The 222,577-nt window shown below is 73.6% G+C and carries 212 protein-coding genes, 7 pseudogenes and 2 riboswitches (2 of these 221 running past the window's edge); of the genes and pseudogenes, 89 read left to right on the top strand and 130 right to left on the bottom strand.

Annotated features, from left to right (window positions below; all coding sequences use genetic code 11):
• The 7 genes and pseudogenes from GA0074696_RS06020 to GA0074696_RS31660 form a co-directional block, all read right to left on the bottom strand.
• Positions 1–438, bottom strand: partial view of an SDR family NAD(P)-dependent oxidoreductase gene (locus GA0074696_RS06020; protein WP_088960185.1) — the 5' portion only. 309 nt of this gene lie to the left of the window's left edge; only the first 438 of its 747 coding nucleotides appear in the window; it begins with the start codon at positions 436–438; its stop codon lies off the left edge, out of view.
• A gap of 117 nt (positions 439–555) precedes the next feature.
• A complete protein-coding gene (locus GA0074696_RS06015) occupies positions 556–1,680 on the bottom strand; it encodes a branched-chain amino acid ABC transporter permease (RefSeq protein WP_088960184.1) in 1,125 nt (374 codons plus the stop codon).
• Complete coding sequence (locus tag GA0074696_RS06010) at positions 1,677–2,567, bottom strand: branched-chain amino acid ABC transporter permease (RefSeq protein ID WP_088960183.1); 891 nt, start codon at positions 2,565–2,567, stop codon at positions 1,677–1,679. The genes GA0074696_RS06015 and GA0074696_RS06010 overlap by 4 nt, the downstream gene beginning before the upstream one ends.
• Positions 2,564–3,292, bottom strand: coding sequence for an ABC transporter ATP-binding protein (locus tag GA0074696_RS06005; protein WP_088960182.1), 729 nt, complete (start codon positions 3,290–3,292; stop codon positions 2,564–2,566). The genes GA0074696_RS06010 and GA0074696_RS06005 overlap by 4 nt, the downstream gene beginning before the upstream one ends.
• Positions 3,289–4,032, bottom strand: coding sequence for an ABC transporter ATP-binding protein (locus GA0074696_RS06000; RefSeq protein WP_088960181.1), 744 nt, complete (start codon positions 4,030–4,032; stop codon positions 3,289–3,291). Before GA0074696_RS06000 ends, GA0074696_RS06005 begins: the two co-directional genes overlap by 4 nt.
• Before the next feature lie 3 nt (positions 4,033–4,035).
• Positions 4,036–5,241: a substrate-binding domain-containing protein gene (locus GA0074696_RS05995; RefSeq protein WP_088960180.1), complete on the bottom strand. Its 1,206-nt coding sequence runs from the start codon at positions 5,239–5,241 to the stop codon at positions 4,036–4,038.
• A gap of 521 nt (positions 5,242–5,762) precedes the next feature.
• A pseudogene (locus GA0074696_RS31660) lies at positions 5,763–5,948 on the bottom strand (DivIVA domain-containing protein); the annotation flags it as partial.
• Between the two features lie 277 nt (positions 5,949–6,225).
• Between GA0074696_RS31660 and GA0074696_RS05985 the strand changes: the two are divergent.
• Entirely contained in the window at positions 6,226–6,492 is a 267-nt protein-coding gene (locus GA0074696_RS05985) for a GntR family transcriptional regulator (protein ID WP_231925276.1), read from the top strand.
• 430 nt (positions 6,493–6,922) lie between these two features.
• On the opposite strand, the gene GA0074696_RS05980 is transcribed toward GA0074696_RS05985, so the two are convergent.
• A complete protein-coding gene (locus tag GA0074696_RS05980; RefSeq protein ID WP_088960177.1) occupies positions 6,923–8,059 on the bottom strand; it encodes a glycerophosphodiester phosphodiesterase in 1,137 nt (378 codons plus the stop codon).
• 143 nt (positions 8,060–8,202) lie between these two features.
• Here GA0074696_RS05980 and GA0074696_RS05975 point away from each other — a divergent pair, with 143 nt between their 5' ends.
• Positions 8,203–9,537, top strand: coding sequence for a TrkH family potassium uptake protein (locus GA0074696_RS05975; RefSeq protein WP_088960176.1), 1,335 nt, complete (start codon positions 8,203–8,205; stop codon positions 9,535–9,537).
• Complete coding sequence (locus GA0074696_RS05970; protein ID WP_088960175.1) at positions 9,527–10,192, top strand: potassium channel family protein; 666 nt, start codon at positions 9,527–9,529, stop codon at positions 10,190–10,192. The genes GA0074696_RS05975 and GA0074696_RS05970 overlap by 11 nt, the downstream gene beginning before the upstream one ends.
• Positions 10,193–10,231: 39 nt before the next feature.
• On the opposite strand, the gene GA0074696_RS05965 is transcribed toward GA0074696_RS05970, so the two are convergent.
• The 7 genes from GA0074696_RS05965 to GA0074696_RS05935 all read right to left on the bottom strand — a co-directional run bounded on the left by GA0074696_RS05965 (position 10,232) and on the right by GA0074696_RS05935 (position 19,042).
• Positions 10,232–11,863: a serine/threonine-protein kinase gene (locus GA0074696_RS05965; protein ID WP_088960174.1), complete on the bottom strand. Its 1,632-nt coding sequence runs from the start codon at positions 11,861–11,863 to the stop codon at positions 10,232–10,234.
• 71 nt (positions 11,864–11,934) lie between these two features.
• Positions 11,935–13,488: a fused MFS/spermidine synthase gene (locus GA0074696_RS05960; protein WP_088960173.1), complete on the bottom strand. Its 1,554-nt coding sequence runs from the start codon at positions 13,486–13,488 to the stop codon at positions 11,935–11,937.
• A gap of 36 nt (positions 13,489–13,524) precedes the next feature.
• Complete coding sequence (locus tag GA0074696_RS05955; RefSeq protein WP_407940597.1) at positions 13,525–14,487, bottom strand: coiled-coil domain-containing protein; 963 nt, start codon at positions 14,485–14,487, stop codon at positions 13,525–13,527.
• A gap of 269 nt (positions 14,488–14,756) precedes the next feature.
• On the bottom strand, positions 14,757–15,566 hold the full coding sequence (locus GA0074696_RS05950) for an inositol monophosphatase family protein (RefSeq protein ID WP_088960171.1): 810 nt from the start codon (positions 15,564–15,566) through the stop codon (positions 14,757–14,759).
• Positions 15,559–16,011, bottom strand: coding sequence for a response regulator (locus GA0074696_RS05945; RefSeq protein WP_088960170.1), 453 nt, complete (start codon positions 16,009–16,011; stop codon positions 15,559–15,561). The genes GA0074696_RS05950 and GA0074696_RS05945 overlap by 8 nt, the downstream gene beginning before the upstream one ends.
• Entirely contained in the window at positions 16,008–17,828 is a 1,821-nt protein-coding gene (locus GA0074696_RS05940) for a sensor histidine kinase (RefSeq protein WP_088960169.1), read from the bottom strand. Before GA0074696_RS05940 ends, GA0074696_RS05945 begins: the two co-directional genes overlap by 4 nt.
• Positions 17,825–19,042, bottom strand: coding sequence for a PP2C family protein-serine/threonine phosphatase (locus GA0074696_RS05935; RefSeq protein WP_088964382.1), 1,218 nt, complete (start codon positions 19,040–19,042; stop codon positions 17,825–17,827). The genes GA0074696_RS05940 and GA0074696_RS05935 overlap by 4 nt, the downstream gene beginning before the upstream one ends.
• Positions 19,043–19,312: 270 nt before the next feature.
• On the opposite strand from GA0074696_RS05935, the gene GA0074696_RS05930 reads away from it, so the two are divergent.
• Positions 19,313–21,739 (top strand): M28 family peptidase, encoded by a 2,427-nt coding sequence (locus tag GA0074696_RS05930; protein ID WP_407940553.1) that lies wholly within the window; start codon positions 19,313–19,315, stop codon positions 21,737–21,739.
• 48 nt (positions 21,740–21,787) lie between these two features.
• Here GA0074696_RS05930 and GA0074696_RS05925 read toward each other — a convergent pair whose 3' ends face one another.
• Together GA0074696_RS05925 and GA0074696_RS05920 are read right to left on the bottom strand one after the other, a co-directional pair.
• Entirely contained in the window at positions 21,788–22,975 is a 1,188-nt protein-coding gene (locus GA0074696_RS05925) for a PP2C family protein-serine/threonine phosphatase (protein WP_231925275.1), read from the bottom strand.
• Between the two features lie 83 nt (positions 22,976–23,058).
• Positions 23,059–23,865: an alpha/beta fold hydrolase gene (locus GA0074696_RS05920; protein ID WP_088960166.1), complete on the bottom strand. Its 807-nt coding sequence runs from the start codon at positions 23,863–23,865 to the stop codon at positions 23,059–23,061.
• Positions 23,866–24,212: 347 nt separating this feature from the next.
• On the opposite strand from GA0074696_RS05920, the gene GA0074696_RS05915 reads away from it, so the two are divergent.
• A complete protein-coding gene (locus GA0074696_RS05915; protein ID WP_407940552.1) occupies positions 24,213–25,481 on the top strand; it encodes a low temperature requirement protein A in 1,269 nt (422 codons plus the stop codon).
• A gap of 18 nt (positions 25,482–25,499) precedes the next feature.
• On the opposite strand, the gene GA0074696_RS05910 is transcribed toward GA0074696_RS05915, so the two are convergent.
• The 3 genes from GA0074696_RS05910 to GA0074696_RS05900 form a co-directional block, all read right to left on the bottom strand.
• Complete coding sequence (locus tag GA0074696_RS05910) at positions 25,500–25,754, bottom strand: Smr/MutS family protein (RefSeq protein WP_030329768.1); 255 nt, start codon at positions 25,752–25,754, stop codon at positions 25,500–25,502.
• Between the two features lie 111 nt (positions 25,755–25,865).
• Positions 25,866–26,234 (bottom strand): tetratricopeptide repeat protein, encoded by a 369-nt coding sequence (locus tag GA0074696_RS05905; protein ID WP_088960164.1) that lies wholly within the window; start codon positions 26,232–26,234, stop codon positions 25,866–25,868.
• 86 nt (positions 26,235–26,320) lie between these two features.
• Positions 26,321–27,091 carry an ROK family protein gene (locus GA0074696_RS05900; protein ID WP_088960163.1) on the bottom strand — a complete coding sequence of 257 codons (771 nt, stop codon included), beginning with the start codon at positions 27,089–27,091 and terminating at the stop codon, positions 26,321–26,323.
• 88 nt (positions 27,092–27,179) lie between these two features.
• Here GA0074696_RS05900 and GA0074696_RS05895 point away from each other — a divergent pair, with 88 nt between their 5' ends.
• The 3 genes and pseudogenes from GA0074696_RS05895 (at position 27,180) to GA0074696_RS05885 (ending at position 29,957) form a co-directional block, all read left to right on the top strand.
• Positions 27,180–28,817 carry an ABC-F family ATP-binding cassette domain-containing protein gene (locus GA0074696_RS05895; protein WP_088960162.1) on the top strand — a complete coding sequence of 546 codons (1,638 nt, stop codon included), beginning with the start codon at positions 27,180–27,182 and terminating at the stop codon, positions 28,815–28,817.
• Between the two features lie 38 nt (positions 28,818–28,855).
• A pseudogene (locus GA0074696_RS05890) lies at positions 28,856–29,101 on the top strand (hypothetical protein); the annotation flags it as partial.
• A 130-nt stretch (positions 29,102–29,231) separates the two neighbouring features.
• A complete protein-coding gene (locus GA0074696_RS05885; RefSeq protein WP_088960160.1) occupies positions 29,232–29,957 on the top strand; it encodes a methyltransferase domain-containing protein in 726 nt (241 codons plus the stop codon).
• Between the two features lie 115 nt (positions 29,958–30,072).
• On the opposite strand, the gene GA0074696_RS05880 is transcribed toward GA0074696_RS05885, so the two are convergent.
• Positions 30,073–31,080, bottom strand: coding sequence for a LacI family DNA-binding transcriptional regulator (locus tag GA0074696_RS05880; protein ID WP_088960159.1), 1,008 nt, complete (start codon positions 31,078–31,080; stop codon positions 30,073–30,075).
• 140 nt (positions 31,081–31,220) lie between these two features.
• Here GA0074696_RS05880 and arfA point away from each other — a divergent pair, with 140 nt between their 5' ends.
• From arfA to GA0074696_RS05855, 5 genes are read left to right on the top strand one after another with little or no spacing between them, the layout of a single operon-like run.
• A complete protein-coding gene (arfA, locus tag GA0074696_RS05875) occupies positions 31,221–32,732 on the top strand; it encodes an arabinosylfuranosidase ArfA (protein ID WP_088960158.1) in 1,512 nt (503 codons plus the stop codon).
• 40 nt (positions 32,733–32,772) lie between these two features.
• Positions 32,773–34,101, top strand: coding sequence for an ABC transporter substrate-binding protein (locus GA0074696_RS05870; RefSeq protein WP_088960157.1), 1,329 nt, complete (start codon positions 32,773–32,775; stop codon positions 34,099–34,101).
• A gap of 6 nt (positions 34,102–34,107) precedes the next feature.
• Complete coding sequence (locus GA0074696_RS05865; protein WP_088960156.1) at positions 34,108–35,070, top strand: carbohydrate ABC transporter permease; 963 nt, start codon at positions 34,108–34,110, stop codon at positions 35,068–35,070.
• Between the two features lie 10 nt (positions 35,071–35,080).
• Positions 35,081–35,905, top strand: a complete 825-nt coding sequence (locus GA0074696_RS05860) for a carbohydrate ABC transporter permease (RefSeq protein ID WP_088960155.1) — start codon at positions 35,081–35,083, stop codon at positions 35,903–35,905.
• Positions 35,902–36,924, top strand: coding sequence for a glycoside hydrolase family 43 protein (locus GA0074696_RS05855; RefSeq protein WP_088964381.1), 1,023 nt, complete (start codon positions 35,902–35,904; stop codon positions 36,922–36,924). Before GA0074696_RS05860 ends, GA0074696_RS05855 begins: the two co-directional genes overlap by 4 nt.
• A gap of 165 nt (positions 36,925–37,089) precedes the next feature.
• Here GA0074696_RS05855 and GA0074696_RS05850 read toward each other — a convergent pair.
• Positions 37,090–38,481, bottom strand: a pseudogene (locus GA0074696_RS05850) (amino acid permease); the annotation flags it as partial.
• A gap of 339 nt (positions 38,482–38,820) precedes the next feature.
• Here GA0074696_RS05850 and GA0074696_RS05845 point away from each other — a divergent pair.
• Positions 38,821–40,485 (top strand): glycoside hydrolase family 10 protein, encoded by a 1,665-nt coding sequence (locus tag GA0074696_RS05845; protein WP_088960154.1) that lies wholly within the window; start codon positions 38,821–38,823, stop codon positions 40,483–40,485.
• 173 nt (positions 40,486–40,658) lie between these two features.
• Complete coding sequence (locus GA0074696_RS05840; protein WP_088960153.1) at positions 40,659–41,198, top strand: phospholipase; 540 nt, start codon at positions 40,659–40,661, stop codon at positions 41,196–41,198.
• Between the two features lie 52 nt (positions 41,199–41,250).
• Here GA0074696_RS05840 and GA0074696_RS05835 read toward each other — a convergent pair whose 3' ends face one another.
• Positions 41,251–44,082 (bottom strand): ATP-binding protein, encoded by a 2,832-nt coding sequence (locus GA0074696_RS05835; protein ID WP_088960152.1) that lies wholly within the window; start codon positions 44,080–44,082, stop codon positions 41,251–41,253.
• A gap of 153 nt (positions 44,083–44,235) precedes the next feature.
• Positions 44,236–44,457 carry an FmdB family zinc ribbon protein gene (locus tag GA0074696_RS05830; protein ID WP_088960151.1) on the bottom strand — a complete coding sequence of 74 codons (222 nt, stop codon included), beginning with the start codon at positions 44,455–44,457 and terminating at the stop codon, positions 44,236–44,238.
• Positions 44,458–44,540: 83 nt separating this feature from the next.
• Between GA0074696_RS05830 and GA0074696_RS05825 the strand changes: the two genes are divergently transcribed.
• The 3 genes from GA0074696_RS05825 (at position 44,541) to GA0074696_RS05815 (ending at position 50,451) form a co-directional block, all read left to right on the top strand.
• On the top strand, positions 44,541–45,995 hold the full coding sequence (locus GA0074696_RS05825) for a lytic murein transglycosylase (protein WP_407940551.1): 1,455 nt from the start codon (positions 44,541–44,543) through the stop codon (positions 45,993–45,995).
• 72 nt (positions 45,996–46,067) lie between these two features.
• A complete protein-coding gene (locus tag GA0074696_RS05820) occupies positions 46,068–47,084 on the top strand; it encodes a GNAT family N-acetyltransferase (protein WP_088960149.1) in 1,017 nt (338 codons plus the stop codon).
• 97 nt (positions 47,085–47,181) lie between these two features.
• Positions 47,182–50,451 (top strand): lamin tail domain-containing protein, encoded by a 3,270-nt coding sequence (locus GA0074696_RS05815; protein WP_088960148.1) that lies wholly within the window; start codon positions 47,182–47,184, stop codon positions 50,449–50,451.
• Here GA0074696_RS05815 and GA0074696_RS05810 read toward each other — a convergent pair.
• From GA0074696_RS05810 to GA0074696_RS05785, 6 genes are all read right to left on the bottom strand, one after another.
• The gene (locus GA0074696_RS05810) at positions 50,435–51,010 is read right to left on the bottom strand and encodes a helix-turn-helix domain-containing protein (RefSeq protein WP_231925274.1); all 576 of its coding nucleotides are present in this window, start codon (positions 51,008–51,010) and stop codon (positions 50,435–50,437) included. The genes GA0074696_RS05815 and GA0074696_RS05810 overlap by 17 nt on opposite strands.
• 492 nt (positions 51,011–51,502) lie before the next feature.
• A complete protein-coding gene (gene hemB / locus GA0074696_RS05805) occupies positions 51,503–52,486 on the bottom strand; it encodes a porphobilinogen synthase (RefSeq protein WP_088960147.1) in 984 nt (327 codons plus the stop codon).
• A gap of 12 nt (positions 52,487–52,498) precedes the next feature.
• Positions 52,499–54,079 (bottom strand): bifunctional uroporphyrinogen-III C-methyltransferase/uroporphyrinogen-III synthase, encoded by a 1,581-nt coding sequence (locus GA0074696_RS05800; RefSeq protein WP_088960146.1) that lies wholly within the window; start codon positions 54,077–54,079, stop codon positions 52,499–52,501.
• Positions 54,076–55,044, bottom strand: a complete 969-nt coding sequence (gene hemC / locus GA0074696_RS05795; RefSeq protein WP_088960145.1) for a hydroxymethylbilane synthase — start codon at positions 55,042–55,044, stop codon at positions 54,076–54,078. Before hemC ends, GA0074696_RS05800 begins: the two co-directional genes overlap by 4 nt.
• A complete protein-coding gene (locus tag GA0074696_RS05790; protein WP_088960144.1) occupies positions 55,041–56,411 on the bottom strand; it encodes a glutamyl-tRNA reductase in 1,371 nt (456 codons plus the stop codon). Before GA0074696_RS05790 ends, hemC begins: the two co-directional genes overlap by 4 nt.
• Entirely contained in the window at positions 56,408–57,178 is a 771-nt protein-coding gene (locus GA0074696_RS05785; RefSeq protein ID WP_088960143.1) for a redox-sensing transcriptional repressor Rex, read from the bottom strand. The genes GA0074696_RS05790 and GA0074696_RS05785 overlap by 4 nt, the downstream gene beginning before the upstream one ends.
• Positions 57,179–57,609: 431 nt before the next feature.
• Here GA0074696_RS05785 and GA0074696_RS05780 point away from each other — a divergent pair, with 431 nt between their 5' ends.
• Both GA0074696_RS05780 and GA0074696_RS05775 read left to right on the top strand, forming a co-directional pair.
• On the top strand, positions 57,610–58,896 hold the full coding sequence (locus GA0074696_RS05780) for a sensor histidine kinase (RefSeq protein ID WP_088960142.1): 1,287 nt from the start codon (positions 57,610–57,612) through the stop codon (positions 58,894–58,896).
• Between the two features lie 36 nt (positions 58,897–58,932).
• On the top strand, positions 58,933–59,586 hold the full coding sequence (locus GA0074696_RS05775) for a response regulator (protein ID WP_088960141.1): 654 nt from the start codon (positions 58,933–58,935) through the stop codon (positions 59,584–59,586).
• A gap of 24 nt (positions 59,587–59,610) precedes the next feature.
• On the opposite strand, the gene GA0074696_RS05770 is transcribed toward GA0074696_RS05775, so the two are convergent.
• The 3 genes from GA0074696_RS05770 to GA0074696_RS05760 are packed head-to-tail and all read right to left on the bottom strand — an operon-like array spanning position 59,611 to position 62,239.
• Positions 59,611–60,261, bottom strand: coding sequence for an HAD family hydrolase (locus GA0074696_RS05770; protein ID WP_088960140.1), 651 nt, complete (start codon positions 60,259–60,261; stop codon positions 59,611–59,613).
• A gap of 21 nt (positions 60,262–60,282) precedes the next feature.
• Entirely contained in the window at positions 60,283–60,537 is a 255-nt protein-coding gene (locus tag GA0074696_RS05765; protein WP_088960139.1) for a glutaredoxin family protein, read from the bottom strand.
• Positions 60,527–62,239 carry an AMP-binding protein gene (locus tag GA0074696_RS05760; protein ID WP_088960138.1) on the bottom strand — a complete coding sequence of 571 codons (1,713 nt, stop codon included), beginning with the start codon at positions 62,237–62,239 and terminating at the stop codon, positions 60,527–60,529. The genes GA0074696_RS05765 and GA0074696_RS05760 overlap by 11 nt, the downstream gene beginning before the upstream one ends.
• Before the next feature lie 371 nt (positions 62,240–62,610).
• On the opposite strand from GA0074696_RS05760, the gene GA0074696_RS05755 reads away from it, so the two are divergent.
• From GA0074696_RS05755 to GA0074696_RS05745, 3 genes are all read left to right on the top strand, one after another.
• Entirely contained in the window at positions 62,611–63,546 is a 936-nt protein-coding gene (locus tag GA0074696_RS05755; protein ID WP_088960137.1) for an ECF subfamily RNA polymerase sigma factor, BldN family, read from the top strand.
• Positions 63,547–63,776: 230 nt separating this feature from the next.
• On the top strand, positions 63,777–64,649 hold the full coding sequence (locus GA0074696_RS05750; protein WP_088960136.1) for a DUF5667 domain-containing protein: 873 nt from the start codon (positions 63,777–63,779) through the stop codon (positions 64,647–64,649).
• 104 nt (positions 64,650–64,753) lie between these two features.
• Positions 64,754–65,629 carry an HAD family hydrolase gene (locus GA0074696_RS05745; RefSeq protein ID WP_088960135.1) on the top strand — a complete coding sequence of 292 codons (876 nt, stop codon included), beginning with the start codon at positions 64,754–64,756 and terminating at the stop codon, positions 65,627–65,629.
• Positions 65,630–65,748: 119 nt separating this feature from the next.
• Here the strand turns inward: GA0074696_RS05745 and GA0074696_RS05740 are convergent, their stop codons facing one another.
• The 12 genes and pseudogenes from GA0074696_RS05740 to GA0074696_RS05685 form a co-directional block, all read right to left on the bottom strand.
• Positions 65,749–66,636, bottom strand: a complete 888-nt coding sequence (locus GA0074696_RS05740) for a lysophospholipid acyltransferase family protein (RefSeq protein WP_088964380.1) — start codon at positions 66,634–66,636, stop codon at positions 65,749–65,751.
• A 344-nt stretch (positions 66,637–66,980) separates the two neighbouring features.
• Complete coding sequence (locus GA0074696_RS05735; RefSeq protein WP_088960134.1) at positions 66,981–68,054, bottom strand: NAD-dependent epimerase/dehydratase family protein; 1,074 nt, start codon at positions 68,052–68,054, stop codon at positions 66,981–66,983.
• A 120-nt stretch (positions 68,055–68,174) separates the two neighbouring features.
• Positions 68,175–68,276, bottom strand: a complete 102-nt coding sequence (locus tag GA0074696_RS05730) for a 30S ribosomal protein bS22 (protein ID WP_007465623.1) — start codon at positions 68,274–68,276, stop codon at positions 68,175–68,177.
• Between the two features lie 219 nt (positions 68,277–68,495).
• The gene (locus tag GA0074696_RS05725; protein WP_088960133.1) at positions 68,496–68,705 is read right to left on the bottom strand and encodes a helix-turn-helix domain-containing protein; all 210 of its coding nucleotides are present in this window, start codon (positions 68,703–68,705) and stop codon (positions 68,496–68,498) included.
• 258 nt (positions 68,706–68,963) lie between these two features.
• On the bottom strand, positions 68,964–70,148 hold the full coding sequence (locus GA0074696_RS05720) for an ABC transporter permease (RefSeq protein WP_088960132.1): 1,185 nt from the start codon (positions 70,146–70,148) through the stop codon (positions 68,964–68,966).
• Between the two features lie 203 nt (positions 70,149–70,351).
• Positions 70,352–71,188, bottom strand: a pseudogene (locus GA0074696_RS05715) (ABC transporter ATP-binding protein); the annotation flags it as partial.
• A 31-nt stretch (positions 71,189–71,219) separates the two neighbouring features.
• Positions 71,220–72,599, bottom strand: coding sequence for an efflux RND transporter periplasmic adaptor subunit (locus GA0074696_RS05710; protein WP_088960131.1), 1,380 nt, complete (start codon positions 72,597–72,599; stop codon positions 71,220–71,222).
• 93 nt (positions 72,600–72,692) lie between these two features.
• Positions 72,693–74,084, bottom strand: a complete 1,392-nt coding sequence (locus tag GA0074696_RS05705; RefSeq protein ID WP_172894191.1) for a hypothetical protein — start codon at positions 74,082–74,084, stop codon at positions 72,693–72,695.
• 392 nt (positions 74,085–74,476) lie between these two features.
• Entirely contained in the window at positions 74,477–74,812 is a 336-nt protein-coding gene (locus tag GA0074696_RS05700; protein ID WP_088960130.1) for a YrdB family protein, read from the bottom strand.
• Positions 74,812–75,378: a TetR/AcrR family transcriptional regulator gene (locus GA0074696_RS05695; RefSeq protein ID WP_088960129.1), complete on the bottom strand. Its 567-nt coding sequence runs from the start codon at positions 75,376–75,378 to the stop codon at positions 74,812–74,814. Before GA0074696_RS05695 ends, GA0074696_RS05700 begins: the two co-directional genes overlap by 1 nt.
• Complete coding sequence (locus GA0074696_RS05690; protein WP_088960128.1) at positions 75,371–76,162, bottom strand: alpha/beta fold hydrolase; 792 nt, start codon at positions 76,160–76,162, stop codon at positions 75,371–75,373. The genes GA0074696_RS05695 and GA0074696_RS05690 overlap by 8 nt, the downstream gene beginning before the upstream one ends.
• Before the next feature lie 69 nt (positions 76,163–76,231).
• Positions 76,232–77,152 (bottom strand): proline dehydrogenase family protein, encoded by a 921-nt coding sequence (locus GA0074696_RS05685; RefSeq protein ID WP_088960127.1) that lies wholly within the window; start codon positions 77,150–77,152, stop codon positions 76,232–76,234.
• 141 nt (positions 77,153–77,293) lie between these two features.
• Here GA0074696_RS05685 and GA0074696_RS05680 point away from each other — a divergent pair, with 141 nt between their 5' ends.
• Genes GA0074696_RS05680 through GA0074696_RS05670 form a run of 3 tightly spaced genes read left to right on the top strand, consistent with a single transcriptional unit; the run spans position 77,294 to position 79,338 of the window.
• On the top strand, positions 77,294–77,572 hold the full coding sequence (locus tag GA0074696_RS05680) for a hypothetical protein (RefSeq protein ID WP_231925273.1): 279 nt from the start codon (positions 77,294–77,296) through the stop codon (positions 77,570–77,572).
• Position 77,573: 1 nt separating this feature from the next.
• Complete coding sequence (locus GA0074696_RS05675) at positions 77,574–78,740, top strand: glutathionylspermidine synthase family protein (RefSeq protein ID WP_088960125.1); 1,167 nt, start codon at positions 77,574–77,576, stop codon at positions 78,738–78,740.
• A 19-nt stretch (positions 78,741–78,759) separates the two neighbouring features.
• A complete protein-coding gene (locus tag GA0074696_RS05670; RefSeq protein WP_088960124.1) occupies positions 78,760–79,338 on the top strand; it encodes a CGNR zinc finger domain-containing protein in 579 nt (192 codons plus the stop codon).
• A gap of 106 nt (positions 79,339–79,444) precedes the next feature.
• Here GA0074696_RS05670 and GA0074696_RS05665 read toward each other — a convergent pair whose 3' ends face one another.
• Together GA0074696_RS05665 and GA0074696_RS05660 are read right to left on the bottom strand one after the other, a co-directional pair.
• Positions 79,445–80,251, bottom strand: a complete 807-nt coding sequence (locus GA0074696_RS05665; protein ID WP_172894189.1) for a sugar phosphate isomerase/epimerase family protein — start codon at positions 80,249–80,251, stop codon at positions 79,445–79,447.
• Positions 80,252–80,327: 76 nt separating this feature from the next.
• Entirely contained in the window at positions 80,328–81,272 is a 945-nt protein-coding gene (locus GA0074696_RS05660) for a Ppx/GppA phosphatase family protein (RefSeq protein ID WP_088960122.1), read from the bottom strand.
• Positions 81,273–81,346: 74 nt separating this feature from the next.
• Here GA0074696_RS05660 and GA0074696_RS05655 point away from each other — a divergent pair, with 74 nt between their 5' ends.
• Positions 81,347–82,156 carry a hypothetical protein gene (locus GA0074696_RS05655; protein WP_088960121.1) on the top strand — a complete coding sequence of 270 codons (810 nt, stop codon included), beginning with the start codon at positions 81,347–81,349 and terminating at the stop codon, positions 82,154–82,156.
• 9 nt (positions 82,157–82,165) lie between these two features.
• Here the strand turns inward: GA0074696_RS05655 and rraA are convergent, their stop codons facing one another.
• The 6 genes from rraA to GA0074696_RS05625 are packed head-to-tail and all read right to left on the bottom strand — an operon-like array spanning position 82,166 to position 87,512.
• A complete protein-coding gene (gene rraA / locus GA0074696_RS05650) occupies positions 82,166–82,648 on the bottom strand; it encodes a ribonuclease E activity regulator RraA (RefSeq protein ID WP_088960120.1) in 483 nt (160 codons plus the stop codon).
• Entirely contained in the window at positions 82,642–83,835 is a 1,194-nt protein-coding gene (locus GA0074696_RS05645) for an MFS transporter (RefSeq protein WP_197700815.1), read from the bottom strand. Before GA0074696_RS05645 ends, rraA begins: the two co-directional genes overlap by 7 nt.
• A 50-nt stretch (positions 83,836–83,885) precedes the next feature.
• Entirely contained in the window at positions 83,886–84,278 is a 393-nt protein-coding gene (locus GA0074696_RS05640; protein WP_088960118.1) for a universal stress protein, read from the bottom strand.
• Positions 84,275–85,777, bottom strand: coding sequence for a tripartite tricarboxylate transporter permease (locus GA0074696_RS05635; RefSeq protein ID WP_088960117.1), 1,503 nt, complete (start codon positions 85,775–85,777; stop codon positions 84,275–84,277). The genes GA0074696_RS05640 and GA0074696_RS05635 overlap by 4 nt, the downstream gene beginning before the upstream one ends.
• Positions 85,777–86,496 carry a tripartite tricarboxylate transporter TctB family protein gene (locus GA0074696_RS05630; protein ID WP_231925272.1) on the bottom strand — a complete coding sequence of 240 codons (720 nt, stop codon included), beginning with the start codon at positions 86,494–86,496 and terminating at the stop codon, positions 85,777–85,779. Before GA0074696_RS05630 ends, GA0074696_RS05635 begins: the two co-directional genes overlap by 1 nt.
• Before the next feature lie 5 nt (positions 86,497–86,501).
• Positions 86,502–87,512, bottom strand: coding sequence for a Bug family tripartite tricarboxylate transporter substrate binding protein (locus GA0074696_RS05625; protein ID WP_231925271.1), 1,011 nt, complete (start codon positions 87,510–87,512; stop codon positions 86,502–86,504).
• 99 nt (positions 87,513–87,611) lie between these two features.
• Between GA0074696_RS05625 and GA0074696_RS05620 the strand changes: the two genes are divergently transcribed.
• Both GA0074696_RS05620 and GA0074696_RS05615 read left to right on the top strand, forming a co-directional pair.
• A complete protein-coding gene (locus GA0074696_RS05620) occupies positions 87,612–89,303 on the top strand; it encodes a sensor histidine kinase (protein WP_088960115.1) in 1,692 nt (563 codons plus the stop codon).
• Complete coding sequence (locus GA0074696_RS05615; RefSeq protein WP_088960114.1) at positions 89,300–89,974, top strand: response regulator; 675 nt, start codon at positions 89,300–89,302, stop codon at positions 89,972–89,974. The genes GA0074696_RS05620 and GA0074696_RS05615 overlap by 4 nt, the downstream gene beginning before the upstream one ends.
• Before the next feature lie 4 nt (positions 89,975–89,978).
• On the opposite strand, the gene GA0074696_RS05610 is transcribed toward GA0074696_RS05615, so the two are convergent.
• The gene (locus GA0074696_RS05610) at positions 89,979–90,662 is read right to left on the bottom strand and encodes a response regulator transcription factor (RefSeq protein WP_088960113.1); all 684 of its coding nucleotides are present in this window, start codon (positions 90,660–90,662) and stop codon (positions 89,979–89,981) included.
• Positions 90,663–90,682: 20 nt separating this feature from the next.
• Positions 90,683–91,873, bottom strand: a complete 1,191-nt coding sequence (locus GA0074696_RS05605) for a sensor histidine kinase (protein WP_407940596.1) — start codon at positions 91,871–91,873, stop codon at positions 90,683–90,685.
• Between the two features lie 313 nt (positions 91,874–92,186).
• Here GA0074696_RS05605 and phoU point away from each other — a divergent pair, with 313 nt between their 5' ends.
• A complete protein-coding gene (phoU, locus tag GA0074696_RS05600; RefSeq protein ID WP_088960111.1) occupies positions 92,187–92,840 on the top strand; it encodes a phosphate signaling complex protein PhoU in 654 nt (217 codons plus the stop codon).
• Between the two features lie 49 nt (positions 92,841–92,889).
• On the opposite strand, the gene GA0074696_RS05595 is transcribed toward phoU, so the two are convergent.
• On the bottom strand, positions 92,890–93,657 hold the full coding sequence (locus tag GA0074696_RS05595) for a phosphoglyceromutase (protein WP_088960110.1): 768 nt from the start codon (positions 93,655–93,657) through the stop codon (positions 92,890–92,892).
• A gap of 151 nt (positions 93,658–93,808) precedes the next feature.
• Between GA0074696_RS05595 and GA0074696_RS05590 the strand changes: the two genes are divergently transcribed.
• The gene (locus tag GA0074696_RS05590) at positions 93,809–95,140 is read left to right on the top strand and encodes an MDR family MFS transporter (RefSeq protein ID WP_088960109.1); all 1,332 of its coding nucleotides are present in this window, start codon (positions 93,809–93,811) and stop codon (positions 95,138–95,140) included.
• Between the two features lie 588 nt (positions 95,141–95,728).
• Positions 95,729–97,066, top strand: a complete 1,338-nt coding sequence (locus GA0074696_RS05585) for an MFS transporter (RefSeq protein ID WP_088960108.1) — start codon at positions 95,729–95,731, stop codon at positions 97,064–97,066.
• A gap of 364 nt (positions 97,067–97,430) precedes the next feature.
• Here GA0074696_RS05585 and GA0074696_RS32725 read toward each other — a convergent pair whose 3' ends face one another.
• The 3 genes from GA0074696_RS32725 to mshA form a co-directional block, all read right to left on the bottom strand.
• Positions 97,431–98,462 (bottom strand): hypothetical protein, encoded by a 1,032-nt coding sequence (locus tag GA0074696_RS32725; RefSeq protein ID WP_331716545.1) that lies wholly within the window; start codon positions 98,460–98,462, stop codon positions 97,431–97,433.
• Positions 98,463–98,649: 187 nt separating this feature from the next.
• Positions 98,650–99,165, bottom strand: coding sequence for a type III secretion system chaperone family protein (locus tag GA0074696_RS05575; RefSeq protein WP_088960106.1), 516 nt, complete (start codon positions 99,163–99,165; stop codon positions 98,650–98,652).
• 57 nt (positions 99,166–99,222) lie between these two features.
• Complete coding sequence (gene mshA, locus GA0074696_RS05570; RefSeq protein WP_088960105.1) at positions 99,223–100,587, bottom strand: D-inositol-3-phosphate glycosyltransferase; 1,365 nt, start codon at positions 100,585–100,587, stop codon at positions 99,223–99,225.
• A gap of 182 nt (positions 100,588–100,769) precedes the next feature.
• On the opposite strand from mshA, the gene GA0074696_RS05565 reads away from it, so the two are divergent.
• Together GA0074696_RS05565 and GA0074696_RS05560 are read left to right on the top strand one after the other, a co-directional pair.
• Complete coding sequence (locus GA0074696_RS05565; protein WP_088960104.1) at positions 100,770–101,537, top strand: SDR family NAD(P)-dependent oxidoreductase; 768 nt, start codon at positions 100,770–100,772, stop codon at positions 101,535–101,537.
• A 31-nt stretch (positions 101,538–101,568) separates the two neighbouring features.
• The gene (locus GA0074696_RS05560; RefSeq protein ID WP_407940546.1) at positions 101,569–102,348 is read left to right on the top strand and encodes a class I SAM-dependent methyltransferase; all 780 of its coding nucleotides are present in this window, start codon (positions 101,569–101,571) and stop codon (positions 102,346–102,348) included.
• Between the two features lie 82 nt (positions 102,349–102,430).
• Here GA0074696_RS05560 and GA0074696_RS05555 read toward each other — a convergent pair whose 3' ends face one another.
• Complete coding sequence (locus GA0074696_RS05555) at positions 102,431–103,522, bottom strand: UDP-N-acetylmuramate dehydrogenase (protein WP_088960102.1); 1,092 nt, start codon at positions 103,520–103,522, stop codon at positions 102,431–102,433.
• Between the two features lie 70 nt (positions 103,523–103,592).
• Between GA0074696_RS05555 and GA0074696_RS05550 the strand changes: the two genes are divergently transcribed.
• From GA0074696_RS05550 to GA0074696_RS05525, 6 genes are all read left to right on the top strand, one after another.
• Positions 103,593–104,351: a maleylpyruvate isomerase family mycothiol-dependent enzyme gene (locus tag GA0074696_RS05550; protein WP_088960101.1), complete on the top strand. Its 759-nt coding sequence runs from the start codon at positions 103,593–103,595 to the stop codon at positions 104,349–104,351.
• Between the two features lie 272 nt (positions 104,352–104,623).
• Positions 104,624–105,931, top strand: coding sequence for an ABC transporter substrate-binding protein (locus GA0074696_RS05545; RefSeq protein ID WP_088960100.1), 1,308 nt, complete (start codon positions 104,624–104,626; stop codon positions 105,929–105,931).
• A gap of 71 nt (positions 105,932–106,002) precedes the next feature.
• The gene (locus GA0074696_RS05540; RefSeq protein ID WP_088960099.1) at positions 106,003–106,992 is read left to right on the top strand and encodes a carbohydrate ABC transporter permease; all 990 of its coding nucleotides are present in this window, start codon (positions 106,003–106,005) and stop codon (positions 106,990–106,992) included.
• Positions 106,989–107,822: a carbohydrate ABC transporter permease gene (locus GA0074696_RS05535; protein WP_088960098.1), complete on the top strand. Its 834-nt coding sequence runs from the start codon at positions 106,989–106,991 to the stop codon at positions 107,820–107,822. The genes GA0074696_RS05540 and GA0074696_RS05535 overlap by 4 nt, the downstream gene beginning before the upstream one ends.
• 56 nt (positions 107,823–107,878) lie before the next feature.
• Entirely contained in the window at positions 107,879–109,261 is a 1,383-nt protein-coding gene (locus GA0074696_RS05530; protein WP_088960097.1) for a GH1 family beta-glucosidase, read from the top strand.
• Between the two features lie 19 nt (positions 109,262–109,280).
• Positions 109,281–110,288 carry a LacI family DNA-binding transcriptional regulator gene (locus tag GA0074696_RS05525; protein WP_088964377.1) on the top strand — a complete coding sequence of 336 codons (1,008 nt, stop codon included), beginning with the start codon at positions 109,281–109,283 and terminating at the stop codon, positions 110,286–110,288.
• A gap of 485 nt (positions 110,289–110,773) precedes the next feature.
• Here GA0074696_RS05525 and GA0074696_RS05520 read toward each other — a convergent pair whose 3' ends face one another.
• Positions 110,774–111,565: an EI24 domain-containing protein gene (locus GA0074696_RS05520; protein WP_088960096.1), complete on the bottom strand. Its 792-nt coding sequence runs from the start codon at positions 111,563–111,565 to the stop codon at positions 110,774–110,776.
• A gap of 54 nt (positions 111,566–111,619) precedes the next feature.
• Here GA0074696_RS05520 and GA0074696_RS05515 point away from each other — a divergent pair, with 54 nt between their 5' ends.
• Positions 111,620–112,645 (top strand): helix-turn-helix transcriptional regulator, encoded by a 1,026-nt coding sequence (locus GA0074696_RS05515; RefSeq protein ID WP_088960095.1) that lies wholly within the window; start codon positions 111,620–111,622, stop codon positions 112,643–112,645.
• Here GA0074696_RS05515 and GA0074696_RS05510 read toward each other — a convergent pair.
• Positions 112,636–113,553 (bottom strand): SDR family oxidoreductase, encoded by a 918-nt coding sequence (locus GA0074696_RS05510; RefSeq protein ID WP_088960094.1) that lies wholly within the window; start codon positions 113,551–113,553, stop codon positions 112,636–112,638. The genes GA0074696_RS05515 and GA0074696_RS05510 overlap by 10 nt on opposite strands.
• Positions 113,554–113,631: 78 nt before the next feature.
• Here GA0074696_RS05510 and GA0074696_RS05505 point away from each other — a divergent pair, with 78 nt between their 5' ends.
• Positions 113,632–114,309, top strand: coding sequence for a nucleotidyltransferase domain-containing protein (locus GA0074696_RS05505; RefSeq protein ID WP_088964376.1), 678 nt, complete (start codon positions 113,632–113,634; stop codon positions 114,307–114,309).
• A gap of 4 nt (positions 114,310–114,313) precedes the next feature.
• On the opposite strand, the gene GA0074696_RS32205 is transcribed toward GA0074696_RS05505, so the two are convergent.
• A complete protein-coding gene (locus GA0074696_RS32205; RefSeq protein WP_269458712.1) occupies positions 114,314–114,436 on the bottom strand; it encodes a hypothetical protein in 123 nt (40 codons plus the stop codon).
• 69 nt (positions 114,437–114,505) lie between these two features.
• On the opposite strand from GA0074696_RS32205, the gene GA0074696_RS05500 reads away from it, so the two are divergent.
• A complete protein-coding gene (locus GA0074696_RS05500; RefSeq protein ID WP_088964375.1) occupies positions 114,506–115,408 on the top strand; it encodes a GNAT family N-acetyltransferase in 903 nt (300 codons plus the stop codon).
• A gap of 56 nt (positions 115,409–115,464) precedes the next feature.
• On the opposite strand, the gene GA0074696_RS05495 is transcribed toward GA0074696_RS05500, so the two are convergent.
• The 5 genes from GA0074696_RS05495 to GA0074696_RS05475 all read right to left on the bottom strand — a co-directional run bounded on the left by GA0074696_RS05495 (position 115,465) and on the right by GA0074696_RS05475 (position 118,729).
• Positions 115,465–116,199 carry an alanyl-tRNA editing protein gene (locus GA0074696_RS05495; protein ID WP_088960093.1) on the bottom strand — a complete coding sequence of 245 codons (735 nt, stop codon included), beginning with the start codon at positions 116,197–116,199 and terminating at the stop codon, positions 115,465–115,467.
• Between the two features lie 11 nt (positions 116,200–116,210).
• Positions 116,211–117,098 (bottom strand): alpha/beta fold hydrolase, encoded by an 888-nt coding sequence (locus GA0074696_RS05490; RefSeq protein ID WP_088960092.1) that lies wholly within the window; start codon positions 117,096–117,098, stop codon positions 116,211–116,213.
• Entirely contained in the window at positions 117,095–117,409 is a 315-nt protein-coding gene (locus GA0074696_RS05485) for a DUF2516 family protein (protein WP_088964374.1), read from the bottom strand. The genes GA0074696_RS05490 and GA0074696_RS05485 overlap by 4 nt, the downstream gene beginning before the upstream one ends.
• Before the next feature lie 73 nt (positions 117,410–117,482).
• Positions 117,483–118,148, bottom strand: a complete 666-nt coding sequence (locus GA0074696_RS05480; RefSeq protein ID WP_088960091.1) for a hypothetical protein — start codon at positions 118,146–118,148, stop codon at positions 117,483–117,485.
• Positions 118,145–118,729 (bottom strand): helix-turn-helix domain-containing protein, encoded by a 585-nt coding sequence (locus tag GA0074696_RS05475; protein WP_088960090.1) that lies wholly within the window; start codon positions 118,727–118,729, stop codon positions 118,145–118,147. Before GA0074696_RS05475 ends, GA0074696_RS05480 begins: the two co-directional genes overlap by 4 nt.
• Before the next feature lie 117 nt (positions 118,730–118,846).
• On the opposite strand from GA0074696_RS05475, the gene GA0074696_RS05470 reads away from it, so the two are divergent.
• Positions 118,847–119,638 (top strand): alpha/beta fold hydrolase, encoded by a 792-nt coding sequence (locus tag GA0074696_RS05470; protein WP_088964373.1) that lies wholly within the window; start codon positions 118,847–118,849, stop codon positions 119,636–119,638.
• A gap of 138 nt (positions 119,639–119,776) precedes the next feature.
• Here the strand turns inward: GA0074696_RS05470 and GA0074696_RS05465 are convergent, their stop codons facing one another.
• The 5 genes from GA0074696_RS05465 to GA0074696_RS05445 all read right to left on the bottom strand — a co-directional run bounded on the left by GA0074696_RS05465 (position 119,777) and on the right by GA0074696_RS05445 (position 123,988).
• Positions 119,777–120,736 (bottom strand): asparaginase, encoded by a 960-nt coding sequence (locus tag GA0074696_RS05465; RefSeq protein ID WP_088960089.1) that lies wholly within the window; start codon positions 120,734–120,736, stop codon positions 119,777–119,779.
• A gap of 94 nt (positions 120,737–120,830) precedes the next feature.
• Complete coding sequence (locus GA0074696_RS05460) at positions 120,831–121,658, bottom strand: BKACE family enzyme (protein WP_088960088.1); 828 nt, start codon at positions 121,656–121,658, stop codon at positions 120,831–120,833.
• A 125-nt stretch (positions 121,659–121,783) separates the two neighbouring features.
• Positions 121,784–122,896: a CAF17-like 4Fe-4S cluster assembly/insertion protein YgfZ gene (gene ygfZ / locus GA0074696_RS05455; protein WP_088960087.1), complete on the bottom strand. Its 1,113-nt coding sequence runs from the start codon at positions 122,894–122,896 to the stop codon at positions 121,784–121,786.
• Positions 122,893–123,297, bottom strand: coding sequence for a Fur family transcriptional regulator (locus GA0074696_RS05450; RefSeq protein ID WP_088960086.1), 405 nt, complete (start codon positions 123,295–123,297; stop codon positions 122,893–122,895). The genes ygfZ and GA0074696_RS05450 overlap by 4 nt, the downstream gene beginning before the upstream one ends.
• Positions 123,298–123,328: 31 nt before the next feature.
• A complete protein-coding gene (locus GA0074696_RS05445; protein ID WP_088960085.1) occupies positions 123,329–123,988 on the bottom strand; it encodes a TetR family transcriptional regulator in 660 nt (219 codons plus the stop codon).
• Positions 123,989–124,113: 125 nt separating this feature from the next.
• Between GA0074696_RS05445 and GA0074696_RS05440 the strand changes: the two genes are divergently transcribed.
• Together GA0074696_RS05440 and GA0074696_RS05435 are read left to right on the top strand one after the other, a co-directional pair.
• On the top strand, positions 124,114–124,563 hold the full coding sequence (locus GA0074696_RS05440) for a winged helix DNA-binding protein (RefSeq protein ID WP_088960084.1): 450 nt from the start codon (positions 124,114–124,116) through the stop codon (positions 124,561–124,563).
• A gap of 54 nt (positions 124,564–124,617) precedes the next feature.
• Entirely contained in the window at positions 124,618–125,466 is an 849-nt protein-coding gene (locus tag GA0074696_RS05435; RefSeq protein WP_088960083.1) for an aminotransferase class IV, read from the top strand.
• A gap of 74 nt (positions 125,467–125,540) precedes the next feature.
• On the opposite strand, the gene GA0074696_RS05430 is transcribed toward GA0074696_RS05435, so the two are convergent.
• Together GA0074696_RS05430 and mtfM are read right to left on the bottom strand one after the other, a co-directional pair.
• Positions 125,541–126,143 carry an FABP family protein gene (locus GA0074696_RS05430; protein ID WP_088960082.1) on the bottom strand — a complete coding sequence of 201 codons (603 nt, stop codon included), beginning with the start codon at positions 126,141–126,143 and terminating at the stop codon, positions 125,541–125,543.
• Positions 126,140–126,244 carry a small membrane protein MtfM gene (gene mtfM, locus GA0074696_RS32200; RefSeq protein ID WP_046570768.1) on the bottom strand — a complete coding sequence of 35 codons (105 nt, stop codon included), beginning with the start codon at positions 126,242–126,244 and terminating at the stop codon, positions 126,140–126,142. Before mtfM ends, GA0074696_RS05430 begins: the two co-directional genes overlap by 4 nt.
• A gap of 12 nt (positions 126,245–126,256) precedes the next feature.
• On the opposite strand from mtfM, the gene GA0074696_RS05425 reads away from it, so the two are divergent.
• The 3 genes from GA0074696_RS05425 (at position 126,257) to GA0074696_RS05415 (ending at position 129,145) form a co-directional block, all read left to right on the top strand.
• The gene (locus GA0074696_RS05425) at positions 126,257–126,631 is read left to right on the top strand and encodes a DsrE family protein (protein WP_088960081.1); all 375 of its coding nucleotides are present in this window, start codon (positions 126,257–126,259) and stop codon (positions 126,629–126,631) included.
• A 79-nt stretch (positions 126,632–126,710) separates the two neighbouring features.
• Positions 126,711–127,091 (top strand): SCP2 sterol-binding domain-containing protein, encoded by a 381-nt coding sequence (locus tag GA0074696_RS05420; RefSeq protein ID WP_088960080.1) that lies wholly within the window; start codon positions 126,711–126,713, stop codon positions 127,089–127,091.
• Positions 127,091–129,145: an amylo-alpha-1,6-glucosidase gene (locus tag GA0074696_RS05415; protein WP_088960079.1), complete on the top strand. Its 2,055-nt coding sequence runs from the start codon at positions 127,091–127,093 to the stop codon at positions 129,143–129,145. Before GA0074696_RS05420 ends, GA0074696_RS05415 begins: the two co-directional genes overlap by 1 nt.
• A 95-nt stretch (positions 129,146–129,240) precedes the next feature.
• Here GA0074696_RS05415 and GA0074696_RS05410 read toward each other — a convergent pair whose 3' ends face one another.
• From GA0074696_RS05410 to GA0074696_RS05390, 6 genes are all read right to left on the bottom strand, one after another.
• A complete protein-coding gene (locus GA0074696_RS05410; protein ID WP_088960078.1) occupies positions 129,241–130,083 on the bottom strand; it encodes a hypothetical protein in 843 nt (280 codons plus the stop codon).
• A 122-nt stretch (positions 130,084–130,205) separates the two neighbouring features.
• Complete coding sequence (locus GA0074696_RS05405) at positions 130,206–130,526, bottom strand: DUF1416 domain-containing protein (RefSeq protein ID WP_088960077.1); 321 nt, start codon at positions 130,524–130,526, stop codon at positions 130,206–130,208.
• 1 nt (position 130,527) lies between these two features.
• Complete coding sequence (locus tag GA0074696_RS05400) at positions 130,528–131,376, bottom strand: sulfurtransferase (RefSeq protein ID WP_088960076.1); 849 nt, start codon at positions 131,374–131,376, stop codon at positions 130,528–130,530.
• Positions 131,377–131,580: 204 nt separating this feature from the next.
• On the bottom strand, positions 131,581–131,658 hold the full coding sequence (locus GA0074696_RS32400) for an Ms5788A family Cys-rich leader peptide (protein ID WP_323135737.1): 78 nt from the start codon (positions 131,656–131,658) through the stop codon (positions 131,581–131,583).
• Between the two features lie 106 nt (positions 131,659–131,764).
• Complete coding sequence (locus GA0074696_RS05395) at positions 131,765–132,553, bottom strand: LmeA family phospholipid-binding protein (protein WP_088960075.1); 789 nt, start codon at positions 132,551–132,553, stop codon at positions 131,765–131,767.
• A 106-nt stretch (positions 132,554–132,659) separates the two neighbouring features.
• Complete coding sequence (locus tag GA0074696_RS05390; RefSeq protein ID WP_088960074.1) at positions 132,660–133,706, bottom strand: hypothetical protein; 1,047 nt, start codon at positions 133,704–133,706, stop codon at positions 132,660–132,662.
• Positions 133,707–133,956: 250 nt separating this feature from the next.
• On the opposite strand from GA0074696_RS05390, the gene GA0074696_RS05385 reads away from it, so the two are divergent.
• The 7 genes from GA0074696_RS05385 to pstB all read left to right on the top strand — a co-directional run bounded on the left by GA0074696_RS05385 (position 133,957) and on the right by pstB (position 141,139).
• Positions 133,957–134,685, top strand: coding sequence for a winged helix-turn-helix transcriptional regulator (locus tag GA0074696_RS05385; RefSeq protein WP_088960073.1), 729 nt, complete (start codon positions 133,957–133,959; stop codon positions 134,683–134,685).
• A 212-nt stretch (positions 134,686–134,897) separates the two neighbouring features.
• Positions 134,898–135,761: a polysaccharide deacetylase family protein gene (locus GA0074696_RS05380; protein ID WP_088960072.1), complete on the top strand. Its 864-nt coding sequence runs from the start codon at positions 134,898–134,900 to the stop codon at positions 135,759–135,761.
• Positions 135,762–135,792: 31 nt separating this feature from the next.
• Entirely contained in the window at positions 135,793–136,719 is a 927-nt protein-coding gene (mshD, locus tag GA0074696_RS05375; RefSeq protein WP_088960071.1) for a mycothiol synthase, read from the top strand.
• Between the two features lie 303 nt (positions 136,720–137,022).
• Positions 137,023–138,126, top strand: a complete 1,104-nt coding sequence (gene pstS / locus GA0074696_RS05370) for a phosphate ABC transporter substrate-binding protein PstS (RefSeq protein ID WP_088960070.1) — start codon at positions 137,023–137,025, stop codon at positions 138,124–138,126.
• A 39-nt stretch (positions 138,127–138,165) separates the two neighbouring features.
• A complete protein-coding gene (pstC, locus tag GA0074696_RS05365; protein WP_088960069.1) occupies positions 138,166–139,257 on the top strand; it encodes a phosphate ABC transporter permease subunit PstC in 1,092 nt (363 codons plus the stop codon).
• On the top strand, positions 139,254–140,342 hold the full coding sequence (gene pstA / locus GA0074696_RS05360; RefSeq protein WP_088960068.1) for a phosphate ABC transporter permease PstA: 1,089 nt from the start codon (positions 139,254–139,256) through the stop codon (positions 140,340–140,342). Before pstC ends, pstA begins: the two co-directional genes overlap by 4 nt.
• 20 nt (positions 140,343–140,362) lie before the next feature.
• Positions 140,363–141,139, top strand: coding sequence for a phosphate ABC transporter ATP-binding protein PstB (pstB, locus tag GA0074696_RS05355; protein ID WP_088960067.1), 777 nt, complete (start codon positions 140,363–140,365; stop codon positions 141,137–141,139).
• 112 nt (positions 141,140–141,251) lie between these two features.
• Here pstB and GA0074696_RS05350 read toward each other — a convergent pair whose 3' ends face one another.
• On the bottom strand, positions 141,252–142,085 hold the full coding sequence (locus GA0074696_RS05350) for an NUDIX hydrolase (RefSeq protein ID WP_088960066.1): 834 nt from the start codon (positions 142,083–142,085) through the stop codon (positions 141,252–141,254).
• A gap of 70 nt (positions 142,086–142,155) precedes the next feature.
• Between GA0074696_RS05350 and GA0074696_RS05345 the strand changes: the two genes are divergently transcribed.
• Complete coding sequence (locus GA0074696_RS05345) at positions 142,156–143,124, top strand: Gfo/Idh/MocA family protein (RefSeq protein WP_088960065.1); 969 nt, start codon at positions 142,156–142,158, stop codon at positions 143,122–143,124.
• 51 nt (positions 143,125–143,175) lie between these two features.
• Here the strand turns inward: GA0074696_RS05345 and GA0074696_RS05340 are convergent, their stop codons facing one another.
• The 3 genes from GA0074696_RS05340 to GA0074696_RS05330 all read right to left on the bottom strand — a co-directional run bounded on the left by GA0074696_RS05340 (position 143,176) and on the right by GA0074696_RS05330 (position 145,925).
• A complete protein-coding gene (locus GA0074696_RS05340) occupies positions 143,176–144,180 on the bottom strand; it encodes an inorganic phosphate transporter (RefSeq protein ID WP_088960064.1) in 1,005 nt (334 codons plus the stop codon).
• Between the two features lie 4 nt (positions 144,181–144,184).
• A complete protein-coding gene (locus GA0074696_RS05335; protein WP_088960063.1) occupies positions 144,185–144,811 on the bottom strand; it encodes a DUF47 domain-containing protein in 627 nt (208 codons plus the stop codon).
• 130 nt (positions 144,812–144,941) lie between these two features.
• Complete coding sequence (locus GA0074696_RS05330; RefSeq protein WP_088960062.1) at positions 144,942–145,925, bottom strand: PPK2 family polyphosphate kinase; 984 nt, start codon at positions 145,923–145,925, stop codon at positions 144,942–144,944.
• Between the two features lie 209 nt (positions 145,926–146,134).
• On the opposite strand from GA0074696_RS05330, the gene sigJ reads away from it, so the two are divergent.
• Positions 146,135–147,127, top strand: a complete 993-nt coding sequence (gene sigJ, locus GA0074696_RS05325; protein ID WP_088960061.1) for an RNA polymerase sigma factor SigJ — start codon at positions 146,135–146,137, stop codon at positions 147,125–147,127.
• Positions 147,128–147,134: 7 nt separating this feature from the next.
• Here sigJ and GA0074696_RS05320 read toward each other — a convergent pair whose 3' ends face one another.
• Positions 147,135–147,641 carry a DUF402 domain-containing protein gene (locus GA0074696_RS05320; protein WP_088960060.1) on the bottom strand — a complete coding sequence of 169 codons (507 nt, stop codon included), beginning with the start codon at positions 147,639–147,641 and terminating at the stop codon, positions 147,135–147,137.
• A gap of 120 nt (positions 147,642–147,761) precedes the next feature.
• On the opposite strand from GA0074696_RS05320, the pseudogene GA0074696_RS32505 reads away from it, so the two are divergent.
• Together GA0074696_RS32505 and GA0074696_RS32500 are read left to right on the top strand one after the other, a co-directional pair.
• Positions 147,762–149,114: pseudogene (locus GA0074696_RS32505) on the top strand (ATP-dependent DNA helicase); the annotation flags it as partial.
• A gap of 129 nt (positions 149,115–149,243) precedes the next feature.
• Positions 149,244–149,930: pseudogene (locus GA0074696_RS32500) on the top strand (ATP-dependent DNA helicase); the annotation flags it as partial.
• Between the two features lie 178 nt (positions 149,931–150,108).
• On the opposite strand, the gene GA0074696_RS05310 reads toward GA0074696_RS32500, so the two are convergent.
• On the bottom strand, positions 150,109–151,404 hold the full coding sequence (locus tag GA0074696_RS05310) for an AI-2E family transporter (RefSeq protein ID WP_172894187.1): 1,296 nt from the start codon (positions 151,402–151,404) through the stop codon (positions 150,109–150,111).
• Between the two features lie 159 nt (positions 151,405–151,563).
• Between GA0074696_RS05310 and GA0074696_RS05305 the strand changes: the two genes are divergently transcribed.
• Both GA0074696_RS05305 and GA0074696_RS31120 read left to right on the top strand, forming a co-directional pair.
• A complete protein-coding gene (locus GA0074696_RS05305; RefSeq protein ID WP_088960057.1) occupies positions 151,564–151,911 on the top strand; it encodes a GroES family chaperonin in 348 nt (115 codons plus the stop codon).
• A 119-nt stretch (positions 151,912–152,030) separates the two neighbouring features.
• Entirely contained in the window at positions 152,031–152,198 is a 168-nt protein-coding gene (locus GA0074696_RS31120) for a hypothetical protein (protein WP_172894185.1), read from the top strand.
• Positions 152,199–152,228: 30 nt separating this feature from the next.
• Here the strand turns inward: GA0074696_RS31120 and GA0074696_RS05300 are convergent, their stop codons facing one another.
• Entirely contained in the window at positions 152,229–153,710 is a 1,482-nt protein-coding gene (locus GA0074696_RS05300) for a PrsW family intramembrane metalloprotease (RefSeq protein ID WP_088960056.1), read from the bottom strand.
• A gap of 23 nt (positions 153,711–153,733) precedes the next feature.
• Positions 153,734–153,855: riboswitch (SAM riboswitch) on the top strand.
• Positions 153,856–153,903: 48 nt separating this feature from the next.
• Between GA0074696_RS05300 and GA0074696_RS05295 the strand changes: the two genes are divergently transcribed.
• Positions 153,904–155,172, top strand: coding sequence for an aminotransferase class V-fold PLP-dependent enzyme (locus GA0074696_RS05295; RefSeq protein WP_088960055.1), 1,269 nt, complete (start codon positions 153,904–153,906; stop codon positions 155,170–155,172).
• Between the two features lie 44 nt (positions 155,173–155,216).
• Here GA0074696_RS05295 and GA0074696_RS05290 read toward each other — a convergent pair whose 3' ends face one another.
• Positions 155,217–156,476: an FUSC family protein gene (locus GA0074696_RS05290; RefSeq protein ID WP_231925403.1), complete on the bottom strand. Its 1,260-nt coding sequence runs from the start codon at positions 156,474–156,476 to the stop codon at positions 155,217–155,219.
• Positions 156,477–156,541: 65 nt separating this feature from the next.
• On the opposite strand from GA0074696_RS05290, the gene GA0074696_RS05285 reads away from it, so the two are divergent.
• Positions 156,542–157,177 carry an HD domain-containing protein gene (locus GA0074696_RS05285; protein ID WP_088960053.1) on the top strand — a complete coding sequence of 212 codons (636 nt, stop codon included), beginning with the start codon at positions 156,542–156,544 and terminating at the stop codon, positions 157,175–157,177.
• Between the two features lie 49 nt (positions 157,178–157,226).
• Here GA0074696_RS05285 and GA0074696_RS05280 read toward each other — a convergent pair whose 3' ends face one another.
• Positions 157,227–157,499, bottom strand: coding sequence for a DUF4031 domain-containing protein (locus GA0074696_RS05280; RefSeq protein WP_088960052.1), 273 nt, complete (start codon positions 157,497–157,499; stop codon positions 157,227–157,229).
• A 35-nt stretch (positions 157,500–157,534) separates the two neighbouring features.
• Between GA0074696_RS05280 and GA0074696_RS05275 the strand changes: the two genes are divergently transcribed.
• Entirely contained in the window at positions 157,535–158,935 is a 1,401-nt protein-coding gene (locus GA0074696_RS05275) for an FAD-binding oxidoreductase (protein WP_088960051.1), read from the top strand.
• Positions 158,936–158,965: 30 nt separating this feature from the next.
• Here the strand turns inward: GA0074696_RS05275 and GA0074696_RS05270 are convergent, their stop codons facing one another.
• Together GA0074696_RS05270 and GA0074696_RS05265 are read right to left on the bottom strand one after the other, a co-directional pair.
• The gene (locus GA0074696_RS05270; RefSeq protein ID WP_231925270.1) at positions 158,966–159,481 is read right to left on the bottom strand and encodes a hypothetical protein; all 516 of its coding nucleotides are present in this window, start codon (positions 159,479–159,481) and stop codon (positions 158,966–158,968) included.
• 76 nt (positions 159,482–159,557) lie between these two features.
• Positions 159,558–161,390 carry a glycerol-3-phosphate dehydrogenase/oxidase gene (locus tag GA0074696_RS05265; RefSeq protein WP_088960049.1) on the bottom strand — a complete coding sequence of 611 codons (1,833 nt, stop codon included), beginning with the start codon at positions 161,388–161,390 and terminating at the stop codon, positions 159,558–159,560.
• Between the two features lie 162 nt (positions 161,391–161,552).
• Here GA0074696_RS05265 and GA0074696_RS05260 point away from each other — a divergent pair, with 162 nt between their 5' ends.
• From GA0074696_RS05260 to GA0074696_RS05250, 3 genes are all read left to right on the top strand, one after another.
• Entirely contained in the window at positions 161,553–164,093 is a 2,541-nt protein-coding gene (locus GA0074696_RS05260; RefSeq protein ID WP_088960048.1) for a S8 family serine peptidase, read from the top strand.
• 46 nt (positions 164,094–164,139) lie between these two features.
• Positions 164,140–165,060 (top strand): GNAT family N-acetyltransferase, encoded by a 921-nt coding sequence (locus tag GA0074696_RS05255; protein WP_088960047.1) that lies wholly within the window; start codon positions 164,140–164,142, stop codon positions 165,058–165,060.
• Positions 165,061–165,210: 150 nt separating this feature from the next.
• Positions 165,211–165,453 carry a hypothetical protein gene (locus GA0074696_RS05250; protein ID WP_231925269.1) on the top strand — a complete coding sequence of 81 codons (243 nt, stop codon included), beginning with the start codon at positions 165,211–165,213 and terminating at the stop codon, positions 165,451–165,453.
• A 62-nt stretch (positions 165,454–165,515) separates the two neighbouring features.
• Here GA0074696_RS05250 and groL read toward each other — a convergent pair whose 3' ends face one another.
• The 3 genes from groL to GA0074696_RS05235 all read right to left on the bottom strand — a co-directional run bounded on the left by groL (position 165,516) and on the right by GA0074696_RS05235 (position 168,764).
• Positions 165,516–167,138, bottom strand: coding sequence for a chaperonin GroEL (gene groL / locus GA0074696_RS05245; protein ID WP_088960046.1), 1,623 nt, complete (start codon positions 167,136–167,138; stop codon positions 165,516–165,518).
• Between the two features lie 275 nt (positions 167,139–167,413).
• Complete coding sequence (locus GA0074696_RS05240) at positions 167,414–168,457, bottom strand: hypothetical protein (RefSeq protein ID WP_088960045.1); 1,044 nt, start codon at positions 168,455–168,457, stop codon at positions 167,414–167,416.
• A 103-nt stretch (positions 168,458–168,560) separates the two neighbouring features.
• On the bottom strand, positions 168,561–168,764 hold the full coding sequence (locus tag GA0074696_RS05235) for a cold-shock protein (protein ID WP_088960044.1): 204 nt from the start codon (positions 168,762–168,764) through the stop codon (positions 168,561–168,563).
• A 220-nt stretch (positions 168,765–168,984) separates the two neighbouring features.
• Here GA0074696_RS05235 and GA0074696_RS05230 point away from each other — a divergent pair, with 220 nt between their 5' ends.
• A complete protein-coding gene (locus GA0074696_RS05230; RefSeq protein ID WP_088960043.1) occupies positions 168,985–169,515 on the top strand; it encodes a GNAT family N-acetyltransferase in 531 nt (176 codons plus the stop codon).
• A gap of 261 nt (positions 169,516–169,776) precedes the next feature.
• Here the strand turns inward: GA0074696_RS05230 and paaN are convergent, their stop codons facing one another.
• The 3 genes from paaN to thrC all read right to left on the bottom strand — a co-directional run bounded on the left by paaN (position 169,777) and on the right by thrC (position 174,212).
• The gene (paaN, locus tag GA0074696_RS05225) at positions 169,777–171,450 is read right to left on the bottom strand and encodes a phenylacetic acid degradation protein PaaN (protein ID WP_172894183.1); all 1,674 of its coding nucleotides are present in this window, start codon (positions 171,448–171,450) and stop codon (positions 169,777–169,779) included.
• Positions 171,451–171,517: 67 nt separating this feature from the next.
• Positions 171,518–172,534 (bottom strand): GNAT family N-acetyltransferase, encoded by a 1,017-nt coding sequence (locus tag GA0074696_RS05220; RefSeq protein ID WP_088960041.1) that lies wholly within the window; start codon positions 172,532–172,534, stop codon positions 171,518–171,520.
• 388 nt (positions 172,535–172,922) lie between these two features.
• On the bottom strand, positions 172,923–174,212 hold the full coding sequence (thrC, locus tag GA0074696_RS05215) for a threonine synthase (RefSeq protein ID WP_088960040.1): 1,290 nt from the start codon (positions 174,210–174,212) through the stop codon (positions 172,923–172,925).
• Between the two features lie 10 nt (positions 174,213–174,222).
• A riboswitch (SAM riboswitch) is annotated at positions 174,223–174,355 on the bottom strand.
• Between the two features lie 135 nt (positions 174,356–174,490).
• Between thrC and GA0074696_RS05210 the strand changes: the two genes are divergently transcribed.
• Entirely contained in the window at positions 174,491–175,192 is a 702-nt protein-coding gene (locus GA0074696_RS05210) for a hypothetical protein (RefSeq protein WP_088960039.1), read from the top strand.
• Positions 175,193–175,246: 54 nt separating this feature from the next.
• Here GA0074696_RS05210 and GA0074696_RS05205 read toward each other — a convergent pair whose 3' ends face one another.
• From GA0074696_RS05205 to GA0074696_RS05195, 3 genes are all read right to left on the bottom strand, one after another.
• Positions 175,247–175,696 carry a DoxX family protein gene (locus GA0074696_RS05205; protein WP_088960038.1) on the bottom strand — a complete coding sequence of 150 codons (450 nt, stop codon included), beginning with the start codon at positions 175,694–175,696 and terminating at the stop codon, positions 175,247–175,249.
• 113 nt (positions 175,697–175,809) lie between these two features.
• Positions 175,810–176,718: an ABC transporter permease gene (locus tag GA0074696_RS05200; RefSeq protein WP_088960037.1), complete on the bottom strand. Its 909-nt coding sequence runs from the start codon at positions 176,716–176,718 to the stop codon at positions 175,810–175,812.
• Positions 176,718–179,585: an alpha/beta fold hydrolase gene (locus GA0074696_RS05195; RefSeq protein WP_088960036.1), complete on the bottom strand. Its 2,868-nt coding sequence runs from the start codon at positions 179,583–179,585 to the stop codon at positions 176,718–176,720. The genes GA0074696_RS05200 and GA0074696_RS05195 overlap by 1 nt, the downstream gene beginning before the upstream one ends.
• A gap of 379 nt (positions 179,586–179,964) precedes the next feature.
• Between GA0074696_RS05195 and GA0074696_RS05190 the strand changes: the two genes are divergently transcribed.
• The 7 genes from GA0074696_RS05190 to GA0074696_RS05160 are packed head-to-tail and all read left to right on the top strand — an operon-like array spanning position 179,965 to position 188,448.
• Positions 179,965–181,164 carry a hypothetical protein gene (locus GA0074696_RS05190; RefSeq protein WP_088960035.1) on the top strand — a complete coding sequence of 400 codons (1,200 nt, stop codon included), beginning with the start codon at positions 179,965–179,967 and terminating at the stop codon, positions 181,162–181,164.
• Positions 181,151–183,919, top strand: a complete 2,769-nt coding sequence (locus GA0074696_RS05185) for a sensor histidine kinase (RefSeq protein WP_088960034.1) — start codon at positions 181,151–181,153, stop codon at positions 183,917–183,919. Before GA0074696_RS05190 ends, GA0074696_RS05185 begins: the two co-directional genes overlap by 14 nt.
• Positions 183,916–184,386 carry a roadblock/LC7 domain-containing protein gene (locus GA0074696_RS05180; protein ID WP_088960033.1) on the top strand — a complete coding sequence of 157 codons (471 nt, stop codon included), beginning with the start codon at positions 183,916–183,918 and terminating at the stop codon, positions 184,384–184,386. The genes GA0074696_RS05185 and GA0074696_RS05180 overlap by 4 nt, the downstream gene beginning before the upstream one ends.
• Complete coding sequence (locus tag GA0074696_RS05175; RefSeq protein ID WP_088960032.1) at positions 184,383–184,871, top strand: DUF742 domain-containing protein; 489 nt, start codon at positions 184,383–184,385, stop codon at positions 184,869–184,871. Before GA0074696_RS05180 ends, GA0074696_RS05175 begins: the two co-directional genes overlap by 4 nt.
• Positions 184,849–185,601, top strand: coding sequence for a GTP-binding protein (locus GA0074696_RS05170; protein ID WP_172894181.1), 753 nt, complete (start codon positions 184,849–184,851; stop codon positions 185,599–185,601). Before GA0074696_RS05175 ends, GA0074696_RS05170 begins: the two co-directional genes overlap by 23 nt.
• 44 nt (positions 185,602–185,645) lie before the next feature.
• Entirely contained in the window at positions 185,646–186,158 is a 513-nt protein-coding gene (locus GA0074696_RS31335; RefSeq protein WP_088960031.1) for a hypothetical protein, read from the top strand.
• Positions 186,159–186,204: 46 nt separating this feature from the next.
• A complete protein-coding gene (locus tag GA0074696_RS05160) occupies positions 186,205–188,448 on the top strand; it encodes an AAA family ATPase (protein ID WP_088960030.1) in 2,244 nt (747 codons plus the stop codon).
• Between the two features lie 148 nt (positions 188,449–188,596).
• Here the strand turns inward: GA0074696_RS05160 and GA0074696_RS05155 are convergent, their stop codons facing one another.
• The 16 genes and pseudogenes from GA0074696_RS05155 to GA0074696_RS05080 all read right to left on the bottom strand — a co-directional run bounded on the left by GA0074696_RS05155 (position 188,597) and on the right by GA0074696_RS05080 (position 199,580).
• Positions 188,597–188,965, bottom strand: coding sequence for a gas vesicle protein K (locus GA0074696_RS05155; RefSeq protein ID WP_231925268.1), 369 nt, complete (start codon positions 188,963–188,965; stop codon positions 188,597–188,599).
• Positions 188,962–189,195 (bottom strand): gas vesicle protein, encoded by a 234-nt coding sequence (locus GA0074696_RS05150; RefSeq protein WP_197700814.1) that lies wholly within the window; start codon positions 189,193–189,195, stop codon positions 188,962–188,964. The genes GA0074696_RS05155 and GA0074696_RS05150 overlap by 4 nt, the downstream gene beginning before the upstream one ends.
• Entirely contained in the window at positions 189,189–190,010 is an 822-nt protein-coding gene (locus GA0074696_RS05145) for a GvpL/GvpF family gas vesicle protein (protein ID WP_088960029.1), read from the bottom strand. Before GA0074696_RS05145 ends, GA0074696_RS05150 begins: the two co-directional genes overlap by 7 nt.
• Entirely contained in the window at positions 189,994–190,365 is a 372-nt protein-coding gene (gene gvpJ / locus GA0074696_RS32720) for a gas vesicle protein GvpJ (protein WP_088960028.1), read from the bottom strand. The genes GA0074696_RS05145 and gvpJ (GA0074696_RS32720) overlap by 17 nt, the downstream gene beginning before the upstream one ends.
• A gap of 1 nt (position 190,366) precedes the next feature.
• Positions 190,367–190,747, bottom strand: coding sequence for a gas vesicle protein GvpO (locus tag GA0074696_RS05135; RefSeq protein ID WP_197700813.1), 381 nt, complete (start codon positions 190,745–190,747; stop codon positions 190,367–190,369).
• 4 nt (positions 190,748–190,751) lie between these two features.
• Positions 190,752–191,075, bottom strand: coding sequence for a gas vesicle protein GvpG (locus GA0074696_RS05130; protein ID WP_088960027.1), 324 nt, complete (start codon positions 191,073–191,075; stop codon positions 190,752–190,754).
• A 3-nt stretch (positions 191,076–191,078) separates the two neighbouring features.
• Positions 191,079–191,834: a GvpL/GvpF family gas vesicle protein gene (locus GA0074696_RS05125; RefSeq protein WP_088960026.1), complete on the bottom strand. Its 756-nt coding sequence runs from the start codon at positions 191,832–191,834 to the stop codon at positions 191,079–191,081.
• Between the two features lies 1 nt (position 191,835).
• Positions 191,836–192,324, bottom strand: coding sequence for a gas vesicle protein GvpJ (gene gvpJ, locus GA0074696_RS32715; protein WP_088960025.1), 489 nt, complete (start codon positions 192,322–192,324; stop codon positions 191,836–191,838).
• Entirely contained in the window at positions 192,321–193,529 is a 1,209-nt protein-coding gene (locus GA0074696_RS05115; protein ID WP_088960024.1) for an SRPBCC family protein, read from the bottom strand. Before GA0074696_RS05115 ends, gvpJ (GA0074696_RS32715) begins: the two co-directional genes overlap by 4 nt.
• A 2-nt stretch (positions 193,530–193,531) precedes the next feature.
• Positions 193,532–193,975 (bottom strand): hypothetical protein, encoded by a 444-nt coding sequence (locus GA0074696_RS05110; protein ID WP_088960023.1) that lies wholly within the window; start codon positions 193,973–193,975, stop codon positions 193,532–193,534.
• Between the two features lie 290 nt (positions 193,976–194,265).
• Positions 194,266–194,775: a GNAT family N-acetyltransferase gene (locus GA0074696_RS05105; RefSeq protein WP_088960022.1), complete on the bottom strand. Its 510-nt coding sequence runs from the start codon at positions 194,773–194,775 to the stop codon at positions 194,266–194,268.
• 156 nt (positions 194,776–194,931) lie between these two features.
• Positions 194,932–195,831, bottom strand: coding sequence for a hypothetical protein (locus GA0074696_RS05100; protein ID WP_231925267.1), 900 nt, complete (start codon positions 195,829–195,831; stop codon positions 194,932–194,934).
• Between the two features lie 219 nt (positions 195,832–196,050).
• On the bottom strand, positions 196,051–196,515 hold the full coding sequence (locus GA0074696_RS05095) for a DUF3263 domain-containing protein (protein ID WP_088960021.1): 465 nt from the start codon (positions 196,513–196,515) through the stop codon (positions 196,051–196,053).
• A 133-nt stretch (positions 196,516–196,648) separates the two neighbouring features.
• Positions 196,649–197,668 (bottom strand): ABC transporter permease subunit, encoded by a 1,020-nt coding sequence (locus GA0074696_RS05090; RefSeq protein WP_088960020.1) that lies wholly within the window; start codon positions 197,666–197,668, stop codon positions 196,649–196,651.
• A pseudogene (locus GA0074696_RS05085) lies at positions 197,665–198,586 on the bottom strand (ATP-binding cassette domain-containing protein). Before GA0074696_RS05085 ends, GA0074696_RS05090 begins: the two are co-directional and overlap by 4 nt.
• A 208-nt stretch (positions 198,587–198,794) precedes the next feature.
• Complete coding sequence (locus tag GA0074696_RS05080; RefSeq protein ID WP_088960019.1) at positions 198,795–199,580, bottom strand: DeoR/GlpR family DNA-binding transcription regulator; 786 nt, start codon at positions 199,578–199,580, stop codon at positions 198,795–198,797.
• A 199-nt stretch (positions 199,581–199,779) separates the two neighbouring features.
• On the opposite strand from GA0074696_RS05080, the gene GA0074696_RS05075 reads away from it, so the two are divergent.
• Genes GA0074696_RS05075 through nagA form a run of 3 tightly spaced genes read left to right on the top strand, consistent with a single transcriptional unit; the run spans position 199,780 to position 202,747 of the window.
• A complete protein-coding gene (locus GA0074696_RS05075; protein WP_088960018.1) occupies positions 199,780–200,709 on the top strand; it encodes an SIS domain-containing protein in 930 nt (309 codons plus the stop codon).
• Positions 200,706–201,635 (top strand): ROK family protein, encoded by a 930-nt coding sequence (locus GA0074696_RS05070; RefSeq protein ID WP_088960017.1) that lies wholly within the window; start codon positions 200,706–200,708, stop codon positions 201,633–201,635. The genes GA0074696_RS05075 and GA0074696_RS05070 overlap by 4 nt, the downstream gene beginning before the upstream one ends.
• Positions 201,636–201,637: 2 nt before the next feature.
• On the top strand, positions 201,638–202,747 hold the full coding sequence (nagA, locus tag GA0074696_RS05065; protein ID WP_088960016.1) for an N-acetylglucosamine-6-phosphate deacetylase: 1,110 nt from the start codon (positions 201,638–201,640) through the stop codon (positions 202,745–202,747).
• A gap of 338 nt (positions 202,748–203,085) precedes the next feature.
• Here the strand turns inward: nagA and GA0074696_RS05060 are convergent, their stop codons facing one another.
• On the bottom strand, positions 203,086–204,297 hold the full coding sequence (locus tag GA0074696_RS05060; protein ID WP_088960015.1) for a DUF4032 domain-containing protein: 1,212 nt from the start codon (positions 204,295–204,297) through the stop codon (positions 203,086–203,088).
• 111 nt (positions 204,298–204,408) lie between these two features.
• Here GA0074696_RS05060 and GA0074696_RS05055 point away from each other — a divergent pair, with 111 nt between their 5' ends.
• Entirely contained in the window at positions 204,409–205,176 is a 768-nt protein-coding gene (locus GA0074696_RS05055) for a phosphatase PAP2 family protein (protein WP_088960014.1), read from the top strand.
• Between the two features lie 10 nt (positions 205,177–205,186).
• A complete protein-coding gene (locus GA0074696_RS05050) occupies positions 205,187–206,422 on the top strand; it encodes an APC family permease (protein ID WP_088960013.1) in 1,236 nt (411 codons plus the stop codon).
• Positions 206,423–206,458: 36 nt separating this feature from the next.
• On the opposite strand, the gene GA0074696_RS05045 is transcribed toward GA0074696_RS05050, so the two are convergent.
• The gene (locus GA0074696_RS05045; RefSeq protein WP_088964366.1) at positions 206,459–208,243 is read right to left on the bottom strand and encodes an NAD-binding protein; all 1,785 of its coding nucleotides are present in this window, start codon (positions 208,241–208,243) and stop codon (positions 206,459–206,461) included.
• 87 nt (positions 208,244–208,330) lie between these two features.
• On the opposite strand from GA0074696_RS05045, the gene GA0074696_RS05040 reads away from it, so the two are divergent.
• The 3 genes from GA0074696_RS05040 to GA0074696_RS05030 all read left to right on the top strand — a co-directional run bounded on the left by GA0074696_RS05040 (position 208,331) and on the right by GA0074696_RS05030 (position 211,153).
• Complete coding sequence (locus tag GA0074696_RS05040; protein WP_088960012.1) at positions 208,331–208,822, top strand: MSMEG_6728 family protein; 492 nt, start codon at positions 208,331–208,333, stop codon at positions 208,820–208,822.
• A 37-nt stretch (positions 208,823–208,859) separates the two neighbouring features.
• Complete coding sequence (locus GA0074696_RS05035; RefSeq protein ID WP_088960011.1) at positions 208,860–210,386, top strand: FAD-dependent oxidoreductase; 1,527 nt, start codon at positions 208,860–208,862, stop codon at positions 210,384–210,386.
• A 323-nt stretch (positions 210,387–210,709) separates the two neighbouring features.
• Complete coding sequence (locus tag GA0074696_RS05030) at positions 210,710–211,153, top strand: HNH endonuclease (protein ID WP_088960010.1); 444 nt, start codon at positions 210,710–210,712, stop codon at positions 211,151–211,153.
• A gap of 77 nt (positions 211,154–211,230) precedes the next feature.
• Here GA0074696_RS05030 and GA0074696_RS05025 read toward each other — a convergent pair whose 3' ends face one another.
• Positions 211,231–211,593, bottom strand: coding sequence for a TetR/AcrR family transcriptional regulator C-terminal domain-containing protein (locus GA0074696_RS05025; protein WP_088964365.1), 363 nt, complete (start codon positions 211,591–211,593; stop codon positions 211,231–211,233).
• On the opposite strand from GA0074696_RS05025, the gene GA0074696_RS05020 reads away from it, so the two are divergent.
• Positions 211,570–212,049, top strand: a complete 480-nt coding sequence (locus GA0074696_RS05020) for an AhpC/TSA family protein (RefSeq protein WP_088960009.1) — start codon at positions 211,570–211,572, stop codon at positions 212,047–212,049. The two genes, GA0074696_RS05025 and GA0074696_RS05020, sit on opposite strands and share 24 nt — an antisense overlap.
• Positions 212,050–212,062: 13 nt before the next feature.
• On the opposite strand, the gene GA0074696_RS05015 is transcribed toward GA0074696_RS05020, so the two are convergent.
• From GA0074696_RS05015 to GA0074696_RS05005, 3 genes are all read right to left on the bottom strand, one after another.
• A complete protein-coding gene (locus tag GA0074696_RS05015) occupies positions 212,063–212,548 on the bottom strand; it encodes a DUF6228 family protein (protein WP_407940544.1) in 486 nt (161 codons plus the stop codon).
• 114 nt (positions 212,549–212,662) lie between these two features.
• Complete coding sequence (locus tag GA0074696_RS05010; protein WP_088960008.1) at positions 212,663–213,430, bottom strand: enoyl-CoA hydratase/isomerase family protein; 768 nt, start codon at positions 213,428–213,430, stop codon at positions 212,663–212,665.
• Between the two features lie 111 nt (positions 213,431–213,541).
• The gene (locus GA0074696_RS05005; protein ID WP_088960007.1) at positions 213,542–215,935 is read right to left on the bottom strand and encodes a M4 family metallopeptidase; all 2,394 of its coding nucleotides are present in this window, start codon (positions 215,933–215,935) and stop codon (positions 213,542–213,544) included.
• A 206-nt stretch (positions 215,936–216,141) separates the two neighbouring features.
• Here GA0074696_RS05005 and GA0074696_RS05000 point away from each other — a divergent pair, with 206 nt between their 5' ends.
• Positions 216,142–216,642, top strand: coding sequence for a hypothetical protein (locus tag GA0074696_RS05000; protein WP_088960006.1), 501 nt, complete (start codon positions 216,142–216,144; stop codon positions 216,640–216,642).
• A 7-nt stretch (positions 216,643–216,649) separates the two neighbouring features.
• On the opposite strand, the gene GA0074696_RS04995 is transcribed toward GA0074696_RS05000, so the two are convergent.
• On the bottom strand, positions 216,650–217,534 hold the full coding sequence (locus GA0074696_RS04995) for a LysR family transcriptional regulator (RefSeq protein WP_088960005.1): 885 nt from the start codon (positions 217,532–217,534) through the stop codon (positions 216,650–216,652).
• Positions 217,535–217,606: 72 nt separating this feature from the next.
• Here GA0074696_RS04995 and GA0074696_RS04990 point away from each other — a divergent pair, with 72 nt between their 5' ends.
• Complete coding sequence (locus GA0074696_RS04990; RefSeq protein ID WP_231925266.1) at positions 217,607–218,269, top strand: type 1 glutamine amidotransferase domain-containing protein; 663 nt, start codon at positions 217,607–217,609, stop codon at positions 218,267–218,269.
• Between the two features lie 75 nt (positions 218,270–218,344).
• Here GA0074696_RS04990 and GA0074696_RS04985 read toward each other — a convergent pair whose 3' ends face one another.
• The 5 genes from GA0074696_RS04985 to GA0074696_RS04965 all read right to left on the bottom strand — a co-directional run bounded on the left by GA0074696_RS04985 (position 218,345) and on the right by GA0074696_RS04965 (position 221,025).
• Entirely contained in the window at positions 218,345–218,770 is a 426-nt protein-coding gene (locus tag GA0074696_RS04985; RefSeq protein WP_088964363.1) for an ASCH domain-containing protein, read from the bottom strand.
• Between the two features lie 29 nt (positions 218,771–218,799).
• The gene (locus tag GA0074696_RS04980) at positions 218,800–219,414 is read right to left on the bottom strand and encodes a histidine phosphatase family protein (RefSeq protein WP_088960003.1); all 615 of its coding nucleotides are present in this window, start codon (positions 219,412–219,414) and stop codon (positions 218,800–218,802) included.
• Between the two features lie 72 nt (positions 219,415–219,486).
• Entirely contained in the window at positions 219,487–220,152 is a 666-nt protein-coding gene (locus tag GA0074696_RS04975; RefSeq protein WP_197700812.1) for a DUF998 domain-containing protein, read from the bottom strand.
• Positions 220,153–220,165: 13 nt separating this feature from the next.
• Positions 220,166–220,585, bottom strand: coding sequence for a VOC family protein (locus GA0074696_RS04970; RefSeq protein ID WP_088964361.1), 420 nt, complete (start codon positions 220,583–220,585; stop codon positions 220,166–220,168).
• Between the two features lie 35 nt (positions 220,586–220,620).
• Positions 220,621–221,025, bottom strand: a complete 405-nt coding sequence (locus GA0074696_RS04965) for a helix-turn-helix domain-containing protein (RefSeq protein ID WP_088960002.1) — start codon at positions 221,023–221,025, stop codon at positions 220,621–220,623.
• 128 nt (positions 221,026–221,153) lie between these two features.
• Here GA0074696_RS04965 and GA0074696_RS04960 point away from each other — a divergent pair, with 128 nt between their 5' ends.
• On the top strand, positions 221,154–221,381 hold the full coding sequence (locus GA0074696_RS04960; protein WP_088960001.1) for a hypothetical protein: 228 nt from the start codon (positions 221,154–221,156) through the stop codon (positions 221,379–221,381).
• A gap of 45 nt (positions 221,382–221,426) precedes the next feature.
• Here the strand turns inward: GA0074696_RS04960 and GA0074696_RS04955 are convergent, their stop codons facing one another.
• On the bottom strand, positions 221,427–222,577 hold the 3' end of the coding sequence (locus tag GA0074696_RS04955) for a helix-turn-helix transcriptional regulator (RefSeq protein WP_088960000.1). 1,531 nt of this gene lie beyond the right edge of the window; the window shows 1,151 of its 2,682 coding nt (coding positions 1,532–2,682); its start codon lies beyond the right edge, outside the window — the gene reads right to left on this strand; the stop codon is at positions 221,427–221,429.

Raw genomic sequence — 222,577 nt, 5'->3', positions numbered from 1 at the left:
CCGCTGGGCGGCGATCGAGCTGAGCAGGATGACCCGGCCGCCGGGGCGGCGCAGCGCCGGTCGCAGCGCCTCGGTCAACAGCACGGCGGTGAGCACGTTGGCGTCGAAGTTGGCGCGCCAGTGCGCGGCGACCCCGGCCAGCGTGCCGGTCTCCCCGCCGAGGTAGCCCCCGGCGTTGTTGACCAACACGTCGACCGCCCGCTCCCCCACCGCCTCGACGACGAGGTTCGCCTGCTCCGGGTCGGTCAGGTCGGCGACGACGCCGCGTACCGCGCCGGCCCGCCCGCACTCCGCCGAGATCCGCTCCGCCGCCGCGGCCAGCACCGCCGCCCGCCGCCCCACCACCAGCACGTCGAGCCCGTCCGCGGCCAACCCCGCCGCCACCGCCCGCCCGATCCCCGTTCCCCCACCGCTCACCACGGCCAACCGCTCCCCCACCGCCGCCTCCCCTACCGTCCCCAGCCAGAAACCCCGTCGATCATGAAGTTATCGCCACCGCCCACGGCGTGTCGCGGCAATAACTTCATGATCAACGGGGTCGAGGGGGGTGGGGGGTTAGTGGGGGCGGTGGTGGGTTAGGGCGGTGCGGAGGGGGGTTAGGCGAGAGGTGAGGCTGGCCAGGCCGCCGGGGAAGAAGTAGACGGCCAGGATGAAGACGGTGCCGAGGACGAACAGCGGCTGGCTCAGCGGGTGGCTGAGGAAGGCCGGGAGGCTCTCCACGGCGTCGCTGGTGCCGAAGGCGGTGAGGCGGTGGTCCAGGTACATGTAGAGGATGCCGCCGAGCACCGGACCCCAGCGGGTGCCGGGGCCGCCGAGCACCACCATCACCAGCAGCGACAGGGTCAGCTCCGACGAGGTGATGTGCGGCGAGGCGCCGCCGACGATCAGGCAGTAGACCACCCCGCCGCTCGCGGCGAGGCCGCCGGCCAGGGTGAACGCCACCAGCTTGAACCGGTACGGGTCGAGCCCGAGCACCCCGATCCGCCGCTCGTCGTCGCGCAGCCCGGCCAGCACCCGCCCGGTGGGCGAGCCGGAGACCCGGTGCACCACCAGGACCACCACCGCCAGGTACGCCAGCGCCAGCCAGTACAGGTTGACCGTGTTGGTCACCCCGACCAGGGCCGACGGCAGCCCGGACACGTCCAGCGGCAGCCCCTCCTCACCACCGGTCCACCCGCCGAAGTCCCGGGCCACCAGGATCGCGCCGACCTGGGCGAAGGCGAGCGTCACCATGGCGAAGGCGATCCCGACGGTGCGCAGCGCGACCGCGCCGAGCAGCGCGGCCAGGATCGTCGCCCCGGTGACGGTGAGCAGCGCCGCCTGCCACAGCGGCAGGCCGGCCCGGGTGACCAGGATGTCCGTGCCGTACACGCCGGCGGCGAAGTAGAGCGCGTGCCCGAACGAGAGCATCCCGGTACGGCCGAACAGCAGATCGTACCCGGCCGCCAGCCCGCCGAAGACCAGACACACGGCGAGCAGTTGCAGGGTCCCGGGTGAGTTCAGCGGCCCCTCGAAGATCCCCGGCAGGCTGACCGTCGAGTACGGCAGGATCGCCGCCACCGCCAGCGCCGCCAGCGGCAGCCACGGCCGTACGCCGTGCCAGCGGCGGCGTCCCGGAGTCAGCTCGTCGGGCACCGCCGCGGGCGGGGCCGGGACCTCGGGACTCTTGACCTCGGTCATGCCGTTGCCACCTTTCCGGCGAAGCCCTGCGGACGCAGCAGCAGCACCACGGCGAGCAGCCCGACCACGCAGATGTCGCCCAGTCCGGACTCGCCGTAGTAGTTGACGAACTGTTGCAGCAGCCCCACCGCGACCGCGGCGTACGCGGACCCGACCACCGAGCCCATCCCGCCGATCACCACCACGATGAACGCGAAGATCAGCAGCGAGCCGCCCTGGCCGGGCGAGACGGTGCCGAAGTAGACGCTGCCGAGCGCGCCGGCCAGCGCGGCGGCGGCCCCGCCGATCGCGAAGACCAGGGTGAACGCCTTGCGGACGTCGATCCCGAGCGCGGTCACCATCTCCCGGTTCTCCACCCCGGCCCGGATCACCAGGCCGTAGCGGGTCCAGCGGAGGAAGGCGAGCAGCGCGCCGAGCACCAGCACCGCCGTGACGATCAGCAGCAGCCCGCCGTTGGGCACGTTCGCGCCGAGGATCGAGGTCACCTGACGGGTCCACTCGGGACGCGGGAACGGGCGGGCGTCGGCGCCCCAGGTCGCCTGGAGCAGCGCCACCCCGGCCAGCGACAGGCCGACGGTGACCAGCACCTGCTCGATGGTCCGCGAGTAGAGCGGCCGGATCAGCACCAGCTCCACCAGCACCGCGACGAGGGCACCGGCGAGCACCCCGAAGGCGACAGCCACCACGAAGCCGAACCCGTCGGAGCCGGCGCCGGGCAGGTTGCCCGCGGCCCACCAGGTCGCGTACGCGCCGACGCCGAGGAAGAGCCCGTGCGCGAAGTTGAGCACATCGGCCAGGCCGAAGACCAGGGAGAGCCCGGAGGCGACCAGGAAGTAGAGCGCCGCCAGGCCGAGCCCGGTCAGCGCCAGCAGGATCACGGTGTTCACGAGTGCACCTCCGCCGAGCCGACCCCGAGCAGCGACTTGGTCAGTCCGGTCTCCAGCAGCAGTTCCTGGGCGTTGCCGGCCCAGGCCACCCGGCCGGCGGCGAGGACCACCGCGTCCCGGGCCAGCCGCCGGACCACGGCCAGGTTCTGCTCGACCAGCAGCACCGGCACGGACTCGGCCACCCGTTCCAGCACCTCGGCCACCTCAGTCACCACCTTCGGCGCCAACCCCTTGGTCGGCTCGTCGACCAGCAGCAGCCGGTTGTCGTTGAGCAGCACCCGGCCGATGGCGAGCATCTGCTGCTGCCCGCCGGAGAGCGAGCCGGCCCGTTGCCGTCCGCGCCGGTCCAGCTCCGGGAAGAGCGCGAAGACCTTGTCGTACGCAGGGATGGTCCCCCGCCGCTCGGCCAGCCGCAGGTTTTCCGCGACGGTCAGGCCGGCGAAGACGCAGCGGTCCTCCGGCACGTAGCCCAGCCCACCGCGGACCAGCCGGTGGGTGGGGCGGGCGAGCAGGCTCTGCGCGCCCATCCGGATGGCGCCCCGGACCTCGCCGTTGCGCGGCGTCAGGCCGACGATCGCGCGCAGCGTGGTGGTCTTGCCGACGCCGTTGCGCCCGAGCAGCACGGTGACGCCGGTCGGCGCGACCGTGAACGACACGCCCTGGAGGATGTGCAGCCCGGCGATCCGCACGGACAGGTCCTCCACGCTGAGAACGGGCTCGGTCATAGCGATTCCCCCAGGTACGCCTCCTGGACGGTGGCGTTGGCCATCACCGTGTCCGGGGTGTCGCAGGCCAGCAGCGCGCCGTGGTGCATCACGGCGATCCGGTCGGCGAGTTCCAGGATCACGTCCATGTGGTGTTCGACCATCAGCACCGCCCGACCGCTGTCGCCGGTCAGCGACTTGATCACCGCGACCAGCTCGGGCACGTCCTCGGCGCTGACGCCGGCCATCGGCTCGTCCAGCAGCATCACCCGGGGCTCCCCGGCGAGCAGCAGGGCGATCTCCAGCTTGCGCTTCTCGCCGTGGGCGAGGGTGCCGGCGAGCGCCGCGCCCCGGTGGTGCAGGCCGACGCGGTCGAGCGCCGCGTCGGCGGCGGCGGCCACCTCCCGGTCGGCCGCCGCCCGCCGCCACAGCTTCATCGAGCCCCCGCGGTACGCCTGCACCGCGAGCCGGACGTTCTCCCGGACGGTGAGCGAGCCGAAGACCGAGGACGCCTGGAAGGTGCGTCCCAGCCCGAGGCGGGCCCGCCGGTGCGGGGGGAGGGCGGTGACGTCCTCCCCGTCCAGCAGGATCCGACCCTCGGTGGGCCGGCGCAGGCCGGTGATCAGGTTGAACAGGGAGGTCTTGCCGGCGCCGTTCGGCCCGATCACGCCCAGGAACTCCCCGGGCGCCAGGTCGAGGTAGACGCTGTCGACGATGGCGACCTCTCCGATCCGCCAGGTCAGACCGCGGGTGGCGAGCACGGTTCAGCCCTTCATCTGGGTGACCGGCGGCGCGGTCTCGTCACCGGTCAGGCTCTTCTGGGCGGCGGCGGTGAACGCGGTGCCGCTGCCGGAGAGCTTGGCCTGGTACATCGGCTGGAGCAGCGCGTGGTCGCCGGCGCGGATGGTCATCGACCCCTTCACCCCGTCGAACGTCCAGCCTTCGAGGGCCTTGACCATCTTGTCGACGTCGTCGCCCCCCTCCTGCACGGCGCGGACGACCATCTGCGCGGCGGCGAAGCCGTCCGGGTGGAACAGGTCGATGGTCCCGCCGGGGATCTTCGCCTTGGCGGCCTTCGCGGCCTCGGTGTCGCTGGCCCCGTCGAAGTAGTGCGACAGGAAGGAGATCTTGCTGCCCGCGGCGCCGAAGGTCGGCCAGGAGGCGCGAATGTCCAGGCCGGTGACGACCGTGGTCGAGCTCAGCACGCCCTGCTGGTCGAGGGTCTGCCACATGGCCGGGGCGGTGGTGCCGGCCCAGGCGACGAAGAGCAGGTCCGGCTTGGCGGCCTTGATCTGGCTGGCGAACGGGGTGAACTCGGAGGCGTTGGCCGGGGCGCGGACGCTGCTGACGCTGGCACCGGCGCCGCCGATGACGGCCTTGACGGCGGCCTCGTTGGCGTCGCCGAAGGCGCCGTCCTGCGCGAAGACGACGACCTTCTTGCCGGCCGGGTCGCCGATGAACGACTTGGCGGTCACCACGTCCTGGTACGACTGCCGGCCCGAGCGGAACGTGTACTTGTTCGCGCCGGTGAGCGCGTCGGTGGCGGCCGGACCGGAGATGAACAGCACCTTGTTCTGGGCGGCGATCGGGGCGACCTGCAGCGCGACGCCGGACGCGGTGGAACCGGCAACGATCTTCGTACCCTTGCCGATCAGGTCCTTGGCGGCGGAGACCGCCTTGGCCGGGTCGCCGGCGTCGTCGACCTCGGTGAGCTCGATCTTGCGGTCACCGACCTTGCCGGTGCCCTTGGTGGCGTAGTCGAGGCCGGCCTTGAACCCCTCGATGTACTGCTTGCCGTAGCTGGCCAGCGCACCCGACTGGGAGTACACCAGGCCGACCTTGACCGGGGCGGCGGAGTCACCGCCACCCGAGGCGGTGTCCTGCGGGCTGCCGCAGGCCGTGGCGGCGAGCGCCGCGGCCATCATCGTGGCGGCGGAGAGGAACGCCCGCCGCGTGTGCCGGACCGTCATCGCGACTCCAGGTGAGGACAGGAAGCATGTTGTCGGCTCACGCTAGAAGTGACGTCACCCACGGGCTATGTGGCCCCGGCACACAAGTGATGCGGACGGGGTGGCCGACCGTAACAATCGGCGGTCGGGTGAAAGTTACCTCCCGCTTCGTGGTGGCTTGTACCGCCACCACCCGGCCCGCCCCTGTGTCGCGTCCCGCCATCGCCCCCGGCATCTCCGGCCGTTTCTCATTCCGCCCGCCCTCCGCTGTCGCTCGCCGCGTTCGCCGCCACTCGCGCGGTCCGCTCCTCCCCACACGGCCGCCACGGTTCACCGGTGGAACACCACGGGTGTCAGCGCGGGCGTACGGCCTGCGCGTCCTCGGCCGACACGGTGGTGCCACCGCCGTCCACTCCGGGCAGAAAGCCGAGCGCCCGGGTGATCGCACGGGCGAGGCGCAGCGCGGCGGGCAGGTCGGTGGCGACCACGTTCTTCTCGGTGGTCAGCGCCAGGTCCCGCCGAGCGTTGGCCAGCTCAGCGGCGACCCGATGGAGGAACGCGTGCACCTCGACCGGGTCGAGTCCGCGTCGTACCTGATGGAACTGCTGCTCGCGGATCTGTCCCGCGGTCAGCGGCCGGCACGACTCCGAGCGGTACCAGCCGGCGTTCGGCGGACGGTGCGGGTGGCGCCGCGAGGCGCGGCGGAACAGGGAGAGCACGTTGCGCATGAGCCACCTTCCGGTCGTCGCGTCATCGCGTCATCGCGGGTCGTCGCGCTGGAAGGCGGCCCGGTCCACCGATAGGGGACGCGGACCGGGCCGCCGGCCCCGCGACCGCAGCCCTCCTCGGCGGTACGACCCCGGAGCCAACCTTGGGTGTCCGCCCCCAGGGTTTGCCGAACCAACCGGAGCCGGACATCCAGCAACCTACTACAGCAGTTACAGCAAGTCGACCCCACACGGTTACGTCAGCTCTACTTATTGCAGTTACTCAAGCAAGTCAGGCATGATCGGACCTGCCGAACCAACCGGAGTCCTCACCATGCCCACTGCACAGCCATCATTCCGGCGCATAGTCGACGAGATCGCCGGCAAGATCAAGAGCGGCGAACTGAAGCCGGGCGACAAGCTCCCGTCTACCAGCGAACTTGCCAAGATCTACGACGTCAGCACCGGCACGGTGTACCGCGCCCTCTCACTGCTGCACGACCGTGAACTGATCATCGGTCAGCCCGGCCGTGGCACTTACGTCGCGGAGCGCCCGGCGCAGTAGGGGTTCTAAGCCTTCCGAGCTGATGTCGTAAACGACTCAGCGATTCGATGCCGCGCGCCATCCCACAGATCGTGCTCGTCCGCCTGGTAGTGGCCCGCTGCGGCCGAGCGACAGCACCACTTCCAGCATGGAGCGCAAGCTCCGCCCGCCGCGGCATCCGCCCCGACAGGGCTGATTCGTTTACGTCATCAGCTCTAAAGGGCCGCATGACACCACCTGACTCCCCGCAGCGACTGCGGCTCGGCCCAGGTCATCAGGCTCCGCTCGGAGAGCCCGGCCCCGCTCGGCTCCGTTCCGCCGAAACGGGGGTGCCCGACTGGACCGGACACCCCCTTTTCGCGTACCCGATGGGGACCTTCCGCCACCGCGAGCCGTCTCGGTGGGCGCGGCTCGCGGCGGCGCTTCGGTCGGGGTGCGGCAGCGGTGGCGGTCAGCGCTCGGCGAGGCCGGCGCGGGCGGCGACCGCGGTGTCGGGCTGGTCGGCGAAGACGCCGTCCAGGCCGAGGCCGTAGAAGAGCTCGTACTCGGCGGTGATGTCGCCGCGGGCGTTCGGGTCGGCACCGATCCGGAAGTCGGCCGGGAGGAACTGGTTCTCGGCGCGGAAGGTCCAGGCGTGCACCACCAGTCGCTCGCGGTGCGCGTCCCGGACGACCGTGGTCGGCGCGCGCAGCTTGCCGGTGGCGTCGCGGGGCACGATCAGGTTCTTGTTCAGGCCGACACCGTCGGCGTAGCCGGCGATCCACGCCAGCCCCGCCGGGGTGGCCAGGTCGGCGTAGGTGCGGGCGTCGCCGGCGGCGGTGAAGTCGTACGGGCGACCGGCGGCGTCCAGGAGCTGCACCAGCGGCACGTCGATCAGCGCGTCCAGCTTGCGCAGGTTGGCGGTCTCGAAGGACTGCACGAAGACCGGGTCGTTCCGGTGGGTCAGCCCGTTCCTGCGCAGGACCGCGACGAGCGGCTCCTCCAGCGGCAGCCCGATGGCGGCGAAGTAGCTGGAGTGCTTGGTCTCCGGGTAGACGCCGACGGTCCGACCCCGCTGACGGCTCTCGGTGCGGGCCAGGTCGATGACCTCCTGGAACGTCGGCACCTCGAACCGGCCGTCGAAGCTGGTGTTCGCCACCCGGACCTGCGGCAGCCGCTCCTTGGCGCGCAGGGTCTTCAGCTCGGCGAGGGTGAAGTCCTCGGTGAACCAGCCGGTGACGGCGACGCCATCGATGGTCCGGGTGGCCTTGCGGCCGGCGAACTCCGGCCGGGTCGACACATCGGTCGTACCCGAGATCTCGTTCTCGTGCCGGGCGACCAGCACGCCGTCCTTCGTCGAGACCAGGTCCGGCTCGATGTAGTCGGCGCCCATCCGGATCGCCAGCCGGTAGGCCTCCAAGGTGTGCTCGGGGCGGTAGCCGCTCGCACCGCGGTGGCCGATCACGATGGGCCGGTGGCTGGCCCGGTCCCGGCCGGCCTGGTCCGCGCGGTCGGTGTCGTCCTCGCGGGCCGACGCCGAGCCGGGGACAGCGACGGCCACCCCGAGCAGGGCGGCGGCCAGGCCGAGGGCGGAAAGGGTACGTCGCAACGCCGTCTCCTGTCGTCGATTGGTCGCCGCCCAGCAGACCGGTCCGGGCTGACCGCCAGTTGGTCGGCGACTGACCAGCCGGTGAACCCTGCGGGATACGCCATTCACCGACCCGCAGATGCCCGGAACCGGAAGATTGTCTGGTGCGCCGGTTCCTTCGTCACCCCGTCCGGCTGGTGCCGCTCGGCTTCCTGGTGGCGATCGCGATCGGCACCGGCCTGCTGATGCTGCCCTGGGCGACCAGCGAGGAGCGCAACACCCCGCTGGTCACGGCGCTGTTCACCGCGACCTCCGCCGTGTCGGTCACCGGCATGGCCGTCAACGACACCCCGAACTACTGGAACGGGTTCGGGCTGGCGATGATCACCGTGCTCACCCAGATCGGTGGCCTGGGCATCCTCACCGGCGCGGCCCTGATCAGCCTCGCGGTGTCCAGGGAGCTCGGGCTGCGCAACCGGCTGCTGGTCCAGGCCGAGACGGCCGAGTACGGCGTCGGCGACGTCCGCTGGCTGCTGGCGCGCATCGCCACCACGGTGGTGGTCACCGAGGCGCTGATGACCCTGGTCGTCAGCGGGCGGCTCTGGTTGACCTACGGCTACCGGCCCGGCCGGGCGCTCTGGTTCGGCACCTTCCATTCGATCCAGGCCTTCAACAACGGAGGTTTCACGCTCTACTCCGACGGTCTGCTCGCCTTCTCCCGGGATCCCTGGGTGGCGCTGCCGCTGGCAATCGGCGCGATCATCGGTGGCCTCGGCTTTCCCGCCCTGTTCGAGGCGGCCCGGCACTGGCGCCGCCCGGCCCGCTGGGCGGTCGCCACCAAGCTGACCATCTGGGGCAGCGTGGTGCTGGTGGCGGGCGGCTTCCTCGCCCTGCTGCTCGCCGAGTGGAACAACCCTCGCACCATCGGCACGTACGACGCGCCCGGCAAGGTGCTCGCCGCGTTCACGCAGATCACCCTCAGCCGCACCGGCGGCTTCGACGTGATCAACATCGAGTGGCTGAGCGAGGAGAGCTATCCCCTGCTCATCGCCCTGATGTTCATCGGCGGTGGCAGCGCCAGCACCGCCGGGGGCATCAAGGTCTCCACGTTCTTCCTGCTCGCCTTCGTGATCTGGGCCGAGGTGCGCGGCGAGCCCGATGTCGTGGTGGGCCGGCGGCGGGTGGTCGGGGCGAGCCAGCGGCAGGCGCTCACGGTGGCGCTGCTCAGCGTCGCGCTGGTGGTCATCGGCACGGTCGGGCTGATCCTGATCACCGAAGGGGTCCGGTTCAACGAGTCGCTCTTCGAGGTGACCTCCGCCTTCAGCACCACCGGCCTGTCGGTGGGGCTCACCCCGAAACTGCCCGAGCTGGGCCAGTACGTGCTGACCGTCCTGATGTACATCGGCCGGGTCGGGCCACTCACCCTCGGTTCGGCGATCGCGTTGAACACCCGGCGCCGGCTGTACCGCTACGCGAAGGAGCAACCCATTGTCGGCTAGAGGAACGAGCGACGGTGGCATCGCCGTGATCGGGCTGGGCCGGTTCGGCTGTCACCTGGCCGGCGCGCTGACCCGACTGGGCCACGAGGTGCTCGCCGTTGACCGGAGCTCCGAACAGGTCCAACGCTGGGCGCCGTACCTGGAACGGGTGGTGCAGGCGGACGCGACCGAGGAGGACGCGCTGCGCCAACTGGGCCTGGCCGACTTCCGGCGGGTGGTGGTGGCGATCGGCGTGTCGCTGGACGCGAGCGTCCTCACCGTCCTGGCGCTGACCGAGATCGGCGTGCCGCAGATCTGGGCCCGGGCCACCTCGGACAAGCACGCGAGGATCCTCGCCTCGGTCGGCGCCCACCACGTGATCTTCCCCGAGGCGGAGACCGGGGAACGGGTGGCGCACCTGATCGTCAGCCGGATGCTCGACTTCATCGAGTTCGGCGACGACTTCGCCATCGCCAAGGTGCCGGTGCCGCCCTCCCTGGTCGGCCGGTCGCTGCGCGACCTGACCCCCGAGCGCTACGGCGTGCTGGTGGTCGGCGCGAAGCTCCCCGAGGAACGCTTCCGGTACGCCACCGCGGACACCGTGCTCAGCAAGGGCACCGTGTTGATCGTCGAGGGGACGATCGGTCAGGTGCAGCAGTTCGCCAACCTCGGCTGACCGGTCACTTCCCGGTGCGCCTACCGCCCTTCGCCGCCGCTACCTCCCGCCTTTTCCCTTGGTGTCACCTGACGCCTTGCCCTTTCCGGAGGTGCCGGACTTCGCCTTCGACGTGCCGGACCCACCGGTGCCCGAGGACTTGACCGTGGTCTTCGCCGGCGGCTTCTTCGTCGTCGCCTTCGGCGGCGCCTTCGTGGCCGGGGCGGTGGGCGGCATCGCCCCGGCCACCCCGGAGACCCGTACGCCGCAGGCGTTCTCGCCGATCTTGAACTCCAGCGGCAGCGGGTTGCCGCCGTCGTACCGGCCGGACAGCGCGATCTTCTCGGAGGCCCCCGGCGCCAACGACTCCCGACCGGCGGCCGGGCCCACCCGGACCGTCCGGCCCTCCTGCCGCACCGTCGGGCCGGGGGCGGTGAGCGTCTGCTGGCCGGGGAAGGCGAAGCTCATCGTCCAGTCCCGCAGCTCGCGAGTACCGGTGTTGGTGAGGGTGAGCTGGGCGGCGAAGTCCTTGCCGGAGTCGCTGCGCAGCGCGTACTCGACGTCGCAGGTGCTCGGCTGCTCCAGGCCCATCCGCGCCTCGGTGGGCTGGTCGATCCCACCGCTGGCCGGGGTCTTGGAGGTCATTCCCCACATCGCCGCGGTGACCGCGACCAGGCCGGCGGCGGCCACCCCGGCCTCCACCCGGCGCCGCCGGGTCGCCACCCGACGGCTGCGGGTCCGACCGGAGAAGATCGCGTCGGTGTCGGCCGACCAGGGCAGGATCGTGGTGCCGGCGCTGGCCAGCAGCGCCGGGTCGAGCGTGCCGGGCGCCGGGGAGACCGGTACGGCCGCGATCATCCCGGCCGCCTCGGCCAGGGTACGGGCCAGCTCGGCGGTGGCCGGCCGGTCCTCCGGGCACTTGGCCAGGCAGCGCTGCGCCAGCTCGGCCACCTCGTCGGGCAGCCCCGGCACCTCCGGCATCGGCTCCGGGTCGTTGTACATGTGCGCCCGCAGCATCTCGGTGGTGGTGCTGGCCCGCCACGGCAGCCGGCCGGTCAGCATCCGGTAGAGCAGCAGCCCGACGGCGTACACGTCGGTGGCCGGCGAGACCTGGCCGTTGTCCAGCCGCTCCGGCGCCAGGTAGGCGGGGGTGCCCAGCAGGGCGCCGTCCGGGCCCTTCTCGCTCTCCCCCACCAGCGCGGAGATGCCGAAGTCGACGACCTTCACCCCGTTCGGGGTCAGCATGACGTTGCCGGGGGTGACGTCCCGGTGGACCACGCCCCGGGCGTGCGCGGTGGCCAGCGCCGAGGTGACCTCGGCGGCGATGGTGACCGCCTCGCGCCAGGCCAACTTCCCGTCCCGGCCGAGCCGCGCGGTCAGCGGGGCGCCGTCGACCAGCTCCATCACGACGTACGGCACCGTCAGGCCGACCTGCTCGGACTCGCCGTAGTCGTACACGTTGGTGATGTTGGGGTGGCAGAGCCGCGCGGCGGCCTGGGCCTCGACCCGGATCCGGTGCCGGAAGGCCTTGTCGCTGGCCAGCCGGGAAGCGAGCACCTTCACCGCGACCTGCCGACCGAGCACCTCGTCGTAGCCACGCCACACCACGGACATGCCACCCGCGCCCAGCTGCTCGATCAACCGGTACCGCTCACCCAGCAGCTGCGCGCCGTTCCGGATTCCACCACCCATGGTCGGACGTGTTGCCCGGGAAGGACCCCGCTACACCTCGCTGGTCGTAATCGGTCAGCGGATTCACCCGATCAGGCTGTCGCGAGCAGTTGGTCCACCGGCGCGTAGTCGTCGGTCAGGACCAGCGCGTCGTCGACGAAGGCGGCCAGCTCCCCGCCGGCCAGCAGGTCCGGCACCGCGTTGAGGCGGCCCAGCCGCTGGGTGAGCGCGTCCACCGGCAGCGGCGCGTCCGAGGCGACGATGAGGAAGTTGGCACCCTGCTGACCGGCGATCGCGGCGGCCGGGGCGACCAGCGCGACGTGGCGGAACTCGGCGGCGACCGTGGCCAGTTCACTGCGGATGAAGCGGCCCGGCGGATAGTCGATGACGTTCTGCACGTACATCCCGCCGGGCCGGAGCACCCGGCGGACCTCGGCGGCCATCTCCCGGGTGGCCAGGTGCCAGGGCACCACCAGGTGGCCGAAGGCGTCCCCGACCACGAAGTCGCGGCTGTCGGTGGGCTCGCCGCCGACCAGCATCCGGGCGTCACCCACCACCGCGCGCAGCCCCGGCCCCGGCCGTACGCCCAGCAGCCGCCGGTCCAGCTCGACCAGCTCACCGTCGATCTCGAAGACCACATTGTCGGTGCCGGGGCGGGTGGCGCTCAGGTAGCGCGGCATGGTGAAGCCGCCCCCGCCCAGGTGCAGCGCGTCCAGCGGCCGCCCCGCCGGCGCGACCACGTCCGCCGCCGCGCCGATCCACTGCGTGTAGCCGTACTCCAGGTGGGTGGGGTCGGCCAGGTCCACGTACGAGTGCTCGGCGGAGTTGAGGTAGAGCACCCGCCCACTGGCCCGCGACGGGTCGTCGGCCACCCGCGCGCAGTGGTACGCGGTCTCCACGTCGCACGGGTTCGGGGCGACCGCGCTGAGCCCCGCCCCGAGCAGTCCGAGCACCGCGAGGCTGGTCTTGGTCCGGGCCGCGCCGGGCAGCCCGCCGCCCTCCTGCCGGCGCAGGTGGAACCCGAGCGCGAGGCCGGTGACCCCGAGCAGCACCGCCAGCGCGATCAGGATGACCGTGCTGGGCAGCGCCGCCACCAGCACGAAGCCGGTGACCAGGGTGGCGGTGATGCCGCCCAGCGTGCCGATGCCGGAGAGCCGCCCGACCACCTGCCCGGTGCGGCGCAGGTCGGCCAGTTGCAGCTTCACCACCAGCGGGGTGACCGCCGCGAGCAGGGCCGCCGGGACGAAGACGGCGAGCGCGGTGAGCAGCAGGATGGCGCTGGCCGCGCCGCCGCGCAGCACCTCACCGGCGTACCGGACCACCGGCAGGGTGATCGCCGTGGCGATGCCGGCCAGCACCAGCGCCGGGGCCAGCAGGCCGCGCGGGTCCCGCCGGTCGGCCAGCCAACCGCCCGTCCACGCCCCGTACGCGATGGCGGCCAACGCGATGCCGATCACCGAGCTGGTGACCTGGAGGGTCACCCCGACGTACGGGCCGACCAGGCGGAGCGAGACCGTCTCCAGCACCAGCACGGCACCGCTGGAGAGGAAGACCAGGAACGCGGCGAGCCCGTTGGGCAGCGCGCGGGCGGTGGTGGGACCGGCGGGCGCCGGGTTGACCACGACGTCGGACGATGAGCTGCTCACCGTCGCGATGGTACGCAGCGTTCCTGGCGCTCCGGGTCAGTACATCGAAAGATGAACATGGTTTGTGTGGTCGGCGGCCGGGCTCCCGGAGCCGCTGTACGACCGCCAGCCGGTGTTCGGCATCCAGATCTGCCGGTACCAGATCACGTAGAGCACGCCGAGTCGGCTGGCGTTGTTCTTGAAGTAGTTGGCCAGGCTGTCGCCGTACGCCTTGTCCCCGCCGGTGGCCGAGACGTTCTCGAACCCGCCGGTGGCGGCGGCGAAGTCGCAGGCGCGGCCCTTGGGGTGCTCACCGTCGCCGCCGCTGCGGAAGCAGGAGACGTACCGCTTGTAGCCGGCGGCCTGGGCCTGCTGGAGGGCGTGCAGCGTGCGGGGGGTGATGCAGCCGTCGGTGGTGGGGTCGTTGACCGAGCAGGACTCCGACGGCCAGGACCCGTCCGAGTTGCGCGGCGCCGGGCTCGCCGACCGCGATCCGCCGCTGAAGCCGGAACTCGTGCCGGAGCTGACCGTGGCGAGCGCCCGCTCGGCGTCCCGCTTCCGCTTGGCCAGCGCGGCGAGCTGCTTCTGCTGCTCGCGCACCTCGTTGTCGATGGCCGCCTTGGCCTGCGCGGCGGCCTGCTTGGCCTCGCTCAGCTCGCGCAGCCGCTTGGCGTCCCGCTGGCCCATCACGTCCAGCTCGGCGGCGCGTTGTAGCAGTGCCTGCGGGCTGGCGCTGTTGAGCAGCGCCGAGGCGGTGCTCAACCGACCCAGCCGGTACGACTGCGCGGCGACCTCGCCGACCTGGGCGTTCAGCCCGACCAGCCGCCCCTCGACCGACTTCAGCTCCCCGGTCAGGGCGGCCTGGCGACGCTTGGAGTTGTCCAGCTTCGCCTTGGCCTCGATGTGGCCCTTGGCGGCGGCCTCCAACGCCTCACGGAGCTTCTTGGTGCCGCCCTCGTTCGGCTCGGCGGCGGCCGGCACGGCGCCGGCGCCGAGCAGCAGCGCCACGACGGCGAGCAGCACGATCAGCGGCCGGCGGGCGGCCGGCCTGGTGAGGCTGGTCCTCGGCACGACAGTGTCCTTCCTCGGCCGCCAGGGGGACGGCGGCGCGGCGGCGGCCCCGCCGGCTGGCGAACGGACGGCCTGCGGGCGGCGACCGCCGGACACGATACCGGACCCAGGCCGGTTGACCAGGCCCGCAACCGCCGAAGGCATAGATCGTCGACGCAGCGTCCCGACGTGGTCGCACAGCGCCGCGACACGCCGCACAACGCGCTCAAGAGGGTCGGTCAGCCGCCGAGGAGGGCGTCGCGGACCTCGTGCCAGGTCCGCTCGTCGGCCGCGACCAGCAACCCCTTGTCGTCGTCGGCCGGGTGGTACTCGGCGCCGTCGAACCGGCGGGCCACCCCGCCGGCCTCCCGCACCAGCAGCACCCCGGGGGCGTGGTCCCAGGGCAGGGTCCGCCAGAAGAGCACGAACTGCTGGTCGCCGGTGAGCAGGTCGAGGTACTCCCGCCCGGCGCAGTGCTGCCCGACCAGCAGTTCGCCGATCCGCGCCCCGCCCGCCTCGGCGGTCCGCCGGGCCTCCGGCGGCAGGAACCGGGTCATCGCGGTGCCGCGCAACGCGCCGAGCGGCGGTACGCCGTCGGCGGTGCGCACCGGCCGGCCGTCGAGCAGGGTGCCCTCTCCGGCGACGGCCACCGCCAGCGTCTCCGCCAGCGGGTCGAGCACCCAGGCGGCGGCCAGCTCGCCGTCGGTGAGCAGCGCGACCATCAGCGCGAACGGGCGTCGGCCGGCGGCGAAGTTGCCGGTGCCGTCGACCGGGTCGACCACCCAGACGTCGCCGTCGCCGCGCAGGTGGCGCAGCAGGGACGGGTCGTCGGCGACCGCCTCCTCGCCGACGACGACCGAACCCGGCCGCAGCCGGCGCAGCGCGGCGGAGATCTTCTCCTCCGCCCGCCGGTCGGCCACCGTGACCAGGTCGCCGGGGGCCTTCTCGGCGACGTCGCCGTCGTCCAGCCGGCGGAACAGGGGCAGCACGACCTCGGCCGCGGTCTCCCGCAGCAGCTCGCCGACGTCGTCCCGCAGCCGGTCAGCCACGCGGCGGGAGCTTGACCACGCTGACGAAGAACTCGTCGATCTGCCGGACCACCGAGATGAAACGCTCGAAGTCGACCGGCTTGGTCACGTAGGCGTTGGCGTGCAGCTGGTAGCTGCGCAGGATGTCCTCGTCGGCCTGAGAGGTGGTGAGCACCACGACCGGGATGCGGCGGAGCTGCTCGTCCTCCTTGATCTCCTCCAGCACCGCGCGGCCGTCCCGGCGGGGCAGGTTCAGATCGAGCAGGATCAGGTCCGGCGTCACCGCGTCGCCGTACGGGCCCTCGCGGCGCAGGTAGGCCAGCGCCTCGGCGCCGTCGGAGACGACGGTGAGCCGGTTGCGCAGCTTGTGCTCCTCGAACGCCTCCTGCGTCATCAACACGTCACCCGGGTCGTCCTCGACCAGCAGGACCTCGATCGGGCTCTTGCCGTCCGCTGGCGCGGTCATCTCACCGTCTCCTTCATGCCACCCGTTGTACCGTGCTCCGGCGCCGCCTCGGGCGTGTCTGCGCCCGCCGGGCCGTCCGGCTGCCGGCCCACGGTCGGCGCGGAGGTCTCCGGCTCACCGTCGGCGTCGGTGTCGACCACCGCTGTCGGGTCGTCCCGGGCCGGCTCCTCGTCGGTGACCGCCTCGGCCTCCGCCGCCGCGCGGGCCGCCTCGGCCTCCGCCGCCGCGCGGGCCGCCTCGGCCTCCGCCGCCGCGCGGGCCGCCTCGACGTCCTCGGGCAGCGCCGGCAGGGTGAAGCGGATCGCGGTGCCCTCGTCGGTGGCGGTGTCCACCCAGACCCGGCCACCGTGGTACTCCACGATCTTCTTGACGATCGCCAGGCCGATGCCGGTACCCGGGTACGCGTCCTTGGCGTGGAGCCGCTGGAAGATCACGAAGATCTTGTCGGCGAACTCCGGCTCGATCCCGATGCCGTTGTCCTGGCAGGTGATCTCCCAGTCGTCGTCGACGAGCCGGGCGGAGACGTGCACCTTCGGCGTGACATCCGGGCGGCGGAACTTGATCGAGTTGCTGACGAGGTTGGCCAGCAGGTTGGTCAGCAGCGGTTCCTCGCCGCGGATCACCGGCATCTCGTCCCAGGTCAGCTCGGCGTCGGCGTACTGGCGGGCGGCCTCGGTCTGCCCGGCCACGTCGCCCATCACCTTGTCGAGGTCGACCTCGGTGAAGCCGGTGGTGAGCCGGCCGATCCGGGAGAAGGCCAGCAGGTCGTTGATCAGGCGCTGCATCCGCTGCGCGCCGTCGACGGCGAAGGCGATGTACTGGTCGGCCCGCTCGTCGAGCTGGCCGGCGTAGCGGCGCTGCAGCAGTTGGCAGAAGCTCGCCACCTTGCGCAGCGGCTCCTGCAGGTCGTGCGAGGCCACGTACGCGAACTGCTCCAGGTCGCGGTTGGAGCGGGTCAGCTCCTCGGCCTGCTTCTGGAGCTGGCTGTTGACCCACTCGATGCTCTCGCGCGCCTCGCGCACCTCGGCGAGTTCCCGGGCGATCTTCTGCCGCATCGCGTCCACGTCGCCGGCGAGCTGTTGGAACTCCGGTGGGCCGGACCCGGTGATGCGGTGCTGGTAGTCGCCCTCGGCGACCTCCCGTACCTGCTCGGCCAGCCCGGTCAGCGGCTTGATCACCATCCGGTCCAGCGACAGCAGCAGCACCGAGCCGGCCACCGCCACCACCACCGCCGCGACGATCAGCAGGACCACCAGGATGTTGCTGCTCTGGTAGACCTTGTCCGCCGTACGCTGCCGCTCGTCGAGGATCTCGGCCTGCAGCGCGCCGGCCGAGGCCCGGATCCCGTCGAACTGCTGCCGCGCCTGGTCGGTGATGAGCGCCTGGCTGGCCACCGTGCCGTCCCGCTCGGTCGTGGTGATCACCGGCTGGGCGACGGCGCTGCGCCAGTCGGCCGCCTGCTGCTCCACCACCGCCAACGCCCGCTGGATGTCCGGATAGTCACCGATCAGCGCGTTCATCTTGCTGACGGTGTCCCGCTCCTGCTGGAGGCCGCTGTCGTACGGGGCGAGGTCGGCGCGGTCGGCGCTGACCGCGTACCCCCGGACGGCGGTCTCCTGGTCGAGCAGGGCGTTGAGCAGTTCCTGGCCCTGCACCCGCAGCGGACCGGTCTTCACCAGCACCGCGTCCATGTTCTGCCGGGTCTTGGTGGCCAGCGCGGCCTCGGCCGCGGCGAGCCCGAGCAGCAGCACCACGACCACGGTGAGCAGCAAACTCACCCGCCGGCGCAGCGTCCACCCCGGGCGGTACGAATTCACCGGCCACCGCCGCGAGTGACCAGCAGCATGGCGACGTCGTCGGCGAGGGGACCACCGTTGATCTGCTCGGCCCGGCCGACCAGCCAGGCCGGCAGCTCGGCCAGCGGCACCGCCTGGTTGGCCGGCTCCTCCAGCAGGCCGGCCAGCCCCGGCACGTCCAACCGGTCGTCGCCGTCGCCCACCCGTCCCTCGATCAGGCCGTCGGTGTACATCAACAGGGACCAGTCATCGGTGTCGAACTCCAGGTCGAACGCTACGGGTCGGCGGGGTCGTACCCCGAGGAGCAGGCCACCGCGCGCCGGGACCGGCGCGACCTTGCCCCCGGAGAGCAGCAGCGGCGGCGGGTGTCCGGCCAGCCGGACGGTGGCCCGGTTGCCGTCCAGGTCCAGCCGGACCGTGGCGACGGTGGCGAAGATCTCCTGAAGGCGGCGCTCGCTCATCAGCACCTGTTCCAGGGCGGGCAGCACATCGTCGTCGGCGACCCCGGCCAGGATCAGCGCCCGCCAGGCGACCCGCAACTCGACACCGAGCGCGGCCTCGTCCACACCGTGCCCGCAGACGTCGCCGACGATCAGGTCGACCCGGTCGGGCCGGGTCTGCACGACATCGAAGAAATCCCCACCGATCAGGGCGGCGTGCCGGCCGGGACGGTAGAAGGTGTGCACCGACACCTCGTCGGTGCTCATCAGCGGCTGGGGCAGCAGGCCGCGCTCCAGGCGGGCGGACTCGGCCTGGCGCAGCTCGACCTCGCGCAGCCGCCGGGCGTTCTCGTCGGCCCGCTTGCGTTCCACCGCGTAGCGCAGCGCGCGGGTCAGCAGGACGCCGTCGACCTGCCCCTTGACCAGGTAGTCCTGGGCGCCCTCGGCGACCGCGACGATGCCCAGGTGCTCGTCTGAGCGGCCGGTCAGCACGCAGACCGCCGCGCCGCTGGACATCTCCAGCACCTTGCGCAGGCCGTCCAGGCCCTGGGCGTCGGGCAGCCCGAGGTCGAGCAGCACGCAGTCGACGCCGGCCACCCGCTGCCGGGCCTCGCTGAGGCTGGTGGCGATCAGCAGGTCGATCATGGAGTTGGTCTCGGCGAGCAGCTCACTCACCAGGAAGGCGTCGCCCTCGTCGTCCTCGACCAGCAGAACCCGCAGCCGCTCGCCGGGCGGCAGGTTGGGGTTCGGCCCGAGGCCCCCCTGCGGGTACGGCGCCACGGAGGGACCGGCCATGCCGATCCCCCGGTGCGGCCGGGCCACCGCCGCGAGACGCGGGAGTTCGCTGGTGATGTCGGGCTCCTTCCGAGTGCCCCGCTGATCCTGTATTAGACAACGGTCGCACACAACACGGCCGTGTCGGCGCGGGCGTACCTGGGCAAGACCGTCACACGGACAGCGGTCGGGCGGGAAGGAGCGTTACGGGAGGCCCCGGGGTGTCGCGGCTCACCCCCGGCGCGGTGCAGGATGATCCTCACCCTTCGCCCCACCCCCGAGGAGCCCGCCGTGGGCGCACCCGTAGTTCCCGCCGCCGAGGAGTCCCCCGGGCGCACCCCCGTGGCCCGCGCGGCCGACCGGGCGCTCGCCCGGCCACGCCGTCGAGCGCTCGCCGCCGTCGCGGCGCTGGTCGCGCTGCTCGCGGTCGGCGCCGCCGTCCTGGTCGACCTGCGCACCCCGGCGCCGCGTCCGGCGGACGCGCCGGCCGGCGAGTTCAGCGCCGCCCGGGCGTACCGGACGGTGCAGACCGTCGCGGCCCGCCCGCACGTCGCCGGCAGCCCGGCCAATGATCAGGTACGCGAGCACCTGGTGGGCGCGCTGCGCGGCCTCGGGCTGGAGACCGAGGTGCAGGACACCGTCGCCGACGAGGCGGGGCAGCTCAGCGGAGCCGCCGGTGGCGCCACCCTGGCCCGGGTACGCAACGTGGTGGCCCGGCTGCCCGGGACCGCCTCCACCGGGCGGGTCTTCCTGGTGGCGCACTACGACTCGGTGCAGTCCGGACCGGGCGGCAACGACGACGGCGCCGGCACCTCGACCATCCTGGAGGTGGCCCGCGCGCTGACCACCGGTCCCCGCCCGCGCAACGACATCGTCTTCGTGCTCACCGACGCCGAGGAGGCGTGCCTGTGCGGCGCGCAGGCGTTCGCGTCGAGCCATCCGCTGGCCGCGGACGGCGGGGTGGTGCTCAACCTGGAGGCGCGCGGCGCCACCGGTCCGGTGATCATGTTCGAGACCTCCCGGAACAACGCGCGACTGGTCGACGTCTTCGGTCGCGCCGCGCCGCACCCGGTGGGCACCTCGTTCGCGGTGGAGATCTACCGGGCGCTGCCGAACGACACCGACTTCACCGCTTTCCTGGACGCCGACTTCGTCGGGTTGAACTCGGCGTACATCGACGGAGGCGCGATCTACCACACCCCGCTGGACACCCCGGCGGCGATGGACCGGGGCAGCCTCCAGCAGCACGGGGACAACGCCCTCGGGCTGGCCCGGGAGTTCGGCCGTACCGACCTGACGGGCCTGCGCTCCGGCCACGACGCCACCTACTTCCCGGTCCCCGGCGGGCTGGTCCGCTACCCCGGCTGGCTGACCTGGCCGCTGGCCGCGCTGGCCGTGGCGGCGGTGCTGGCGCTGGCCTGGCTGGCCCGGCGACGGGGGCGGGTGACCAGCGGCCGGCTCGCCGCCGGCTTCGGGCTGGCCCTGGTGCCCATCGTCGTCGCGCCGCTCGCCGCCCAGCTGCTCTGGACCGCGATCACCGCGCTGCGTCCCGGCTACGCCGAGCTGCTCGACCCGTACCGGCCGACCTGGTACCGGCTGGCCGTGGTGGCGCTCGCCGCCGCGATCCTCGCCGCCTGGTACGCGCTGACCCGTCGCTGGGCCGGCCCGGCCGCGCTGGCCGTCGGTTCGCTGGGCTGGCTGGCCCTGCTCGGGGTGCTGCTGGCCGTGCTGGTGCCCGGCGGGGCGTACCTGGCGACCCTGCCGGCCCTGGCCGGCGCGGCCGCCGGCCTGGTCGCCGTGGCCACCCGGATCGACGGCCCGTGGCCGGTGCTGGCGGTGACGCTGGCCGGCGCGGTCGCCGTGGTGATCCTGCTGCCGACGGTGGTACTGCTCTTCCCGGCGCTGGGCATGGCGATGGGCGGCGTCGCGGCGCTCTTCGCGGTGCTGCTCGGCCTGGCCGCACTGCCGGTGGTGGACCTGCTGCACCCGGCCGCCGGCGGCCAGCGCGGGATGGTCGCGCTGCGCGCCCGCCGGCTGGGCGCGCTGCCGGCCGTCGCCGCCGGGCTCGCGGCGGTGGTGCTCGCCGGGGTCGGGCTGCGGGTGGACCGCTTCGACGCCGCGCATCCGGCACCCACCCACCTGATGTACGCCCTGGACGCCGGCACCGGCCAGGCGCGTTGGCTCAGCCACGAGGAGGACCCGCAGCCCTGGATCGACGGCTACGTGGACGGGCTGGCAAAGGTCGAGGACTTCCCCGGCCTCGGTGACGCCGAGCTGCGCGCCGGACCCGCCCCGGCGGCGAACCTGCCGGCACCGAAGCTGGAGGTCCTGGCCGACACCACCGTCGGCCAGCAGCGCACCCTGCGCCTGCGCCTGGTGCCCCAGCGGCCGGTCCGGCTGGCCACGTTGCACGTGGAGACCGCCGGGGCGGGCGGCGCGGGCATCGAGGCCGCGACGGTGGCCGGCCGGCCGGTGAAGATCGACCAGCGGCAGCCGGACGGCCGCTGGTGGGGCATCGTGTTCCACGCGCCGCCGCCGGAGGGGGTCGAGGTCACCCTCACCCTGGAGCCGCGCGGCGGCCAGGTGCTGCTGCGGGCGATGGACGCCAGCGACGGCCTCGACGGGCTGCCGGGTTTCCGGCCCCGCCCGGCGGACGTGGGCGTGGTCGGCTCGCACAGCTCGGAGATGCTGGCGGTGGCTCGGACGTATCCGTTGTAGCCGGACCGGCGGAGGCCGGTGTGCCGGTCGGGCCCTGTGGAGCTGATGTCACGAACGATTCAGGGAGCGCGCCGAGGGTGGAGCGCTGATGGCCATGACGGCGGTGTCGTCGGTGAGCCCGGCGCCGAAGGTGCCGAGCAGATCGGTGACGGCGGCGACGACGGTGGCGGCGTTGGTGGGGACGAGCGCGGCGGCGAATCGGGCGAGGGCTGCGGTTCCGTAACGGCCGTCGGGGGTCTCGCTGTTGGCGGTACGGGCCTCGGTGAGTCCGTCGCTGTAGAGGAGCAACGTGTCGCCGGGGTTCGCTACGACGGTGGTGTTGGTGTATCGGGAGTTCGGGAAGGCCCCCACGATGCGGCCCTTCGTGCATTGGTAGTTGGCGGAGCCGTCAGCGCTCAGCAGCAGCGGTTCGGGGTGTCCACCGCTGGCGATGAGCGCGGTGAACCCGCCGACGGCCGGGGTGGGGGTGAGGATGCCGCAGACGACCGTGCAGTAGCGCGCGTCCTCGCGGTATTCCTGCCAGAGCACGGTGTTGAGGTTGTGCAGCGCGGCGGCAGGGTCGGCGGTGTAGACGGTTGCGGCGCGCAACGTGTAGCGGGCCAGGGCGGTGACGGCTGCCGCTTCGACGCCTTTGCCGCTGACATCGCCGAGAAAGAATCCCCAGCGGCCGTCGTCGAGGGGGAACAGGTCGTAGAAGTCGCCGCCGACTTCGTCGGTGGAGGCCATCCGGTAGTACGCGGCGCTCTCCAGTCCGGGTGGCGTTTGCAGCACGGCGGGGAGCAGGCTTCGTTGCAGTTTGCCGACGAGTTGCCGTAGCCGTTCGTCCTCGCGCTCCGCGGCCCTGCGGGCGTCGAGGAGCTCTCGTTCATAACTGCGGCGTTCTCTGGCATCGAAAATGGCCGTGCGGATGAGTTGAGGTTGACCTTCGCTGCCGCCCTTGACGACGGAGGTGACGAGGACCGGCATGCGGGAGCCGTCCTTGGCGCGAAGGTCCAGGGCGATACCGCGGATCTCGCCCTGCATGGCCAGCATGGGTGCGAAGTGGGTTTCGTGATAGATGCGGCCCCCGCCGGTGAGCAGGTCGCTGAAGCGGCGCCGGCCGACGAGTTCCTCGCGGGTGTAGCCGAGCCATGCCAGCAGGGTGCTGTTGATCTTCGCAATGGTGCCGTCCAGGAGGGTGGACAGATTCCCGCAGGGCGCATTTTCGTACAGGTCTTCGAGGTTGTCTTCAAGCAACGAAGGGAACCTCGCCTCGCTCGGCCGGGCGCTCCCGTCATCGCCTGGACCCTGGCCGTAAGGATCACGCCCGGCAGCGGCGGTCACCGGTAAGCGGCCCTGACGAACGACGTGATCTCTGCAGCCGTGGCCTCCGGCGCGCTCAACTGGGGGCAGTGCCCGGTCGCGTCCAGGGTGACCAGCCGACTTCCGGCAATCTGCGCGTGCACGAACGCGCCGACCTCAGGCGGCGCGATGGCGTCCTGGGCGCATTGCAGGATCAGGGTGGGAACCTTCACGGCGGCGAGGTCGGCACGGTTGTCGGACAGGAACGTGGCGCGGGCGAACACCTGGGCCATGGCTGGGTCCGTCCGGCAGAAACTCGCCGTCAGCTCTGCACCCAACTCCGGCCGCTCCGGATTGCCCATGATCAGGGGGGCCATGCTCGACGACCAGCCGAGGTAGTTGCTGTCGAGCGACTCGAGCAACTCGTCGATGTCGTCGCGGGTGAAACCGCCTCGGTAGTTCGCGTCATCGATGTAGCACGGCGACGGGGTGACCAGCACGAGTGCGGAGAAGCGGTCCGGTTCGCGGTTTGCCGCGAGCACGCCGATGCTCGAACTGACCGAGTGTCCGACGAAGATCGGCTGCTGAAGGTCCAGGTCCTGGCAGATGCTCAGCACATCATCGGCGTAGCCGTCCAGGGAGGCGTACCGGTCGGCGTCCCAGGCCGCCGGATCGGCCTTGCCCGATCCGACGTGATCGAACAGCACCACCCGGGCCCATTGTCCGATTTCCGCAGTCACGTGGCGCCACATGTGCTGGTCGCAGCCGAAGCCGTGCGCGAGCACGACGGTGGGACCGTCCTCTCGACCGACCAACCTCACGTTGTTGCGGTTCCGCACGCGCATTCACCTATCTTCCATCACCCGCACCGTGGGACCAAGTGCCAGCTCACCTGGACAAACGCATTCGGGACGAAGGGTCCAGCCGTCGGCGAGACGGCGGCCGAGGACGTTCGGCGTGGTGTTCTCGTCCAGTCCGACGGGGGCCAGTGGCGCGAGCAGACGCGTGAAACCGCTACGCCGCCGCCGAGCTGAGGCTCGGCCGCCGACTGTCTGGCTCACGCCGTATCCGCCTCGGGGCTGACGCGAATCACGCCCGGACAGGGCACGCGCGCTGCAAAACTCGCTCAGTGGGTGGCAACCGGTGGTGGGAGCGGATGGGACCCGCCGTCGCGGTGGCCCCTGGGACCCGCGTGGACCGGTTCGAGGTCTTCTTCGACCTGGTCTTCGTCTTCTCGTTCTTCATCATCACCCGGGCCACCGCGGTGAACATCACCGGCCACAGCCTGCTGCACGGCATGCTGGTCCTCGCCGTGCTCTGGTGGTGCTGGGTCGTGCACACGGTGGTCGCGACCCGGGTCCGGCTCGGCGTGGGGTTCGTCCCGGCGCTGATGGTCGTCGGGATGGCCGCGCTGTTCTGCTTCGCGCTGTCCCTGCCGCAGGCGTTTGGTGACCCGGTGCAGTGGGCTATCGGGCCGGTGGTGGTCGCGGTGAGCTATCTGGTGCTCCGCGCCGTGCACCTGCTGCTGTACTGGCACGTCGCCGGGGAGAGACCCGGCGAGCGTCGCCTGTTGCTGAAGTACTCCCCCGAACTGGTGCTGAGCACCCTCCTGTTGCTGGGTGCCGCGCTGATCCCGCCGCAGATCGACGACCGGGGGCGGGCCGACCTGGTGCGCGACGGGCTCTGGATCGCCGTCGTCCTGTTGCAGTACGGCGCCGGCCTGGTCGCCAACACCTGGGGCTGGGTGCTGACCTCCGCCGAGCACTGGACCGAACGGTACGACCTCATCCTCATCATCGCCCTGGGTGAGTCGATCATCTCCGTCGGCGTCGGCGGCAACCTGCTCGGTGAGCCGGTCACCTGGCGGGGCGTCACCGCCGCGGTGCTCGGCATCTTCTTCACCGCCGCCCTGTGGTGGACGCACTTCGACATGATCGCTCCGGCCGCCCGCATCGCGCAGCACGCGGCGCAGGGCCGCCTCCGGGTCTCACTGGCGCGGGACGCCTACGCGTACTCACAGCTCGTCATGATCGCTGGGATCATCGTGTTCGCCCTCGGAGCAGAGACGATCGTGCGGCAGATCGCCGACCTCTCGATCAACCTCGCCGAGCCGACCCACGGCCCGGGCGTGCCGCTGCTGTTCGGCGGGGTGATCTGCTACCTCTGCGGCGGGATGCTGTTCCAACTGCGCGCCCTCGGCACGCTCTCCTGGACCCGCGTCGGCACGGTGCTCGTACTCGCGGCCGCCGTCCCCCTCGCCACACACCTCCCCGCAATGGCGGCGCTCAGCCTGCTGACGGCCATCTGCGTCGCGTTGGTGGCGACCGAGGTGGTGGTCATGGCGGACGCCCGCCGAGCCCTGCACGAGGCGGTCTTCGAGGAGAAGACCACCTACGAGAAGCACGAGGCCGACTGGCGGGCGCGCTGGCACCAGGGATCCCCGGACGAAAAGCCCCGGTGAGAGGCACAGCCGGGGCTCCTACTTCCAGCGGAAGTGCACGAAGAGCCGGCCGAAGTTCTTCGAGTCCTTCTCGACCCGGTGGTAGAGCTGCTTGACGTCCTTCTGGTCGAGGAACCGCAGCACCCGCTTCTTGAGCTGCCCGGAGCCCTTACCGGGGATGATTTCGACGAGGGTGGCCTTCTTCGCCACCGCCTCGTCCATGATCCCGCGCAGCGCCCGGTCGATGTCGTGCCCCTTGTTGAAGATCTCGTGCAGGTCCAGCTTCAGCTTCATGCCCCGCCCACCGCCAGGTCAGCTCCCATGCGCCCAATCGTAGGCGGGCCCGCGGCCGGCCTGCGGACACGCGTCGGGGCGGCCCCGCAGGGCCGCCCCGAGGATCGTGCGTCAGCGACCGAGCCCGACCCGGGTCTCCACCCGGCGCAGCGCGGTCGTGTAGTCGTCGTTGGTCGAATGCATCGCCGCGGCGATCCGCAGGTGCCGCAGCGCGTCCGCGTGCCGGTTCAGCCGCTCCAGGGTGCGACCCAGCACGTGGTGCGCGTAGTGGTCGCTCGGGTCCCGCTCGACCAGCTCGCGCAGCTGCTCCTCGGCCCGGTTGAGCTGGGCCGACTGGAAGTACGCGCGGGCCAGCAGCTGGCGTACCGAGGAGTTGCCGGGCTCGGCCTCCACGATCGGCTCCAGCAGCCGGGCCGCTCCGGTCGGGTCACCCGCTTCGAAGAACATGGTCGCCCGCCGGTACTCCGCCAGAAGATCCATCCCGACCCACCTCCTCCTGTCGAGCCGCCTCTCGTCCGACGCTGGCACAACACCGGCCGCACCGCGAGTGTTCCTGGAAACAGCGCTCAGGGGGCCGGGTCGTACCGGCCGTCGATCAGCTCCCAGGCCCGGACACCGCCCACGATCCCGGCCGTGTTCGGGACGACCACGACATCCTCGCCCATTCTGGCCAGCTGCTCCGGCCGGATCAGCCGGGAGTTGCCCCCGCCCAGGTAGAGCCGGTCCCAGCGGAACACCGGGCGCAGCCCCTCCACCACCTGCCGGATCCGGCGGGACCAGAACGCGTCGCCGAGCCGGCGCCGCTCCGGCTCCCCCACGTACGTGTCGTAGGTGGTGCCCCAGCGGACCGGCGCGTGCGACAGCTCCAGGTGCGGGGCGAGCCGCCCGCCGTCGAAGAGCGCGCTGCCCAGCCCGGTGCCGAGGGTCAGCACCAGTTCGCAGCCGGTCCCGGCGACCACCCCGGCCCCGTGCACCTCGGCGTCGTTGAGCACCAGCGCCGGCACCCCGAAGGCGTCGCCGAGCGCGCTGCGGACGTCGTACCCGGACCACTCGGCGACCAGGTCCGGGTCGACCCGGCTGCGTGGCCCGGACCTGGTCACGTAGTGCGGGGTGGCCACCACCACGCCGTGCCGGATCATGCCGGGCATCCCGACGGTCACCCGGTCCGCCGTCGGCAGCCGGGCGCCGAGTTCCACCAGCGTCTTGACGAAGAGCGCCGGCGGCAGGGGGTACGGCGTGGGCACCCGCAGCGGCCGGGCGCGCATCGTGCCGGCGGCATCCAGCACGCTCGCCTTGATCCCGCCACCGCCGCAGTCGATCGCCAGTGTGGTCACCACGGGAGTGAGTCTGCCTCGCGTCCCGGGCCCGCGTACCGCGGGTCGCCCGATCCGGCGCGCGCGGCGGCGACGGTACGCTCGGCTCCTCATGAGCGCCACGCTGATCGTCAAGGACCTCGCCGCCGGGCACGGTGACCGGCTGCTCTTCTCCGACCTGGAGCTGGTGGTCGCCCCCGGCGACGTGGTCGGGCTGGTCGGGGTCAACGGGGCCGGCAAGTCCACCCTGCTGCGCACCCTGGCCGGGCTGCTGCCGGTGGAGCTGGGCAGCGTGTCGCTGAACCCGCCCACCGCCACCGTCGGCTACCTGCCGCAGGAGCCCGAGCGCCGGCCGGGCGAGGCCGTCCGCGACTTCCTGGCCCGGCGCACCGGGGTCACCGCGGCGCAGGCCGCGCTGGACGCGGCCACCGAGGCGCTGACCGCGGGCGGGCCCGGCGCGGACGACGCGTACGCGGACGCGCTGGAGCGCTGGCTCGGTCTCGGCGGCGCGGACCTGGAGGAGCGCGCGGAGCAGGTCGCCGCGGAGCTGGGGCTGACCGTCGACCTGGACCACCCGATGACCGCCCTCTCCGGCGGCCAGGCGGCCCGGGCCGGGCTGGCGTCGCTGCTGCTCAGCCGGTACGACGTCTTCCTGCTCGACGAGCCCACCAACGACCTGGACCTGGCCGGTCTGGAACGGCTGGAGCGGTTCGTCACCGGGTTGCGCGCCGGCACGGTGCTGGTAAGCCACGACCGCGAGTTCCTGACCCGGACGGTGACCCGGGTGCTGGAGCTGGATCTCATCCAGCAGCAGGTCCGGCACTACGGCGGCGGGTACGCGGCGTACCTGGAGGAGCGCGAGGTGGCCCGCCGGCACGCCCGCGCCGACTACGAGGAGTACGCCGACACCCGCGCGGGGCTGGAGGCCCGGGCCCGCACCCAGCGCGCCTGGATGGAGAAGGGCGTGAAGAACGCCCGGCGCAAGGCCACCGACAACGACAAGATCGGCCGCAAGTTCCGGGCCGAGGCGACCGAGAAGCAGGCGGCGAAGGCGAAGCAGACCGAGCGGCTCATCGAGCGGCTGGACGCGGTCGAGGAGCCGCGGCGGGAGTGGGAGCTGCGGATGGAGATCGCCGCCGCCCCCCGCGCCGGCGCGGTGGTGGCCTCGCTGCGCGGCGCCGTCGTCCGCCGGGGCGGCTTCACCCTCGGACCGGTGGACCTCCAGATCGACTGGGCGGACCGGATGGCGATCACCGGGGCGAACGGCTCCGGCAAGAGCACCCTGCTCGCCGCGCTGCTGGGCCGGCTGCCGCTGGACGCCGGGCACGCCGCGCTCGGCCCGGGCGTGGTGGTCGGCGAGGTCGACCAGGCCCGGGGGCTCTTCCTCGGCGACCAACCCCTGGTGGACGCGTTCGGCGCGGCCGTACCCGAGCTGGCCCCGGCGGACGTGCGGACGCTGCTGGCCAAGTTCGGCCTGCGCGCGGAGCACGTGCTGCGGCCGGCGGCGACCCTCTCCCCCGGCGAACGGACCCGGGCGGCGCTGGCGCTGTTGCAGGGGCGCGGGGTCAACCTGCTGGTGCTCGACGAGCCGACCAACCACCTGGACCTGCCGGCGATCGAGCAGCTGGAGTCGGCGCTGGCGGGCTACCCGGGGACGCTGCTGCTAATCACCCATGACCGGCGGATGCTGGACGCGGTGAGCGTCAACCGGCGGCTGCGGGTGGACGCCGGACGGATCGCCGAGGATTGATCCGTGCCGACCGGCGCGCGGCAGGTGAGAATGAGCCCATGCTCAAGTGGGAGTACGCGCTGCTGGTGCGGCGACGTCAGGCGGCCACCAACGACATCGGCTGGGAGGTCGTCTTCGTCTGGTACGGCCCGGACGGCTCGATGGTCGACGTCACGCCGTACGGCGACACCGCGCTGGCCCACCTGAACCGGGCCGGCGACCAGGGCTGGGAGCTGGTGGCGATGAGCGAGGACCCGTCGCTGCCCGGCAACACCGAGCTGCACCGCTACCACCTCAAGCGGCCGAAGGCGAGCGCCGCGCCCCGCCAGCGGATCCGAGGCGGGGGCCGATCCGCCCGGCGCACCATTTCCGGCTGAATCGGGCGCGCCACGCATACCGGGCGGCGATGCGGGTATCGGCCGGCGGGAGGTGGCCATGGTCGCGCTGGCTCAGAAGCCGCCCTCGGCCGAGCGGCTGCGGGCGATCGACGGATTCCTCGCCGAGGCCTGGGCGGACCAGGTCCGCCACGACGAACGGCTGCGAGGGCTGGCCGTGGACGTGCGGTTCGACCGGGGGGTCGCCCACCTGACCGGTGCGGTGGCCGAGCCGGCCGAGCTGCGGATGGTCCGCGACCTGGTGGGCCGGCTGGCCGGTGTCTACGGCGTGTGGTGCCGGGTCGGCGTGGGCGGCCGGGAGCCGGTGGTGGTGGACCTGGGCTGCGGCGGCCAGAAGCAGTACCCGACCAACCTGGGGCTGGACATCTTCCCGGCACCCGGGGTGAACGCCGTGGCGGACCTGTCCGGCTCGCTGCCGCTGGCCGACGACTCGGTCGACGTCTTCTTCGCGGTGCACATCCTGGAACACCTGATCGACTTCCTGCCGCTGGTGGACGAGTGCCACCGGGCACTGCGTCCGGGCGGCGTGCTGCACGTGATGAGCCCCTGGTGGGGACACGTCAACGCGGTGGCCGACCCGACCCACGTACGCCTGCTCGACGTGCAGACGATCAAGGGCATCTGCGGGCAGCGCCCGCTGGGCACCCCGCGCTGGTACCCCCTGCACGCCGGCTGCGACGGCGCCTCCATCTTCGCCGACCTCACCCCCCTCCCCCCGACCGAGCCCCCACCCTCCCCCTCCCACCTGGCCCGCTTCTTCGCCTGACCCCGGACCCCCGACTCCCCCCGTTGATCATGAAGTTATTGCCCGCGGCACGCCGATAGGCCGGGCAACAACTTCAACGAGGGTCGGGGGGTGGGAGGCGGGAGGAGCCGGGGGGTTAGTGGGGGTGGGTGCTTTCGCGGGGGGTTAGGCGGTAGGGGGCGGTGAGGTCGCGGGGTGGGGTTTCGCGGTCGCCGTCGATGCGGGCGGCCAGCAGCTCGACGGCCAGGCGGCCGATGCGCTCCTTGTCGGGTGCGATGGTGGTCAGCGTGGGCACGCTGAACCGGCCGTCCTCGATGTCGTCGAAGCCGGCCACCGCGACGTCCTCGGGCACTCGCAGGCCGGCCTCGTGCAGGGCGCGTAGGGCGCCGAGGGCGAGGGTGTCGTTGAAGCAGAAGACGGCGTCGGGGCGTACCCCGGTGGCGAGCAGGTGGCGGACGGCGGCGGCGCCGTCCGCGCGGTGCCAGGCCGGCGCGGGCGCCACCAGGGCCTCGTCGTAGGCGATGCCGGCGTCGGCGAGCGCGACGGCGTAGCCGGCCAGGCGCAGCCGGGCGCTGGCGCCCTCGGGGGTGCGCTGCGACCCGACGGCGGCGATCCGGCGGCGACCGAGGCCGACGAGGTGAGCGGTGATCTCCCGCGCGGCGGCCACGTTGTCGATGCCCACGTGGTCGGCCGGGCCGTGGTCCACCCGCTCGCCGAGCAGCACCATCGGCGTGCCGTCCAGACCGGCGAGGTCCTCGGCGGTGAGCGCGAGCGGACTGAGGATCAGGCCGTCGATCATGTGGTCGCCGATGCCGGCGGCGGCCACCCGCTCACGCTCGGCCCCGCCGCCGGTCTGGTCGATCAGCACGGTCCAGCCGCGTTCGGCGGCGGCGGTGACGACGTGCCGGGCCAGTTCGGCGAAGTACGGGATGTCCAGCTCCGGCACGGCCAGCGCGATCACGCCGGTACGCCCCTTGCGCAGGTTGCGGGCGGAGAGGTTGGGCCGGTAGTTGAGCTCGGCGATGGCCTCCTCGACCCGGGCCCGGGTGTCCGGCCGGACGTGCAGGTAGCCGTTGACCACGTTCGAGACCGTCTTGACCGACACCCCGGCCCGCTCGGCCACGTCCTTGAGCCTGTGTCGCACGCTCTCGTCCTCCCCGCCGGTCGTCGTCCCCGGACTCTATCGCGCGACGGCCTCTTTACAACGTTGCTTACAACGTTGTACAAACCTGTGGTACGGCGTGACGGCAGTCACCCGGTACGACAGAGGAAAGGTGGCATCCCTTGCGCAACGCCCGGCTGACGATCGATCCGGCCTTCGCGATCGGCCCCGCTGACCGGCGGCTCTTCGGCTCCTTCGTCGAGCACATGGGGCGCTGCGTCTACGGCGGGGTCTACGAGCCCGGCCACCCGACCGCCGACTCGCGCGGCCTGCGCGGCGACGTGCTCTCGCTCACCCGTGAGCTGGGCGTCTCCGTGGTCCGCTACCCCGGCGGCAACTTCGTCTCCGGGTACCGCTGGGAGGACGGCGTCGGCCCGGTCGGCGACCGCCCGCGCCGGCTCGACCTGGCCTGGAAGACCATCGAGACCAACGCCTTCGGGCTCGACGAGTTCATGACCTGGGCCGCCGAGGCCGACGTCGAGCCGATGATGGCGGTCAACCTGGGCACCCGGGGCGTGCAGGAGGCCTGCGACCTGCTGGAGTACGCCAACCACCCGGGCGGCACCCAGCTGTCGGACCTGCGCCGCAAGCACGGCGCCGAGGAGCCGTACGGGGTGCGGCTCTGGTGCCTCGGCAACGAGCTGGACGGCCCGTGGCAGGTCGGCCACAAGACCGCCGACGAGTACGGCCGGCTCGCCGCCGAGACCGCCCGGGCGATGAAGATGATCGACCCCTCGATCAGCCTGGTCGCCTGCGGCAGCTCCAACCGGCGGATGCCCACCTACGCCTCCTGGGAGGCGACGGTGCTGGAGCACACCTACGAGCACGTCGACTACATCTCCGCGCACACCTACTACGACCCGTCCGACGGCGACCGGGCCAGCATCCTCGCCTCGGCGGTGGACATGGACAACTTCATCCGCGAGGTGGTCGCCACCGCCGACCACGTGGCCGCCAAGCAGCGGCAGCAGCGCAAGCTCAAGGTCTCCTTCGACGAGTGGAACGTCTGGTACGAGTCCCGGCTCAAGGCCGACCTGGACCGGCGCGGCTGGGTCGAGGCGCCCGCACTGATCGAGGACGACTTCACCGCGGTCGACGCGGTGGTCGTCGGTGACCTGCTGATCACCCTGCTCCGGCACGCCGACCGGGTCGGCGTCGCCTGCCAGGCGCAGCTGGCCAACGTGATCGCCCCGATCCGCACCCGTACCGGCGGGCCGGCCTGGCGGCAGAGCATCTTCCACCCGTTCGCCCTCACCGCCCGGTACGCCCGAGGCACCGTGCTGCGCACCGAGCCGGTCGCGCCGGACTACGAGACGAAGCGGTTCGGCGCGGTGCCGGTGCTGGACACCGTGGCGGTGCACGACGAGGAGTCCGGCGAGCTGACCGTCTTCGCGGTCAACCGAGGCTCCGACGATCTGCCGCTCGACCTCGACCTGCGCGGCCTGCCCGGCCTGCGCGCGGTCGAACACCTGAGTCTCGCCGCCGGGGACGACCCGGAGGCGATCAACACCGAGGCCGAGCCCGACCGGGTGACGCCTCGCGCACTACCCACCCCCACCCTCGACGGCGGCCGGTGCTCCGTGCGCCTGCCCGCGGTCTCCTGGAACGTGCTGCGCTTCGCGTCTCGGCTCTGACCAGGGAATACTTTGTCCCGTCCCCCAAGGAGAGAACCGCATGATGCACAACGAAATGAGCCGCCGGCGCCTGCTCGGGCTCGGCGTGGGCCTCGGCGCGGCCGCTTCGCTGACCCTGGCCGGTTGCGGCGGCGGCAGCGCCAGCAAGTCGACCGCGACCGGCAACGGTGGCAAGGAGTACACCGGCCCCAAGGTCTCGCTGAACCTGTGGAACGGCTTCACCGGCGGTGACGGCGACATCTTCAAGAAGCTCGTCGAGCAGTTCAACTCCGAGCACCAGAACATCGCGATCGCGGTGAACACGTACCGCTGGGAGGACTACTACAGCAAGCTCCCCGGTGCGGTCTCCAGCGGCTCCGGCCCGGACATCGCGGTCATGCACATGGACCAGCTGGCCACCTTCGCCGCCCGCGGCGTGATCACCGAGCTGGACGACGTGGCCAAGGCGCTGGAGCTCAGCGAGGGCGACTTCGCGCCGACCGTCTGGAAGGGCGGGCTGTACAACAACAAGCGGTACGGCATCCCGCTGGACATGCACCCGCTCGGCTTCTACTACAACAAGGCCGTGATGCAGAAGGCCGGCCTGGACCCGAACAAGCCGCCGACCACGCGGGACGAGTTCACCGCCGCGCTGACCGAGCTGAAGAAGTCCGGCGTGCAGGGCTTCTGGATCAGCCCGTTCCAGTTCACCGGCGGCATGACGTTCTACTCGCTGCTGCACCAGTGGGGCGGCAGCCTCTTCGACGCCGAGGTCACCAAGGCGACCTTCAACTCCGACCCGGCGATCGAGGCGTGCACCTGGCTGGTCGACCTCATCAAGCAGGGGCACTCGCCGTCGAACGTCGGCCAGGACGCCGACTACCTCGCCCTCAAGAGCGGCAAGAACGCCTTCAACTTCAACGGCATCTGGCAGATCAACGACATCGCCAAGGACCCGAACGCGCAGATCGGCGTCGCCGAGCTGCCGCAGATCGGCAGCCAGAAGGCCGCCTGGGCGAACTCGCACAACTTCACCATCGTCAAGCAGCGCAGCGCCGACAACAACAAGATCTCCGGCGCGAAGGTGTTCATCAACTGGCTCAGCGAGCACTCGCTGGACTGGGCGAAGGGCGGCCAGGTCCCGGCCCGCAAGGAGGTCCGGGAGGGCGCCGACTTCAAGGCCATCCCGAACGTCGCCACGCTCGCCCCGGAGCTGGAGTACGCGGCCTTCCCGCCGGCCGCTCCCGGGCTGGGCGAGGTGATGACCACCTTCTACACCTCGTTCAACGAGGCGGCGCTGGGCAAGAAGTCGCCCAAGCAGGCCCTGGACGACGGCGTGGCCAAGGCCAACAAGCAGCTGGAGGACAACCGCAAGAAGTACGGGAGCTGATTTCCCGTGGCGGACGTGATCGAGGTCGGGGCGGCGCGCAGGGACGCGCCGCCCCCGGCGGGCGGGAAGAGCCGCCGGGGCGCGACGGAGCGGGGCAGCCGCGCGACCCCGTACCTCTTCCTCGCGCCGTACCTGCTGCTCTTCCTGGCGTTCGGGCTGCTGCCGATCCTCTTCGGCGTCTGGCTGAGCGTCCACCAGTGGGACCTGCAACTGCCCAACCGGCCCTTCGTCGGGCTGGACAACTACGGTGACCTCTTCGACAGCGAGTCGGCCATCTACGGCGACTGGTGGTCGAGCGTCCGGGCCACCGCGATCTTCACGGTCTTCTCGGTGCCGCTGCTGGTGGTCATCCCGCTGGGGCTGGCGCTGCTGCTCAACCGGTCGTTCCCGGGGCGGACGTTCTTCCGGGCGATCTACTTCGCGCCGTACGTCCTCGGGGTGGCGGTGATCGGCCTGCTCTGGCGCTTCCTGCTCGATGCCAACCTGGGCCTGGTCAACCGGCTGCTCGGCGCGGTCGGCCTGCCGTCGGACACCCCGTGGGTGACCGACGTGCCGTGGGCCTGGGTGTCGCTGGTCGGGGTGACCGTCTGGTGGACCTCCGGGTTCAACGCGGTGATCTACCTGGCCGGCCTGCAGGACATCTCGCCGGAGCTCTACGAGGCGGCGAGGATGGACGGCGCGAACGCCTGGGACCGGTTCCGCAACGTCACCCTGCCCGGGCTGCGCCCGGTGATGCTCTTCGTGCTGACCACCACGATCCTCGCCTCGGCGAACGTCTTCGGGCAGTCGTTCCTGATCACCCAGGGCGCGCCGGGCCAGCAGACCCGCACTGTGGTCTGGCGGATCGTGGACGAGGGGCTGCGGGACAACGACGCGGGCCGGGCCGCGGCGATGAGCATCGTCTTCGCGCTGGCGCTCACGGTGATCAGCATCGTCAACTTCCGGTTCTTCCGGTACCGGGAAGACTGAGGGGCCGACCATGACGACTCTCCGCCGCTTCACGCGCTACGCGGTCCTGGTGCTCCTGGCCCTGGTCTTCCTGACCCCGCTGGTCTGGATGGCGATCACCTCGGTGAAGACCTACGGCGACGCGCAGAAGATCCCGCCGAGCTTCGTGCCCGACCCGTTCTCGACCTACGGCTACGAGCAGATCCTCGGCAATACCTCGAACCCGGTGCTGCGTTGGTTCGTCAACAGCATGCTGGCGGCCGCCCTGCACGCGCTGCTGGTGCTGGTCACCGCCTCGATGGCCGCGTACGCGCTGGCCCGGCTCCGGTTCCGCGGCCGGGCGGTCGGCTTCGCGCTGATCGTCGGGACCCTGTTCATCCCGCCCACCTCGCTGATCATCCCGAACTTCGTGATCGCCGACCGGCTGGGCTGGCTGGACACCCTGACCGTGGTGATCGTGCCCGGCGCGGCCAGCGCCTTCGGGGTGTTCTTCCTGCGGCAGTTCTTCCTCAGCATCCCCGCCGAACTGGAGGAGGCGGCGGTGCTGGACGGCGCCAACCACTGGCAGATCTTCACGCAGGTGCTGCTGCCGCTCTCCAAGCCGGCCCTGGCCACGCTGGCCGTGCTGTCGTTCCTGACCAACTGGAACGACTTCCTCTGGCCGATCTACGTGCTGTTCAGCCCGGAGCGGCTGACCCTGCCGGCGGGCCTGGGCCTGCTCCAGGGCGCCTACGTCAGCGACTACCCGGTGATCATGGCCGGGGCGGTGCTGGCCAGCGTGCCGGTGCTGATCCTCTTCGTGGCGGCCCAGCGGCACATCATCCAGGGCGTCTCGCGCAGCGGCCTGAAGGGATGAGCGCCGGGCATGCCCGGCTACGCGGTGCGGCGGCGGTCCTCGCCGCCGCACTGCTCGTCGCCGGCTGCGGCGAGAACGGTGCGAACGACCCGACGAGCACGCGGAGCGACCCGAGCATGTTCACCAACCCCGTGGTACGCGTCGACGCCCCCGACCCGCAGGTGATGCGGGCCGGTGACGCCTGGTGGCTGTTCCACACCAACAGCGGCGGCCGCAACGTGCCGGTGCGGCGCTCGGCCGACCTGGTCGACTGGAGCGAGGCCGAGGACGCCCTGCCCGAGCTGCCCGACTGGGCGGACCCGGGGAAGACCTGGGCGCCGGAGGCGATCCAACTCGCCCCGGACCGGTTCCTGCTCTACTACACCGTCGCCGGGCGGGATTCCGGCCGGCAGTGCGTGGGGCGGGCGGTGGCCACCAGTCCGCAGGGGCCGTACCGGGACGACTCGACCGAGCCGTTCATCTGCCAGGCCGAGCTGGGCGGGGCGATCGACGCCAGCCCGTTCCGGGACACCGACGGCAGCCTCTGGCTGCTCTGGAAGAACGACGGCAACGCGATCGGGGTGGACACCTGGCTCTGGTCGCAGCGCCTGTCCGACGACGGGCTGAAGCTCGTCGGCGAGCCGACGAAGCTGCTGAAGCAGACCGAGCCGTGGGAGGGCACCCTGATCGAGGGCTCGTTCTTCCACCGCCACGACGGGCGGTTGTACCTCTTCTTCGCCGCCAACGCGTACGACCGGGCCACCTACGCCGAGGGCTACGCGGTCTGCGAGAGCCCGACCGGCCCCTGTGTGAAGGCGGCCGAGAACCCGATCCTGAAGACCAACGAGGTCGCCTCCGGCCCCGGCCACGCCTCGATGGTCGTCAAGGACGGCCGGACCTGGCTGGTCTACCACGCCTGGCCGCCCGGCCAGGAGGGCAGCACCGACCCCGGCCGCCAGGTCTGGCTCGACGAGGTCACCTGGGAGAACGGCAAACCCGTCGTGAACGGCCCCACCGCCACCCCCCAACCCCGCCCCTGACGCCCCCACCCCCGCACCCCGCTGGGGCGCACTTTCACGGAAAGAGTGGCTATCCGAGGCGGGATAGCCACTCTTTCCGTGAAAGAGGCCCCTCAGGGGGTCAGCTGGCGGGTGCGGGGGGGTGGGGGTGGGGTCGGCGGTGGCGAGGCGGTTGCGGCGGTAGCCGTAGCCGAAGTAGATGACCGCGCCGAGCAGCATCCAGATCAGGAACCGGATCCAGGTCTCCACCGACAGGTTGAGCATCAGGTAGAGGCAGGCCAGCGCCGAGACGATGGGCAGCACCGGGGAGAACGGCACCTTGAACGGCCGGTCCAGGTCGGGGCGCTTGCGGCGCAGGATCGGCACCGCGACCGAGACCAGCACGAACGCGCAGAGCGCGCCGATGCTGACCAGGTCGGCCAGGGCCGACAGCGGCAGGAAGCCGGCGAGCAGCGCGACCGCCACCGTCATCACCGCGGAGATCCGGTACGGGGTGCCCCAGCGGGGGTGCACCTTGGCGATCGACGGCGGGATCAGGCCGTCCCGGGAGATGGCGAAGCCGATCCGGCCCATGGCCACCAGGTCGACCAGGATCACGCTGGTCAGGCCGGCGATGGCCGCGATGGAGACCAGTACGCCGGCCCAGCCCGCGCCGGCCGCCTTGAAGGCCGAGGCGATCGGGGCGCCCCGGTCGATCTCGGTGTAGGGCACCATGCCGACCACGACCAGCGAGACGCCGATGTACAGCACGGTGGAGATCAGCAGCGTGCCGAGCAGGCCCAGGGTGAGGTCGCGCTTGGGACGGCGGGTCTCCTCGCCGAGGTTCGCCACGGCCTCGAAGCCGGTGTACGCGAAGAAGACCACCGCGGCGGCGCTGAGCACCCCGACGAAGCCGAAAACCGAGGGCTCCAGCCCGAACAGCGCCTGGGTTACGGGCTGCTTGATGCCGTCGTCGGCGGCGCCGGCGGGCTCCGCCGGCGGGATGAACGGGGTGAGGTTGGCGGCCTTCACGAAGAACAGCCCGGCGGCCACGATGAAGACGCAGATGGCGACCTTGACCAGCACCAGCAGGTTGGTGACCCGGGCGGACTCCCGGATGCCGACGATGGCGACCACGCCGAGCAGCAGCACGATGCCGATCGCGCCGAGGTTGACCACGCTGCCCTCCTCGCCGAACCAGGCGGTGGGCAGGCCGAAGAGTTCGGCGAGGTAGCCGGACCAGCCGCGGGCCACCACCGCCGCGCCGAGGGCGAACTCCAGCAGCAGGTCCCAGCCGATGATCCAGGCGACGATCTCGCCCATCGTCGCGTACGCGTAGGTGTAGGCGCTGCCGGCGGTCGGCACGCTGGAGGCCAGCTCGGCGTAGCAGAGCGCGGCGAGCAGCGCGACCACCCCGGCGATGGCGAACGAGATCACCACGCCGGGCCCGGCGCTGTCGCGGGCCTCGATGCCGGTCAGCGTGAAGATGCCGGTGCCGATCACGATGCCGATGCCGAAGCCGGTGAGGTCGCGCGCGCCGAGGTGGCGCTTCAGCCCGAGCTTGCCGTCGCTCCCGTCGGCCTCGCCGTGGGCCAGCACGTCCTTGATCGGTTTGGTGCGCAGCACGGACACCGCGTTCACCCCTTCCTTGACCGCCCCCGTGGCGGCCGGTGACCGGCGATGCTACCCAGGACGGACCCTCCCCAATCGCCACTTCACGGGCCGATCGGACGCTGACCCGGCGTGTGGGGACCGTCACGGTTCGCACGGGTGGTCGGTGTCGCCCCTCCGCCGGGTCGGCCGGTATCCGGACATCCAGGTCGGACCCTTGCGCGAAGCCCATCAGGTGTGAAAATTTCCTACCAGCGGTAGATAGCCGCTGGCGAATCTTGCCACGGACGCCGCGACAACCGGGAGCCCGACGAAGGGACACACCGCATGAAGGCAACTCGGCTCCGAGCCGCCGGGCTGGCCGTGGCACTGCTCGGCGCGCTGGTCGCCGGCTCGCCCGCGAGCGCCGCACCGGACACCGCGGCCACCGAACCCGCCACCACCGACTGCAGCACCGACCCGGCCACCCCGAAGCGCCAGTTCCGGGCCATGTGGATCGCGTCGGTCACCAACATCGACTGGCCCAGCAAGGCCTCGCAGACCGCCCCCGACCAGGTCGCCAAGCAGCAGGCCGAGTACCTGGCCTGGCTCGACCTGGCGCAGCAGCTCAACCACAACGCCGTCGTCGTCCAGGTCCGGCCGACCGCGGACGCGTTCTGGCCCTCGCCGTACGAGCCGTGGTCGGAGTACCTCACCGGGGTGCGCGGCCAGGACCCGGGCTGGGACCCGCTGAAGTTCCTCGTCACCGAGTCGCACAAGCGGAACCTGGAGTTCCACGCCTGGTTCAACCCGTACCGGGTCTCCATGCCGGCTCCGGGCGGCGCCGGCGCGGACCTCACCAAGCTCGCGCCGAACCACCCGGCGCGGCAGCACCCGGAGTGGACCTTCGCCTACCCGCCGGCTGGCGTGGCCGGCAGCCGGCTCTACTACAACCCCGGCATCCCGGAGGTCCGCGAGTTCGTCCAGACCGCGATGATGGACGCGGTCAGCCGGTACGACATCGACGGCGTGCACTTCGACGACTACTTCTACCCGTACCCGAGCGGCACCCACCAGGTGCCGGACGACGCCACCTTCGCCGCCCACAACCGAGGCTTCACCGACAAGGCGGACTGGCGGCGGGACAACATCAACCTGCTGATCCAGGAGATGAACGCCAAGATCAAGGCGGTCAAGCCGTGGGTGAAGTTCGGGGTCAGCCCGTTCGGCATCTGGCGTAACAAGTCGGCCGACCCACTGGGCTCGGACACCACCGGCAGCCAGTCGTACGACATCATCTCCGCCGACACCCGCACCTGGGTCAAGCAGGAGTGGATCGACTACGTGGTGCCGCAGCTCTACTGGTACATCGGCCAGTACCCGGCCGCCGACTACGCCCGGCTGGTGCCGTGGTGGGCCGAGACGGTACGCGGCACCCGGGTGCAGCTCTACATCGGCCAGGCCGACTACAAGAGCGGCGAACCGGCGTACGGGCCGTTCTGGCAGAACCCGCGCGAGCTGTCCGATCACCTGACGCTCAACCGGTCGTACCCGGAGGTGCTCGGCAACGTGCACTTCTCCGCCGTGCAGGTGCGGGCCAACCGGCTCGGCGCGACCGACATCTACGCCGCCGAGCACTACTCCCGCCCGGCGCTGGTGCCGGCGATGCCGCACCTGCCCGCCAAGCCGCTGCTGCCCCCGCTGGTCACCGGGGCGGAGCGGTCCGCCGACGGAGTGTGGCTGAGCTGGCGGCAGCCGGCCGACGGCCAGGGTCCGTTCGGCGACGCCACCTCGTACGCGGTCTACCGCTTCGACTCGGGCGAGCGGGTGGACGCCTGCGGCTTCGCCGACGCGTCCCACCTGGTCGGCACCCTGCGCGCCGACTATGCCACCGCGGCGCAGTCCTTCGTGGACGACACGGCGGAGCCGGGGCGGACGTACACGTACCACGTGACCGCGCTGGACCGGCTCTGGAACGAGAGCCTGCCCAGCCCGGCGCGGGTGGTGCGCTGACCCAATCGCGAATGCCCCGGGCGGTCACCGCCCGGGGCATTCGTCTGTTTCATCGTCTGTCATCAATAGTACCCGCCGGTAACACATCGAGGCATGGGAATTGCTCGAAACTGGTCGCACCCATGGTGATCCACCGGTCACCGGTCGTAGGCCACCCCCGCGGAGGTACCCGAATGCCCAGACGACTCGCCACCCTCTTCGCCGCCGGCGCGTTCGCACTGCTCGCCATGCTCGGCGTGAGCTCGCCCGCGTTCGCGGTGACCCCCGAGCAGAAGCTCTCGGTGCTCTCCAGCTGGACACAGACCAGCGCCACCAGCTACAACGCCTGGAACTCCGCCCGGCTGAACAAGGCCGCCTGGTCCGACTACGCCTTCGACTGGTCCACCGACTACTGCTCGTCCAGCCCGGACAACCCGCTCGGGTTCAACTTCAGCCTCTCCTGCTACCGGCACGACTTCGGCTACCGCAACTACAAGGCCATGGGCCAGTTCTCGGCGAACAAGTCCCGCCTCGACAGCGCCTTCTACGCGGACCTGAAGCGCGTCTGCGCCACGTACAACATCGTCGTCCGGCCGGCCTGCTACAGCCTGGCCTGGACGTACTACGAGGCGGTCAGCGTCTTCGGCTCCGTAGCCGCCGTCCAGCAGTCCGACATCGACCGGGCCGCCCGGATGAAGGCCGACGCGGAGCGCCGCGCCGCCCTGCGCGGCTGACCCCGCCGCCGTCGACTCCGCCGGGCGTCCCCGACCGGGGCGCCCGGCGGCGTCAGGCCCGCTCCCGGCGGTCCAGCTCCTGCCGGCCCGGGCCGCCCTGCCGGGGCGCGGCCGCCCCGGCGGAGCGGAACCGGATCGAGTCCGCCCCCAGATCGGGGTGCTCCACCGCCAACGCCAGCGCCGCCGCCTCCTCCAGGCCCAGCTCACCCCCCTCGCCGTACGCGGCGTCGAAGGCGGCGTCGCCGAGCACCCGGCGCAGCTCGGCCTGGCGCTCCAGCCAGTAGCTGCCGTATATGCCCGGGGTGGCCCGCAGCTGCGCCCGGGTCGCCTGCGCCGCGCCGAAGAGTCGGGCAGCCGTGCCCAGCTCACCGCCGACGGCGCAGCGGACCGCCACCGCGTTGACCGTGTCGCAGGCCCGGCCGTGGTAGCCGTGGCTCATCAGGGACCGGAGCGCCACCAGCAGGTGCTCGTGCGCGGCGACCAGATCACCCCGGGCCAGGGCGACCATGCCGAGCAGCATGTCCACCGACCGCCGGCCCCGCTCGACCGGCCGCGCCGCCTCCACCGGACGGGCCGCGCCGAGCAGCTCCGCCGCCTCGTTCAGCGCGCCCCGCCGCCACAGCAGCTCCGCCAGGTTGTAGACGGCGAAGAGCGCGTCGCCGGTCACCTGCTGCTCGTGCGCCCAGTCGATCACCTCGCGGCAGACCCGCTCCGCCTCGGCGAACTGCCCCATGTCGATCAGCGGCGCCGCCCGCCCGGCCAGCACCCGGGCGAGCAGCCCGGCGTCACCGGCCTGCCGGGCCGCCGCCTCGGCCCGCTGCGAGTAGCGCAGCTCCTCGGCGAACTCACCGTCCGCGCCGGCGTGCAGCGAGTGCAGGTGGTACGCCGCCGCCAGCTCCGCCTCCGGGATCGCCTCGCCGGTCTCGGCCATCCGCCCGTAGAGCCGGAACAGCCAGAGCCGCGCCTCCCGGGACAGCCCCCGCTCCCGCCACCACTGGTCCAGCCCGCCGGCCAGCCGCAACCCGGCCCGGGCGCTGCCCCCGGTGGCGCACCAGCGCAGGGCGGCCCGCAGCTCACTGGCCAGCGGGTCGAGCGCGTACAGCGAGAGGGTCACCGGTTGGCCGTCCGGTCCCAGGTGGGCGCTCTCCAGTGCGTGCGCCGACCAGGCGACGTGCCGGTCCCGCGCGGCCTGCTCCTCGCCGGCCTCCACCAGCCGGCGGGCCGCGTACGCCCGGATCGGGTCGAGCATCCGGTAGGTGCTGCCCGACGCGTGCGGCTCGGCCAGCAGCATCGACTTGTCCACCAGCACCGACAGCGGGTCGAGCGGGTCGTCGTCGAGCAGCCACTCCACGGTGGACAGCTCCACCGGGCCGGCGAAGACCGCCAGCCAGCGCAGCAGCCGCGACGCGCGCGGCCCCAACGTCCGGTACGACCAGGTGACAGTCGCCTGCATGGTGAGGTGCCGCTCGGTGGCGGAACGCTGCACCGCCCGGTGCGCGGCCGACGGGGGCACGCTCCCGGCCGCCGCGGCGGCCAGGTCCACGGTGTCCTGCTGGTTGCCCGTCCAGCCCCGGCCCGCCGGCAGCTCCGGCACGACCCGCCCGGCGTCCAGGGTGCCGAGCACGTCGTCGAGGCGGGCGGCGAGCTGCCCGGCGGAGAGCACCCGGAGCCGGGCGGCGGCCAGCTCGATCGCCAACGGGAGGCCGTCCAGCCGCCGCACCACCCGACGCAGGTCACCGGCCTCCGCCCAGTCCGGCGGCCGGCCGCCCCGGGCCGCCGCCGTCCGGTCCAGCAGCAGCGCCACCGCGTCGCTCTCGGTACGCCCCGGCTGCGGGTCCACCGAGAGCGGCGGGATGCGCCAGACCACCTCGCCGGGCAGGCCGAAGGACTCCCGGCTGGTGGCCAGCGCCCGCACCCCGCTCCCGCCGGCGAGCAGCCGGGAGATCACCTCGGCGCAGGCCGCCGGCTGGGCGTCGCAGGTGTCCAGCACCACCAGCATCTGCCGGGCGGCGGCGTACTCGACCAGGGTGTCCAGCATCGGGCGGCCCGGCTCGGGGCGCAGCCCGAGCACCGCGGCGACGGCGAACGCCACCAGCCCCGGGTCGGTGACGGTGGCGATGTCGACGAACCACACGCCGTCCGGGTGCGCCTCGACCATCCCGCCGGCCAGCTCGACGGCCATCCGGGTCTTGCCGGCGCCGCCGGCACCGAGCACCGTGACCAGCCGGTGCCGGCGGACCAGCAGGTCGAGCTCCGCCCGCTCGGTCTCCCGGCCGATGAAGGAGGTGACCTGGGTGGGCAGGTTGTGCGGCACCGCGTCGGCGGTGCGCGGCCGGGGGAACTGCCGTTCCAGGCCGGGCGCGAGGAGCTGGAAGAGCCGCTCCCGGTCGTCGAAGCCGCGCAGCCGGTGCAGGCCGAGGTCCAGCAGGGACGCGCCGGACGGCAGCGGTTCGGCGTGCCGGGCGGTCGCCGCCGAGCAGAGCACCTGTCCACCGTGGGCGGCGGCGGCCACCCGGGCGGCCCGGTGCACCTCGGGGCTGGCGTACTCGCCGTCGCGGGGCTCCGCGTAGCCGGTGTGCAGCCCCATCCGCACCCTGGGGGTGGCCTCCGGGGTGGGCCAGTCGTGGGTGGACAGCGCGCGTTGGGCGGTCAGGCAGGCGGTCAGCGCCGCCGCCGCGTCGGGAAAGGCGAGGAAGAACGAGTCGCCCTCGGTCAGCAGCTCCGCGCCGTCGGTGCCGGCGAGGGTGTCCCGGAGCAGCCGGCGATGCTCCCACAGCACGGGGCGGTAGCCCGACCCGAGCAGCTGGGCCAGCCGGGTCGAACCCTCGATGTCGGTGAACACGAAGGTCACCCACCCGCTCGGGAGGTGGATCCGTGGCGACATGCGTGGAACCTCCGCCCCTGACGTCGGCTTCATGCTGCCCTATGGTCGCGCCGTCACGCATCGTGAGAACGGCCGGGCGGTGTCCGCCCCAAGGTGCCATTACCGCCGGTCAGCGGCAAGGTCTGCGCCACCGAACGGGCCGGTCGTGGCCGCTCAGCAGCAGCCGCCACCGCCGCAGCAGCCACCCGCCGGCGCGGGCGGAGCGCCGCCGACCGGTCCACCACCGCTCCGGCCGGTCACCGCGACGGTGGAGAGCAGCTTGACCGTGTCGGCGTGCCCCTGTGGGCAGGACGCCGGATCACCGGCCCGGGCCATCGGGCGGTTGACCTCGAAAGTGTCGCCGCAGGCGCGGCAGCGGAACTCGTACCGGGGCATGCTCCCAGCGTACGGCCGGGCCTGACGGTCGCACCCGGATGGGTGATACTCGACGGGTGGCGAGCGGCGAGGAACCATCGACGGTGCGACCCCTGCGACCGGCGACGCCGCCCGACGGGCCGCTCGCCAGCTCAGGCGCCGCGCCGGACCCGACCCCGGTCCCCCGCCCCCGCCGCCCCTTCCTCGACCCGTCGCCGGCCGAACCGTCAACCGCGACCACCGCCGGCAGCGCACCGACCACCGTGGAGTCGAACGACGGTGGGGCGGCGCAGGTCCGGCCGGGGACGCCCGGCAGGGCGAAGGCGGACGCCGGGACGACCGACGCGACGGAAGCCGGCCGGGAGAACGTCGACGTGGGCAAGGCCGACGCGGAGAAAGCGGGCGCGGAGAAAGCGGGGGCGGAGAAAGCGGGCGCGGAGAAGGCCGGCGGTGGGGCCGCCGACACGAGCAAGGCCGGCGCGGGCAGGACCGACGCGGAGACCGGCGACGGGAGCAGGGCCGGCGAGGAAGCCGGCGCCACGCCCACAGACGGGCTCGAGAAGGATTCGGCGAGAGCCGACGCCAAGGCCGGCGGCGAGCCGGGACGGCGGCGCCGGATGCCGTTCGCGCACGCCGTGCGGCTCCCCCCGCCCCGGCAGGCGGTCGTCGGCGCGGCCCGGGCCACCCGGGCCTGGTCCCTGCGCCCGAGCGGCCGGCTGACCCTGCCCGGGGTGTTCCTCGTCGCGCTGGTCGCCGCCACCGCGGTGGTGGGCGCCGTGGTGGTCCCGTCGGCCGCCCGCTCGCCGAAGCCGGTGGCCGTGGACGCGACCGAGGGCGCCGTCGTCGTACCCGCGCCGGGTGCGCTGCCCGGCGCGACCGCCGTGCCGGTGCTGCCCGGCGGGACGGCGCTGCCCGGGCTGCCGCCCGCGACCGCGCTGCCCGGCGGCGTACCGCCGACCGGGCCGGTCGCCCCGCCCGCCACCGGCCGCCCGGCGGACACCCTGGCCGCCTGGGCCCAGACCACCGGCGCGCGGGTCGGCATCTCGCCGGTGGCCATGCAGGCGTACGGCTACGCCGAGCTGGTGCTCGCCGAGACCAACCGCAGCTGCCAGCTGAGCTGGACCACGCTCGCCGCGATCGGGTACGTGGAGTCGCGGCACGGGCAGGCCAACGGCGCCAGCCTCCAGTCGACCGGCCGGGCCGAACCGGAGATCATCGGCGACCCGCTCGACGGGCAGGGCGGCCGGTCCCGGATCACCGACACCGACCGGGGACTCTTCGACCGGGACACCGTCTACGACCGGGCCATCGGGCCGATGCAGTTCATCCCGACCACCTGGCAGGAGATCGGCGTCGACGCCGACAACGACGGCCGCAAGGACCCGCACGATCTGGACGACGCGGCGCTCGCCGCCGCCCGGTACGTCTGCAAGGGCGGCCGGAACATGACCATCCCGGGCGACTGGTGGGGCGCCATCCTGTCCTACAACGATGTGCGCCGGTACGCCCAGGATGTCTTCGACAAGGCCAACCAGTACGGGGTGGCCAGCCGTACGTGACGTGATCATCCGCATACATTGCCGGACCAGACCCTTCCCCCCGGCAGCCGATGACGGCAAGCTAGACGGGTGATGGTGCGCGAGTGGGATCCCCGGACCGCGTCGTCCGACGAGGTCGCGTCCGTGCTGGACACGCTGAACGCGGTCCTGGCGGTGGATCTCCCGCAGGACCCGCCCTGGCGGGAGAGTTCCCTGCGGGAATACCTCTGCGAGGTGATGCCGGGTGAACGGCGGATCTCCTGGGTCGCCCAGGCGGAGCCCGGGCCGGACGGCCGACCCGGGCCGATCCTCGGCCACGTGCACGTGCTGCTGCTCGGCGACATCGGCGTGCTGGAGGTGCTGGTGCACCCCGACGTCCGGCGTACCGGGCTGGGTCGTGACCTGGTCCTGCTCGCCGCCCGCCGGGTCTACCAGGAGGGCTTCCAGTCGATCGGCGTCGAGGTGGTCGGTGACACGCCGGCCGTCGCCTTCTACGAGTCGCTCGGCTTCACCCGGGAGTACGTCGAGACCCGGAGCGTGCTGGACCTCGGCGCGGTGGACTGGCCGGCGCTGGCCGAGATGGCCACCGGCATCGGCGCCGGCTACCACCTGGAGTTCTGCCCGGGCGGCCCGCCGGACGACCTGATCGAGGCGTACGCGCGGGCCAAGGCCGAGGTGCGCGACGTCGACGACGGCGAGCTGCGCCCCAGCTCGTACGACCCGCAGCGGCTGCGGGACAGCCTGGACACGCTGCACCGGCGGGGCATGAAGCCGTACATCGTGCTGGCCCTGCACGAGTACAGCGGCGAGGTTGCCGGGCTGACCGAGGTGGTGGTGCCCGCGCAGCACCCCACCCGGGCCGACCAGTACGACACGATCGTGGTGCAGGATCACCGCGGCTACGGCATCGACCGGGCGATCAAGGCCCGGATGCTGCTGGAGCTGCGCTCCGCCGAGCCGACGCTGGCCGAGGTGCAGACCTGGAACGCCCAGGCCAACGAGGCGATGCTTAAGGTGAACGCCGAGCTGGGCTACCGCCCCGATCGGGAGTGGTGCGAATACAGCGTGGACGTCGCCGAGCTGGTGCACCGGATCGACGTCGCCCGCTGACCACGAGTTCACCACACCGCCCCCCACGGGGGATGGACGGCGGCCAGCAACGACACTTAACGTGCGTTAGTTCCCGTCCACCCATCGTGGAGGCTTTATGCGCCCGCGCCGCAGATACGCCGCGCTCGCAACCGCCGTCGCCGTCACCCTCCCGGTCATCGGCGTCGCACCCACCGCGGCCATCGCCGCGCCCACCGACCTGTTCATCTCCGAGTACGTCGAAGGCTCGTCGAACAACAAGGCGATCGAGCTGTTCAACGGCACCGGCTCCCCGGTCGACCTCACCGCCGGCGGCTACCAGCTCCAGCTCTACTTCAACGGCTCGACCACGCCGACGAACGTCGCGCTGAGCGGCACCGTCGCCGCCGGCGACGCCTTCGTCTTCGCCGCCTCCTCGGCCGCCCCGACGGTGCTCGCCCAGGCCGACCAGACCACCGGCGCGTCGCTGTTCAACGGGGACGACGCGATCGTGCTGCGCAAGGCCGGCGCGGTGCTCGACTCGATCGGCCAAGTCGGCGTCGACCCCGGTACCGAGTGGGGCAGCGGGCTGACCAGCACCGCCGACAACACGCTGCGGCGGCTGCCGTCGGTCTCCATCGGGGACACCGACCCGTCCGACGCGTTCGACCCGGCCGCCCAGTGGACGGGCCTGCCGACCGACACCTTCGACGGTCTCGGCGCACACGCCGTGGACGGGGGCGGCCCGGTCGACCAGCCCGCCACGCTGAACTGCGGCGGCGCGCTGACCCTGGAGGCCGGCGCGACCGCCACCCGCCAGGTCACCGCCAGCGACGCGGACGACACGGTCACCGATCTCGCCGTCACCTCCGTCAACCCCACCCCGGCCACCGGCTCGATCAGCCGGACGGCCCTCACGCCGGCCACCGCCGCCGGTGGGACCGCCACCGCCACGGTCACCGCGACCGGCCTGCCCGGCGGGGCGTACGCGGTGACGCTGACCGCCACCGACGCCGAGGGCGGCACCGCCACCTGCACGCTGACCGTCCAGGTCACCACCGTGCTCACGGTCGGCGAGGTGCAGGGCCCGACCCGGGACGACGAGAACCCGCGGACCGACCGCTCGCCGCTCGCCCCGGCCAGCGGCAACGGCACCAGCGCCCTGTACGACGTGCGCGGCGTGATCACGCAGAAGTCGCTCACCCGCACCTCGGCCGGCGCCGACCAGTACGGCTTCTACCTGCAGAGCCGTACCGGCGCCGAGGACGGCGACCCGCTCAGCTCGGACGGCATCTTCGTCTTCATGGGCTCGTTCACCACGCTGATCGGCGGCTACGCGCCGGCCGTCGGCGACGAGGTCGTGCTGCGCGCCCGGGTGTCGGAGTACTTCAACCAGACCCAGCTCTCCAGCGCCTCGCTGGTCCGCAAGCTCGCCTCCGGGCTCGACGTGGACACCGACGTCACGGTGGACGACGCGACCCCGCCGGCCGACGCCACCGCCGCCGACCGGTTCTGGGAGCGGCACGAGGGTGCCCGGCTCCGGGTCCGCGCCGGCAGCGGCGTGACCGGCCCCCGGGACGTGTTCGGCTCCACCGCCGACTCCGAGGTCTGGGTGGTCGACCGGGAGGACCCGCTGATGAAGCGGACCGACCTGTACGCCCGCCGGGTGTTCCGGGACGCGCACCCGCTGGACGACGTGCCGGGTCAGCTCTTCGACAACGGCAACGGGCAGCGGATCCTGCTCGGTGGCGGCGGCGTGAAGGCCACCGCCGGCGACTCGACCGCGCTGCTCCCGCCGGCCCGCACGTTCGACACGCTCGCCGCCGACGCGTACGGCGCGGTCTCCTACGGCTTCAGCAAGTTCAGCGTGCAGCCGGAGGCGCTCTCCCTGACCGCCGGTGTCGACCCGTCGGTGAACAACCCGCCGGCGCCGGCGGACCGGTCCCGCGAGGTCGCCGTGGCGACCTACAACGTGGAGAACCTGTACGACTACCGGGACGACCCGTTCGACGGCTGCGACTTCACCGGCAACGCGGGCTGCACCGGCGTCTCGCCGCCGTTCGACTACGTGCCGGCCGACGAGGCCGACTACCGGGAGCACCTGACCGAGCTCGCTGACCAGATCCGGACCGACCTGCACGCGCCGGACCTGATCCTGGTGCAGGAGGCCGAGGACCAGGACATCTGCACGGTTTCCGGCACCGAGCTGGCCTGCGGTGACAGCAACGACGCCGACGGCGCCCCGGACACCCTCCAGGACCTGGCGATGGCCGTCGCCGCCGCCGGTGGCCCGGCGTACGCCGCGGCGTACGACCGGACCGGCGCGGACGCGCGCGGCATCACCTCGGCGTTCCTCTACCGCACCGACCGGCTCTCGCTGGCCGCGGCGACCGCCACCGACCCGCTGCTGGGCGCCAGCCCGACGGTGGAGTACCGCGCGGCGGGCCTGGCGTCCAACGCGGACGTGCAGAACCCGAAGGCGCTCAACGCGGTGCTGCCGGCGGACACCGACACGTCGACCGGCAAGGACGGCAACAACGTCTTCACCCGCGCGCCGCAGCTGGGCAAGTTCGTGGTGAAGGCGGCCCCGGACGCGACCGAGCAGTTCACCCTGTACGCGCTGAGCAACCACTACTCGTCCGGCCCGGACAGCCGGGTCGGGCAGCGGACCGAGCAGGCCGCGTACGGGGCGGCGATCGTCAGCGCGATCGAGCAGTCCGACCCGGACGCCCGGGTGGTCTACGGCGGGGACCTGAACGTCTTCCCGCGTCCGGACGACCCGATCGCCACCGGTGCGAACCCGACCCCGTCGGACCAGCTCGCCCCGCTGTACGAGGCGGGCCTGCACAACCTCTGGGACGACCTGGTGGCCGACGTCCCGGTGGCGGCGTACTCGTACAGCTTCCAGGGCTCGGCGCAGACGCTCGACAACCTCTTCGTCAACGACGCGCTCCACGAGGACCTGGTGCAGGTGCGGGCGGCGCACATCAACGCCGACTGGCCGGCCGAGTTCACCGGGGACGGGTCGCGGGGCGCCAGCGACCACGACCCGCAGGTCGCGCGGTTCCGCGCCCAGCCGTCGCTGCGCGTCGACGACGCCTCGGTGGTCGAGGGCGACAAGGGCGACAGCACGCTGACGTTCACCGTGACCGTGTCGCGGCCGCTGTCGGTGCCGACGACGATCTGTGCCGCCACCGTCGGCCTGACCGCCACGGCCGGGTCGGACTTCGACCCGTACGTCGGCTGCAAGGTCCTGCCCGCCGGGCAGACCTCGCTGGCCTTCCCGGTGACCGTGCGCGGTGACCGGAAGGTCGAGGCGGACGAGAAGATCGCGTTCGCGGTCGCCGGCCCGCTCAACCTGCGGTTCGCCGACCCGCTGGCGGTGGGCACCATCACGAACGACGACTGACCGTTCGACGTACGGGCGACGGCCCGCCGGCCGGGTTCTCCCAGGTACGGCGGGCCGTCTCAGTACCGCTCCCGCATGTCCTTCGGCGGCGGCAGGTGGCGGTGCTGCGCCACTCGCACCTCCCACTGGCTGCGGCGCCGGCGGGCCTCCCGGTCGATCGGCAGCGGTGGAAGGTCTCCGGCGGCCGGGCCAGGCCGTAGATGTCGCCCCACCACTCCCCCGGCTCAGGGTCGAGGATGGTGTCCAGGTGCGAGGGGTATCGCCGTCCCGCGCCGTCGCGGGTGTCGTCCCAGTCCGCCATCGGCTGGATGACCCGCCCGTCAGGGTCGACCACGGCGAGGTAGAGGCCCGCCGCGCCGAGCAGCCGCTCCAGCACGGCGAGGCTGGGAGTCATCTCCCCCGTCTCCACCCGGCCCACCGTCGACGGGGCGACCCTCGCGAACCGGGCCATCTGCCGCTGCCCGAGGCCGGCGATGCGTCGCGCCTTGCGGACCAGCCCGGCGATCGGAAACTGGCCGACGGTCGGGCCGGTGGGCGGCGGGTCGAGCGCGGAAGCCATGCCGGCACCCTGCCCGCCGCCCTCCACCGCCGGCAAGCCCTGTGGACAGAGCTGTGGAAAACCCGTGCCGCTGTGATGGAGGCTGACGCGCTGGCCGGCGCCCGACTACCGACCACCCCGTTCGCACGCTTTGCTCTGCTGTCCCGACGGCGACACTGGAAGCGCTCCACCGTTGCGGGGGCGGCAGCAGAGCAAAGCGTGCGGGACAGGGGGGTGGCGGCAGCGCCGAGTGCAGGGGCGTGCACGGGCAGGGGCGCGCGCCACGGGCAGGGGCACCACAGGCAGGGGCGCCGGCTACGCCGCAGGCGAGGGGGCCGCCTACGCCACAGGCAGGGCCACCACCACTTACGCGACAGGCAGGGCCACCACCACTTACGCGACAGGCAGGGTCGGCGTCCGCGAAAGGACAGCGGCGGCGGCACCAGCGGGCGCCGCCGGCGGGGCTACCGGTTGGGCGGGTTCACCGTCGCGGGCTCTGCGCCCGCCGCCGGCTCAGTAGCGCTGGCGGAGCAGCTGGGCGGCCTCGACCGCCCAGTAGCTGAGAATGATCTGCGCGCCGGCCCGGCGGATCGAGGTGAGCGTCTCCAGGATCACCCGCTCCCGGTCGATCCAGCCGTTCGCGGCGGCCGCCTCGACCATCGCGTACTCGCCGGAGACCTGGTAGGCGGCGACCGGGACGTCCACCGCGGCCCGGACCGCCGCGACCACGTCGAGGTAGGGCAGCGCCGGCTTGACCATCACCATGTCGGCGCCCTCGGCGACGTCCAGCTCGACCTCGCGCAGCGACTCGCGCAGGTTGGCCGGGTCCTGCTGGTAGGTGCGGCGGTCGCCCTCCAGCGCCGACTCGATGGCGTCGCGGAACGGACCGTAGAAAGCCGAGGCGTACTTCACCGCGTACGCCAGCACCGCGACGTCCTGGTGACCCGCGGCGTCGAGGGCCCGGCGGACCACGCCGACCTGGCCGTCCATCATCCCGGACGGCCCGACCACGCCGACCCCGGCGGCGGCCTGGGCCACCGCCATCTCGGCGTACGCGGCCAGGGTGGCGTCGTTGTCGACGCCACCGTCCGGGGTGAGCAGCCCGCAGTGCCCGTGCGAGGTGAACTCGTCCAGGCAGAGGTCGCTCATCACCACGGTGGCGTCGCCCACCTCGGAGACCACGTCCCGGATGGCGACGTTGAGGATGCCGTTCGGGTCGATGCCGCCGGAGCCGGTCGCGTCCCGCGACGCCGGCACCCCGAAGAGCATGATCCCGCCCACCCCGGCCTGGACCGCCTCGACGGCGGCCTTGCGCAGCGAGTCCCGGGAGTGCTGGAGCACCCCCGGGAGCGACGCGACGGCCCGTGGTTCGGTCAGCCCCTCCTTGACGAACATCGGCACGACCAGCTCGGCCGGGTCGACGCGGGTCTCGGAGACCAGCCGCCGCACGGCCGCGTTACGGCGCAGCCGGCGGGGCCGGATCTCGGGGTACGGCACGGGAGCCTCCTGTCAGCGGAACCTCAGAGCGGTCGGCCCCTGCACCTTCGAGCCGCGGCGCTGCTTGGCCGGCATGGCGGCCAGCTTCTCGCGCAACTCGACGGCGTAGGCGGCGAGCGCCTCCACCAGGTCGGGCACCGAGGCGTGCGCAGGCTGCACGTCGACCCGCAGGCCGAACTCCGTCGCGGTCTCCGCCGTCTTGGGCCCGATCACTGCAACAACGGTACGCGCGTGCGGCTTCCCGGCGATACCGACCAGGTTCCGGACGGTGGAGGACGAGGTGAAGAGCACCGCGTCGAACCCGCCCGACTTGATCGCGTCCCGGATCTCGGCGGGCGGCGGGGCGGCCCGGACGGTCCGGTACGCGGTCACGTCGTCGACCTCCCAGCCGCGCTCGGTGAGCCCGGCGGCGAGCGTCTCGGTGGCGATGTCGGCGCGCGGCAGCAGCACCCGGCCCACCGGGTCGAGGATCTCGTCGTGCGGCGAGAACTCCGCCAGCAGCCCCTCGGAGGACTGCTCCCCGGACGGGACCAGCTCCGGCTGGATACCGAAGGCGCGCACCGCGTCGGCGGTCGCCTCGCCGATGCAGGCGATCTTGACGCCGCCGAAGTGGCGGGCGTCCAGGCCGTGCTCGGCGAACTTCTCCCAGACCGCCCGGACGGCGTTGACCGAGGTGAAGATGACCCAGGCGTACCGGCCGTCGACCAGGCCCTTGACCGCCCGCTCCATCTGGGCCGGGGTGCGCGGCGGCTCGACCGCGATGGTCGGCACCTCGCACGGGATGGCCCCGTACGCGCGCAGCCGGGCGCTCATCGCACCGGCCTGCTCCTTGGTGCGGGGCACCAGCACCTTCCAGCCGTACAGCGGGCGGTTCTCCCACCAGCTCAGCTTGTCGCGCTGGGCGACGCCCTCGCCGACGGTGAGCACGACCCGGCCGGTGAAGCCGAGCGCCGCCGCGACGAAGGAGTCCACGGTCGACGTGGTGGTGTACTGCGTCTCGCCGGTGCCGTCGCCGGTCACCCCGACGCCGGTGGTGCCGTCCACCCCGGCGGCCAGCAGGCCGTCCCGGACGGCGGCGAGGTCGCCCGCGTCGACCGCGAGGGCCAGCGAGCCCCGGCCGACGGCCGCGGCCAGCGCGTCGAAGTCCAGCGTGCTGACGTCCTCGACGTCGGCGGCGGTGCGCACGCCCGGCAGCGGAACACCGGCGTACGTGGCGACACCCTCGGCCTGGCCGACCCCCGGGACCACCTCGAAGTGGGCGGCGGTACGCGCCACCGCCTGCACCTCCTTGACCACCGAGTCGTGGCCGAACGGGTCACCGGCGACCAGGTGCACCGCGTTCAGCCCGGACCGGGCGGCGGAGATGAGCACCTTGGCCACGTCGCCCGGCACACCCTCGGCGGGCGTGAACTGGGCGTCGGACCTGGCCTGGGCGCGGACGGCGTCGAGCAGCGACTCGGGGACCCCCCGGTCGTACACCACCTGGTCGGCGTCGACCAGGGCGTCGTGCGCCCGGCGGGTCAGCAGGCCCGGGTCGCCGGGACCGGCCCCGACGAACGCGATCCGGCCTACGGGCTTACGGGTGCGGGTCATTCTGTGCTCCCAAATTGCTGGGTCCCCGGGCCGGTGTGTCCTTCTTGGCCGAGGATCGAGTCGGCGCCGAGTTCGAGGAGTTCGGCGGCGAGTGCCTTGCCGATCTCCGCCGCGTCGGCGGGCGTACCGGTGCGGGACAGCCGGAGGTCTCGGGTGCCGTCCGGGCTGATCACCGCCCCGCGCAGGTAGATCTCCTCACCGGCGTCGCCCTCGGCGAGTTCGGCGTAGGCGGCGACCGGAGCGGAGCATCCGGCCTCCAGGGTGGCCAGGAACGCCCGTTCCGCGGTGACCGCGGCCCGGGACGGTGCGTGGTCGAGCACCGCGAGCAGCTCGACCAGGTCGTGGTCGTCGGCCCGGCACTCCACCGCCAGCGCGCCCTGGGCGGGCGCGGGCAGCATCAACATCGGGTCGAGCGTTTCGGTGATCACGTCGGTCCGGCCCAGCCGGGCCAGGCCGGCCCGGGCCAGGACGACGGCGTCGAGGTCGGCCTCCGGGCCGAGCACCCGCCGCAGGCGGCTGTCCACGTTGCCCCGGATCGGGGTGACCTCCAGCTGCAACCCGAGGGCGTGCAGCTGGGCGATCCGGCGCAGCGCGCCGGTGCCGACCACGGCGCCCGGTGGCAGTTCGGCGAGGGTACGGCCGCCCGTGGCGACCAGCGCGTCGCGCGGGTCCTGCCGGGGCGGCACCGCCGCGATGTGCAGCCCGGCCGCCGCGGCGGTGGGCAGGTCCTTGTACGAGTGCACCGCGAGGTCGATGATGCCGGCGGTCAGCGCGTCGCGCAGGGCGGAGACGAAGACGCCGACGCCGAGCCGGTGCACCGGAGCCGCCGAGCGGTCACCGGCGGTGACCACCTCGACCAGCTCGACCTCGCGGCCGGTGGCCGCGGTCAGGGCCTCGGCGACCTGGCCCGACTGGGCCATCGCCAGGGCGCTGCCCCGGGTACCGAGGCGCAGGGGCGTGCTCATCGCTCACCTCCGGTGGGCGGGACGTCGACGACGTCGAAGGAGGGCCGGCCGTCGGCGTTCTCGACGACATCGGGAACGGTGTCGACCGGCGAGGTCTGCGGCACCTGGAGGTCGAACAGCTCCCGCAGCAGGGCGGCGTACTGGTCGCCGCCGGGCTCGGCGGCGAGCTGGCGGACCCGCACGGTGGGCTGGTGCAGCAGCCGCTGCACCACCCGGTGCACCGTCCGGGCGACCTCGGCGCGCTGGTCGTCGTCGAGGTCGGGGCGGCGCTGGGCGAGCCGGCGCAGCTCGGCGGTGACCACGTCGTCGGCGCGGCCCCGCAGCGCGGCCACGGTGGGCGCCACGTCGGCCCCGCGCAGCCAGCTCAGGAACGACTCCACCTCGCCCGCGACGATCCGGGCGACCTCGGCGGCGTCGGCGGCGGCCGGACCGTCGGCGAGCAGCCCGGCCATCCGGTCGATGTCGATCACCTCGACGCCGGGCAGCTCGGCCACCCCGGGCTCGACGTCGCGCGGCACGGCCAGGTCGAGCAGGACCAGCGGGCCTCGCTCGGCGTCGCGGCCGGCCAGCGCCCGGGTGACCCGGTCGAGGGTGAGGACCGGTTCGGTGGCCGCGGTGGCGGCCACTACGATGTCCACTGTGGAGAGGGCGTCGACGAGCTCGGCCATCGGCACGGCGTTCGCCCCGTACGACTCGGCCAGGCGTACCGCCCGGTCGGCCCCCCGGTTGGTGACGGTGAGCGGCCCGGCGCCCCGCCGGGACAGCGTCGCCACGCCCAGCGCGCCCATCGCGCCCGCGCCGACCACCATGGCGGGGCGGCCGGAGAGGTCGCCGTCGAGGTGACCGGCGGCCAGGTCCAGCGCGGCGGTGACCACGCTCTGCCCGGCGCGGTCGATGTTCGTCTCGGCGTGCGCCCGCTTGCCCACCCGCAGCGCCTGCTGCATCAGCTCGTGCAGCAGCCGCCCGGCCGAGTCGGCCCCGGTGGCCCAGTGGTACGCGTCGCGCAGCTGGCCGAGGATCTGCGCCTCGCCGACGACCATCGAGTCCAGGCCGGCGGCGACCCGGAAGACGTGGTCGACGGCGGCGGCGTCGTAGTGCACATAGAGGTGGTTCGCGAGCGCCGCCGGCGGGGCGCCGGCCTGCTCCGCGAGGACGGCGCAGATGTCGCCGAGGCCGCCGTGGAAACCGGACACGGCGGCGTAGACCTCCACCCGGTTGCAGGTGGAGACCAGCACCGCTTCGGCGACGTACGGCTGGGCGACCAGGCGGTCCAGCGTGCGGGTGAGGTCGGCGGGGGCGACCGCCAGCTGTTCCAGGGTGGCGACGGGGGCGGTGCGGTAGGACGCGCCGACGACGAGCAGTTTCACGTGCCGATCGCCTCCTGGGTGTCGGTGGCCGCGAGCCCGCCGGGCAGAGCGGTGAGGGCGGACCCGCCGGTGGCGGGGAGCGCGGTCAGCGACGCCTTGCGGTGCTCGTGGAAGGACAGGATCTGCAGCTCGATGGCGAGGTCGACCTTGCGCACGTCGACCCCCTCCGGCACCGAGAGTACGCACGGCGCGAAGTTCAGGATGCTCGTCACGCCGACCGCGACGAGCTGATCGGCGACCGGCTGGGCGGCCGAGGCCGGGGTGGCGATCACGCCGATCGAGATCAACTCCTCGGCGGCCACCCGGGCGAGGTCGTCGACGTGCTGCACGACCAGGCCGTTGATCACCTCGCCGACCCGGGCGCGATCGGCATCCAAGAGAGCGGCGATCCGGAAGCCCCGGCTGGCGAAGCCGTCGTAGCCGGCCAGAGCGTGACCGAGATTACCCACGCCGACCAGGGCGACGGCCCGGCACTGGGTGAGCCCGAGCACGTACTCGATCTGCTCGATCAGCAGCGCGAGGTCGTAGCCGACCCCCCGGGTGCCGTACGAGCCGAGGTGGGAGAGGTCCTTGCGAAGCTTGGCCGAGTTGACCCCGGCGGCGCTGGCCAGTCCCTCGCTGGAGACGGTCTCGTGACCGCTCTCGGCGAGGTTGTGCAGCGCGCGGAGGTACTCGGGGAGCCGCGCGACGGTCGCCTCCGGAAGATCCGGGAGCGCCGGTACGGCACCGGCGCGGCCGGGCGCGCCAGGGTGACGGTGCTGACTCATGAGACTCCGTGCGGTGCGATCCTCGGCCAGCTCCGGTGTCCGGCCATTTCGGGACCCCCGCTCGCGGCCGAGAGTGCCGGCCGTGCTAGCGGGGCGCGTCGGAACTACAGAGTAGGCGCTTGTGAAGACGTGCACAAATCGCGATCTTGCTGACTCGCGACGCCCCTCCACCAGGCCCTCCATTCCGCAAGATCGATCCGGCGGCCTTGGCCGGCGCCGCTCGGCGATTATTGCTCAATCCCGACTTCTCTGACCAATCACACAAGGCCGGGCGGGCGCGTGGCGTACCCCTCACCAGCGCCGGAGCCGGTCCCACCGGCGCGACCGACCGGCCCGGGGTGCGGCGCCGGCCGGCGGTAGGGCGAACCCGACCCCGAACGGGGCAGCCCGCCGGATGGGCATTCCGGGCCCGGCGTCCCTAGCCTCGGAGCATGACCACCGCCACCGCGGTCACGCCGGTACCGAGCGTGAGCCGCCAGCTGATGCGCGACACCGGGTACGTCCTGCTCGGCCTCCCCCTGGCCGTGTTCGGCCTGGTGGTGCTGACGGCCGGCCTCGCGCTCGGTGTTGGGCTGGCGGTGCTGGTGGTCGGCCTGCCGATCATGACCGGCACGCTCTACACCGCGCGCGGCCTGGCCGACGTGGAGCGGCTGCGGCTGCCCACGGTGCTCCGGATGCCCCGGATCCGCCCCCGCTACCTGACCCCGCCACCGGCGGCCGGCGCCTGGCGACGGATCTTCACCCCGATCCGGGACGGGCAGTCCTGGCTCGACCTGGCGCACGGCATCGCCCGGTCGGTGGTGGCGGTCGTCACGTTCGCCATCACCGTCGCCTGGTGGGTCGTCGCGCTCGCCGGCACCCTCTACCCCGCGTACGACTGGGCGCTGCCCTACGGCCCGGACGACCGCAGCCTGGCCGACCTGCTCGGTCTCGGCGACGGGCCGGTGGCCCGGATCGGCCTGAACACCGCGATCGGCCTGATCTTCCTGCTCACCCTGCCGATCGTGGTCCGCGGCTGCGCGCTGCTCCAGGCCGGCTTCGCGCGCGGCCTGCTCACCGGCGTGGCCGAGATGCGCGATCGGATCACCGTGCTGGAGGAGCAGAAGCGGGCGGCGGTGTCGGCCGAGGCGGCGGCCCTGCGCCGGCTGGAACGGGACATCCACGACGGCCCCCAGCAGCGACTGGTCCGGCTGGCGATGGACCTGAGCCGGGCCCGGCAGCAGCTCGCCACCGACCCGCAGGCCGCCGCCCGGACCCTGGACGAGGCGATCGCCCAGACCCGGGACACCCTGGCCGAGCTGCGGGCACTCTCCCGGGGCATCGCGCCGCCGGTGCTGGTCGACCGGGGCCTGCCCAGCGCGGTGGCCGCCCTGGCCGGCCGCAGCCTGGTGCCGGTCGACCTGACCGTCGACGACCGGCTGGGCAACCCGAAGGGCCGACTCGACCCGCTGGTGGAGAGCACCGCCTACTTCGTGGTCGCCGAGGCGCTGACCAACGTGGCCAAGCACAGCGGCGCGACCGGCTGTGCGGTGACCGTGCAGCGCCACGACGACCAGCTCGAGGTCACCGTCGGTGACGACGGGGCCGGTGGTGCGCACGTGGCGAAGGGGCACGGCCTCGCCGGCATCGCCGACCGGGTACGCGCCGCCGGCGGGGTGCTGCGGGTGGACAGCCCGGTCGGCGGGCCGACCATCGTGCGGGCCGTGCTGCCGCTGTGACCCCGGCACCCGCCCGGACGTGGTAGACACCCCGGCATGCGAGTACTGATCGCCGACGACGCCGTACTGCTCCGGGAGGGCCTGGTCCGGCTGCTCACCGAGCAGGGACACGAGGTGGTGGCCGCCGTCGGGGACGGTGAGGCGCTGGTGGAGGCGGTGGTGGCGCACCGGCCGGACGTCTCGATCGTGGATGTGCGGATGCCGCCGACGCACACCGACGAGGGGCTGCGCGCGGCCGTCCGGGCCCGCGAGCTGGTCCCCCGTACGCCGATCCTGGTGCTCTCCCAGTACGTCGAGGTGTCGTACGCCGACGACCTGCTGTCCACCGCGGGAGGGGGCGGCGGCGGGATCGGCTACCTGCTCAAGGAGCGGGTGGCCGCGATCGACGAGTTCCTCGACGCGCTGGCCCGGGTGGCCGCCGGCGGCACCGTGCTCGACCCGGAGGTGGTCGGCCAGCTGCTGGTCCGGCGCCGCCGGGACGACCCGCTGGGCGAGCTGACCCCGCGCGAGCGGGAGGTGCTGGCGCTGATGGCCGAGGGCCGCTCCAACGCCGCCATCGCGAAGTCCCTGGTGGTGACGGACGGCGCGGTGGAGAAGCACGTCCGCAACATCTTCACCAAGCTCCACCTGCCGCCGGACACCGACCACCACCGCCGGGTCCTGGCCGTGCTCGCCCACCTCCGCGCCTGACGCCACTGGCGGCGGGGGCCAGGGTCAGGGGAGACGGGTGGCCAGGGTCACCGCTTCGGTGAGGGTGTCGGCGGTGGGGTGGGGGGTGGCGCGCAGGGCGGCGGGGTCGGAGAGGCCGCCGGTGTAGAGGACGCAGCGGGCGCCGACGCTCTCGGCGGCGTGCGCGTCGTCGACCGAATCACCGATCAGCACCACCGACTCGCCGGCCAGCCCCAGCTCGGCCAGGTGCTTCTCCAGCCACTCCGCCTTGTGGCCGCCGCCCACCGTGGCGCGCAGCCCGTCCACCCGGGTGAAGTGCGGGGTCAGGCCGTAGGTGTGCACGGTCGGCACCAGCTCGTCGTGGAACCACATCGACAGCAGCGACTGACTGCCCGGCCAGGCGGCGATCGCCGCCCGCGCGTCGTCGGCCAGCGCGCAGCTGGTCAGCCCGGCCCGGTACGCGTCGTGGAAGATCCGGTCGAGCGCGCCGAACGCCTCCGCGTCGATGGCCCGGCCCAGGATCTCGGCGTAGTAGTCGACGATCGGCCGGCGGAACCGCACCCGATGCTCGTCCGCGCTCACCGACGGGCCGCCGGCGCTGGCGAAGGCCACGTTGGTGGCCTGCACCACCAGGCTGAGGTCGTCGAGCAGGGTGCCGTTCCAGTCCCACACCAGGTGGTCGCGCGCAGGGGTCATCGCAGCAGCCTAGAGGTCTCCTCAGAGCTGCGGCGTGGTCAGGTCGCGCAGCAGCCGATCCTCCTCGACCCGCCAGTAGCCGTGCTCCTTGCCGTCGAGCAGCACCACCGGCAGCCGGTCCCCGTAGTCCCGCTCCAGCTCCACGTCGCCGGTGACGTCCTTCTCCACCCACTTGTCGCCGGTGACCGCCACCACCCGGTCCAGCGCGGCCTTGGCGTCCTCGCACAGGTGGCAGCCGGGCCGGGTGATCAGGGTGAGCCGGGCGTCACTGGACATCGGGGACCTCCGTGCGTCGGGGCCGGGGCGGCGTCGCCGGGGACGGCGCCGACCGCAGCTGGGTCTTGCGTACCTTCCCGATCACCGAGTACGGCAGTTCGTCGACGAACTCGACGGCGGTCGGGCACTTGAACCGGGCCAGGTTACGCGCGCAGTGGGCGAGCAGCTCCTCGCCGGTGACCGGACGCCCCGGCGCCGGCACCACGTACGCCCGCACAGTCTCACCCGTACGCGGGTGCGGCACACCCAGGACGGCCGAGCCGACCACCCCCGGGTGCGCCTCGAGCACCAGCTCGACCTCGCGCGGGTAGACGTTGAAGCCGTTGACCAGGATCAGCTCGCCCAACCGGTCGACCAGGAAGAGGTCCCCGTCGTCGTCGGCGTAGGCGACGTCGCCGGTGGCCCACCAGCCGTCCGCGTCCGGGCCGCCCCGGCCGTCCGGCCAGTAGCCGGCGAACAGGTTCGCCCCGCGGACCACGATCTGGCCGGGGTCGGTGCCGGGCGAGGAGTCGGCGAGCCACGGGTCGTCGTCGGGGTCGTCGTCCGGCTCGGCGACGCCGTCGCGCCACAGGTCGGTACCGTCGCCGCCGACCAGGCGCAGCTCGACGCCGGGCAGCGGCCGGCCGATCGAGCCGGGCTTCGGCTCGCGGCCGACCAGGGTGGTGGTGAGCACCGGCGCGGTCTCGGTCAGGCCGTACCCGACGTGCACCGGATGCCCGGTGACCTCGGTGAAGCGCGCCGCGGCGGCCGGGTCGAGCGGCGCCGCGCCGCAGACCGCGACCCGCACCGACGCCATCGCCGCGACGACCGCGTCGGCGTCCGCCGTGGACCAGGCCAGGAACATCGACGGTACGCCGACCAGCACGCTGACCCGGTGCCGGGCGATCTCGTCGAGCGCGCAGCCGGGGCCGAGCTCGTCGACCAGCACCCCGGTCGCGCCGTGGTGGATCACCGCCCCCAGCCCCGTGTTCAACCCGTACGCGTGGAACAGCGGCAGCGCGAGCAGCACGGTGTCCCCGGGCCCGACCACCGGCGGGGAGATCCGGCCCACCTGGTCCTGGTTGGCGGCCAGCGCCCGGTGCGGCAGCATCGCGCCCTTGGGCCGCCCCTCGGTACCGGAGGTGTAGAGCAGCACCGCCAGGCCGCCGCCGGGTCGCGCCGGGGGCTCCCCCGCCTCCTCGGGCAGGGTGGTGTACACGGCGGTGAGCGCCGGCAGCTCGAGACCGGCCACCCGGTCCCGGACGGCCTCGGTGCCGCAGAGCAGCGTCGCGCCGGAGTCGGCGAGCACGTGCCGCAGCTCGCGGGCGGTGAGGCCGGGGTTGACCGGCACCGCGACCAGCCCGGCGCGCAGCGTGGCGAGGTAGGCGACCACGAAGTCCGGCGTGTTCGGCAACGCGATCGCCACCCGCGCCGGCGGGTCGGCCGGCGCGGCCGGTACGGCGGCGGCCAGGGCCCGGGCCACGGCGCTCACCCGGACGTCCAGTTCGGACCAGGTCAGCCTCTGCTCGCGCCAGTGCAGCGCGGGTCGGTCGCCGTGGTCGGCGGCCGCCCGGCGGAGCCGGTCGGCGAGGTCGGGCGCGGAGCTGTCGGTGGCGTCCTGCACGGTCGCTGAGTCTGGCACAGCAGCCCCCGAGGGACCATGCTTGCGTCGGGGGGCACGCCGCCCTTCCGGCGACACGCCGACACGCCGAAGGCGATTCATTTCCGCTCCGACCTGGACGTTCCACTCGGGATCAAGGCGCGACGTGAAAGTCAACCGCACACGACGGACAACTGGTCCGCCATCTGTGCGACGAGGCGGGAAATACTTTGGCCCTGTGTAACGGACTTGCCACGCGCGGGTGACGTTGGCCCTATCATCACTCGGGTCGGCTCACCCCATTTGCCGTGAGTCGACACCCCTCAGCCCGAGGAGGCCCCCGTGCCTGTGAGCGCATTGGACCAGCACCTCAGGGGGATCTGCCGCACGTCGGCACACCCCTGTGCGACCCTGCCCGCCCGGGGCGGACCGGACGCCGCGGCGACCCGTCGCCGCACCGCCCGGTCGGCCGGCGCGCGGACCGGGGAGGCGCGGTGACCACCTTCGGCTACGCGGAGCGGCCCGCCGGCCTGACCGGCCCGACACCCCGGACGTCGCCCAACGAGCGGCTGGACCCGGGGCACGGCTCCGATCGGGTGCGCAACCGGCACAACGAGGCCCCGGCCCGACCCGCCGTACCCGGTGGGAACGCGAAACCGGCCGGTGGCCGGGTCGCGTCGCCGGCCCGCCCGACCATGCCGGCGCAGAGCCGGCGAGTCGGCGAGCCGCCCGCGGTGACCGACCCGTCCGGCGCCGAGACCGCCGTGCTGCCGGCCGTACCCGCCGCCGACACCGCCGTGCTGCCCGCCGTGTCGGCGACCACGAACCCGGCGACCGGGTTCCCCAGCCGGCCCGACCCGTCCGACCCGGCGACCGAGGTCTGGGCGCTGGTGGAGCGCGCGCAGGCCGGCGAGGCCGAGGCGTTCGGCCTGATCTACGACCGGTACGTCGACACTGTCTTCCGCTTCGTCTACTTCCGGGTCGGCAACCGCCAACTGGCCGAGGACCTCACCTCGGACACCTTCCTGCGGGCCCTGAAGCGGATCGGCAGCTTCACCTGGCAGGGCCGCGACCTGGGCGCCTGGCTGGTCACCATCGCCCGCAACCTGGTGGCGGACCACTTCAAGTCCGGCCGCTACCGCCTGGAGGTCACCACCGGCGACGTGCTCGACGCCGACCGGGAGGACCGGGGCCCGGAGGGCAGCCCTGAAGCGGCGGTGGTCGAGCACATCACCAACGTCGCGCTGCTCACCGCCGTCAAGCAGCTCAACCCGGAGCAGCAGGAGTGCATCGTGCTCCGTTTCCTCCAGGGCTTCTCAGTTGCCGAGACGGCCCGCGCGATGGGCAAGAACGAGGGCGCGATCAAGGCATTGCAATATCGCGCCGTCCGCGCCCTGGCCCGCCTGCTCCCGGACGGTTTTCAGCCCTGAGCCACTGCGACGACGATCACTCTTCGTGATTTCGGCAGCGGCCGGCCCGTAACCCGTGCCCGTCGCGGACCGTTTCTCCGGGTGCGACCGGTGGTTGCCCCGGCGCCCCCGGACCACCCGGTCCGGAGCAGCGCGGCCGGCCAACACCTCGTCCGTCGGCGTACGCCGCCGCCGGTCGCTGGGAACCACCGCGGCCGACCGGCCGTGACCAGCGAGAGGGGGTGCCTGCGGTGGACAGTGACCTCTTCTCCCGTCGTCGGGCCGCACGTTTCGCCCAGCTTCTCGACGAGGCGAACGGCGGCCGGCGTCACCATGTCCGGTCCCGTGCCGACGACCGGCTCACCGCCCTGGTGGCGGTCGGTCAGCGACTCGTCGCCGCGCGGCCGGAGGTCGAGGTCGACGCGGAGTTCCGCACCGGGCTCCGCGCCATGCTGGTGGCGACCGCGGAGCGGGAGGGCATGGGCGCGGCGACCGCGACCACACCCGCCCGGCCGACCGAGGCGGCTTCGCGTGGCTCGCTGCTGGGCGCGGTGACCGCCCGCCAGATCCGCGCCCGGGGCGCCATCCTGGTCGGCATCGCCGCCGGCGCCGTCGCCGTGTCGGGCATCTCCGCCGCCAGCGAGGACGCGGTCCCCGGCGACGCGCTGTACGGCATGAAGCGCTCCACCGAACGCGCCCAGCTCGCCCTGACCAGCTCCGACCTCAGCCGGGGCCAGCTCTTCCTCGACTTCGCCCGTACCCGGCTGGACGAGGCCGGCACGCTCCGCGGCGACCTGGCCGGGTTCAGCGCGGTGCTGGACGACATGGACGCCGACACCCGCCAAGGCGTGCGGCTGCTCACCACCACCGCCGCCCAGCGCTCCGACCCGGCCGGGCTGGACGTGGTGAACACCTTCGTGACCGGGCAGCGCAAGGCGGTCGGTGGCCTGCTCGACGGGGCCAGCCGCGCCGAGCGGGACCGGACCCGCCGCTCGCTGGCCATGCTGGACGCGATCCGCAAGCGCTCCGACGCGCTGCGCGCCGCCATCTCGTGCGGCCTGCCCGCGCCGGTCGGCAGCGACGCGCTCGGCCCGGCCCCGGCGACCTGCCCGAGCGACCGCTGAGCGGCAGAGCCGTTCACGCCACAGTTGCGCCTTCGGGCGGCCGCCCGTAACCGACCCCGGACTACGCTCAGGGGTGCAGCGGTCGTCGTACGGAGGGAGGTCGGATGGCCCGCACCCGCAAGGTCACGGTCAGCACCGACGTCCACGGGCACACCGCCGGCTGGGCCGAGGCCGAGCTCGACCGGCCCGTCCCCGCTGAGCCGGACCCCACCGCCGCGGCCTTCTTCGACGTGGACAACACGATGATGCAGGGCGCGTCGATCTACTGGTTCGCCCGCGGGCTGGCCGCCCGCAAGTACTTCACCACCGGCGACCTGGCCCGGTTCGCCTGGCAGCAGGCCCGGTTCCGGCTGCTGGCCACCGAGAACGCCGTCGACATGTCGCAGGCCAAGGAGGCCGCCCTGGCCTTCATCGAGGGCTGGCGGGTGGACGAGATCGAGCGCCTCGCCGAGGAGATCTTCGACGAGCTGATGGCCCCGCGCATCTGGGCCGGTACCCGCCGGCTCGCGCAGCGGCACCTCGACGCCGGCGAGCGGGTGTGGCTGGTCAGTGCCGCCCCGGTGGAGATCGGCCGGGTGATCGCCACCCGGCTCGGCCTGACCGGTGCGGTCGGCACGGTGGCCGAGGTGGTCGACGGCGCGTACACCGGGCGGCTGGTCGGCGACCTGATGCACGGGCCGGCCAAGGCGGAGGCGGTCGCCCAGCTCGCCGCAATAGAGGGGCTGGACCTGATTCGCTGCGCCGCCTACAGCGACTCCGCCAACGACCTGCCGATGCTCACCGCGGTCGGGCGGGCGGTCGCGATCAACCCGGACGGGACGCTGCTGCGGCAGGCCCGCGAGCGGGGCTGGGAGGTGCGGGACTTCCGCACCGGGCGGCGGGCGGCCAAGATCGCCGTACCGTCCACGGCCGCCGCCGGCCTGCTCGCCGGCGCGGTCAGCGCCGGCCTGGCCCTGCACCGCCGCCGCCGCACCCCCTAACCCCCCACCCCCACCACGAAGCGGCCACTCTTACCGAGAAAGCGTGGCTGTTCGGCGAGGAATAGCCACGCTTTCTCGGTAAGTGCGCCTCGGCAAGGGGGCGACGGCGACCGGGTCGGTCAGGGGCCGAAGGGGTCGGGGCGGCGTTCGAGGAGTTTGTGCAGGGTGTGCTGGATGGTTTCGCGGACCTGGTCGGCGAGGTTGAACACGACCAGCGGGTCGTCGGCGGAGTCGGTGAGGTGCGCCGTCGGGATCGGCGGGCAGAACTCGATCAGCCACTTGCTCGGCAGCGGCACCATGCCCAGCGGCCCGAGCCACGGGAACGTCGGCGTGACCGGGAAGTACGGGAGCTTCAGCAGCCGGGCGAGGGGCTTGATGTCGGCGAGCATCGGGTAGATCTCCTCGCCGCCGACGATGGCGACCGGCACGATCGGGGTGCCGGTACGCAGCGCCGCCGAGACGAACCCGCCCCGACCGAAGCGTTGCAGCTTGTAGCGGTCGGAGTAGAGCTTGCCGATGCCCTTGAAGCCCTCGGGAAAGACGCCGACCAGTTCACCGTTGCCGAGCAGCCGCTCCGCGTCCGGGTTGCAGGCCACCGTGCCGCCGGTCTTGCGGGCGATCTCGGAGACCACCGGCACCCGGAACACCAGGTCGGCGCCGAGCAGCCGCAGGTAGCGGCGCGCCGGGTGCTGGTCGTGCAGGGCGGTGGAGAGGATCAGCGCGTCCAGGGCCACGGTGCCGGAGTGGTTGCCGACGACCAGGCCCGCCCCGTCGGCGGGCACGTTCTCCAGGCCGGTGACCTCGGTGCGGAACCAGTCCCGGTAGAGCAGGCGCACCAGCGGGTGGAAGACCGACTCGGTCAGGTCCGGGTCGAAGCCGAACTCGTCGACCTCGTAGTCGCCGGAGAGCCGCCGGCGCAGGAAGGCCAGGCCGGCGGCGACCTTGCCGTCCCAGTGGTCCCCCGGCCGGTCCGGCACCGCCGCCCCGCCCGGCGCGTCCGCCGGTATCCGCCCGGCCGTGTCCCGGTCGGTGGACCGGTCCCGCGTTCCGGCCGCCGGCTCGTCGACCCCGGTGTTCAGCTCGTCGACCCCGGTGTCGGGCTCGTCGGTCCCGGCGTCGGGCTCGTCAGTCCCGGCGTCCGGCTCGTCGCTGGTGGACGGGGTCCCGCCCACCCGGGCGGACGGGACCGGCTCGTCGGTGGCGGAGGTGTCCGGCTCGGCCAGGGCCGCCGGCTCCGGGGCGGTGCCGGCCCTGGTGCGCCGGTGCCCGTTGCTCCGCGCCGGCTGACCGTCCGGTCCGGCCACGGTCAGCGGTACGTCGTACCGGTCGTCGGGCCGCTCCTCGGACCGGCTCACGAGCGCTCCCGGACGGCCGACCGGACCTGGCGGATGCTCTCCAGCACCAGTTGCTCGGCGGTGGCGAGGCTGTCCCGGGTGAGCACCACGCCGCCGTGGTGGGCCCGGATGAAGTCGTCGAAGGCGGCGGCGGTGGAGCGCGGGGTGAAGCCGTACTCCCGCTCCAGCCGGCTGGTGTCGACCACCCGGCCGTGCACGAAGAGGTCGACCTGGTCGAGGCCGTAGCGGCCGAAGCCGAGGTTGCGGGCGAGCGCGGCGGCCCCGGACAGGCCCGGCTCCAGCACCGGCACGGCGACCCGACCGGCCCGGCGGATCGCCTGGGAGAGCGAGAGCACCCCCGGCCCGGCGACGTTGTAGGTGCCCGGGTGCTCCTCGGCGATGGACCGGTGCAGCACCTCCAGGGCGTCGTCGAAGTGCACGAACTGCAACCGCGGGTCGCGCCCGAAGACGGTGGGCACCACCGGCTGGGAGAAGTAGCGGGTGAGCGTGGTGTCGGCGGTCGAGCCGATGAACGGCGCGAAGCGCAGCACGGTCGCGGTCACCTCGGGACGGCGGCGGCGGAAGCCGCGGACGTACCCCTCGATGTCGAGGATGTCGCGGCCGAAACCGCCGCGCGGCACCTCGCGCGGCTCGGTCTCCTCGGTGAAGACCGCCGGGTCGCGGAAGGACGCGCCGTACGCGGCCGTGGAGGAGCGGACCACCAGCTTGCGCAGCCGCGGCGCCCGCTGGCAGGCGGCGAGCAGCTGCATGGTGCCGATGACGTTCTGCTCCTTCATCGCCGCCCGGCCGCCGTGCTGGGGATCGGGCGAGCTGACCAGGGCGAGGTGCACCACGGCGTCGACGTCCAGGTCGACGAGGAGCCCGCCGAGCGAGCCGAGGTCGAGCCGGACCCGCTCGACCCGGTCGAGCAGGTCGGTGAACTCGGGACCGGGGGTGGCCGGGTCGACGCCGATCACCCGCTCGATGCGCGGGTCGGCGGCGAGCCGGGCGGCGACGTGCGCGCCGAGGTAGCGACCGACCCCGGTCACGACGACGACCCCCGGAGCACCTGAGGTGCCACCGGGGGTCATCTCGTACGCCCTGACCGGCAGACGGGACCGAGCCGGGACGTCCGCGGCCTGATCACCTGAGCCTCCGAGGGTCGACAGTTGGCAAGTGGTGCCGGAAGCCGGGCCGTGGCCCGGCCCCGGTCACTTGCCGAGACGGCGACGCTGGACGCGGGTCTTGCGCAGCAGCTTGCGGTGCTTCTTCTTAGCCATGCGCTTGCGGCGCTTCTTGACCACCGAGCCCATACGACAGCCTTTCAATGCAAACGTGCGGGGCGGACGAGTGGCGCCACATCGGTGGCGCCGGTGACCGCTTGCGGACAACGGACCGGACCAGCCTGGTGGCGTCGGGGCTCACCGGCGAGGGTCACGATCGGCTCCAGGGTAGCCGGAGTGCGTCAGCAGGACCAACGCGCCCCCGTCGATGCCCGTTACGTCGCAGTCGGCGCACCGCCCGGCGACGGGTCAGGCGGTCTCCTGAAACGCGCCCCGGAGATAGTCGTGCACCGCGTGCTCCGGCACCCGGAACGACCGGCCGACCCGGACCGCGGTGAGTTCACCGCTGTGCACCAGGCGGTAGACCGTCATCTTGGACACCCGCATGACCGACGCCACCTCGGCGACGGTGAGGAACTTGACATCCGACAGCCGACCGTCGGACTGCGACCCGGCCATGGCTCACCCGACCCATCCCATGCCCGGCGCGTGCCGAGCGACCGGAGCTTCCGTCCGGGCCGGCAACGCGCGTGTTACCAGTACGGTAGCGGGGCCGCTGTGACCGGCGCGATCCCTTCGTACAACTGATCATGCCCGGGTCGCCGTTCACCCGACCGTGACCTGCCGTTTCGCCCCCGCCTGCGCTCAACGTCCCGTTCCCGGGACCGGTGGCGGGCACCCGGTCCCGCGGGGCCCGCGCCGGCGACGCGGGCGGGCTCACTCGGCGCGCAATGCGACCACCGGGTCGAGCCGGCCGGCCCGCTGGGCCGGCACCACCCCGAAGACGATGCCCACCGCCGCCGACACCCCGAACGACAGCGCCAGCGGCCACCAGGTGATCGCGGCCGGGATCGGCGAGAAGGCATCCACCAGCAGCGCGGTGCCCACGCCGAGCGCCATCCCGGTCAGCCCGCCGATCGCGGTGAGCAGCACCGCCTCCAGCAGGAACTGCACGCCGATGTCGCGGGGGCGGGCGCCGACGGCCTTGCGCAGGCCGATCTCCCGGGTCCGTTCGCGCACCGAGACCAGCATGATGTTGGAGACGCCCACCCCGCCGACGAGCAGCGAGATACCGGCGATGGCGGCGAGCACGCCGGTGAGCACGCCGAGGATGTCGCCGAGCACGCCGAGGATCTGCTGCTGGGTGACCGCGCTGAACTCGGTGTCCGGGTGCCGGCGGGACAGCTCGGCGACGATCCGGTCGCCCAGCTCGCCGATCCGCTCCCGGTCCGGGGCCTTGACCGCGATACCGTCCACCCGCTGGGTGCCCCAGAGTCGCTGGGCCGCGGTGACCGGCACGTGCACCTCGTCGTCCCGGTCGACGCCGAGGCTCTGCCCGAGCGGCGCGAACACCCCGATCACCCGGAACCGGACGCCGGCGAGCGCGACCTGCTGGCCGAGCGGATCCCGGTCGGGAAAGAGCGCGCGGGCCACCGAGTCGCCGAGCACCGCCACCCGGCGGCTGGTGTCCACGTCGGCGCCGGTCAGGTAGCGGCCCCGGGCCAGCGAGCGGGTGAAGACCGTCGGGGTGGTCTCCAGCACCCCCTGCACGGTGGTGAAGTCGGAGCGGTTGCCGGCCCGGGCCGTCGCGCCGGAGGCGATGGTGACCGCGACCCGGCTCGGGTCGCCGACCACCCGGGAGACCGCGTCGACGTCGGCGAGGGTCAGCGGGGAGACCACCGGCGCGGTGCCCACGTCGATCCGGCCGGGGACCACCAGCAGCAGGTTGGAGCCGAGCCCCTCGACCTGCTGTTCGACCTTCTGCTTCGTACCGGTGCCGATGGCGACCAGCAGCACCACGGACGCCACGCCGATGATCACGCCGAGCATGGTCAGCGCGCTGCGCATCCGGTTGGCCCGCAGCGCGTCCAGCGCCACCCGCCACGCCTCGGCGAGCCTCACGACGCCCCGCCGGCCCGCTCGTCGCCCGCCCGGTCCGTCCCGGCCACGTCCACTCGGGAGATACCCCGGGTCGCGGCGTCCGCGCCGGGTCGCGGTCCGGCCGCGGGGTCCGCGTCCGGTCCTGGTCGGTCGGCGGCGTCCACCTCGGAACCCGGTCCGGCCACCTCGCGGGTACGCCGGTCCGCCGCCGGATCGCGCGGAAGGCGTCCGGTGGCTCCGGCGGCGCCACCGGAGCCACCGGACGGGTGCCCCGGGCCGCTTCCGGACGCGGACCGGGGCTCCGCGCTGGGAGCGGCCACCAGTGTGTCAGGTGCCGCCACGGGCCCGGACGACGGTCGATCATGAACGGTGGAGGCGGTGTCCGACACCACCACCCCGTCGCGCATCGCGATCCGCCGCCGGGCCCGGGCCGCCACCTCGTTGTCGTGGGTCACCATCACCAGCGCCACTCCCGACTCGGCGTTGAGCTGCTCCAGCAGGGCCAGCACCGCCTGGCCGGTCACCGTGTCCAGGTTGCCGGTCGGCTCGTCGGCGAGCAGCACCGTCGGGTCGGTGACCAACGCCCGGGCGATCGCCACCCGCTGCTGCTCGCCGCCGGAGAGCTGGTTGGGGCGGTGGTCCAGCCGGTGTCCCAGGCCGACCCGACCGAGCATCGCGGCCGCCCGCTCGCGCCGCTGCCGGGCCCCGACGCCGCGGTAGACCAGCGGCAGCGCCACGTTGTCCACCGCCGACGTCCGCGGCAGCAGGTGGAACGCCTGGAAGACGAAGCCGATGGTCTCGTTGCGCAGCGTCGCCAGTTCCGGCGCGGAGAGGGCACCGACGTCCCGGCCGCCGATCACCAGCCGACCGCCGGTGGGCTGGTCCAGCCCGCCGAGCAGGTGCATCAGGGTCGACTTGCCGGAGCCGGAGGGCCCGACCAGGGCCACGTAGTCCCCCGGTGCCACGGTCAGCGAGACGCCGCGCAGCGCCGGCACGGAGACACCGTCGAGCTGGTACGTCCGGGAGACGTCCACCGCCTCGATCGCCGCCGGACCGCTCACCGGCGTTCCCCCGTCAGCTCACTCCTCGCGCTCACCGGACTTCCTGGCCGTCCTGGACCCGGTCGGTGCCACGCACCACCACGCGGTCGCCGGCCTGCACCCCGTCGAGGATCTGCACCAGGTCCTGCCCCTGCACGCCCACCGTCACCGGCGCCCGGTCCGCCCGGCCGTCGCGGACCAGCCAGACGGCGTCCCGGCCGTCGGCGGAGAAGACCGCCGAGGCGGGGACGGTGACCGCGTCGGCGGCCTCGCGTACCCGCAGGTGCACCACGGCGTTCATGCCGGGGCGGGGCGCCGGTGCGGCCTCGCCCTCGCCGAGCCGGCCCGCGCCGAGCGACAGCCGCACCCGGTAGGTGACCCCGCCCCGGGCGGAGCTGGTGGGCAGCACGTCGACCGAGCGGACCGTGGCGTCGTAGCTGGCGCCGGTGACCGCGTCCAGTTCGACGTCGGCGACCAGGCCGGGGCGAACCAGCAGCACGTCGGTCTCGTCGACCTCGGCGAGCAGGCCGAGCGCGCCGGTGTCCACGATGGTCAGCACGGGCGTGCCGGCGGTGACCCGACCACCGGCGACCACCGCGTCGTCCACGCCCGGCGGCGGCCCGGCGCGGGACGGGGTGAACGCCGACGGGTCGATCCCGGCGGGCACCTGCCCGCCGCCGAGCAGGGCGGACAGGTCGTTGCCGCCACCGGCCGGGGTGCCGCCGGGCTGCACGACTCCCCCGATCGGGGCGCGCAGGGTCAGCGCGTCGACGGTCGCCTTCGCGAGGTCGTACGCCTGCCGGGCCTGGAGCCGTTGCGCGGCCGACAGCGCGCCGACCGCCGAGTTGAGCCCGGCGACGCCCCGCTGCACCGACCGGACCGCCTGGTCGGCGGTACGCGCCGCAGCGGTGTACTGCTGCTGGGCGGAGGTCACCTGGGCGAGCAGCGCGTCCCGTACCTTCTGGTCGGCGATCTTCCCGGCGGCGTCCCGGGCGGCGTCGAACGCCTCGTCGGCGGCCTTGTCGGTGCCGCGACGGCGGGTGCCCAGGTCGCCCACGCCGACGCCCCGACCGGCCCGTTCGGCGGCCCGGAGGGCGTCGCGGGCCTGGCGGAGGCGCTGCTGGGCGGACGGGGAGCTGATCACGGCGAGCACCTGACCGGGCCTGACCCGCTGGCCGGGCTGGACAGGCAGGCTGCTGACGGTGCCGTCGGCGGGTGCGGTGAGGGTGGCCGCGGCACGGGCGGTCACGGTGGCCGGAGCGTCGATCACCTCGGCGACGGCGGCCCGGCTGGCCGGGGCCAGCGCGACGGCGGACTCGTCGCCCCCGCAGGAGGCGGCGGTGGTACCGGTGAGGACGACGACGGCGAGCAGGGCGGTGAGCAGGCGGGGCCGCGTGGCTACGGGGGGCCGCGGCGAGTCGGGGCGGCGCACGGGCCAACCTTAGCCCGGCGTCGATACGACGCCGAGCGGCACGACCGGCCTACCGGGCGGACCGCGTCCACCCGGCGACGAGTGGGTCCGCTGTCACCGGACGGTCGCCCGGACGTAGGCGACGCACTCGTCGTGCAGGGCGCTCCACGGGTCGCCGAGGACCTGCCCGGACGCGTCGTCCAGCGACCGCCGGTCGTGCACCACGGCCCGGAAGAAGGCGAGCACCTGCTGCTCGCCGTACCGGTCGACGAGGTGGCGGACGGCCAGGTAGCCGACGCCGTAGCTGCCGCCGACCCGGTCGGCCGGGGCGGCGTCGGCCGGGGTGAGGGCGTCAAGCCGGCCGTTCCAGCCGCCGGCGACGAGCTGCCCGGTCTCGTCCAGCCCCTCGTAGCGGCTCACCGGTGCCCCGTCGGCACCGGCGTACTCGGCCAGCCCCTCCACCAGCCACCAGGTCTGCTTGCCCGGGTAGCCCCGTGCGGGCAGCGAGGCGGCGTGGGTCAGCTCGTGCCGCAGCAGTTCACCGGTGGCGGTGGCGGTCAGCCCGTCGGCGTTGAGCACGACCTCGTGGTGGCCGCCGCCGACGGTGATCGCGTACCCGGCGGTCCACTTCGGTCGGCCGCCGCCGTACCAGCGTCGCCACTCGGCGCCGCCGGCGTAGAAGATCCGGTAGCGGTCCGGCGGTGGGCCGGCGACCGCGTACCGGTCGGCGACCGCCGCCGCGGACTCGGCCTCGGCGAGCAGGCCGGGCAGCTTTCCGCGCAGCGCCGGGGTGGTGGCCACCATGGTGCGCGGTCCGACGGCGACGACCAGGTCGCTGACCTCCCAGGGGCGGACCCCGGCCTGCGCGGAGCGGGACTCCTCGACGGCGACCAGCAGCGGTGCGCCGCCGGTCTCCCGCCAGCGGGTGCCGATCAGGACCGGGCTGGGTGCGCAGTCCGGCACGAGGAAGCAGTACCGGAAGGTCACCAGTTGCCGCCACTGCCCCGCCTGCCCGGCGACCGGGATGGGCAGCCCGGACGGCTCGGCCCGCCACACCGCCACCCGGAGCGCGCGCAGTGCGGCGAAGCGGCGGCCCAGGTCGGCGCGGGCGGCGGGGTCCGCGACGGCGAGGAAGCCGCGCCGGTCCCCGCCGAGCAGGGCGTCGGCCTGCCGGGCGAGCTGGGCGGAGAGCTGGTCGCCCACCCGGCGGGCAACCGCCGTGGCCGGATCAGGCGTGCGGGTGGCGGAGCGGCCCACCGTGGCGCGCTCGGCGGTGCGGTCGACCAGGCCGGCCAGCAGCGCCGCCGGCACCCCGCAGCCCACCATCGCCAGTACCACCGCGAGCGCCGCCCAGAGCGGCCAGCGGCGGCGTGAGCGCGTCTCGTCGACCCCGTCGCCCGGGCGCGGCCCGTCGCCGTCGGCCGCGCGCGGCTCGTCCATCCCGTCGGCCGGGCGCGACTCGTCCACCCCGTCGGTGAGGCGCGGCTCGTCATGCCCGTCGGTCACCGGCGAAGGGTACGACCAATCGGGGCGATCCGGCCAGAGCCGCCCGCGCGTCGGCAGCATGCCGGCAGGCCTGCACACGCGGTACAACCCTCTGCAGGACGGTGGCCTGCACGGACGGTGGCCCGCACGGACGGTGGCCTGCACGGACGGTGACCGGGGCGGCGTCGGAAGGGGGTGGCTACTCGCCTGTCGAGGTGATGACGTGAACGACTCACGGAAGGCCGATCCCGGTGGCGGCGGCGACAGGCGTGGTCTCGCCGCCCGGCAGAGACGGCCCTCACCCGCCGGCCGCTGGACGACAGCGACGCGCGCGTCAGGGTGGCCCGAATCGTTTACGACATCAGCTCGAAAGGGCGCGACGACCGCAGGTGGGGTCGCCGTGCCGGGGCCGGTCAGGCCGGGTGACCGCCGTGGCTGAGCAGCGCCCGGTCCACGGCCCAGAGGGCGACCAGACCCACCGCGAGCAACGGGTGCCCGGCGAGGGCGAGCAGCACGCCGGCGGCGAGGAAACAGGCCGCCTGGACGGCGTACTTGGCCGGCGGGGCGAGCCGGACCCGGGCCCGGGGCGAGCAGAAGACGCCCCAGACCAGCGCGATCAGCAGCGGTGCGCCGAGCCCGGCGAGCAGCCGGACTGCCAGTCCCGCGTCGAGCGTGAAGCCCCACCAGCCGGCGGCCACGAGCATCGCCACCTCCACCAGGAAGGCGACCGTCAGCAGCACGACCCTCATCAGGGCCTCCAGTCCCGGTACGCGGTGTCCAACGCGGTTACCAACTGGTCGAAGGACCGGTCGATGCCTCGGGGTAGGCCGAAGCCACCGGCCGCCTCCAGGGTGACGAAGCCGTGCACGGCGCTGCGGAACAGGCGTGCCGCGTCGACCGCGGCGTCACCGGTCAGGCCGTAGCCGCGCAGGATCGCGTAGACGGTGTCGAGGGCCCGTCGGCCGGCGGCGACGTGCTCGGGGTCGGCCGGGTCGGGTACCCGCTGCGCCGCCGGGTAGCGGCCGGGGTGCCGGCGGGCGTAGTCGCGCCAGGCGGTGGCGACCGCCCGCAGCCCGTCCACCCCGGCGCGCCCGGCGGCGGCCGAGGTCATTGCGTCGGCCAGTTCGTCGACGGCCAGCGCGGCCAACTTCTGGCTCAACGCGTCGGCGCCCTTGACGTGCTTGTAGAGGCTGGGCAGCGCGACGCCGAGCCGGCCGGCGAGCGCGGCCAGGGTCAGCCGCTCGTAACCGACCTCGTCGGCGAGGCGGGCCGCCTCGCGGACCACCGTCGACGGGGTGAGCCCGGCCCTAGGCACCCGTGGTCACCGCCAGGAACTCGACGAGCTGGGCAGCCGTGGCCGCCGGCTGGTCGGCGTGCGGGTAGTGGCCGGAGTCGGCGATCATGCGGGCTTCGGCGGTGGCGAAGAGGCGGCGGGCGGCCCGGGCCTCGCCCCCCGGGTCGGCGAAGTCGGGGTCCTTCGCGCCCATCAGCACCAGCACCGGCTGCCGCACGTCGGCCGCCCGGGCCGTCCAGTGCGGGGCGACCGGCGCGACCACACCGCGGACCGCCGCCATCCGGCCGCGCAGGCCGGCGACCAGCTCCTTGCGGTACGCGGCGTCGTCCGCGGGCCGGTCACCGGGGAAGAGCGTCCGGTGGAACATGCCGAACAACCGGGGACTGCGCAGCACCGCCGCCTGGGCGAGCCGCATCGCCGGGTTGGGCCTGGGCTGGGCGACGAACGCGCCGATCTGCACGATGCCGTTGACCAGCTCGGGCGCGTCTCCGGCGGCGAAGACGACGGCCGCCGCGCTGGACGAGCTGCCGACCAGGGTGGCCGGGCCGCCGAGGGTACGCACCACGGCCAGCAGGTCGGAGCCGACCTCGGCCGGGGCGTACGACGGCCAGTGGGCGCTGGAGTCGCCGTGCCCCCGGACGTCCACCGAGGCCACCCGGTAGCCGGCCTCGACCAGGAGCGGGATCAGGTGGCGGAAGGATCGCCGGTTCTCGCCCATGCCGTGCGCGAGGACCACCAGCGAACCCTCGCCGTGCACCTCGTACGCGATGGTGCCGCCGTCCCGCTCCATCTGGCTAATGCTCATAGCCATAAAGCTAAGCACATTAGCCAGGTGTGTCAACGGTCGAACGCCGGAGTCACTTCAACGCCTGAGTCACTTCTTGGAGACCAGGGCCCGGCCGAAGAACATCAGGTTCGCGGGGCGCTCGGCGAGCCGGCGCATCAGGTAGCCGTACCAGTCCTCGCCGTACGGCAGGTAGGTCCGCACGGTGTAGCCCTCGCCGACCAGCCGGGCCTGCTCCTCCGGCCGGATGCCGTACAGCATCTGGAACTCGAACCGGTCCGGGCCGCGGTCGAACCAGCGCGCCCGGTCCTCGCCGATGGCGATCAGGCGCGGGTCGTGGGTGGCCAGCATCGGGTAGCCGTCCCCGGACATGAGCACGTTCAGGCAGCGGACGTAGGACTTGTCCACCTCACGGGCCGACTGGTACGCCACCGACTCCGGCTCCTTGTACGCGCCCTTGCAGAGCCGTACCCGGGACCCGGCGCCGGCCAGCTCGCGGCAGTCCGACTCGGTGCGCCGCAGGTACGCCTGGAGCACGGCGCCGGTCGCCGGGAAGTCCTTGCGCAGCCTGGCCAGGACGCTCAGGGTCGAGTCGGTGGTGGTGTGGTCCTCCATGTCGAGGGTGACCGTGGTGCCCGCCTCGTCGGCCGCCAGGCAGATGGCCCGCGCGTTGTCGTAGGAGAGCTGCTCGTCGAACTTCTGCCCGAGCGCGGAGAGCTTCACGCTGACCTCGGCGGGCGGGGTGAGCCCGGCGGCGGAGAGCGCCTTCAGCAGCTTGAGGTACTCGTCGCGGGTGGCGTTGGCCTGCTCGGGAGTGACGGTGTCCTCGCCGAGGTTGTCGATGGTGACCGCGAGGCCGTCGGCGACGAGTTCGCGGGTCGCGCGCAACGCGTCGTCGGTGCCGGCGCCGGCGACGAACCGGCGGACGACGTCCCGGGTGAACGGGGCCGTCGCGATGAGCCGCTCGACCTGGGATGACCGGGAGGCGGCGAGGATGACGGAACGGAGCATGAGCCGAGCGTAACGCCCGTGCACCGAGCTCCGTCGGGGGGCGGCCGAGCCGCCACGACGCCTCGTGGCAGGCGTCCCAATGGCATCACGAGCACCGTCCGGGGGGCGACGGAACTGGCGTCGATCAGCTACAACGATGCCGTGGATGGACACCCCCGCCGCCGGCTCCGGTCGGCCTCCGTGCAGCTGGGCGCGCTCACCGCCCTGGCGCTCGCCCTTTCCGGCTGCAACCTGACCTCCGACGATGATGATGACGACGACTGCGCCCTGGGTCCGGCCGGCGGCGGGGACACGGTCGCGCTGGCGATGCGGGTACCGGCGGTCACCACCGGCACCGCCGACGCCGAGCCCCGGCCGGTCGCCGCGGCCCTGCCCGAGCGGGGCGGTTTCGGTACCCACCTCGCCTCCTGCGGGGGCTGAGGTGCGGCGCGAGGCGGCCACCCCCCGCCCGGACTGGGACGCCACCATCCGCGAGCAGGGCCTGGTGTACGTCGACACCGAGCTGCCCGACGGCGGGACCATGTCGTACTGGGACGAGACGGCGGCGTACGCCTTCGACCTGGCCGAGGTGCTGCGGCTGGAGGAGGCCACCGAGGAGCTGCACCGGATGTCGGTGGCCGCGGCCGAGCACGTCGTCGCCCGTGGCCGGTACGCCGAGTTCGGCATCCCGGCCTGGGCCGCCGAGGCGGTCGCCCGGTCGCTGCGCGAGCGGCCGCCGACCCTCTACGGCCGCTTCGACCTCGCCTACGACGGCAGCTGGCCGCCGAAGCTGCTGGAGTACAACGCCGACACCCCCACCGCGCTGGTCGAGGCGAGCATCATCCAGTGGTACTGGCTGGAGCAGACGCACCCGGACGCCGACCAGTGGAACAGCCTGCACGAACGGCTGGTGGGCGCCTGGGCCAAAATCGGTGCCGGCCTGCACGACCGGCGGGTGCACGTGACCTGGTCGAACGAGGAGGAGTCGGGCGAGGACCAGATCACCGCCGGGTACCTGGCCGAGACCGCCCGCCAGGCCGGGCTGGACGTGACGCTGCTGCCGATCCAGCACGTCGGCTGGGACGGCCGGCGCTTCGTCGACGCCGACGACCGACCGCTGACCACCTGCTTCAAGCTCTACCCGTGGGAGTGGATGCTGGCCGAGCCGTACGGGCCGGCGGCGCTGGAGCCAGGCACCCCGACCACCTGGATCGAGCCGGCCTGGAAGCTGCTGCTGTCCAACAAGGCGCTGCTCGCCGTGCTCTGGGAGCTGTACCCGGGGCACGAGTACCTGCTGCCGGCGTACCTGGACTCACCGCGCGGGATGCCGGAGTACGTGGCGAAGCCGCTGCTCGGCCGGGAGGGGGCCGCGGTGCGGATCGTCACCGGCGACACCGAGATCACCAATCCGGGCGACTACGGCGACGAGGGCTTCTGCTACCAGGAGTTCCGGGCCCTGCCGGACTTCGCCGGCAACCGGACGGTGCTGGGGAGCTGGATCGTCGACGGCGAGTCGGCCGGGCTCGGTGTCCGGGAGAGCGAGAGTCTCATCACGGACGGTTACGCGCGGTTCCTGCCGCACTACATCGACGCGCCGCGCGCCCCGTGAGTCGTCTACCGTTGGTGTCGTGAACTTCGACGCGTACGCCCGGACCGGCGTTGACCTCGTCAACGCCCGCCTGGACGACCTCGACGACCTGCGGGCCATCTTCCCGGACGACAACGCGTGGATGCGCGACGAGGTCGCCGAACGGGACCTGGTCATCTTCCGGCGGGCGCAGAAGCGTCTGCGCGACGTGTTCGAGTTCGGCACCTCCGGGCGGGACGTCCAGGCGGTGGCCGAGCTGAACGCCCTGCTGGAGGCGTTCCCCGTGCAGCCGCGGATCTCCGGGCACGACTCCAGCGACTGGCACATGCACGTGACCAGCCGGGGCGCGTCGGTCAGCGCGGAGTACCTGGCCGGCGCGGTCTGGGGCCTGTCGGTCTGGCTCTGCGAGTACGGCAGCGCCCGGTTCGGGGTCTGCGCCGACGAGCGCTGCGGCAACGTCTACCTGGACACCTCGTCCAACTGCTGTCGCCGGTTCTGCTCGGAGCGCTGCGCCACCCGCTCCCACGTGGCCGCCCACCGCGCCCGCAAGCGTGCCGCCGTCGGCGAGCAGCAACTCCCCGTCCCCACCCAGGCCGACTCCCTGACCCCCGTCCCCTGACCCTCACCTGACCGTACGGTCGATCATGAAGTTGGTGCCCCGACACGCCGAGGCGGAGGGCAGCAACTTCATGATCAACGGAGCAGGCGGCGGGGGCCGGGGTGGGTCAGGCGTCTACCGGGGAGGGGGCGGTGAGGTGGGCGCGGGCGAAGGCGAGGGCCTCGCGGAGGTCGGCCTCACGGTCGGCGCGGCTCTTCGCGCCCCGGGTGGTGACCTCGACGGCCACCGAGCCGGTGAACCCCCGGCCGGCGAGTGAGCGCAGCAGCTCGGCGCAGGGCTGGCTGCCGCGCCCGGGCACCAGGTGCTCGTCGCGCCCCTCGCCGGTGCCGTCGCCGAGGTGCACGTGCGCCAGCCGGTCGCCCATCCGGTCGGCCATCGCCAGCGAGTCGGTGTGCGAGGCGGCGCAGTGCGACAGGTCGAGGGTGTACGAGGCGTACCCGGCCTCGGTCGGGTCCCAGCCCGGCACGTACGGCACGAACTGCCGGCCGGCCATCCGCACCGGGTACATGTTCTCCACCGGGAAGCGCAGGTCCGGGTACTCGCCGGCGATCGCGGCGAGCCCCTCGGCGAAGTTGCGGGCGTAGTCCCGCTGCCAGGTGAACGGCGGGTGCACCACCACGACCGGCGCGCCCAGGGTGGCGGCCAGCTCGGCCGAGCGGCGCAGCCGCTCCCAGGGGTCGGGGCTCCACACCCGCTGGGTCACCAGCAGGCACGGCGCGTGCACCGACAGGACCGGCACGCCGTAGTGCTCGGAGAGGCCGCGCAGCGCGCCGGCGTCCTGGCTCACGGCGTCGGTCCAGACCATCACCTCGACGCCGTCGTAGCCGAGCGCCGCGGCAAGCTGGAACGCCGCCGCGGTCCGCTCAGGGAAGACCGAGGAACTGGACAGGAGCACGGGGACGCGGGAAGTCACACCCCTCAGGGTAGCCCGACCGGTCACCGCGCTTCAGGACGAGCGGCCTCAAATGGCGCAGAACGACCGACGCGGATCACATCGGTTCGAGCTGATCCAACCGGCGGAGGATGACGCCCTCACGCAGCGCCCACGGGCAGATGTCCAGCGCCGGGACGTCCAGGCGACGCAGCACCGCCTCGGCCACCACCGCACCGGCGAGCAGTTGGTGCGCCCGCCCCGCGCTGACCCCCTCCAGCTCGGCCAGCTGGGCCGGCGGGATGTGCCGGATGAAGCCGAGCACCTGCTGCAGCCCGGTGCGGGTGAGGCTGCGCCGGGCCCAGAGCCCGGCCGCGGACGGCGCCGCGCCGGCCAGCCGGGCCAGCATCCGGAAGGTCTTGGAGGTGGCGACGGGGCGCTCCCAGCCCACCCCGGCGAGCTTCTCCACCACCGGGTCGAGCAGCCCGTCGACGTACTCCCGCAGCTCCTCCACGGCCTCGGCGGACGGCGGCACCTGCCCGGCCGGGTCCACCCGCAGCCGCTCCCGGCTCAACCGCCCGGCCCCGAGCGGCAGGGAGACCGCGACGTCCGGATCCTCGTCGATGCCGGCCGCCAGCTCCAGCGAGCCGCCGCCGATGTCCATCACCAGCAGCCGACCAGCCGACCAGCCGAACCACCGCCGCACCGCCAGGAAGGTCATCCGCGCCTCGTCCGCGCCGGAGAGCACCTCCAGCCGTACGCCGGTCTCGTCGCGGACCCGGGCCAGCACCTCGGCGGCGTTGGTGGCGTCGCGCACCGCGGAGGTGGCGAAGGCGAGCAGGTCGTCGGCGGCCAGCCCGGCGGCGGCGGTACGCGCCATGCTGACCGCCTTGACCAGCCCGTCGGCGCCCTCCTCGGTCAACGCCCCGTCCGGGCCGATCTGCTCGGCCAGCCGGAGCACCACCTTCTCCGAGTGGGCCGGCCAGGGGTGCGCCCCGTGGTGGGCGTCGACCACCAGCAGGTGCACCGTGTTGGAACCGACGTCGAGGACACCCAGTCGCATGCTGTCGACCCTAGGGCCAACACGTTTCCGCGGCTCGCCGGCCGGCCCCGGTCACTCCGCGTACGCTGGTCCGGGTGACGAGCCAGGTGGAACTGCACGTACTGGTGGACGACCCGGGCGACCCGCGCAGCCGTGAGGTGGGGCTGGACTTCCCCCGCGAGTGGATCGAGTTCGTCGACCCGGCCGACGAGCGGCACCTCGTCCGCGCCGACCTGACCTGGCTGTTGTCCCGCTGGACGTGCGTCTTCGGCAAGGGCTGCCACGGCATCATCGCCGGCCGGGCCACCGACGGCTGCTGCTCGCACGGCGCGTTCTTCACCGACGGCGACGACGAGAAGCGGGTCCGGGCGGCGGTCAAGCGGCTCACCCCGCAGACCTGGCAGCACTTCCGCCGGGGCGTCAAGAACTGGACCGCGGAGGACACGATCGACGGCAAGAACCCGGCGCGGCGCACCGCCACCCGGGACGTGGACGCGCCGTGCGTGTTCCTCAACGACGCCGACTTCCCCGGCGGTGGCGGCTGCGCCCTGCACGGTCAGGCGCTGCGCGACGGGGTGCACCCGCTGGAATACAAGCCGGACGTCTGCTGGCAGCTGCCGATCCGCCGCGAGCAGGACTGGACCAAGCGACCCGACAACACCAAGATGCTGGTCTCCACGCTGACCGAGTTCGACCGGCGGGGCTGGGGCGCGGGCGGGCACGACCTGGACTGGTGGTGCACCTCGTCCACCGACGCGCACGTCGGCACCGAGCCGATGTACGTCTCGTACGGCCCGGAGCTGACCGCCCTGATCGGCGCGCCCGCGTACGCGAAGCTGGCGGAGCTGTGCGGGGCGCGGCTGCGCCAGGGCCAGGTCGCCCCGCACCCGGCCAGCGAGCGCTGACCGCCGAAGCTACTCCCGCGCCTCGACCGGCAGGACGACCACGCCGTCGTCGTCGCTGTGCACCTCGGCTCCGGGCGTGAAGACGCAGTTGCCGAACGACACCGGCACGTCCCGCTCGCCGGCTCCCGCCTTCGCGCTCTTGCGCGGGTTGGCGCCGAGCGCCTTGATGCCGATCGGCAGGGCGGCCAGGGCGGTGACGTCCCGGACCGCGCCGTTGATCACCACTCCCGCCCAGCCATTCGCCGCCGCGGTGCCGGCGATGAGGTCGCCCATCAGGGCGGTGTGCACCGACCCGCCGCCGTCCACCACCAGCACCCGGCCCTCCCCCGGCTCGGCGACGATCGACTTGAGCAGGGCGTTGTCCTCGAAGCAGCGCACCGTGACGGCCGGCCCGGCGAAGGCGCGGGCGGCGCCGAACTGGCGTAGCTGGGTGTCGCACGAGCCGAGCACGTCGCCGTACCGGTCGTAGAGGTCGGCGGTCGGAGTCAGCATGGTTCTTCCCTCTCTGGTCGGGTCGTCGGATCGGGAGGCGGGCCCTGGTGCAGTCCGGTCGCGGCGGCGGCCGCGCCGGCCAGGCCGGCGGCGGTGCAGGCGAGCACGCCCGCCGCCCCGGCGCCGGCGGCGAGCGCTCCCGCGGCGCTCGGGATGACCACCTGGCCGAGCCGGTTGCCGGTGAGGCGCAGGGACATCGCCCGGCCGCGCAACCCGGGCGGGGCGGACTCGGCCAGGAACGACATGGTCAGCGGTTGCCCGGCGCCCAGGCCCAGCCCGGAGACCGTGACCACCACCGCCATCGCCCAGAGCGGCAGGGGCGGCAGCAGCAGCCCGACGCCGGCGGCGGAGAGGGCGACGGTGCCGACCAGCAGCCGGCGCCGGCCGACGGCGGCGACCAGCCGGCCCAGCAACAGCCGCGAGGCCATCGACGCGACCGCCCGCAACCCCAGCAGTACGCCGATCGAACCGGCGGCGATGCCCCGCTCGGCACCGAGGGCGGGCAGGTAGACCAGGGTGATGTCGACCGCCGCCAGGACGACGCAGCTGACCGCGAGGGCGCGCACCAGTCCGGGTTGGCGGAGCAGGCCGGCCAGTCCACCGGCGGCCGGACCCGCCGCCTGCCGGTGGTGCGCCGAGGGGCGCAGGAACGCGGCGGCGACCAGCAGGGGCAGGGTGAGCGCGGTGGCGCCGAGGAAGATCGCCCCGGTGTCCGGGATCGGGCGGTCCCCGCCGAAGACCACGATCAGGCCGGGTCCCAACGCCTGGCCGAGCGAGGCGGCGAAGGTGTAGTAACCGAAGGCCGCGTCGTACCGGTCCGCCGAGGTGCGGTTGGCGACCAGCGCCTGCTGGCCCACCACCGCGCAGAGGTGGCCGGTGCCGAGCACCATGCTGGCCACGACCAGGCCGGCGACCGAATCGGCGAAGAGCACGAAGCAGGCCCCGGCGGCGGCGAGCAGGCCCGACCCGGCCAGCACGATGCGGCGTTCGCCGAACCGGTCGACCGCGTGGCCGGAGGGGACCGCCAGCACCAGCGGCACGACGGCGAAGCTGGCCCCGAGCACGCCGAGCCAGGCCGCCGGCACGTCCAGGTCCAGCGCCCGGTACGCGGACGCCGGGCGCAGCATGAAGGTGACCGCCTGCACAACGATGGTGTGCGCGAGCAGCAGGCCCGTCTGGGTACGCACGGGGACCCCGGTCAGCCCGGGATCCCCGTGCCCGACGTGCGACATCCCACTCAGTCGGCCTTGACGGCGAGCACCGGGCAGGGCACCCGGAGCAGGATCTCCTGCGCGGTCGACCCCATGATCAGCTTGCCCACCGGGGTCCGGTGCCGGATGCCGATCACCACCAGCGAGATCTCCTCCGCCTCGGCGATCTCGGCGATCTCCTCGGCCGCGTCCCGGCCCCGGATCAGCTGCCGGATGGTGTGCGGCACCCCGTCGGCGGTCAGCTCGCGGACCACCCGGGCCAGGTCGCCCTCCTGGGCGAAGCGCGGGTCGACGTACGCGTCGCCGCGCGAGGTGTTCACCACCAGCACCGGCTCGTCGCGGAACCGGGCCTGCTCCACGGCGGCCCGCAGGGCCGCCTCACCCAGGGCCGAGGGGACGTACCCCACCAGGATGGTCATCCGGCCACCAGCCTCTCCCGAACAGGTCGAACCACGAACCGCCCGATCAGCGGCCAGAGCAGCACCACGGCGACGGTGGCGTAGATCAGCCAGGACACCCAGCCGCCGATCAGGCCGTGCAGCTCGCCGCCGGAGAGCTGCAACGCCCGCCGGCCCTGCAACTCGGCGCGCGGGCCGAGGATCACTCCGACGATCAGCGGCAGGATCGGCAGCCCGAAGCGGCGCATGCCGAAGCCGAGCAGGCCCAGGGCCAGCAGCAGGAACAGGTCGAACGGCTGGGCGTTGACCGCGTACGCGCCCATCGAGGCGAAGAAGAGGATCCCGGCGTAGAGGTACGGACGGGGAATCCGGAGCAGCCGCGCCCAGGCGGGGGCGAGCGGCAGGTTGAGCACCAGCAACAGCAGGTTGCCGATGAAGAGGCTGGCGATCAGGGTCCAGACCAGGCCGGACTCCCGCTCGAAGAGCAGCGGGCCGGGCTGGATCCCGTGCTGCTCGAAGGAGGCCAGCATCACCGCGGCGGTGGCGTTGGTGGGCAGGCCGAGCGCCAGCATCGGCACCAGCGTGCCGGCGGCGGAGGCGTTGTTGGCGGCCTCCGGGCCGGCGACACCCTCGATCGCACCGCGGCCGAACTCCTCCGGGTGCTTCGTCAGCTTCTTCTCGGTGACGTACGACAGGAAGGTCGGGATCTCCGCCCCGCCGGCCGGCACCGCGCCGAACGGGAAACCCAACGCGGTGCCGCGCAGCCACGGCATCCAGGACCGCTTCCAGTCCTGCTTCCCCATCCACGGTTGGCCGACCGGGATCACCTCGCCGGCCTTGCGGCGCAGGTGCGCGGCGATCCAGAGCGCCTCGCCGAGGGCGAAGATGCCGACCGCCACCACGACCACGTCGATGCCGTCGGCGAGCTGCGGGATCCCCAGAGTGAGCCGCTGCTGACCGCTCTGGTCGATCCCGATCACGCCGATGACCAGGCCGAGCAGCAGCGAGGCGAAGCCGCGTACCCGGGACGCGCCGAGCACCGCGGTGACGGCCACGAACGCCAGCAGCATCAGCGCGAAGAAGTCGGGCGCGCCGAGGCTGATCGCGAACGACACCACCGGCGGGGTGACCACCACCAGCAGCAGGGTGGCGATCGTTCCGGCGACGAACGAGCCGATCGCGGCGGTGGCCAGCGCCTGGGCCGCCCGGCCCGCCTTCGCCATCTTGTTGCCCTCGATGGCGGTCACCACCGAGGACGATTCACCGGGGGTGTTCAGCAGGATCGACGTGGTCGAGCCGCCGTACATGCCGCCGTAGAAGATGCCGGCGAACATGATCAACGCCTGGCTCGTCTCCAGCCCGTAGGTGACCGGCAGCAGCAGCGCCACCGTCATCGCCGGGCCGATGCCGGGCAGCACGCCGACCGCGGTGCCGATGGTCACGCCGAGCAGCGCGATCAGCAGGTTCATCGGGGTAACCACATTGGCGAACCCGTCGAGCAGGTGCCCGAAATTGTCCATCAGAGGATTCCTTGCAGCACACCGGCGGGCAGGTTGACCCCGAGCCCGATGGCGAACGTGTAGAAGGTGATCAACGACAGCGCGACGGCGATCAGCAGGTTGCGCACGTAGTGGCGGTTTCCGAGCGCGAACGCGGAGCCCCAGAAGAGCAGCGTCCCGCTGATCACCCAGCCGAGCCGGTCGATCAGCACGGCGTTGACCAGGAACGCGCCGATCAGCAGCAGCACGGTCCGCCAGTCGATCGGGCTGCTCAGGTCGATGTCCTCGCCGGCCTCCGGCTCGCCGGCGCCGCCGCGGGCCACGTCCACCGCGTAGATCGCGGCGACGATCAGCAGCAGCACGCCGAGCAGGATCGGCACCGGCTTCGGGCCGATCGGGTCGGCCGTGCTGATCGCGTGCCCGATCCGGGTCGCATCGGCGATGACCAGCCCGCCGACCAGGGCGAGGAAGGCGCAGACCGCGTACTGGGCCCGGTCGCGGGTAGGCGTCGCCGCCGGCCCGGTCGACGCGTCGGGCAGGGTGGCGCCCTCCGGCGCGGCCGCCGCCTGCGCCGCCCCGACCGACGTACCCGTGGCGTCCGGCCCGGGGGCGGCCGGCGCGGTGCCCGACGTCGCCGGGTCCGGACCGGTCGGCTGTCCCGGCACCGGCGGGGCGGCCGGTCCGGTGGCGGCGCCCGGCCGGGGCGGCTGCTCGCCGCCCCGGTCCGGTCGGCTGGTCATGCCGCTCATGCCAACCCGAGCTGCTTGAGCACGTCGGCCACTGCCTTGTCCTGCTCGGTGAGGAAGGTGCCGAACTCGTCACCGGTGATGAAGGCGTCGGTCCAGCCACGCTTGGTCAGCTCGGCCTTCCACTCGTCCGACTCGTGCATCTTGGTCAGCGCGTCGATCCAGACCTTCTTGTCGGCGTCACTGATGCCGGGCGGCGCGACGATGCCCCGCCAGTTGGTGAAGACCAGGTCGATGCCGGCGGACTTGAGCGTCGGCACGTCCTTGAGCGCGTCGATCGGCGCCTCGCTGGTCACCGCGAGGACCCGGATCTGGCCGGCCTCGACTTGGTCGAGGAACTCGCCGAAGCCGCTGGCGCCGAAGGCCACCTTGCCGCCGAGCACGGCCGGCAGCAGCTCGCCGCCGCCGTCGTACGAGACGAAGTTGACCTGGCGGGGGTCGATGCCGACGGTCTTGGCGAGCTGCATCGGCAGCAGGTGGTCCGGGCCGCCGGGCGAGGAGCCGCCACCGACGGCGATCCCCTTCGGGTTGGCCTTCCACGCGGTGACCAGATCCTGGATCGTCTGGTACGGGGAGTCCTTCGGCACCACGATGGCGCCGGCCTCCTCGATCAGCTTGGCCAGCGGGGTGGTCTGGGTCAGCGTCGCCTTGGACTTGGAGGTGTAGGAGGCACCGACCACGCCCAGCCCCATCTGCATGGCGAGCTTGCCGTTGCCCTTCTCGTTGACGGTGCGCTGGAGGCCGACCGTGCCGCCCGCGCCGGGCAGGTTGAAGACCTGCACCCCGGTGGCGATCTTGGCGTCCTCCATCACCTTGGCCGCGGTACGGGCCGTGGTGTCGTACCCGCCGCCCGGGGTGTTCGGCACCATCAGCCGCAGCCCGGTGGCCGGCTTGCCGTCACCGCCGCCGGACGAGCCCTCGTTCTTGTCGGCGGTGGCGCCGCACGCGCCCAGCGCCAGCGCCGTGGCGGCGGCGACGCCCACGACCAGCAGTTTTCTCCGAGTTGCCATCATGTTTCTCTTCCGTTTCGAAGGAGTCCGGCGGCAAGATGATGGCCCCCGGGCGGATCCCCTGTCTGCCTTCTGTCACCAGCGGAAATTGAGGTCTTTGTGGTCGCGGTCACGCCCCGCCGTACGTTGGCCGGGCAGTTGCTCGTACTCCAGCTCGCGATCATCGTGGTCGTGCTGGTGGCGGTGGCCGCCGTCTCGCTGGCCCAGTCCGCGGCGACCTTCAACCGGGTGGAGGGGCGGCGGGTGGCCGCCCTCGGCGAGGAGCTCGCCGGCAGCCCGCTGCTGCGCGAGCGGCTCAACCAGCCGGCGCCGGCGGAGCTGGTCGCCCCGCTGGTGCAGAACGCGCTGAACCGGTCCGGGGTGACCTCGGTGACCGTGGCCGATTCCCGGGGCCGGGTGGTCAGCTCCACCGATCCGACGCTGGTGGGGAGCCCGCTCGTGCTCGGCGACCCCGGGGTGGCGCGGGGCCGCAGCTGGTCCGGCGAGCTGGCGGTCGGCGACTCGCCGGAGTTGGTCGCCCAGGTGCCGGTGCTCGGCGACCGCCAGTACAACCTCGGGCGGCACCTCGGCGTGGTGATGATCGGCGAGGCCGCGCCGACCTGGTCGGAGCGGCTGGTCGGCGCCTCGTCGTACCTCTTCACCTATCTCGGCATCGCCAGCCTGCTCGGGGTGGCCGGATCGTGGCTGCTGGCCCGGCGGATCAAGCGGCAGACCCTGGGCCTGGAGCCGCGGGAGATCGCCGGCCTGGCCGAGCACCGGGAGGCGCTGCTGCACGGCATCGCCGAGGGGGTGATCGCGCTGGACCCCCAGCAGCGGGTCACCCTGGTCAACGCGGTCGGCCGCCGGCTGCTCGACCTGCCCGAGCACTGCCTCGGCCGCAGCCTCGCCGACCTGGGGATCTCCGGGCGGCTGCGGGACGTGCTGGCCGGCGCCGACGGCGGCCCGGAGGCCCGCGACGAGGTGGTGGTCCGGAACGGTCGGGTGCTGGTGATGAACCGGATGACGGTCGCCAAGGACGGCCGCCGGCTCGGCTCGGTGACCACCCTGCGGGACCGGACCGAGCTGGCCCGGCTGGAGCAGGAGATCGGCTCGTTCCGCAGCACCACCGAGCTGCTGCGGGCGCAGACCCACGAGTTCGCCAACCAGCTGCACACCATCTCCGGGCTGATCCAGATCGGCGAGCACGACGAGGTGGTCCGCTACGTCGACGCGCTCAGCCGGCACCGGGCGTCGCTGGACCTCACCGTGACCAGCCGGATCCACGACACGGCGGTGGCGGCGCTGCTGATGGCGAAGTCCGCGCTGGCCGCGGAGCGCCGGGTGGAGCTGCGGATCTCCGAGCGGACCGGGCTGGACCGACTGGCGCCGGAGGTCGCGGCGGACGTGGCGACGGTGCTGGGCAACCTGGTCGACAACGCGGTGGAGGCGGTCGCCGGAGGTCGGGACGCACCGGTCGGCGCGACCACCGGTGGTCGCGACGGCGCGGCGGCCGGCGAGCCTGACCCGGACCGGCCGGCCTGGGTCGAGGTCGAGCTGCGTCGGGACGCCTCCTCGGTGGAGATCGTGGTCCGCGACTCCGGCCCGGGGATCGCACCGGAGCTGGCCCAGGAGGTCTTCACCCACGGCTTCACCACGAAGGCGGCCCGGGGCGGCGAGCGGGGCATCGGGTTGGCACTCACCCGGCTGGTCTGTCACCGTCGCGGCGGCGAGGTGGCGGTGACGAACACCGAGGAGGGCGCGATGTTCACGGCCCGGATGTCGGTTACCGGCACTCTGGAGGGGGTCCGGTGATCGACGTACTGGTGGTTGACGACGACTTCATGGTGGCCCGGATCCACCGCGGTTTCGTCGAGCGGATCGACGGTTTCCGGGTGGTGGGCACGGCCAGCACCGGCGAGCAGGCGATCGCCGCTGTCGACGAGCTCCGCCCCGACCTGGTGCTGCTCGACCTCTACCTGCCGGACATGTTCGGCCTGGACGTGGTGACCCGGCTGCGGGCCGCCCGACACGACTGCGACGTGCTGGTGATCAGCGCGGCCCGGGAGGCCGAGGCGGTCCGCCGGGCGGTCCGCTACGGCGCGGTCAACTACCTGCTCAAGCCGTTCGGCTTCGACGAGCTGCGGACCCGGCTGGAGCAGTACGCCGCCCGGCGCAACGCGCTGCGCGCCACCACCGTGGCCGACCAGGCCGACGTGGACCGGGTGCTGTCCCGCAGCGCGGCGCACATCGCCACCTCGGCGTTGCCCCGCGGGCTCAGCGCGGAAACCGCCGAGCTGGTCGAACGCACCCTGCGGGGACACTCGGGGACGTTCTCCGCCGCCGAGTGCGCCAACGCGGTGGGCATCTCTCGGGTCAGCGCCCGGCGTTACCTGGAGCACTTCGCCGACACCGGGCGGGCGGCGGTCAACCTCCGGTACGGCTCGGCGGGCCGCCCGGAGCGGCGGTACAGCTGGGTGGGCTGACGGCCTACGGCTCGAACTTGTAGCCGAGGCCACGCACGGTGACGATGAACCGGGGCGCGGACGGCTCCGGCTCGACCTTGGAGCGCAGCCGCTTGACGTGCACGTCCAGCGTCTTGGTGTCGCCGACGTAGTCGGCGCCCCAGACCCGGTCGATGAGCTGGCCCCGGGTGAGCACCCGGCCGGCGTTGCGCAGCAGCAGCTCCAGCAGCTCGAACTCCTTGAGCGGGAGCTGCACGGCGGCGCCGTCGACGGTGACCACGTGCCGCTCGATGTCCATCCGGACCGGGCCGGCGGCCAGCGTCGGGGCGCCCGACTCGGTCACCTCGGCGCTCTGCCGGCGCAGCACCGCCCGGATCCGGGCCACCAGCTCCCGCGGCGAGTACGGCTTGGTGACGTAGTCGTCGGCCCCGATCTCCAGGCCGACCACCTTGTCGATCTCACTGTCCCGAGCGGTGACCATGATGATCGGCACGTGCGAGCGCTGCCGCAGCTGACGGCAGACCTCCGTCCCGGACATCTCGGGGAGCATCAGGTCGAGCAGGACGATGTCCGCGCCGGTCCGGTCGAACTCGGTGAGGGCGGCGGGTCCCGTCGCGGCGACGGACACCTCGAAACCCTCCTTGCGGAGCATGTACGACAAGGCGTCGGAGAACGACTCCTCGTCCTCGACCACCAGAACGCGGCTCAACGGTGCTTCCTCTCCTGCGGTCAGGCCTGGCGAAGGTCGGCCGGGCCGGCCTCGATCCCAGCCGACGGCAGTATCGTCTCCAGGTCGGCCGGGGGGCTGGCCGGTAACCGGAGAGTGAACGTCGAGCCCCCTCCAAGAGTGCTCGCCACCTCCACCCGGCCGCCATGGTTGCTGGCGATGTGTTTGACGATGGCCAGGCCGAGGCCGGTGCCGCCGGTGGAGCGGGAGCGGGCCTGGTCGGCCCGGTAGAACCGTTCGAAGATCCGTTCCACCTCGTTGGGGGCGATGCCGATGCCCTGGTCGGTGACGGCGATCTCGACGTATTCGTCGTCGGCCCGCGTGGCGACCCGGACGGTGGTGCCCTCGCCCGAGTAGTTGATCGCGTTCTCCACCAGGTTGGCCACGGCGGTGGCGATCTGGGCGTCGCTGCCGTACACGGTCAGCCCCTTCTCGCCCTCCGTCACCACCTGGATCTGCCGGGCGGCGGCCGTGGTCCGGGTCCGGTCGAGCACCTCGGCCACCACCCAGTCGACCGCGACCGGCTCCGGCGCGGGCTGCGGCTCCGCGCCCTGCAGCCGGGTCAGCTCCAGCAACTCCTGCACCAGCCGGCCCAGCCGGGTCGACTCGTGCTGGATCCGTTCGGCGAAGCGGCGGGCGGCGACCAGGTCCTCGGAGAGGTCCGGCGGGGCCGCCCCGGCGGGTTCGGTGGCGTCGAGCAGCGCCTCGGCGAGCAGTTGCAGCGCCCCGATGGGGGTCTTCAGCTCGTGGCTGACGTTGGCGACGAAGTCCCGGCGGACCCGGGCCAGCCGGTGCGACTCGGTGACGTCGGCGGCCTCGATCGAGATGTAGCCGGCGCCGAGCCCCATCGCCCGCAGGTGCACCCCGAGCGGGTTCACTCCGGCGTTGTCGCGGCCGCGCGGCAGGTCCAGCTCGATCTCGCGCCGCACGCCGGTGCGGCGCACCTGCCCGGCGAGGGTACGGATCAGCGGGTGGGCGGCGATGGAGCCGGGCGCGGCGCCGGTGCGGAGCAGGCCCATCGCCCGGGCGGCCGGGTTGACCAGCACGGGCAGGTCGTCCGGGTCGAGCACGACCACGCCGGCGCGCAGTGAGTCGATCGTCTTGCGGCCGAGCCCGGTGCGGCCGCCCTGCTGGTCGTCGGGAATCGCGAGCCTCCCTGAGCTCCAGCGGGAGCCACCGCTCCCCGGCGACACCGCCCTGCGCCGCCACTCGCGGACGGGCCCGGACAACAGCAGGCCGGCGACCAGGCCGGTCGCCAGTGCCACGGCCACCACGACCGCCACCACCCAATCCACCCGGCGATCGTAGGGTCATTGTTAACCTGGCTATCGCCCAAAACGGGACGAATCATCCTCACTTCCGCAGAAGTTCACTCCCGGGTCCCGCGTCGTTCACCGGAGTTCACCTCAGGTCCGCTCCCCCCGCCTACGGTTGGCGCGCACCCGCTCGACCCGTATGCCCGACGCCCCTCCCCGGGGCCGGCGGCACCGACCCCAGGAAGTGACGATGCGCGACGAGTTCCGGGCCGACCTGCAGATTGTCAGCCAGCTGCTGGTGGACATGGCGGAAGGGGTCCGCGCCGCGATGCGCCAGGCCACCCGCGGCCTGCTCACCGCCGACCGCGAGGCGTCCGAGGCCGTGATCGCGCGGGACGCCGAGATCGACGACCTCTACCGGCACGTCGAGGAGCGGGTCTGCGACCTGCTCGCCCGGCAGGCGCCGGTCGCCTCCGACCTGCGGGCCATGATCACCGCACTGCACGTCGCGGCGGACCTGGAGCGGATGGGCGACCTGGCCGACCACGTGGCCAAGACGGCGCTGCGCCGGCACCCGTCGCCGGCGGTGCCGGCCGAGCTGCGGCCGGTCTTCACCGACATGGCCGCCATCGCCGACCGGATGGCGGAGAAGATCGGCACGGTGCTGGCCAAGCCCGACGCCGACCTCGCCGCCGAGCTGGACCGCGACGACGACGCCATGGACGACCTGCACAAGAGCCTGTTCGGCGTGCTGCTCGGCGACGACTGGCCGTACGGGGTGGAGACGGCGATCGACGCCACCCTGCTCGGCCGCTTCTACGAGCGCTTCGCCGACCACGCGGTGAACGCCGGCGAGCACGTGGTCTACCTGATCACCGGCCAGTCCACGCCCGCGCCGAACTGACCCGGGCACGACGAAGGCCCCCGGCGGACCGGGGGCCTTCGTCCTGGCGTCAGCGGCCCTGGTTGGCCACCGCCGCGGCGGCTGCCTTGGCGGCGGTCGGGTCGAGGTAGGTGCCGCCCAGGGTGAGCGGGCGCAGCTGCGGGTCGAGGTCGTAGCGCAGCGGGATGCCGGTGGGGATGTTCAGCTTGGCGATCGCCTCGTCGCTGATCTGGTCGAGGTGCTTGACCAGGGCGCGCAGCGAGTTGCCGTGGGCGGCCACCAGCACCGTACGGCCGGCCAGGATGTCCGGCACGATCGAGTCGTACCAGTACGGCAGCATCCGCTCGACGACGTCCTTGAGGCACTCGGTGCGCGGCATCAGCTCGGACGGCAGCAACGCGTAGCGCGGGTCGCCGACCTGCGAGAACTCGTCGTCGTCGGCGATCGGCGGCGGCGGCGTGTCGTACGACCGGCGCCAGAGCATGAACTGCTCCTCGCCGTACTCGTCCAGGGTCTGCTTCTTGTCCTTGCCCTGGAGGGCGCCGTAGTGCCGCTCGTTGAGCCGCCACGACCGGCGCACCGCGATCCAGTGCCGGTCGGCGGCGTTGAGCGCCAGCTCGGCGGTGCGGATCGCGCGGCGCATCACGCTGGTGTGCACCACGTCGGGCAGCAGGCTGTGCTCGCGCAGCAGTTCTCCGCCGCGCCGCGCCTCGTTCTCGCCCTTCTCGGTCAGGTCGACGTCCACCCAGCCGGTGAAGAGGTTCTTGGCGTTCCAGTCACTCTCGCCGTGCCGCAGCAGGACCAGCGTCCCGACGGTGGGCCCCTCGCTCGCAGTCATGCCGATCATCCTGCCGCACCCCGCCGGTGGACACGCGGTTGGTGCCCGTGACGACCGCCACGTGGAAAAACCGATGACCCGCGTTCCGGGCCGGCACTAGGTTGTAAGGCGCTGACATCTTGGCGGTCATTACCGAAGCGGGGGCGCGGGCGTGCGGACGGTGCGAAGTTGGTTCCGGGACACCACCGGAGGGCTGCCGAGGACCTTCTGGTACCTCTGGACCGGCACCCTGATCAACCGGCTCGGCTCGTTCGTCCTGGTCTTCCTCGCCATCTATCTCACCCAGGAACGCGGCTTCTCCCCCACCCAGGCCGGCCTGGTGCTGGGCCTGTGGGGCGTCGGCGGCGCGGTCGGCACCACCGTCGGCGGCACGCTCACCGACCGCTGGGGACGGCGGCCCACGCTGCTCACCGCGCACCTCGGCGCGGCCACCATGATGCTCGCCCTCGGCTTCGCCCGGCCGCTCTGGGCGGTGGCCACGGGCGCGCTGCTGCTCGGCATGTTCGCCGAGGCGGCCCGGCCGGCGTTCGGCGCCATGATGATCGACGTGGTGCCGGAGAAGGATCGGCTGCGCGCCTTCTCGCTGAACTACTGGGCGATCAACCTCGGCTTCGCCTGCGCCGCGGTGCTCGCCGGGTTCGCCGCCCAGGCCGGCTACCTGCTGCTCTTCGTGGTCGACGCGGCCACCACCGTGGTCACCGCGCTGATCATCTTCACCCGGGTGAAGGAGACCCGCCGGGTCTCGGCCGCCCCGGCCCGCCCGGGTGGCGCCGCCCCGGTCGGCGCGCTGCGCACCATCGCCACCGACCGGGTCTTCCTGGGCTTCGTGGCGCTGAACCTGTTCGCCGCGCTGGTCTTCCTCCAGCACATCTCGATGCTGCCGATCGCGATGGGCGACTCGGGTCTCAGCCCGGCCACCTACGGCTCGGTGATCGCGCTCAACGGTGTGCTGATCGTCGTCGGGCAGCTCTTCGTGCCCCGGCTGATCCGGGGGCGCAGCCGGTCGCACGTGCTCGCCCTGGCCTCGCTGGTGATGGGCGTCGGCTTCGGCCTGACCGCGTTCGCCGACGCGGCCTGGTTCTACGGCCTCACGGTGCTGATCTGGACCCTCGGCGAGATGCTCAACTCGCCGTCCAACGCCACCCTCGTCGCCGAACTCTCCCCCGACCGGCTGCGCGGCCGCTACCAGGGCGCCTTCTCGCTGTCCTGGCAGATCGCCGGGGCGGTGGGGCCGATCCTCGGCGGCCTGGTCCGGGAACGGGCCGGCAACACCGAACTCTGGCTCGGCTGCGCCGCCATCGGCGCGCTGATGGCGGTGGCCCACCTGGTCTCCGGGCCGGCCCGGGAGCGGCGGGCCGCCCAGCTCCGGCCGGCGACCCAGCCGGTCACGCCGGTCACCGCCATCCGGCAGCCGGCCCCCCAGGCGGCCGAGGCGGCCGCCACCGCCCCGGCCGAGCCGGTCGCGGCCCACACCCCTTCCTGAGTACGCCGACCGCCGGCACCCCGACCGGGCACGCGGACCGGCCGAGGCCACTGCCACCCTGCCCACGGCCGGCACCCGACAGGGAGCGCGGACCGGCCGGGACCGCTGCCGTCCGCCCGGCGGCCTGCCCGGCTCGGACGAGGCAGCGCACCCTGCCGACCGCCGGCACCCCGACCGGGCACGCGGACCGGCCAGGGCCGCTGCCACCCGCCCGGCGGCTGCCGGGCTCGGACGAGGCAGGGCACGCTGCCGACCGCCGGCATGCCGACAGGGAGCGCGGACCGGCCAGGGCCGCTGCCGTCCGCCCGGCGGCCTGCCGGGGTCGCACGAGGCAGGGCACCCTGCGAGGCCCTTTCGAGCTGATGACGTGAACGAATCAAGCCGACGAACCCGGAGCCCGAATCGTTGACGACATCAGCTCGACAGGACCTCCGACCACCGTCCGCCTCCGGCCGGCCCGAGCCCGCCATGCGGTGACCCGGGGCGCCGCCGGCGGGTCCACTCAGGTGATCACCGACACGGTGGCGCGGTCGCGCGGGGCTGCATACGGTCGGGACCGTATCGGTTAACAAAGTTTCTGGAGGACGGGTGCGCGGGTTGCGGGGCTGGTGGGACGGAACTGCCGGTGGTCTGCCCGCCACCTTCTGGTACCTCTGGGCGGGACTGCTGGTCAACCGGGCCGGCGCCTTCGCGGTGCTCTTCCTGTCGCTCTACCTCACCGAGGCGCGCGGGGCCAGCGAGTCGCTGGCCGGCGCGGTGGTCGGTGCGTACGGGGCGGGCGGGGCCGTCGGGGTGCTGCTCGGCGGGGTGCTGGCGGACCGCTGGGGCCGGCGCGCGACCCTGCTCGCCGCGCACCTGGCGGCGGCGGGGCTGATGGTGGGGCTGGCGTTCAGCCGGCAGCTCGCGGTGATCGCGGCGCTGGCCGCGCTGGTCGGGATCGCGCACTCGATGCCGAGCCCGGCCTTCGTCGCGGCGATCGTGGACGTGGTCCCCGAGCACCGCCGCTCCCGCGCGTTCAACCTCCAGTTCTGGGCGTTCAACCTCGGCATGGCGGTGGCCTCGCTGCTGGCCGGGCTCCTGGCCGAGGCGAGCTTCCTCGCGCTCTTCCTGGTGGACGCCGCCGCCACTTTGGCCGCCGCCGCGCTGATCGCCTGGAAGGTCCCGGAGACCCTGCCCCACCGCAGCGGACCAGTAAGGAGCAGCCCGGACCAGGCCGGGCGGACCGCCGGCAAGCCGGTGGCCGCGAACGCCCGGCTGACCGCCGGCGAGCCGGTGGCCGCGGGTGCCGGACGGTCCCGGCCGCCGGGGCTGCGCACCGCGCTGACCGACCGGACCTTCCTGGTCTTCGTCGGGCTCACCTTCGTGCTGGCCGTGCTCACCATGCAGACCTCGACGATCATGCCGCTGGCCATGCGCGCGGACGGTCTGAGCCCGTCGGCGTACGGGACGGTGGTGGCGCTGGGCGGCGCGCTGATCGTGGTGGGGCAGCTCTTCGTACCCGGGCTGATCGACCGGCGTCGGGCGCACCGGGTGCTGGCCCTCTCCACCGGCTTGCTGGCGGTGGGGTTCGGTGCGCTGGTCGTCGCCGACCAACTCTGGGTCTACCTGGCCGCCGCGGTGGTCTGGACGGTCGGCTCGATGCTCGCCGCGCCGCCGAACGCCCAGATCAACGCCGACCTGGCCCCGCCCGAGCTGCGCGCGCGCTACCAGTCGGTGTTCTACCTGACGTTCCCGGCCGCGTCCTTCGTCGCGCCGACGCTAGGCGGGGTGAGCCTGCAGTATCTCGGGGAGCGGCACTGGCTCGTGGTGGCGGCCCTGGGTCTGCTCGCCGCGGGCGGGCACCTGCTGGCCGGGCCGAGCCGGGAGCGCCGGGTGGCGGCGCGGCGGGTGGCCGCACCGGCGCGTGCCTCGCAGCCGGTGGGCTGACGGCAGAACGCCCACCACGACCGTGGTCGTGATGGGCATCCGCACCGCTTGCCCGGCGGCGGCGGGCGACACTCACCCCCGTAAGCGTCGCCCGCTCGCGCCGCCGGTTCCACGGGTGGCACCGTCCCCCAACGATGTGCTCCACCCGTTTCTTGCGCCTCGCTCGTGCTCGGATCTGATCGATCCGCCGCTCCCCCGAACGGTTCCGAGCGTGGCGCGGTGCAATAAAGTTAGTTCGCCCGGATTCCGGATTCAACCCGGATCGCTGTCTCGCCGGTCACAGCGTCGACGTGGCGTCCGACACCCTGCTCCGGGCCCCGCAACGGTCAACACGGCGTACCCGGCGACCATTCCCGTAAACACCTCAGGCGTCCTCACGATCGGGTGACTCCGTCCGGAAGAAGTTGCTCTGCCGACCGTCGCGCATTTGCTCCTGGTAGATGAGGTTCAGCCGCCGGGTGTCGAAGGTCCGGAACCAGTCGTCCCAACTGATCACCTGGACCCGGCTGCTCTCCCGGTAGCCCGGGATCTCGAAGGTCAGCACGCCCGGCCGGCCCTCGCGCTCGGTGCCGGCGATGGTCGCCGGTTGGGCGCCACGGGCCCGCGCCCAGTTCTGGATCACCTCGTGGTTGCTGGTGACCAGACTGCGACCCGGGCGCTCGGGGCGGTCGGCCGGGGAGGAGATCACCTGCGACGACCGTACCGACCGGGAACTGGACCGGCCGGTCCGTACGCCGGTGGTCCGGGCCGCGGCGGCCGCGCCGACTGCGGCCGGCGGGGCGATGACCCGCTGGGCGGGCATGGCCCCGGCCCCCGCCTTCGCCGGGGTGGTCTTCTTCGTCGGCGCGGCCTTCTTCGCGGGCGCGGCCTTCGCGCGAGCGCCCGCCTTGGCCGGCGCGGCCTTCGCGCGAGCGCCCGCCTTGGCCGGCGCGGCCTTCGCGCGAGCGCCCGCCTTCGCCGGCGCGGCCTTCGCCCGGGCACCCGCCTTCGCCGGGGCGGCCTTCTTCGCCGGGGCCGCCTTGGCGCGGGCGCCCGCCCTCGCCGGCGCGGTCTTCTTCGCCGGCGCGGCCTTCGCGCGAGCGCCCGCCTTCGCGGGCGCGGCCTTGGCCCGGGCCGCCTTGGTCGGGGCGGCCTTGCGGGCCGGCGCCGCCTTGCGGGCGGGGGCCGGCGCGGCCTTCCGAGCGCTCGTCGTCTTCTTCGCGGCGGCCTTCGTCGCGCCGGCCTTCTTGGCGGGCGCCCGGCCCGCCGGGCCGGTGGTGCGCCGGGCCGCGGCGCCGGGGCGGCCCTCGGACCGCAGGGTCCGCGCGAGCGTCTTGACCAACTCGGGCTTGCGCAGGGCGGAGATGCCGGAGACGCCGCGACGCCGCAACTGACCCCGGATGTCGTCGGCCCGCATCTGCGAGATCTCCGACTCCGAGATCCCCGGGGTGTTCGGCGTCTGGTTGCCCGCCTGCTGTTTGGTCCTGGTCGCAGTTCCGCCGCGACCTGAGCTGTTCCGCTGAGCCATCGCACGCTCCTCGACAGTCCGTCTCGGCCTGCGGCGGGTCCCGTTTTCGCCGCACCGCAGCGGTGCGGCATACCCGTCAGGACCGGTCCGAACCTCCGGTGGACGGCTCGAAAAGGTGGGCGAAGGCGGCGAGGTTGGCGGTGGACTCGCCCCGCTTGACCCGCCACTCCCACTCCCGGCGGATCGAGCTGCCGAAGCCGATCTCCAGCATCGTGTCGAACGACTCGTCCGCGTACGTGAGCACCGCGCCGAGCAGCCGGTCCAGCTCGTCGGCGTCGATCCCGGCCGGGTTGACCCGACCGGTGAGGTAGACGTCGCCCACCGCGTCGATGGAGAACGAGACGCCGTACATCCGGGCGTTGCGCTGCAACAGCCAGGCCCACAGCTCCTCGCGCCGCTCGTCGGGCTGGCGCATCACGAACGCCTCGACCCGCAGCGCGTGCTCACCGACGATCAGGTTGCAGACCGTCTTGAGCTTGTGCGTGCCGGGCAGGGTGACCGCGTAGGAACCCTCGCCGGTCGACTCCCAGTCCAGCTCACGCTCGGTGCAGACGGACTCGATCAGGGCGGCCAGGTCGCTCTTCGCGCTCATCGCACCCACTCTACGGGCGCCCGCCGGGACGCACCGGACGCGCGGGAGTGGCCCGGATCACCAGGAACAGGACAACGCCGGGTCCCTGGCGAGCTGGGCGGCCAGCCGTCCCCGGTGCTCGGCGATCGCCTCCCCGTAGACGGCGAGCAGGCCGGAGACGGTGCGCTGCCAGGAGAAGTTGCGCGCGTGCCGGGCCGCGCCCACCGCGAGGTCGGCCCGCAGCGCCCGGTCGGGCAGCAGCCGGGCGAGCGTGGCAGCCCACTCGGCCGGGTCGTGGCCGTCGACGAGCACCCCGCTGACCCCGTCCCGCACGGCGGTGACCAGGCCACCGACGGCGGCCGCCACGACGGGCGTACCGCAGGCCTGCGCCTCCAGGGCGACCAGGCCGAACGACTCGTTGTACGAGGGCACCGCGACCAGGTCGGCGGCCCGGTAGAGGGCGGGCAGGTCGTCGCCGGTCTGCGGGGGCAGGAAGCGCACCCGGTCGGCGACACCGAGCGATCCGGCCAGCTCCATCAGCGAGGTGGGCCGGTCGAGCCCGCTGCCGCTCGGGCCGCCGCAGATCACCACGGTCAGCTCCTCGGCGAGGGCCGGGTCGCAATCGCGCAGCGCGGCGACCGCGCGGACCAGCACGTCGGGCGCCTTCAGCGGCTGGATCCGACCGACGAAGGCCACCACGTGGCCGTCGGTGGGCAGCCCCAGCCGGCGGCGGGCGGCGCGGGTGGCCGCGACCCGGTCACCGGGGGCGGGACGGAAGCGGTCCAGGTCGACGCCGGGCTCGACCACGGCGACGCGGGCCGGTTCGGCGTCGTAGCGGCCGATCAGGTCGGCCGCCTCGACCCGGGTGTTGGCCACCAGCCGGTCGGCCTCGGCGACCACCTGCTCCTCGCCGATCACCCGGGCCTTGGGCTCGGGGCGGTCACCGGCGGCGAGCTGGGCGTTCTTGACCTTGGCCAGGGTGTGCGCGGTGTGCACCAGCGGCACTCCCCAGCGCTCCTTGGCCAGCCAGCCGACCTGGCCGGAGAGCCAGTAGTGCGAGTGGATCAGGTCGTAGTGGCCGGGCGGGCGGGCCGCCTCGGCGCGCAGCACGCCGGCGGTGAAGGCGCAGAGCTGCCCGGGCAGTTCCTCCTTGGTCAGCCCCTCCAGCGGCCCGGAGGTGATGTGCCGGACGTGCACGCCGGGCGCCATCTCGACCACCGGGGGCAGGTCACCGGAGGTGGCCCGGGTGAAGATCTCCACCTCGACGTCGGCCTCGGCGAGCCGCCGGGCGACCTCCAGGATGTAGACGTTCATCCCGCCGGCGTCACCGGTGCCGGGCTGGTGCAACGGGGAGGTGTGCACCGACAGGGTGGCGATCCGCCGGGGGCGGGGCCACGGTCGGGCACCTCGCTGACGACCGACGCCGGTGTGCATTTCCGCCACGTCCGCTCCTTCTGTCACGGTTTATGCCGTCCCGCACGACCGGCGCTTCTCGGTCAACTCGCGCGCCGGGTGTCATCTTCCCCATCGGGCTACGGAAATGCTCCCGCGCTCTCCCCCGGCGTGACCCAGTTCATCGACCGCCCCCGCCTCGGCCGGCCCGCGGCGGAGGGGACAATGTCCGGATGACCTCTGTCGCGATCGTCACCGGGGCGTCCAGCGGGATCGGCGCGGCGACCGCCCGCCGGCTGGCCGCCGAGGGCTTCCACGTGCTGGCCGCCGCCCGGCGTACCGACCGGCTGGCCGGGCTGGTCAAGGAGATCGAGGCGGCCGGCGGCACGGCCACCCCGGTGGCCTGCGACGTCACCTCCGACGAGTCGGTGGCCGGGTTGGCCGCTGCGGCGCAGGCGGCGCCCGGGCCGGTCACCCTGCTGGTGAACAACGCCGGCGGAGCGCGCGGGCTGGACCCGGTGGAGTCCGGCGCGATCGGCGACTGGCAGTGGATGTACGACGTCAACGTGCTCGGCACGCTCCGGGTCACCCAGGCGCTGCTGCCCGCGCTGGAGGCGTCCGGCGCCGGCACCATCGTGATCGTCTCCTCCACTGCCGGCTTCACCGTGTACGAGGGCGGCGGCGGCTACACCGCGGCCAAGCACGCGCAGACCGCGATCGCCGGGACGCTGCGGCTGGAGCTGTGTGGGCGGCCGATCCGGGTGATCGAGATCGACCCGGGCATGGTGCGGACCGACGAGTTCGGGCTGGTCCGCTTCGACGGGGACGCCGACAAGGCCGCCGCCACGTACGCGGGGGTGCCCGAGCCGCTGGTCGCCGAGGACGTGGCCGACTGCATCGCCTGGTGCGCGACCCGCCCGCACCACGTCAACGTGGACCGGTTGGTGGTCCGCCCGTTGGCCCAGGCCGCCCAGCACAAGGTGCACCGGGTCGGGCAGTGAGCCGGGCCGGTCGCGGGTGAGGGCCGGGCCGGTGCGGCCCCAGGGCGTGGTGACCCGGGGGACGACGAACCCCAACCGGCTGCGGCGGGTGGACAACTGGATCGTGGCCACCTGCGGCGACCGGCTCCGCGCCGCCGCCGACCCGCTGGTGGTCGACCTCGGCTACGGCGCCACCCCGGTCACCGCCGTGGAGCTGCGCGCCCGGCTGGCCACCGGGGTCCGCGCCGACGTGCGGGTGGTCGGGCTGGAGATCGATCCGGTACGGGTGGCCGCCGCCGCGCCCGCGGCCGACCCGCCCGGACTGACCTTCGCCCGGGGCGGCTTCGAGCTGGCCGGCCTGCGTCCGGTCCTGGTACGCGCGTTCAACGTCCTGCGCCAGTACGACGAGAGCGAGGTTGCCGCCGCCTGGGGTACGGTCACCGACCGGCTCGCCCCGGGCGGGGCGTTGATCGAGGGAACCTGCGACGAGTTGGGCCGGCTGGGCAGCTGGGTGCTGGTCGACACGGCCGGCCCGCGCACGCTGACCCTGGCCGCCCGCCTGGCGACCCTGGAGACCCCGGCCCAGCTGGCCGAGCGCCTGCCCAAGGCGCTGATCCACCGCAACGTCCCGGGCGAGCGGGTACACGACCTGATCCGCGCCCTCGACGACGCCTGGCAGGCCGCCGCCGGCTACGCCCCGTTCGGCCCCCGCCAGCGCTGGCTCCGCGCGGTCGGCACCCTCAAGCAGGCCGGCTGGCCGGTCCTCGACCGCCCGCACCGCTGGCGCCAGGGCGAACTCACCCTCCCCTGGCCCGCCGTCGCCCCCACCTGACCCGCCGACTCCCGTTGATCATGAGGTTGGCCGCACCGCAGGAGATCGACACCGCCGTCAACCTCATGATCAACGGCGGGGGTCAGATGGTGCAGTTGATCAGGACGGGTTCGGGGTGGAGGGTGACGGCGAAACGGGCGTGGACCGTGTCGCGGATGTCGCGGGCGAGGGCGACCAGGGCCGCCGTGCTCGCCGTGCCGGTGTGGTTGGTCAGGGCCAGGGTGTGCTTGCTGGAGATCGCGGTGCCCTCGGGGCCGGGGTGGCCCTTGGCGAAGCCGGCCTTGTCGATCAGCCAGGCGGCGCTGACCTTCACCATGTCGCCCGGGCAGGGCCAGGAGGGCGGCTCGCCGAGTTCGGTGGCGCGTTCGCGCAGCAGCTCGTACGCCTCCCGGTCGAGTACCGGGTTGGTGAAGAACGAGCCCACCGACCAGGTGTCCGGGTCGGTGGCGTCAAGCACCATGCCCTTGCCGGCGCGCAGCTTCAGCACCGTCGCGCGGGCGTCGGCCAGCGGCACCCGGTCGCCCACCTCGACGCCGAGCGCCCGGGCCAGCTCGGTGTAGCGGACCGGACCGGAGAGCGTCGAGCGGTGCAGCCGGAAGTCGACCGAGAGCACCACCCAGCGGTCGCTGTACTTGAAGATGCTGGACCGGTAGGCGAAGCCGCAGTCCGCCGCCTCGACCCGGCCGAGGCTGTCGTCGGCGCGGTCGTACACCTGGACGCCGGTGATGCTCTCGGCGACCTCCTGGCCGTACGCGCCGACGTTCTGGATCGGGGTGGCGCCGGCCGAGCCGGGGATGCCGGAGAGACACTCCAGCCCCGACCAGCCGTTGTCCACGGTGGCGGCAACCAGGTCGTCCCAGGGCTCGCCGGCCTCGACCCGTACGGTGACGGTGTCGGCGTCCTCGGCGACCACCCGCAGCCCCCGCGACCGGACCAGCACGACCGTGCCGGGGAAGCCCTCGTCGCCCACCACCACGTTGCTGCCGCCCGCGAGGATGAGGACGGGCTCGTCCCGCTGTCGCGCCTGGCGCACGGTTCGTACGATTTCCTCGGCGCTGGTGGCGGTCTCCAGCCGGCCGGCGAGGCCGCCGAGGCGCAGCGTGGTGTATCTCGCCAGGGTGGCCGGGTCGGCGGGGTCGGCTCCGGTTGTCGGCTGGGCGTAGACGTCTGACACGCCTCTCACCCTAGGCTGAGGGGTAGCCGCGGCACCCACTGGTGGCCCGGTCACCCCCGGGAGGATTGCGATGAGCAGGTTGCACGGCACGAAGGACTTCTGGATCGGGGCGCTCCGGGTGGACGGCCCGGCGTTCGCCGCCGCGGTGGCCGAGGCACCGCCCGAGACACCGGTGCTCTCCTGTCCGGGCTGGACGGTCGCCGACCTCACGCTGCACCTCGCCGGCATCTACCACTGGGTGCATTCGTTCGTCGGCTCCGGGGAGACCGCCCAGCCGGCCCGCCGGGACCGCGCGGAGCTGCCCAGCGGGGTGACCCCGCTCCAGCTCTGGCAGCACGGGTACGACCAGCTGATGACCCTCTTCGACACCCTCGACCCGGAGGCACCGGCGTGGAACTGGGCGCCGCAGCCGAAGAAGGCCGGCTTCTGGCCGCGCCGGATGGCGCACGAGACCGCGGTGCACCGCTGGGACGCCCAGCTCGCCATCGCCGCCGGTGAGCCGATCGAGGCCAAACTCGCGGCGGACGGGATCAGCGAGGTGCTGGACACCTGGCTGCCGGCCGGGCGCCGGGCGGTGCCGGGCCAGTGGCACGGGGTGGTGCAGCTGACCGCGACCGACGCCGCGCAGGACTGGTACCTGCGGCTGCGCGGCGAGGGGGTGGCCCTGCTCGACACCGCCACGGTCTTCGGCCACGAGGACCACCACGCCCGGGTGCAGGTCACCGGCACCGCCAGCGACCTGCTGCTCGCCCTCTGGGGTCGGATCGGGTACGACGCCCTCGGCGTCACCGGCGACCGCACCCTCCTGGACGGCCTGCGCACCGGCTGATCCGCACCGGACCTCCCGGTCCCGCGCCCGCGCTATCCGCGAAGAGTGGCCATTCCCCGCGAATGGCCACTCTTCGTGTATCCGGGGGTCGTCAGGTCACGGCTCGGGCGCGACGAGAGAGCGCTCTCTTGACACCGGTCAAGCGAGCCGCAACGCTGTCGTGAGAGCGCTCTCTCAGCCCCTCACGATCGCGTCAGGACCCGGGCTGCGGCTCGCTCACCAGCAGGTCCACCCGCTCCACCACCGATTGACCTGAGAGGAATCCGAGGAAGATGGGTACCTTTTCGCGCCGCCGTCTGGCGGCGGTGGCCCTGGTGGCCACCACCGCCCTGCTCGGCACCGCCGCCTGCGCCGGCGAGGACGACTCCGCCAAGGACGGGCCGATCACGCTGACCGTCGACGTGTTCGGCCAGTTCGGCTACGAGGAGCTCTACAAGGAGTACATGGCCAGCCACCCCGACGTGAAGATCGTCGAGCGGGGCACCGGCAGCAACCTCGACGAGTACTCGCCGAAGCTCACCCAGTGGCTCGCCGCCGGCAAGGGCGCGGGCGACGTGGTGGCCATCGAGGAGGGACTGCTGGTCGAGTACAAGGCCAACCCGCAGAACTTCGTCAACCTGCTCGACCACGGGGCCGCCGACCTCAAGGGCAACTTCCTGGACTGGAAGTGGAACCAGGGGCTCACCGCCGACAGCAAGCAGCTGATCGGCCTCGGCACCGACGTCGGCGGCATCGCGATGTGCTACCGCAAGGACCTCTTCGCCAAGGCCGGCCTGCCCACCGAGCGGGACGAGGTCTCCAAGCTCTGGCCGACCTGGCAGGACTACATCGCCACCGGCGAGAAGTTCAAGGCCGCCAACACCGGGGCGTCCTTCCTCGACGCGGCGACCAACACGTTCAACACGATCCTGCTCCAGACCGCCGGCAACACCTCCGGCTACAGCTACTACGACACCAGCGACAAGCTGGTGGTCGACAGCAACCCGGCCGTGAAGCAGGCCTTCGACACCACCGTCGACATCATCGACTCCGGCCTCTCCGGCAAGTACGGCTCCTGGTCGGAGGAGTGGGTCTCCGCCTTCAAACAGTCGAAGTTCGCCACCATCGCCTGCCCCGCCTGGATGACCGGAGTCATCGAGGGCAACGCCGGCCCGGCCGCCAAGGGCAAGTGGGACATCGCCCAGGTTCCCGGCAACGGCGGCAACTGGGGTGGCTCGTTCCTCGCCGTGCCGAAGCAGAGCAAGCAACAGGCCGAGGCGATCGAGCTGGCCAAGTTCCTGACCAGCGCCAAGGGCCAGATCGGCGCGTTCAAGGCCAAGGGCCCGCTGCCCTCGTCGCCGCAGGCGCTCGACGACCCGGCGATCGCCGACTCGACGAACGCGTACTTCTCCGCCGCCCCGGTCGGCAAGATCTTCGGCACCGGCGCCAAGAGCCTGAAGCCGGTCTACATGGGCCCGAAGAACCAGGCCGTCCGCACCGAGGTGGAGAACGCGGTACGCACCGTCGAGCTGGGCCAGCGCACCCCCGAGCAGGGCTGGACCGACGCCGTCAACAACGCGAAGAAGGCCGCCGCCAAGTAGCCCGAGCCAGGCGGGCGGGCGGGTTCCGGCGTAGCCGGTCCCGCCCGCCCGGCGGAGAAGGAGTCCACGGCATGGCCGTCCAGCTCGACGCGCGCCCCCCGGTCGTACCGGTGCCGCGCCACGCCCGCTCGAACCGGGGCAACCGGCTCGCCCGGTTCGACACCCGGTACTCGCCCTACCTCTACATCGCCCCGTTCTTCCTGCTCTTCGCGGTCTTCGGGATCTACCCGCTGGTCTACACCTTCTGGGTCTCGCTGCACGACTGGGACCTGCTCGGGGTCGACCCCACGTTCATCGGGGCGCAGAACTACACCCAGCTGATGGCCGACCCCGACTTCTGGCACTCGGTGGTCAACACCCTCGGCATCTTCGTCATCTCGACGGTCCCGCAGCTCCTCCTCGCGCTGTGGCTGGCCAACCTGCTGAACCGGCAGTTGCGGGCCCGGACGGGCTGGCGGATGGCGGTGCTGATCCCGAACGTCACCTCCACCGCCGCGGTCGCGATCGTCTTCGGCGTACTCTTCGGCCGCGAGTTCGGCATGATCAACTGGATGCTCGACCTGGTCGGGATCGACGCGATCGACTGGAAGGCCAACCGGTTCGCCTCCTGGGTGGCCATCTCCACCATGGTCGACTGGCGGTGGACGGGCTACAACGCGCTGATCTTCCTGGCCGCGATGCAGGCCATCCCGCGCGACCTGTACGAGTCCGCCTCGATCGACGGTGCCGGCCGCGCCCGGCAGTTCTGGTCGATCACCGTGCCACTGCTCAAGCCGACGATCATATTCGCGGTCATCATCTCCACCATCGGCGGGCTCCAGCTCTTCACCGAGCCCCGCCTCTTCAACTCCGGCACCAACGCGATCCGGGGCGGGCCGCTGCGCGAGTCGCAGACGGTGACCATGTACATGTTCGAGAACGCCTTCGCGCCGCACTACAACTTCGGCTACGGCTCCGCCATCGCCTGGCTGCTCTTCGCGCTGATCGCGGTGGTCGCGGCCATCAACGTGCTGGTCCTGCGCCGGCTCGGCGGCGGCGGGCGCAAGGAGGAATCCCGATGACCCGACTCTGGTCGGCCGGCCGGCTCACCTACGCGGCACTGACCCTCACCGCCCTGGCGTCGATCTTCCCGATCTACTGGATGTTCGTGGTCGCCAGCCGCACCAGCGACGCGATGGGCGAGGTGCCGCCCCCGGTCACCCCCGGCGGCAACCTGGGCGCGAACATCGCCCGGCTCTTCGCCAACACCGACGCGTACTTCCTGACCGGCCTGGCGAACTCCACGATCGTGGCGGTGTCGGTCACCGTCTCGGTGGTCTTCTTCTCCACCCTGGCCGGCTTCGCCTTCGCCAAGCTGCGGTTCCGTGGGCGCAACGCGCTGCTGCTGGTCATCATCGCGACGATGATGGTGCCCACCCAGCTCGGCGTCATCCCGCTGTACATGCTGATGACCAAGCTGAACTGGAACGACCGGCTGCCGGCCGTGATCGTGCCGGCCCTGGTGACCGGCTTCGGGGTCTTCATGATGCGCCAGTACGCAGGCCAGGCCGTCAGCACCGAGCTGATCGAGGCCGCCCGGATGGACGGCTGCAACACCGCGAGGATCTACTGGAACGTGGTGCTGCCCGCGCTGCGCCCCGCCGCCGCCGTCCTCGGCCTGCTCACGTTCATGACCACCTGGAACGACTTCCTCTGGCCGTACGCGGTGCTCAACGACCCGGAGAACCCGACCGTGCAGCTGTCGCTGCGGGCCCTGTCGGACGGGTACTACCAGGACATGTCGCAGGTGTTCACCGGTACGGCCATCGCGACGCTGCCCCTGCTGCTGGTGTTCATCGTGTTCGGCCGCCAGATCATCGGCGGCATCATGGAAGGTGCGGTCAAGGCGTGAGCGCGAGGAGTGAGCCGGTCCTGCGAGCCCCGCAGTCGCGAACGGAAGATGGCAACGTGAGTGAGCTGCGTTTTCCCGAGGGCTTCGTCTGGGGCGCCGCGACCGCGGCCTACCAGATCGAGGGCGCGGTCCACGACGACGGTCGCGGCCCGTCGATCTGGGACACCTTCAGCCGTACGCCGGGGAAGGTCTTCCAGGGGCACACCGGCGACGTCGCGTGCGACCACTACCACCGGTACGCCGACGACGTGGCGCTGATGGCCGGGCTGGGGCTGGGGGCGTACCGGTTCTCGGTGGCCTGGCCCCGGATCCAGCCCGACGGCACCGGCCCGGTCAACCCGCGCGGGCTGGACTTCTACGACCGGCTCACCGACGCACTGCTCGACCGGGGCGTCGACCCGATCGTCACGCTCTACCACTGGGACCTGCCGCAGGCCCTGCAGGACCGGGGCGGCTGGACCAACCGGGACACCGCCGAGCACCTCGCCGACTACGCCGTCGCCGTGCACAGCCGGCTCGGTGACCGGGTCCGCACCTGGACCACGCTCAACGAGCCCTGGTGCTCGGCCTATCTCGGGTACGGCAACGGGGTGCACGCGCCCGGCGAGCGCGACGCGGGGGCGGCCTTCGCCGCCGTACACCATCTCCTGCTGGGGCACGGCCTGGCGGCCCGCGCGCTGCGCGCGGCCGGCGCGCCGACCCTCGGGATCACCCTCAACCCGGCCGACGTGCAGCCCGCCGACCCGGCCAGCGCCGCCGACGTCGCCGCCGCCCGGCTGGTCGACGGCCTGCACAACCGGATCTTCCTCGACCCGCTGACCGGCGCCGGCTACCCCGACGACGTGCTGGCGCACCTCGGCCGGCTGGTGGCGCCGACGTTCATCCGGGACGGCGACGAGAAGATCATCGCCGCGCCGATCGACCTGCTCGGGGTGAACTACTACGCCCCGACCTACGTCGCCGGCCGTCCGGATGCCGCCGGCGGCGGCGGGGCGTACCCGGGCACCGAGGGCGTGGTGGAGTTTCTGCCGCCCACCGGCCCGCTGACCGACATGGGGTGGATGATCGAGGCGACCGGGCTGACCCGGCTGCTGGAGCGGATCGCCCGGGACTACCCGGGGCTGCCGATGCTGATCACCGAGAACGGCGGCGCCTTTCCGGACAAGCCCGGCGCCGACGGCCAGGACGGTCTCGGCCAGGTGATGGACACCGACCGGATCGCCTACCTCGACGGGCACCTGCGGGCGGCGCACCAGGCCATCGCCCGGGGGGTGGACCTGCGCGGCTATCTCGTATGGTCGTTGCTGGACAACTTCGAGTGGGCCGAGGGCTATCGGAAGCGGTTCGGGATCGTCCACGTCGACTACCTGACCCAGCGGCGCACACCGAAATCCAGCGCCCGGTGGTACCAGGAGGTGATCTCCCGGAACGGGCTGTGACGAGGTGGTGGTGACGGGGATGACGACCGCGCAGCGACCGACCCTGGAGGCGGTCGCCCGCCGGGCCGGGGTGTCCCGGGCGACCGTGTCCCGGGTGGTCAACGGCTCCACCACGGTGGCCGAGCCGATCCGGGAGGCGGTCCGCCGGGCGGTGGCCGAGCTGGGGTACGTGCCGAACCTGGCCGCCCGCAGCCTGGTCACCCAGCGGACCGACTCGGTCGCCCTGGTCATGCCCGAGGAGGCCACCCGGGTCTTCTCCGACGACCAGGTGTTCCCGGGGATCATCCGGGGGGCGGCCCAGGAGCTGGAGGCGGCCGACAAGCAGCTGGTGCTGATGCTCGCCGGGTCGGCGGCCGGCCATGAACGGGTCGAGCGGTACACCACCGGCCGGCACGTCGACGGGGTGCTCTTCGCCTCGCTGCACGGGGCCGACCCGCTGCCCGGCACCCTGGCCCGGCTCGGCATCCCGGTGGTCTGCGCCGGCCGCCCGCTCGACGGCGCGCGGGTGCCGTACGTCGATGTCGACAACGTCGGCGGGGTGACCCGGGCGGTGCGGCACCTGATCGAGAACGGTCGCCGCCGGATCGCCTGCATCGCCGGCCCGCAGGACATGATCGCGGGCATCGAGCGGCTCACCGGCTACCGCCAGACGGTCACCGCCGCCGGGCTGGCGGAGCTGGTCGCGTACGGCGACTTCACCCGGGAGTCCGGGGCGGCGGCCATGCACCAGCTGCTCACCGCGCATCCCGACCTGGACGCGGTCTTCGCCGCCAGCGACCTGATGGCGCACGCCGCCCTGCGAACCCTGCGCGAGGCCGGACGGCGGGTGCCGGACGACGTCGCGGTGATCGGCTTCGACGACATCGAGACGGCGGCCTACACCGAGCCGCCGCTGACCACGGTGCGCTGGGAGATCGTGGAGCTGGGCCGGGAGATGACCCGACAGTTGCTGCGGCTCGCCGCGGGCGAGGCGATCGAGGAGTCGGTGATCCTCCCGACCGAGCTGGTGGTGCGCGACTCCGCCTGACCGTCGAGCCCCCCGCCGGGGCCGGATCGCCGTCGAGCCCTCGCGGAAATCGTCTCGCACCACCTGCCAGGCGGGACGGTCGTCCACCCCTCCCTTGCGGTGAGTGACGGCAGGCCGCCGGCCGACACCCTCCTCTCCCGCTTTGCTCTGCTGTCGCCCAGGCAACAGCAACTCTGAGTCACAACCACCGTTACCCGTCGCCGCCCGTGGCATGAGAAAACGCCTGCTCGGAAGCGTGTTGCGTCCGCAGCAGCAGAGCAAAGCGCGGGGGAGGCAGTTGTAGCTCCCCCGCGGTCCGTCACGTTCCGTGAGAGTCGCCCTGGTTACTCACGGCGACGATCTCCTGAGGGCGGCGCGCCGGATGACGCCCGGGTTCGGCGACAGACCCGCCGCACCGGTCGTCGCGGAGTGGTTCGGTGGGCAGGCTCGGACACCGGATATCGGACTCAGGGGGTCGTGCCTATGCCGGCCTGGTGATCTCCGGGTCAGCTCTCCACGACGGGTTGACCGAGCGACCGGCGGGTGAGCAGGGTGGCCCCGGCGACGGCGGCCGGCATGACCAGCACCGCGCCGAGCGGGATCAGGAAGCAGAGGAAGACCGCCACGCCGAAGCCGAGCGTGGTGGGCCGGTCCGCCTTCAGGATCGACCGGCGGTCGGGCAGCCGTAGCCCGCGCCGGGAGAACGGCGCCCCCACCAGCTCGACGGCGAGCAGCCAGCCACCCACCGCCGCCCCGATCACCGGCACCACCGTCTGGCCGACCACCGGGATGAACCCGGCGGCGAAGAGCGGGATGCCGAACAGCACCGAGAGCCCGACCAGCCGCAGCGAGTCGACGAGGCTGCGCCGCAGCGAGGCCCAGAACGGCACCTCCACCGCACCCGGGGTGCCACCGAGGCGCTCCTCCACCCGCTCGGAGATCTTCTCGTAGAACGGGTCACCGATGACCAGGGTGACCGCGGTGAAGCTGACCACCGCCACCAGCCCGCCCAGCCCGAGGAAGGCCAACCCGGCGATCACCCGGACCAGGCTGCGGGCGGTGGTCGACCAGTCGTCGGCGAACGGGGTGACCAGCGCGGCCAGGTCGTCCACGAAGTACACCAGGGCGGCGAAGGCGGACAGGAAGACCGCACCGGAGATCAGCGCCGGCACGATGCCGAGCAGCATCAGCCCGGGGCTGCGGACGTAGAGGCCGAGGCCGCGCAGGAGCAGCCCGACGCCGGCGAAGAACCGACCGACGGCGCCGGTGACCGGCGCGGCGATGCTGGGTGCGTTCACGAGCGGAGAGCCTAGTGCTCACCGGCACGCCCCGGGGCCGGGCAGGATGGTCGGGTGCGCGCGTCCCGGCTGATCTCCCTGGTGCTGCTGTTGCAGTCCCGGGAGACGATGACCGCCGCCGAACTGGCCCGCGAGCTGGAGGTGTCCGAGCGGACGGTCTACCGGGACGTGTTGGCGCTCTCCGCCGCCGGGGTGCCGGTCTACGCCGACCGCGGCCGGGCCGGCGGCTACCGCCTCCTCGGCGGCTACCGGACCCGGCTGACCGGCCTGACCCGGGACGAGGCGGAGGCGCTCTTCCTCTCCGGCCTGCCCGGACCGGCCGGCGAGATGGGGCTGGCGGACGCGGTGGCGGCCGCCGAGCTGAAGGTGCTCGCCGCGCTGCCGCCGAGCCTGCGGGACGCCCCCGCCCGCGCCGGGCAGCGGTTCCACCTGGACGTGCCGGGCTGGTTCCGGGAGTCCGCGCCGCCACCGTGGCTGGCCGAGCTGGCCCGGGCGGTCTGGCGGGACCGGGTGGTCGAGCTGCGCTACCGGCGCGGCGACCGCGAGGTCGGCCGGCGGGTCGAGCCGTACGGGCTGGTGCTCAAGAGCGGGGTCTGGTACCTGGTCGCCCGGGTCCGCGACGCCATGCGCACCTACCGGGTGGACCGGGTGGTCGCCGTCCAGGCGGGCGAGGAGACCTTCGCCCGGGACGAGGGCTTCGACCTGGGCGGCCACTGGCGGGAGCAGGCGGAGGCGTTCCTGCGCGGCATGCTCCGCGACGAGATCACCGTCCGGTTGAGCCCCGCCGGCCTGCGCGCGCTGCGCTGGGTGGCGGAGGCGCCCTTCGCGTACGAGGAGGCGACGGCCGCCGCGGGCGAGCCGGACGGGCAGGGGTGGCGGGTCACCCGGCTGCCCGTCGAGTCCGTCGAGGTGGCGTACGACGTGCTGCTGGGGCTCGGGCCGGAGGTGGAGGTGCTCGACCCGCCGGAGCTGCGGGCCCGCTTCGCCGCGGCGGCGCGCCGGTCGGCCGCGCTGTACGCCGACGCGCCGGCGGCGGGTGACCCGGAGGCCGGCGCGTCGGACGGTGTCGGTCAGCGGTAGCCGGTGTCGTCGGCCGGCTTGCCCGCCGCCACCACCTCGTCGTAGTAGCGCGCCCAGTGCGGCCGGGTGCCGTCGAGGTCGGTGAAGCCGTACACCTGGGCCAGCCCGCCGCTGTCCACGGACCTGCCGTTCCAGCGGGCCCGCTCCGGGTCGGCGGCGACGGCGGCCACCGCGCGCCCGACGAAGGCCGGCGTCTCCGACATGACGAAGTGCGGGTCCTTGGCCGCGCCGTCGCGCCAGGTGGCCTCGGTGACGCCGAAGTGCTCCAGCATCGCCTCGGAGCGCAGCCAGCCGGGGGTGAGCGCGACTGCCGTGCAGCCGTGCGGCTCCAGCTCGTGGGCCTGGGTGAAGGCGAGCCGGTTGACCGAGACCTTGGCCAGGTCGTAGAAGACCGAGAGCCGGTAGTTCGCGTCGTTGTACTCCTTGGTGCCGTCACCGATCTCCACCACCAGGCCGGCCGGGCGGCGGATCAGCAGCGGCAGCGCGTAGTGGCTGGTGATGATGTGGGTGTCCACCGCCAGCCGCAGCGTGCGGAAACCGGCCTCCAGCGGCTGCTCCCAGACCGGCTTCTCCCAGGTGATCAGCGGGTCGCTGCCCCAGATGTCGTTGACCAGCACGTCGAGCCGGCCCTGCTCGGCGTCGATCCGGGCGACCAGGTCGCGGACCTGCTCGGGCACCAGGTGGTCGACCCGTACCCCGATGCCGGTGCCGCCGGCGGCGGTGACCAGCTCGGCGGTCTCCTCGATGGTCTCCGGCCGGTCCATCTCCGAGCGGCCGGCGCGGCTGCTGCGGCCGGTGGCGTAGACGGTCGCCCCGGCCGCGCCGAGCTGGATGGCGATCTGCCGGCCGGCGCCCCGGGTCGCCCCGGCGACCAGCGCGACCTTCCCTGTCAGCGGTGTCGTCGTCATGCCGTGGAGCCTGGCACCGATACCTGACAGCCGAAGTCCGGTTTCGCGGACGGGGTGGCGTGGGTCATGCTCACCGGCATGCACCTGCTGCTCTCCGGGATCGTCGGCTCGGTCGCGTACGGGCTGGCCGGGCCCGGCTCGGACACCGACCGGATCGGGGTCTTCGCCGCGCCCACGGTGGCCTTCCACGGCCTGCACCCGCCCCGGGAGTCGGTGGTCACCACCGACCCGGACGTCACCCTGCACGAGGCCGGCAAGTACGCGAAGCTGGCGCTGAGCGGCAACCCGACCGCCACCGAGCTGATGTGGCTGCCCGGCGACTGCTACGAGACCCGGACGGAGTTCGGCGAGCGGCTGATCGCGATCCGGTCGGCGTTCCTCAGCGCGCCCCGGGTCCGCGACGCCTACCTCGGGTACGCCACGCAGCAGTTCCGCAAGCTCACCACCCGCGACTCGTCCCTCGGCGGGCGGCGGCGCTCGGCCAAGCACGCCCGGCACCTGGCCCGGCTGCTGCACCAGGGCCGGGTGCTCTACGCGACCGGCGTGCTGGAGATCCGGCTCGCCGACCCGGAGTGGTTCCGGGCCTTCGGCGAGCGGGTGGCCGGCGGCGCGCTGGACGAGGCGGAGGCGCTGGTCGCCGCGGCGCAGCGGGACTTCGACACGATCCGTACGCCGCTGCCGGAGCGGCCCGACGAGGCGACGGTGGAGGGTTGGCTGCTCGACGTGCGCGCCGCCCACCTGCCGCCGGCCGGCTGAGCGCTCACTGGCCCTTCGCTGCCCGGGCGAAAACCGCTCGGCCGGGCGCCGGCCCCGCTGCTAAGCTGCCGTCCGCGTCCTCGATCAGCGAAAGGGAGGTGAGCGCGATGTCCACCACGACTGCCATGTGCTCCCACCCGACGGCGAGGACGCCGAGGTCCTGAACCGGGAGCACGTCACCACCCGGAAGGATCCCATGACCGACCTGGTCATCCGCCCGATCACCGCGGGCGAGGAAAAATTCTTCGACTCCCTGCCCGACCCCGCTCTCGTCGGCCGTGCCGCGTTCGGCGAGCGCTACCTCGACATGGCCGCAGCCGGCCAGTACCGTCCCGAATGGACCTGGGTCGCCCTGCGCGACGACGTCGTCGTGGCCCGCGCGGCCTGGTGGGGTGGGCCGGACGACGACCAGCCGCTGGCTCTCGACTGGCTCGACTTCACCGACCCCGACGCGGCGGTGGAGCTGCTCCGGACCGCACCGCTGCGGGCGGAGTACTCGCTCTCGCTGCCACCCGGCTGGCGCGACGATCCCGCCGTGCGGGCGCAGGCGCAGGCGCGGATCGACGCCGCCACGGCCGCCGGCATGTCGGTGCTGGTCGAGCGGTACCGGTACCGCTGGACCACCGGGTGTGCGCTGCCCGACCGGCCGGGTCGGCTCACGTTCCGCCCCGAACCGGACGACGCCGTGATCCTCGACGTCCTCCGCCGCGTCGGCGAGGGCAGCCTGGACGCCCACAACCGCCACACCACCGCCACCTCCGGGCCGGACGCGGCGGCCCGGGAGGAACTGGACCTGCTGCGCTGGCTGCCGAGCCCGCGTGACTGGTGGCGACTGGCCTGGACCGCGAGCGGCGAGCTGGTCGGCATCATCGTGCCGGCCCGCAACCACACCGATCCGATCATCGGCTTCGTCGGCGTGGTCCCCGAGCAGCGCGGCCACGGCTACGCGTACGACCTGCTGGTCGAGGGGACGCACCTGCTGGTCGAGGGCGGCGCGGCGGAGATCGTGGCCGCCACGGACCAGACCAACCACCCGATGGCCGCCATCTTCGCCCGCGCGGGCTACCCGATCGAGCGGGAACGGATCGACCTCGTCTGACCCGTCGTCCCCGGCACCGGTCCACCGGTGCCGGGGACACCTCGGTGACGGTGACCTCAGTCGACCAACCTGACCCGGACCCGGCGGTTGGCGCGGCCCTTGCTCTCCACCTTGACCACCTGAACCTTGCCGATCTGGGCGGTCGAGGCGACGTGGGTGCCGCCGTCGGCCTGCACGTCCAGCCCGACGATGTCGACGATCCGGACCTCCTGCTCGTCCGGCGGGATCAGGTTGGACTGGGTACGGATGATGTCCGGCAGGGCCAGCGCCTCGGCCCGGGGCAGCACCCGCACGGCGACCGACCGGTCGGCGGCCACCTCGGCATTGACCAGCTCCTCGATCCGGGTCTTGAAGTCCGGCGGCACCTCGGGCAGGTTGAAGTCCATCCTGGCCTCCCCCGGCTCCATGTTGCCGCCGGTGACCAGTGCGCCGAAGTCGCGGAACACGACGCCGCAGAGCACGTGCAGGCCGGAGTGGGTGCGCATCAGGCGGGTCCGCCGCTCGTCCGCCACCGCGCCGGTGACCGTGGTGCCGACCGGCGGCACCGGGTCGCCCTCGGCGGGAATCAAATAAAGGTCGTCGCCCTTGCGGGTGCCGACGATCCGGGTCTGCACGCCCTGCCAGAGCAGCACGCCGTGGTCCGGCGGCTGGCCGCCGCCGCCCGGGTAGAACGCCGACCGGTCCAGCACGATGCCCTGCTCGTCCGCGGCGAGCACCGTGCACTCCCACTCCCGCAGGGTGGGGTCGGCGAGGTCGAGACGGTGGGTACGGCCGTGGTGTGTGACGCCCATGACAGCAGACGCTACCCGTTCAGGAACGTCGAGATCCGCTCCCGCAGGTCGGCGCGTTCGGTCCAGGCGAAACCCGGGCGGTCGTAGAGGTGCAGGGTGGCGTGCGGCAGCGCGGCGGCCAGCTCCTCGGCGACGTGCGCCGGGTGCAGGTCGTCGCCGGCACAGCCGATCACCAGCGCCGGGGCGGTCACCGCGGCGAGTGCGGAGACGTCCCGCAGCGGGACCTGCTCCGGCAGGTCGGCCAGCCCGGGGGCGAGCCCGTCGCGCAGCAGCTGGTCGAGCCGCTGCCGCAGGTACGCCCAGCCGGCCGGGGTGTTGCGGACCGCCGTCGGCACCTCCAGCGAGACGACGTCGGCGACGGCCGAGGCGTCACCGTCGGCCACCGCGTCCAGCAGGTCGGTCAGCCGTTGCCGGGCGACCGGGCCGCGCGGGGTGTCGAGCACCGCGGGTAGGAAGAAGACCAGCTTCTCGAAGCGGTCGGGGCTTTCCAGCAGCAGCCGGCAGAGGGCACCCGCGCCCAGGCTGGCCCCGAAGGCGCGGGTGGCCCCGCCCAGGTCGGCGACGGCCCGCAGGTCACGGGCGAGGTCCAGGTAGCTCCACGGGCCGGGCGGCGCGTCGGAACGCCCGTGCCCGCGGAACTGGAAGAAGATCTTGCGGCCGTTGACCGCGCTGCCGAACGGGCGGGTGGTGGCGATGCCGTTGCCGAGCCCGTGCGCGAAGACGGTGGCCGGGTCACCGGTGCCGGTGACCAGCCGCTCCAGCCGTACGCCGTGCGGCGTGGTGACCAGCTCGGTCTCCGGCTCGGGCAGGGCCGGTCGGCCGGTACGCGGCGCGCCCGGGCCGGGCCCCCAGGTGCGGGGTCCGCCGTCGGGCGGCGGGGGCCAGCGGAAACCTCTCACCAGAACCCTTTGCCGTCGTGCAGGTCACGCAGCCCGACCCGGACGTCGAGCAGGTAGATCAGGCCCGCCGCGATGCCGATCAGCCCGAAGATGCTGAGCGCGCCGAAGCCGAGCAGGGTGAGCACCAGACAGACCGCCAGGATGGCGATCCAGCCGCCCTTGGGCAGGGTGCCGATCGCCGGAAACGCGTCGGCGCGCTGGGTGATCGCGTGCACCAGGGCGACACCCTGCACGATCAGCGCGAACACGAGCAGGATCCGGTCGATCACGAAGACGACATCGAAGACGAAGATCGGCGCGGCGATGGCCATGCCGGCCAGCATATGCCGACGACCCCGGAAACGTCCCACAGGACGGTTCCGGGGTCGTACCGGTTTGCGACGGTTACTCGGCGGCCGGGCGGGTCCGCTTGGTGGCCTTCGGCAGCTTCGCCGACGGGGTGGCGGCCGGCTTGGCGGCCCGCGCCCGGGTGGTCTTCGCGGTGGCCGGCTTGGCCTCGACGACCTCGGCGACCTCGGCCGGGGTGGGGATCTCCGCCTCGGCCGGTGCGGCGGTGGCGGTCGTCGCGACCTCGTCCTTCACCTCGGCCGGGAGGGTGGCGTCGGTCGCCTCGATGTCGGCGTTGACGGTGTCGGCGGCCTCCAGCACGCCGGCACCGACGACGCGCTCGCCGCGGGCGATCAGCGCGCCGTACGCGGCCAGCGCGCGCTCCTGGGCGGCCTGCGCACCGACCAGCAGCGCGGCGGCGTTGCGGGTGGCGGCCTCGCGCAGCTTGTCCAGGTCGAGGTCGGCCGGGACGGCCTTCTCGCGCACGGTCGCCGTCAGGTTGGCGGTCTTGAAGGTCTCGGTGGCCTTCTGGCGCAGCTCGAAGCCGGTGACGACGGCCTTGCCGCCGATCTCGGTGACCACCTTGGTGCCGTCGGCGACGACCTTGGTGCCCAGCTCGCTCACCACGGTCGGGAGCTTGCGGAGCTGCTGGTAGGCCAACTCGCCGGCGCCGGCGGCGGCGTAGAGCGGAGCCGGGATGCGGTTGGTCTTCGGCTGGGTCATGACTTCTCCTCCTCGGCCGCTCCCGCGGCCTTGCTGTCGGGGGTGACGGGGGCGGGCGCGGGGCCCGCCTCGGTGACGGCGACCGATTCCAGGACGGCCTCGGTCGGGGTGCCGTCGGGGGTGGTGGGGCCGGTCGCGGCCGGCGTGGCGGTGGCGGCCGCCTCGGTCGGCACGGCCGGTGCGCTGGGTTCCGCCGCCGGAGTGGTCTCCGGGCCGGCCGCGGCGGTCGCCTCGGCGAGCCGGACGTTCTCCCGGCGGAAGGTCTCGTAGATCTGGCTCAGCGACTGCTTCTGCGCCATCGTCAGGTCGGGGTCGATCGCGATCGCCGCGAGCACCCCCTGACCCTCCTTGTCGTCGAGCAGCCCGGCGCGCAGGTACATCGCCGGGGTGGAGACCCGCAGCGCGCTGGCGAGCTGCTGGAGCACCTCGGCGCTCGGCTTGCGCAGCCCGCGCTCGATCTGACTCAGGTACGGGTTGCTCACCCCGGCCTGCTCGGCGAGCTGGCGCAGCGAGATCTTGGCGTTCCGGCGCAGGTCACGGATGAATCCGCCGACGTCGGGTAGATCCTTGGGTGCGGCCATGGGCCCTACGCTAGTCCGCGGTGCTAACTAGAGCAAGCAAAACGCTAGCCACAGTTAGCGAGGTAACAATAGGCGGTTGCAAACCCCATGTTCGCTGCGTAGCTTGCACGCGTGACGATGATCGACATCAACGGTGCCCGGCTCGCCTACGACGACCTGGGCAGCGGCAGCCCCGTGCTCCTGCTGCACGCCGGCATCGCGGACCGGCGGATGTGGCGGCACCTGGCGCCCGCTCTCGCCGAACGGCACCGGGTGATCGCGCTGGACCTGCGCGGCTACGGCGACTCGGAGCTGCCGCCGGCGTCCTTCGCCCACCACGACGACGTGGTCGCGGTGCTGGACGCGCTGGGCATCGACCGGGCCGCCCTGGTGGGCTGCTCGTTCGGCGGGGCGGTGGCGATCGACACCGCGCTGGCGCACCCGAAACGGGTCTCCGCCCTCGCGCTCTTCGGCTCGGCCGTCGCCGGCAACCAGTGGTCCGAGGAGGCCGAGCAGCTCTGGGAGACGCTGGTCGGCGAGGTGGACCCGGAGGACTTCGCGGCGAGCGCCGCCGGCGAGGTGCGGTTCTGGGTGGTCGGCCCCGGCCGCCGCCCGGAGGACGTCGACCCCGGCCTGGTCGCCTTCGCCGAGGAGATGGACCAGCGGGCGCTCGCCGCCGAGCAGGCGCTCAGCGCGGTGGAGGTCGACGACCTCGACCCGCCGGCGATCGAGCGCCTCGGTGAGCTGCGGCTGCCGGTGCTGGTCACCGCCGGCGCGGCCGACGTCCCGGACATCTCCCGGCTCGCCGACCGGATCGCGGCCGAGGTGCCCGGCGCGGTGCGCCTGCCCGACGTGCCGGACGCCGCCCACCTGCTGCCGCTGGAGCGCCCCGAGGCGGTCGACGCCGCCCTGCGCGACTTCCTGCGCTGAGCGTGCCCGACCCGGCCGCACGGGCCGCCCGCGGGCTGTCCGGACGGCGGGTCCGCGCGAACGCCGCAGCGGGTCCCTCAGCAAAGGTCCGGGCCGCGACGCGCACCCCGCCGTCAGGCGGCGGGGCACGGACCGGCTTTACCAGGCGGCCCGCACGACCCCGACCGGCAGGCCGCCGCCGAGCAGCGGCAGCTCGGCGTACTCGGTCAGCACCGGGGCGTCGACGCCGAGCCGGCGCAGCGCCGAGACCAGCACCGGCATCCGGGCCCGACCGGCGCCGTCATCGATCTTGAGGGCGACCGCGCCCACGCCGGGCACGGCCGCGGCGATCACGCCCTCCGCGCCCACCTTGGCCAACGCCCCGGGTACGCCCCGCATCAGCCGGGTGTCCTCGGCCCCGGTCCCGCCGACCAGCTCCGGGTACGCCCGCATCGCGTCGGACACGGTCCGCTCCACCGACCCCGGCTCGGCGGAGACCAGCCGCAGGTACGCCCCGGCCAGCCCGGTCAGCGAGACGGCGAGCACCGGCGCGCCGCAGCCGTCCACCCCGACGGCCGCCACCTCCTCGCCGGTGAACTCCTCGATGGTGGCGGTCAGCCGCTGCTGCAGGGGGTGCTCCGGCCGCCAGTAGCCGTCCAGCGGCCAGCCGGCCGCCACGCAGGTCAGCAGCATCCCGCTGTGCTTGCCGGAGCAGTTCATCTGCACCCGGGTCGGCCCGCCGCCGGCGCGCAGCACCGCCTCCCGGGCCGCCTCACCGACGGGCAGGTCGGGTGGGCAGTGCAGGGCCGAGCCGTCCAGCCCGGCCCGGGCCAGCAGCGCCTCCACCCGGGCCAGGTGGAACTCCTCGCCGGCATGGCTGGCGGAGACCAGCGCCACGTCGGCCGGGTCGGTCAGCGGTAGGCCGGCGCGCAGCATCCCGATCGCCTGCATCGGCTTGCTCGCCGAGCGCGGGAAGATCGGCGAGGTGACGTCCCCCGCCCCGGCCACCGGTGCGCCACCGGCGTCGAGCACCACCACCGAGCCGCGGTGCACGCCCTCCACGAAACCGGACCGGACCACCTCGGCGAGCGGCACGCCGCCCTCGTACGTCTTTCCCACGGAGTGGACGGTACCGACGTCCCCGCAGGGCTCGGCAGCCGGGTGACCAGGGACGTCGGCGGTGGTCGTACAGGGGTGGGCGGCGGGGCCGGCCTTACAGGCCGAGCAGCGTACGGGCCTCGGCGGTGGTCAGCGGCGGACGCTGGGCGAGCTGGGCGAAACCGACCGCCCGGGCGACCAGCTGCATGTTGGACTCCACCGGCTGGCCCTTCGCGTAGGTGACCGTGTCCTCCATGCCGACCCGCAGGTGACCGCCGGCCGAGAGCGAGGCCAGCAGCACCGGGATGGTGCTGCGCCCGATGCCGGTGGCCGAGAAGGTGGTGCCCTCCGGCAGGTCACGCAGCGCCTGGTGGGCGGCGACCAGCGCCTGGGTGGTGCCCGGCATGCCGCCCGGCACGCCCATCACGAAGTCGACGTGCACGTGGCCGCCGTGCGGCAGCCCGTACTTGCCGAGCAGCCGCTGCAGGGCGGTGAGGTGGCCCAGGTCGAAGATCTCGTACTCGGGGACGATGCCGCGCTCCTGCATCCGGGTATGCAGGTCGACGATGAACTCCCACCGGTTGAGGAAGACGTCGTCGCCGAAGTTGAGCGTGCCCATGGTGCAGGAGGCCATGTCCGGCCCGGCGTCGAGCACGGCGAGCCGGGCGGACTCCGGGTCGGTCACCGCGCCGCCGGAGGAGACCTGCACGATCAGGTCGGTGCTCTCCCGCAGCGCCGCCACGGTGTCCCGCAGCCGGCCCTGGTCCAGGGTCGGCCGCGCCTCGTCGTCACGGATGTGGACGTGGATCACGGCGGCGCCGAGCGCCTCGCACTCCTTGGCGGTCAGCAGCAGCTCGTCGAGGGTCACCGGCAGCGCCGGCACCTCCGCCTTGGCCGACTCCGCGCCGGTGGGGGCAACCGTGATCAACGTCCCTGTACTCATGCCGGGATCCTAGCCGCCCCGACCGGCTCCGGTCGACGGCCGGAGCCGGGAACGACGGAAGAATGGCGGGACCACGCCCGGCGGGAAGGAAGACTTCCTGCAATGCGGGCGCAGGCCCGGCACCCTTACTCCCGGTCGATCGCCGCGGCGGTCTCCCCCACCAGCAGGCGGGCGTCGTCGCCGACGTTGCGCTTGACCACGGCGAGGGCGACCTGCCCCAGCTCGTAGTGGTGCACGGCGGTGCCGACGAAGCCGACCGGCCGGCCGTCCAGGATCACCGGCGTGCCGGCGGCCGGCGGCTGGTCGGTGGTCACCCCGTCCAGGTGCAGCAGTACGAGCCGGCGGGGCGGCTTGCCCAGGTTGTGCACCCGGGCCACCGTCTCCTGCCCCCGGTAGCAGCCCTTGTTCAGGTGCACCGCCGGGGCGATCAGACCCACCTCGGCGGGAATGGTCCGGTGGTCGGTGTCCACCCCCACCCGGGGCAGCCGGGCGGCCGCCCGCACCGCCTCGTACGCCCACAGCCCGGCCACCGGCACCCCGTTGCCGCGCAGCTCGGCCACGACCTGGTCCATGGCGGGCCGGGGCACCAGCAGGTCCACGCCGAGCGGGCCCCGGCGGGCCCAGCCGCCGACGGGCAGCGGCCGCACGTCGTACACGACGGTGGGTCGGGACGGCAGTTCGTCGGAGCGGAACTTCGGACCCGGCACCGCGACCACGTCGGGGTCGCCCAGCCCGGTGACGCCGAGCGCCGCGACGGCCGCGACCGCCTCCGGACCGACCAGCGAGAGCAGCGCGTGGTCGGCGGTGGCGTCGCGCGGCTCGACCCGGCTGAAGAACCGCATCTTCTCCAGGTACGACAGCAGCCCCTCGGTGGCGCCCGGCTCGGTGTCGAGCCAGGTGGTCTCGCCGTCGTCGGCGACCATCGCGTGCTGCTCCACGTGCCCGTGCGGGCTGAGCACCAGCAGCTCGGTGCCCTGCCAGGGCTTCAGCGCGTTGAGGTGCTGGCTGGTCAGCGTGTGCAGCCAGCCGATCCGCTCCTCGCCGGGCACCGCGACCACCCCGCGGTGCGACCGGTCGACCAGGCCGACCCCGGTGGCCAGGGTCCGCTGCTCGCGCATCGGGTCCCCGTAGTGCGCGGCGACGCCCCGGACCCCGGCGGCGCGGTGCGCCGGCTCCGGCTGGTCGCGACTGGCCTCGTCGATGGCCTCGACGGCCACCGCTCCCGCGATGTCGATCATTTCGGTTCCCCGTCCTCGCAGTGGCCGCAGACGCCGAAGAGCGCCACGTGCCCGATGTCGACCCGGAACCCGCGCTCGGCCACGAGCTGGTCGGCGAGGGGACGGAGCAGCTCGGGATCCATCTCGTCGATCGCCCCGCACTCGCGGCAGACCAGGTGGACGTGCTGGTGCTCACCCGCCGCGTGGTAGGTCGGCGACCCGTGCGACAGGTGGGTGTGGGTCACCAGCCCGAGCCGCTCCAGCAGCTCCAGGGTCCGGTAGATGGTGGTGATGTTGACGCCCGCGGCGACCTCCCGGACCGCCGTGTGCACCTGCTCCGGCGTGGCGTGCCCCAGGTCCAGCACGGCCTGGAGCACCAGCTGCCGCTGCGCCGTCAGCCGCAGCCCACGGGAGCGGAGCATTTCCGCGAGCGAGGATTCGGACACCGTCCGATCATAGTTCGGCGCCGGCGGGTCGTTCCGGCGCGGAAAGCTCCAGGCTCGCCGGGATGGCCCGGAAGGCGTGCGCGACCCGCTCGACGAGGGTCGGCAGCCCGCCCTGGCCGCCGCCGTGCACCCAGGCCCGGGCGGCCAGGCGCCAGGCGGTGGTGGTGACCTCGGCGAGGACCTGGGGCCGGAGGTCCCCGGGAGGCAGCGCGAGCTTGCCGGCCAGCCGGTCGGTGATCCGCTGCTCGACCTCGGCGCGATAGTGGGCGGCGTAGGCCAGCAGGGCGGGCGAGGTCAGTACGAGCCGCCGGGTGGCGACGTAGCGCTCCGCCCAGTCGGCCCCGAGCCCGGTGACCACCTCGCCCAGCAGGCCGCTCAGCTGGGTGAGCACGAGGCCGGACAGGGCGCGCCGCTCGAGGGCGGCCAGGTAGGCCGACCAGAGCTCCGCCTCCGCCTCGATGGCGGCGGCCTCCTTGGCCGGGAAGATCCGGAAGAAGCTGCTGCGGGACACCTCCACCGCGTCGACCAGCTCCTCCACCGTGGTGGCCTCGAAGCCCCGCTCGGTGAACATGCGCAGCGCGGCGTCGGCGAGCGCCCGCCGGGTTCGCAGCTTCTTGCGCTCCCGCAGCGGCAGGACCCGGTCGGACGTCGAGGAGTCGGCGGTCATGGCCGCAATCTAGCCGCATCCCGACCGAAAAGAGACCTGACACCCTTAGAAACCTGTTGCCAATTGAGACTGCGTCTCAATATGATCCGAGTATCGAAGCCGTGGAGCGAACAAAGGAGCGACCGATGTCGACCACTCCCACCCTCAACGGCCAGGTCGTCGGCCTGGCCCACTACGCCACCCGCGCGGTCCTCGAACGCGAGCTGACCCCGACCGGCACGTCCTTCCCGCAGGCCCTGGCCCTCAACGCCGTCGCCAACGCCGGCGGGACGCTCGACCGCTCCCGGCTGGTCGACCGGATGACCAGCACCTTGAAGATCGGCGCGGCGGCGGCGCTGGCGACGATCGCCGAGTTGGCCGAGGCCGGCCTGGTGCGGGTGCTTCCCGCCGACGAAGCCCGGGTGGACCTGACCGACGCCGGCCGGGCCCGGCAGCGCCGGGTCGCCGAGATCAGCGCCGGCATCGCCGGCCGGGTGTACGCGGACATCCCCGCCGCCGACCTGGCCGTCACCGCCCGCGTACTGGCCCTGGTCACCGAGCGGGCCAACGCCGAACTGGCCGCCGCGCGGGGTTGACCCGGGCCGGCGATCGAGACCCGGCGCCCCGGCCACTGTCTAGGCTCGACGGTCATGGAGGCAACCAGGGTCGCCGTACTCGGCCGGGGCGTCGTACCCGGTGGGGAGCCGGTGCTGCGCGGCGACGACCTCGGCGCGCTGCACGGCGACGGCCTCTTCGAGACCATGCACCTGCGGGGCGGGCGGCCCTGGCTGCGCGCGGCACACCTGGCCCGGCTGCGGGCCGGCGCCGCCGCCGTGGAGCTGGCGCTGCCCGCCGAGGACGCCCTGGTCGAGCTGCTGGAGAGGGTGACCGCCGGCTGGCCGACGGAGGTGGAGGGCGCGCTGCGGCTGGTCTGCACCCGGGGCCCGGAGGGCGGCGGCCCGCCGACCGTCTACGCCACCCTGGGCGAGGTCCCGCCGTCCGCCCGCCGGGCCCGACGCGACGGTGTCGGCGTGGCCACCCTGCCCCTCGGCGTGGCCGCGGCGGCCCGGCCGGAGCTGGGCTGGCTCCCCACCGGCGTCAAGTCCACCTCGTACGCGGTGAGCAGCGCCGCGCGGCGCTGGGCCGCCCGCAAGGGCGTGGACGACGCGCTCTGGACCTCCACGGACGGGTACGTGCTGGAGGGGCCGAGCGCGAACGTGGTCTGGCTGGAGGGCGGCACGCTCTGCACCGTCCCGGCCGCCGCGACGGGCATCCTCCCCGGCGCCACCTGCGCCTGGCTGCTCGCCCACGCCGGGGAGCTGGGCTTCGCCGCCGCCGAGCGGATGGCCACGCCGCGGCGGCTGGTCGAGGCCGACGGCGTCTGGTTCACCTCGTCGGTGCGCGGCCTGGCGGAGTTCCGCAGCCTCGACGCCACGCGCCTCCCGCCCTCTCCGCACACCCCGGCCCTCCAGGCCCTCCTGGCCCACCCCGTCCCCTGACCCCATCATGAAGCTCCGGAAAGGCGGAGCTGTCGATTACCGCGGGGTCCGGGGTGGGCAGGCCGGCGGGTGGGTCAGCCGGCCACGCGGATGAGGCGGGCGGAGAGGTGCGGCGAGAGGGGGTGGCCCATGCCGGCCATCTCCTGGGCGTAGAGCAGCGCGCCCTCGACGATGCCGAAGAGTCGGGCACCGGCCGTGACCTCTTTGGCGGTGGAGGTCCGCACGACCGCGTCGGTGGCGAACTCGATCTGGGTGCCGGTGCGCTTGCCGATGTAGAGCTCCATGATCCCGGTGGGGCTCATCATCAGCGCCTCCAGCTCGTCGGTGGCCCGGTCGCCGCCGAGCACCGGACGCCACCAGCCGACCTCACGCCCGGCGGGCCGCACCGGCCGGCTCTGCTCGTCGAGGATCCACGCCCGCGACTCGTAGAGCAGGAACGGCCGGCCGTCGTGGCTGATCCGGATCTCCTGGGCGAAGTCGAAGTCCTCGATGGTGGGGAAGCCACCCCGGCCGCGGCCCCGCCACACCCCGACGTACGGCAGCAGGGCGTCGAGCGCCGGGTGCAGCTTCGGGCCGACCCGCAGGTCGTGGCTCTCCTCGTACGGGTACTCCTCGACCGGCGGCGCGTTCAGCCACGGCGGCTGCAGCGGGTTCTCGTCCGACGGGTTCGCGCTCACCACTTACCTCTCGATATGCGTACGGCAAGGTAGACCAGGCCACCGGCGAGCGCGCCGAGGCCCGCGACCAGCAGGCTGACGAACCCGATCTCGGTAACCATCATGGTCATCCTATGCTGGGGGTCATGGCTCGCACTCTCGTCGTCAAGGCCACCGCCGGGGCGGACGCGCCGGAACGGTGCGCCCAGGCCTTCACGGTCGCCGCCACCGCCGCCGCAGCCGGAGTGGAGGTGTCGCTCTGGCTGACCGGCGAGTCAACCTGGTTCGCCCTCCCCGGTCGGGCGGAGCAGTTCGAGCTGCCGCACTCCGCCCCGCTGGCGGAGCTGCTGCACGTCATCCTCACCACCGGTCGGGTCACCGCCTGCACCCAGTGCGCCGCCCGCCGGGACATCGGCCCCGGCGACGTGCTGCCCGGGATACGCATAGCGGGCGCGGCCGTCTTCGTCGAGGAGGCGATGACGGAGGGGGCCCAGGCACTGGTCTATTGACCGACCGGGATGCCATGTCCGATCTGCGTGGAGTACCAATACCGTCCCGACATGTCCGTTGACTGCCTACCATTCGGATGTGAACGAGGCGATAGAGGAGTTCTTCGCATCGCTGCCGGCGCGCGCCCCGGCGGTGCTGCGCACCCCGTTCACCGGGACGATCCAGATCGAGCTCACCACCGACAACCGCACCGACCACTGGCTGGTCCAGATGAGCCCCGGCAAAGTCATCGTCAACCGGGTCCGCGGCCCCGCGGACGCCATCTGGAGCAGCAGCGCGGACCTCTTCGAGCGGCTGGTCACCGGCCGGGCCGAGGCCATATCCGCGGTCCTGCGCAATGAGAGCACCTTCGGGGGCAACTCGGCGCTCATTCTCGCCTTCCGCCGGTTCCTCCCCGACCCGCCGGGCGCCCGGGATCCTCGGGAGACCGCCCGCGAGCAGGTCGGACGGTCAGGATGATGAGGCAGTTGGTCAGCATCCTCGACGGCAACACCTTCGTCGTCTGCGACCACCGCGGTGACATCGAGCCGTCGTTCGACTTCCCCACCGGGCTCTTCTCGTTCGACACCCGCTTCCTCTCCACCTGGCTGCTGACCCTCGACGGGGAGCGGCTGCACGCCCTCTCGATCGACGACTCGCAGTCCCACCGGACCCGGTACTTCCTCGTCCCCGGCGAGCCGACGCACTACCTCGACGCCAAGGTGTCGGTGATCCGCCGCCGGGCCATCGGCGGCAGCCTGGGCGAGGAACTCACCGTGCTCAACCACTCCGAGCGGGAGATGCGGTTCAAGCTCCGGCTGGAGATGGGTTCCGACTTCGCCGACCTCTTCGAGATCAAACACAAGCGGACCAAGGCGGGCCGGACCACCGCCACGGTCGGCGAGAACGAACTGAAGCTCACCTACCGGCGGGAGGCGTTCCACCGGGAGACCGTGATCACCAGCACCGCCCCCGCCGAGGTGGACCCGGGCGGGATGACCTGGATGATCCTCATCGGCCCGCACGCCGAGTGGACCACCCGGCTGCACGTGTCGGCGTTGATCTACGGCGCCCGCGGGGAGGACTTCCGCGCGACCACCCCGCTGAGTGGCAGCCGCAGCCCCGCCGCCATCCTGGCGGAGCAGCAGGAACTGGTTGACGGCGCGCCCAAACTGGGCTGCGACTGCGAGCCGCTGGCCACGGCGTACCGGCAGAGTCTCAACGACCTGGCCGCACTGCGCTATGAATCGATCACCCTCCGGGTACGGCTGCTCGCCGCGGGCCTGCCCTGGTTCATGACCCTCTTCGGTCGGGACAGCATCCTCACCTCGCTCCAGGTGCTGCCGTTCCTGCCCGAGCTGATCCCGCCGACCATCACGATGCTGGCGGGGTTGCAGGGTCACCGCCTGGACGACTTCCGGGACGAGGAGCCGGGCAAGATCCTGCACGAGCTGCGCTACGGCGAGACGGCCGGCTTCGAGGAGCAGCCGCACTCGCCCTACTACGGTTCCGCCGACTCCACCCCGCTCTTCCTGATCCTGCTCGACGAGTACGAACGGTGGACCGGCGACGCCGACCTGGTGCGGAAGCTGGAGTTCCCGGCCCGGGCGGCGCTGGCCTGGATCGACAGCTACGGCGACCTGCTCGGCACGGGCTACCTCTGGTACCGCACCCGCAACCCGGACACCGGCCTGGAGAACCAGTGCTGGAAGGACTCGTGGGACTCGATCTCCTACTCCGACGGCCGGCTGCCGGGCTTCCCCCGGGCCACCTGCGAGCTCCAGGGGTACGCGTACGACGCGAAGCTGCGCGGCGCCCGGATGGCCCGGCTGTTCTGGAACGACCCCGCCTACGCCGAGCGGCTGGAACGCGAGGCCGCCGCCCTCAAGGAGCGCTTCAACCGGGACTTCTGGATCCCCGAGCGCGAGTACTTCGCGCTCGCCCTCGACCCGGAGGGGCGGCACGTGGACGCGCTCTCCTCCAACATGGGGCACCTGCTGTGGAGCGGCATCGTGGACGAGTCCCGGGCCGAGCGGATCGCTCGCCTCCTGCTCGACCCCCTGCTCTTCTCCGGCTGGGGGGTACGCACGCTCGCCAGCGACCAGGGGCGGTACAACCCGGTCGGCTACCACGTCGGGACGGTCTGGCCGTTCGACAACGCCTTCATCGCCTGGGGCCTCGCCCGGTACGGCTTCCGGGAGGAGGCCGGACGCATCTGCGACGGCATGCTCAGCGCCTCCCGGTACTTCAACGGACGGCTCCCGGAGGCGTTCGCCGGCTACGACCGCCGCCTCACCGAGTACCCGGTGCAGTACCCCACGGCGTGCAGTCCGCAGGCCTGGTCGGCCGGGACGCCCCTGCTGCTGCTGCGGGTGATGCTCGGGCTGGAGCCGCAGGGCGATCACCTGATCATCGATCCGGCGGTGCCGGAGGGCATGGGCCGGGTGGAGTTGCTCGACATCCCCGGCCGGTGGGGCCTGGTGGACGCCCTCGGCCGCAGCCGCACCCCGCATGACAAGCGGCACCACCGCTGACCGCGCCGGCGCCGGCGCCGAGGTGGAACAGCAGCGCTGGCCGCGCGGGCGTCGCGGGGATCAGCAGCGCTGACCGCGCCGGGCGCCGAGCGGGATCAGCAGCCGGTGGAGGCGGAGACCCGGACCTGCTCGCCGGTCGCGTCGGCCAGGACGAGGGCCGTGCCGCGCCGGTAGGCGTACACCTCGGGGGTGTCGACCACCGCGCGGCCGGCGGCCAGCGGCTTCAACCCCGCCAGCGACGCCGGTGCGGCACCGGCGGCGACCCAGGCGGTCCGGGCGACCCCGCCGCCGGGGCAGGGCGCGACGACCTGTTCCCGGGTGCCCGCCGGGCGACCGAGCGCGCGCAGCGCCTCGTCCAGGGCCGGCTCGCCGGCGTAGCCGGGAAGGAGTGTCGCGTATGCCACGTCGTCCGGGCGGCAGCCGGTGTCCACGGTCAGCCGGACCCGGCCGGGGGTAACCACCCGGCCGTGCACCGCGACGAAGTCACCGGCGTCGGCCCGCAGCCGCGGACCGTCGGAGCCGAGGTGGACGCCGGCGCGCCAGTCCGCCGGGAGCCGTCCGGCGACCGCCTCCAGCAGCGCCCGTTCCCCGCCCTCGGCCACCACCACGTCCAGGTCCCGGGCCAGCGACGCGCCGTCGTCCATCGGGGTGACCCGACAGCCCCGGTCGAGCCGCGGCGCGGCCAACTGCCAGGCTCCGTCACCGGTGGCGGCGACGAGGCGGCCGACCGCCCGGTCGGCCACCGGTCCGGCCTCGGCGAGGGTGCGCTGCTCGCGCACGGTCGGCGGGTCGTGCCGCACGGACCACCAGGTCAGCGCCCCCAGCAGCACCGCCCAGAGCACGGTCACCGCCAGCAGCCAGCGCGGCCACCCTCGGGTGGGCGCCGGCTCGCCAGGACCACTCGGCGGGGCCCACCCCGCCTGGACAGCACCGCTCACCCGCCCATCGTGTCACGCGCCCGCCGTCGGGCCGGCCGCCCCCTGCGACGGGCAGCCGGGCGGACGGCCGGGGCCGGTCACCCCGGGTGGGGTGACCGGCCCCGGGCCGATCAGAGCGTGGGTCAGGCGACGGTCACGGAGACCTCGTTGATGCCCCGTCCGGCGGTCACGGCGGTGTCGCCGTTGCCGTGCCGGGACAGCGCCCGCAGGGTCCAGCTGCCCGGCGCGGCGAAGAACCGGAACTGCCCGGCCGGGGAGGTGACCACCTCGGCGGTGAACTCACCGGTCGAGTCGAGCAGCCGGACGTACGCGCCCGGCACGATCTCGCCCGCGTCGGAGCGGACCACACCGGTGATGACGGTTTCCTTCTCCAGGTCCAGGCTGGCCGGCAGCGGCGCGGCCTGGTCCGGAGCGGCGCAACCTGCGGCGGTGGGTGCAGTCATCTCAGGCCTCCCCGGGCTCGTCGCCGAGCGCCACCGGCACGCCGACCAGCGAGCCGTACTCGGTCCAGGATCCGTCGTAGTTCTTCACGTTGCGGTGGCCGAGCAGCTCCTGGAGCACGAACCAGGTGTGCGAGGAGCGCTCACCGATCCGGCAGTAGGCGATGGTCTCCTTGCCGTCGTCCAGCCCGGCGTCGGCGTAGATCCGGCGCAGCTCGTCGTCGGACTTGAAGGTCCCGTCCTCGTTGGCCGCCTTCGACCACGGCACGCTGATCGCGGTGGGCACGTGGCCGGCCCGCTGCGCCTGCTCCTGCGGCAGGTGGGCGGGGGCGAGCAGCCGGCCGGCGTACTCGTCGGGGCTGCGCACGTCGACCAGGTTCTTGGTGCCGATGGCGTCGACCACCTCGTCGCGGAAGGCGCGGATCGAGGCGTCCGGCTCCTGCGCGACGTACTGGGTCCGGGGGCGGGTCACCGGGTCGGCGACCAGCGGGCGGGCGTCCAGCTCCCACTTCTTGCGGCCGCCGTCGAGCAGCTTGACGTCGCGGTGGCCGTAGAGCTTGAAGTACCAGTAGGCGTACGCGGCGAACCAGTTGTTGTTGCCGCCGTAGAGGATCACGGTGTCGTCGTTGGCGATGCCCCGCTCGGAGAGCAGCGCCTCGAACTGGGTCTTGTTGACGAAGTCCCGACGGACCGGGTCCTGCAGGTCGGTCCGCCAGTCCAGCTTGATCGCGCCGGCGATGTGGCCGGTGTCGTACGCCGAGGTGTCCTCGTCGACCTCGACGAAGACGACGCCCGGGGCGTCGATGTTCTTCTCGGCCCACTCGGCCGAGACGAGTGCGGTGTCGCGACTCATCGAATCACTCCCTGGTGAGGATGGATGGTGAGCCAGCGCGGGATCGAAATCGGTGATTGTCGCACCACGCGCGGGACCCATAGAGGAACGGATCACGGGTTCGTGCGACGGCGCCGCTGCCGGGCGTGCGGGTGGGAAGAGCACCGGAGGGTGGAGAGACCCTGAAGCCGGTTGGCCGCTAGGCGGCCGGAGACAGCCCCGCCGTCAGATGACGGAGCGACACAGGCAGGTGGCCACGCGGCACAGGTCGACCGCGCGCCGTTTGGTGAGGTGCGTCCCCATGAGCAGGGAGCCTAGCAGCCGTCCCGGAGAGCGCCACCGGCCCGACCAGCATGCGGGACACGACGACGGCCCGGCCGGGCGGCCGGGCCGTCGTGCGGTTGCCCGGTCAGCGGGCCGAGTTGATCGGTACGTTCGCCGCGTCGGCGGTCACCACCAGCCCCTCCGGCCGGGGCTCGACCTTGCGGACGTTGAGCTGGAACGGCAGCTCGGGCAGGGGCACGTCGATCGAGATGCCCTTGGCGTAGTTGCTCAGCAGCGTCCGGGCCAGCGGCACCGCCGGCAGCCCCTCGGCGGTCAGGTCGTTGAAGCGCAGTGCGACCTTGTTGCCCTCGGCCACGGTCACGTCGGCGGTGCCGGTGACGGTGAGCTTCTGCCCGAGGATGTCCACCGGGGCGGTCACGGCGAGCTTGCCGTTCTGCTCGCCGAGCTTCAGACCGGGGCGGTCCAGCAGGGCGGCCAGGCTGTCGTACGTGACGGTGCCGGTGCCGTCGACCTTCTCGGCGACCACGTCGCCGCTGCCCGAGCGGAGGGTGTCCAGCGAGGCCCGCACGTTCCGGGCGTCCACGTCCAACCGGGGCACGCTCACCGCGTTGCCCTCGACCGAACCCCGCACGTCGGTCAGCACGATGGAGATCCGCTCGTAGCGGCCGGCGAGCACCTGGGTCAGGAACGGGAAGCCGCCGACGTCGACCTTGGGCGGGGCGGACTGGGCGTCCTGCTTGGCGACCTCCTGCTTCACCTGGTCGGCGATGGCGCGCTCGGCCACCCCGGCCGCCACCCGGTCGGCCACGACCAGCAGCCCGACCAGGAGCAGCAGGAGGACGACCAGCGTGACCAGCACCTTGCGCCCCCGCCGCCGGGGACGCTCCTCGTACGCGGGGTACGCCTCTGCCACGCCGCCTCCTCGTCCGTCGCCGTCGCTGTCCCGCGACGTCCGTGTCCACCGCGCCACCGGTGCGGCGCACCGTTGGTACCCGAGCGGCGTGACGCTCAACCGTAGGTCAGAGGAACAGCACGCACATGGCGTACGCGGCCGGCGCGGCGAGCGCGAACCCGCCGAGCGGACCCTGCATGTGCCGGGCGATCCACAGCGTCGGCGGCTCGCCGGCCATCAGGCGGCCCGCCTCGGCGTACCCGACGGCGAGGTCGGCCAGCACGGCGGTGGCGGCGGTGACCAGGCCGATCAGCGCGGCGCTGGTCGGGGTGAAGCCGACCAGGTAGCTCCCGAGCACCGCGCTGGTCAGGGTGCCGATCATCGCCCCGGCCACCACGCCGGCCGCGCCCCGCGGCACCTGCGGGGCGAGCCGGGGCCAGGGCAGCACGGCGTCGGTGAGCCGGGCGACGGTGAGCGCGACGCCGGTGGCGGCCAGGCAGACGGTGATCGCCTGGGTGCCGGCCGGGATCCGGCTGAGCGTGATCAGGGTGGCGAACGCGACCACCCCGACCACGATGAGCAGGGTGGTGCCGAGCGAGTCGGTGACCCGGATCCGGTCCACCCGGCGGACGAGCTGACCCAGCACGCCGAGCAGGAATCCGCCCGCCGCGACGTAGCCGAGCGGCGCGAGAGCGGCGATGTCCGACTGCACCGCGGCGACGTCCGCCGCGCCGGCGACGGCAGCGCTGACCACCGCGACCAGCAGCAGGGCGGGCGGGCGCATGGCCATCGTCCAGGCGAGGACGAAGAGCAGCTGCACGCCGAAGACGATGAAGGCGAAGGGCAGCCGGTGCCCCGGCCCGGCGGTCTGGGCGCCGAGCACCAGGCCCACCCCGAGCAGCGCGGCGAAGCCCGCGACGGTCAGTGAGAGCGGCTTGCGCACGTCGACCGGCTCGACGACCTCCGCCTCCGGCTCCGCCGGCTCGTCGTCGGGCCGGCGGGGCGCGCCGCCCTTGCGGGCCCGGCGCGGCCCGCGCTCCCGCCGCGGCTCACCGTCGTCGGTCGGCCCGGTGCGCGGGCCGGGCGGAAGGCCACGGGCGGGGCCGGCCGGGCCCGAACGGGGGTCGTCGGGCCACGGGTCACGGCCGGCTTCGGGCGAGCTGGAGGGAAACACGCCCCGATCGTGCCAGACCAGGTGGCTCCGGCGGAGGTCACGGTTTCGGCAACGTTAAAACCTGCGGCGCGATCATGGGCACATCAGACAAACAGGAAAGGATGAGCGGGGCTCACCTGGGCCATCGGTTACGCTCAAGCCGTTACCCGCCCGTCAGCGACGCCGGGACCCACGCCAGTTCGCAGCGCCACGCCCTCCGGGCTGCCGCTGGTCGCGCGCGGCTTCGCCGCCGCCGGACGGAGGTGATCGTGTGGAGATCCTGTTGCTGGTGACCGCGCGCGCAGGTGAACCATCGGCAGTGCTGCCGGCGCTCGACCTGCTGCCGCACTCGGTCCGCACGGCACCCCGTGACGTGCGCACCCTGGTCGCCGGTCCGAGCCCGGACGCGGTGCTGGTGGACGCGCGGTCCGAGCTGAGCGAGGCGCGCGCGACCTGCCGGATGCTGCACGCCACCGGCCTCGGCGTGCCGCTGGTGGCGGTGGTGACCGAGGCGGGGCTGATCGCGTTGAACGCCGACTGGGGCGTGGACGACGTCATCCTGGCCAGCGCCGGTCCGGCCGAGGTGGAGGCCCGGTTGCGCCTCGCGGTCGGCCGGCTCAGCAACGCCACCGCCGGCGCGGGCGGCTCGATCCGGGCCGGCGAGCTGACCATCGACCCGGACACCTACGCGGCCAAGCTCAAGGGCCGGCCGCTCGACCTCACCTACAAGGAGTTCGAGCTGCTGAAGTTCCTGGCCCAGCACCCGGGCCGGGTCTTCACCCGGGACCAGCTGCTCCGCGAGGTCTGGGGGTACGACTACTTCGGCGGCACCCGGACGGTGGACGTGCACGTCCGGCGGCTGCGGGCCAAGCTCGGCTCGGAGTACGAGTCGATGATCGGCACGGTCCGCCAGGTGGGCTACAAGTTCGTGGTCCCGCCGTCGCGGTCGCTGCCGGAGGCGGAGCACTCCCCACGACCGGTCCGGGCGGAGCACGCCTGATCACCGGTCTGCACGATCGGGCCGCATCACCTGTTTGAGCCGCGACCGTCGCGGTTCCACCCGTCCGGTGCGCTGTTTCCGATCCGCCCCTTTTGCCCTTCTTGTCGGCCCTATTCTCAGGGCGAGTTGGCGGCGAGAGGGGCGACGGTGCGGGCACTGACCACGGGGGCGACGAGGGGACCGGCCCACGGTCCACACCGGCGGTGGCACTGATGGGCCCCCGGAGCACCGGCCGCGCCGTGGGTGTCGTCGTCCTCGTGCTTGCCGCCCTGCTCGGCTCCGCGTACGCGCTCGGCCGGAGCCTGATCCCCGACCAGCCCCGATCCCGGGCCGGCGTCACGGCCAGCGTCCACGACACCGAGTACGGCGACCAGTCGCCCGGGTCCGGCACACCCACGGCCACGCCGTCGGGCCGCGCCGAGGCCGCCCAGGAGCCCGACGCCCGTCACCCGACCGGGAACCCGGACGACGGTCCGTTCGGCAGCCGGGAGACCACCGGCTCCCCCGAGGTGGCGCTCACCTTCGACGACGGGCCGGACCCGCGGTACACCCCGCAGGTGCTGGAGATCCTGCGCGAGTTCCACGTCCGGGCCACCTTCTGCGTGGTTGGCGAGAACGCGCAGGCCCACCCGGAGCTGATCCGGGCGATCGCGGCCGACGGGCACACCCTGTGCAACCACACCTGGCAGCACGACGTGCAGCTGGGCCAGCGCTCCCCCGCCGCCATCCGCGCCGACCTGCTGCGGACCAACCAGGTGATCCACGACATCGTGCCCGACGCCCCCATCGCCTGGTACCGGCAGCCCGGCGGCGCGTGGACGTACCCGGTGGTGTCGGTCGCCCGGGAGCTGGGGATGACTTCGCTGCACTGGACCGTGGACCCGTCGGACTGGGAGGCGCCCGGCGCCGCCCGGATCACCACCCAGGTCACCGGGGGCGTCGGGCCCGGCTCGGTCGTGCTGTTGCACGACGCCGGCGGGGACCGGCAGGGGACGGTCGACGCGCTGCGTCACATCCTGCCCGACCTGACCAGCCGCTTCCGCCTGGAGGCCCTGCCGGTCGACGGCACCACCTGAGCCCCCGCGGCGATGGGGCTACGGTGACGGGGTGAGCAGCGCGGAACCGACGACCGACCGGGTGGCCCGGGCCGACCGACTCGCCCCGGCCGAGGTGGCCGAGGCCCTGGCGCTGGCCCGCCTCGCCGGCGACGCCGACGGCGCGGACCCGTTCGACGAGCACACGCTGCTGCGGCTGCGGGACCCGGAGGCGCCGGCCGTGCACCTGACCGCCCGCGCCACCGACGGCACCCTGACCGGGTACGCCCACGTGGACACCTCCGAGCCGGGGGTCGGCGTCGGCGCGGAGCTGGCGGTCCATCCGGCGTACCGGCGGCGGGGCACCGGCCGGGCGCTGGCCCGGGGCGTACTGGCGGCGGCGTCCGGGCCGGTGCGGGCCTGGGCGCACGGGGACCACCCGTCCGCCGCGGCGCTCGCCGTCGACCTGGGCTTCACCCGCGCCCGGGTGCTCTGGCAGCTGCGCCGCTCGCTGGCCGCCGCGCTGCCCGCGCCCCGGCTGCCGGACGGCGTCGTGCTGCGCGCCTTCCGCCCCGGCGCGGACGACGAGGCCTGGCTCGCGCTGAACACCCGCGCCTTCGCCGCGCACCCGGAGCAGGGCCGGTGGACCCCGGCCGACCTGCGCGCCCGGCTGGCCGAACCGTGGTTCGACCCGGCCGGCTTCCTGCTCGCCGTCGAGCAGGCCAGCGGCCGGCTGCTCGGCTTCCACTGGACCAAGGTGCACGAACGTCCCGGCTCGGCCCGGATCGGCGAGGTCTACGTGCTCGGGGTGGACCCGTCGGCGCACGGCGGCGGGCTCGGCCGGGCGCTGACCACCGCCGGCCTGGCCCACCTGCGGGACGCGCGCGGGCTGGACCGGGTGATGCTCTACGTCGACGAGTCGAACAGCAGCGCGGTGGCGCTCTACGAGCGGATCGGTTTCGCCCGCTGGTGCGGGCACGTCAACTACCAGCTGGGCTGAGCGGTCGACGGCCCCGGCTGAGGAGCCCCCGGGCGGTCACCGCGCGGTAACGGCGCCGCATCGGCGGGATAACAGCCGTCCGGGCAAGCCGGATAAATGGCGATAGCCGGCCGGCAGTTCACCTATCGGACAACCAGCCCTCAGGCCGTGGCCACCCCGTCGGCCGCGCTTGTTCATCTTCCGTTCACGTCTGACCGGCGAACCGGCTACCTGGCACTCCTAGCTTTCGTGTCAGCCGGTCAGCGCCGGCGCCCGGGCCCCTTCCGGGCGACCTGACAGAAGACGTGAAGGGAAACCCCTCAGGTGAAGCTCCAGCGGCACGGCACCATCGCCTGCCTCGCTCTTACCGCGGTGCTCGGTCTCAGTGCATGCGGCTCGGACAACAACGAGCCGGCCGGCACGTCCGCCTCGGGTTCCGCCAGTGCGGCGGACTGCGCCAAGGGCACGCTGAACGCGCAGGGCTCCTCCGCGCAGAAGAACGCCATGGCCGAGTGGATCAAGGCGTACCAGCAGAAGTGCGGCGGTACGACGATCAACTACGAGCCGAGCGGCTCGGGCGCCGGCGTCCAGGCCTTCATCGCCGGCACCGCCGACTTCGCCGGCTCCGACTCCGCCCTGAAGGAGGAGGAGCAGCCGCAGGCCGACGCCAAGTGCGCCGGGGGCAAGGCCATCCACCTGCCGATGGTGATCGGCCCGGTCGCGGTCGCCTACAACGTCAGCGGCGTGGACAACCTGCAGCTCAAGCCGGCCACCCTGGCGAAGATCTTCGCCGGCAAGGTCACCAAGTGGGACGACCCGGCCATCAAGGCCGACAACCCGGACGCCAAGCTGCCCGCCACCGCGATCCAGACCGCGCACCGGTCGGACTCCTCCGGCACCACCGACAACTTCACGGGCTTCCTGGCCAAGACCGCCGAGGCCGACTGGACCTTCGACAAGGCCAAGGAGTGGAAGGCCCCCGGCGGCACCGCCGGCAAGGGCAACGACGGCGTTGCCAGCGTCATCAAGGGCGCCGACGGCACCATCGGCTACGTCGAGATGTCGTTCGCCGAGAACGCCGGCCTGAAGATGGCGAAGATCGGCAACGGCGCGGGCGAGTTCGCCGAGCTGACCCTGGAGAACGCCGGCAAGACCATCGACGGCGCCGAGGTCACCGGCACGGGCGACGACCTCAAGATGAAGATCGACTACAACACCAAGCAGGCCGGCGCCTACCCGATCGTCCTGGTGACCTACGAGATCGTCTGCTCCAAGGGCCTCGCCGCCGACAAGCTCCCGCTGGTCAAGAGCTTCCTCGGCTACACCGCGAGCACCGAGGGCCAGAAGGTGCTGAGCGAGATCGGCTACGCCCCGCTGCCCGAGTCGGTCCGCGCCAAGGTCGAGACCGCGGCCAAGAACATCTCCTGACCGGACCGACACCACCACCAACGCGAAGCGAGCGAGCAGATGGGTGAAACCCCTCAGCGCTCGGCCGACGCCGGCACCGGCGGGATCCACGTGACCGAGAGTCACGACGGGCCCGCCGGTGCCTCGGCGCGTGTGGCCGAGGCACCAGTCAGCACCCGTACCCCGGGCGGAGCCGGGCTGGGCGGCGGTGGCGCGCTGCCCCGGGCCCGGGCCTTCGGTGCCGAGCGGGCCTTCCGCGCCCTCACCCTGGCCGCCGGCACGGCCGTCCTGGTCATCATCGCGGCGATCGCGTTCTTCCTGATCGCCAAGGCGGTCCCGGCGCTGCAGGCCAACACCGAGAGCTTCTGGACCTTCGAGGGCTGGTTCCCCAACGACCCGGAACCGAAATTCGGCATCGGCGCGCTCGCCTTCGGCACCGTGCTCAGCTCCGCGCTGGCCCTGCTGATCGCGGTGCCGGTGGCCCTGGGCATCGCGCTCTACCTGTCCCACTACGCGCCGCGCCGGCTCGGCACCGCGCTCGGCTTCGCGATCGACCTGCTCGCCGCGGTGCCGAGCGTCGTCTTCGGCCTCTGGGGTCGAGACGTCTTCATCGGCCCGGTCCGCGACTTCTCGGCCTGGCTGAACCAGTACTTCGGCTGGGTCCCGCTCTTCGGCGGCGACGGACCGTTCGGGCGGTCGATCATGCTCGGAGCGCTGGTGCTGGCGATCATGGTCCTGCCGATCATCACCTCGCTCTCCCGCGAGGTGTTCCTCCAGACCCCGACCGCGAACGAGGAGGCCGCCCTCGCGCTGGGCGCCACCCGCTGGGAGATGCTCCGCACCGCGGTGCTGCCCTACGGGCGTCCCGGCATCATCGCCGCGGTGATGCTCGGCCTGGGTCGGGCGCTCGGCGAGACCATCGCGCTGGCGCTGACCCTCGGCGCCACCTTCGGAATCTCGTTCAACCTCATCGAGAACGGCGGAAACACCATCGCCGCCAACATCGCCAACGCGTTCGGCGAGGCGAACGACACCGGACGGGGTGCGCTGATCGCCTCCGGCCTGGTCCTGTTCGCCATCACGCTGATCGTCAACATCACGGCGCGGGCGATCATCTACCGCCGCCGGGAGTTCACGGAGTCGGCCGCATGACCACCACCCTCACCTCCCACCGCCCCCGACCGGCGGCGCAGCCGGTCACGCTCCGGGCGAAGCGGCTCCCGAAGTACGCCGCACCCGCCATCGCGCTCGCCGCCCTGCTGGTCGCCACCGGGATCGTGTACGGCGCCGGCATCGGCGGCCCGGTGCTGGTCGTGGTCGTTGGCGCGCTGCTCTACCTGGCCGGCCTCTTCGCCGCCGCCAACGCGGTCGAGGGGCGCCGGTCGGCCCGCAACCGCACCTGGAGCGCGCTGATCCACTCGGCCTTCGTGCTGGCGGTGCTGCCGCTGGCCTCGGTGGTCTGGACGCTGGTCAGCAAGGGCGCCGAGCGGCTGGACGGCGACTTCTTCAACAGTTCGATGAACAACATCGGCCCCCGGGACCCGAACGGCGGGGCGTACCACGCCATCGTCGGGACGTTGGAGCAGGTGGGCATCGCCGCCCTGCTCACCGTCCCGCTCGGCATCCTCTGCGCCATCTACATCGTCGAGTACGGGCGCGGGAAGTTCGCCTTCGCGATCCGGTTCTTCGTCGACGTGATGACCGGCATTCCGTCGATCGTCTCCGGTCTGTTCATCCTGGCGTTCTGGGTGCTGGTCGTGTCGCCGTGGTTCAACGACGGTCGGCCCGGCTTCTCCGGCTTCGCCGCCGCGCTCGCGCTGAGCGTGCTGATGCTGCCGACCGTGGTCCGCTCCACCGAGGAGATGCTGCGTCTCGTCCCGGCGCCGCTGCGCGAGGGCGCGTACGCCCTCGGCGTGCCGAAGTGGAAGACCATCCTGCGGGTCGTGCTGCCGACGGCGCTGCCGGGCATCGTCACCGGCGTCATGCTCGCCATCGCGCGGGCCGCCGGCGAGACCGCCCCGGTGCTGCTCGTCGCCGGTGGCGGAGCGGCGATCAACTTCAACCCGTTCGAGAACAACCAGTCGTCGCTGGCCCTCTTCGTCTACCAGCAGGCCGGTGACGCGTCGAAGTACGCGCCGGCACGGGCCTGGACCGCGGCGTTGACCCTGGTCGCCCTCGTACTCGTCCTCACCATCGCGGCGAAGTTGCTGGCCCGTCGCAACCGGCTCGCCCGATGAACCCCGGAGGTACCGCCACCATGGCCAAGCGCATCGACGCCACCAACGTCACCGCCTACTACGGCGGCTTCAAGGCGATTGAGAACATCAACCTGACCGTCGAGCCCAAGACGGTGACCGCCCTGATCGGCCCGTCCGGCTGCGGCAAGTCCACCTTCCTGCGCTCGATCAACCGGATGCACGAGGTGCTCCCCGGCGCCCGGGTCGAGGGCAGCCTGACCATCGACGGTCAGGACATCTACGACCGCGACGTCGACGTCACCGCGGTGCGTCGCATGATCGGCATGGTCTTCCAGCGGCCGAACCCGTTCCCGACCATGAGCATCTTCGAGAACGTGGTGGCCGGGCTGCGCCTCAACGGCGTCCGCCGCAAGTCGATCCTGGACGAGGCCGCCGAGAAGGCGCTGCGCTCGGCCAACCTCTGGGACGAGGTGAAGGACCGGCTGGGCAAGCCGGGGGCGGGCCTCTCCGGCGGTCAGCAGCAGCGGCTCTGCATCGCCCGCACGATCGCGGTCGAGCCGCAGGTGGTGCTGATGGACGAGCCCTGCTCGGCGCTGGACCCGATCTCCACGCTGGCCATCGAGGACCTGATGTTCCAGCTCAAGGACAAGTTCACCATCATCATCGTCACGCACAACATGCAGCAGGCCGCCCGGGTGTCGGACCGGACCGCCTTCTTCTCGATTGAGAAGACCGGCGACCCGGGCCGGCTGATCGAGTACGACAACACGCAGAAGATCTTCAGCAACCCGAGCGTGAAGAAGACCGAGGACTACATCACCGGCCGCTTCGGCTGAGCCGCTGGATCCCGGTCCGCGAGGGGCGTCGGTCGCACTGACCGGCGCCCCTCGGCGTGTCCGCGCCCGGCCGTCGGCGACCGGCGGTGACGGAGTCGGTTTGCGGCGTGGGTCAGCCCAGCACGAAGCGGGGTTCGCCGTCGTCGGGGAGGTCCAGGCGCGGGGTGACCGGGGTGGCGGCGTCCCGGCCGGCCGACGCCCGCGCCACGCCGGCCAGGTCGCCGGCGGCGACCACCTGGGCCAGGGTGACCAGCGTCGGCGGCAGCATGGTCAGCTCGCCGGCCTCGGCCCGGGCGAGGGCGTCCGCCGGGCGGATCCACATGGTGTGGTCGGCCTCGCCGGAGACGTCCCGGGTCCGCTGCCCCTCGGGCAGCAGCGCCACGAAGAAGTACGTGTCGAAGCGGCGCGGCTCGAACTCCGGGGTGATCCACCGGCTCCACGGCAGCAGCAGGTCCGACCGGAGGGTCAGCCGCCGCCCGGCGAGCAGGTCGGCGAAGCCCACCCGGCGGGCCTCCAGGTCCTGCCGGGCGGCCTCCCACTCGTCGCCGCTGACATCACCCACCACGGTCGAGGCGTCCGGGCCGGCCAGCAGCACGCCGGCCTCCTCGAAGACCTCCCGCGCGGCGGCGCAGACCACCGCCTGGGCGGCCGCCGGGGCCACGCCCAGCCGGCCGGCCCACTCCGCCGGCTCCGGGCCGGCCCAGTCCAGGTGCGCCTGCGAGTCGGAGCGGTCCACCCCGCCGCCGGGGAAGGCGTACATCCCGCCGAAGGCCATCGCGGCGACCCGGCGGATCACGTACACCTCGAAGTCGTCGCCGGCCGGGCGGAGCAGCAGCACGGTGGCCGCGACCCGCGGCACCGCCGGCGTTCCGCCCTCGGCGCGGAACCGGCGGGCGTGCTCGACCAGGGCGGCCGGGGCGGCGAAGCCGTCACTGTCGATCGTCATCCCGCGAGCCTAGTTCCCGGCCGGTGGATCGCCCGACCGGCCGGTCGTCGATCTTCGTTAGCCTGCCGGCATGACACGTTGGGGAATCCTGGCCACCGGGTACATCGCCGGCCGCTTCGCCGAGGACCTGCGCCTGGTGCCGGGGGCCGAACTGCTCGCGGTCGGGTCGCGGACCGCCGAGAGCGCCGAGCGGTTCGCCGCCCGGCACGGCATCCCCCGGGCGTACGCCTCGTGGGCGGGGCTGGCCGCCGACCCGGACCTCGACGTGATCTACGTGGCCACCCCGCACGCCGCCCACCACGAGGCGACCCGGGTCTGCCTGGACGCCGGCCGGGCGGTGCTGGTGGAGAAACCGTTCACCCTCGACCTGCCGAGCAGCACCGAACTGGTCGAGTCCGCCCGCGCCCGTGGGGTCTTCCTGATGGAGGCCATGTGGATGCGGACGAACCCGCTCGTCCTGCGGGTGGTCGAGTTGATCGCCGACGGGGCGATCGGCGAGGTGACCAGCGTCCGGGCCGACTTCGGCGCGGCCGGGCCGTTCCCGCCCGAGCACCGGATGCGGGCCCGCACCCTCGGCGGTGGAGCCCTGCTCGACCTCGGCGTCTACCCGGTGAGCCTGGCCCACCTGCTGCTCGGCGTGCCGCAGCACGTGCACGCCTGGGCGAAGCTCGGCCCGGAGGGCGTGGACGAGAACACCGGCATCGTCCTCGGGTACGACTCGGGCGCGATCGCCACGCTCGGCTGCGGCATGGTCGGCGCGACCGCGATCACCGCCTCGATCACCGGCACCACCGGCCGGATCGACCTGCCCGAGCCGTTCTACCGGCCGGCGTCGGCGGTGCTGCACCGGGCCGGCGCCGAGCCGGAGACCATCCCTGCCGACCTCACCGGCGGCGGCTACCAGCACGAGGCCGCCGAGGTGCAGCGCTGCCTGGCGGCGGGGCTGACCGAGAGCCCGCTGGTGCCGCACTCCGCCACGTGTGAGGTGATGGGGCTGCTGGACGGCATCCGGGAGCGGATCGGCGTGCACTACGCGTGAGGGGCCCCCTGCCGGTGGCGGGGAGCCCCTCGACGGGCGGTACGGCCGGGATCAGAACAGCGGCCGGACCACCAGGTAGGTCAGGCAGGCGATCAACGCGGCCGCCGGGAACGTGATGATCCAGGCGAGCACGATGTTGCCCGCGACGTTCCAGCGCACCGCGGAGAGCCGCTTGGTGGCACCCACCCCCATGATCGCCGAGGTGATCGTGTGGGTGGTGGAGATCGGGGCCTTCAGCACCAGGGCGTTGAAGTAGAGCACCGCGCTGGCCACCGTCTCGGCGGCGAAGCCCTCCGGCGGACCCAGGTCGATGATCTTGCGGCCGAGAGTGCGGATGATCCGCCAGCCGCCCGCGTAGGTGCCCAGCGCCAGCATGGTCGCCGAGGTCCAGAACACCCAGCCGGGGATGTGCGTCTTGTCGTCCTGGAAACCACCGGTGTAGAGGGCCAGCACCACGATGCCCATGGTCTTGGCGGCGTCCTGCATGCCGTGGCCGATCGACATGGCCGCCGCGGAGACGGTCTGCGCCCAGCGGAAGCCCCGGTTGAGCCTGCCCGGCTGCCCCTTCCGGAACAGCCAGAGGATGGCCAGCATCAGCAGGTAGCCGAGGGTGAGGCCGACGATCGGCGACAGGATCATCGGGAGGATGACCTTCTGGCCGATGTTGGCCCACTGCACCACGCCGCCGGTGGCCAGCAGGGTCGCCCCGACCAGGCCGCCGAAGAGGGCGTGCGAGGAGGACGACGGCAGGCCGAAGTACCAGGTGATCAGGTTCCACGCGATCGCGCCGAGCACCCCGGCGAAGACCACCCCCAGGCTGGCCACGCCGGTGGGCAGGGTGACCAGGCCGTCACCGACGGTCTTGGCCACGCCCGCGCCGAAATGCGCGCCGACGAAGTTGCCGACCGCGGCCAGCAGCAGGGCGATCCGGGGTGTCAGCGCCCGGGTGGAGACGCTGGTCGCGATCGCGTTGGCGGCGTCGTGGAAGCCGTTGGTGTAGTCGAACGCCAAGGCCGCCACGATCACCGCCAGCACGGCGATGAGTTCGGGAGTCACAGGATCAGGACTCCTTGACCGCGATGGTCTCGACGGTGTTGGCCACGTGCTCGAAGGCGTCGCAGGCGGCCTCCAGCTCGTCGGCGACCTCCTTCATCTTCAGCACGGTGAGCGCGTCGTACTCACCGGAGAAGAGCCGGACCAGCAACTGCCGGTTGATCCGGTCGCCCTCGTTCTCCAGCCGGTTGCACTCGATCCAGTAGTCCTCGAGATCCTTCATCGACTTCAGCCGCGGCATGGCGTCGGCGGTCAGCTTGGCCTGCTGGTCGAGCACGCTGACCATCTCGTGCAGCTCGCGCGGCAGCGACGGCAACGCGGTCAGGCCGTACAGGTAGAGCAGGTCGCCGACCGCCTCGAGGTGGTCCATCACGTCGTCGAGCAGCGACCCGAGCCGGTAGATGTCCTCCCGGTCGAACGGCGTGATGAACGTCGAGTTGATCTTCTTGTACAGCTCGTGGGTGATCTGGTCGCTGTCGTGCTCGACCTCGGTCAGCCGCTCGCTCACCGACTGGACGTCGACGCCGGGCAGGGCCAGCTCGTTCAGCAGTTCGGTGCCCTTCACCAGGTTCTGCGCGGCCCTGGTGAAGAGCTCGTAGAAGGCGCCCTCGGTGGGACGGAAGGAAAACTTCACAGCACGGACCTCGTCGTGTCGGTGGAAGGGTGGCCGACGCCGTCGGGGCGTCTGCTCTGGGCATGCTAAGGACATGGGAAAACCGGGCATTCCCCGGCCCACCCCTGGTCAGGCCCGATTCACCGCTCGTTCACCCGCCGTTCACCTTCACCCCTTCATCGTCGGCCCGCAACCGCTCGCGCTCCCGCTCGACGTCGAAACCGGCAGCCGGATACCCCAGATGCAGACCGGCGAACGTCTCCCGCAGCAGGTGGGCCACGGCCCAGTCCCGGTACCACTTGCGGTCCGCCGGCACCACGAACCAGGGCGCGACCTCCGTGCCGCACCGCTGGAGCGCCTCGGCATACGCGGCCTGGTAGTCGTCCCAGCGGGCCCGGGAATCGAGGTCGGACGGGTTGTACTTCCAGTGCTTGCGCGGGTCGGTCAGCCGCTCCAGCAGCCGCTCGCCCTGCTCCTCGCGGGAGATGTGCAGCATCACCTTGACCAGGGTCACCCCGGCGTCGACCAGCTCGTGCTCGAAGGCGTTGATCTCGTCGTACCGGGCCCGCCAGGTGGCCTCCGGGACCAGCTCCGCCACCCGGGCCACCAGCACGTCCTCGTAGTGTGAGCGGTTGAACACGCCCACGTAGCCGGGCGGAGGCAGCGCCCGCCGGATCCGCCAGAGGAAGTCGTGCCGCAGCTCCTCCTCGGTGGGCGGGCCGAACGAGCGGATGTGCAGGCCCAGCGGGTTCATCGCGCCCGCCACCCGCTTGACCGTGCCGTCCTTGCCGCCGCAGTCCATCGCCTGGAGCACCAGCAGCACCCGGCCCGGCCGGTCCGGGGCCAGCTCCGCGCCGCCCGTGGTGGGCGCCGACGCGGGCGCGTCCGGCTCGCCGGCGGCCTTCGCGGTGGCGAAGAGCATCTCCTGCTGTTCGCCCAGCTCCGCGCCGAGCAGCTCGACCTGCTCCCGGGCCCAGGCCTTGCGCGCCCGGCCACCGCCGGCCGTCGCCGGCAGCCCCGGGGTCGAGCGGGGATCGACCGTACGCGGGTCGACCGCCCCCGGTGAGACCCGGAGCAGGTCCCGCATCTTTCCGCCCTCGGGTGGCACGATGTCCGATCCATCGACTGCGCTCATCCCGCGATCATCGCCCACCTCGCCCCCCTCCGCCTCCCGAGCACCACCCACCCCTCCCACCCCTCCCAAGATCCGTGCACTTTCAGAGAATGGAGTGGCCTCGAGGCGCTGCGAGGCCACTCCTTCCCGGAAAGTGCGCGTTGGTGGACCGGGCTCGCGGGAGTGGGTGTCACGTTTTGGGGCGGTGGGGCATCCGGTGGGCGGGGAGAATGCCGTCGGGTGGGGAGGCGACTGTGACGGTGGACGCGGTGAGCGAGTTCGAGGCCGAACGTGGGCGGCTGATGGCGGTGGCGTACCGGATGCTGGGCAGCCGGAGCGAGGCCGAGGACGCCGTGCAGGAGACCTGGCTGCGCTACGCCGGCGCCCTCGGCGACCCGGCCGCCCGCGCCGAGGTGCGGCACCTGGGCGGCTGGCTCACCACCACCTGCGCCCGGATCTGCCTCGACCTGCTCCGCTCCGCCCGGGTACGCCGGGAGACGTACCCGGGGCAGTGGCTGCCCGAGCCGCTGGTGACCCCGCTGGGCGCGGCCCCGGAGCCGGACGGCTTCGCCCCCGATCCGGCCGAGCGGGCCGTCCGCCGCGACCAGCTCGGCACCGCCCTGCTGGTGGTGCTGGAACGGCTCACCCCCGAGCAGCGGGTGGCCTTCGTGCTGCACGACGTCTTCGCGGTGCCGTTCGGCCAGATCGCCGAGGCGCTCGGCACCAGCCCGGAGGCGGCCCGGCAGCTCGCCTCCCGGGCCCGTCGCGCGATCAACACCTCGGACGCGCCCCGGCACACCGCCGACCTGGCCGAGCAGCGGCGGGTGGTGTCCGCCTTCGTGGCCGCCACCCAGTCCGGCGACCTGGCGGGGCTGCTGCGGGTGCTGGCGCCGGACGTGGTGCTGATCGGCGACGGCGGCGGGCACGCCGCGGCGGCCCGCAACCCGATCGCCGGGGCCGACAAGGTCGCCCGGTTCACCCTCGGCCTCTTCGGCCAGGCCGCCCGCTTCGGCCACCGGGTGCGCGCCCGGCCCGTGCTGGTGGACGGGGCGCTCGGATTGCAGATCGAGACCACCCGGTCCGACGGGCGGATGCAGCGGCTGGTCGCCGCGTTCGCCGTGGACGGCGGGCGGATCACCGGCATCTTCAACCAGCTCAATCCGAACAAGCTGACCCGGGTGGCGGAGATCGGCGCCGGGGACGGCTGGCCGCAGGGCTGGTGAGCCCGGCTCAGAGCACCAGGGCCAGCCACTTCCGGTACGACGTGGCGAACGGCTCGGTGCCGTCGCCCAGCGCGCCGAGCAGCCAGCGCGACGCCGCCTCCGCCTCGGCCACCAGGTCGTCGGGGTAGCCGAACCGCTCCCGGTGCTCGGCGAACTCGTCCTCGTCGCGCAGCTCGACCGCCCCCGTGGCGCGCCGGCGCACCACGTCCAGGTCCAGGTCGAACAGGTGCACGGTGTCGTCGCCCTCCCACCGCGCCGGGGTGGTGATGTCGCAGTAGACCTCGCTGGTCCGCGGCGGCGGGTTGAACATGCCCGTCCACCAGGCGTCGTGCGGCACCAGGAGCACGAAGGGGATCTGCTCCACCGAGGGCCGGCCGTGGTAGACCGACTCGGTGCCGGCCGGCACGCCCAGCCAGACGCCCAGGTCGTCCTCGGTGAGCCGGCGGGCCGGGTAGTCGCGGTGGGCGCTGCCGTCGTACTTGCGGTAGATCACACGGACCACGTCGCTCGGCATGAGTCGCACCCTAACCGATTCCGCCCAAGGGTCGCTGCGCGGAAGTAACCGGTCACGATCGGGTATCCCACCCGGCCGGGTGGCGCGCCCGGTGTCGGCGTCGGCGGGTACCGTCGCACGGTGACTCCGCCGCGCACCGCCACCGGTTCCGCCACCCCCCGCGGCCGGCGTCGGGGCGCCCGGTCCAGCGGCGGCGAGCTGCTGGCCGCCGCGGTCGGCGCGGTGCCCGGTGGCGCGGCCCGCCCCGGCCAGCAGCAGATGACCGAGGCGATCGAGCGGAGCATCGGCTCCGGCGAGCACCTGCTGGTGCAGGCGGGCACCGGCACCGGCAAGTCCCTGGCCTACCTCGCCCCCGCGCTGACCGTCGACGGCCCGGTGGTGGTCTCCACCGCCACCCTGGCGTTGCAGTCCCAGCTGGTCGACCACGACCTGCCCCGGCTGGCCGACGCGGTGGAGCCGCTGCTCGGCCGGCGGCCCACCTTCGCGGTGCTCAAGGGCCGACACCACTACCTCTGCCTGGCCCGGCTGGACAACTCCACCGAGGAGGAGCCGGAGGACACCCTCTTCGACGCCCCGGCGGCGCGGCCCGGGGGCGGCACCAAGTGGCTCGGCGAGGCCGGGCGGCTGGGCAAGCAGGTCCAGCGGCTGCGCGACTGGGCCGAGGAGACGGCCACCGGTGACCGGGACGAGCTGGACCCGGGCGTCGACGACCAGGCCTGGCGGCTGGTCTCCATGCCGGCGCGGGAGTGCGTCGGCGCGTCCCGCTGCCCGTTCGGCCAGGAGTGCTTCGCCGAGGCGTCCCGGGCCCGGGCCCGGGAGGCCGACATCGTGGTCACCAACCACAGCCTGCTCGCCGTCGACATGATCGCCGGCCGGCACATCGTGCCGCCGCACAAGCTGCTCATCGTCGACGAGGCGCACGAGCTGGCCGACCGGGTCTCCTCGGCGGCCCAGGCCGAGCTGGTCCCGGAGCTGGTCGACCGGTCCGCCCGGCGGGCCCGGCCGCTGCTGCGACCGGACGTCGCCGAGCGGCTGACCGAGGCCGGCGACGCGCTCGCCGTCGGGCTGGCGGAGGCGCCGGCCGGGCGGATCACCGCCGGGCTGCCGGCCCCGCTGCGCGAGGCGTGCACGCTGCTCGACGCGGCGACCCGGGCCGCGCTGGACGCGATCGGCGACATCAAGGCCGACGACCCGGACCCGGTGCGCAAGCAGCAGGCCAAGGCGGTGCTGGACGAGCTCTCCACCACCGCCCAGCGGCTGCTGGAGGAGGCCGACCACGACGTGGCCTGGGTGGAGAAGCCGGAGAACGGCAGCCGCCGGGCGCTGGTGGTCGCGCCGCTGTCGGTCGCCGGCACCCTCGCCACCCACCTGTACGACGAACGCACCGTGGTCGCCACCTCGGCCACGCTGGCGCTGGGCGGGCGCTTCGACACGGTGGCCCGGGCGTTGGGACTGGACGCTCCCCCGCCCGCCCCGCCGTCGCCGGCCGCCGCCGCGATGGCCGTGACCGCCGCCGCCGGCCGGCCGGGCGTCACGCCGGGCGCCGGCTCGGAGGCCGGGGTGGCGGTCGCCGCGGGCAGCCGGGCCGCGACCGGCACCGTGCCCGCCACCGAGGGCCCGGGCTGGCGGTCGCTGGACGTCGGCTCCCCGTTCGACTACGCCCGGCAGGGCATCCTCTACGTCGCCGCGCACCTGCCCCGCCCGAGCGTGTCGGGGCTGCCCGAGGCGGCGGGCGAGGAGCTGCTGGGGCTGGTCGGCGCGCTCGGCGGCCGTACCCTCGGGCTCTTCTCCTCCCGGCGGGCGGCGCAGCAGGCCGCGGAGCTGCTGCGCGCGCGGACCGACCTGCCGGTGCTGCTCCAGGGCGAGGAGGCGCTGCCGCTGCTGGTCCGCCGGTTCCGGGAGGAGCGGTCGAGCTGCCTGTTCGGGGTGATGTCGCTCTGGCAGGGGGTGGACGTCCCCGGCGACGCCTGCCAGCTCGTGGTGATCGACCGGCTGCCCTTCCCGCGCCCGGACGAGCCGCTGGCCGCCGCCCGGGCGGCGGCGGTGGACGCCGGTGGCGGCTCCGGTTTCGCGGCGGTCAGCGTGCCGATCGCGGCCGTCCGGCTGGCCCAGGGGGTGGGCCGGCTGATCCGGGCCACCGGCGACCGGGGTGTGGTCGCGGTGCTCGACTCGCGGCTGGAGACGGCGCGCGGCTACGGGCCGTTCCTGCGCCGCTCGCTCCCCCCGTTCTGGTACACCACCCGCCCCGACGTGGCCCGCGGCGCCCTCGAACGCCTCGCCAAGGCCTGACCGCCCACTGCCCGCGCCGTCCGGCGCGCCCGGTTGTGCGCGCCGCAACCGGCCGCGTCGCCCGATCGGGAAGCCGCGACACGCCGCGAACGGCGGCGCGGGCGGCGAGGAGGCAGGGCCCGCGACGCGACGGGCCCGCCCCCCGGAAGGGGACGGGCCCGTTTGCGGGTCTGCGCGGTCAGGGCGCGTGGGAGGCGACCACCACCGCGTCCGGCGGGGTGTCCGGGACGGTACGCGCGGCCAGCCGGCGGACGGCGGTGTTGAGCACCGCGATCAGCGGCACCGCCACCAGCGCGCCGGTGATGCCGGCCAGCACCACGCCGGCCGCGATCCCGATGATCACCGCGAGCGGGTGGATGGCCACCGCCCGTCCCATGATCAGCGGCTGGAGGATGTGCCCCTCGACCTGCTGCACCCCGATCACCGCACCCAGAATGATCAACGCGGTCACCGGGCCGCTGTCGACCAGCGCCACCAGCACCGCCACGATGCCGGAGAGCGCGGCGCCGACGATCGGGATGAACGCGCCGAGGAAGACCAGCGCGGCCAGCGGGAACGCGAACGGCACGTCGAAGATGACCAGGAAGATCCCGATGCCGACCGCGTCGATGAAGGCGACCAGCACCGTGGCCCGCACGTACGCGCCGAGCGTGGCCCAGGAGGCCCGGCCGGCGTCGTCGACCTTCCAGCGGGCGGCCACCGGCAGCAGCCGGACCAGGAAGCGCCAGATGTTGTTGCCGTCACGCAGGAAGAAGAAGGTGGCGAAGAGCACCAGGATGGTGCCGGTGAGCACCTCGGCCAGCGTGCTCGCGGTGGAGATCGCGCCGCTGGTGAACTTCTCGGTGTTGCCGTTCACCCAGGCCTGCGCCTCGTCGATGTACCGCTCCAACTGGCCGTCGGAGAGGTGCAGCGGGCCGGTCTTGAGCCAGTTCTGGATCTGCCGTACGCCCTGCGACGACTTGTCGCTCAGCTGCGGCACGCCCTGGATGAACTCGTTCACCACCAGGGTCAGCGTGCCGACCACCGCCGCCAGGCCGCCGACCAGCACCACGGCCGTCGCCAGCGACCGGGGGAAGCGCGCCATGAGCAGCCAGCCGACGGCCGGCGCGAGCAGCGCCGAGAGCAGCAGCGCCACCGCCAGCGGGATGATCACGATGCTGATCGTGCCGACGATCTTCAGCACCGCCCAGGTGACCACACCGATCACGATCAGCCGCCACGACCAGGCGGCGGCGATCCGCAGCGCGTGCGGCACGTCCGCGTCGTCGCGGCTGCTGGTCGAGGTGTGCAGGGCGGCGGGCGGCTCCGCGCCGACCACCGTCGCCGACCTCGGCGCGGCCGGCCCCGGGGACGCCGGCGAGGCGACCTGGGCCTCCTCGGGTACGTCGTCGGCGGAACGACTGGAGCGCACCGACTCCCGCCCGGACTCGTACGCGCGGCGGAGCCGACCGCGTACCCGCTCGAAGCGGCTCAAGCGCACCTCCTCAGGATGAAACCGGGCCGCCCAGGACGACGGTCCGGACAGGGTACGTCCGACAGCGACACCGTAGGGCAGTTCCGCCACACATTGCCCCCGCCCAGCACCGCTCAACCACGGCGACGACCGCCCCCGGGCACGCGGTAGCGTCTTCGCGTGACCGCCGATCAGAACCTCGACTCCGGCCTGCCGATCCGGCTGCTGCACGACCGCGTGCTGGTGCGGGTGGAGGGCAGCGAGGGTGAGCGCCGCTCCACCGCCGGCATCGTGATCCCGGCCACCGCCGCCGTGGGCAAGCGGCTGGCCTGGGCGACCACGGTGGGGGTCGGGCCCAACGTCCGCGCGATCGTCTCCGGCGACCGGGTGCTCTTCGACCCCGACGACCGCTCGGAGGTCGAGCTGCACGGCCGGGGGTACGTCCTGCTCCGCGAGCGCGACGTGCACGCCGTCGCCGCCGAGCGGGTGGAGACCGATCCCACCGGCAAAACCGGCCTCTACCTGTAGCGGTCCGCGTCCCGACCGCGCGCCGCCGCGCACCGGCCGCGCCCGCGCGCGGGGAGTGCCGCCGTTTGTGGGGCTTCCCGGCGGGAAGCCAGGCACGTCCAGCGCCCTGGGGAGGGACGATGCCGGTATTCGTGAAGAAGCTGCTGCTCTGGGGCTTCGTCGCCTTCCTGATCTATTTCATGGCGTTCCGGCCGGACGGCGCCGCGCAGATGTTCAAGGGGATCGGGGCGGCGCTGATGGCTCTCGCCCAGGGGCTCGGCGACTTCCTCACCAGCCTGATGACCTGACCGCTCCGTCGGAGGCCGGCCGCCGCCGGGTCACGCCCGGCCCGGCCCCCAGGGCACGGCCGACGGCGGGCCGTACCAGCCGGGTGGGGGGTGGCCGGCCGGGAGCGGCGGCGGGGCCAGCACCACCGGGATCGGCACCACCGGGGAGTCCGGGGCGTCCACCGCCCGCCGGGAGCCGTCGGGGAAGCGCAGGTGGTAGCGCTGCCCGTCCCAGACCCCGACCGGCGCCTGCGGATCACGCCCGACGAAGAACCCCCGGTACGCGGCGATCGCCTCCAGCAGTTCCCGCTCCTCCCGGACGGTGCGCTCCCGGTCGGCCGCCTTGCGGTCCAGCCCCCGGCGCATCCCGTCGCGCAGCAGCGCCAGCCGGGTGGCCGCGAACTGGTAGCCACGCATCGCCCGCAGTCCGGCGTCGCCGCCGACCCGGCGCGCCCAGACCCGGGCGGCATGCCGCCGGCCGAGGCTGCCCAGGGCCGCCACCTCGGGCGGGCTGAGCCAGCCGGCCCGGACGTAGTCCGGCAGCGTCCGCTCGGTGAGCCGCCCCTCCCAGGCCCGCAGCCAGACCGCGAAGGCGACCATGCCGAAGAAGATCGGCACCATCAGCGCGACCATGCCGTACATGAAGATCACCAGCTCGCCGGTGGCCTGCACCAGCGTCGGGATCAGGTTCCAGGTGCCGTGCAGCATCATCGCCAGCAGCAGGCCGGCGGCCGGCGCGAGCACCCGTACCCGGCGGTCCGCCGTCCGGGCGGCGATGCCCAGCCCGACCCCGGTCATCGAGGTGAACAGCGGGTGGGCGAAGCCGAAGAGCAGGATCCGGGTGATGAAGATGGCGAACACCTGCCGGAAGCCGGTGGCCGGGCCCCACTGGTCGGCGCCCGTGGCGTAGCCGTAGCCGCCCAGGTAGAGGATGTTCTCCACCATGGCGAAGCCGACCGCCGAGAGCCCGCAGTAGACCAGGCCGTCGGTGATGCCGGACCACTCCCGCCGCCGGAAGACCAGCAGCAGGATCGGGCCGAGCGCCTTGGTCAGCTCCTCGATGAACGGCGCCACCAGCACGCCGGTGAGCGCCTGCGGCAGCCCCCAGTCCTTGAACAGCCCGGCCGCGGTCTCGTTGACCGTCAGCGAGGCGGCGGTGGAGACGAACGCGCCCCAGGCGAAACAGAAGATCAGGTACTTCAGCGGCTCCGGCTCGTACCGGTCGAGCCAGAGAAAGCAGGCGACCAGCACCGGCACCGGCAGGATCGCCGCCACCAGGCCGATGAGCAGTGCTTCCAGCCCGAGGTTGGAGCCGAGCACGAAGAGCATGTAGACCGCGCAGGCCGCGATCAGCAGCACCACCCCGGCCAGCGCCAGGATCCGCCGCCAGCCGAGCCGGCGCAGCGGCATCCGGGGCAGGGCTCCACCCGACGGCGGGAGGGCGGGCGCGAGCGGCGGCGGCGCGGGCGAGCCGGGCGGGGTGTCGGCCATGCGGTCAGCGTAGTCATCTCCGGCCCACTGGTCCGGGCGCATCGGTGGTGGTTATGCTGCGGTCAGGTCACGAGCGCCAGCGTCAAGCCCCGGCTTGCTGGCCGGCAACCCTCGTCGAGGTTCGCGGTGGGGTGCCCCGGGTGATGACCGGGCCCAGCCCGATCCACGTGCTGGGCAAGCGCGGACCCCGTCCCGGTGTGCCCACACCCGGGGTCCCTGGACCCCGGAGGCCCACATGACCCTCACCCTCGTACCGCCCGCCCCGGCCACCGTCACACCGGCGTCGACCGGGCCGGATCCGCTCGGCGTGCTCGGCGTACCCGGGCAGGTGAACCTGGACCACGCCGCCAGCGCACCCTGCGCGCGGGCCGCGGCCGACGCGGTGGCCGAGCTGCTGCCCTGGTACGCCAGCGTGCACCGCGGCGCCGGGGCGCTGTCGCGACGCTGCACCCTGGCCTACGAGCGGGCCCGGCAGACGGTCGGCGACTTCTTCGGCGCCCGGCCCGACGACCACGTGGTGTTCACCCGCAACACCACCGACGCGCTCAACCTGCTGGCCAGGGCGCTGCCCCCGGGCACCACGGTGGTCACCTTCGCCGGGGAGCACCACGCCAACCTGCTGCCCTGGCCGCGCGGCTCGGTCCGCCTGCCGGTGCCGGACAGCCCCGCCGGGGCGGTCCGGGCGCTGGACGCCGCGCTGGCCGAGCTGCGCCGGGGCGCCACGTCCGCGCTGCCGGTGCTGGTCGCGGTGACCGGGGCGAGCAACGTGACCGGCGAACGCTGGCCGGTGGCCGAGCTGGCCCGGGTGGCCCGCCGGCACGCCGCCCGGATCGTGGTGGACGCCGCCCAGCTCGCCCCGCACGCGCCGGTGGACGTCGCCGCGCTGGACGTGGACTACCTGGCCGTCTCCGGACACAAGCTGTACGCCCCGTTCGGCGCGGGGATCCTGCTCGGCCGGGCGGACTGGCTGGACGTCGCCCCGCCGTACCTGGCCGGGGGCGGCGCCACCAGCCACGTCGGCGCGGCCACCCACGAGGTGCGCTGGACGACCGGCCCGGACCGGCACGAGGGCGGTACGCCCAACCTGCTCGGCGCGGTCGCCCTGGCCGCCGTCTGCGCGGCGCTGGCCGGGGCGGACCGGGCGGCGCTGCACGCCCACGAGCAGCGGCTGGTGGACCGCCTGCGCGACGGGCTCGCCGCGCTGCCGGACGCCGTCGAGCTGCGCACCTTCTCCCCCGACGCGCGCCGGGTGGGGATCGTGTCGTTCGTGCTGGCCGGTCGGGACTCCGCCGAGGTGGCCGCGTACCTGGCGCGGGAGCACGACATCGGGGTACGCGACGGCCTGTTCTGCGCGCACCCGCTGGCCCGGCGGCTGCTCGCCGAGGCGGCGGCGCGCGCCGGGCGGGACGACCTGCCGCCGACCGCGCTGCGGGCCAGCCTCGGGCTGGGCAGCACCGTGGCGGACGTGGACCGGCTGCTGGCCGCGCTCGCGGCCCTGAGCTGAGCGCGGGCGCGCGGGCGCTCAGGCGGGGCCGGTGCGGGCGGGGTTCAGCCGATCGGCGGGGCGGTGGGGGGCTTCGGAGCGCCCTGCCGCTCCGCCGGCTCGCCGGCCGGCTTCTCCTGGTCGCCGAAGGCCCTCCGGACCAGCTGGTTCGCCTCCTCCTGGTCGATGCCGGAGGCGACCATGAGGTCGCTGGCGGTGGTACGCACCTGGGCGACCACCACGCTGCCGGAAAAGCCGACGCCCGCCGCGTAGGCCCGGCCCGCCTCGCTGACCGCGCGCAACGAGCGTTCCCGCGCCTTCTCCGGTTCCTCACCGACGGCGAACTCGTGCCGGAGCAGGCGCACCACCTCGGCGAGGTGGGCCACCGCGTCCGGCAGCGGCTCCGGCACCGGCTCCTCGTCCTCGATCATGGTGACGGCGCGCCGGATCAGGGTGCCGCTGTTGCGCATGGCCCGGTCGATCGGGTCGGCGGCCTCCGCGTAGTGGGTCAGCTCGCTGCGCCGGTGCCACCGGGCCGGCGAGAGGGTGCTGGTCTCCTTCGCGCCCTCGATCGCCTCGGTGAAGGCGGCCAGTTCGTCCTTGTTCTCCCGGAGCCGTTCCAGGGCCTCCTGGGCACCGCGGCGGTCCCGGCTGCGCAGCGCCTCGGCGGTGATGTCGAGCTGGGCGGCGAGCAGGTCCAGCGCCGGCCGAGCGGCCCGGTTGATCACGCGTAGCGGGTTGAGCGGCAGCAGGATCGCCGTCACCAGCAGCGCGATGCCGCCGCCGATGAACGCGTCGACGAAGCGGGGTATCTCCAGGTTCTGGGTGGAGGGGCTGAGCGTGACGATCAGCACCGCGGTCGCCGCGGCCTGGATGACGATGGCGACGCTGGCGCCGAAGAAGATGGTCAGCAGGATGGCCGAGGTCACCACCAGGCCGAGCTGCCATCCCCCGGTACCGAGGAAGTAGATCAGGACGTCGCCGAGGAACACCCCGACCGCGACCCCGATGATCAGCTCCACCGTCCGGCGCAGCCGCTGGCCGACCGAGGCGGCCAGGGTGCCGACCGCCGAGATCGGCGCGAAGACCGGCTGCGGGTTGTGCAGGAACTCGTGGGAGACGACCCAGGCCAGCGCCGCGGCGACCCCGGCCTGGAGAGCGAGGCCCATAGCCATCCGGACCCGGTGCAACCGGTCGTGCAGGGTGGCGCGGCTGCGGTGCCGCAACTCCTCCACCGCGTCGGCGATGCGCATCGAGTCGACGTCGGATTCACCGTCGCGCCGGCCGAGCCGACGCCACAGCGGTAGTCGTCGGTCCCGGGCCACGGCCATGGCCGGGACTACCCGTACCGGCGCGGTTCATCCCGGCCCGCTCGGGCAGACTCGGCGGGGTGACCGAGCTGATCGACCGCTGGCGGACGGCCGCCCGGGACGGCGGCGCCCCGGACGGGCCGGCGCTGATCCGGGCCGGGGAGGAGTTGCTGGCCCGGTGGCGGGAGCCACAGCGGCGCTACCACACCGTGCGGCACCTGACCGCCGTGCTCGACGTGATCGACGCGTACGCGGAGCTGGCCGACCGGCCGGAGCTGGTCCGGCTGGCCGCCTGGTGCCACGACGCGGTCTACGACCCCCAGGCGGCCGGCGAGGCCAACGAGCGGGACAGCGCCGCGCTGGCCGGCACGCTGCTGACCGCGCTGGGGCTGCCGGCCGCCGCGGTGGCCGAGGTGCGCCGGCTGGTGCTGCTCACCGCCGGGCACGCCACCACCGCCGGCGACCGGGACGGCGCCCTGCTCTGCGACGCCGACCTGGCAATCCTCGCCGCGCCCCGACAGGAGTACGACGCGTACGCCGCCGCGATCCGCGCGGAGTACGCGCACGTGCCGGAGCCCGACTTCCGGGCCGGTCGAGCCCGCGTGCTGACCGCCCTGCTCGCGCTCCCCGCCCTCTACCGGCTCCCCCCGCTCGCGGCCCGCTGGACCGACCCCGCCCGGGCCAACCTCACCCGCGAACTCGCCACCCTCAGCTGACTCCCGCCCACTTCGCCGGCACCGAGCGCGCCGGGCAAGGGCGATGGGGTCAACGGGCGGGGCGGGTCAGGTGTTTGGGGCGGCGCAGGCCCGCGTCGCGGAGCAGGCGGACCAGCTCCCGGCTGGGGACCACCCGGGCCCCGAGCCAGACGGCCATGGCGAAGCGCTCGGCGGGGATGTCGTAGTGGTCGCGGTCGAAGCCGCGCCGGGGTGCGCCCAGCGCCTCGGCGAAGGCGTGCAGCTCCGCGAGGGAGACGTCGCTGATCAGGTGGGACCAGAGCCGTCCCCGCCACGGCCAGGCGGGTCGGTCCAGGTACAGCATGGCGGCCAATCTAGCCGCCGGTTAGCCTCTCCCGCATGGCCGGATCCCCCCTCCTCGACGACCTGCGTGCGGCGCTCGGCGACGACGCCGTCCTCACCGACCCCGATCTGCTCCGGATGCACCAGCGCGACGAGGCGGACCTGTGCCCGGCCGGTACGCCGCTGGTGGTGACCCGCCCGCGCGACACCGGGCAGGTGGCCGCCGTGGTCCGGGCCGCCGCCCGGCACGGCGTACCGGTGGTGCCGCAGGGTGCCCGGACCGGCCTGGCCGGCGCCGCGAACGCGATCGACGGCGCGGTGGTGCTCAGCACGGTGGCGATGGACGCCATCCTGGAGATCGACCCGGTGAGCCGGATCGCCGTGGTCCAGCCCGGCGTGGTCAACGCCAGGCTCGCGGCGGCGGTGGCCGAGCACGGCCTGTACTACCCGCCGGACCCGGGCTCCTGGGAGTCCTCCACCATCGGCGGCAACGTCGCCACCAACGCCGGCGGCATGTGCTGCGTCAAGTACGGCGTGACCACCGAGTACGTCCTCGGCCTGGAGGTCGTGCTCGCCTCCGGCGAGGTGCTGCGCACCGGCCGGCGCACCGCCAAGGGGGTCGCCGGCTACGACCTGACCCGGCTCTTCGTCGGCTCGGAGGGCACCCTCGGGGTGCTCACCGAGATCACCGTGTCGCTGCGCCCGGCGCCCGAGGAGTCGCTGACCATGGTGGCGGTCTTCGGCTCGACCGCCGAGGCGGGCACGGCGGTGGCCCAGATCGCCGCCCGGGGACTCACCCCCAGCCTGCTGGAACTGCTCGACCGCACCCACCTGCGGGCGATCGAGGCGTACCGGCCGATGGGGTTGCGGACCGACGCGCAGGCGCTGCTGCTGGCCGCGGCGGACACCGGCGCGCGGGCGGCGGACGACCTGGCCCGGCTGGCCGAGGTCTGCGAGGCCGCCGGCGCCGAGGAGGTGTACACGGCCACCGACGCGGTCGAGGCGGCGGCGCTGCTCCAGGCCCGCCGGCTGGCGCACCCGGCGATGGAGAAGTTCGCCGCGGACGCCTTTCCGGCTGGCAACGGCGGTCTGGTGATCGACGACGTGGCGGTGCCGCGCGGCTCGCTCGCGGCGTTGCTGGACGGGGTGGCCCGGATCGCCGAGAAGTGCGACGTGCCGATCGGCGTCGTCGGGCACGCCGGGGACGGCAACATGCACCCGAACATCGTGGTGGACCGGGCGGACCCGGCCAGCCTGGAGCGGGGCCGGCGCGCCTTCGACGAGATCATGCGGCTGGGCCTGGACCTCGGCGGCACCTGCACCGGCGAGCACGGCGTCGGGCTGCTCAAGCGGGACTGGCTGGCCCGGGAGATCGGTCCGGTCGGGGTGCGGGTGCACCAGGCGATCAAGGCGGCGCTCGACCCGGCCGGGCTGCTCAACCCGGGCAAGGTGCTCTGAGGCGCGGCCCGGCCGCTGCCGGGGTGCGGGTCAGGCGGTGGGCTCGGCGGGGGTGGCCTGGGTGAGCAGCAGCAGGATCTCGTTGGCCACCGGCGGCCGATCCTCGCCCGGGCAGTCCTGAGAGGTGATCAGGCCGGCCGAGGTGAGCAGGCTGGAGGTCAGCGCGTCGATGCAACTGACCCGGTAGCGGCGGGCCTCGTCGGTCTCCTGCCGCAGGCGCGGGTCGGCGAGCAGGTCGTGCAGCCGCTTCACCTGCTCGGGGTCGAGGCTGCCCGTCGAGGTCACGCCGTCGCCAGCGCAGTCGTCGCACTCCCAGTGGCCGTCCGGCTCGACGTTGAGCGACCGCAGCGGACCGTCCTGACCGAGCTTCTGCACCAGGCTGACCCGGTTGGCCGCTCCGGCGCCCGGGGAGGCCGTCGCGGCCGCGGCCTTGTCCGGTGTGGAATCCGTGCCGTCGCGGTCGAACACCGAGCAGGCGGTGAGGGCGATCGTCAGGACGGCACCGGCGCAGACCATGAGCGTGCGTGACCACTGGTTGGGAACCACGCGCCGCAACTTACCCCACCGTAGGTAGCGACCGGTACCCGCCGACCGTACGGGCATCGATGGGTGTAACGGTCGGTCAGCGCGACGAGGTGGGCAGCCCGGCGCTGTCCCCGTCGACGCCCCGGTCGGCGGCGAACCCCCGCACGTCCGGCGCGCCGAGCCGGGCCGCGTCGGCGGTGGCGTCGTCCGGCATCAGCTGCGACTCCCGCTCCGCCTCGACCCGGGCCCGGTAGTGCGTGATCTCGCGCTCGCGGGTGGCCGCGTCCCAGCCGAGCACCGCGCCCATCAGCTCCGCGGTGTGCCCGGCCGACTCCAGGCCGCGGTGGGTGGTCTCGAAGGAGATCCGGGTACGCCGGGTCAGTACGTCCTCCAGGTGCAGCGCCCCCTCGGCACGGGCCGCGTACGTCACCTCGGCGGCCAGGTACTCCGGTGCGCCGGCCAGCGGCGAGGCGAGCAGCGGGTCGGCGTCCACCAGGGCCAGCAGCTCCCGGGTCAGCGTGCCGTACCGCTCCAGCAGGTGCTCGACGACGCCGACCGGCACCCCGTGCCGGCGGGCCAGGTCGGCCCGGTCCCGCCACATGGCCTGGTAGCCGTCGGCGCCGAGCAGCGGCAGGTCGGCGGTGCGGGAGGGGCGACCGCCGCCGAGCCGGCGGACCGCCCGGTCCACCACGTCGGAGGCCATCACCCGGTACGTCGTGTACTTGCCGCCGGCGACCAGGAGCAGCCCCAGCATCGGCTCGAAGACGGCGTGCTCGCGGGAGAGCTTGGAGGTGGAGTCCGCCTCGCCGGCGAGCAGCGGGCGCAGCCCGGCGTAGACGCCCTCGATGTCCGCCGTGGACAGCGGCCGGTCGAGCACGGTGTTGACCTGGTCGAGCAGGTACTGGATGTCGCGGGCGGAGGCGGACGGGTGGGAGCGGTCCAGCCGCCAGTCGGTGTCCGTGGTGCCGATGATCCAGTGCCCGCCCCAGGGGATGACGAAGAGCACGCTGGTGGCCGTGCGCAGGATCAGCCCGGTCTCCCCGGTGATCGCGGAGCGGGGGACGACCAGGTGCACGCCCTTGGAGGCCCGCACCCGGATGCCCGGGCGCAGTCCGACGTCGTTGAGCATCCGCGACATGTCGTCGCTCCACACGCCGGTGGCCCCGATGACGGTGCGCGCGCGTACCTCGAACTCGGCGTCCGGCGAACCGGCGGGCGCCTCCAGGTCGCGGACCCGGACCCCGGTCACCTCGCGGGCCTGCCGGATCAGCCCGACCGCGCGGGCGCTGCTCACCACGGTCGCGCCCAGGCTGGCCGCGGTGCGGGCCAGGGTCACCACCAGCCGGGCGTCGTCGACCTGGCCGTCGTAGTAGCGGATGGCGCCGGCCAGCGAGTCGGCCCGCAGGCTGGGGAAGATCCGGCGGGCGCCCTCGCGGGTCAGGTGCCGGTGCAGCGGCATCCCCCGCCCACCGCCGAAGACCCCGGCGAAGGCGTCGTACGCGGCCACTCCGGCGCCGTAGTAGGAGCGGCGGAACGCCCGGGCCGGCAGGTCCCGCAGGCCACGGCCGGCGGGCAGCGGCACCAGGAACGGCACCGGCCGGACCAGGTGCGGGGCGAGCCGGGTGGCGAGCAGGCCGCGCTCGGTGAGCGCCTCGTGGACCAGATGGAACTCCAACTGCTCCAGGTAGCGCAGGCCGCCGTGGATCAACTTGCTGGACCGGCTGGAGGTGCCGGCGGCGTAGTCGCGGGCCTCCACCAGGGCCACCTTGAGCCCACGGGAGGCGGCGTCCAGCGCGGCACCCGCCCCGGTCACCCCACCACCGATGACCAGCACGTCGAACCGTTCGGACCGGAGGCGGCGCAGGTCCGCGGCGCGGCGCTCCGGGGAGAGCTGGCCGGCGGCGGATCGGGTCACGTTGGGGTCGCGCACGGGTCCACCGTAACCGCCCGGGGCCCCGGGCAGCAGGTCCTGTCCCCCGCCAGGGGCCGGGAGAGGCATTGATCACCCACCGCGCGACCCGGATCGCGCGATCCAGGCACCCCGGGACGCGACGGACGTCGGGGGGCGGGCCGGGCGTCGTACTGTTTCCGGATGCGGCCCGAGCCACCTCCCACCGGAAGCGACGGAACCGGCGGATCCGCCAACCCCTGGGCGGTGGTGGCGGCGGTGCTGGCGGGCGGCTGGACGGTGGCGACCACCGTGCTGCTCCAGGTCGCCGGCTGGTCCGTCGACCAGGTACGGCTCGCCAGCGGGCTGGACCGGTGGCCGTGGCTCTGGCCGGTGCTCTCCCTGGCCGGCGTCCTGCTGGTCGGCCTGCCGGCCCTGCTGCTGGCGCTGCTCCCCCGCTCCCCGGCGCTGCGGGCCACCGGCCGGGCCTGGCTGGCCGGAGCGCTGGCGCTCGGCGCGCTCGGCGCGCTGCGCGCCCTCCCGCCGGTGCACCACGAGCTCTATCTGGCGGCGCTGGCCGCCACCGCCGCCGGGCTGGCCCTGGTCGCCGCCCGGCTACCGGCCCGACGCCGCGCCCTGTCCGACGGGCCGGGGGTCGAGCCGGGGGCGGCGACCACCGCCGAGGCACCGGACGGCGAGCCGGGGCCGGCGACGACCCCCGATGAGCCGGACGGCGCGGGTCGCACCGGGCGGCGGGGGAGCGCCGCCGGCACGGCAGGCGGCCGCCGGCCCGGTCCGGTCACCCTGCTCGCGGTGGCCGCCGGGCTGGCCCTGCTGCTTCCCTGGGCCTGGCTCGGCGCGCTGGGCGGCCCGCTGGAGACCGTGCTCGCCGCGCTGGCCGCGGCGGCGCTCGGCGCGCTGGCCGGGGTGCTGCTCGACGGGCGGTTCTGGTTTTCGCTCGGGGGCGGCGAGCCGCCCCGGCCCGCCCGGCTGGTGTTCCTCGGCGGGTTGGTCGGCGGGGTCACCCTGCTGCTGCTGGCCGCCGGCACCGGGCAGTCCGGGGCCCAACTGCCCGCCCTGCTCGCCGTGCCCCCGGCCGCCTTCACGCTGGCCGCCCTGTACGCGGCCAGCCGCCGGACCGGCGGCCGGACCGCCGGGCCGGTGCGCTGGCTGGTCGGCCTGGTGCTGTTCGGTCCGCTCGCCTTCGCCGACCCGGAGGAGGTCTCGATCCTCCTGGCCACCACCCGCGACGTGCCGTTCTGGGTGGCGGCCGCCGCGGTCGCCGGGCTCGCCGTCGCGGTCCTGCTCGCCGTCGGGTACGGCGTCCTGCTCGCCCGGCCCCGGGCGGTCACGCCCAGCCGGCGGGTGGCCGGGCTGGCCGCCGGCGTGCTGCTGGTCGCGGTCGGGGTGGTGGACGCGGTCCCCGGGCAGCCCGGACTGCACGGCGAGCGGCTGCTGGTGGTGCTGCGCGAGCAGGCCGACCTGGCCGGCATCCCGGCCGGTACGCCGGGCCGGGCCGGTCGGGACGGGCGCGCCGCCGAGGTGTACTCCCGGCTGGTCGCCACCGCCGAGCGGACCCAGGGCGACCTGCGCCGCGAGCTGGGCCGACTGCGCCTGCACCCGAGGCCGTACTACCTGGTCAACGCGATCGAGATCGACGGCGGGCCGGCGGTGCGGGCCTGGCTGTCCGGCCGTCCCGAGGTCTCCCGCGTCCTGGTCAGCCAGCGGGTACGGCCGCTGCCCGCCCCCGCCCCGACCACCTCCGGCGACGCGCCGGCGCCGGTCGGCCCGGCCTGGAACATCCGGCTGCTCGGCGCCGACCGGGTCTGGTCGGAGCTGGGGGTGACCGGTTCGGGCGTGGTGGTGGGCAGCTCCGACTCGGGCGTGGACGGCCGCCACCCGGCGCTGGCCGACGGCTTCCGGGGCGGCGACGACTCCTGGTACGACCCGTGGGACCACACCCGCTCGCCGAACGACGCGGGCGGGCACGGCACCCACACGGTGGGCAGCGCGGTGGGTCGGGACGGCATCGGGGTGGCCCCGGGCGCGCGCTGGGTGGGCTGCGTCAACCTCGACCGCAACCTCGGCAGCCCCGCGCACTACCTGGACTGCCTCCAGTTCATGCTGGCCCCCTTCCCGCCCGGCGGGGACCCGTTCGCCGACGGTCGTCCGGCGCGCGCGCCGGACGTGCTGACCAACTCCTGGGGCTGCCCGCCGATCGAGGGCTGCGACCCGCGGGCGCTCCGGCCGGCCGCCGACGCGCTGGCCGCCGCCGGCATCCTGGTGGTCGCGGCGGCCGGCAACACCGGGCCGTACTGCGGCTCGATCGCCGACCCGCCCGCGCCGTACCCGGACGTGTTGACCGTCGGCGCGGTGGACCGCAACCGCCGGGTGACCCTCTTCTCCAGTCGCGGACCGGCCCCGGGGGACGCGGCCAAGCCGGACGTGCTCGCGCCGGGCGCGGGCGTGCTCTCCGCGATGCCGGGCGGTGGCTACGCCACCCTGGACGGCACCTCGATGGCGACCCCGCAGGTGGCGGGCGTGGTGGCACTGATGTGGTCGGCGAACCCGGCGCTCGTCGGCGACCTGGAGCGCACCCGCCGGATCCTGCGGGAGACGGCGCAGCCGGCGCAGCCGAGCTACCGCTCCCGCGCACCTCAGGACGCCTGCGGCGGGGACGCGAACATCACCGGCGCGGGCCTCGTCGACGCGTACGCGGCGGTGCGGGCGGCCCGGGCCGGCTGATCGGGCCTTGCGCCGACCCGTGGTGGTTGATCTAGGGTCGGCCACCATGGAGTTCACCCTCGCCGACCTGCCCGCCGACCGGGTCCCCGCCGTCGTCGCGCTCTGCGGACGCGCGCTCGACCTGCCCGAGGACGCCGCCGAGGCGGAGTCCGTGGTCACCGCCCTCTGGCCCCGGGCCTCGGCGGACCGGACGGTACTGGCGGTCGGGGCGTACGCGGGGGACGAGCTGATCGGGGTGCTGATCGGCTCGGTCTCGGCGGCGGACCCGCGCCTCGGGCACGTCGACCTGCTGGCCGTCGCGCCGCAGCGGCGGCGCCGGGGGGTCGGCCGGGCGCTGGTGGCCGAGGCGGAACGGCGGCTCGCCGGCCTCGGCGTGGCCGAGCTGCTGCTGGCCGGGAACCCGCCGTACTACGCCTGGCCGGGCATCGACGTGCGGTACACCCCGGCGGTCTGCCTGGCGCTGGCGCTGGGCTACCGGCAGGACCGTACGGCGTGGAACATGACGGCCGACCTGTCGTACGACGGGTCGCCGGCGCTGCGCACGACGAAGCCGGCGGAGGCGAGGCTGGCCGGCCAGGGCGTGTCGGTACGCCGGGCGGAGCCGGCGGACCTGCCGGCGCTGGCCGCGTTCGCCCGGTCCACCTTCGGCGGCGCCTGGGACGGCGAGCTGGCCGGCTCGGTCGGCCGCGCCGACGCGGGCTGCCACCTTGCGGAGCGGGACGGCGAGATCCTCGGCTTCGCGGCCTGGGGATCATCGCGGCCGAGCTGGTTCGGGCCGATGGGCACCGCGCCGGCGGCGGAGGGCTCGGGCATCGGCGGGGTGCTGCTGCGCCGCTGCCTGCGCGATCAGCACGAGGCCGGGATCAGCGCGGCGCAGATCGGCTGGGTGGGCCCGGTGCCGTTCTACTCCGGCAGCGCGGGCGCCCGGATCGAGCGGGTCTTCTTCCTGTACCGCCGTACGCTCTGACGGCTTCGCCGGCCGGCCGGGCGAGGCGCGCGGCTCCGCGAAAGACCGCGACATATCGATAAACGGGCGAATGGGATATAGACCCTGATAATGCCATTCGCCCGCATGGGTGATGGTTGCCCCCTACCGTTTCGGTAGAGGAGGCGACCCATGACCACGGACGACGAACAGACCGACGATCCGGTGCCCCGCACCTGGGCGCCGATCGGCGAGCCGCCCATCGCGGTGCCGTTCGACCGGCGGGACTACGGCGACGCGGAGCAGCTTGCCGAGATGACCGGCGTCGACGAGCCGGAGGCCGAGGAGCTGGTGACCGTGGTCGACGAGCCGGTCGCCATCCGCCCACCGTACGACCGGGCGCAGAAGCGGCGTAACCAGCGCAGCCTGCCCTGAGGAGACGGAAAGGGGCGGACCGCTCGCGCGGCCCGCCCCTTTCGGCGTTGGTGGAGCTGGACTCAGAAGTCCATGTCCCCGCCACCCGGACCAGCCGGGGCGGCCGGGGTCTTCTCCGGCTTGTCCGCCACGACGGCCTCGGTGGTGAGGAAGAGCGCCGCGATCGACGCGGCGTTCTGCAGCGCCGAGCGGGTCACCTTGGCCGGGTCGATGATGCCCGCGGCCAGCAGATCGACGTACTCGCCGTTGGCGGCGTTGAGGCCGTGGCCCGGCTCGAGGTTGCGGACGTGCTCGACGACCACGCCACCCTCGAGACCGGCGTTGACGGCGATCTGCCGCAGCGGGGCGTCCAGCGCGATCTTGACGATCTGCGCGCCGGTCGCCTCGTCGCCGGTCAGGTCCAGCTTGTCGAAGGCGCTCTTGCCGGCCTGCACCAGCGCGACGCCACCACCCGGGACGATGCCCTCCTCGACGGCGGCCTTCGCGTTGCGGACGGCGTCCTCGATGCGGTGCTTGCGCTCCTTGAGCTCGACCTCGGTGGCCGCGCCGACCTTGATCACCGCAACACCGCCGGCCAGCTTGGCCAGGCGCTCCTGCAGCTTCTCCCGGTCGTAGTCGGAGTCGCTCCGGTCGATCTCGGCCCGGATCTGGTTGACCCGGCCCTGGATCTGCTCGGCGTCGCCGGCACCGTCGACGATGGTGGTCTCGTCCTTGGTCACCACGACCTTGCGGGCGCGGCCCAGCATGTCGACGCCGACGGCGTCCAGCTTGAGGCCGACCTCCTCGCTGATGACCTGGCCACCGGTGAGGATGGCGATGTCGGCCAGCATGGCCTTGCGGCGGTCACCGAAGCCGGGCGCCTTGACGGCGACCGACTTGAAGGTGCCCCGGACCTTGTTGACGACCAGGGTCGCCAGGGCCTCGCCCTCGATGTCCTCGGCGATGATCAGCAGCGGCTTGCCGCCCTGCATGACCTTCTCCAGGATCGGGAGCAGGTCCTTCACCGACGAGATCTTGCTGTTGACGATCAGGAGGTACGGCTCGTCGAAGACGGCCTCCATACGCTCCGGGTCGGTCATGAAGTACGCGGAGATGTAGCCCTTGTCGAAGCGCATGCCCTCGGTGAGCTCGAGCTCCAGGCCGAAGGTGTTGCTCTCCTCGACGGTGATGACGCCTTCCTTGCCGACCTTGTCCATCGCCTCGGCGATGATCTCGCCGACGGTGTTGTCACCGGCGGAGATGGAGGCGGTGGAGGCGATCTGCTCCTTGGTCTCGACGTCCTTGGCGAGCTTGAGCAGCTCCTCCGAGACGCTGGCCACGGCGGCCTCGATGCCCCGCTTCAGGGCGATCGGGTTGGCGCCGGCGGCCACGTTGCGCAGGCCCTCGCGGACCAGGGCCTGGGCCAGGACGGTCGCCGTCGTCGTGCCGTCACCGGCGACGTCGTCGGTCTTCTTGGCGACCTCCTTGACCAGCTCGGCGCCGATCTTCTCGTAGGGGTCCTCGAGCTCGATCTCCTTGGCGATGCTCACACCATCGTTGGTGATGGTGGGGGCACCCCACTTCTTCTCGAGCACGACGTTGCGGCCCTTGGGGCCGAGCGTCACCTTCACGGCGTCGGCGAGCTGGTTCATGCCCCGCTCGAGGCCGCGGCGCGCCTCTTCGTCGAACGCGATCATCTTGGCCATACGGCGTTGTCCTCCTGGACACTCACGGGCCACCCGAGTGTTTGTGCCCCGGATGGGCCGCCTGGTGTACGCACCTTGGGACGTCGCCACCTGGCGACGACGACGTCCTTCGGCCGGGCCGGATAGCCCGCGACGACCGGCCATGTGCCCCACCGGCGTCTCGAACGCCGGTGCGACCGTGGCCCCACCGCCCCGACCATTGGCACTCAGCGTATGCGAGTGCCAATGACTTGTTTAGCACTCTCCCCTGCCGAGTGCAAGCAGACTCGGGCCGGTCAGCCGAGTTCCGCCGCCAGTCGCGCGGCGTTCACCGGCCCCTCGTGGGCCCGCTGCTCCGCGTACGTCACGATCAGCCCGACCAGCTGGACCAGGTAGACCGGGACGACCAGCGCAGCGGTCACCGCGACCACCACGACGGCGCCCACCGCGGTGCCCGGCGCGGCGAACGGGTCGGTGCCCAGTGGCGCGGTGCCGACGGCCTCCAGCACCGCGCCGACCACGGTCCCGGCGACGACCGCCGCCGCCACCAGCGCGACCCGGGCCGGCACCATGCCGAGCCGGCTGCGGAAGAGGTGGAAGGAACGCCCGATCGGGTTCTGCCGCTCGAAGAGGTAGACCGGGCCGGCCAGGGCGAGCGCGAACGCGAGGTAGACGCCGGGTATCACGCAGAAGCAGAAGCCGACCGCGGCGAGCAGCCCGGTCAGCAGGGTCCAGCCGTACAGCCCGGGTGCCCGGCGCACGCCGTAGCGCAGCGCGCCGCCGAGGTCGACCGGCTCGCCGGCCGCCTGCCGGGTGACCACCCAGGTGCCGGCCGCCCAGCCCACGCTCTGCAGCAGGTAGAGCAGCAGGGCGGCGACCATCGTCGCGCCGCCGAAGGTGAGGAAGTCACCCAGGTAGCCCGGGGACAGCGAGCCGTCGGCCGGCAGCTGCGAGGACGGCTCCAGCCCGAGGGAGATGATCGAGACCACCGCGGCGGGAAGCGCCTGGGTGAGCAGCATGATCGGCAGCAGCGTCCGCCAGCCACGACGCAGCGCGCCGGCGCACCGGCTGAACCAGCCGTCGATGCCCGCCTGCGGCGGGTTCACCAACGGGTCGGCCGGATCCCAGCCGCCGGCGGCCGGCCAGCCGTACGGCAGGTGGCCGGCGTACGGCGGGTAGCCGGGCGGGTAGCCGGGGTACGGGTCGGCGCCGGGCGGGTAGCCGCCGGTGGGCGGGAAGACCCAGCCCTGGTACGGGCCGGCGGGCCCGACCGGGCCGCCCGGCGCGGGCCGGTCCACGGGATCGGGCTCGGGCGGACCCGACGGGGACTGGTCGGACATGAGCGCTCCTCAGCGACGGCTGGATCGGCCCACGATCTTCCCTGGTGCCCGCCCGCGCCGCTGCCCCGGTGGGGACCGGCCGACGAGCGGGACCGGACGCGACTCAGGCGATGACGCGCACCCGCTCGGCCTGCGGGCCCTTCTGGCCCTGGGCGATATCGAACTCCACCCGCTGCCCGTCGTCCAGCGCCTTGTAGCCGTCCATCTCGATGGCGGAGAAGTGGACGAAGACGTCCTGGCCGCCGTCGACGGCGATGAAGCCGTAGCCCTTCTCGGCGTTGAACCACTTCACGGTGCCCTGTGCCACGGTGCACTTCCTCACTCTGCGCGGCGTTCCACGACCCGGGGCCGGCGGGCCGGCACCGGAGGACCACCGCTCCGGCGATCGGTGAGGGCCGCTGAATCGGTGACCGAAATCGCACGCTACACGAGGCGTGACGGTGGCGCACGACCACAAATCGGGCATATTCCGGTGCTCCGCCGACCGCCCGTCCATTGGCGATGGTCGCTGCGGTATGCATGCGGACATGACACCTGTCCCGGCCCGGCCGGAAGCCCGGAGAGCCGCGGTCCGCCGGGTACGCCCCGAGGACGCCGCCCGGATGCGGGCGCTACGGCTGGAGATGCTCGCGGACGCGCCGTTGGCGTTCCTGGAGACCGTCGCCCAGGCCGCCGCCCGCCCGCACGCCGACTACGCCGCCCGGATCGCGGCCGTCTCCCGGGGCGACCACACCGCGCAGTTCGTCGCCGACCCCGGTGGCCGGCTGGTCGGCCACGCCGGCGGCATCGCCTCCCCCGAGGAGCCGGGCCTGACCGTCGTCTACGCCGTCTACGTCACCCCCACCTGGCGGGGCAGCGGCCTGCTCGCCGACCTGATCGACGGGGTGGCCGCCTGGTCCCGCGCGGCCGGCCGCCCGGAACTGCTGCTGGAGGTGGTCGTCGGCAACGACCGCGCCTACCGCGCCTACCAGCGGCTGGACTTCACCGACACCGGCGTGCGCGTGCCGCACCCCACCGTCCCCGCCCTGCGCGAACTCCAGATGCGCCGCCCCGCCTGACCCTCAACTGGGGACATCCGGCAGGGCAGCACCCCGACGAGCCACACCCCGCTGGAGGCAGCGCCCGCCCCGCCCGCCCCAGGAACAGGGGACACGACGCACGGCGGCACCCCGATGAGCCACCCCCCCGGTCCCGGCAGCGACGCCACCAGCGCACCCCGCACGGGTTTCCGGGGGAGCCCGCCCGCGGAAGGATCAAGCCTGACCGCCTGGAGCGGGCGGGCTCCCCCGGAAACCCCGACCTGGACCAAAGGCGAATACCTAGACGTGCCGCCGGCTCTGCACGATCCGGAACCGGTTCGCCACGTACGCCCCGTCGGTCAGCGCCGCGTTCGCGGCCGGGTTGGCGCCGCTGCCGTGGAAGTCCGAGAACGCGGCCGACTGGTTCACGAAGACCCCGCCGGTCAGGTTGCAGGACAGGTGCACGCCGACGTCGACCGCGGCGGCCTCGGCCGCGTCGAGCACGGCCTCGTCTTTGGAGTAGACGGCGGCGGTCAGCGCGCCCTTCTCCCCCACCGTCGCGCGCATGATCTCCAGGCTGTGCGCGGTGGAGTCGGTGGCGATGACGAAGGAGATCGGCCCGAACCACTCGCGGCCGTAGGTCGCGGTGTCGTCGGCGGCCAGCTTGACGATGGCCGGCGTCCGCACCACCGCGCCGGGCAGCGCCGGGTGCTCGACGGTCCGCGACTCCAGCACCGGCTCGCCGACCTTGGTCACCTCGTCGAGCCGCTCCAGCACCCCGTCGTTGACGATGGCGCCGGTCAGCTCGACCCCACGCGCCGGGTCGGCGGTGAGCTTGCCGACCGCGCCGGCGATGCCGGCGGCCACCTCGTCGAAGCTCTTGTGCCCCTGGTCGGTCTCGATGCCACCGGCCGGGATGAGGAAGTTCTGCGAGGTGGTGCACATCTGGCCGCTGTACAGGGTCAGCGTGAAGCCGAGGTTGCGGCACATCCCGGCGAAGTCGTCGGTGGAGTCGACCACCACCGTGTTCAGGCCGGCCTTCTCGGTGTAGACGGCCGCCTGCCGGGCGTTCGCCTCCAGCCAGTCGCCGTACTCGGTGGAGCCGGTGAAGTCGACGATCTTCACGGCGGGGTGCAGCGCCAGGGTGGAGGCGAGCTTCTCGCCCGGCCCCTCGGGGGCGAGCAGCACCAGGTTGGGGTCGAAGCCGGCCTCGGCCAGCACCTCGCGGGCGTACCGGACCGTGATGGCCAGCGGCAGCACCGCGCGCGGGTGCGGCTTGACGACCACCGGGTTGCCGGTGACCAGCGAGGCGAAGAGCCCCGGGTATGAGTTCCAGGTGGGGAAGGTGTTGCAGCCGACCACCAGCGCCACGCCCCGGGGCACCACGTGGAACGTCTTGGTCATCCGCATCGGGTCGCCCTTGCCGGCCGCCTTCTCCCAGCCGGCCGTCCGCGGGTGCCGGGTCATCTCGGCGTACGCGTAGGCGAGCGCCTCCAGCGCGCGGTCCAGCGCGTGCGCGCCGCCGGCCTGGAAGGCCATCACGAACGCCTGGCCGCTGGTGAACTGCACCGCGTTGGCGAGCTCGAAGATGTGCTTGTGCAGCCGGTCGAGGATCTCCAGGCAGACGCCCACCCGGGTCTGCGGTCCGGCGTCACGCCAGGCCGGCAGGGCGGCCGAGGCGGCGGCGACCAGCTCGTCGGCGCCGGCGTGCGGGTAGCGCACGTTCAGCTCCAGCCCGAAGGGGCTGGTCTCGGTGGCGACCCGGTCGCCCGAGCCGGGCTGGTCGAGGGGGAAGTCGCCGTTCAGGTACGCCTCGAAGGCGGCCTTACCGTCGGCGGCGGCGGTCTCGCCGTACACCCGAGGGCTCGGTGACTCGGGATAGGCGGACCAGTATCCCCGCTCCGTGATGGCGGTCAGCGCACGGTTCAGGGTGTCGGCGTGCCTGTCGTACAGGGGGTGCGGGGTCTCCGTCATGCCCGCCATCATGCAACAGGTCGGTCCCAGATCAGTAGAGCAGTGTCACAAGTGGGATCGTCACCCGTCAGAGCGCCAGCTGCCACTCCGTCGAGGCGTCGACGGGTTGGAAGCCGAGCTGCTCGTTGATCCGGATCATGTGCCCGTTCTCCGCCGCGTTGAAGGTGTCGATCGCGCGCAGCGCCGGCTCGTACGCCAGGACGTGCCCCAGGTTCTCGATCTTGGTGAGCAGGCCGAGCCGGTGACCGCGGTGCGCCGGGTCGACGATGGTGATCTGCTGCCACGCGTGCCAGTCCGCGCTGGCGCCGAGGCTGAGCATGCTCCAGGCGACCAACCGGCCCGAGCCCTCGTCGACCGCCGCAACGTGGTAGCGGCGGCTGCCCCGGAGGTCGAGCGCCCGCTCGGTGCCCCGGATCCGGTCCGCGTCGACCCGCTCCTGCTCCCACTCCAGGTCGCCCAGGGGCGCGTCGGTCATCAGCCGGCCCTCCAGGTAGGCGACGTCGTCGACGTACTCCTCCGGGGTGGCCTGCTGCCAGCGGACCGTGCGGTAACCGGTGGCCGCGCTCCGGGCGCCGGCCAGCAGGGTGTCCAGCGCGGCCCGGTCGAGCGCGGTGGTGTCCAGCCGGCGGCGTACCGCCGCCAGCGCGGGGCAGGCGCCGACCGCGGCGGCGAAGGCCGCTCCGGCGGGGTCGCGCGCCGGGCCGCCGGGCAGGGCCGAGGCGACCTCCCCCACCACCCGCTTGCGCCCCGCGTCGCGCAGCAGCCGCACCCCGTGCTCGTGCAGGGCCCGGCCGATGCCCCGCCGCCGGTACGCCGGATGCACCACCAGCTCGGCGGCGGCGTTGTCGGTGTTGTCCAGTTGCGGCAGCTCGAGGCGGAGCCAGCCGGCCGGCACCCCGTCGAGCCGGGCCAGCGCCCAGTGCACGACGAGGCCCGGCATCGGGTGCCGGACCAGCGCCTCGAAGCGCCGCCGGCAGTACGGCGGTAGGTCCGGCGCGTCCGCCTCGGTGACTGCCCCGATCCGGTACGCCGCGTCGACAACGGTCTGGTCGCCCGGCTCCAGCGCCGTGATGGAGGTGCCCATGCCGGTGAGCCTGCGGCACCGCAAAGCGAACGGGCCAGCGATTTTCTCGCTGGCCCGTTCGAACGTTGGTCGGGAGGGACGTCCACACAACGCCTCCGGCGTTGGGTCGTAAGAACTCAAAGTCTCCGGCGGATCGCCCTCCCGCACGGAGCATCTTGCGCCGTCCGGTTCCTGTCGTCAAGTCCTTGTCGGCGGGTTTTCCACACTCACAGCGAAAAGCCAGTTACCCGGCGGATCGGCCCGATCCCCCGTCCGGGCGATCCGCGCATCCCCCGCCCGGCCGACCCCCGCCCCGCTCCGGCTACGCCGGTGCCCCGTTTGCGGCGGCTCGCGGTGTCCCGGCGGCGGAGGGCGCGACCCGCCGCAGACGGCGGTCGATCAAGCGGGCTCAGGCGAGGAGGCCGGCGTCGCGGGCGGCGCGCAGCGAGGGCTTGATCCGGTGGGTCGGACCGACCTGGCCGGCGACCGCGTCGATGGTCTTCAGGCCCTCGCCGGTGTTGAAGACGACGGTCTCGGCGGTCGGGTCGAGCCGGCCGGACTCGACCAGCTTGCGCAGCACCGCCACGGTCACCCCGCCGGCCGTCTCGGCGAACACCCCGGTGGTCCGGGCGAGCAGCCGGATGCCGGCCCGGATCTCCTCGTCGTCCGCGTACTCCATCCAGCCGCCGGTGCGGCGCACCGCCTCCAGGGCGTAGAGGCCGGCGGCCGGGTCGCCGATGTTGAGCGACTTGGCGATGCCGGTCGGCTTGACCGGGACGATCGTGTCGCTGTCGGCGTGCAGCGCGACCGCGATCGGGTTGCAGCCGGCGGACTGGGCGCCGAAGACCTTCCAGCCACCGGCCGGCGCCTCGACCAGACCGATCTCGACCAGCTCGGAGAACGCCTTGTCAATCTTGGTGAGCAGCTCGCCGCTGGCCATCGGGATGACCACCTGGGCCGGGATCCGCCAGCCGAGCTGCTCGGCCACCTCGTAGCCGAGGGTCTTCGAGCCCTCCGCGTAGTACGGGCGGACGTTGACGTTGACGAACGCGGTGTCCTCGAACTCGTCGGTCTCCACCAGCTCGCCGCAGAGCCGGTTCACGTCGTCGTACGACCCGTCGATGGCGACCAGCTCGCCGCCGTAGACGGCGGTGGTGATCACCTTGCCCTGCTCCAGGTCACCGGGGATGAAGACCACCGAGGGCACCCCGGCCCGGGCCGCGTGGGCGGCCACCGAGTTGGCCAGGTTGCCGGTGGAGGCGCAGGCGAACCGGGTGAAGCCGAGCGCCTTGGCGGCGGTGAGCGCCACCGAGACCACCCGGTCCTTGAACGAGTGGGTCGGGTTGGCGCTGTCGTCCTTGACCCAGAGCGGCGCGGTGATGCCCAGCTCGGCGGCCAGGTGCGGGGCGGCGACCAGCGGGGTCAGCCCCGGGTCGAGCGTGACCCGGGTGGCCGGGTCCTGGCCGGCGGGGAGCAGGGCGGCGTACCGCCAGATGTTCTGCGGCCCGGCCTCGATCCGTTCCCGGGTGACGGCGGCCAGGGCGGCGGTGTCGTAGTCCACCTCCAGCGGCCCGAAACACTCGTAGCAGGCGTGCTGGGCGGCGAGCGGGTAGCGCGCGGAACAGGCGCGGCAGACCAGGGCGCGGGCCGGGCTGGCGGTGGTGTCGATGCCGGGGGCGGCGGGAAGCGTCGACGTCATGTCGAGAGTCCTCTCATCTTTCCCCGCATCGCACCCTGCGGCGAGGACGGAATTGGCACCTGCCCGCGTCCGCTCGTCATCGAGCGTGCGGGTGGTTGCCGGGGCGTCGTCGGGCCGTATCCCTCAGCCCCTCTGGATGAGGTATGCAGTTGTGCCACCGAGTCTAGGAGCTCCCCTCCCCGAAGCCGACCCGGGTTCCCACGGTGTGAGCTGAGGCCGTGGGTGGCGGGGGGTCAGTACGGTGCGGGCGATCCCGTCGAGAGAGGAACCCTCCGCCCATGCGCCGGACCCTGCCGAGCTTCCCGGCCGTCACGCTGGTCTGCCTGCTCACCGCGTGCGGAGGTGACACCGGGACGACCGACACCGCGTCCACCACCGTCACCCCGTCGGCGGACGCGTCCACCGCCGCGGCTCCGGCCGCCATCGCCCCCAGCGCCACGCCGACCACGGCGGCGCCGGCCGCGCCCGCTCCGGCGCAGACCCTGACGGCGGAGCCGAAGCCGCCCGCCGCCCCCGCGCTGACCTGCAAGCAGCTCGCCGGTGCGCACGTCGGCAGCGCCAAGGTGCCCTACAACGGCTACCCGGACTACCTGCCGCTGACCGAGGGCCGGTGGTCCGGCGAGGACGGCGCGACCGTGCTGTTGCAGAAGCCGTGCGGGATCGGCGACCTCGACGGGGACGGGGCGGCCGATGCGGTCGGCGTGGTCGCGCTGAACGGCGGGGGCAGCGGCACCTTCTTCACCGTGCTCGTCTGGCGCAACAGCGGCGGGAAGCCGGCCTTCCGGGCGCTGGCCGATCTCGGCGACCGCACCCCGGTCCTGTCGGTGCAGGTGGCCGGGCAGCAGGCCAGGGTCGTCTGGCTGACCCGCAGCGACGGCAGGAGCATGGCCGAGCTGGACATCAGGCGCACGTCGACGTACCAGCTCTCGGGCACGACGCTGGCCGAGGTGGGCCACACCGACGCGCCGTACACGCCCTGATCGCAGCGCCGCCGGAGCCGCGCGGAACGGCTCCGGCGGCGGGCGGCCGGCGGGTCAGGCGGGTACCGAGTTGCGGCCCGCCGCAGCCGGGGTGGCCACGCCGGCGCGGCGTCGACCGATCAGCCTGTCGAGCGCCCAGCTGCCCGGCCCGAGCACGACCACCAGGGCGAACGCCCAGCAGAACAGGGCGGCGAGCTCGCCGCCGTTGTGTATCGGCAACAGCCCGTCGGGCTGATGCACGGTGAAATAGGCGTACGCCATCGAGCCGGAGGCGAGCAGCGCGGCGGGCCGGGTGACGAGCCCGACCAGCACCAGCGCGCCGCAGACCGCCTGGATCAGCGCCGCCCACCAACCCGGCCACTGCCCCACGGGCAGCGACTCGCCTGTGCCGCGGGCGCCACCGAGCACGCCGAAGAGCGAGGACAGGCCGTGGCAGAGGAAGAGCAGGCCGATGACCATACGGAAGAGGGACAGGGCGGGTCCGTTGAGCCGGTCGAGATTCATCTCGCTACCTCCGGGTGAGTGGAACGGTGCACCCAGAATCAGCCAGGAAATATCGGACCTTATGAACTTTCTGTTAACGAACGGGTCGTCCGTGGGAGTTAACGCTCAGGTCGTCAGCTTGTGACATCCTTTCGGGTGAACCGCCAGAAGGCCAGCCCCCAGAAGAGCGTCGCGTAGCTCACCGCCGAGATCGCGCCCCGCACCACGTCGTCGGTCTGCACCGGGGTGGAGAGCAGGCCGAGCCAGGCGGTGCTGTAGTGCGTCGGCAGGAAATCGCGCAGCCCGCCGAGGGCGGTGATCTGGTCCAGGATGCTGGAGAGGATCCAGAGCAGCACCGCACCGCCGACCGCACCGAGTGCGGCGTCCGTGGTCACCGACAGCAGGAAGGCCAACCCGGCCACCACCAGCAGGACGACCGCCAGGTAGCCGAGCACCGCCAGCAGCCGCAGCAGCCCGTCGGTCGGCGCCAGTTCCGCGGCGACCTGGCTGCGCAGCGGCTCCCAGCCGTACCGCAGGGTGCCGGCGAGCAGCGCGGTGCCGGCCAGCAGCAGCAGGGCCAGCGCCGAGTACGCGAGCGCGACCAGCAGCTTCACCGCGAGCAGCCGGGACCGGGGCACCGGCACCGCCAGCAGGTAGCGCAGGCTGCCCCAGCTCGCCTCGCTGGCCACGGTGTCCCCGCAGAACAGGGCCACCACCACGACCAGCAGGAACGACGCCGAGACGAAGATCGAGAAGAGGGTGAAGTTGAGCCCGCCCGAGGTGGCCAGGTCGACCAGGCTGCCGAACTCGTTGCGCCCGTTGTCGTCGTCGCCGCCGGAGTCGAACTGGAAGGCGATCAGGATGATCAGCGGCAGCAGCACCATGAACCCCAGCGCGAGCTGGGTACGCCGCCGCGACGCCTGCCGGCGGAACTCGGCCGCGAACGGCAGGGTCGCCGACGGTCGGTAGCCGGCGGCCGCCCCGCCCGGGCCGACCCGGCCGGCCTCGGCCGGACCCGCCGTGTCGATGGATGAGCCCGCCATCACCGGTCCCCGCTTCCCCGAGAGTTCTCGCCCACCAGGGCGAGGAACGCGTCCTCCAGGCGGCGCCGCGGCACCACCCGGTCCACCCCGATCCCGGCCCGGACCAGCTCCGCCACCACCTCGCTGCGCGCGGTGCCGTTGGTGTCGACCACCAGGCCGCCGTCACCGTCGGGCAGCACCCGGACCCCCGCCAGGCGGTCCAGCACGACCCGCGCGGCGGCCGGGTCGGTCACGTCGAAGAGCACGCTCGGCGAATCGCCGACGATCTCCTCGACCGGCCCGGAGGCGACGATCCGGCCCTTGTTGACCACCACCGCGTGGGTGCAGGTCTGCTCCACCTCGGCGAGCAGGTGGCTGGAGACCAGCACCGCCCGGCCGTCGGTGGCGTACCGCTGCAGCACCCGGCGCATCTCGGCGATCTGCGGCGGGTCGAGCCCGTCGGTCGGCTCGTCCAGCACCAGCAGCTCCGGCAGGCCGAGCATGGCCTGCGCGATGGCCAGCCGCTGCTTCATGCCGTGGCTGTAGTTCCTGATCCGCCGGTGCACCGAGTCGCCCAGCCCGGCGATCTCCAGCGCCTCCTCGAAGTGCGCGTCGGCAGCCGGCCGCCCGGTGGCCCGCCAGTACGCCTTCAGGTTCTCCAGGCCGGACAGGTGCGGCAGGAAGCCGGGCCCCTCGACCAGCGCGCCGATCCGGGACAGCACCGGCGAGCCCGGCACCAGCCGGTGCCCGAAGACGTAGATCTCCCCGGCGGTGGGTTGGGTCAGCCCCATCAGCACCCGCAGGGTGGTGGTCTTGCCGGCGCCGTTCGGCCCGAGCAGGCCGACCACCTGGCCGGGGTGCACCTCGAAGTCCACGTTGGACACCGCGACGAAGCCGTCGGCGTACTCCTTGCGGAGCTGGCGGACGGCGAGCGGGACGCCCGCGTACTCCGGGTGGACCGAGCTGTCCTGGCGGCGGTGCCGGCGGCGGGCGACGGCGACGACCACGGCGAGCCCGACCGCGATGGCGGCGAGCAGCCCGACCAGCACCCAGCGCCAGACGGTGGCGGTGGTGGGGATCGGCTCGGCGTCGACCGTCGGCAGGCTGACCGGGGCGTCGCCCGCCGCCACCGTGTAGACGGTCGGCTCGGCGGGCGTGGTGTACGCCTGGTCGGAGGTGGCGACCACGACCCGCAGCCGGTGCCCGGCCTCGATCCGGCGGACGATCGCCGGCAGCGTGACGGTGACCGGCCGCGCGCCGTCGAGGCTCTTCGGCAGGCCGGTCAGCCGCACCGGGGCGACCAGTCCGTCGGGGAGCGTCGCGGCGCCGTTCGGGTCGACGTCGTAGAGCTTGACGAAGAGCACCGCCTCCCCGGTCGGCGAGGCCGCCCGGAGCGCGAAGGTGGGTGACCCGGCGACGTCCACCGCGTCGGCCAGCGGGGCCGATTCGAACCGGGCGTGCTGGCCGGGGACGTCGCCGGCCACCCCGCCGAGCAACGAGCCGAGCGCGCCGGCGAAGGGCACCGAGGAGATCGCCGCCGGGTTGCCGTTCGGCGGGTTGGCGATGGGCTGGGCCGGGCCGGTGACGGCGATCTCGCGCCGGGCGTCCCCGGCCACGCCCGGGTAGTCGGCGGTGCGGTAGCCGGTGGCCACCAGCCCGCGGTCGAGGGCGTCGAAGCCGGCGATCCGGGAGAAGGTGAAGCCGTCGCCGGGAGCCGCCCCCGCGCCCTTGACGTAGTGGTCGAGCCACTGCGCGGTCAGGAACTTCACCCGGTCGGAGTCGCTGGTCGGCCCGGTTCCGCCGTCGTGGCCGCCGGTGAACCAGGCCACCCGCACCGGGGTGCCGGCGGCGGCGATGCCGCGCGCGTTGGCGTCCGCCTCCGTCAGCGGGAAGAGGGTGTCCGCCTCGCCCTGCACCAGCAGGGTCGGCGCCTTGATCCGGTCGAGGACGCCGGCCGGGGAGGAGCGGCGCAGCAGCTCCACCGCCGCCTGGTCGGCCCGCCCGGCGGTGGCGATCCGCAGGTACGCGGCGCAGACGTCGGCGGTGAACCGGCCGCAGGACGGGTCGGCGGCCGGTGCGGGGCCGGACCTTGGGCCGGTGCCCGGTCCCGCGCCCGGCGCCGGGCTGGCCGGTCCGGCGGAGGCGGGAGCGCCCTCCGGCTGGGCGGCCGAGGTGCCGGAGAGCCCGGCCGGCCCGGAGCCCGCGTTGCCGCCGCCGCCGAAGAAGATCCCGGCCCAGCCCTTCTTGAACACGCCGTCGGTCGCCGCCCGGCCGGTGCTCTCCGGGAGGAAGGCCCGGGAGAGATCGTTCCAGGTGATCATCGGGACGATTGCGTCGACCCGCTGGTCCTGGGCGGCCAGCAGCAGGGCCAGGCCACCGCCGTACGAGCCGCCGACCACGCCCACCCGGGGGTCGCCGGCGGCGTCGGTGCGGATCTCCGGTCGCTCCGCGAGCCGGTCCAGCAGCCGCTGGGCGTCCCGGATCTCGTAGTCGGGGTGGTCCAGGTGGATCTCGCCGCCGCTGCGGCCGAAGCCACGCGCGGTCCAGGTCAGCACGGCGTAGCCGCGGGTGACCAGGTCCTCCGCGTCGGACCGGACCGAGTCCTTCGTACCGCCGAAGCCGTGCGCCAGCAGCACCGCCGGCACCCTGCGGTCGGCCGAGGCGTCGTCGGGCAGCCAGAGCGTGGTGTCCAGCTCGACCGGCTGGTCGCCGGCCGGTCCGGATCGGACGGTGACCAGGGCGGACTCGGTGCGGAAGCCGGGCCGGTCCGGTCGGGCCGCCCAGCCGGCGGCGGCGGCCAGCAGCACGACGACCACCGACGCGACCGCGACCCGGCGACGGCTGGCCAGGACGCGGCGCAGCCGCGCGGCCGACAGCGGTGATCTCATGTGGCTCACGGTACGGCCCGGTTCCTGAGCATTGGCTGGGATCCTCCGTACGTCCGTCCGGTTCGTCCGATCGGCGAGCGGGACCGATCAACCGCGCGCCGTCCAGCCCATTACCGGCGGGACGACTTCGGATCACGTGAATTCCGATCTTCGGTCCGAAATCGACGCGGATCAGACCATGACGCCTTCCCCGACGGCACGTTCCGTGGCGATCGGTGAACGGCATGTGACATCGCTCGTAGTGACGCAAAAATGACTGAACAACCACGGCATGAGGCAGGGCCGGGTCGGTTAGTTTTCCGGTCCGGTGTACGGGACTCCATCGGCGACCCCCGACACCCGGAGGAGATCCCCCGCCGTCGCCGGAGGAGACAGACCCATGACCGTCCCCGCGCAGCGGGTCCGTCGACGGCCCTCCGGCCGCATGCTGCCGCTGCTGCTCGTCGTGGCGATGCTGGCGCCGGTGGCCTTCCTCTTCGCGCAGCACCACCGGCTCACCGGCGACGACCGGGACCTGGCGGTCCGGGAACGACTCGGCGTCGAGTACCTGCGCGCGCTCGGCCCGGTGACCGAGGCGCTGGTGGACGCCCAGTCCGCCGCGGTGGCCGGCCGTCCCGCCGCCCGCGACGCGCTGGACCGGGCCGTCCAGGACGCCGCCCGGGTCGACGTGCGCATCGGCGACGAGCTGCGCAGCCACGAGCGGTGGGCCGGCCTGCGCGCCAAGCTGGAGGCGCTGCCGGAGCGGCCGCTCACCGACCCGGAGGCCACCTTCGTCGCGTACGGGGAGGTCACCGACCTGCTGCTGGCCCTGCACCGCAAGGTGCGGGAGAGCTCCGGTCTGGTCCGCGACCCCCGGCAGGACTCCTTCTTCCTCCAGGACAGCATCGGCCTGGACCTGCCGACCGCGATGGTCGCCGCCGGCCAGCTGGCCGACCTGAGCGGGCTCGGCGCCGGCCGGCCGGCCGCCGAACGCGTCCGCACCCAGGGCGAACTCGCCGAGCTGCGGGTCCGCGCGCTCGCCTCCGCCACCGACCTGGTCGCCGACCTGCGCGAGGCGGTGGACAGCTCGGAGAGCACCGACCTCGGCTCCAACGTGCTCACCCCGCTGGACACCTACCAGCGTGCCGTCGAGGCGCTCGCCGCCTTCTCCGGGCCGAGCGCCGGGTCGACGACCGGGCTCGCCGACCCCGGCCAGGTCGCCGCCGCCCGGCTCAACGCGCAGTCCGCCGCCCGGCAGCTCCAGCCGGTCATCCTCGACCAGCTCGACACGCTGCTGAAGGAGCGGATCGACTCGTACGACCGGGACCGCCGGCTGGCCGCCGGGGCCGCCGCCACGGCGGTGCTGCTCGTGCTGCTCCTCACCGGCGTGCTGATCGCCGCGTACCGGCGGGCGCGGCGGCACGCCGCCGAGGCCCGGCGCGCGGGCGACGGCGACACCGGCACGGTGCCCGAGCCGCAGCGCTGGGCGCCGGCGGCGGAGCGGGGCATCCGCCCGGAGGACCACCGACTGCTCCAGCCGGCCGCCTCGGGCCGCGACGGCGGATCCGAACGCTGGGGGCCCTTCGATGCTGCTCGGTAGGCTCCGGATCCGGGGAAAGCTCGCCCTGCTGGTCTTCATCCCGCTGCTCAGCACGGTCGGGCTCGCCGTACCGGTGGTGCTCGACCGGGTCGCCGCCGCCCAGCGGGCCGGCGAGACCGCCGACACCGTACGACTCGCCAGCCGGATCGGCAGCCTGGTCCAGGACCTCCAGCAGGAGCGCGTCATGTCGGTGGGGCTGCTGCTCGGCCGGGTGCAGCGCAGCGAGCTGATCCAGAAGGCAACCACGGTGGACGACCGGGTCGCCGACCTGCGCGCCGAGTACGCCGGCCGGCTCTCCGCCGAGACCACCGCCGCCCTGGACGGGGTGCACAAACTCGCCGAGCTGCGCACCCTGGTACTCGCCCGCGCCGCCACCCCGACCCAGGTCATGGAGGCGTACGGGCCGATCGACATGGCCCTGATCGATTCGTTGAAGCTGCCGTCGAAGGTGGACACCACCAACCCCGCCGGCCGGCAGGTGCTGGCGCTGGACGCGCTGCTGCGGGCCGACGAGGGGCTGGGCGCCTGCGCCACCCTGATCGTGCTGGTCAAGGCGACCAGCAACCCGCGGGTGTCCGCCTCCTACATCGCCTGCATGGCCGCGCTCCAGGTGGACAACTCGCGGTTCCGCAGCCTGACCACCCCGGAGCAGTACAAGCTCGCGCTGCTGGACGACGCGGCGGTCGCCGCCCGGACCAGCCCGACCTTCCTCGTCGACAGCGTCCAGGACCCGATCGCGGCGATCCGGGACGTCCCGCTCGACGCCCTCTTCCCGTCGGTCCGCTCGATGATCACCCTCGGCCAGTTCGTGGAGAAGAAGGTCGCCGCCGACGTCATCGCCCAGACCACCGCCGACAAGCGCTTGGCACTCACCACGGCCTGGCTGGTGGCCGGGGCGGCCGGCCTGGTCCTGCTGACCGTGGTGCTGCTCAGCGTCGCGGTGGCCCGTACGGTCGCCCGGCCGCTGACCCGACTCACCCGCTCCGCCGACCGGGTGGCCCGGGTCGCCGAGGCCGAGCTGGTGCGGGTCGCCGACGACGAGTCCGACATCGGCCCCCCGGTACGCCTCGACCCGGTCGACGTCCGGGCCCGGGACGAGATCGGCGACCTGGCCCGCGCCTTCGAGCGGGTGCAGAGCACCGCCGCCCGGCTGGTCGAGCGCCAGGTGGCCGGCCGGCGCAACGTGGCGCAGATGTTCGGCCACGTCGGACGGCGTACCCAGAACCTGGTCGGCCGGCAGATCGCGCTGATCGACCGGCTGGAGCGGCAGGAGACCGACCCGGGCCGGCTGGAGCACCTGTACCGGCTGGACCACATCTCCAGCCGGCTGCGCCGCAACGCGGGCAGCCTGGTGGTGCTCTCCGGCGCGACCGGCAGCGACGGGCACGTCGCCCCGGTGCCGCTGGCCGACGTGGTGCGGCTGGCGCTGGGCGAGATCGAGGACTACACCCGGGTCGACGTGCGGGTGCCGGCCGAGGTCTCCGCCGCGCCCGCCATCGCCGGCGACCTGGTGCTGGCGCTGGCCGAGCTGATGGAGAACGCCGCCGTCTTCTCCCCGCCGCACACCCGGGTGGTGGTCTCCGGCGAGCTGACCGAGATCGGCGCCCGGATCTGCGTGGTGGACCGGGGCATCGGCATGACCGAGGACCGGCTGGCCGAGGAGAACGCCCGGCTCACCCGCCGGGAGCGGCTGGACCTGGCCCCCACCGAGGTGCTCGGCCTCTTCGTGGTGGGCCGGCTGGCCCGCCGGCACGGCTGGACGGTGCGCCTCGCCCCGACCGCCGGAGGCGGGGTCACCGCCCGGCTGGACGTGCCGCACCCGTTGCTGGTGGTGCGGCGGGCCGACCCGGCCGGCGCGACCGTGGCGCGGGCCACCGTACCGACCCGGGACCGGCGGTCGCCGGCCCTCGCGATCGACCCCGCCTGGTCCGGCCGCGCGCTCACCGCGACGCCGGCCGACAGCCCGGCCGCCAGCTTCGATTCCGCGCTGTTGAGCCGGGCCACCCGCACGATGGCGGCCGGCGGATCCTGGGACGCGTTCGGCACCGGGGTGGCACCGACCGGGGGCACGGCGTTCCTGGAGATCCGGCAGCCCGACGCGGACGCCGCGGAGTTTCCGACCACCCCCGGCGGGCTGCCGCGGCGGCGCCGGCCCGACGAGGTCGCCGGGCAGCTCGCGCCGACCGGTGCGGACGTGCCGGTCGCCGGTCGGCCGCCGGCCCCCGCGCCGCAGTCGGTGGAGATGTCGCTCGCGCCGTCGCTCTTCGCGCCGCCGGCCGACCCACCGTGGGCGGAGGCGCCGCCCGCCCCGGCGGCGCCCGCGCCGTCGCTCTTCGCGCCGGCCGGCCCGCCGGCCTGGCCACCGACCGGCGGGGCCGAACCGCCGACGATCCGGCAGCGGGTGCCGGGGGCGACCCTGCCACCGGCCGAGCCGGCGATCGGCCCGGTGAACGCCACCGGCGCGGACCCGGACGCCGCCCGGGCGCTGGTCGAGCAGTTCCAGTCCGGGGTACGCCGGGCCGAGCAGCCCGGCTGGGCCGACCTCGGCGCCACCCCGGACCGGCCACGGCTGAGCCGACGGGTGCCCGGGGCCAACCTGGCGGTCACCCCGGCGCAGCAGGCCCCGGTGAGCCGGCCGCCGCAGGACCCCACCGAGGTCCGGGAGCTGATCACTGAGTTCGAGGCGGGCGTCGCCCGTGCTCTGCGTGTAGTCAACACCGACCACCGCCACGACGAAGAGGAATCATCACGGTGACCAGCCCCTTCCTGCACGACAACGTCGACCACCCGACCCACGCCGGGTCCGACCTCAGCCCGGAGGCGCGCACCTTCAACTGGCTGCTGGACTCGTTCACGTCGAGCACTGCCGGGGTCCTGGAGGCGATCGCCGTGTCCTCGGACGGGCTGCTGATGGCCATGTCGGCCATCAAGGACCGGTCCAACGCCGAGCGGCTCGCCGCCGTCGTCTCCGGCATGACGAGCCTGGCCGGCGGCGCGGCCAGTTGGTACGCCCTCGGCGGCCTGAACCGGGTGATCGTGGACATGGCCGACGGCTACCTGCTGATCAGCGCGATCAGCAGCGGCTCGGTGCTCGGTGTCGTCGCCGACCGGTCGGCCAACCTGGGCACCGTGGCCTACGAGATGACCCTCTTCGCCGGGCGGGCCGGCGGCGCCCTCAGCCCGACACTCATCGCCGAGCTGAAGAACGCCGTTCAGCAATGACCCGGCAGGCCGCCGGCGAGGAACCGGAACCGGACCCGACGGTCCGGATCCGTCCCTACCTGCGGACGCCGGCACCGACCGGCGGGGGCGTACCGGCGACGAGGCCGGCGCCCGGGCCCGATCCGGAGGCCGAGCAACCGGCCGGCCCGCGCCCGTTCGTGCTCACCGCCGGGCGGGTCGCCGGCACCGACCCGGCGATCGGGCTGGAGACCCAGGTGACCGCGCGACCGGGCGGCGGCCCGTGGACGGCCACCCCGGCGGCCCGGCTCGCCCCGGAGTTGCAGGCGATCATCGCGCTGTGCGGTGAACCGATCTCGGTCGCCGAGATCTCCGCCCGGATGCGGATGCACTTCGGCGTGGCCCGCGTCCTGGTCGGCGACCTGCGGGCCGCCGGCCACCTCGACGTGCACGTCGGGGACGTCGACGACGCCCTCGACCCCGACATCATCCTGCGAGTGATTGATGGACTTCGTGCGATCTCCTGAATGGCCGGTCGCCCCGCTGGGCGGGGTCTCCTCGAACAGCGCCTCCGCCCGCTACAGCAGCCCGGTGGGCGGTTGGCAGGCCGTACCGCCCGTGCCGCCCGTGGTCCCGCCGCCGCCGTACCGGCCGCCGGCCGCCGCGGGCGCGGCCGCCCGGACCGGGCCGGGTGGCCGGCCGCCGATCCCGGTGAAGATCCTGATCGCCGGGGGCTTCGGCGTCGGCAAGACCACCACGGTCGGCGCCATCTCCGAGATCGCCCCGCTGACCACCGAGGCGTTGATGACCAGCGCGGGCATCGGCGTGGACGATCCGGGCGTACTGAGCGCGAAGACCACCACCACGGTGGCGATGGACTTCGGCTGCGTCACCATCGACCGCAGCCTCAAGCTCTACCTGTTCGGCACGCCCGGGCAGGCCCGGTTCGGGTTCATGTGGGAGGACCTGGCCCGGGGCGCGCTCGGCGCGCTGGTGGTGGTGGACAGCGCCCGGCTGGACGACTGCTACCCGGCCGTCGACTTCTTCGAGCGGGCCGGACTGCCGTTCGTCGTCGGGGTGAACGCCTTCCACGGACGGCTGGCGCACGACCTGGAGGCGATCCGGTGGGCGCTGGCGATCGGCGACCACGTACCGCTGGTGCGGTTCGACGCCCGGGACCGACTCTCGGTGCGGGACGCGCTGCTGGTCGTCCTGGACCGCGCGCTGGACCGGGCCACCCGGGAGAGGGGGACGTGAACCGTTCGCCGGTACGACCCGTTCATCAGGAGGAGGGGGACGTGATGAGAGGTGGTCTGGACGAGACACTGGCCCGGATGGCCCGCCGGGAGGAGGCGCTGCGGCGCCGGGCGGGCGAGTCGGGCGAGGAGGCCGGGGCGTCGACCGTCGCCTTCGAGGCGACCGGCCACCCCGGGCGGTCGGACGGCCCGGGGTGGGACGGGGCCGGCCGGTCGGAGGCGGCGCGGACCGGGGTGGGACGGTCGGCCGTTGACGGGCGCGACCCGGTGGAGGAGGTCGCCGAGGCGGTCCGCCGGGTGGTGGCCGAGCACCCCGGGTTGTCGGTGGTCGTGCGGGTGGAGCACGAGGGCCGGACGTACCCGCGGCGGGTCGACTGGGCGGACACGGCGGTGACGGTCGGCGCGGAGGACACCACCACGCCCCCGCCGCCCTGGCCGAGGCCGGTCAACGCCGGGCCGGTGTGGTCGGCGGGCCGGGACGGGACCGGCGCCGACCCGGCGGCCCGGCTGGCCGAGATGATCCGCCGGGACCCGTCGCTGCTCGCCGGCGACCGGTGACCCTGACGGCCGGGCGGGCCGTGTCGGAGGCCGCTACTCTCGGGCGATGGCCGAGCCGGACCTGACCCTCACCGCGAGCCTGCGGCCTGCCGCGCTGGACGCCCGACGGGGCATCGTACGGCTGCACCCGGAGGTGCTGACCGCGCTGGCGCTGCGCCCCGGCGACCCGGTGCGGCTGGTCGGCCGGCGGGTGACCGCCGGCATCGTGGCGCCCGCCGAGTCGACCGCGAGCGCCGCCCTGCTCTACGCCGACGACCTGGTACTGGGCAACCTCGGGCTGCGCGACGGTGGGCGGGTGACGATCGGCCCGGCGCCGGTGGTCCCCGCTCGCCGGGTGACGCTGAGCGGCCCGGTGGCGGTGGTGGCGGCGGTGTCGCCGGAGATGCTGCGGCTCGCCCTGCTGGGCAAGATGGTCACCCCCGGCGACGACGTCTCCCTGCTGCCGCAGGACGTGCTCCCGGACGCCTCGGTGCGCAGCCTGGTCGAGGCCGCGCGGCGCAGCCTCGCCAACACCGTCGGGTACGCCTGGACCAGCACCCTGCTCACCGTCGTGGACGCCGAGCCGGACGCGGGCGCGCTGGTCACCATGGACACCGTGGTCGGCTGGGAGCACGGCCCGGCCACCCACGGCTCGCCCGGACCGGACCGCCCCACCACCGCCCGCCTCGCGCCCGGCCCGGCACCGGGCGGCCACTCCACCACCGGGACGGTCGCGGTGGACGAGGCGCCGCACGTGGACGAGCTGCCCGGGCTGCGTACCCAGGCCGAGGAGCTGACCGAGCTGCTCGACCTGGGCTTCCACCACCGCGAGGTGCTGGGCCGGCTCGGCACCACCGTCTCGCTCGGCGTGCTGCTCAGCGGCCCGGCCGGCTCGGGCAAGTCGGCGCTGGTCCGGGCGGTCGCCGCCGCCGTCGGCGCACGGGTGCGCCCGCTCTGGGCGCCCGAGCTGGCCGCGCTGAGCAACGACGCGGCGGGCCGCCGGCTGCGCGAGGCCGCCACCGAGGTACGCGCCGGCGGGCCGGCCGTGCTCCTGGTCACCGACGTGGAGGCGCTGGCCCCGGCCGAGGAGCCCGGTCCCCTGGCCACCGTGTTCCGCCAGGCGATCGCCGAGACCGTCCGGGCCGGGGCGGCGGTGGTCTGCACCACCTCCCGCCCCGAGGCGGTCGACCCGGCGCTGCGCGCCCCGGACCTGCTCTCCCTGCGGATCACCGTGCCGCTGCCCGATCCCGCGCTGCGCCGCGAGCAGCTCACCGTGCTGACCCGGCAGGTACCACTGGCCGAGGACGTCCGGCTGGACGAGGTCGCCGGTCGTACCCCCGGGTTCGTCGCCGCCGACCTGGCCGCGCTGGTACGCGAGGCCGGGGTCCGCGCGGCCCTGCGGCAGAAGGCCGTCGAGCGGCCGACGGTGGCGATGGCCGATTTCACGGCGGCGCTGGAGGTGGTCCGGCCGACCACGATGGCCGCGTCCACCCTGGAGCTGGCCTCGGTCACCCTGGACGACGTCGGCGACCTGGTCGAGGTGAAGCAGACCCTCACCGAGTCGGTGCTGTGGCCGTTGACCTATCCGGACACCTTCGCCCGGCTGGGCGTGCAGCCGCCCCGGGGGGTGCTGCTCTACGGGCCGCCCGGGTGCGGCAAGACATACCTGGTGACGGCGCTGGCCGGGTCGGGCCGGGCGAACGTGCTGTCGGTGAAGGGCGCGGAGCTGCTCTCCAAGTGGGTCGGCGAGAGCGAACGCGCCGTCCGGGAGCTGTTCCGCCGGGCCCGCGAGGCCGCGCCCACGCTGGTCTTCCTCGACGAGGTCGACGCCCTGGCCCCGGTGCGCGGCCAGGCCAGCGACGGGGGTACGACCGACCGGGTGGTCGCCGCGCTCCTCACCGAGCTGGACGGGGTGGAGGCGCTGCGCAACGTGGTGGTGGTCGCCGCGACCAACCGGCCGGACCTGGTCGACCCCGCACTGCTGCGCCCCGGGCGGCTGGAACGGCTGGTCCACGTGCCGCCGCCGGACGGTCCCGCCCGGGCGGAGATCCTGCGCGCCGCGTCCCGGACCGTGCCGCTCGCGCCGGACGTGGACCTCGCCGCGCTCGGCGGGGAGCTGGACGGCTTCTCGGCGGCGGACTGCGCCGCGCTGGTCCGGGAGGCCGCGCTGGCCGCGATGCGCGAGTCGCTGGCCGCGTCCACGGTCACCGCCGCGCACGTGGCCACCGCCCGGAAGCGGGTGCGCCCCTCGCTCGACCCGGCGCAGGTGGCCTGGCTGGCCGGGTACGCGGAGAAGCACGCGGCACGCTGACGGACACCCGCCAGGGCGGTGGCGAATGGTCAGGACCCTCACGAGCGTGATACCTCAGAGGCATCAAGATGACTCTGAGGTATCACGCTCATGGTGGTGTCCGCCGCCGGACGCTGCCCACGGCGGGTAGTGGTGGCCGCCGGCCGCGTCAGTCGGTGGGCAGCAGCGGGCCCAGCGGGCCGAGGTCGAGGTTGAGGTCCTCAGGGGCGAGACCGAAGTACTCGCGCAGCTCGGACATCTGCTCCTCCAGCGCCATGAGCGTGGCGCCCACCCGTTCGATCTGCTCCTCGGTGAGGTCGCCGAGGTCGACCCGGCGCAGCGCCTGCCGTTCCATCAGCTGCCGCAGCAGCTCGATCACGGTGAGCACGAGGCTGGCCAGCCCCCGCTCGACGGAGTCCCGGTCGACGGCGAGCCGCCGGTCCAGCGGCGTCACCCGGGGGGCCTGCCAGGCGGCCGTCTCGCCGAGGGCCGCGGCCAGCTCGGCCGCCTCGTCCCGGCGCGGCCCCGGCCCGGTCACCCGACCTCCCCGAGCGGATCGGGCAGCTCGGGCGGGGTGAGCGCACCGACCGACGCGACCAGCGCGCGCAGCGAGATGCGGACCAGGTCGATGTCGGCGATGGCCAGGGTGATGTCGCCGGAGATCACCACACCGGTGGCGAGCACCCGGTCGAGCAGGTCGACCAGCGCCACCGGGCGGTAGGCCAACGGGTCGTCGGCAGTGTTCGGGGCGAGCGAGGTGGTCACCACGCCGGCTCCCGCCGCACCAGGCGCGCGGGCTCCGCCGGACCGTCCGCCACGAAGGAGTACGGCGGCCACGGGCCGGTCAGCTCAAGCCGGATCTCCGGGTGCCGGTCGGCGAGTTCCCGGACCAGCGCGGCGAAGCCCTCCACCCCGGCGGTCTCCACCAGGTACGCGCCGTTGAGCACCATGGCGGTCGGCGCACCGGAGAGCCGCCGGTCCTGGGGGGCGTGCCGGCGCGCGGCGGTGGCGTACCCGGCGAGGGCGGCGTGCACCGCGGCGGCGGCCTCCCCGGCGATCCGCTGCCCCTGGTCCCGGGCGGTCAGCTCGGCCCGGCGCCGCCGCAGGTACGCCGCGCCCGCCCCACCCCCGCCGCCGGTCGCCTCGGTGCGGGGCAGGGCGCCCGGCACCACGTACCCCTTCACGCCCCACTCGCCGCGGCCGGTCAGCCGGTGCAGCGCCGCAGCAAGCTCGGCCTGCCGCTCGGCGAGCATGGCGGCGACCCGGGTGTCGTCGTGGTGCACGGTGGCCAGCCGGGCCGGCACCACCGCACCGGCCCGGCTGAGCGCGTCCACCACCGCGTGGTGCGCCCGCGCCGCGCGCTCCAGCCAGGCCAGGTCCTCCAGGTTGCGGCGCAGCGCCTGCTCGCCGTACTCGGTCAGCGGCGCGGCGCTGACCACCGCCGCCAGGCCGGCGGCCCGGACGGCCCGGACCGGCCCACCGTCCATGCCGGGGACCGCGGCCAGGGCGGCCGGGTCCGGGTCGCGAACCACACCGTGCAGCCAGGCGCCGACGGTGACCGCCGGGTCAAGTGCCGTACTCATTCCACCCCTCCCGTGCGGCCGCCCGCCGGGCCGCCCGGGGCCGGCGTTCCGCCTCCACCTGCTCCGGGTCGCGCGGCCCCGGCTCGACCGGCGGGCGGGCCTTCGAGCTGAGCCACGGATCGTGCTCCCACCAGTCGATGCCGATCTGCCGCGCGGTGTCCACCGAGGCGATGACCAGCCGCAGCTTCAACGTCAGCAGCTCGATGTCGAGCAGGCTGACCCGGATGTCGCCGGCGATCACGATGCCCCGGTCGAGCACCCGTTCCAGGATGTCGCCGAGGTTGGCCGGCTCGTGCCCGGCCGGCAGCACCTGACCGGAGTTCTGCACCACCGCCGGGGTCTGCGGTCTGGTCATCTCAGCCCACCTCGCCCTTTCCGCGCTGGTAGCGGCGCACCCGGCGGTAGCCGATCAGCCCGCCGTCCAGGTCCAGCTCGACCTCGTACAGGCCGAGCAGGTCGGTCGAGGCGGGGATCCGGTGGTCCTCCACCACCTCCACACCGACCAGCCAGCCTTCGTCGGTGGCCTGGAGCGAGACCGTGCCCAGCGCGTCCTTGCCGGTCAGGGCCGCGATCTGGGTCAGCCCCTCGCGGGCCGCCTGGGCGGCCGGGATCGGCTCGACGTACTCCTCGTCGTCGTACCGGTCGTCCCGGTCGTTCCGGTCGTCCCGGTCGTCGCGGTCCGCCGGCCCGGGGCGGCGTCCCCGGTCACCGTCGCCGCGGATCAGTCCTGACGCCACCCGCTCACTCCCTTCGCCGATGGTCGGGATCGCCCCGGCGGCCGGCCGCGCGCCGCTGCGGCTCGGGCCTCGCGCTGCTGCCGCTCGGGCTGCCGCTCGCGCTGCCGGAGCCGGAGAGTCGCTCGAGGACCTGCTGCTGCCCCCGGTCCCGTTCCTCAGCGGTGATCTCCCCGGCCGCCGCCGCCTCGTCCAGCTCCTCCAGCTCGCGCCGGATGTTGATCGGACTGTGCAGTTGGGACTCGGCCTCCCGGGCGATCACCTTGACCACCGCCGTCAGCCCGCGCACCGGGGCGTACGGCAGGGTCAGCAGGCTCCACAGGATCTCCACCGGTCACTCCGCCAATTCGTGTGCGCTGACGAAGTCGTACGGGGCCAGCGGTCCGAGCAGGCGGATCCGCATCAGCTCCCGACGCGGCCCGGCGAACTCCTCGGCGGTGTCCACGAACTCCGCCTCCCGGTCGGCCTCCACCAGGAAGGCGGCATGCACCGAGTCCAGCTCGCGGGTCGGCGGCCGGATCGCGTTCGCCACGGAGACTGCAGCCAGCGCCTCGACCAGATCCCCGTTGTCCGCCTCCCGGCGCAGCTCCACCGCCTGGCTGATGATCTCGCCGAGCCGGATCCGGTGCTCCCGGGTGGCCTCCTCCGGCTGACCCCGCACCTGGGCGGCCAGGTCGGCGGCGGCCGGGTTGTCGGCGAGCACGGCGCCGATCAGGGCCTGCTCGTCGTAACGGCCGTGCAGGATGTACTGGATCTTCCCCTCGATCTCGTCGAGGGCGGCGGCGAACCGGTCCTGGTGCGCGTCGAGCAGGTCCACCACCGCGTCGGTCCCGGTCACCACCGTGCCGAACCGCACGGGCAGCACCGGGGCGACCGCCGCGGTGCCGTCCAGCAGCTCCTGGTACGCGGTCAGGTCGGCCGGCCGGCCCACCGGCTCCTCCAGCCCCACCTCGCTGACCAGCGCGGCGAGGTCGCCGTGCCGTACCGCCGCCACCTCGCCCGGCGGGTCGCCGACCCCCTTCGCGTCGGGGGTCGGCTCCACATCGGACGGCACGATGCCGTAGATGAACAGCCCGGTCTCGTCGGCCATCTCAGCCCTCCCTGTCCCGGCGTCGGCGCGGCCGGTCGGGGCCGGTCGCGCCGGCCACCGTGCCGCGGGCGGTACGGCCCAACTCACCGGCGGTGCCGCCCAACTCCCGGGCGGTGCCGCCGAGTTCGCGGGTGGCCCCGCCCACGTCGCGGGTGACACCGCCGACGGTGTCACCCAGCCCGGAGGTGACCTCGCGGGCGGCGTCCGTGACGTCGCCGACGAGACCGGACAGCGGACCGCCCTCCTTGGGGGAGATGTCGAGCCGGTCGACCATCTCGGCGAACCTCAGGTACGTCTCGATGCTCGCCACCACCACCCGCGCGTTGATCTCCAACAGCGGGATGCCGACCACGCCGATGGTGACCTGGGCGTCGATCACCACGCCCTTGTCCAGCACGGTCTCCACGACGTCGGCGAGGCCCGAGGTGGCACCGCCGCGTTCCAGCGCGCCGCCGTCGGCCGCGCCACCGCCGGTCGTCGTGACGCTCACTCCTCACGCTCCTCGCGCCGACGGCGGACCACCGGCCGCCGGGGTGCCTCGGGCGCACGACGGGTCACCGGGCGCGGGCGCTCCGGCTCCTCGCGCGCAGGCTGGGGTCGGCGGGCCCGTTCGGGTCGCCGGCGTGGCGGGGGCGGCGGCTCCTCCTCGGGTTCCGTCTCGTCGTACCCCTCGTCGTAGTCCTCGCCCTCGTCGTACTCGTCGTACTCGTCCGCCGGGGGCCGGCGGCGCTCCGGCGGACGACCGCGGCCGCGCTCGGCGGGCCGGCGCTCCTCGCGCTCCTCCTCGACTTCCTCCGGCTGCTCCTCGGCCTCCTCGGCCCGGCCCCGCTGCTCCTGCTCCTCGCGGGCCTCCTGCTCCTCGCGCAGCGCGGTCTCGTGGTCCTTGACCACCTGGGAGTCCTCGATCTCGCCCCGCCAGCCCTCGACGGAGTCCGGGTCGAGCACGGTGTTGGTCATCACGTGCCGGACGAAGTGCTTCAGCTCCAGCCGCACCCGCCGGCCCTGGGCGCGCCAGAGATTGCCGGTGTGCTCGAAGAGCCCCTGCGGGTGGTACTCCAGGACCACCAGGATGCGAGTCAGGTCAGGGGCCACCTCGTGGAAGCTGACCGTGCCGTCCACCGAACCCTTCTCACCCTTGGACCGCCAGTGGATGAGCCGGTCCGGGATCTGCCGGACGATGGTCGACTCCCAGCTCCGATGCGACCAGAAGACCTGCGCCTTCCAGGTCATCTTCTCGTCCGACTCGCAGTCGGCCTGCTCGACCTTCTTCATGAAACTCGGGAAATCCCCGAACTGCGTCCACTGGTTGTACGCCACCCGGACCGGCACGCCGACCTCGATCGCCTCGACGATGTTGGTGACCTTGAGCTTCTTGCCACCGCCCTTGCCACCCTTGCCGCCGCCACGACCCAACGCCGACATCACCTTCTCCTTACCGCCGGCCAGGCCGGCCCGGAACATGGCCTTCATGGGGGATTTGCCCTCGGCGAGCTGCTGCATGCCGGTGGCGGCGGCGACCAGGCCGGGGCCGCCGCCCTGCTTCGCGTACTCGCTGAGCCGGCCGGTGGCACCGGTGATCCGCTCGGTGACCACCGAGACGGCCCGCTCGCCGATCGCGGACGCCAGCTCCCGCAGGTCGGCGCCGAGCTGCTCCTTCGCCCGGTTGGCCAGGCCGCCGGGAACGTTGGCCGCCATGGTCACCGCCCCCGCTTCGACGTCGCCGGGTCGGCGCCGCCCTCACCCGGCTGCGGCTGGTCGCCCAGTTCCTGCTCCTCGTCGGGCGCGGACCGCTGCTCGTCGCCCCCACCTCCGCCGGAGTCGCCCCCACCCCCGCCGGACCTGCGGCGCAGGGCGTCCGCGCTGCCGCGCAGCTTGCCGCTGATGGCGTCGAGGCCGCTGCCCGCGGCCGCGCCCGCGGCGGCCTTGCCGGCCGAGGCGAGCGGACTGCCCAGCTTGCCGAGGCCCGCCAGGTGAGGGGACGAGGTCAACAGGTCAGTGCCGCGCTTGAGCAGGTGGGGATCACGGCTGGCCCGCCCGGCGGCGACGGCGGCGGCCAGGGTGAGGGCGGTACGCAGCTTCTTCCGTCGGCCGAGGACGTATCCGAGGCCGACCGCGAGGCCGACCCGCATTCCGCTCTTCATCGGTTCTCCTTCACTCCCCGGTGGTCGGGACGGCCCGATTCCACCGAGGGCCGGAAACCAGCACCGGGGGGAATGCGCACACGGTGGTCCTGCGGCGGGACGTCCCGTTCTTACGGACCCGGCCGGCAGTACCCGCCCACCGGGGCGCAAAACATTTCCTGGCAATTCCCGGTCACATTGCGGCAAGGAGAGGAAGGAGTCGTCCAGGCGGCGATCAAGGCGGCAAACCGGACAGTGAGAACGCGTCGACCAGGAAGGACGCGAGAAGGATCAAACTTCGCGAAGAATTGTCAGAATGCTGGCGGGATGGCGTCGAGACAGATTTCGGCGTGGACTTTGTCGCCATTTTCGAGCAGTTTTGCGCCGCATTTCTTCAGCACCTGGACGGCCCCGATGTTGTCCCGGGTGGTGTCCGCGACCACGGCGTGCATGCCGGCCGCGGCGGCCTCGTTGAGCAACTCGCGCAGGGCGCCGACGCCGAGGCCCTGGCCGCGCGCCGAACGCCCGAGCCACATCCCGGTCTCCACCACGCCGGGCTCCTCGCAGCGGCTCATCCGCACCATGCCGACCACCTCGCCACCGGCCACGATCGCGTACATGCGGGTGCGGGTGGGACCGTCGAGGCCGCCGAAGCTGGCCCGGTGGAACTCCCGGAACGCCTCCCGACGGGCCAGCGACCAGCCGGCGGGCGCCTCGACCGGGGGCATCACGTCACCCGACTCCGCCTCGGCCACCGCTACGGAGAGCAACGGCTCCAGGTTCCGCTCGTCCAGTGGCTCCAGTCGTACCGCACCCGTCACAGTGCCGCAGTCTGCCGGTACCGCCGCCGGTCGTCCAGCCCTTTGGGCCGCGAATGGCCCTCCGGTCTCCAGGTACCGGCCGGTCGTCCCATCGGGGTGTTCCGCGTCACGCTCCGCTGTCGCGGCCAGAGCCGGCACCGGTCGGGCCGCGCGGACTCAGGTTCGGGACGGGAACTCGCAGAGCACCGCCGAGGCGTCGTCGGCGCGCTTGTGCCGGCGCAGCCGCTCGGGGTGGTCGCGCTCGGCGGCGCGTACCCGGTCGATGAGCGCGCCAGGTCCCTGCGTGGTCACCAGGTCGAGCAGTCCGGCCCAGTCGAACAGGCCGAACTGCTCCACGGCACTGGACGCGCCGTCCGAGAGCAGCACCGCCCGGCGGACCGCGTCCGGCCCGCGCAGTGGCAGGGTTCCGGTGACCGCGTGGTACGCGGCGTCCGGGTCCGTCGCGGCGACCCAGTAACCGTGGGTGCGGTTCATCCGCTCCCGCTGCACCTGCACCGCCTGCCGGAACCGGGTCTCCGAGTCGATCTCCCCGGCCGGCAGTCCCGCCACGATCCGGCGCAGGTCGGCCAGCGCGTCGTCCAGCCGGTCGTCGGAGATCACCTCGACCCGGCCGCCGACGTCCAGGACCAGCGGGCTGTCGCAGAGCACCAGGTAGTCGACCTCTTCGCCGCCCTCCCGGAGCAGGCAGACGGTCGCCGACGGGGTGCCCGGATGGTCCAGGTCGCAGGCGTCCCCGTGGTCGGCGCGGACCGCCAGCAGCGCCGCGGCGAGGCTGCTCACCAGGGTCGCCGCCGGCCGGGCGGCGACGGCCAGCCCGATCCGGGCGGCCAGGTGGCGGACGAACCACGCGGGCCCGTGCACGCACCCGGTGTCGAAGCCCTCCGGCACGGTCGCCCCGTCGAGGACGCCCACCAGCGGACCGAACCGGAACACCGCGTCCTCGTTCTCCGGGCGGCCGGGCGCCGCCACCGAGGCGGACCGCACCCGCATCGCGTACGCCTCACCGACGGTCCGCACCGTGTGCCCCGCCGGGTGCCGCGCCTCCGGTCCCACCATCAGCCCGCTCCCCTCGCCGTCGTCCGAGAGCCCGGCTACCCGGCCCGGCCCACCCCATGCCCGTCCTCGGCGCCGCCGGGATTCGGACGAACCGCCGGTAGGCGCCGGTCAACGACGGTAGCGTCAGCGCACGGCGCGGTGTGGCCGGGCAGACAGCTCACCGGGTGGGCACCGAGCTTTCCGGCCGCCGACGACGGCCGGCGCACGGACGGGAAGTGATCAGCGCCGGCGGTTGCGGGCCCGCGAGGAGCGCAGCCGGCGCAGCCGCCCGACCAGCACCGGTTCGGCGGCGAGCGCGGCGGGCCGGTCCAGCAGGGCGTTGAGCAGTTGGTAGTAGCGGGTGGCGGAGAGGCCGAAGGTGTCCCGGATGGCCTGTTCCTTGGCCCCGGCGTGCTTCCACCACTGCTGTTCGAAGGCGAGAATCCGCTGCTCCCGCTCGGTGAGGGTGTCCGCCGTGCCCGGTCCGCGCTGCGCGGGCACCGGTTCGGCCGACGGCCCCTCGACGTCCGGCGCGTCGTCCGCCACGGCGGCGAGGACGGCCGCGGCGTTGACGGGCTCCGGGGCGTCCTCGACCGGCGGCGCGCTGCGCGGCGTAGGGACGACGGACCCGGGCCGCTGGTCGGTAACGGCCTGCCCGGACGGCTCCGGCCGGTCGCTGGCGGCCGCGGACGCGTCGGCGGGCATGGTCGCTCCTCACACAGCGCGGACGGCCGGCAACTCCGACGCCGACCGGGGGACCCCAGCGTAACCAGGGGCGCTGTCCGGCGCACCCGACGCGCGCCGGGCCCCGCGCGGTGGCGCGGGACCCGGCCGGCGGTCAGGAGATGTCGCGCCGCCGCATCGTCCAGAGGGCCGCGCCGAGCAGCAGGACCAACCCGCCGATCAGCAGGGTGGACGAGTGCTGCCAGGTGATGTCGAGGGTCTCCGGCTTGCACTCCCCCGAGAACGAGACGTTGTTGCAGGAGTCCCAGTTCTCCAGGGTCACCTTCTTCTGCATCCAGGCCAGCGCGTAGGTGGGCAGCAGCCACGCCTCCACGAACTTCACGTTGGCCATGCTGAGCAGGATGCCCACGCCGAACTGGCCGACCACGGCGAGCGCGATCGCGCCGCCGAGCGCCATCGCGGTGTGCCGGCCCAGCGAGGCCAGCGCGAAACCGATCGTCGCGGCGGTCAGCACCAGCAGCAGCCCGCGCAGCCCGGTGAGCGCGAAGGACTGCCACGCCCCGGACGTCGTCTTCGCGGTGGTGCCGCGGAAGGTGCCGACCAGCCAGAACCCGACGGTCCAGACCACCGCCGAGGTCAGGGCCAGGGTGAGCAGGCCGGTCAGCAGCGCCGCCAGCTTGGTCAGCAGTACGGTGAGCCGCTTCGGCCGCCAGAGCAGCAGGTTCATCATCCCGCCGGTGCTCCACTCGGCCCCGACGAAGGACGCGCCGACGACGAACCCGACCAGCGCCAGGATCGCGGTGAAGGGCACCAGCGTGTCGTCGAAGGTCTTGCGGAAGTCGAAGGTGGACGGCAGGAACCACTGCGCCTGGAACGCGTCCCGCGGCGGTGGACTGATCATCTCGCAGTCCGGCGGGAACCGGCCGTCTTTCGGCGTGCCGGCAGCCTGGCCCTGCACGCAGGCCGCCTTCTCCTGCTCGGCCCAGCGGATCTGCTCCTGGTACTGCTGCTCGGCCTGGCGTTCGGCGCTGGCCCGCTCGGCTGGGCCGATCTTGTGGTTGGTCAGGAAGACGCCGGCGAGCACCGCCAGCAGCACCAGCACCCCGGCCAGGGTCATCCAGCGGGTGAAGCGCCGCTTGGTCAGCCGGCGCAGCTCCGTACGGTAGAGACTCATGCTCCCCAACCTCCTCCGGCGGCGCCGGCCTGCTCCGACCCACCGACCTTCGTGGACTGGTCGACCTGGCGGTGCTGACCGGGCACCGGCGCGGTCGCGGTCAGCTCCAGGAAGACGCTCTCCAGGTCCACCGCGACCGGGGCCAGTTCGCTGACGTACAGGTGCTGCTCGGCGAGGAGCCGGCTGACCGAGGCGGGCTTGTCCACGCCGGCCAGCATCAGGTGGTCGGGGTGTCGGGTCACCGACACGCCGGAGCGGTCGAGCAGATCGGCGGCGGCGGCGAGGTCCTCGGCCGCCTCCAGCCGGACCCGGACCCCGCCGTGCGAGTGCGCGGCGAGCACCTGGTCGACCGGGCCGAAGGCGACCCGCCGGCCCAGCGAGATGATGGTGACCGAGTCGCAGATGAGCTGGATCTCGCCGAGGATGTGGCTGGAGAGCACCACGGTCATCCCGGATTCGGCGAGGGTGCGCATCAGGGTGCGCATCTCCCGGATGCCGCCGGGGTAGGCCGTTGGCCGGCTCGTCGAGGATCAGCAGCCTCGGGTTCTTGAGCAGGGCCGAGGCGACCGCGAGCCGCTGCTTCATGCCGAGCGAGTACGTCCTGACCCGCTCACCGGCCCGGTCGCGCAGGCCGACCAGTTCCAGCACCTCGTCGACCCGGTTGACCGGCACGTCGCCGGCGCCGGCGAGCAGCGACAGGGTGTCGCGCGCGGTGAAGTGCGGGAAGAACTGCGGGCTCTCGACGATCGCGCCGACCTGACCGGCCACGTTGGGCAGCGCCCCGGGCACCTCGTGCCCGAGGATGGTCATCCGGCCGCCGTCGGGCCTGATGAGGCCGAGCAGGGTCCGCAGGGTGGTGGTCTTGCCCGACCCGTTGGGGCCGAGGAAGCCGTGCACCTGGCCCGCCTCGACCCGCATGTCGAAGCCGTCCAGCGCGTTGCGGGTGCCCCGCCGGCGGCTCTTGTACGTCTTACGTAGACCTTCGATCTCCAGGACAGCCGACAAGCTGCGCCTCCCCCGATGGTTGGCTTATGACAGCGGTCACCATACTCGGTATGCCCGCGAGGGCAATACCCGGTATGCATCGGGGCATCGAGCCGCTACCGACGGTGTATCAACGAGGGACTCAGGCGCAGATGACGTTGACGCCGGCGGCGCGGAACGCCTCCACCACCTCGGTCGCCGCCCCGGAGTCGGTCACCAGCGTCTCCACCCGGTCCACCGGGCAGATCCGGGCGAAGGCGTGCCCGCCCAGCTTGGACGAGTCCGCGATGATCACGACGCGCTTGGCCCGGGCCACCATCAGGTTGTTCATCGCCGCCTCACCCTCGTGGTGAGCGGCGGCGCCGAGCTGCGGGTCGACTGCGTCCACGCCGAGCAGGGCGACGTCCAGGGTGACCTCGCGCAGCAGCGCCCCGCCCAGCGGGCCGACCAGCTCGAACGACTTCGGGCGCACCACCCCGCCGGCGACCACGACCTTCATCCGGGAGCGGACCAGCAGCTCGTTGGCGATGTTCAGGGCGTTGGTCACCACGGTCAGCTGGGCGCCCTCGGCGCTGGTGTTCAGGTCGGGGCGGACGGCCAGGGCGCGGGCCACCTCGGTGCTGGTGGTGCCGCCGTTGAGGCCGACCACGGAGCCCGGGGTGACCAGGGCGGCGGCGGCCGCGCCGATCCGCTGCTTCTCGGCGGAGTGCTTCGCGGTCTTGTACCGCAGCGGCAGGTCGTACGAGACGCCGTTGGCGACCGCGCCACCCCGGGTACGGGTGATCATCTGCTGCTGGGCGAGCTGGTCGAAGTCACGGCGAATGGTGGCCTGCGAGACGTCCAGCCGCTCGGCCGCCTCCTCGACGCTGACCCGACCACTGTCGGTCAGCATCTCGAGCAGAGCGTTCCATCTGGCGTACCGGTCCACCGCGGGGGCCTCCGTTGACTCTGCACGAACGGTGATTGATTGCGTGCACAGTAGTGCGCGAAACTACGAGGGCGCAAAACCACCACCTGCGCGATCTGGGAGCTGGTTGCGACGGCCACCCGGGTTCGCGCAGAATGACGCGCGAAAGACGGCTGTAATGAGCCGTATTGCGCACCGCCGCCCTGTGCGAGGAGTTCTCATGGCGTACGTCGACGCGGAGATCGCGAGCCAGCCCGACTGCTGGCGGGAGGCGGCACAGCTCGCCGGCACCGTCGCCGCCGACCTGCCGCGCCCCGGCGAGCGGGTCGCCGTCGTCGGATGCGGCACCTCCTGGTTCATGGCGGCGGCGTACGCCGGGCTGCGCGAGCGCGCCGGCCACGGCGAGACCGACGCCTTCCAGGCCAGCGAGTTCCCCACCGGCCGCCGCTACGACCGGCTGATCGCGATCACCCGCTCCGGCACCACCACCGAGGTGCTCGACCTGCTCGCCGCGCTGCGCGGGCAGACCCCCACCACGGTCCTCGTCGGCGACCCCGCCTCGCCCGCCACCGGGCTGGCCGACGCGGCGGTGACCATGCCCTTCGCCGACGAGCGTTCGGTGGTGCAGACCCGCTTCGCGACCAGCGCCCTGGCGCTGCTCCGCGCCCACCTCGGCGACAACGTCGAGGCGCTCGCCGCCGACGCCGAGGTGACCGTCCGGGCCCCGCTGCCGATCGACCCGGCCCGCATCGAGCAGGCCACCTTCCTCGGCCGGGGCTGGACGGTCGGGCTGGCCCAGGAGGCCGCGCTGAAGTGCCGGGAGGCGGCCACCTTCTGGGCCGAGGCGTACCCGGCGATGGACTACCGGCACGGCCCGATCTCGATCGCCGCACCGGGCCGGCTGGTCTGGGCGTTCGGCGAGCTGCCCGAGGGGCTGCCCGAGGACGTGGCGGCCACCGGCGCGGCGTTCGTGCACAGCCGCCACCACGGCTGCCGCACCGTGCTGGGCAGCTGGGCGGCGGGGCGTACCCCGGTCGACCCGATGGCCGACCTGATCCTGGCCCAGCGCTTCGCGGTCGCCCTGGCCACCAGCCGCGGCCTCGACCCGGACGCGCCCCGGCACCTGAGCCGCTCCGTGGTCCTCGCGTGACCGACGCCCCCGACGGTGCCCCGGTCGTCGTCGCACTGGACGTCGGCGGCACCGGGATGAAGTGCGCGCTGGTCCGCCCGGACGGCGCGGTGGTGCACGCCGAACGGCACCCCACCGGCGCCGAGCGCGGCCCCGCCGCCGTGGTCGACACCATCCTCGACGTGGCGGAAGGGCTGGCCGGCAAGGCCCGCGCCGAGGGTCTCACCCCGATCGCCTGCGGCATCGGGGTGCCGGGGCTGGTGGACGAGGTCGCCGGAGTGGCGGTCTGGTCGTCCAACATCGGCTTCCGGGACGTACCCCTGCGGGAGCTGGCCGCCACGCGGCTCGGACTGCCCACGGCGCTCGGCCACGACGTGCGCGTCGGCGGCCTCGCCGAGAGCCGGCTCGGCGCCGGCCGGGGCGTCCGGCACGTCCTCTTCGTCGCCGTCGGCACCGGCATCGCGGCCGCCCACGTCGTCGGTGGTTCGGCCGCCGCCGGGGCGCACGGCGCCGCCGGCGAGCTGGGCCACATCCAGGTACGCCCCGACGGCCCACGCTGCGGCTGCGGCCGGCCCGGCTGCCTGGAGGCGGTCGCCTCGGCCTCGGCCGTCGGCCGCCGGTACACCGAGCTGGCCGGCACCCCGCTGACCGCCGCCGAGGTGGCCGACCGGGCGGCGGCCGGTGAGGAGCTGGCCGGGCAGGTCTGGCGGGAGGCCGTCGAGGCGCTCGCCGACGGGCTCGCCACCGCCCAGGCGCTCTACGACGTGGAGACCATGGTGATCGGCGGCGGGCTGGCCCGGGCCGGCGCGCGGCTGTTCGACCCGCTGCGGGCGGCGCTGCGGGAGCGGATGACCTTCCACCGGGAGCCGCGCCTGGTCGCGGCGGCCCTCGGCGACGAGGCCGGCTGCCTCGGCGCCGCCCTGCTCGCCCTCGACAGACTGGAGTAGTGATGGCCCTGCGGGTGAACGGCAAGGTGGTGACCCCGACCGGTGTGATCCGGCAGGGGTGTGTGGAGATCAACGGCGACCGGATCACCGCGGTCGCCGAGTACCCGGCGAAGCGCGACGGGCACTGGATCGTGCCCGGGTTCGTGGACATGCACACCCACGGCGGCGGCGGGCACACCTTCACCACCGGCGACGCCGACGCCGCCCGCGCGGCGGCCGACTTCCATCTGCGGCACGGCACCACCACCCTGCTGGCCAGCCTGGTCAGCTCCCCGTTCGAGCTGATGCGGGACGCGACCGCCGCGTTCGCCCCGCTGGTGGGCGAGGGGGTGCTGGCCGGCGTCCACTTCGAGGGGCCGTACCTGTCGGCGACGCGGTGCGGCGCGCAGAACCCGGACCACCTGCGCGACCCGTCCACCGACGAGCTGGCCGAGCTGATCGAGCTGGGCGCGGGCGCGGTGCGGATGGTGACCCTGGCCCCGGAGCGGACCGGCGCGCTGGACGCGATCAAGCTGCTCACCTCGCACGCCGTGGTCGCCGCGGTGGGCCACACCGACGCCACGTACGACGAGACCCGGGCCGCCGTGGCGGCGGGCGCGAGCGTCGCCACCCACCTGTTCAACGGCATGCGCCCGCTGCACCACCGCGAGCCGGGTCCGATCGTGGCCCTGCTGGACGCCCCGAACGTGGTCTGCGAGCTGGTCGCCGACGGCGTGCACCTGCACGACGGGATCCTCACCTTCACCACCGCGACCGCCGGCCCGGAGCGCGCGGCGCTGATCACCGACGCGATGGCCGCGGCCGGGATGCCCGACGGCGAGTACGAGCTGGGCGGCCAGGCGGTCACCGTGGCCGACGGGGTGGCCCGGCTCGCCCGCGACGGCGCGATCGCCGGCAGCACGCTGACCATGGACGCCGCGCTGCGGCACGCCGTGGACGCCGGCATCCCGATCGCCGACGCGGTCCGCATGGTGGCCACCACGCCGGCCCGCGCGATCGGCCTCGGCGACCGGCTCGGCGCCCTCCAGGTCGGACTCCGCGCCGACCTCGTCGTGCTCGACGACGAGCTGAACGTGGTCCGGGTGATGCGCGGGGGCTCCTGGCTGGACTGACCCGCTTCGCTGTTCCGGCCCCGGGCCGGGCCTCGTCCCGCAGGCTCGGGCCGCGTTCCGGGCACGGGTGCTCCCGCTGGCCATACCCCTGTCAGCTCCCTTTCGAGCTGATGTCGTGGATGGATCAGGTTGATCAACTCCACATCGGCGGGTGATGGCGGTGTCCCTTCGCGTGGATGCCGAGATGTCGCCGATGCCGCGCCGACCCGGCGCGCCCCGCATCGTCCCCGGCCATCGCCTGAATCGTTGACGACATCAGCTCCAAAGGGCGAGCAGGGCATGTGCTGCGGCGCGCTCGGGCTGAACCGCGCAGCCGGCACGATGCGCGAACCCGGCGGTCAGCCGCCGGAGGGGACTTCGACGCCCAGCACCGCCTGCTCGTCGGGGCGGTGCACCAGTACGTCGGCCAGGTACGACTGCACCGCCGGGCCCATGCCGACGTCCCGGCCGGCCTGCTCGGAGAGCAGCCACTTGTGCTCGATGATCTGTGCGAAGAGCTCCTGCGGCTCCAGCTTGCGGCGCAGGTGCGCCGGCACCGCCCGGACCACCGGCTCGAAGACCTCGGTCAGCCAGCGGTGCGCCGCCTGCTGCTCGTCGGTCAGGTCGCTCTCCATCCGGTAGGCGTCCAGGTCGTTCAGCAGCCGGCGGGCCTGGTTCTCCTCGGCGTCCAGGCCGGTAAGCCGCAACAGTCGCCGGGTGTGGTAGCCGGCGTCGACCACCTTCGGGCGGACCAGGTACCGACCGTTGTCGACGGTGGACATGGCCACCTCGGCCACGTCGAAGCCCAACTCGTTGAGGCGGCGGATCCGCCCCTCGATGTCGTGCCGGGCCTCCCGCTCGACCTGCTGCTCGTAGGTGATCTCGTGCCAGAGCCGCTCGTAGCGCTGCACGACCTCCTCGCAGACCACCTCCGGGTCGATCGACTCGTGCAGCAGCCCGGCGGCCTGGAGGTCCAGCGCCTCGCCGAAGATGTTGACCCGGGCGATCTCCAGGTCCTCGCCGCGCTGGCCGTTGGAGAGCGAGTGGTGCAGCGCGCCGGTCTCGGCGTCGACCAGGTAGGCGGCGAACGCGCCGGCGTCCCGGCGGAACAGGGTGTTCGACAGCGAGCAGTCGCCCCAGAAGAAGCCGGTCAGGTGCATCCGGACGATCAGCGCGGCGAGCGCGTCGAGCAGCCGGCTCATCGTCTCCGGGCGCAGGGTGTGCGAGAAGAGCGCCCGGTAGGGCAGCGAGAACTGCAGGTGCCGGGTGATCAGCACCGATTCGAGCGGTTCGCCGTCCTCGGTCTGCCGGTCGGCGACGATCGCCACCGCCTCGACCGACGGGAAGTCGATCCGCTCCAGGGCCCGGAGCAGGTCGTACTCCCGTTCGGCGATCCGCTCGCGAGTCTCCTTGAACGCGTACACGTAGTCACCCAGCCGGACGAACCGGACGATGTGCCGGGAGATGCCCTGGGGCAGCGCCACCAGGTGCTTGGCAGGCCACTGCTCCAGCGGCGTCGACCAGGGGAGGTCGAGCAGCGCCGGGTCGACGAGGGCCGAGGTGATCCGCACGGGGACAAGTGTGAAGGGTGTGCCCCGCCCGACGCTTCCCTTCGTGGCTCGGCACACAGCCGCCACGGCCCGCGCCGGCCGGTCGCCGCCCGCGGCCGGTAGCGTGATCGCGTGCGGGAGACCACGACGGTACGCGGCGCGTCCCGACCACCGCGGGTACGCCCCGCCGGCTGGTGGTGGGACGCCCTGTTGCTGGCCGCGCTGGTCGGGCTGACCGTGGCGCTCGCCACCGACCACTTCTTCGGCGTCGACCGGGCGGTGGCCGACTGGGCCGGGGAGCACCGGCCGGCGGCGGCGTACTGGGTGGCCCGGGTGTTCAACTTCCTCGGCCAGGGCACCCCGTTGACGCTCCTCGCCGCCGGGCTGGGCGTGCTGCTGGCGGTCCGGCTGCGTTCGGTCCGCCCGGTGCTGCCCCCGGTGGCCGCCTTCGCGCTGACCTACCTGACGATCGGGCCGCTGAAGGTGTGGACCGCCCGCCCCGCCCCCAGCGCGAGCGTCAAGGAGCCGTTCCTGCCGCCCGAGCAGACCCTGCCGCTGTTCCAGCACGACCTGCCGGTCAGCTACGCGCAGTCCTACCCGTCGGGCCACGTCGCCAACGCGATCGTCTGGTACGGGGTGCTGGCGCTGCTGATCGCGCCGCTGCTGCGCAGCCTCGGCCGGCAGCTGCCGACCTGGCTGGTCACCGTCGTCCGGGTGGTGCCGCCGCTGGTGGTGCTGACCACCACCACCTACCTGGGCTGGCACTGGCTGACCGACTCGGTGGCCGGGCTGCTGCTCGGGCTGGTGCTGGACCGGCTGCTGCACCGGGTGCCCTGGGACGACCTGCCCCTTCCCGGCCGGTTGCGCGCCTGGGACCATCCGTTCACCTCGGTCACCTAGCCTGCTGCCCATGGAGCGACTGAGGCGCCGGCTGGGCGTACCCGACGCGGTGGTGATCGGGCTGGGGTCGATGCTCGGCGCGGGCATCTTCGTGGTCTTCGCGCCGGCGGCCGCCGCGGCCGGCGGCGGCGGACTGCTGGTCGCGCTGGCGCTGGCCGGCTTCATCGCCTTCTGCAACGCGACCAGCTCGGCCCGGCTGGCCGCGCGCTACCCCGAGTCGGGCGGCACGTACGTCTACGGGCGGGAGCGGCTGAACCCGTTCGCCGGCTTCCTGGCCGGCTGGGGATTCGTGGTCGGCAAGACGGCGAGCTGCGCGGCGATGGCGCTGACCATCGGGGCGTACCTCTGGCCCGGGCAGGCCCGGCTGGTCGCCGTCGCCGCCGTGGTCGCGGTGACGGCGGTGAACCTGCGCGGCATCGCGAAGACCGCCGCCGCGACGAAGCTCCTGGTGGTCGTGGTGCTGGCGGTGCTGGCCCTGGTCGCGGTGGCCGGGGTGGCGGCCGGTGACGTCCGGCTCGACCGGCTCACCGAAGCCGGCGGCTCGGTCCGGGGCGTGCTCACCGCGGCCGGACTGCTCTTCTTCGCCTTCGCCGGGTACGCCCGGATCGCCACCCTGGGCGAGGAGGTACGCGACCCGGAGCGGACCATCCCCCGGGCGGTGCCGCTGGCCCTCGGCGTGGTGCTGGCGGTCTACCTGCTCCTCGCCGTGGTCGCGGTCGGCGTGCTCGGAGCCGACCGGCTGGCCGCCTCCGCCGCGCCCCTGGTCGACGTGGTGACCGCCGCCAGGCTTCCCGACCTGGCCTGGCTGGTCCGGGCCGGGGCGACCGTCGCGGTGACCGGGGTGCTGCTCTCCCTGCTCGCCGGCGTCGGCCGGACCCTGCTGGCGATGGCCCGCCGCCACGACCTGCCCTCGGCGCTGGCCGCGGTGCACCCGGTCCACCGGGTGCCGCACCGGGCGGAGCTGGCGGTGGCCGCCGTGGTGATCCTGGTGGTCGCGCTCGGCGACGTACGCGGCGCGATCGGCTTCTCCAGCTGCACCGTGCTGGTCTACTACGCGATCACCAACGCGTCGGCGCTGACCCTCGGCCGGGACCCGGCCCGGAAGCTGCCGGTACGGGCGCTCGCCGTCGCGGGGCTGGCCGGCTGCCTGCTGCTCGCGGTCAACCTCCCGCCGGCCAGCGTGCTCGCCGGCTTCGGCGTGCTCGCCCTCGGCGCCACCTGGTACGCCCTCCGCCCCCGAAGCTGAGCCACACGCCCGGCGCGACCGCCTGCGGGGGGCGGTTCAGTCCTCCGGCTCGCGCGGGGTGGGGGTGCCGGTCGAGCCCGGGGGCAGCGGTGGCGTCGTCTCGCGCAGCAGCGCGCTCAGCCCGGCCCGCCGGGCGACCACGGTCAGCCGGTCCCCCGAGTTGATCACCATGCGCGGGTCGGCGGACCAGTCCGTCCGCTGCCCGGCCCGGGTGTGCGCGAGCAGGCGCACCTCGCCGGGGCGGGCCACGGCGGCCAGCGGCCGGCCGTCCAGCGGCGCGCCGGCCACCACCGGCACCTCCACCACCAGCAGCGCGTGCCGGTCGACCGGGATGGTGGCGATCACCGCCCGGTCCAGCAGCGCCGCCGCGAACGCGGGCGCGGCCAGGTACGACACGCTGCGCGAGATGCCGATCCCGAAGGCCTGCTGGATCCGCTCGGCGAAGTCGCCGTCGAAGAGCCGCAGCACCACCCGCAGCTCGGCGTTGAGCGCCCGGGCGTTGAGCGCGGCGCGCAGGTTGACCCCGTCGTCGGTGGAGACGACCACCAGCGCCTGGCAGGTCTCCACCGAGGCGGAACGCAGGGTCTCCTCCCGGGCCGCGTCCCCGACGATCAGCGGTACGCCCAGCCGACGGGCCAGCGCCGCGCCGCGCGCCTCGGCGGTCCGGTCGATCGCCACCACCTCGACGCCGAAGTCGCGCAGCTGGGCCATCACCCGGGTGCCGATGTTGCCCAGCCCCACCACCACGACGTGCCCGGTGCGCTCCGGCTGGATCCGACCGGCGTGCAGGGCGAGCCGGGCGTTGACGATGCCGTCGACCACCACGGCGGTGATCAGCGGGATCAGCGCCAGCCCGGCGAGGTTGAGCACCACCTGCATGATCTGCGCGGCGGCCGGCTTGGTGACGTCCGGGTCCTGGCCGCTGAGCGTGGTGACCAGGGTCAGGTAGAGCGCCTCGGTCCAGCTCACGTCCACCGCGCGGGAGTTGAGCCAGCCAAGCACCGCGATCACCGCGAGCAGCACCATCACCGCAATACCGATCTTGCGGGTGGCGAAGCTGCGGAGCGCCCGGAGCAGCACCGCGAGCGGCTGCCGGCGGCGGCGGGCCCGGACCAGCCGGCGGGCCGCCAACTCGGTGCCGGCCGGCTGGCCGGTCGCCTCGGCGAGCACCACGTCGGCCGTCGGCTCGTCGGCCGGCAGCACGCGGACCAGGGCCGGGTCCGTGGTGACGGCCAGGCCGCAGACGACGTCGCCGGGGCGTACGTCCTCGCGGCGGGCCACGTAGAGAGTGCGCCCGGCGTGCCGGAAGTGGGTGGGGGCGACCTCGCCGAGGGTGGCGGCCACGAACGCGGGGGCGGCGATCGAGGCGTCGGAGAGCACCGCCGAGTCGGGGAAGAGCTCACGCAGGCCGTTGGCGAGACTGGTGTTGAACATGCGCACCACCAGGCGCAGCTTGGGCTCGACCTCCTGGGCACAGAGCGCCGCCTGCATGTTGCCCACGTCGTCCTGGTGCAGCAGGGCCAGCCCGTCCGCGCCGGCCAGGCCGGCCCGGCGGAAGGCGGCCTCGTCGAGCCGATCGGCGCGGACCACCTGGATACCGTCGACGTCGCGGCCGTCCGGCCCCTCGGATCGACGGCGCTCGGGCACGACCAGCGTGATGCGGACCCGGCCCTGCGCCAGCTCGGTGGCGAGCAGCGCCTTGACCACCCAGTAGGCGAGCGGGTCGTTGCCGCAGACGACGTAGTGCGGCCGCGTCTCGCCGTTGGCCCGTAACCGCCAGCCGGTCGCGCGGCGCGCGCGGTCGCGCAGGGGTTCCGCCATGACCGGATCGTAGTCAGCCGGTCGCACCGGGCGCAGCCCCGCTGATCATGAGCGCATGTCGGGGCGTACGGCGGGTAGTGCAGCGGCATGCAGACGTTCCTCCCGTACCCGGACTTCCTGGCCAGCGCCCGGACGCTGGACCAGAAGCGGCTGGGCAAGCAGCGGGTGGAGACCATCCAGGTGCTGCGCGGGTTGACCCGGCCCACCTACGGCTGGCGGAACCATCCGGCGGTGAAGATGTGGGCCGGCTACGAGGAGGCGCTGACCCGGTACGGGCTGGACATGTGCGCCGTCTGGTGCGAGCCGGGCCGGGCGGACACCTGCGCCGGCACCATGACCACCGATCTGGCCGCCGCCTGCGGGATCGAGCGGATCCGGACCCAGGCCGAGCTGGCCGGGGCCGGCGAGCTGCCACCCTGGCTGGGCCGGGAGGACCTGCACCTGAGCCACCGCTCGTCGCTGTTGCGCAAGGACCCGGAGCACTACCGGCCGCAGTTCGGCGACATCCCACCCGACCTGGAGTACGTCTGGCCCGCCTCGGACCGGGAACGGCGCTGTCTGCTGCCGTCCGAGGGCTGACCGGGCAGACTGAAATTTCTTCGGCGGGAAGGTGCACATGGCGCTGTCACAGATGCTGGGTCGGCTCATCGGCGTACGCCAGCGGCTGGTCGACCCCGGCGGCGGTGGCGCCCCCCGCGTGCCGCGCCCGGCCGACGCCGTGGTGGTCGGCGGTGGGATCGCCGGCATGTCCGCGGCGGTGGTGCTCGCCGAGCGGGGCGTGGCGGTGACCGTGCTGGAGGCCGCGCCGACGCTCGGCGGCCGGCTCGGCGCCTGGCCGGAGACCCTGACCGACGGCACCCAGCTCATCGAGCACGGCTTCCACGCCTTCTTCCGGCAGTACTACAACTGGCGGGCGATCCTGCGCCGGGTCGATCCGGGCCTGGGCTTCCTCAAGCCGATCCCCGGGTACCCGATCCTGAGCGGGCAGTGGCCGACGGAGGAGTTCGGCAGGCTGCCGCCGGCCCCGCCGCTCAACCTGCTCGCCCTCCTGCTGCGCAGCCCCAGCCTGCGCCTGGCCGACCTGCGCCGGATGGACCGGGACGCCGCGCTGCCGCTGCTCAGCTACCACCCGGAGCGCACCTACGCCGAGTTCGACAACGCCACCGCCGACCAGCTGCTGACCTCACTGCGGCTGCCGGATCGGGCCCGAGCCATGCTCTTCGAGGTCTTCTCACACTCGTTCTTCAACCGCGAGGCGGAGATGTCGGCCGCCGAGATGATCGCCCAGTTCCACTTCTACCTGCTCGGCAATCCCGAGGGGCTGGCCTTCGACTGCCCGGACGAGGACTACGCGACGGCGATCTGGCAACCGCTGACCCGGCACGTCGAGAAGCACGGCGGCCGGGTGGTCACCGAGGCCGCCGCCACCCGGCTGGACCGGGAGCCGGGCGGCTGGCGGGTGCGGACCGCGGACGGCTCGGCGTACCGCGCCGCGCACGTGGTGCTCGCCGTCGACCCGCCCGCGCTGGCCGCCCTGGTCGCGGCCTCCCCCGGCCTGCCCGGGGCGGCGCCCCGGCTGGTGGCGCGGATGCCCGCGTTCGGCCGGCCCGGTCCGCCGTACGCGGTGGCGCGGTACTGGATGGACGGGGACGTCCGCGCCGACCGGGCGGTGTTCAGCGGGGTGTCCCGGCAGCCCACCCTGGACTCGGTGACCCTCTACCACCGGCTGGAGAACTCCTCCCGTCGGTGGGCCGAGCGGACCGGCGGCTCCGTGGTGGAGCTGCACGCCTATGCCTGCGACGAGGGCGTGCCCGCCGAGGAGCTGGCCGAGCGGATGCGGGTCGAGCTGACCACGCTCTGGCCGGAGGCGGCCGGGCTACGGGTCCGCGAGCTGCGCGCCCGGGTGGAGGCCCAGGCGCCGGCGTTCACCCCTGGCAGCCACGCCGACCGGCCGGGGGTACGCACCGACGCGAACGGTCTCTACCTGGCCGGCGACGGCATCCGCACGGAGTTCCCGAGCGCGCTGATGGAGCGCGCGGCGGCGACCGGCATCATCGCCGCGAACCACATCCTGCGGGCCGAGGGCGCGGCTGCCGAGCCGGTCCGGTCCATCCGGCCACGCGGGCTGCTGGCCCGACGCTGAGCGCTGGACCGGTCGGCTCTCCCCGGCCGGTCTCCGGCTGAGCCGGTCCGGGTGGGCATCGAAATGCGTTGCCGGCCCGCCCGGGCCCGCCCTACCGTGATCGCGCAAGGTCAACCAGCCCGCCGGGAGTCAGTCATGTCGTTGTCGCACGTCACGTGCGCGTGGTCGACGCTGCCGCTGGATGGTTGCCGAGCTGAAGGTCCCCGGGACGGGTGGCCCGACTGACGCGTGCCCGCACGTGCTCCAGCCGCCCGTCCCCAGCCGGACCGGGCGGCTTTTCGCTGTCCGGCCCGGTCCGCCGCCGATCGTGAAGGGAGAGCCCGGTGGACGCCGTCCTCGTCATCAACGCCGACCTCGGCCCGCTGCACCGGGTCACCGTCCAGCATGCGATCCGGATGCTGTGCCGCCGGGTCGCCGAGATCCACGAGGCCGAGCCGGACCAGGTGATCGGGGTCTTCCCGGTCCCCCGGGTGGTCCGCCTCGTCCGGTACGTGGTCACCCGCTGGCGGTTCCACGCCGGGCCGGCCTGGTCCCGTGCCGCCGTGCTGCGGCGCGACGGCCGGTGCTGCGCGTACTGCGGCGGCCCGGCCAGCACCATCGACCACGTCCTGCCCCGCTCGCGCGGCGGCCGGAACACCTGGAAGAACACGACCGCCGCCTGCTACGCCTGCAACCAGCGCAAGGGCGACCGGACGCCGGCCGAGGCGGGCATGCCGCTGCGGCGCGAGCCGGTGACGCCGAGCTGGGCCGCGTTCGCCGGGCGGTGACCCGCCGGCCGGCGGGCACAGGGGGCCGCGTCGGAGGTACGCCTCCGGCGCGGCGCCCGCCGGTCCCTCCGTCCGGGTCAGTCCGAGGAGACCGCCAGTCCGCGCAGCAGCAGGTCGAGTCCGCCGTCGAACTCCGCATCCGGTCCCACCTGGCGGGCGTCGGTGGCGGTGGCCGACAGGTGCGGAAACTCCGCCGGGGACAGGCCCGACATCGCGTCGGTGCCGCTGCCCGAGAGCGGGCCCAGGTGTTCGAGCTGGATCGCGCCGACGGCGTACGCGAGCAGGGCGCGCAGCGCGACCACCCGGCGGGTGCCGGCGAAGCCCGCCTCGGCGAGGACGCCGAGCACCGTCTCCGTCCAGCGCAGCACGGTCGGCGACCGGTGCCGGTGCACGGGGAGCAGCGGCACCACGGCGGGATGTCCGCCGATCGCGGTCCGCATCCGCTGGACCAGCACGCCCACCCGGTCCTGCCAACTTCCGTCCGGTACAGCGGCGGTGTCGACGCCGAACGCCTCGTCCACCTCCAGCTCCGCCGGTTCGCCGGTTGCCCGGTCTGCAACCTGCACCTGCGCTCGATCGTCCGCCAGCACGCCGAGATCGAGGCGGCCGGGGTACGCGAGGTGGTGGTCTTCCACTCGCCCGCCGACGAACTGCGGCAGCACACCGAGGACCTGCCCTTCGCCGTCATCGCCGACCCCGACAAGCGGCTCTACCGCGAGTTCGGCGTCGAGCCGTCCGTGCGCGCACTACTCAGCCCGCGCGCCTGGCTGCCGATCCTGCGTGCGGTGCTGCGCAGTTCGTGGGCCGTCCTGCGGGGCGGGGAGCACGTCTACGACCAGTGGTCGGTCGACGAGCTGCTGAGGCTCGTCACGTCGCCTTCGACGCTACAGACCTGATGTCGTGGACGACTCACGGCTTGGGCAGAAACTCGCGGAGGTCCGCGGCCAGGCGGCTCATCTGCTGGCCGGCGTCGAGCCACGTGGTGATCGACGCCCGCCACGTGTCCGACCGCGACACCCAGGGTCGGAGGTGCCAGGTCAGTGCGACGTGGCCTCGGGAATGGAAGACGGCACGGACAGCCAGGTGGTTCGTCTGCCAACGGCGTTCCTCGGTCCAGCCCTGATGGTCAGCGGCCAGCTGAGCGATGAAATCAGGAAGCCAGGCGTCGTCCCAGACCCAGACCGCCACCCCGGGAAGCTCGGCACGCAGACCGTCAGCCCGGGCCTCGACCGAGAAGCCGACGCCGTACTCGTCCGGGAAGTGGCGACTGTGCAGGCGGACGGACAGGCCCGGATCCGCCTGGCATCGGATCGTCACCTCGAGCTCGTCGGCAGGCGGGCGAAGATGCGGCACGCAGGGACAGTAGAGCCTCCGGGGTACGCATGGCAGGTGCATTCCCGGCTCGCCGCGACATGGCGATCCGGCTACGTCATCAGGTCCATAGCGTCCGGGAGGTGTCCGAGGGTGCCGGGCCGGACCGTCGAAACGACGGGACCACGATCAGCGGCGTCAGGGGCGGTCGGACGGCGACCAGGCGAAGTTCGGCGCCCGGCGCTCGCGGTGGGCGGCGATCCCCTCGCGGGCCTCGCCGCTGTCCCGCACCTTCCGGTGCCACCAGGCGATCCGGGCCGGCCCGGCCCGGTCGTCGACGATCTCCTTGGCGGCGGCGACGCTGAGCTGCGAGCGCTGTGCGATGGCGGTGGTGATCGCGGCCACCCGGCCGGCGAGGTCGTCGACCACCTCGTCCACCAGGCCGACCCGCAGCGCCCGCTCGGCGTCGATCAGCTCGGCGGTGAAGAGCAGGAACTTCGCCGTCGCCGGGCCGACCAGCCGGGTCAGCCGGCGGGTGGTCGGGGCCGGGTAGACCAGCCCGAGCCGGGCCGGCGGCACGCCGAACCGGGCGTCCGGGGCGGCGAGGCGCAGGTCGCAGGCCACGGCGAGCTGGCAGCCACCGCCGACGCAGGGCCCCTGCACGGCGGCGACCGTCGGCTTGGCGAAGGCGGCCAGCCGCTCCTCGGCGACGACCGCGATGCTGTGGTCGCCGGCGTCCAGCAGCTCGTCCAGGTCGCCCAGGTCGGCACCGGCGCAGAAGGTGCCGTCCGCGCCGGTGAGCACCAGGGCGCGCACCGCCGGGTCGGCCTCCAGGGCGTCGAGCAGCACCGGCAGCCGCCGCCACATGTCCGGGGTCATCGCGTTGCGCCGGGCCGGGTTCCGGATCGTCACCGTCGCCACCGCGCCGGTCACCTCGACCGTCAGCTCCGCATCCGACACCGACACCACCCCTTCCGCCGGCCGGCACGCGCCGACCCGGTCCGGCGACCATAACGGCGCGGGCCCGACGACCACCCGCGAGGGGTGGCCGTCGGGCCCGCCGACGGCGAGGTCAGGTCAGGAGACGTTGACCGCGGTGTCGTCGACCACGAAGGACGTCTGGAGCGAGGAGTCCTCGGTGCCGGTGAACTTCAGGGTGACGGTCTGGCCGGCGTACGAGGCCAGCGAGAACGACTTCTGCGAGTACCCGGCGGCCTTGTTCAGGTTCGAGTAGGTCGCCAGGGTCGCCAGTACCGTGCCGGAGGAGTTGAGCACCTGCACCTTGAAGGTGTCGTACGCGGTGCCGGTGGTGGTCTCCGCCGAGTCGATGTGCAGCCAGAAGGTGAAGTTGTACGACGTGCACCCGGCCGGCAGGGTCACCGCCTGCGAGAGCGTGTCGGTGTGGGTGCTGCCGTAGCCGTCCAGCCAGGCGTTGCGGGTGCCGGTACGGGCGGGCTGGCCGGTGAACGAGCCGATGACGCCCGAGGTCGACGCCCACGGGGTGGTGCCGGACTCGAAGCCGGGGTTGCCGAGCTTCTGGCCCGCGCCGGTGCAGCCGCCACCGGTGCCGTTGACGGTCAGCGTGTAGGTCGCCGTCCGGTTCACCGAGCCGGCGCCGGTGACCGTCACCGAGTAGGTGCCGGCCGGGGTGCTGGCCGAGGTGGCGATGGTGAGGGTCGACGAGCCGCCCGAGGTGACCGAGGTCGGGTTGAACGTGGCGGTCGCGCCGGTCGGCAGGCCGGACGCGGAGAACGTCACGGTCTGCGCGGTGCCACCGGTGGTGGCGGTGGCGACGGTGGTGGAGACCGAGCCGCCCGCGGTCACCGAGCCGGAGGTCGGGGAGAGCGAGACGGAGAAGTCGTTACCGGTCGACGAGCAGGGCGCGTCGTTGCCGGAGACGGCCACCGCGGTCCACGCCGCCTGGACGGCCTTGTACTCGGTGGAGCAGTTGCCGTACAGGTCGGTCGCCGCGCGGAGGCTGTAGGCCCGGGCGGTGTTCGACGGCGTGGTGTTGTTGACGTACGAGGTGTTGGAGGTGAAGTACACATCCAGGGCGCGGAACCAGATCTTCTCCGCCTTGGCGCGACCGATGCCGGTCACCGCGGGGGCGGAGCCGCAGACCGGCGAGGTGCCGTACGCGGTGGAGCCGGTGCCCTCGGCCAGGTTGAAGAAGAAGTGGTTGGCCGGGCCGGACGAGTAGTGCACGTCCTTGTTCTTGGTGCTGGTGGTCCAGCACCGGTCGGACGAGCCGTCCAGCGCCGGGTCGTACATGTAGCGGAGCGGCGTGCCGTTGCCGTTGATGTTGATCTTCTCGCCGATCTGGTAGTCACCCGGGTCGGCGGTGGTGTTGGCGTAGAACTCGACCATCGTGCCGAAGATGTCGCTGGTGGCCTCGTTGATGCCACCGGACTCGCCGGAGTAGGTCAGGCCGCCCGGCACCACGTTCTCGGTGACGCCGTGGCTCATCTCGTGGCCGGCCACGTCGAGGGAGACCAGCGGGCGGGCGTTGCTCGAACCGTCGCCGTAGGTCATCCGGGAGCCGTCCCAGAAGGCGTTGACGTAGTTGCTGCCGTAGTGCACCCGGCTCGGCACACCGGTGCCGTTGCCGAAGATGCCGTTGCGGGCGTGCACGTTCTTGAAGTAGTCGAACGTCTTGGCCGCGCCGAAGTGCGCGTCGACGGCGGCGGACTGCCGGTTGGAGTTGGTGCCGTTGCCCCAGGTGTTGTCCGCGTCGGTGAACGTCGTACAGGTCGACGTGCCGTTGTTCATGTCGCAGGTGGAGCCGTTGCCGTGCGACGGGTCGATCATCTGGTACGTGCTGCCGGAGAGCGTCGTGTCGATGCTGACCGTGCCCGAGTAGATGCTGTTGCCGGTGCCCGCGACCATCTCGATCTCGTCGTACGAGCCGATCACCTTGCCGTTCACGGCGTCGCTGATGACGTGCAGCCGGGACGGGGTCTGGCCGTCGGTGTGCCAGCCGGAGAGCACCGTCTCGTAGGCGAGGCGGCCCGTGCCGGAGCTGGCGTCGACGAAGAGCTCCGGGGCACCGACGCTCTCCAGCTTGCCGGAGAACGCCTTCCTGGCCGTCGCCTTGGCTCTGGCCGGCGTGACCTTCGCGGCGGTGGCGAGGGTGAGCGGCGCGGCGAGGCCGACCGAGGAGCCGGCGTAGCCGCCGGTGGGCGTCGTGTGGATGACGAAGTCGCCACCGTAGACGCGGAGGCCCTGGTAGGTGCGGGTGTAGCGGGTGTGCGACGCCCCGCTGGCGTCCACCTTCGTGCGGACGGCCTGGTACGACTCTCCGCTGGCGCCCTGGACGGCGCCGGGGTCGCTGTGGAGCAGGCTCTCAGCACGAGCTGCGGGTGAGGTGTCCGGGGCGGGGGCGGTGGGGGCCGCCTGCGCTGCGGTGGCGACGCAGGTCAGCATGCCGCTGGTAAGCAGCAATGCGCTGACGGCGGCGAGGGTTCTTTTCACGTGCCCTCCTGACAAGGAAAGGTGTGACGGGGGTAGTCACGCATGTAAATATGGCGATACATCAAAGAAAAGAGAAGAGGGGAAGCGCTTTCATCCCGCGACACTGGCCGAACGGAGGATGAGCCCTGGTGAGGGAACCCGGCGGCGTCGATGCACGTCCGAACGGCATGAGATCATCCGCCCTGGCCATTGTCAAGATCGTAACTGTGGCCGGCCTGCTGACCGGCTGCTCAGCAACCGATTCCGGTTCACCTGCGCCGACGTCGAGCACCCCCAGCGGCGGAGCCACCACCGCCACCGACGGCACCGCCGCGCCGGGCACCGCCACGCGGGGCGGCACCGCCACCGGCACCCCCGCCGCGACCGCTCCCCGGGTGACGCTGACCCGCACCGGCGGGATCGCGGGCGGCGCGGAGACCGTGACCGTGGAACCGGACGGCCGATGGACGGCGACCGGTCGCACCGGAACTGCCCGGACGGGTCAGCTCTCCCCGGCCGACCTCGACCGGCTGCGCGCGCTGGCGGGCAGCGCGCCCAGCGGCGGTGGCCCCGCCCGCCCCGACGTGCGCTGCGCGGACACCTACACCTATCGGCTGACCATCGGCGCGAACACGGTCGAGTGGACCGACTGCCCGAGCGGCCCCCAGCCGCCGGCCGCCGCGTCCGCCCTGGCCGACCTCCTGCTCCGGGCCAGCGCCCTGCGTTGACCCCGGGCTACCAGCCGGCCGCCGCCGTCAGCAGCGCCCGTCGCACCGCCTGCACCTCGCGCCGCCCCGCCACCGCGGGCCGGGCGGCCAGGAAGAGCGTGTTGAGCGGCGGCACCGCCGGGCTCGACAGCGGACGCAGCGCGCCGGAAGCCAGCTCACCCCGGCACAGGTACGTCGGCAGCACGCTCGCCCCGGCGCCGGCCACCACGGCCGCCAGCACCGCGCGCAGGTCGGCCACCACCAGGTTCGGCGTACGGGTGAGCCGGGTGTCGAAGACCGTCCGCCACCAGCGGCGCAGGATCGGCGCCTCCTCCGCGTAGGCGACCAGCGACACGTCCCGCAGCGCCTGCGGGGTCACCGGGTCGGGCAGCCGCTCGCCCCAGGCGGGCGCCGCGACAAGGGCGAACTCCTCGTCGTAGAGCGGCTCGGCAGCCAGCCCCCGCCGCCGGGGGCGCACGCTGCTCACCACCAGGTCGAGCCGGCCGGCGGCGACGTCGTCCAGGAGCTGCTCGGGCAGCCCCGCGGAGACCCGCAGCTCCAGGCCCTCGGCGACCAGACCGGCCACCGCCGGCAGCGCCAGCTCCGCGAGGAACTCGGCCGGCCCGCCGAGGAAGACCGTCCGCGGGTACGGCGTGGCCGGGTCGTCGGCGAGCACGGCGTCGAGGCGGTCCAGCGGATCGGCCACCCGGCGGGCCAGCTCGTCGCCGGCCGGGGTGGGCAGTACGCCCCTCGGCACCCGGTCGAAGAGCGGCCGGCCCACCGCCTCCTCCAGCGCGCGGAGCTGGGCGGTGACCGTCGGCTGGGCCAGCCCGAGCAGCTCCGCGGCGGCGGTGATCGAACCGGACCGGTGCACGGCCAGGAAGCTGCGGAGCAGGTCGAGCGGCACCTTCACATCAGCAAACCTATCGCCGCTGTGTCATTCGCCTATTGGTCGGCTATGGATTCGCGCGCCAGCATGGTCGACATGACACGTGCACTCATCGCTCTGACCAGCCACCGCCAGCTCGGCACCACCGGCCGCGAGACCGGCTTCTACGTCGGCGAGGCCGCGGAGCCGTGGGAGGTGTTCCGGGCCGCCGGCTGGGACGTCGACCTGGTCTCGGTGGCCGGCGGCCAGCCGCCGCTGGACGGCCGGGACGAGAACGACCGGACCCAGAACGACTTCCTGGCCACCGCCGGCGTGGAACACACCCCGAAGGCCGCCGACGTCGACCCGGCCGGGTACGACGTGATCGTCTTCGCCGGCGGTCACGGCACGATGTGGGACTTCCCGAACGACCCGGACCTGGCGCGCATCGCCGCGACCGTCTACGAGCGGGGCGGGGTCGTCTCGGCGGTCTGCCACGGGCCGTCCGCGCTGGTGAACCTGAAGCTCTCCGACGGCTCCCACCTGGTGGCGGGCAAGCGGGTGGCCGGCTTCACCAACGACGAGGAGAACGCTGTCGGCCTCAGCGAAGAGGTCCCCTTCCTGCTGGCCGACAAGCTCACCGAGGCCGGCGCCGTCCACGTACCGGCGCCGAACTTCACCGAGCACGTCGTCGTCGACGGCCGCCTGGTCACGGGCCAGAACCCGCAGTCGGCCCGGGCCATGGCCGAAGCCGTCGTCAGGACCGTCGCCTCCCGCTGACCCGCGCTCGGCGGGTGCCCAGAAGGAGTGGCCGTTCCCGGTGGAACGGCCACTCCTCCCGGGAGGGTGCGGCCGTCAGAGGCGGTGCAGGAGGCGGAAGCGTACGGCGACCGCGAGGGTGTCGTCGGTGACGGTGAAGTCGGGGTCGCCGAGCCAGTCCCGGTAGTCGGGGCCGTGCCAGTACGCCTCGTGCCCGGCACGCCAGGCGGCGACGGAGTCGTACCCCTCGCCCTCGTCCCGGGCGTGGTCCAGGTCGACGTCGCCGAGCCGGACGAGGCGTACCTCGGTCAGCTCGATGACCGCGACCGGGCGGTCGGCGGAGTCGACCACCACCGAGCGGTCGCCGACCACCGGCAGCGGCTCGCCGTCGCGCTCGTGGTCCTGGAACAGACCGGTGGTGGAGGTCTTCGCGCCGAAGAGGACGGCCGCGACGAGCTGGTCCCGCAGCGGCCCCGGGAAGGCGAACTCGGTCTTCGGCAGGTCGGGCGGCGGCGTCGTCATCCGGCGACCGTAGCCGGCACCGCGCCCGGTCACACCCGATAATCGCTGGGCAGTCCGGTGCCGCGCAGCTCGGGCGGCAGGTGGGCCACGTCGTTGAAGGCGATCAGGCTGGGCGGCCCGGTCGAGCTGTAGCGGATCACGGTCAGCCCGGCGTTGTGGTGGTTGAGGCCCAGCCAGCGCCGCTCCGGGGCGTCCAGGGCGTGCCGGACCAGCCAGGCGATCAGGAAGTTGTGCGTGATCACCAGCTCGCGGACGTCACCGTCGATCGGGGCGGTGGCGAACCGGGCGACGGCCTCCGCCGCCAGTCGCGGCCCGTCGGCCCGCTCGCGCGCCGAGAAGCCGGCCAGGAAACTCGCGTACGCCACCGGCAGCCCGGCCGGGTCGGTGTCGTGCGGCAGGTGATCGCCGGCCAGCTCGGTCGCGTACACCGGGACCCTCGGCGGTGACCCGGCGACCAGCTCGGCGGTCTCGACGGCCCGGCGCAGCGGGCCGTGGTGGACGGCGCGCAACGGTACGGCCCGCAGTCGCTGACCGAGCAGCGCGGCCTGCCGGCGGCCCCGCTCGGAGAGCCCCACCTCCGGCGACTCGATCTCCGGGCGGTCCTGTTCGCCGTGCCGAGCCAGGTAGAGCAGCCGGGTGGCCATCGTCGTCTCCTCGTGTGGCCGGGAGGCGCGATGCTAACCCGCGCCTCCCGGCCGTCGCCGCCCCGATCACGGTCAGCGAGGCGACCGTCGCAGCGCCGCCGCGAACGTCGCGGTCACCCAGGCCCAGCCGGCGGTCACCGCCAGACCGAAGGCGACCATGGCCATCGGGCCGGGCCGGACCATCAGCGCGCCCCAGGCGAGCGCGAAGAACACCCCGGTCGCGAGGCTGGTGACGGCCCACACCCGGGCGCCGGCCCGGGCGGCCCGGCGGCCGGCGACGACGGTCGCCACGATCAGCGACCCGAAGGCGACCGCCGCAGCGAGGAAGTGCAGCCCGCCGTGCCAGCTGATCTGCCCGGGCCCCCGCGGCGTGCCGGCCGGGAAGCCGTCGGCCGGGTCGGCGCTGAAGACCCCGGCCGCCATCAGGCCGAACCCCCAGAGGGCGAGCAGCCGGGGCAGCCAGGCCGAGCCGGTCACCGGCCGGCGGCGCACCGCGGCGGCGGCGCCGACGCAGAGCGCCCCGGTGGCCAGGAAGGTGGCGATCTGGAGCCAACCCAGGTCGCCCGTGCTCAACATGCTGACCGGGTGCCGCCGGAAGTCGAAGCCGTCCCGGGTGAGGCCCTGGGCCAGCGCGGACACGGCGAAGAACGGGCCGGCGAGGACGCCGCCGGCCAGCAGGGCCCGGTCCCGGCCGACGGCGGCCGGTCGGGCGGCGGGCAGGGTGATCGCGTCGGTCACGGCCCCGCTCCCCTCAGGCCCGGGGGAACATCTGGCCGATACGGATCTTGTTGCCGAACGGGTCCCGGATGCCGAAGTCGATCCCGTACGGGCGCTCCTCCGGCTCGTCGGTGATCTCGACGCCCTTGGCGACCAGGTCCTCGTGCGTCTTGCGGGCGTCGTCGGTGGTCATGAAGAGGTAGCCACCCAGCGCCCCCTTGGTGAGCAGCTCCCGGACCTGCTCGGCGGTGGCCGGGTCGAGCGCCGGCGGGCCGGGCTTCTCCAGCAGGATCTCGCGCTCCGGGTCGCCGGGCAGGTTCACCGTGAGCCAGCGCATGAAGCCGAGGTCCTGGTCGGTGTTGACCTCCATGCCGAGCTTGCCGACGTAGAAGTCGAGGGCCTCGTCCTGGTCGAGGACGTAGATCTGGGAGCGGCTGATCGCGTTCATCGTCATGCCCATCACGCTAGAGGTTGGGCCTGACCTGCCGCTTATCCAAAACTGCTGGGTCTGGTCCAGGCCTTGGTGAAGCAGCTCGGCACGGTCGCCGCGGCGGCCGACCGGCGCCTGCGGAAGTCGCTGGGCGACTCGCCGACGATCTGCCGGAACGTCCGGCTGAACGTCCCGAGGCTGCTGAAGCCGACCGCGAAGCAGATGTCGGTGACGTCCCGCTCGCTCTCGATCAGCAGCGACATCGCGCGTTCCACCCGGCGCCGTTGCAGGTAGCGGTGCGGGGTCTCGCCGAAGGTGGCGCGGAAGGTGCGGATGAAGTGCGCCTCGGAGACGAGCGCTATCCGGGCCAGCGCCGGGATGTCCAGCGGCTCGGCGTACGCCCGGTCCATGGCGTCCCGGGCGCGCAGCATGGCCCGGTTCGACTCCTCCACCGCACGACTCATCGGCCCCCACCCGTCGTCCCCGCCGTCAGCGCCAGGCTATCGCCGTCGCCTGCCACCTGGAGCGACCCGGGCCCGCTGCCGGAACCGCGGGGCAACGCAACGGTATACATCGATGCAACAATCTTATTGTGAAAGAGGTTTCCGAATTCCCCACCGTCCGGTACTTCGCCCAGGCGAACCCCGTCGGACCCGGCCAGGACGACGTACCGGCGCTGCTCCGACGGGTCGCGGACACCATCGAGGAACTCGGGCCGGTGTGGATCCAGGACGTGACCTTCGAGAACGAGATCAACGAGCACGGTGACTGGTACTCGCTCACCGTCTACTTCCACGAGGAGTCGAACGGCGGCGACTGAGGCGGCCCCCACGCGCGGCCGCCCCCGCCACCCGCGCCGTGGGCGTCAGCGGTCGACGGAGGAGGACCGGACGATGGCGGCCAACTGGGATCGGGAGGTGATGCCCAGCTTGGGGAACGCTTTGTAGAGGTGGTAGCCGACCGTCCGCGGGCTGAGGAAGAGCCGGGCGCCGATGTCGCGGTTGGAGGCACCGCCGGCCGCCAGCCGTACGACTTCCCGTTCCTGGGGAGTGAGGACACTGAGCGGGTCGCCGGCCCTGCGGGGCGCGGCCGGCACGTCCCCGGTCGCCCGCAGCTCGGCACGGGCCCGCCCGGCCCACACCTCCGCACCGAGTCGATCGAAGATTTCCAGTGCGCCGCGTAGCTCTGCACGGGCGTCCGCCCGCCTTCGGGCCCGTCGCAGCCACTCGCCGTAGGCGAGCCGCGTCCTCGCCTGTTCGTATGGTTGATCGCCGCTCTCGTGGATCCGAACGGCAGCCCCGAAGTGCGCTTCGTCCTGGTCGACGAGGGCTCGGCAGCGTAGGGCGATCGCGTCCGACGCCGGTCGACCGATGTGCCGCGCCCAGCTCAGGTAGCGCTCCAGCGGCTCCTTGGCCCGTTCCGGCTGGTCACTGCGGACGGCTGCCTCGACCTGGTCGGCGGCGCAGAGGGCTCCGATTCCCGTTGCCGGAATGGCCGCCAACTGCTGCAGGGCGGCGTCCGGGCGTCCCAGTCCGAGTTCGAGCCGGCCGAGCGCCCAGCGCCCGATGCTCGCGGCGAGAACCAGCCCCTGGTCGTCGGCTCGCCGGACACCTTCCTCGGCCTTCTCGCGACACCCCGGCACGTCCGCCTGATGGGCGAGCACCCAGGCGATGCAGCAGGTGAGGTGGGTGACCCGGTGCTCGTGACCCAACTCCGTCGCCAGCCGCAGCCCCGCGTTCAGCGTCGCCAGCGCCTCGCCGTACGAGCAGAGCAACCCTTGTGCGAACCCCTGGTCCTGCAGCGCGAACGCCAGCCAGCCGATCATGCCGCTCTGCCGGCATTCCGCCACGATTCGTCCAGTGATCTCTTCGCAGCGGCCGGCACGGCCCGCGGGGAGGCAGACACCGGCGGTGAAGGTCAGCCCCGGCACGCCCAGCCCGGCGAGCGCAGGTCCGTCGAGCACCTCGCTGATGAGCTCGATTCCGCCGGGGATGTCGCCGCGCAGTAGCCGGGTCA

The organism is Micromonospora purpureochromogenes (genome assembly GCF_900091515.1).
GTDB lineage: Bacteria > Actinomycetota > Actinomycetes > Mycobacteriales > Micromonosporaceae > Micromonospora > Micromonospora purpureochromogenes.
Note: the sequence above shows the minus strand (reverse complement) of the source record. Positions and strands in the feature narration are given on the sequence as shown.

What these genes read in the sequence shown, in the direction of transcription:
- GA0074696_RS05295 (WP_088960055.1), top strand. Translation starts at nt 153,904, where the DNA reads ATGACCCTCACCCTCGTACCGCCCGCCCCGGCCACCGTCACACCGGCG.
- GA0074696_RS05280 (WP_088960052.1), bottom strand. Translation starts at nt 157,499, where the DNA reads ATGCTGTACCTGGACCGACCCGCCTGGCCGTGGCGGGGACGGCTCTGG.
- GA0074696_RS05415 (WP_088960079.1), top strand. Translation starts at nt 127,091, where the DNA reads ATGAGGCAGTTGGTCAGCATCCTCGACGGCAACACCTTCGTCGTCTGC.
- GA0074696_RS05020 (WP_088960009.1), top strand. Translation starts at nt 211,570, where the DNA reads ATGTCCGCCGATCGCGGTCCGCATCCGCTGGACCAGCACGCCCACCCG.
- GA0074696_RS05550 (WP_088960101.1), top strand. Translation starts at nt 103,593, where the DNA reads ATGAGCAGGTTGCACGGCACGAAGGACTTCTGGATCGGGGCGCTCCGG.
- GA0074696_RS05185 (WP_088960034.1), top strand. Translation starts at nt 181,151, where the DNA reads ATGCTGCTCGGTAGGCTCCGGATCCGGGGAAAGCTCGCCCTGCTGGTC.
- GA0074696_RS05400 (WP_088960076.1), bottom strand. Translation starts at nt 131,376, where the DNA reads ATGAGTCGCGACACCGCACTCGTCTCGGCCGAGTGGGCCGAGAAGAAC.
- GA0074696_RS05035 (WP_088960011.1), top strand. Translation starts at nt 208,860, where the DNA reads ATGGCGCTGTCACAGATGCTGGGTCGGCTCATCGGCGTACGCCAGCGG.
- GA0074696_RS04980 (WP_088960003.1), bottom strand. Translation starts at nt 219,414, where the DNA reads ATGGCCACCCGGCTGCTCTACCTGGCTCGGCACGGCGAACAGGACCGC.
- GA0074696_RS04985 (WP_088964363.1), bottom strand. Translation starts at nt 218,770, where the DNA reads ATGACGACGCCGCCGCCCGACCTGCCGAAGACCGAGTTCGCCTTCCCG.
- GA0074696_RS05170 (WP_172894181.1), top strand. Translation starts at nt 184,849, where the DNA reads ATGGACTTCGTGCGATCTCCTGAATGGCCGGTCGCCCCGCTGGGCGGG.
- GA0074696_RS05460 (WP_088960088.1), bottom strand. Translation starts at nt 121,658, where the DNA reads ATGAGTACAGGGACGTTGATCACGGTTGCCCCCACCGGCGCGGAGTCG.
- GA0074696_RS04990 (WP_231925266.1), top strand. Translation starts at nt 217,607, where the DNA reads ATGACACGTGCACTCATCGCTCTGACCAGCCACCGCCAGCTCGGCACC.
- GA0074696_RS05500 (WP_088964375.1), top strand. Translation starts at nt 114,506, where the DNA reads ATGACCGACCTGGTCATCCGCCCGATCACCGCGGGCGAGGAAAAATTC.
- pstA (WP_088960068.1), top strand. Translation starts at nt 139,254, where the DNA reads ATGACCACCACCCTCACCTCCCACCGCCCCCGACCGGCGGCGCAGCCG.
- GA0074696_RS05690 (WP_088960128.1), bottom strand. Translation starts at nt 76,162, where the DNA reads ATGAGCATTAGCCAGATGGAGCGGGACGGCGGCACCATCGCGTACGAG.
- GA0074696_RS05660 (WP_088960122.1), bottom strand. Translation starts at nt 81,272, where the DNA reads ATGCGACTGGGTGTCCTCGACGTCGGTTCCAACACGGTGCACCTGCTG.
- GA0074696_RS05815 (WP_088960148.1), top strand. Translation starts at nt 47,182, where the DNA reads ATGCGCCCGCGCCGCAGATACGCCGCGCTCGCAACCGCCGTCGCCGTC.
- GA0074696_RS05830 (WP_088960151.1), bottom strand. Translation starts at nt 44,457, where the DNA reads ATGCCCCGGTACGAGTTCCGCTGCCGCGCCTGCGGCGACACTTTCGAG.
- GA0074696_RS05260 (WP_088960048.1), top strand. Translation starts at nt 161,553, where the DNA reads ATGCGGCCCGAGCCACCTCCCACCGGAAGCGACGGAACCGGCGGATCC.
- GA0074696_RS05595 (WP_088960110.1), bottom strand. Translation starts at nt 93,657, where the DNA reads ATGACTGCGAGCGAGGGGCCCACCGTCGGGACGCTGGTCCTGCTGCGG.
- GA0074696_RS05765 (WP_088960139.1), bottom strand. Translation starts at nt 60,537, where the DNA reads ATGTCCAGTGACGCCCGGCTCACCCTGATCACCCGGCCCGGCTGCCAC.
- GA0074696_RS05730 (WP_007465623.1), bottom strand. Translation starts at nt 68,276, where the DNA reads ATGGGCTCGGTGGTCAAGAAGCGCCGCAAGCGCATGGCTAAGAAGAAG.
- rraA (WP_088960120.1), bottom strand. Translation starts at nt 82,648, where the DNA reads ATGCTGACTCCGACCGCCGACCTCTACGACCGGTACGGCGACGTGCTC.
- GA0074696_RS05445 (WP_088960085.1), bottom strand. Translation starts at nt 123,988, where the DNA reads ATGACCGCCGACTCCTCGACGTCCGACCGGGTCCTGCCGCTGCGGGAG.
- GA0074696_RS06015 (WP_088960184.1), bottom strand. Translation starts at nt 1,680, where the DNA reads ATGACCGAGGTCAAGAGTCCCGAGGTCCCGGCCCCGCCCGCGGCGGTG.
- GA0074696_RS05435 (WP_088960083.1), top strand. Translation starts at nt 124,618, where the DNA reads ATGGAGGCAACCAGGGTCGCCGTACTCGGCCGGGGCGTCGTACCCGGT.
- GA0074696_RS05685 (WP_088960127.1), bottom strand. Translation starts at nt 77,152, where the DNA reads ATGCTCCGTTCCGTCATCCTCGCCGCCTCCCGGTCATCCCAGGTCGAG.
- GA0074696_RS05945 (WP_088960170.1), bottom strand. Translation starts at nt 16,011, where the DNA reads ATGACCGCGCCAGCGGACGGCAAGAGCCCGATCGAGGTCCTGCTGGTC.
- GA0074696_RS05510 (WP_088960094.1), bottom strand. Translation starts at nt 113,553, where the DNA reads ATGACGACGACACCGCTGACAGGGAAGGTCGCGCTGGTCGCCGGGGCG.
- GA0074696_RS05785 (WP_088960143.1), bottom strand. Translation starts at nt 57,178, where the DNA reads ATGAGTCAGCACCGTCACCCTGGCGCGCCCGGCCGCGCCGGTGCCGTA.
- groL (WP_088960046.1), bottom strand. Translation starts at nt 167,138, where the DNA reads ATGGCCAAGATGATCGCGTTCGACGAAGAGGCGCGCCGCGGCCTCGAG.
- GA0074696_RS05345 (WP_088960065.1), top strand. Translation starts at nt 142,156, where the DNA reads ATGACACGTTGGGGAATCCTGGCCACCGGGTACATCGCCGGCCGCTTC.
- GA0074696_RS05480 (WP_088960091.1), bottom strand. Translation starts at nt 118,148, where the DNA reads ATGACCCAGCCGAAGACCAACCGCATCCCGGCTCCGCTCTACGCCGCC.
- GA0074696_RS05320 (WP_088960060.1), bottom strand. Translation starts at nt 147,641, where the DNA reads ATGCCGAGCGACGTGGTCCGTGTGATCTACCGCAAGTACGACGGCAGC.
- GA0074696_RS05625 (WP_231925271.1), bottom strand. Translation starts at nt 87,512, where the DNA reads ATGGCAACTCGGAGAAAACTGCTGGTCGTGGGCGTCGCCGCCGCCACG.
- GA0074696_RS05275 (WP_088960051.1), top strand. Translation starts at nt 157,535, where the DNA reads ATGGCCGGATCCCCCCTCCTCGACGACCTGCGTGCGGCGCTCGGCGAC.
- hemC (WP_088960145.1), bottom strand. Translation starts at nt 55,044, where the DNA reads ATGAGCACGCCCCTGCGCCTCGGTACCCGGGGCAGCGCCCTGGCGATG.
- GA0074696_RS05380 (WP_088960072.1), top strand. Translation starts at nt 134,898, where the DNA reads ATGGGCCCCCGGAGCACCGGCCGCGCCGTGGGTGTCGTCGTCCTCGTG.
- GA0074696_RS05125 (WP_088960026.1), bottom strand. Translation starts at nt 191,834, where the DNA reads ATGGCCGACGAGACCGGGCTGTTCATCTACGGCATCGTGCCGTCCGAT.
- GA0074696_RS04965 (WP_088960002.1), bottom strand. Translation starts at nt 221,025, where the DNA reads ATGAGTCGTGCGGTGGAGGAGTCGAACCGGGCCATGCTGCGCGCCCGG.
- GA0074696_RS05640 (WP_088960118.1), bottom strand. Translation starts at nt 84,278, where the DNA reads ATGACCATCCTGGTGGGGTACGTCCCCTCGGCCCTGGGTGAGGCGGCC.
- GA0074696_RS05565 (WP_088960104.1), top strand. Translation starts at nt 100,770, where the DNA reads ATGACCTCTGTCGCGATCGTCACCGGGGCGTCCAGCGGGATCGGCGCG.
- pstB (WP_088960067.1), top strand. Translation starts at nt 140,363, where the DNA reads ATGGCCAAGCGCATCGACGCCACCAACGTCACCGCCTACTACGGCGGC.
- GA0074696_RS05205 (WP_088960038.1), bottom strand. Translation starts at nt 175,696, where the DNA reads ATGAATCTCGACCGGCTCAACGGACCCGCCCTGTCCCTCTTCCGTATG.
- ygfZ (WP_088960087.1), bottom strand. Translation starts at nt 122,896, where the DNA reads ATGATCGACATCGCGGGAGCGGTGGCCGTCGAGGCCATCGACGAGGCC.
- GA0074696_RS05015 (WP_407940544.1), bottom strand. Translation starts at nt 212,548, where the DNA reads ATGCACCTGCCATGCGTACCCCGGAGGCTCTACTGTCCCTGCGTGCCG.
- GA0074696_RS05545 (WP_088960100.1), top strand. Translation starts at nt 104,624, where the DNA reads ATGGGTACCTTTTCGCGCCGCCGTCTGGCGGCGGTGGCCCTGGTGGCC.
- GA0074696_RS05160 (WP_088960030.1), top strand. Translation starts at nt 186,205, where the DNA reads ATGGCCGAGCCGGACCTGACCCTCACCGCGAGCCTGCGGCCTGCCGCG.
- GA0074696_RS05145 (WP_088960029.1), bottom strand. Translation starts at nt 190,010, where the DNA reads ATGAGTACGGCACTTGACCCGGCGGTCACCGTCGGCGCCTGGCTGCAC.
- GA0074696_RS05040 (WP_088960012.1), top strand. Translation starts at nt 208,331, where the DNA reads ATGCAGACGTTCCTCCCGTACCCGGACTTCCTGGCCAGCGCCCGGACG.
- GA0074696_RS05050 (WP_088960013.1), top strand. Translation starts at nt 205,187, where the DNA reads ATGGAGCGACTGAGGCGCCGGCTGGGCGTACCCGACGCGGTGGTGATC.
- GA0074696_RS05905 (WP_088960164.1), bottom strand. Translation starts at nt 26,234, where the DNA reads ATGGATCTTCTGGCGGAGTACCGGCGGGCGACCATGTTCTTCGAAGCG.
- GA0074696_RS32205 (WP_269458712.1), bottom strand. Translation starts at nt 114,436, where the DNA reads ATGGCAGTCGTGGTGGACATCGCGCTCACCTCCCTTTCGCTGATCGAG.
- GA0074696_RS05735 (WP_088960134.1), bottom strand. Translation starts at nt 68,054, where the DNA reads ATGACCCCCGGTGGCACCTCAGGTGCTCCGGGGGTCGTCGTCGTGACC.
- GA0074696_RS05920 (WP_088960166.1), bottom strand. Translation starts at nt 23,865, where the DNA reads ATGCGCGTGCGGAACCGCAACAACGTGAGGTTGGTCGGTCGAGAGGAC.
- GA0074696_RS05760 (WP_088960138.1), bottom strand. Translation starts at nt 62,239, where the DNA reads ATGAATCGCCTTCGGCGTGTCGGCGTGTCGCCGGAAGGGCGGCGTGCC.
- GA0074696_RS05100 (WP_231925267.1), bottom strand. Translation starts at nt 195,831, where the DNA reads ATGGTGGGACCGGAGGCGCGGCACCCGGCGGGGCACACGGTGCGGACC.
- GA0074696_RS05210 (WP_088960039.1), top strand. Translation starts at nt 174,491, where the DNA reads ATGCGCCGGACCCTGCCGAGCTTCCCGGCCGTCACGCTGGTCTGCCTG.
- gvpJ (WP_088960028.1), bottom strand. Translation starts at nt 190,365, where the DNA reads ATGACCAGACCGCAGACCCCGGCGGTGGTGCAGAACTCCGGTCAGGTG.
- GA0074696_RS06005 (WP_088960182.1), bottom strand. Translation starts at nt 3,292, where the DNA reads ATGACCGAGCCCGTTCTCAGCGTGGAGGACCTGTCCGTGCGGATCGCC.
- GA0074696_RS05910 (WP_030329768.1), bottom strand. Translation starts at nt 25,754, where the DNA reads ATGAAGCTGAAGCTGGACCTGCACGAGATCTTCAACAAGGGGCACGAC.
- GA0074696_RS05965 (WP_088960174.1), bottom strand. Translation starts at nt 11,863, where the DNA reads ATGGGTGGTGGAATCCGGAACGGCGCGCAGCTGCTGGGTGAGCGGTAC.
- GA0074696_RS05425 (WP_088960081.1), top strand. Translation starts at nt 126,257, where the DNA reads ATGCTGGGGGTCATGGCTCGCACTCTCGTCGTCAAGGCCACCGCCGGG.
- GA0074696_RS05835 (WP_088960152.1), bottom strand. Translation starts at nt 44,082, where the DNA reads ATGTCGCCACGGATCCACCTCCCGAGCGGGTGGGTGACCTTCGTGTTC.
- GA0074696_RS05635 (WP_088960117.1), bottom strand. Translation starts at nt 85,777, where the DNA reads ATGGACAATTTCGGGCACCTGCTCGACGGGTTCGCCAATGTGGTTACC.
- pstC (WP_088960069.1), top strand. Translation starts at nt 138,166, where the DNA reads ATGGGTGAAACCCCTCAGCGCTCGGCCGACGCCGGCACCGGCGGGATC.
- GA0074696_RS04970 (WP_088964361.1), bottom strand. Translation starts at nt 220,585, where the DNA reads ATGACGATGAACGCGATCAGCCGCTCCCAGATCTACGTCCTCGACCAG.
- GA0074696_RS05475 (WP_088960090.1), bottom strand. Translation starts at nt 118,729, where the DNA reads ATGGCCGCACCCAAGGATCTACCCGACGTCGGCGGATTCATCCGTGAC.
- GA0074696_RS05885 (WP_088960160.1), top strand. Translation starts at nt 29,232, where the DNA reads ATGGTCGCGCTGGCTCAGAAGCCGCCCTCGGCCGAGCGGCTGCGGGCG.
- GA0074696_RS05895 (WP_088960162.1), top strand. Translation starts at nt 27,180, where the DNA reads ATGAGCGCCACGCTGATCGTCAAGGACCTCGCCGCCGGGCACGGTGAC.
- GA0074696_RS05525 (WP_088964377.1), top strand. Translation starts at nt 109,281, where the DNA reads ATGACGACCGCGCAGCGACCGACCCTGGAGGCGGTCGCCCGCCGGGCC.
- GA0074696_RS05200 (WP_088960037.1), bottom strand. Translation starts at nt 176,718, where the DNA reads ATGGCGGGCTCATCCATCGACACGGCGGGTCCGGCCGAGGCCGGCCGG.
- GA0074696_RS32725 (WP_331716545.1), bottom strand. Translation starts at nt 98,462, where the DNA reads ATGCGGGCCGACGACATCCGGGGTCAGTTGCGGCGTCGCGGCGTCTCC.
- GA0074696_RS05630 (WP_231925272.1), bottom strand. Translation starts at nt 86,496, where the DNA reads ATGACCAGCCGACCGGACCGGGGCGGCGAGCAGCCGCCCCGGCCGGGC.
- GA0074696_RS05450 (WP_088960086.1), bottom strand. Translation starts at nt 123,297, where the DNA reads ATGCTCCGCTCCCGTGGGCTGCGGCTGACGGCGCAGCGGCAGCTGGTG.
- GA0074696_RS31335 (WP_088960031.1), top strand. Translation starts at nt 185,646, where the DNA reads ATGAGAGGTGGTCTGGACGAGACACTGGCCCGGATGGCCCGCCGGGAG.
- GA0074696_RS05855 (WP_088964381.1), top strand. Translation starts at nt 35,902, where the DNA reads ATGAGCGCCGGGCATGCCCGGCTACGCGGTGCGGCGGCGGTCCTCGCC.
- GA0074696_RS05440 (WP_088960084.1), top strand. Translation starts at nt 124,114, where the DNA reads ATGTCGACCACTCCCACCCTCAACGGCCAGGTCGTCGGCCTGGCCCAC.
- GA0074696_RS05995 (WP_088960180.1), bottom strand. Translation starts at nt 5,241, where the DNA reads ATGACGGTCCGGCACACGCGGCGGGCGTTCCTCTCCGCCGCCACGATG.
- sigJ (WP_088960061.1), top strand. Translation starts at nt 146,135, where the DNA reads ATGCCGTCGGGTGGGGAGGCGACTGTGACGGTGGACGCGGTGAGCGAG.
- GA0074696_RS05255 (WP_088960047.1), top strand. Translation starts at nt 164,140, where the DNA reads ATGGAGTTCACCCTCGCCGACCTGCCCGCCGACCGGGTCCCCGCCGTC.
- GA0074696_RS05775 (WP_088960141.1), top strand. Translation starts at nt 58,933, where the DNA reads ATGCGAGTACTGATCGCCGACGACGCCGTACTGCTCCGGGAGGGCCTG.
- GA0074696_RS05300 (WP_088960056.1), bottom strand. Translation starts at nt 153,710, where the DNA reads ATGCGCCCGGACCAGTGGGCCGGAGATGACTACGCTGACCGCATGGCC.
- GA0074696_RS05230 (WP_088960043.1), top strand. Translation starts at nt 168,985, where the DNA reads ATGACACCTGTCCCGGCCCGGCCGGAAGCCCGGAGAGCCGCGGTCCGC.
- GA0074696_RS05175 (WP_088960032.1), top strand. Translation starts at nt 184,383, where the DNA reads ATGACCCGGCAGGCCGCCGGCGAGGAACCGGAACCGGACCCGACGGTC.
- GA0074696_RS05870 (WP_088960157.1), top strand. Translation starts at nt 32,773, where the DNA reads ATGATGCACAACGAAATGAGCCGCCGGCGCCTGCTCGGGCTCGGCGTG.
- GA0074696_RS05095 (WP_088960021.1), bottom strand. Translation starts at nt 196,515, where the DNA reads ATGCCCGCCGACGCGTCCGCGGCCGCCAGCGACCGGCCGGAGCCGTCC.
- GA0074696_RS05725 (WP_088960133.1), bottom strand. Translation starts at nt 68,705, where the DNA reads ATGGCCGGGTCGCAGTCCGACGGTCGGCTGTCGGATGTCAAGTTCCTC.
- GA0074696_RS05780 (WP_088960142.1), top strand. Translation starts at nt 57,610, where the DNA reads ATGACCACCGCCACCGCGGTCACGCCGGTACCGAGCGTGAGCCGCCAG.
- GA0074696_RS05770 (WP_088960140.1), bottom strand. Translation starts at nt 60,261, where the DNA reads ATGACCCCTGCGCGCGACCACCTGGTGTGGGACTGGAACGGCACCCTG.
- GA0074696_RS05540 (WP_088960099.1), top strand. Translation starts at nt 106,003, where the DNA reads ATGGCCGTCCAGCTCGACGCGCGCCCCCCGGTCGTACCGGTGCCGCGC.
- GA0074696_RS05110 (WP_088960023.1), bottom strand. Translation starts at nt 193,975, where the DNA reads ATGAAGAGCGGAATGCGGGTCGGCCTCGCGGTCGGCCTCGGATACGTC.
- GA0074696_RS05195 (WP_088960036.1), bottom strand. Translation starts at nt 179,585, where the DNA reads ATGAGATCACCGCTGTCGGCCGCGCGGCTGCGCCGCGTCCTGGCCAGC.
- GA0074696_RS05820 (WP_088960149.1), top strand. Translation starts at nt 46,068, where the DNA reads ATGGTGCGCGAGTGGGATCCCCGGACCGCGTCGTCCGACGAGGTCGCG.
- GA0074696_RS05700 (WP_088960130.1), bottom strand. Translation starts at nt 74,812, where the DNA reads ATGAGGGTCGTGCTGCTGACGGTCGCCTTCCTGGTGGAGGTGGCGATG.
- mtfM (WP_046570768.1), bottom strand. Translation starts at nt 126,244, where the DNA reads ATGGTTACCGAGATCGGGTTCGTCAGCCTGCTGGTCGCGGGCCTCGGC.
- GA0074696_RS05025 (WP_088964365.1), bottom strand. Translation starts at nt 211,593, where the DNA reads ATGCGGACCGCGATCGGCGGACATCCCGCCGTGGTGCCGCTGCTCCCC.
- phoU (WP_088960111.1), top strand. Translation starts at nt 92,187, where the DNA reads ATGCGCGACGAGTTCCGGGCCGACCTGCAGATTGTCAGCCAGCTGCTG.
- GA0074696_RS05405 (WP_088960077.1), bottom strand. Translation starts at nt 130,526, where the DNA reads ATGACTGCACCCACCGCCGCAGGTTGCGCCGCTCCGGACCAGGCCGCG.
- GA0074696_RS05470 (WP_088964373.1), top strand. Translation starts at nt 118,847, where the DNA reads ATGATCGACATCAACGGTGCCCGGCTCGCCTACGACGACCTGGGCAGC.
- GA0074696_RS05115 (WP_088960024.1), bottom strand. Translation starts at nt 193,529, where the DNA reads ATGGCGGCCAACGTTCCCGGCGGCCTGGCCAACCGGGCGAAGGAGCAG.
- GA0074696_RS05535 (WP_088960098.1), top strand. Translation starts at nt 106,989, where the DNA reads ATGACCCGACTCTGGTCGGCCGGCCGGCTCACCTACGCGGCACTGACC.
- nagA (WP_088960016.1), top strand. Translation starts at nt 201,638, where the DNA reads ATGGCCCTGCGGGTGAACGGCAAGGTGGTGACCCCGACCGGTGTGATC.
- GA0074696_RS05350 (WP_088960066.1), bottom strand. Translation starts at nt 142,085, where the DNA reads ATGACGATCGACAGTGACGGCTTCGCCGCCCCGGCCGCCCTGGTCGAG.
- GA0074696_RS05845 (WP_088960154.1), top strand. Translation starts at nt 38,821, where the DNA reads ATGAAGGCAACTCGGCTCCGAGCCGCCGGGCTGGCCGTGGCACTGCTC.
- GA0074696_RS05505 (WP_088964376.1), top strand. Translation starts at nt 113,632, where the DNA reads ATGCACCTGCTGCTCTCCGGGATCGTCGGCTCGGTCGCGTACGGGCTG.
- GA0074696_RS05250 (WP_231925269.1), top strand. Translation starts at nt 165,211, where the DNA reads ATGACCACGGACGACGAACAGACCGACGATCCGGTGCCCCGCACCTGG.
- GA0074696_RS05860 (WP_088960155.1), top strand. Translation starts at nt 35,081, where the DNA reads ATGACGACTCTCCGCCGCTTCACGCGCTACGCGGTCCTGGTGCTCCTG.
- GA0074696_RS05575 (WP_088960106.1), bottom strand. Translation starts at nt 99,165, where the DNA reads ATGAGCGCGAAGAGCGACCTGGCCGCCCTGATCGAGTCCGTCTGCACC.
- GA0074696_RS05090 (WP_088960020.1), bottom strand. Translation starts at nt 197,668, where the DNA reads ATGAGTCTCTACCGTACGGAGCTGCGCCGGCTGACCAAGCGGCGCTTC.
- GA0074696_RS05495 (WP_088960093.1), bottom strand. Translation starts at nt 116,199, where the DNA reads ATGGGCGTCACACACCACGGCCGTACCCACCGTCTCGACCTCGCCGAC.
- GA0074696_RS05330 (WP_088960062.1), bottom strand. Translation starts at nt 145,925, where the DNA reads ATGAGCGCAGTCGATGGATCGGACATCGTGCCACCCGAGGGCGGAAAG.
- GA0074696_RS05485 (WP_088964374.1), bottom strand. Translation starts at nt 117,409, where the DNA reads ATGGCCATCGCCGCGCCGATCTTCGTCTTCGATGTCGTCTTCGTGATC.
- thrC (WP_088960040.1), bottom strand. Translation starts at nt 174,212, where the DNA reads ATGACGTCGACGCTTCCCGCCGCCCCCGGCATCGACACCACCGCCAGC.
- GA0074696_RS05190 (WP_088960035.1), top strand. Translation starts at nt 179,965, where the DNA reads ATGACCGTCCCCGCGCAGCGGGTCCGTCGACGGCCCTCCGGCCGCATG.
- GA0074696_RS05745 (WP_088960135.1), top strand. Translation starts at nt 64,754, where the DNA reads ATGGCCCGCACCCGCAAGGTCACGGTCAGCACCGACGTCCACGGGCAC.
- GA0074696_RS05240 (WP_088960045.1), bottom strand. Translation starts at nt 168,457, where the DNA reads ATGTCCGACCAGTCCCCGTCGGGTCCGCCCGAGCCCGATCCCGTGGAC.
- paaN (WP_172894183.1), bottom strand. Translation starts at nt 171,450, where the DNA reads ATGACGGAGACCCCGCACCCCCTGTACGACAGGCACGCCGACACCCTG.
- GA0074696_RS05075 (WP_088960018.1), top strand. Translation starts at nt 199,780, where the DNA reads ATGGCGTACGTCGACGCGGAGATCGCGAGCCAGCCCGACTGCTGGCGG.
- GA0074696_RS05045 (WP_088964366.1), bottom strand. Translation starts at nt 208,243, where the DNA reads ATGGCGGAACCCCTGCGCGACCGCGCGCGCCGCGCGACCGGCTGGCGG.
- GA0074696_RS05800 (WP_088960146.1), bottom strand. Translation starts at nt 54,079, where the DNA reads ATGACCCGCACCCGTAAGCCCGTAGGCCGGATCGCGTTCGTCGGGGCC.
- GA0074696_RS05810 (WP_231925274.1), bottom strand. Translation starts at nt 51,010, where the DNA reads ATGGCTTCCGCGCTCGACCCGCCGCCCACCGGCCCGACCGTCGGCCAG.
- GA0074696_RS31120 (WP_172894185.1), top strand. Translation starts at nt 152,031, where the DNA reads ATGCCGGTATTCGTGAAGAAGCTGCTGCTCTGGGGCTTCGTCGCCTTC.
- GA0074696_RS05985 (WP_231925276.1), top strand. Translation starts at nt 6,226, where the DNA reads ATGATCGGACCTGCCGAACCAACCGGAGTCCTCACCATGCCCACTGCA.
- GA0074696_RS05840 (WP_088960153.1), top strand. Translation starts at nt 40,659, where the DNA reads ATGCCCAGACGACTCGCCACCCTCTTCGCCGCCGGCGCGTTCGCACTG.
- GA0074696_RS05935 (WP_088964382.1), bottom strand. Translation starts at nt 19,042, where the DNA reads ATGGCCGGTCCCTCCGTGGCGCCGTACCCGCAGGGGGGCCTCGGGCCG.
- GA0074696_RS32400 (WP_323135737.1), bottom strand. Translation starts at nt 131,658, where the DNA reads ATGGGGACGCACCTCACCAAACGGCGCGCGGTCGACCTGTGCCGCGTG.
- GA0074696_RS05220 (WP_088960041.1), bottom strand. Translation starts at nt 172,534, where the DNA reads ATGGGCACCTCCATCACGGCGCTGGAGCCGGGCGACCAGACCGTTGTC.